Consider the following 222430-nt stretch of genomic DNA (forward strand, 5'->3'; position numbering starts at 1 on the left):
TCTCCTGACGTTGCCGAACCGTTATTTCGACAACCACAATTCCGGCCACCTGATCTCGCGGATCACCTACAACGTGACCATGGTCACCGGCGCCGCCACCGATGCGGTCAAGGTCGTGGTGCGCGAAGGGATGACGGTGGCCTTCCTCTTCGCCACGCTGCTGTGGATGAACTGGAAGCTGACCCTGGTGATGATCGCCATCCTGCCGGTGATCGGCGTGATGGTGACCAGCACCAGCAAGAAGTTTCGCAAGCAGAGCAAGAAAATCCAGACGTCCATGGGTGATGTCACCCACGTCGCCTCGGAGACCATTCAGGGCTATCGCGTGGTGCGCAGCTTCGGCGGCGAGGACTACGAGCGTGCGCGCTTCTTCAAGGCCAGCGAGGACAACCGCGCGCGGCAACTGCGCATGGTCAAGACCGGCGCGATCTACACGCCGAGCCTGCAGCTGGTGATCTACAGCGCCATGGCGGTGCTGATGTTCCTGGTGCTGTTTCTGCGCGGCGATGCTTCGGCGGGCGACTTGGTGGCCTATATCACGCTTGCCGGCCTGTTGCCCAAGCCGATTCGCCAGCTCTCGGAAGTGAGCGCGAACATCCAGAAGGGCATCGCCGCCGCAGACAGCATCTTCGAGCAGCTCGACGAGGCGCCGGAAAGCGACGAAGGCACCCAGGAGCGCGAGCGGGTCGGCGGACGACTGGAGGTTCAGGGACTGAGCTTCCACTACCCAGGCACCGACAAGCCGGTGCTCGAGGAGATTTCCTTCTCCGTGGAACCGGGGCAGATGGTGGCGCTGGTCGGGCGCTCGGGCAGCGGTAAGTCGACCCTGGCCGGGTTGATACCGCGCTTCTACCAGCACGAGAAGGGACACATCACCCTCGATGGCGTGGACGTGCAGGACTATCGCCTGCGCAACCTGCGTCGGCACATCGCCCTGGTGACCCAGCACGTCACCCTGTTCAACGACACCGTGAGCAACAACATCGCCTATGGCGACCTGGCCTCGGCACCGCCGGAGGCCGTGCGTAAGGCGGCGGAGGATGCCTACGCGGCGGAGTTCATCGAAAAGCTGCCACAGGGCTACGACACGCTCGTCGGCGAGAACGGCGTACTGCTTTCCGGCGGCCAGCGGCAGCGCCTGGCGATCGCCCGTGCGCTGCTCAAGGATGCGCCGTTGCTGATCCTCGACGAAGCCACCTCGGCACTGGACACCGAATCCGAGCGGCACATCCAGGCCGCTCTGGACGTGGTGATGAAGGGCCGTACAACGTTGGTCATCGCCCATCGTCTTTCGACGATCGAGAAGGCCGACCAGATCCTGGTGATGGATGCCGGGCGCATCGTCGAGCGCGGCAGCCATGCGGAACTGCTCGCCCTCAATGGCTACTACGCGCGCCTGCATGCGCGGCAGTTCAAGGCCGACGACGAAGCTGAGGGCGCCTAGGGCCTGTGCTATGATCCGCAGCGTTTTTCGACCCTGCGGAGTCTCTATGAAGTTGTCCATGCCACGTTTCGATCAGGCCCCCGTGCTCGTCGTCGGCGATGTCATGCTCGATCGCTATTGGCACGGCGGCACCTCGCGGATATCACCGGAAGCGCCGGTACCCGTGGTGCGCGTGGAGCAGATCGAGGACCGCCCGGGCGGTGCAGCGAACGTTGCGCTGAACATCGCCGCGCTGGGCGCGCCGGCGGCGCTGGTCGGTGTGACCGGCGAGGATGAGGCGGCCGACAGCCTGAGCCAGAGCCTGGCCGCGGTGGGTGTGGCGAGCCACTTCCAGCGCGTCGCCGGGCAGCCGACCATCGTCAAGCTGCGGGTAATGAGTCGCCACCAGCAACTGCTGCGGATGGACTTCGAGGAGCGCTTTGCGATCGATGCCGCTGCCCTGGCTGCCCAGGTGGAAGGCCTGCTCGATGGGGTGAAGGTGCTGGTGCTCTCCGACTATGGCAAGGGCGCCCTGCAGAACCATCAGGTACTGATCCAGGCCGCGCGAGCCAAAGGCATTCCGGTGCTCGCCGATCCCAAGGGCAAGGATTTCTCTATCTATCGTGGCGCCAGCCTGATCACGCCGAACCTCGGCGAGTTCGAAGCCATCGTTGGCACCTGCGCCGACGAAGCCGAGCTGGTCGCGCGCGGTGCCGCGCTGATGGCCGAGCTGGAGCTCGGTGCGCTGCTGGTGACCCGTGGCGAGCACGGCATGACCTTGCTGCGTCCGGAGCAGGCTCCGTTGCACCTGCCGGCACGTGCCCGGGAAGTCTTTGACGTCACGGGCGCCGGCGACACCGTGATCTCCACCCTGGCCGCCAGCCTGGCTGCCGGAGAGGACCTGCCGCAGGCCGTGGCATTGGCCAACCTGGCCGCCGGCATCGTCGTCGGCAAGTTGGGTACCGCGGCGATCAGCGCGCCGGAACTGCGCCGCGCTGTGCAGCGCGAAGAGGGGTCCGAACGTGGCGTGCTGACCCTGGAGCAACTGCAACTGGCCGTGGAAGACGCCCGTGCCCAGGGCGAGAAGGTGGTATTCACCAATGGCTGTTTCGACATCCTGCATGCCGGCCACGTGACCTACCTGGAGCAGGCTCGCGCCCAGGGCGATCGCCTGATCGTCGCGGTCAACGACGATGCCTCGGTATCGCGCCTCAAGGGGCCTGGCCGGCCGATCAACAGCGTCGACCGGCGCATGGCGGTACTCGCCGGCCTGGGCGCGGTCGATTGGGTGATTGCCTTCGCCGAGGACACCCCCGAGCGCCTGCTCGAACAGGTACGCCCGGACGTGCTGGTGAAGGGCGGCGACTACGGTATCGAAGGCGTAGTCGGCGCGCCCATCGTCAAGGCCTACGGCGGCGAGGTGAAAGTGTTGGGTCTGGTGGAAAACAGCTCCACTACCGCCATCGTCGAGAAGATTCGCAGCCGCTAGGGCGAGTTGCGCCGAATCCCATCAAGTCGATCCGATGGGATTCGGCGCTCTGCGTCTCATCCCATCCTACCGATTGAGTGCTCCTCAGGGCTTGGCGACGTTCCATTTGCCGCCCTTGCCGTCGCCGCTCATGTCCCCGGGCTTCTTATCCTTGACGTAGGTGTACAGCGGTTTGCCCTTGTACGCCCACTGCATGCTGCCGTCTTCGCGCTCGAACTTGGTCCAGTCGCCGGTATCGCCCATGTCGGACACCGCCGAGAGGGGCGGCCAAGCCTTGGCGCAGTCATCGTTGCAGGCTGACTGATTGGTGCCATCCGCACTGTAGGTATACAGCGTCATGCCTTGGGGCCCGACCAGTACGCCTCCCTTCTCCGTACCCGGCGTGGCGGCGAAAGCCGTGCTGGAAAGGCTGAGGCAGGCGGCGGTAATTAATGTGGAAAGACGCATGATTGATCTCCGTAGGGGGCACGTTCATGGTTTGGGTCGCAGCGCTGCCTTATCGTTCCCTCCTTTGCCCGTGGAACCCGCCGCGCTTAGCGGAATCTGGTCGGCAACGGTTTTTCATGTGACGCAGGTTGAGGTGAATCGATGCAAGCTTTCCAACAGATCCAGCGACTGGCCGCGGTGACCGCCTTGACGCTCGGCGCCACGCTAGCGCAGGCGGCAGACGCTGAGTTCAGCAACGCGCAACAAGAAGCCATCGGCAAGATCGCCGCGGACTACCTGGTGGCGCACCCGGAGGTGCTAGTGCAGGCCACTCAGGCGCTGCAGGCCAAGCGCCAGGAGCAGCAGGTGGAGGGGCTCGCCCAGGCAGCCGTGGCGGACGCCAAGCCGCTGTTGCACGATGCGAAGACGCCGGCCGTGGGGCCCGAGGATGCCGCCGTTTCGGTGGTCGAGTTCTTCGACTACCAGTGCATCTACTGCTACCGCATGGCCGATACCGTGGAGAAACTGGTCGAGGCCAATCCGAAGGTGCGCTTCGTCTTCAAGGAGTTCCCGGTGTTCGGCTCGCGCTGGCCCACATCGCTGCTGGCCGCTGAGGCAGGGCAGTACGTCTACGCGCAGAAAGGCGCCAAGGCTTACCTGGACTACCACAACGGCGTCTATGCCACCGGCCACAACGAGGGCCAACTGCAGGAGGCGGACATCGCCGGCGTGCTCGGCAAGGCCGGCATCGAGCTGGACAAGGTGAAGGCCCAGTCGGCGACATTGCAGGCGCAGTTGCAGGGCAACATGAAGCTCGGTGGCGGCATGGGTGTCAGCGGCACGCCGACCTTCATCGTCATGCCATCGAAGAATCCCAGCACCGAAAAGATCAGTGTCATTCCGGGTGCCGCCGATCAGGACACCCTGCAGAAGGCGATCGACAAGGCGCGCAACTGACTGTTGGCTGAACAGGCCGCGAGATAGAGCGGTTGCGCAGGGGTGTGGCTGGTTGTCGCAGTGGCGCGGGGGCGTAGAATTTTGCGCCCCCCGTTTTGCTTCTGTGATTCTCAGGTACCTCCATGTCCATCAATACCCCCCAACAGATCGCCGAGATGGTGATTCAATCCGGCGTGCGCAAAAGCCGCTTGCCGCTGATGAGCGTGCTCATCCTCGGCTTCCTTGCCGGAGCCTTCATCGCCATTGGCTTCCTGCTCGACATCCGCATCACCGCCTTGATGCCGCCGGCATGGAGCACGCTGGCCACGGTACTCGGCGCCACGGTGTTCCCGCTCGGCCTGATCCTCACCGTGCTCGCGGGGGGTGAGCTGCTCACCGGCAACATGATGTACATGGCCATGGCGCTGTTCGCTCGCAAGATCGGCCTGGCGGCGGTGCTGCGCAACTGGTTCTGGGTGACGCTGGCCAACTTCGCCGGCGCCTTCTTCGTCGCTGCCGCGTTTGGGCACTACCTCGGCCTGCTGGAAGGCTCGCTGTTGCAGAAGACCCTGGCCATCGCCCACGCCAAGGCGGGTGCCGACGCCGCCCATGCCTTCGTTTCCGCCATCGGCTGCAACTGGCTGGTGTGTCTGGGCATCTGGCTGGGCCTGTCCAGCCAGCAGGTCGGTGGCAAGGTGATCGGCATGTGGTTCCCGGTGATGGCCTTCGTTGCCATCGGTTTCCAGCACGTGGTCGCCAATATGTTCGTCATCCCCCTGGCGATCCTCAATGGCGATCTCGGCTGGGCGGACTACATCGCCAACTTCGTCCCGGTGTTCCTCGGCAATTTGGTGGGGGGTGCCGGCTTCGTCGGTCTGGCCTACTTCCTCTCGCTGCAGCCGAGCATCGACGCCGAAGCGGCGCGCTCCTGAGGCGATTGAAAAAGGCCCCGGCAGAGTGATCTGCCGGGGCCTTTTCGTGGTTGGGTCGAGTGCGGCGGGCACTCGCAGGATGAGCTGATTGCCGCAGTGCTCGAGCCTTTGCCGGGACGCGCAGGGCGGGCCCCGTAGGATGGGGCGAGCGCAGCGATACCCATCGGGCGGGCTGAGGAGATCGCTGGGCCCACGCTATCCCACGCAGCCGCAGCCGCAGCCGCAGCCGCAGCCGCAGCCGCAGCCGCAGCCGCAGCCGCAGCCGCAGCCGCAGTCAGAACAGGAAGTAACGCTGCGCCATCGGCAGTTCGTCCGCCGGTTCGCACCAGAGCAGTTGGCCATCGGCCTTGACCTGGTAGTTCTGCGGGTCGACCTCGATGTCCGGGGTGTAGCCGTTGTGGATCAGGTCTTCCTTCTTCAGGGTGCGGCAGCCCTTCACCACGCCGATCTTCTTCTGCAGGCCGAGCTTCTCGGGCACGCCCGCCTGCTGTGCGGCCTGGCTGATGAAGGTCAGGCTGGTGGCGTGAAGGGCGCCGGCGTAGCTTGCGAACATCGGCCGGTAGTGCACCGGCTGCGGGGTGGGGATGGAGGCGTTGGCATCGCCCATCAGGCTCGCGGCGATGGCACCTCCCTTGAGGATCAGGGTCGGCTTGACGCCGAAGAACGCCGGGCGCCAGAGCACCAGGTCGGCGAACTTGCCCACTTCGATGGAGCCGACCTCGTGGCTGATGCCGTGGGTCAGCGCCGGGTTGATGGTGTACTTGGCGATGTAGCGCTTGACCCGGAAGTTGTCGTTGCCGGGGGCATCCTCGGGCAGCGCGCCGCGCTGTTTCTTCATCTTGTCGGCGGTCTGCCAGCAGCGCGTGATGACCTCGCCGACACGGCCCATGGCCTGGCTGTCGGAGCTGATCATGGAGAACGCGCCCAGGTCGTGGAGGATGTCTTCGGCGGCTATGGTTTCGCGGCGGATGCGGCTTTCGGCGAAGGCCACGTCCTCGGCGATGCTCGGGTCCAGGTGGTGGCAGACCATGAGCATGTCCAGGTGCTCGTCGATGGTGTTCTTGGTGAACGGCCGGGTCGGGTTGGTCGAGGACGGCAGCACGTTGGAGAAGCCACAGGCCTTGATGATGTCCGGGGCGTGGCCGCCACCGGCACCTTCGGTGTGGTAGGTGTGGATGGTGCGGCCCTTGAAGGCGCCCAGGGTGGTTTCGACGAAGCCGGACTCGTTCAGCGTGTCGGTGTGGATCGCCACCTGGATGTCGTACTGGTCGGCCACGCTCAGGCAGTTGTCGATCGCCGCCGGGGTGGTGCCCCAGTCTTCGTGCAGCTTCAGGCCGATGGCGCCGGCTTCGACCTGCTCGATCAGCGGGCCGGGCAGGGAGACGTTGCCCTTGCCGGTGAAGCCGATGTTCATCGGGAAGGCATCGGCGGCCTTGAGCATCTGCGCCATGTGCCACGGGCCGGGGGTGACGGTGGTGGCGTAGGTGCCGGTGGCAGGTCCGGTGCCGCCACCGATCATGGTGGTGGTGCCGCTCATCAGCGCTTCCTCGATCTGCTGCGGGCAGATGAAGTGGATGTGCGTATCGATGCCGCCGGCGGTGAGGATCATGCCTTCACCGGCGATGACTTCGGTGGCGCCGCCGATGGCGATGGTCACGTCGGGCTGGATGTCCGGGTTGCCGGCCTTGCCGATGCCGGCGATGCGGCCGTCCTTGAGGCCGACGTCAGCCTTGACGATGCCCCAGTGGTCGACGATCAGCGCGTTGGTGATGACGGTGTCGACCACCTCGGCGGCGAGCAACTGGCCCTGGCCCATGCCGTCGCGGATGACCTTGCCGCCGCCGAACTTCACTTCGTCGCCGTAGGTGGTGAAGTCCTTCTCCACCTCGATCCAAAGCTCGGTGTCGGCCAGGCGCACCTTGTCGCCGACGGTGGGGCCGAACATGTCGGCGTAGGCTTGGCGGGAAATCTTCATGGTGAGTCCTGTCCGTAGGATGGGTCAGTCACGCAGGGACGTAACCCATCGATTGTTGGCAGTGATAGGTTTCGCTTCGCTCAACCCATCCTACGAATGCCGTGTGGCTGCGATCACAGCTCGCCCATCACGCGTCCGGCGAAGCCGAACACGCGGCGCTCGCCGGCCAGCTCGACCAGTTCGACCTCGCGGCTCTGCCCCGGCTCGAAGCGCACCGCGGTGCCGGCCGGGATGTTCAGGCGCATGCCGCGGCTGGCCGCGCGGTCGAAGGCCAGCGCATCGTTGGTCTCGAAGAAGTGGAAGTGCGAGCCGACCTGGATCGGCCGGTCGCCGCTGTTGGCCACCGTCAGGGTCAGGGTGCGGCGGCCGGCGTTGATTTCTATCTCGCCGTCCTGGATCTGGTATTCACCGGGAATCATCGGGGACGCTCCGCGTTGTCTAGGGTGAGTTGCATGAGGGTGAGGTCCAGCCAGCGGCCGAACTTGCAGCCGACCTGGGGCATCTGGCCGATGTGGCGGAAACCCAGTTGCTGATGCAGATGGATGGAGCCACGGTTCTCGCTTTCGATGGCGCCGACCATCACGTGCAGGCCGGCGCGGCGGGCGCGTTCGATCAGCGCTTCCATCAGCGCCCGGCCGAGGCCCGCGCCGCGTTGGCCATCGCGGACGTAGACCGAGTGCTCGACGCTGTAACGGTAGCCGTCATGGGGGCGCCAGGGGCCATAGCTGGCGTAGCCGAGGACCTGCCCCGCATCGTCCAGCGCGACCAGCACCGGGTAGCCGCCGGCCACGCGCTCGGCATGCCAGGCGCGGCGGTTGTCCAGGTCGACCTCGTGGTCGTTCCAGATCGCCGTGGTGTGCACTGCAGCGTTGTAGATCTGCAGGATGCCGGCCAGGTCCTGGTCGCGTGCGTCGCGAATTTTCATGGTCACCTCGCTCAGGCGATCGGCTGATGCACCGTGACCAGCTTGGTGCCATCGGGGAAGGTCGCTTCGATCTGGATTTCCGGGATCATCTCCGGCACGCCTTCCATCACCTGGTCGCGGCTGAGCAGGGTGGTGCCGAAGTGCATCAGGTCGGCCACGCTGCGGCCATCGCGGGCGCCTTCGAGCAGCGCCGCGGAGATGTAGGCCATGGCCTCGGGATAGTTGAGTTTGACGCCGCGCGCCAGGCGCCGCTCGGCCACCAGGCCGGCGGTGAAGATCAGCAGCTTGTCTTTCTCGCGGGGGGACAGGTCCATTCTTTCGCTCCAGGGAGGATTCGTCGGGGCCGCCGGGCGGCCTCAGGTATTCCAGATTCGTGGCGGCATGGCCTCGCGGCCGAGCAGCGCCGGGCGCAGCAGGCGCCAGAGTTCGATCAGCCAGGCGCGCGCATGCAGCGCCTCGTCGGCCAGACAGCGGGCGACCAGCAGGCCGGGCAGTTGGGTCAGGTCGCCGCGCACCGGCCCGCCGACATCGCGGGCGCGCTCCAGCAGTTCGCTGCTGGCTTCGCCGCTGATCAACAGGGTTGCGAACACGGTACGGCCATCCAGACCGAGGGGGGAATCGAGCAGGCCGTCGCCGCCCGCCACACGCTGGCGCTCGTGCCACAGCGGCAGTCCGTCGCGCCGGATGTCCAGGCGCGACTGGAAATAACCGGCGTCGAAGCGCTCGGCGGCGGCGGGCCGACCGAGGGCGACTACGTCCCAGTAACACAGACGGGCGTCGCCGGTCAGCTCGATGCGGGTGTTCAGTTCGGCCTGGGCGCCGCTGTAGACGATGGTCTCCTGGGGCAGCCACTCCAGCGTGGCGCCTGCGGCGACCTGGATGTCCAGGCTCTGGTAGGCGGGGCCGGCGGCGCGGTACCACTTGGCGGCGCCGGGACTGGTGAGTTGCACCCAGGCGTCGTTTTCTGCGCGGACGGCGATGTCCAGGCGATCACCGCCGGCGATGCCCGCGGGCGGATGCACGATGATGTGCTGGCAGACGCGCGGGCCCTCCGCATAGAGGTGCTTCTGCACCCGCAGCGGGCCGAGGTGGCGGCGCATCACCGGGCGCGTGCTGTCGCCGAAACGGGCATAGGCCAATTCCAGTTCGGCGTGCCAGGCGGGCGTGAAAGTAGAGAGGGCTATGGTCATGCGAAATCTGTCGGTGGCAAGAACGCCAGTGTAGGGGGCTATGGGCTGCTTTGTCCCGGCGGTCAGGTTTGTTTGTGGCGCCACTGTCGGGGGCTGACGTCGAACCAGCGGCGAAACGCGCGGGAGAAGGCGCTGGTTTCCGAGTAGCCGAGCAGGGGCGCCAGTTCGCTGATCGAGAGATTCTGGCGCAGGTAGTGCAGGGCCAGTTCTCGGCGGACCTGATCGACCAGCGAGGAAAAGCTCAGGCTGCGCTCGCGCAGCCGGCGTTGCAGGCCCTGGGGCGTCATCTCCAGTTCCGCGGCCAGGCGTTCCAGGCTCGGCTCGCCCTGCAGCAGGTGTCCGTGTAGCAGGCTGCGCGCCTGTTCGACCAGTTCCGGCTGGCGCCGGGCCTGTGCGCCGAGGCGGGTGAGGGCGTCCTGCATGACCAGCAGCAGCATCGGATCGGCATCCGGCATGGCGTGCCCGGTGAGCTCCTGCTTGGGGATGAACATCGCGTTGCACGGCTGGTTGAACAGCACGGGCGCATCGAACGCCTGCTGGTGCTCGTGCCAGGCTTCCGGTCGGGCGTGCTCGAAGTGCAGCATGCGTGGCGCCCAGTGGGCACCGCGGACGTGGCGAATCAGATTGAGCAGCATGCCCATGGTCAGCTCGGCGTCCTGGCGCTTGCCGAGGATGGCGGCGTGTTCCACACGATAGTCGAAGCGGTAATGGTCGCCGCAGTCGCGCAGGCTGATCAGCGTGTCGTGCTGGTGGTAGGGAAAGGCTGCCGCGAAGTTGCGCAGGGCCTGTTCCAGATCCGTCGAGCAGAGCCCGATGTAGCCGAGCAGACCCAGCGCCTGTGGGCGGAACTGCTGGCCATAGCGCAGACCGAAGTTGTCGCAGCCCGACTGCGTTGCGGCCTCCTCCATGACCCGGCAGTAGCTGCCCAGGTCCAGGCTCATGGTCGGGTGGCGCATGCGCTCCGGGTCGATGCCGGCGATGCCGAGCACGCGTTCGGCATCGCCGCCCTGGCGGGCGATGAAGGTGTCCAGGCCGGTGGCGGCTGCCGATAGCACGCCGAGGTTGCCGTCGGCGGCGAGGCTGGCCCCGAGGCCTGCATGACGGTCGAGATTGGGCAGCATGGCGTGGAATACGAGTCGAGGTTATGCCGCGCTCAAGCAATTCTCATGCCTCGCGGTGCGGGTGCGCCTGAGGGTGTCGCGGCGATGATGGATACCAGGGATGCGACATTATGGTGCTTATTTGCCCCAAACAAGGGCGCTCGTGTCGATTTGACCGCAGACGTCGGCCGCGCACGATCTGCGGTCAAGTCTTGCTTGTTACGTCGGGTTACTCTCGACACGGTGGTTGCAGGCATGAGTAAGACACGACTCAAACCCACCTTGGGGACCCTGCCCCTGTGGGGTAGGCTGATTGACGACCCGGGCAAGCCGTTGCGCTGTTCGGCGGCGGTGTGGGCAACCGGCAGGGCATGAGCCCGACCGCGTCGATGATGCGATAGCAATATCCGATGCCAGCGGCATGCTCGTGCTGATCACTTCGGGTCGCCGCGAGTCGGCCCCACGGCTTTTCTTAGGAGGCAGACCATGAGCGGTTTCGTTCACCACGTCGGCCAGCAGTCCTGGCGCTTCGACAGCCTACGCGAGCTGATGGCCAAGGCCACTCCGGCGCGCTCCGGCGACGTGCTCGCCGGTGTTGCGGCCAGTACCGATGCCGAGCGTGTCGCCGCGCAGATGACCCTCGCCGAGGTGCCCCTCAAGCGCTTTCTCGATGAGGCACTGATTCCCTACGAACAGGACGAGGTAACGCGCCTGATCATCGATGGTCATGACCGCGTGGCCTTCGCGCCGGTCAGCCATCTCACCGTCGGCGATTTCCGCGACTGGCTGCTTTCCGAGCAGGCCGACGAGGCCAGCCTGCGAGCGCTGGCGCCGGGGCTGACGCCGGAGATGGTCGCCGCGGTATCGAAGATCATGCGCGTGCAGGACCTGATCCTGGTGGCGCAGAAGATTCGCGTAGTCAGCCGCTTCCGCAACACCATCGGCCTGCGCGGGCGCATGTCCACGCGACTGCAGCCCAACCATCCCACCGACGACCCCGCCGGGGTCGCCGCCAGCGTGCTCGACGGGCTGCTCTACGGCAACGGTGACGCGGTCATCGGCATCAACCCGGCGACCGACAGCACCAGCGGCATCTGCGACCTGCTGCACATGCTCGACGCGATCATCCAGCGCTACGAGATTCCCACCCAGGCCTGCGTGCTGACCCACGTCACCACCTCCATCGAGGCGATCGAGCGTGGCGCGCCGGTGGACCTGGTGTTCCAGTCGATCGCCGGCACCCAGGCGACCAACGAGAGCTTCGGCATCAGCCTGGCGATGTTGCAGGAGGGCTACGAGGCCGGCCTGTCTCAGAAACGGGGCACGGTCGGCGAGAACCTCATGTACTTCGAGACGGGGCAGGGTAGTGCGCTCTCTGCCAACGGCCACCACGGTGTCGACCAGCAGACCTGCGAGACCCGCGCCTACGCCGTGGCGCGGCACTTCAAGCCGCTGCTGGTGAACACCGTGGTCGGCTTCATCGGCCCGGAGTACCTGTACAACGGCAAGCAGATCATCCGTGCCGGCCTGGAAGACCACTTCTGCGCCAAGCTGATCGGCGTGCCGATGGGCTGCGACATCTGCTACACCAACCACGCCGAGGCTGACCAGGACGACATGGACATGCTGCTGTCCCTGCTGGGCATGGCCGGCATCAACTTCATCATGGGCATTCCCGGCTCGGACGACGTCATGCTCAACTACCAGACCACTTCCTTCCACGACGCGCTCTACGCGCGTCAGGTCCTGGGCCTGAAGCCTGCGCCGGAATTCGAGACCTGGCTGGCGAAGATGGACATCCTGCATCAGCGTGACGGGCGCCTACGCCTCGGTGCGCCGGTGCCCGAGGCGTTTCGCCACGCGCTGGCCAACCTGGGAGGCGCGGCATGAGCGATATCCCCAATCCCTGGGAGGCGCTGCGCCAACTGACGCCGGCGCGCATCGCCCTGGGCCACACCGGCACCAGCCTGCCGACGTCGGCGCAACTGGACTTCCAGTATGCCCACGCCCAGGCGCGCGACGCGGTGCACCTGCCGCTGGACCGCGAGGCGCTGCAGGGGCAACTGGAAGCCAGTGGGTATAGCGTGCTGCAACTGCACAGTGCGGCGCCGGATCGACACACCTATCTGCAGCGTCCCGATCTCGGGCGGCGGCTGGATTCGTCATCCGTCGAGCGCCTGCGCGAGCATGCCAAGAGCCATCCGGATGGCTACGAGCTGGCCATCGTGGTCGCCGACGGCCTCTCTGCCCTGGCCGTCGAGCGGCATACGCTGCCGTTCCTGGAACGCTTGCGCGAGCAGTCCCACGAGAACGAGTGGAGCCTGGCGCCGCTCTGCCTGGTCGGGCAGGGGCGCGTCGCGGTGGGTGACGAGGTCGGCGAGTTGCTCGGTGCGCGCATGGTGGTGATGCTGATCGGCGAGCGTCCGGGACTCAGTTCACCGGACAGCCTGGGTCTGTACTTCACCTACGCGCCGCGCGTCGGGCTCACCGATGCGGCGCGCAACTGCATCTCCAACGTGCGCCTGGAGGGGCTGAGCTATGGCCTCGCGGCGCACAAGCTGCTGTACCTGATGCGCGAGGCCTGCCGCCGGCAACTCTCCGGGGTGAACCTCAAGGACGAAGCGCAGATGGCTACCCTCGGAGGTGGCGACTCGTCACGAAACTTCCTGCTCGGCAACTGAACCCCCACCGGGCAGGAAGGTGGCTGAGGGCGTTAGATGGCGACCAGCCCGCGCACGCCCTCGGCTTCCATGTCCGCACCGCGGCCGCGCTGGACGATCTCGCCGCGACTCATCACCAGGTACTGGTCGGCCAGCTCGGCGGCGAAGTCGTAGAACTGCTCGACCAGCAGGATCGCCATGTCGCCGCGCTCGGCGAGCTGCTTGATCACCGCGCCGATCTCCTTGATCACCGACGGCTGGATGCCCTCGGTCGGCTCGTCGAGGATCAGCAGGCGTGGCTGGCTGGCCAGCGCGCGACCGATCGCCAACTGTTGCTGCTGGCCGCCGGAGAGGTCGCCACCGCGACGCTGCTTCATCTCGCGCAGCACCGGGAACAGCTCGTAGATGAATTCCGGTACGGCCTTGGCCTGGCGTCCGGGAAAGCGCGACAGGCCCATCAGCAGATTTTCCTCGACCGTGAGGCGGCCGAAGATCTCGCGGCCCTGCGGCACGTAGGCGATGCCGGCCTCGACCCGCTGGTGCGGCTTGAGGCCGGTGATCGCCCGGCCTTCCCAGTTCACCGCGCCGTCCTTGGCCGGGATCAGCCCCATCAGGCAGCGCAGCAGGGTGGTCTTGCCCACGCCGTTGCGCCCCAGCAGGCAGGTGACTTCGCCGATGTTGACCTCGAAGGACAGCCCGCGAAGGATATGGCTGCCGCCGTAGTACTGGTGTAGCTCGCTGACTTGCAGCATGTCGTTGTCCTTTGTGCGTGTGGCCCATGGGGCACGTTCGCGGGGTTGTCGCTCAGGGCTTGCGTGTGAAACCTAATCGATGGGAATCGTCGCTACGCGACTCGTCCCATCCTACGGGCGCGGGGTGCAACCGTGGCTTGTAGCCCGTAGGGTGGGTTGAGCGAAGCGATACCCATCAGGTGTAACGCAACCGCTCAGCGTCCCAGATACACCTCGATCACCCGCTCGTCGTTCTGCACCGCGTCCAGCGAGCCCTCGGCGAGCACGCTGCCCTGGTGCAGCACGGTGACGTGGTCGGCGATCGCGCCGACGAAGCCCATGTCGTGCTCCACCACCATCAGCGAGTGCTTGCGCGCCAGCGACTTGAACAGCTCGGCGGTGAACTCGGTCTCGGCATCGGTCATCCCCGCCACCGGCTCGTCGAGCAGCAGCAGCGCCGGCTCCTGCATCAGCAGCATGCCGATCTCGAGGAACTGCTTCTGGCCGTGGGAGAGCAGCCCTGCCGGGCGCTCACGTTCGCCATGCAGACGGATCGTCGCGAGTACCTCGTCGATGCGCTCGCGCTGCTCGCCGGAGAGCTTGGCGCGCAGGCTGGACCACACCGACTTGTCGGTCTTCTGTGCCAGCTCCAGGTTCTCGTACACCGTCAGGGCCTCGAACACCGTCGGCTTCTGGAACTTGCGGCCGATCCCGGCCTGGGCGATTTCCACTTCGCTCAGGCGGGTCAGGTCCAGGGTTTCGCCGAAGAACGCCTTACCGTTGTCCGGGCGTGTCTTGCCGGTGATGACGTCCATCAGGGTCGTCTTGCCGGCGCCGTTGGGGCCGATGATGCAGCGCAGTTCACCGACGCCGATGTACAGCGTGAGGTCGGTCAGCGCACGGAAGCCATCGAAACTGACGTTGATGTCCTCCAGGGTCAGGATGGTGCCGTGGCGGGTATCCAGGCCGCCACTGCTGGCGCGGCCGAGACCGATCGCATCGCGCGCGGCACCGGCGTCGCGGTTACCGAACACCAGGGGTTCGCTGTTGGGGCCGGCGTTCATCGTTCACCTCGCTTGTGCATCAGACCAATCACGCCGCGTGGCAGGTACAGCGTCACCACGATGAACAGCGCGCCGAGGAAGAACAGCCAGTATTCCGGGAAGGCCACGGTGAACCAGCTCTTCATGCCGTTGACCAGGCCGGCGCCGAGCAGCGGGCCGACCAGCGAGCCACGCCCGCCCAGGGCCACCCACACGGCGGCCTCGATGGAATTGGTCGGCGACATCTCGCTGGGGTTGATGATGCCCACCTGTGGCACGTAGAGCGCCCCGGCCAGACCGCAGATCACCGCCGACAGCACCCAGACGAACAGCTTGTAGCCGCGCGGATCGTAGCCGCAGAACATCAGCCGGTTCTCCGCATCGCGCAGCGCGGTGAGCACACGGCCGAACTTGCTGCGCGCCAGCCGCCAGCCCAGCCACAGGCTGGCCACCAGCAGCGCCACGGTGGCGAGGAACAGCGCGGCGCGCATGCCCTGGGTGGTCAGGCCGAAGCCGAGCAGGGTGGTGAAGCCGGTGAAGCCGTTGTTGCCGCCAAAGCCGGTCTCGTTGCGGAAGAACAGCAGCATCGCGGCGAAGGTCAGCGCCTGGGTCATGATCGAGAAGTACACGCCCTTGATCCGCGAGCGGAAGGCGAAGAAGCCGAACACCAGCGCCAGCAGGCCGGGCACCAGCACCACCAGCAGCAGGCACCAGAGGAAGCTGGAGGTGCCGTACCAGTACCAGGGCAGCTCGTTCCAGGCGAGGAAGCTCATGAACGCCGGCAGGCCGTCACCGGCGGCCTGGCGCATCAGGTACATGCCCATGGCGTAGCCGCCGAGGGCGAAGAACAGGCCGTGGCCCAGCGACAGCAGGCCGGCATAACCCCAGACCAGGTCCAGGGCGAGGGCGACGATGGCGTAGCAGAGGATCTTGCCGACCAGGGTCAGGGTGTAGGCCGAGACCTGCAGCGGGCTGTCCGCCGGCAGCAGGTGCAGGATGGGGAGGGCGATGAGCACCGCGAGGACGAGGCCAAGCACGCCCAGGGTGACGGTCGGGCCGGCCTTGCGCGCGGCGGTGACGGCGAGTGGCTGGTTCAATCGATGACCCTCCCCTTGAGGGCGAAGAGGCCCTGCGGGCGCTTCTGGATGAACAGGATGATCAGCGCGAGGATCAGGATCTTGCCGAGCACCGCACCGATCTGCGGCTCGAGGATCTTGTTCGCCACGCCCAGGCCGAAGGCCGCGAGGATGCTGCCGGCGAGCTGGCCGACGCCGCCGAGCACCACCACCAGGAAGGAGTCGATGATGTAGCCCTGGCCGAGGTCCGGGCCGACGTTGCCGATCTGGCTCAGGGCCACGCCGCCGAGGCCGGCGATGCCCGAGCCGAGGCCGAAGGCGAGCATGTCCACGCGCCCGGTGGGCACGCCGCAGCAGGCGGCCATGTTGCGGTTCTGGGTGACCGCGCGCACGTTCAGGCCCAGCCGCGTCTTGTTCAGCAGCAGCCAGGTGAGCAGCACCACGAACAGCGCGAAGCCGATGATCACGATGCGGTTGTAGGGCAGCACCAGGTTGGGCAGCACCTGCCAGCCGCCGGACAGCCAGTAGGGGTTGGCCACCTCGACGTTCTGCGCGCCGAACAGCACGCGCACCAACTGGATGAGCATCAGGCTGATCCCCCAGGTCGCCAGCAGGGTTTCCAGGGGGCGGCCGTAGAGATGGCGGATGATGCCGCGCTCCAGCGCCATGCCGATCGCGGCGGTGACCAGGAAGGCCACCGGCAGTGCCGCCAGCGGGTAGAGCGCCAGGGCGCCAGGGGCGAATTTCTGGAAGCCCAGTTGCACCATGTAGGTGGTATAGGCGCCGAGCATGAGCATCTCGCCGTGGGCCATGTTGATCACCCCGAGCAGGCCGAAGGTGATCGCCAGGCCCAGCGCGGCAAGCAGCAGGATCGAGCCCAGCGACAGGCCGCTGAAAGCCTGGCCGAGCAGATCGCCGACCATCAGCCGGCGCTTCACCTGCGCCAGGCTGGTCTCGGCAGCGGTACGTACCTGCGCATCGGTTTCGCCGCCGTCGGCGAGCAAGGCTTCCAGACGGGCGCGGGCGCGCGGCTGGCCGGTCTCGCCGAGCAGACGCACGGCGGTCAGGCGGATCGCCGGGTCAGGGTCGGCCAACTGCAGGTTGGCCAGGGCCAGGCCGAGGGCTTCTTTCACGCTGCCGTCTTCCTCGGCGTCGAAGCGTTCGCGCAGCAGCGGACGTTGTTCGGCGCGGGCGCTGCGTTGCAGCTGCTCGGCGGCGGCCAGGCGCACGCCGGGGTTTTCCGCGACCAACTCATGACTGGCCAGTGCGGTGTTGATCAACCCGCGCAGGCGGTTGTTCAGGCGCACCTTGCGCGGCGTGCCGTCGGGCTGTGAGGCGCCCTCCAGGGCGCGCCAGGCATCGCCCTCTTCGGCGAAGGGCTGGTCGGCGTCGTCGCCGGCGAGGCGTCCGTCGCGAAGGATTTCCAGTAGCTCCAGGCGTTGCGGTGCGGGGTGCGCCGCCCAGTCCTGCAGCAGCTTGGCCTGGTTGGAGGAATTGGCGGCGACGAAGTCGGCCGCATCACCCGCCCAGGCGCCAACGGGCAGCAGCAGGGACAGGCTCAACAGAATGCGGAGCAAGGCAGTGGGCATGGGGCAGCCCTCGATATGTGGCGTGCGGCAGGAAGTGCCGGGCGGCGAGGAAGCCGCCCGGCGGTACAGCAAGACTTAGTTGGACTTCACCGGATGGTCCGGCTTCTTGTCGTTGCCTTCGATGTAGGGGCTCCACGGCTGCGCGCGGATCGGCTCCTCGGTCTGCCAGACCACGGAGAACTGACCGTCGTCCTGGACCTCGCCGATCATCACCGGCTTGTGCAGGTGGTGGTTGGTCTTGTCCATGGTCAGGGTGAAGCCGCTGGGCGCGTCGAAGGTCTGCCCGGCCATCGCCTCGCGGACCTTGTCGACGTCGGTGGTGCCGGCCTTCTCGACCGCCTGCGCCCACATGTGCAGGCCGACGTAGGTGGCCTCCATCGGGTCATTGGTGACCACGGTGTCGGCGTTGGGCAGCTTGTGCGACTTGGCGTAGGCCTTCCAGTCGGCGACGAACTTCTCGTTCACCGGGTTCTCCACGGACTGGAAGTAGTTCCAGGCCGCCAGCTGGCCGACCAGCGGCTTGGTGTCGATGCCGCGCAGTTCTTCCTCGCCGACCGAGAAGGCCACCACCGGGATGTCGGTGGCTTCGATGCCCTGGTTGGCCAGTTCCTTGTAGAACGGCACGTTGGAGTCGCCGTTGACGGTGGAGACCACGGCGGTCTTGCCGCCGGCGGAGAACTTCTTGATGTTGGCGACGATGGTTTGGTAATCGCTGTGGCCGAAGGGGGTGTAGACCTCTTCGATGTCCTTGTCCTGCACGCCCTTGCTGTGCAGGAAGGCGCGCAGGATCTTGTTGGTGGTGCGCGGGTAGACGTAGTCGGTACCGAGCAGGAAGAAACGCTTGGCGGAGCCGCCGTCCTCGCTCATCAGGTATTCCACCGCCGGAATCGCCTGCTGGTTCGGCGCGGCGCCGGTGTAGAAGACGTTGGGCGACATTTCCTCGCCTTCGTACTGCACCGGGTAGAACAGCAGGCCGTTGAGTTCTTCATAGACCGGCAGTACGGATTTGCGCGAGACGCTGGTCCAGCAGCCGAAGGTCACCGCGACCTTGTCCTGGGTCAGCAGCTGGCGGGCCTTCTCGGCGAACAGCGGCCAGTTGGAGGCCGGGTCGACCACCACCGGCTCGAGCTGCTTGCCGAGTACGCCGCCCTTGGCGTTGATCTCGTCGATGGTCATCAGCGCCATGTCCTTGAGCGAGGTCTCGGAGATGGCCATGGTGCCGGACAGCGAGTGCAGGATGCCGACCTTGATGGTTTCGGCGGCCTGGACGGTCCAGCTCATGCCCATGGCGGCGATGGACGCGGAAAGAGTGAAGGCCTTGATCAGGCTGCGACGTTGCATGGTGCGATCTCCATTCACAGTGGTAAATCAGTGGACAGCTCGTTGTCATTCGGCAGTTTTTTCAAGGCGCTGCATCGCCTTCCAACGCTACGGCCCTAGCGCTATGCAGCCTGTGCAAGGTGATCTTGCGGACTTCCGCCTTGCTCACGCCGATGTGGGTTCTCAGCAAGAGCTGTGCCTCTTCGCTGCGCCGGGCGAAAATCGCGCCCAGTATTCGTGCGTGTTCTTCATAGGTCGCGGCGACCCGTGGCGCCTGCGTGAAGTCGAGCCTGCGGACGATTCGGATCTTTTCGCTGACCTCCCGGTGCAAACGCGCCATCTCCCGGTTTCCGGCGGCTTCGACGAGGGTGCAGTGAAAGTGTTCGTCGAGCTGCGAGAGCAGAACCCCGTCGCTGAGGCGGTCATGCTCATGCACCATCCAGGAACTCGTGAGTTGTTCAAGTGCGTCGTCGTGCTTCGTATTGGTGCGTTCGCATAGCCGCTTCACCGCCTCCAGTTCGAGCACCACGCGCACGTCGTAGAGGTCTTCCAGGTGCTCGAAGTCGAGGGCACGGACCTGCCAGCCGCTCCGGAAATAAACCTCCAGGTAGCCGTCACGCTCCAGTCGATGCAACGCCTGGCGAACGGGCGTGCGGCTGGCGGCCACGCGCTCGGCGATCTCGCCCTCGGAAAAGCGATCGCCAGGCAGCAGGCGGAACTCGAAGATGTCGTCCTTGAGTTGCTGGTAAATGCGTTCAGCGAGGTTCTCCCGACCTTCCCGGTCGGTGTTTCGCGGCCTGCGCAGTTGCATTGGGGTGGGCTCTCCCGTGCCGCTCAGGCACGCGTCTGGCTGGCGATGAAGGCGCGCCAGCCACCGAAGGCGGTGATGTCGCGGGCATCGCCCAGGGCCCAGGGTTCGCAGATGAAGCCCTTGACGCTGCGTCCGTCGGCCAGCGTCAGGTTGCCGATGCCCAGCGGCGCGGGGATCTCCGCGACGAATTCGCCGAAGCGCGCCAGGGGGATGTCCCACAGCTCGACGATGATCGCGCTGCCATCGCTGGCGACCCGCGCCAGGCCCGGCTTGGGCGGCACGGTGCCGGCCAGGGCGTAGAGGCGGTAGTCGGGCGAGGTGAGGGTCTGCTCGACCAGCACCGCGTCGCGCGTGGTCAACTGGAAGTTCAACGGCATGCCGGTGAGGTGGGCACCGACCACGGCGACCCGTACGCTGCCGGCGGCCACCGCGCTGCTGGGCTGCTGCGTCGGCAGCGGGCGACCGGTGGCGCCCAGGGGCAGCGCCAGGCTGGCTTGCCAGCGTTTGCTGAAGGCGGCCAGCGCCAGGTCGTGCCAGGCGGGGGCGAGCAAGGTGATGCCAGCGGGTAGGCCGTCCTCGCGCAAGCCGGCGGGCAGCGCCAGGGCGGACAGATCGGCGAGGTTGGTGAAGTTGGTGTAGGTGCCGAACTGGCTGTTGAACAGCACCGGTTCCTGCTTCATCTCGTCGAGGGTGCGGATGGTCGGCGAGGTCGGCACTACCAGGGCGTCGAAACCCTCCAGTGCATCGTTGATTCTGCGTGCGAGCTCGGCGCGCAGGTACTCGGCCTTGTAGGCGTCGCAGGCGCTGTACTGGTGGCCGCTCTCGACGATGCCGCGCACCACCGGGTCGATGTGCGCCGGGTCGACGTTCTCCACGGCGACCGTGCGCTCGGCGACCCAGGAGCCGTAGTAGAGCTGCTCGGCCAGTTCGCGGAAGGGCGCGAAGTCGATGGATTTCAGCGTGACGCCGAGGGCCTTGAGCTGTTCCAGGGCCTGCTCGAAGACCGCCTGGTTCTGGCTGTCGCCAAAGAATTCCAGACTGTCCGGGACGGCGAAGATCGGCGCGGCGGGCATGCCCACCGGCGCACTGTTGGGGTTCTTGCGCGAGTAGGCGTCCGCGCCGTCGTAGCCGCCGGCGATGCCGGCCACGGTCTGCGCATCATCCACGGTGAGGGCGAAGACCGAGATGCAGTCGACGGTGCGGCAGGCCGGCACCAGCCCGGTATTCGGCAGCCAGCCCTTGGTCGGCTTGAGCCCGACGATATTGTTGAAGCCCGCCGGCACACGCCCGGAGCCGGCGGTATCGGTGCCCAGGGAGAAGGGCACCAGGCCGCGGGCCACCACGCTGGCCGAGCCGGAGCTGGAACCACCGCTGACGTAATCCGGATTGAAGCTGTTAGGCACCGCGCCGTGCGGCGAACGGGTACCGACCAGGCCGGTGGCGAACTGGTCCAGGTTGGTCTTGCCGATCAGGATGGCGCCGGCCGCACGCAGCCGCGCCACGACGGTGGCATCGGCAGTCGCCGTGTAGGCGAACGCGGGGCAGGCCGCGGTGGTGCTCCAGCCGGCGGCGTCGATGTTGTCCTTGATCGCGAAGGGCACGCCATACAGCGGCAGCTTGCCCAGATCGCCGCCTACCGCCTGGAGGCGTGCGTCCAACTCCAGCAGTTGGCTATCCAGTTGAGCGGCGCTGGCCAGGTGAATCCAGGCATTGTCAGCGGCGCTCAGCGCTTGGCGCAGGGCATGCAGGCACTCGGTGGCCGAGTGTCCGTCGAGATAATTCTGCTGCCACTCGGCAAGCGTCAACGCGGAGAGGTGGGACATGCTGCAGGATTCCATCTTGTATACAAGGTGAAATCCTGAAGGCAAGCGCTATGCCACTGCTGCGAGAGGGCGATTCTTCGGGGGCGTGGGGCGCTGCCTGGGCGTCCGCGCAGGGGCGTCTGCCCGGCGCGGGTGCGTTGGCGAGCGATTATGGTGCGAGGCTCAGGAGCTTGCCCGCTGTTCGACCCAGTGCTGCAGGGTATTGCGCAGTTGCGAGAGTTCCACCGGCTTGCTCAGGTGACCGTCCATACCCGCCTGGCGGCTCCTCTCACGTAGCTCCTGATCGGTATGCGCGGTGAGCGCGACCACCGGCGTGCGGGGGCGTTGCTGCTGCCGCTCCCACAGGCGCAAGCGTTCGGTGGCGTCGAAGCCGTCCATCTGGGGCATTTCGCAGTCCATCAGCACCAGGTCGTAGTGCTCGTGTTGCAGGGCCTGCAGGGCCTGGGCGCCGTCGCCGACCAGGTCGGGCTGTACGTCCAGCTTGTTCAGCATGCTGCGGATCACCCGCGCGGACACCTCGTTGTCCTCGGCGACCAGTACGCGAAAATCGTCGGGAATGTCCTGCTCCGCGCTGGGCGGAGGGGTGCCCGGGGCGCGTGCCAGCTCCTCGGCCAGTGTCGTGCGCAGCGTGTAGCCAGCGACCGGTTTGGCGAGTACGCGCTTGATCCCGGCATTGCGTGCGGGGACCTTTCCCGGAGCGTCCGGGTGGCCGCTGAGCATGACCAACAGCAGATCCTCGCGCAGGACCTTGTCCTCCATGATCCGCGAGGCCAATTGCAACCCGGTCATGCCGGGCATCTGCTGGTCCAGAATGACCGCATCGAAGCGCTCGCCCAGATGCGCGCGGGTGCGCAGCATGGCCAGTGCCTCGGCGCCCGACGCCGCCGCCTGCGCCTGGATGCCCCAGGCGGCACATTGCTGCAGCAGTACCTTGCGGCAGGTCTGGTTGTCGTCGACGATCAGCAGGCGCACGTCCTGCAGCGCGGCGTCATTGCCGCGTTCGGGTTGCGGTGGCAGGCTGCCGGGCAGCTCGACGCTGAACCACAGGCTGTTGCCCTGGCCGGCTACGCTGTTGCTCCAATGGAAACTGCCGTTCATCAAGGTCGCCAGGCGCCGGGCCACCAGCAGGCCCGAGGCGACCGGGTCAGCGGCGCCCTCTGCGTTACTTCCGGCCAGCCACTGCTCGCGCTGTTCCACTGCCAGTGGGCGGCCATCGTCCTGCACACTGACGCGCAGGCGCGTGACGTCGCCGGAGGACTCCTCCAGGTTCAGGCCCAGTAGCACCTCGCTGACCCCTTCGCGCTGAAAGGCCTGTTCCAGCAGCGCCCGGAGAATCTGCCGCAGGCGCGCCGGATCGCCACAGAGCACCCGCGGCATCTGTGGCTGCACGTAGGTGATGAGCTCCACGCCCGCATCGGCTGCGCGCAGGCGCAGGGCGTCCAGGCACTCATCGAGCAAGGCCTGCAGATCGAACTGGACTTCGGCCAGCTCGATCTTGCCGGATTCGAGGCGAACCCGGTCGAGCACGTCGTCGAGTTGCCCCAGCAGTTCGGTGCCGGCGGCCTGCAGGGTTCTGACGTAGTCGCGCTGCTTGGCCGACAGCGGGCTGCCGAGCAGCAGTTCGGCCATTCCCAGGATGCCGTTCATCGGCGTGCGAATGTCGTGGGCGACACGGGTGAGCAGCGCACTACCGCTGCGCTCATGGCCTTCCTTGAGGGATGCCTGCAGACGGGCGTGATGCGCCTGCAGGCGGAGCTGGCGCTGCTGCTCGCTGTAGTTCCCGCCCAATAGCAGCGCACACAGCCAGGCCATGGCCAGCAGGGACAGGGTTTGCCAGGGAGCGATGGGAGCCAGGCCGGCGAGGGTCGGCAGCAGGGCGCCGGCGCAGATGCCAAAGGCCGCCAGTGCAGCGAGCGACAGCCAGGCATGGCGCGCAGCGTTGCGCTGTTCGCGAAGCGCACGCCACAGCGCAGTCAGCAGTGCCAGCGCGCCCAGCAGCGTGAGAACGGCGGGCATGCCGGCGACGGCGCTGGCCAGGCAGGCCAGGGCAAACAGCAGCAGTAGCCACAGGTAGCAACGGGAGGGCAGCCATGCGTGAAACGCCTGGCCGGCAAGCGCGCTGAGTGCGGCGATCAGGCCCAGGTGCAGGAGCAGCCAGGACGTCGGTCCTTCGGCCGCGAGGCTATCCAATGCGCTGCCGACCACGCTGAGCAGTAGCGCGGCGTGCAGAAGCGCCAGCCAGGCGTGGCGGCCGTTGGCGTGACGCAATCCGAGCAGCAGGTGCATCCCCACGCTCATCAGCAGCAGTCCGGCCAACAGGCCTTGCAGCAGTAGCATCGGCGCCTGGGCAGGGGACATGGCGCTGGCAGGGGAGAGATCGGCAGCCAGCGCCGCCGCGGAAAACAGCAGTCCCGGCGGGATGAGCAGCGCAAGAGCGGAGACACGGGGGCCGGGCACGATCGAATTCCCTTCGGTTGGCGTGGCGGCAGTATAAGTCAGCTGGCCGGTCGCGGACATCGCCTTGGTACAGGCGGTGCCCGCAGACGGGGCCGCGAACCGGGGTTCGACAGCCCCGCCAGGCTCAGCCTTCGCCGCGCTCGCGGGCGATCGCGCGGTAGCCGATGTCCTTGCGGTAGAAGCAGCCGTTCCAGCGGATCTTCTCGGCCAGGCGATAGGCTTGCTGCTGGGCCGATTCGACGCTGTTGCCGATGGCGGTGGCGCAGAGTACGCGGCCGCCGCTGGTGACCACCTGGCCATCCTTGAGCGCGGTGCCGGCGTGGAACACCTTGCCGTCCAGCGCGGCGGCAGCGTCCAGGCCTTCGATCACATCACCCTTGGCGTAGTCGCCCGGATAGCCGCCCGCGGCCAGCACCACGCCCACCGTCGGACGCGGGTCCCAGCGTGCCTCGACCTTGTCCAGCGCGCGTGCCAGGGCGGCCTCGACCAGCAGCACCAGCGAGCTTTCCAGACGCACCATGATCGGCTGGGTTTCCGGGTCGCCGAAGCGGCAGTTGAACTCGATCACCTTGGGGGCGCCGGAGGCGTCGATCATCAGTCCCGCGTAGAGGAAGCCGGTGTAGACGTTGCCTTCCTCGGCCATGCCGCGCACGGTCGGGTAGATCACTTCGTCCATGACCCGCTTGTGTACCTCGGCGGTGACCACCGGAGCCGGCGAGTAGGCGCCCATGCCGCCGGTGTTCGGGCCGCTGTCGCCGTCGCCGACGCGCTTGTGGTCCTGGCTGGTGGCCATGGGCAGCACGTTCTGGCCGTCGACCATGACGATGAAGCTGGCTTCCTCGCCGTCTAGGAACTCCTCGATCACCACCCGCGCGCCGGCGTCGCCGAAGGCGTTGCCGGAGAGCATGTCGCGCACCGCTTCTTCGGCTTCTGCGAGGGTCATGGCGACGATCACGCCCTTGCCCGCGGCCAGGCCGTCGGCCTTGATCACGATGGGCGCGCCCTGCTCGCGCAGGTAGGCCAGGGCCGGCTCGACTTCGGTGAAGTTCTGGTAGGCGGCGGTGGGGATCTGCTGGCGCGCGAGGAAATCCTTGGTGAAGGCCTTGGAGCCTTCCAGCTGCGCGGCGGCGGCGGTGGGGCCGAAGATGTCCAGGCCTCGCGAGCGGAACAGGTCGACCACGCCTTTGACCAGCGGCGCCTCGGGGCCGACGATGGTCAGTTGCACGTTCTGCTCGGCGAAGTCCGCCAGTTGTTCGATGGCCAGCACGTCGATGGCGACGTTCTCGCACTTGGTCTCGGTGGCAGTACCGGCGTTGCCGGGGGCGACGAAGACCTTGGTCACACGCGCATCCTGCGCCACTTTCCAGGCCAGGGCGTGTTCGCGACCGCCGCTGCCGATGATCAGTACGTTCATGAGGGTTCGCTCTTATCGGTTGCTCGTGCCGTCGTGCGACGACTGCGGATAGAGGGTGGCGAGGAAGTCATCGACCAGCCAGTCGACCTCCTCCTGCAGCTTTTCATCTCGCCGGTGAGGGCGGCTGTAGAAGTTCGAAGTGCCCTTGAGCAGGACATCGCTCGGTTTGTCCGTGCGTTCCAGCGACCAACTGATCAGGGCGTAATACTCTTCTTCCGCCTGGTGGATGCCCGTCAGGCCCACGGTCTTGGGGAAAATCACCAGGCGGTGCGTGGCACCACTGGCTTGTTCTTCTTTGCGATTGAGCATCGTGACCAGGCCAACCGGGATCATTTTCCCGTAGCCCTCGGCACTGCCCTTCTCTGCGGCGGAAAAACTCTGACCGAAGGTCGAGTCTTCATACCAGAGCCAGTGCGTGGTCACGCCGTGGCGGGCCAGACGCTCGTCCAGGGTCTTCTGGAACACCGGAAACAGCTTTTCACCGGTGTACTCGCGGCGGGCGTCGAGGAAGCTGTAGATGTAGAGATTCCGGACCTGTTCGGGGTGAAGGTCGTTCTGGCGCTTTTCCTCGGTGAACGAGGAGTGGCCGGCACAACCGCCGAGCATCAGCAATAGCAGGGGAATCAGAAATTTGCCGCAACGCATGTGACAGGGTTCCTGGGCTCAAGGGGCACGGAGAGTGCCAGCACAGCGAAACGCGCATCGCCGCTGTGCTGGCCCGCGAAGGTCCAGCGCAGCGGCGATGGACGCCATCAGTGACGGAAGTGGCGCATGCCGGTGAACACCATGGCGATGTTCGCTTCGTCGGCGGCGGCGATCACCTCGGCGTCGCGCATCGAGCCACCGGGCTGGATCACCGCGGTGATGCCGGCCTTGGCGGCGTTGTCGATGCCGTCGCGGAAGGGGAAGAAGGCGTCCGAGGCCATCACCGCACCGGGCACCGGCAGGCCGGCGTGCTCGGCCTTGATCGCGGCGATGCGCGCGGAGTTGACGCGGCTCATCTGGCCGGCGCCGACACCGACGGTCTGGCGGTTCTTGGCGTAGACGATGGCGTTGGATTTGACGAACTTGGCCACTTTCCAGGCGAACACCAGGTCGTGGATTTCCTGTTCGGTGGGCTCGCGCTTCGTCACCACCTTGAGGTCGGCGGCCTGGATCATGCCGATGTCGCGGCTCTGCACCAGCAGGCCACCGTTGACGCGCTTGAAGTCCCAGCCGGCGCTGCGCTCGGCGGGCCACTGGCCGCACTCGAGCAGGCGCACGTTGGCCTTGGCGGCGACCACGTCGCGGGCCTCGGCGGAAACGCTGGGGGCGATGATGACTTCGACGAACTGGCGCTCGACGATGGCACGGGCGGTTTCGCCGTCCAGTTCGCGGTTGAAGGCGATGATGCCGCCGAAGGCGGATTCGCTGTCGGTGGCGTAGGCCAGTTCGTAGGCCTGGCGGATGCCACCTTCGTCTTCCGGAACCACGGCGACGCCGCAGGGGTTGGCGTGCTTGACGATCACGCAGGCCGGCTTGACGAAGCTCTTCACGCATTCCAGCGCCGCATCGGTGTCGGCGACGTTGTTGAAGGACAGTTCCTTGCCTTGCAACTGGCGCGCGCTGGCAACGCTGGCTTCGGCCGGCTGCGCCTCGACGTAGAAGGCCGCCTGCTGGTGCGGGTTCTCACCGTAGCGCATGTCCTGCGCCTTGATGAACTGGCTGTTGAAGGTGCGCGGGAACAGGTGGCGATCTTCGGTGGAAAGCGTCTCGGCGCTCTGCTCGATGGTGCCCAGGTAGTTGGCGATCATGCCGTCGTAGGCGGCGGTGTGCTCGAACGCCTTGAGCGCCAGGTCGAAGCGCTGGGCGTAGGTCAGGCCGCCGGCCTTGAGGCCTTCGACGATGCCGGCGTAATCACCGGCGTTGACCACGATGGCGACGTCCTTGTGGTTCTTCGCGGCGCTGCGGACCATGGTCGGGCCGCCGATGTCGATGTTCTCGATGGCGTCGGCCAGGGTGCAGCCGGGCTTGGCCACGGTGGCGGCGAAAGGGTACAGGTTGACCGCGACCAGGTCGATCGGCTTGATGCCGTGCTCGTCCATCACTGCGCCGTCCAGCGCCCGACGGCCGAGGATGCCGCCGTGGATCTTCGGGTGCAGGGTCTTCACCCGGCCGTCCATCATTTCCGGGAAGCCGGTGTAGTCGGCGACTTCCACGGCGGCCACGCCGTTGTCCTTGAGCAGCTTGTAGGTGCCGCCGGTGGAGAGAATCTCCACGCCGAGGGCGACCAGCTCACGGGCGAAGTCGAGGATTCCGGTTTTGTCGGAGACGCTGATCAGCGCGCGGCGGACGGGGAGGCGGGTGCTTTGGTCGGTCATCTGTAAGCCATCTTGGATGAAAGATCGAACGTGCCGGGGCGGGAAGCCGGGCTGCCCGCCGCCGGGATCAGAGCAGGTCGTACTGCTTGAGTTTCTTGCGCAGGGTGCCGCGGTTCAGGCCCAGCAGCTCGGAAGCCTTGGTCTGGTTGCCCTTGACGTATTCCATGACGCTTTCCAGCAGCGGTGCCTCGACTTCGGAAAGGACCAGGTCGTAGACGTTGGTCACCGGAGCCCCTTCGAGATGGGCGAAGTAATTGCGCAGGGCCTTCTCGACGCTGCCGCGCAGGGTCTGACCCTCTTCGCTGGGGGCGCTCAGATGTTCCTTGAAGTTGAGATCGTCACTCACGGGTAGTGCCCCATTGGAAAAATTCTCGGCCATGGTCGTCATGCCGCCACTCCTGTTTCTTCTTGGTTGCGCCGTTCGGCGAAGAACGCGCGGACCTCGGCGTACTGGGCCTCGGCCGTTTCCAGCGTGTTGAAATGACTACGGAACCCCTTGCTCCCCGGGTGCGTAGCCAGGTACCAGCCGACGTGCTTGCGCGCGATGCGCACGCCCATCGGTTGGCCGTAGTGCTCGTGCAGCGCCGCCAGGTGCTCCAGCAGGAGGTCGCGGACCTCCTCCAGAGGCGGCGCCGGAAGTTCCTCGCCGGTGGCGAGGAAGTGTGCGATTTCTCGGAATATCCAGGGCCTGCCCTGGGCGGCGCGACCGATCAGCAGGCCGTCGGCGCCGGTGTGCGCGAGCACCTCGCGGGCCTTGTGCGGCGAATCGATGTCGCCGTTGGCGAACACCGGGATCTGCAGTGCCTGCTTGATCCGGGCGATGGTGTCGTACTCCGCCTCGCCGGTGTAGAGATCGGCGCGGGTGCGGCCGTGTACCGCGAGGGCGGCGATGCCGCTTTCCTGGGCGATCCGCGCGACGTTCAGGCCGTTGCGGTTATCGCGATCCCAACCCGTGCGGGTCTTCAGGGTGACCGGCACGTCGACCGCGGCGACCACCGCCTCGAGGATGCGCGCGACGAGGAGCTCGTCCTTCATCAGCGCCGAGCCGGCTGCCTTGCTGCAAACCTTCTTCGCCGGGCAGCCCATATTGATGTCGATGATCTGTGCGCCCAGTTCGACGTTGGCGCGCGCCGCGTCGGCGAGCATCTGCGGATCGCCGCCGGCGATCTGCACCGAGCGTGGCTCGGCATCCCCGGCATGCAGCAGGCGCAGGCTGGACTTGCGGCTGTGCCACAGGCTGACGTCGCTGGTCACCATCTCGGACACCACCATGCCGGCACCCAGGCGCCGGCAGAGCGTGCGAAAGGGGCGATCGGTGACGCCCGCCATGGGCGCGAGGATCAGCGAATTGGGCAAGGTGTAAGGGCCGATGCGTACCGTCGACATAGGTCTTCCGTGGAAGTCGGGTGTGCCTGGGAGCTGCGTGGGCGTTCGTGATTGGCGAACGACACAGCGGCAGAACCCATAACGGACTGCTCGAAAAAGGGTGGGCATGATACCCGCTTAGGGGACGCGGATAAAGCTGAATCTGGATGAAAACTGTACAGCCCGAGGCCGCCGGTCACTCCGGCGACTGGAAGCTGAGACTGTAGTTCACCGCGCGCGGGCCGGGGTCGAGAATCGACAGGGAAATGTGGATGGGCACCTGCGGTGGCATCTCGTCGCGGCCCGCCAGTTCTCCGGCGAGGTACTCGCTGGGCTTGAAGCGGCGGCTGGCGATGAGCGTGCCGGAGAGGTCGGCGAAACGCAGTTCGAGCAGCGGAAAGGGCTGCGGGAACTCGGCGCGGTTGTAGATGATCGCGTCCACCGCCAGGGCTCCGGTGAACTCCGGGTGGCTGCGTACCAGCAGGTTGCTGCTGCGCAGCTGGGCGATGTCGACCCGCGATGGCAGCTCGCAGCCCAGGCTTGGGCAGAAACTCTCGAACCAGGGGCGGTAGCGATCCTGGCGTGCGAGCTCCTCGAAGTGGTAGGCGACGTATTGTCCGGCCAGCGCGGTGAGCGCCAGCAGGTTGAACAGGCTCCAGAGCAGCCAGCGACCCCAGGGTTTGCGCGCAGGCCGCCAGTCCAGGTTGATGGGTTCGTCTTCCAGCTCCGCCAGCTCGAGACCGCTGGAGGCGGCCGGTCGGGTACTCCCCTTGCGGTTCGGTCGGTCGCCGGTGTCGCGGCGCGCGACCAGCGGCTGGCGTCGGGCGGGGGTGGCCGCTACCGGCAGTGGCGCCGGTACGACTTCCTGGCGGGGGGCTTCCTCCGGCTCATCCTGCTCTTCGGGCGTCTCGTCGGTGTCGGTGGGCGTGGGCTCGGTGAGCTGGGCCATCTCGGCTTCGAGGTCGAGGTCCTCCAGGCCCAGATCGGCCAGGTCCATGTCGTCATGGATCCACAGCGTGTCGTCTTCCTTCTCGGCCTCGCTCGCTTCGACGGCCTGGGCGCTGGGCGCCGGCAGCAGGGCTGGGCCGGCCGCTTCCGGGACCGGGCTCTCGGCGGGTTGCCCGGTGAGTTGGGCGGTGGCGTCGAAGATCGCCATGCAAGCGCCGCAGCGCACTGCGCCGCCGGCTGCGACCAGTTGGCTGGCATTGACGCGAAAGCGTGTCTGGCAGTGTGGGCAGCGGGTGACGAGGTTGTCGCTCATGCGGATACGAACTTAGAGAAAGCGAAAGTCTAGCAGGTTGCTGCCGCCGGACGCTCCGGCGGCAGCGTGCCATCAGGCGCGGCGAATACCGCTGATGCGAACCCAGCCGTCCTTCTCGGCGGTGGGGTCCAGCTCGAAGCGCTCGGCGTAAGCCGCGCGAACTTCGTCGGCCTGCTCGGCGAGGATGCCGGAAAGCGCCAGGCGCCCGCCGATGGCCACGCGCTCACCGATCTGCGGCGCCAGTTGCACCAACGGCCCGGCGAGGATATTCGCCACCACCACCGGGAACTCGCCGGCCGGCAGGTCCGGCGGCAGGTGGACCGGGAAGCGCGCCGGTTCGATGTTGTTGCGCGAGGCGTTGTCACGGGAGGCTTCCAGCGCCTGCGGGTCGATGTCGGTACCCACTGCCGAATCCGCGCCCAGCAGCAAGGCGGCGATGGCGAGGATGCCCGAGCCGCAGCCGAAGTCGAGGACCTGCAGGCCGTCCAGCGCCTGGCCGTCGAGCCATTCCAGGCACAGCGCGGTGGTCGGATGGGTGCCGGTACCGAAGGCCAGGCCCGGGTCCAGTTGCAGGTTCACCGCGTCCGGCTCGGGCGCTTCGTGCCAACTGGGGACGATCCACAGGCGGCGGCCGAAGCGCATCGGCTTGAAGTCGTCCATCCAGCTGCGCTCCCAGTCCTGATCCTCGATGCGCTCGAAGTCCAAGGGGGGGACGGCGCCGGCGGTCAGGCGGTCGAGGGTCTGCAGCAATGCGGCTTCGTCGGTGTCGGCCTCGAACAGCGCCAGCAGGTGGGTGTTGCTCCACAGCGGCGTGGTGCCCAGGTCCGGCTCGAAGATCGGCTGGTCCTCGGCGTCCATGAAGGTCACCGACACGGCGCCCGCCTCGAGCAGCGCGTCCTCATAGACCTCGGCCTGGTCGGGGGTGATGGCGAGGCGGGCTTGCAGCCAGGGCATGGGTGACTCCTTGGGGCAGAAAAAGAAGGAGCGGCCGAAGCCGCTCCTGGGAAACACATGATATCGCTGGTGCGAACTCAGTGCTTGTCCATCCCCAGCTTCTTCTCGAGGTAGTGAATGTTCACACCCCCCTTGCCGAAGCCTTCGTCGCGAGTCAGGTCGCGATGCAGCGGGATGTTGGTCTTGATACCGTCGACGACGATCTCGTCCAGGGCATTGCGCATGCGCGCCATGGCCTCGTCGCGATCCGCGCCGTAGGTGATCAGCTTGCCGATCAGCGAGTCGTAGTTCGGCGGGACCGTGTAGCCGCTGTACAGGTGCGAGTCGACGCGTACGCCGTTGCCGCCCGGGGCATGGAAGTGCTTCACCTTGCCGGGGGAGGGCATGAAGTTGCCCGGGTCCTCGGCGTTGATGCGGCATTCCAGGGCATGGCCGCGCAGCTGCACGTCCTCCTGGCGGATCGACAGTTTCTCGCCGCCGGCGATGCGCAGCATCTCCTTGACGATGTCGACGCCGGTCACCATCTCGGTCACCGGGTGTTCCACCTGCACGCGGGTGTTCATCTCGATGAAGTAGAAGCGGCCGTCCTCGTAGAGGAACTCGAAGGTGCCGGCGCCACGGTAGCCGATCTCGATACAGGCATCGACGCAGCGCTTGAGCACTTCGGCGCGGGCCTTCTCGTCTATCTGCGGAGCGGGAGCTTCTTCCAGCACCTTCTGGTGACGACGCTGCAGCGAGCAGTCACGGTCATAGAGGTGGATGGCGTTGCCCTGGCCGTCGGCCAGCACCTGGACTTCGACGTGGCGCGGGTTGCCGAGGAATTTCTCCAGGTAGACCATCGAGTTGCCGAAGGCCGCGCCCGCTTCGGTGCGGGTCAGCTTGGCGGACTTGATCAGGTCTTCTTCCTTCCACACCACGCGCATGCCGCGACCACCGCCGCCACCGGCGGCCTTGATGATCACCGGGTAGCCGACTTCGCGGGCGATGCGCAGGGCTTCGTCCTCGTCTTCGGGCAGCGGGCCGTCGGAACCGGGCACCACCGGGACGCCGGACTTGATCATGGCGTTCTTCGCCGAGACCTTGTCACCCATCAGGCGGATCACGTCGGCGGTCGGGCCGATGAAGGTGAAACCGGACTGCTCGATCTGCTCGGCGAAGTCGGCGTTTTCGGCGAGGAAGCCGTAGCCGGGGTGGATGCCGTCGGCACCGGTGACTTCAGCGGCAGCGATCAGTGCCGGGATGTGCAGGTAGGACTGCCCGGCGGGTGCCGGGCCGATGCAGACGGACTCGTCGGCCAGCGACAGGTGCATCAGCTCGCGGTCCGCGGTGGAGTGGACCGCTACCGTCTTGATGCCCAGCTCCTTGCAGGCGCGCAGGATGCGCAGGGCGATCTCGCCACGGTTGGCGATCAGGACTTTTTCCAGCATCTGCGTTCTCCGCGAATCAGACGATGGTAAACAGCGGCTGGTCGAACTCTACCGGCTGGCCGTTTTCCACCAGGATGGATTCGATGGTGCCGCTGGTCTCGGCCTCGATGTGGTTCATCATCTTCATGGCTTCGACGATGCACAGGATGTCGCCTTTCTTCACGCTCTGGCCGACTTCGGCGAAGACTGCGGCCGTGGGCGAGGAAGCGCGGTAGAAGGTACCGACCATCGGCGAACGTACGACGGTGCCGTTGAGCACCGGAGCGGCCGGAGCAGCGGCTTCGCTGGCGATCGGCGCGGCGGCGGCCGGTGCGGCTACCGGAGCCGGTGCCGGCGCATAGTAGGGCTGGGCCGGCGTCTTGCTGTGGCGGCTGATGCGCACGGACTCTTCGCCCTCGCGAATCTCCAGTTCGTCGATACCGGACTCTTCCAGCAGCTCGATGAGTTTCTTGACTTTACGAATATCCATTAAGCGTCGACTCCCGTTAGTCGTTCAGGGACGTTCAAGTTGTTCTATGGCCGCCTCCAGCGCCATGCGGTAGCCGCTGGCGCCGAGACCGCAGATCACCCCTACCGCAACGTCGGAGAAGTAGGAGTGATGACGGAATGCTTCACGCTTGTGCACGTTGGATAGATGCACTTCGATGAATGGGATGCTCACTGCGAGCAGCGCGTCACGTAGCGCGACACTGGTGTGAGTGAAGGCGGCTGGATTGATGATGATGAAATCCACCTGCTCGTCGCGCGCGGCATGGATGCGCTCGATCAGCACGTGCTCGGCATTGCTCTGCAGGTGCAGCAGGCGATGGCCGGCCTGGCTGGCATGGAGTTGCAGGTCCGCATCGATCTGCGCCAGGGTGGTGGCGCCGTAGACGCCCGGCTCGCGGGTGCCCAGCAGGTTGAGGTTGGGGCCGTGCAGCACCAGAAAGGTCGACATGGAATCCTTCGTGAATGGTCGGTCAGCAAGCGGCGACTATGCCCAGTTCCCTGGTGAATGTCCAGTTCCCGGCAGTAGGCCGCAGGATCGACAAAGATCGACGGAAATTCGCCACTACAGACTCTGCCGCACTAGCGCAAGGCGTTGACGGCGTCCATCCGCTCTGCGAAGGCCCGCAGATCCATCTCGCCGACGACCCGCTGCGCGCGAAGCTCATCGCCTTTGCGGTCGAAGAAGAGGATAGCCGGTGGGCCGAACAGCTGGTAGCGATCGAGCAGCGCCCGTTGCGCGGGCGTGCCTTGGGTGACGTCGAAGCGCAGCAGTCGCCAGCCGGCGAAGCGCTGGACGACCTCCGCTTCGGCGAAGACCTCGCGTTCCATCACCTTGCAACTGATGCACCAGTCGGCATACCAGTCCAGCAGCAGTGGCTGCCCATTGGCGGCGGCGCGCTCGAACTCCGCCTGCAGTGCGGCGGGATCGGACAGCGTGGTCCAGCCCTGTTGCTGCGGCCCGGCTTGCGCCAGGGGGCTGCCCGGGCGTCCCAGCGGACGCAACGGGTCGCTTTCGCCGCGCAGCGCACCGACCCAGGCACAGACGCCGTAGACCAGCAGGACCAGGCCCAGCAGTTGCGCCAGGCGCGCTCGCGGTGCCTTGGTCACGAACTCCAGGGCGCCCAGCCAGAGCGCCGTGCCCGCTGCCAGCAGGCCCCACAGGGCCAGCGCCAGGGGGCCAGGCAGCAGACGTTCGAGCAACCACACCGAGACGGCCAGCAAGAGCACGCCGAAGGCGTTGCGCACGGCCACCATCCAGGCGCCGCTTTTCGGCAACAGCGCACCGCCGCCGACGGCGAACAGCACCAGCGGCGCGCCCATGCCCAGGCCGAGGGCGAACAGCTTCAGTCCGCCACCCAGGGCATCGCCACTGGCGCCGATGTAGAGCAGTGCGCCGGCCAGCGGCGCCGAGACGCACGGGCTGACCAGCAGGCTGGAGAGCACGCCCAGGGTCGCCGCACCGAGCAGCGAGCCGCCGCGGGCGTTGCCTGCCAGTCGGTCCAGCGGGCCGCGCAGGGCGCTCGGCAGGCGCAGTTCGTAGACGCCGAACATGGCCAGCGCAAACAGCACGAAGAAGGCGGCGAACGGCAGCAGGACCGGCGCCGATTGCAGCCGCGCCTGGAGGTTGAGGCTGGCACCAAAGACGCCCATCAGTGCCCCGAGCACGGCGAAGCAGATGGCCATGGGCAGTACGTAGGCCAGCGCCAGCACCAGCGCGCGCGCGCCGCCGGGCTGGCCGCGCAGCACGACGCCGGAAAGGATCGGCAGCATCGGCAGCACGCAAGGGGTGAAGGTCAGGCCGAGCCCGGCGAGGAAGAACAGCAACAGCGACTTCCAGGCGAAGGGCTCCTGGGCGCTCGGTGCAGCGGCGGCGGGCACGTCACCGATCGCCACGCGCTGGGTTTCCGGTGGGTAGCACAGGCCCTTGTCGGCACAGCCCTGGTAGGTCACCAGCAGGGTGTAGGGCTCGGCGTGCGCCTGCGCCAGGGGCAAGGTAACGTCGACGATGCTGTGGTAGACCTCGACATCGCCGAAGTACTTGTCGTGCTTGGCTTCGCCGGCGGGCAGTTGCGCCTGGCCCAGCGGCACGTCGGCGGGCTCGCTGCGGAAGGCGAAACGATGGCGGTACAGGTAGTAGCCGTCGGCGGGAATGAAGCGCAGGCGTACCGATTCGGGTGTTGCTTCCAGCAGTTCCAGGCGAAACGCTTCGTGGACCGGCAGGAAGTCGCCGGTGCTGCTGGCGCCCAACTCGGCAGGCGGACGACGGTCGAACAGACCGGCCGCCGCGGGGAGGGCGAACAGCAGCAGGAGCAGGGGCAGCAGCAGGCGGCGCATGGGCGACTCATGATGACAGCGAGCGCGCATCATAACGGAGCCAGGCGCCGCCGCGCACTGGCCTGGATCAGCTGCGGATCACCTCGGCCGCGTCTCGCAGGCGGGTCGCCAGACCGCTCAGGCGCGCGCTTTCGTCGCGCGCCTGGCCGATGCGTACCAGGTTGTCGCTGCCGCGGGCGTAGATCCCTTCGCTGTGCCCGCGAATGCCGGCGATCGCCTCGCCCTGGTGGGCGCAGGCCTCGGCGATGCGTCCGGCCATGGCGGCGATGCTGTCGATGGCGGCGACGCTCTCATCCAGCGCACCATCGGCGGCACCGGCCTGCTCGGCGCTGCGCTCGGCCTGCTCGACCTGCAGGCGCAAGGCCTCCACCGACTGCTGCGCGGCCTGCTGCAGCGCGCCGATCATCTGCTGGATTTCCTCGGTGGCGCCAGTCGTGCGCTGCGACAGCGAGCGGACCTCGTCGGCGACCACGGCGAAGCCGCGTCCGGCCTCGCCGGCGCGGGCTGCCTCGATGGCGGCGTTGAGCGCGAGCAGGCTGGTCTGCTCGGCAATCCCGCGGATCACCGTCAGCACCCGACCGATGGAGGCGGACTCCTCGGCGAGGCGCTCGATGGCCTGGGCATTGCCGCGTACTTCACCGACCAATTGGTGGAGGTCGCTGAGGCTGCGCGCGATGACCTGCTGGCCCTGCTCGACGGCGCGCCCGCCGTCGCGGCTGGCGGCGGCGGTTTGCGCCGCGTCGCCGGCGATCTGGGCGATGCTGACCTCCAGTGCGCCGAGGGCGTCGCGGATGCGTCCGGTGTCTTCCGCCTGGCGACTGACATCGCTATGCAGCGCGCCGCCGAGGGCGGCGAGGGTGCTGCTGCTGGCCGCCACCTGGCCGGCATGGCCGCGCAGTTCGCCCATGAGTTCGGCGAGGAACTGCCGCAGACGCTCCAGCGAGTCGCCGATGTCGCGCAGTTCGACGATGCGCCGATCAAAGCTCGGGTGCGCACGCAGATCGCCGCCGGCCCAGGCGCAGAGTAGCGGCGCGAGGCCCTGCAGGGTGCGTGAAAGGCGCTGTTGCAGCCAGCCGCTGGCGAGTGCGATGAGCAGGATCAGGGCGATCATCAGGCCCTGCACCAGGCGTACCTCGCCCTGGATGCGTTCGTGCTGGGCGCGCAGGCGCGGCTGCAGTTGGTCGAGGGCGGCGATCAGCGCGTCGATGCGCTGGCGGCTCTGCGCGGCCAGGGTCGAGCGCTGGCCGAGCAGCGCCACGGAGCGTTGCAGCTCGCCGGGGTAGCGGCGCAGCAGATTATCCAGTTCACGGCGCAGGGCTATGCCGCGGTCTTCTGCCTGGCTTTCGCGGTCGTCCTGCTGCAGTCCCATGAGCGCGGCGAAGCTGTCGCTGGTGGAACTTTGCTGGTCGGCGACGCCGAGCAGTGGCAAGGCCTGCAGCCGCTCAGCCTGCTCGCGCAGGGCCGCCAGTTCGCGCTCCACGGCATCCGCCCCCTCACCGGTCAGCACCAGACGGGCACGGGCGTGTGCCAGGCGCTGCAGGTGCAGGGCGGCCTGGAACAGCGGTGCCCGGTAACCGGCAGCGGAAGCCCCGGCCTCATCGGCATAGTTGGAGAACTGTTCGAGGTTGCTCGCCAATTCACGCTCGGCCTGCAGCAGGAGTCCCTGGGGATCGCCCGCCAGCTTGCCGGCGGCGAGCAGGTCCTGGGTGACGAAGGGGCGCAACTGTTCGATGCTCTCGGAAAAGCCCTGGCCAAGATCGGCGGGCAGCGCTTGACCGTTCTCGCTGAGCTCATCGAGCAGTTGCAGGGCGGCGCGATGGCGCAGGGCGTCGCCGCTATCGAGGTAGCCCTGGATGGCCAGGGTCAGTTCGCGGGCCTGACGATCCAGGCGCAGATAGTGCTCCATCAGTTGGAAAGGGCGCTGCAGGGCCTGTTGCGACCACCACAGGGTTGCCCCCAGGCCGAGGCAGGCGCCGATCAGCAGCAGGGTATTGAGCAGTGTCAGCCACTTCAGGCGCATCACGGCCTCGCCAACGTTGGTGATGGCGTGAGGCTATTGCGGACAGATGACGAACTGATGACAGAGGGTGGGTGTTGGTCGTCTTGGGGCTGCCGGTGCGTGCGCCTACGGTCTCTGGGATTTGTGGTTTTCGGCTTGGGCGTGGAAACGTGGCGCTTTCCTCGGGTGGGACTACAGGTTTCGCCCTGTACGGCGAGTCACTTTCTCTTGTCTGCTGATGGCCGCCCCACCCAAGAGAAAGTGACCAAAGAGAAGGCCACCCCAGCATCCGGCCCCAACCGCTGTGCGGCCGGGGTTCCCTCGCTCCGGCGCTGCTTCGGGGTCCGCGTTGCCCTGGCTCGGCCCCGTAGGATGGGTGGATGAGCGTAGCGACGATACCCATCGTGGCAGCATGATGGGTATCGCTGCGCTCAACCCATCCTACTCAATTTACTCGGACTGGCAGACGGCGCCGAAGCGCCCCGTTGGTCCGGGTGAACGGAATCGTCGTGTAGGGGGTTGAGCGGCCAGGACGGCCGCGAAAGCCGCGAAGGGGCAGGACGCCCCTTGGCGGCGCCCCCCGGAGCGGCGATGGAGTGAACGAACCCCGTCCGCGTGGCGGGCAGGGCCGGATCGCCGGGGCAACGGTTTTGCGTCCTTTTGCCACGACAAAAGGACGTCGCCCAGGAGGGCGAAACAGGGAGTTCCGGAGGAACGCCGAGAATAGTCCTTTGGCACCAAAGGCCTGGTGCGTCTGCGCTAATCCTGAGCCGGTGGTATTCGGCTTACTCGCTGTCGCTGGCAACCTCGACCCGATTCCGCCCGCCATGCTTGGCCAGGTACAGCGCCTGGTCGGCGCGCTCGTTGAGCGCCTTGGCATCCATCCCCGGTTGCAGTTGGGCAATGCCGCAACTGAAGGTGCAGGTCAGGTCGTGCGGCTGAGCGGGGTAGCGGATTTCCGCGAAGCGCTGGCGGATCTCGTCCAGCACCTGGCGTGCGGTCTCGGCATCGGTGTCGCCGAGGACCACGGCGAATTCCTCGCCGCCGTAGCGACCGATATGGTCGGTCTTGCGCAGGCGCTGCTTGAGGAACAACGCCAGGCTCTTGATCACCCGGTCGCCCATGGGGTGGCCGTAGGTGTCGTTGACCTTCTTGAAGTGGTCGATATCCAGCATCGCGAAGCTCAGTGGCGTGTCGTCCCGCGCGCTGCGCAGGCAGGCGTTATCCAGCAGTTGCAGGGTGTGCGTGTGGTTGTAAAGTCCGGTGAGGCTGTCGCGCACCATGCGCGAGCGCAGGCTGCGCGCACGTGCGGCGCGGTTGCGCACCGTGGCGATCAGGTGGCTGGGCTTGATCGGCTTGGTGAGGAAGTCATCGCCCCCTTCGCCCATGGCTTCGAGTTGCTTGTCCAGGTCGTCCTCGGCGGACAGGTAGATGATCGGCACGCTGACGTAACGCTCGTGCTGGCGAATCACCTTGGCCAGCTCGGTGCCGGTGCACTGCGGCATGTACATGTCGAGGATGATCAGATCCGGATCGAATTCGGACAGCTCGCCCATCGCCTGGATCGGGTCGATCAGGGTGCGGGTGAGGATGCCGGCGCTGTTCAGCGTGCGCTCGGTGTGCAGCGCCTGGGCGCGGGAGTCATCGATCACCAGGACCCGGTAGGGCTCCTGCTGGGTACTACGGCCCAGCTCTTCGATCTTCTCCAGCAGGCTGGAGGCGTCCAGGGTTCCGGTATAGAACTCCTGACCGCCGGCCTGCACCGCGGCCAGGCGCGTGGGAGTGTCGGTCTCGTGATCGGAGAAGCACAGCACGGGCAGCTTGTGCTCCAGTCCTTGCTGAATCTGGCGGGTGAGCGACAGTCCCTGCTCGTGTCCGCCGAAGTCGACGTCCATGACGATCGCGCAGGGGTAACGCACCGCCATGGCTGCCTGGAAGGCCGTGGGGTCGGTCAGGGCCTGGGCGCTGACACCGAAGAATTCCATCTGTCGGGCCAGGCGCTCGGCCCGCTCGAAGTCCTGCAGGGCCAGATACACCGGCTTGCGCAGCGGCGGTAATACCGTTTGCTCGAGGGGATCGTCCTGCCGCAGGCCAGTGCGTGAAAGGCGTTGCATGTAGCCGTGAAGTTCGGCGATCAGGTCGCTGTTGAGCCGTCCCTGGTTGGCGGCTACACGATTCAGACAGTCGATCAGGCGGCTGGCGAGTTGCTCGTGTTCGGGTTGCTCGAAGCGTTCGGCGAAGCGCTGCAGACGCTGTGCGGCCTCCTGCAGTTCGAGCATCTCACGGGGGTTCCATTCGCCGCGCTGCAGACGCAACCAGACCTCCAGTACATGCCGGGCCTGGTGGATCACGCGTTGGGCGAAGTGTTGTCTGAGAAGACTACGATTGCTGTCTTGCGGCGCGTTCATGGCCCGTCCTGCAGGAATTCCCCGCTCTGCTGGCGCGATGCTAGCACGAAGAATCGTGCTTGCGGTCTAGTCCCGACGTCTAGGTCGTAGGTTGCTATAGTGCCGCGGTAAGGACGCAACCCTGGTGGGCCGGGGTGGTCGAAACGGTCAAGAGCCGAGGCACGAAAAGGGGCAAGACATGCTGGACTGGAAGAAACGCGATACGAGCACGGATGCCAGTGGAGGCCGCAGTACCTGGCTGCGCCTGCTGGCGATCCTGGTCGGGGTGTACCTGCTGGCGACCCTGGTGGTCGGCTGGTACTGGAGCCGTGAGCCGGACGCCATCTCGGTGCAGCAGCTGATGCAGCAGAGCGAGTCGCAAAGCGGTCGCAAGCCGGCGATCGGCTATGCCACGGTGGAGACCCTCAAGACCGTGGCCAGCACCCTGCTCGACAAGCCCGGTGGCTACCTTTCCAACGATGTCGCACCGCCCGGACTGTGGCTGGACAACATGCCTAGCTGGGAATATGGCGTGCTGGTGCAGGTGCGCGATCTGTCGCGTGCGCTGCGCAAGGACTTCGCCCGTTCGCAGTCGCAATCCACCGAGGACCCGGACCTGGCCAAGGCCGAGCCGCGCTTCAATTTCGACAACAAGAGCTGGGCGCTGCCGGCGGCCGAATCCGAATACCGCGAGGGCATCCGCTCGCTGGATCGCTACCTGGCACGCCTCTCCGCCGAGCAGCCGCAAGCTGCCTTCTATACCCGCGCCGACAACCTGAACAATTGGCTGGGCGATGTCGCCACGCGCCTCGGCTCGCTGTCCCAGCGGCTGTCGGCGAGTGTCGGCCGCGTACGCCTGGATGCCGATGCCGATCCGGAGAAGGTCCAGCCCGGCGAGGTTCCGGCGGTGCATGAGGCTCGGGTGAAAACGCCCTGGATGCAGATCGACAACGTGTTCTATGAGGCACGGGGTCAGGCGTGGGCGCTTTCCCAGCTTCTGCGCGCCATCGAGATCGACTTCGCCGACGTATTGGCGAAGAAGAACGCGACCATCAGCGTGCGCCAGGTGATTCGTGAGCTGGAAGCCGCCCAGGAAACGCTGTGGAGCCCGATGGTGCTCAATGGCAGTGGCTACGGCATCCTCGCCAATCACTCGCTGGTGATGGCCAACTACATTTCACGGGCCAACGCGGCGGTGATCGACCTGCGCAACCTGCTGGCCCAGGGCTGATGAGCATCGGTGCGCGCGAAGCGGCGCATCGCGCCGCCTCCGACGCGGAGCAGGTGGCCTGGGTCGATGAGCACGATCGACTGCTGGGCGGCTTGCCACGCGCGGAGTTGCGCGCCCGAGGCCTGATCGGCCGATGCACCTTCGTCTTCCTCTTCAACGAGCGTGGCGAGCTCTGCGTACACCAGCGGACCCAGAGCAAGGCGCTCTATCCCGGCTACTGGGACCTCAGTGCCGGCGGCATGCTGGCACCCGGCGAGGACTATGCCGAAGCCGCCGCCCGGGAATTGGCCGAGGAACTGGGGATAGCCGGCGTGGCGCTGCGCGAGCACGGGCGCTTTCTCTATCTGGCGCCGGACAATCGCCTGTGGGGCGCGGTGTTCTCCGCCGTCAGCGATGCACCGTTGCGGCTGCAGCCGGAGGAGGTGCAGTGCGCCGAGTTTCTCGCTCCGCTGGCCTTGCGGCAGGCGTTGAGCGAGCGTGACTGGTGTCCCGATGCGTTGCAGGCCTGGGCGCTGTACAGCGCGGCGGGTTGAGTGCGCCGCCTATTCGTCCGCCGATGCCGCCTGTGAACGCTTAAACGTCGCGGCCATTGCCGTTAAACTGCCGAACCCGCGCGGCGTGGCCTTTCGCCGCGTCTCGGTCGATTTCCATTCATCCACGCAGGCTCCGCATGGCCAAGAAAGCGTCGTCCCTTGCCGCCCTGGGCGGTCTGGTCTACTCCACCGATGCAGGGCGCCACTGCCCCGAATGCAGCCGTCCGCAGGCCGAGTGCGTCTGCGCGCAGGCTCAGGTCCCCGTCGGCGACGGTGTGGCGCGGGTGCGCCGCGAGACCAAGGGCCGCGGTGGCAAGACCGTCACCACGGTGAGCGGCGTCCCGCTCGCCGGCGACGAACTCAAGGCCCTGGCGAGCGAACTCAAGCGTCGCTGCGGTACTGGCGGCGCGCTCAAGGACGGGGTGATCGAGATTCAGGGCGAGCACGTCGAGCTGCTTCTGGCCGAACTCCTAAAGCGGGGCTTCAAGGCCAAGAAATCCGGCGGCTGAGCCGCCTGCCGAACGATCCTCCGGCGCTGCCGGTCCACTTTCACTACCGAATACCGCCACAGGGGGAACCGATGGCCGCACGACGCACGCGCAAGGACGATGGCAGCAGCTGGACCGTAGCCGACAGCCGCAGTGTCTATGGCATCCGTCACTGGGGTGCCGGGTATTTCTCGCTCAACGACGATGGCCGCGTCGAGGTTCGTCCGCGCGGCACCCAGGGGCCGGTGATCGATCTTGCCGAACAGGTCGAGCAACTGCGCCGCGAGGGCCTGTCGCTACCCTTGCTGGTGCGCTTTCCGGACATCCTGCAGGACCGGGTACGGCGCCTCACCGGTGCCTTCGATGCCAGCATCGAGCGCCTGGAGTACGGCAGCCGCTATACCGCGCTGTACCCGATCAAGGTCAACCAGCAGGAGGCCGTGGTCGAGGCGATCATGGCCACCAAGAACGTCTCCATCGGCCTGGAGGCGGGCTCCAAGCCCGAGCTGATGGCGGTGCTGGCGCTGGCGCCGAAGGGCGGCACCATCGTCTGCAACGGTTACAAGGACCGCGAATTCATCCGCCTGGCGTTGATGGGCCAGAAGCTCGGCCACAACGTGTTCATCGTCATCGAGAAGGAGTCCGAGGTCCGCCTGGTGATCGAGGAAGCCGCCGAACTGGACGTGCTGCCGCAGGTCGGGTTGCGCGTGCGCCTGTCCTCGCTGGCGTCGTCGAAGTGGGCCGATACCGGCGGCGAGAAGTCCAAGTTCGGCCTCTCCGCCGCGCAGTTGCTGTCGGTGGTCGAGCGCTTCCGCAAGGCCGGACTGGATCAGGGCGTGCGCCTGCTGCATTTCCACATGGGCTCGCAGATCGCCAACCTGGCGGACTACCGCAAGGGCTTTCGCGAGGCGATTCGTTATTACGCCGAACTGCGTGGTCTCGGTTTGCCGGTGGATCACATCGATGTCGGCGGCGGCCTCGGCGTGGACTACGACGGGACCCACTCGCGCAACGCCAGTTCGATCAACTACGACGTCGACGACTATTCCGGCGCGGTGGTCGGCATGCTCAAGGAGTTCTGCGACCGCCAGGACATCCCGCACCCGCACATCTTCTCCGAGAGCGGACGGGCGATGACCGCTCACCATGCGGTGCTGGTGGTGCAGGTCACCGACGTCGAGCAGCACAACGACGACGTGCCGAACCTCGACGCCCTGGAGGAACAACCCGAAGCGGTGCAGGACCTGCTCGATCTGCTTGCGCCGACCGACCCGGAGATGGTCGCCGAGATCTACTGGCGCGCCACCCACTACATTGGCGAGGTGTCCGCGCAATACGCCGCCGGCAAGCTCGACCTGCGCCAGAAGGCCCTTGCCGAGCAGAGTTACTACGCCATCTGCCGGCGCCTGGCGAACCAGCTCAAGGCGCGCCAGCGCTCGCACCGGCAGGTGATCGACGAGCTCAACGACAAGCTCGCCGACAAGTACATCTGCAACTTCTCGGTGTTCCAGAGCCTGCCGGACACCTGGGCGATCGACCAGATCCTGCCGATCATGCCTTTGCAACGCCTCGCCGAGGAGCCGCTGCGGCGCGCCGTGCTGCAGGACCTCACCTGCGACTCGGACGGCAAGATAAACCACTACATCGATGAGCAGAGCATCGAGACCAGCATGCCGGTACACGAGGTGCGCGAGGACGAGGATTACCTGCTCGGCGTGTTCCTGGTCGGCGCCTACCAGGAAATCCTCGGCGACATGCACAACCTGTTCGGCGACACCGACTCGGTGAACGTCTACCTGGACCCCGACGGCAGCGTGCGTCACGGCGGCATCGAGACCCACGACACCATCGAGGACATGCTGCGCTACGTGCACCTGTCGCCCGAGGAACTGATGGGCTACTACCGCGACAAGGTCGGCGAATCCTCGCTGCCGGCGCGCGAGCGCACGCGCTTCCTCGATGCCCTGCGCCTGGGCCTGACCCGCTCTTCGTACCTCTCCGGCAACTGAGCTCAGCCCAACCACTGCCCGCGGCGCGCAATGCGCCGCGCCAGCAGCGCCAGGACCACGCTGCGCAGCCCCATGAAGGCGAGGAACGCCAGCCACAGCCCGTGGTTGCCCTGGTCGCGCAGCAGCCATCCCAGCGGCAGCGCGATGAGCAATGACAGGAGCATCGCGTTGCGCATCTCCCGCGCGCGGGTAGCGCCGATGAACAAGCCGTCCAGCAGGTAGCTCCAGACGGTCAGCAATGGCAACAGCGCGAGATACGGCAGGTAGACGTAGGCGACCTCGCGCACTGTGGCGATGTTGGTCTGCAGGTCGATGAAGTAACGTCCGGCCAGGCCGAAGCCGACGGCGAACACCAGGCTGCCGAGCAACGACCAACCGCCGGCCACCACCAGGGCGCGGCGCAGCGCATCCTTCTGTCGGGCGCCGATGGCATGTCCGCAGAGCGCCTCCACCGCATGCGCCAGGCCGTCCAGGGCGTTCGCCGTGAGCAGCAGGCCGTTGAGCAGCAGCGCGTTGGCCGCCACCGTCGCCTCGCCCAGGCGGGCGCCCTGCACGGTGACCAGGAAGAACACCGACTGCAGCGCGAGGCTACGGATGAAGATGTCGCGGTTGACCATCAACAGCGCCCGCCAACTGGCCCAGCGGCGCAAGGGCTGCCAGTCGATGCGGCCGGGATAGCGCCGCAGCGTGCGCCGCGCCAGGGCCAGGCCGAGCAACGCCGCGCTCCATTCGGCGGTTACCGAGGCCCAGGCCGCGCCGGCCACGCCCCATTCCAGGCCGAGCACGAAATACAGGTCCAGGCCGACGTTCACCAGCGTGGTACAGAGCAGCACCGCGAGCGGCGCGCGGGCATTCTGCGCACCGAGGAACCAGCCGATCAGCGCGTAGCCCGCGAGCGCGGCGGGCAGCCCCCAGAGGCGGATGAAGAGGTATTCCAGGGTCAGTCCGTCAAGTGCCTCGCCCGGGCGCATCAGGTGCAGCGCCGCATTCGCCAGCGGCTCGGCGCTGAGGCGGGCGAGGCTCGCCAGCAGCAGCGAGAGCAGCAGCGCCTGGACCAGCACCTGGCGCAGGGCGGCGCCGTCGCCGCGTCCGCTGGCCTGGGAGGCGAAACCGGTGGTGCCCATGCGCAGGAAACCCAGCAGCCAGGTCAGCAGGCTGTAAAGACTACCGCCGACCGCTACTGCGGCGAGCTGGTGGGCGTACGGCAGGTGGCCGATGACCGCGCTGTCGACCAGTGCCACCAGCGGCGTCGCCAGGTTGGAGAGCATCATCGGCGCGGCTAGCGCCCAGACCCGGCGTTGGGTCGGCACATGGCGCCAGGCCTCGATCAGCGACATGCGTGTGGCGGCGCCGATCAACTGCGGCGTTCGACGATGAACGTGGCCAGTTGGCGCAGGGGGTCGGCGGCCGCGTCGAAACCGGCGAGCGCCTGCAGCGCCTCATCGCGCAGTTGCAGGGCGTAGCCCTTGGCGCCGTCGAGGCCCAGCAGGGCGGGGTAGGTGGGTTTGTCGTTGGCCTGGTCCTTGCCCTGGGTCTTGCCCAGGGTGGCGGTGTCGCTCTCTACGTCGAGCACATCGTCCTGCACCTGGAAGGCCAGGCCGACGGCCTGCGCATAGCGCGCCAGGGCTTCGAGATGCTGCGCCTGGGCACGGCCGCTGGCGAGGGCGCCGAGCTGTACGCTGGCTTCGATCAGCGCGCCGGTCTTGTGCCGATGCATGCGCTCCAGCGCAGCTTGGTCGAGCTGTTCGCCCACCGCGCCCAGGTCGATCGCCTGACCGCCGACCATCCCGGCGGGACCGGCGGCGCGCGCCAGCGCCGCAAGCATCGCCAGGCGCGTCTCGGCGGCCGCTGGATTGCCCGTTTCCCGTGTCAGGCACTCGAAGGCCAGGGCCTGCAGGGCGTCCCCGGCGAGGATCGCACAGGCTTCGTCGAAGGCCTTGTGGGTGGTAGGCTGGCCGCGTCGCAGATCGTCGTCGTCCATCGCCGGCAGGTCATCGTGGACCAGCGAATACGCGTGGATCAGTTCCACCGCGCAGGCGGCGCCGTCGGCCTGTTCCGGTGGGCCGCCAAGGGCCTCGCAGCTGGCGTAGACGAGCAGTGGGCGAACCCGTTTGCCGCCGTTGGTAACGCTGTAGCGCATGGCCTCATAGAGGCGGCGCAGATCATCCAGGGGGGCCTCGAAGAGGCCGGCCAGGGCGGCGTCGACGCGCGCCTGGCAGCGTGCCTGGTAGGCCGCGATCATGCCTGGGCTTCCGGATCGAAGGGGGCCTGCTCGAGTTCGCCATCGCGCTCGAGCAGCATTTGTACCTTCTGCTCGGCCTGGGTCAGCGCGGCCTGGCATTCGCGGGTCAGGCGGATACCCTGTTCGAAGGCGCCGAGGGATTCTTCCAGCGACAGCTCGCCGCTTTCCAGGCGCTCGACCAAGCCTTGCAGGTCGGTGAGGGAACGTTCGAAGTCGACGGCGGCTTTCTTGCGGGCCATGGGCAAGTCCGGTGGTTGCGCAAATCGGTCGCGACACTAGCAGAGCCCACCGATGGCGGCAAACGCCGGGTGTCGGGCGTGCACGAATCTTCCAGCCGGCGCCGCTGACGCATGGTAAGAAGGAGGGCGTGGGAGGTAATTATGAACGAACAGCGCATCGAGGTCCGACAGGATGCCGAGAGTGGCATCGAGACCCTGCGCGCCCGCTTTTTCGCTGGGCATGCCTACGACCCGCATTTTCATGACGCCTATCTGGTTGGCTTCACCGAGCACGGTGTGCAGCAGTTCGACTGCCGGCGGCAGCGGCATCGCAGTACGCCGGGCCAGGTGTTCCTGCTCGAACCGGGTGAGATCCACGATGGCGAGGCGCCCACCGACGAGGGCTTCGGTTATCGCCTGCTGTACCTGGAGCCGCAGTGGCTGCGTGCGGCCCTGGAGCCCCTGGGGCCGACGGGTGCCGCCGAGCCGGGCTTCCTGCAGACGCTGATTGATGCGCCGCGCCTGGCGGCGGCCACCGCCCAGGCTTTTGCCATGCTGCACCAGGGGGAATTGCGCATCCTGCGCCAGGCCGCGCTGGATACCCTGCTCGAAGGCCTGGCCGGGCACCTGCAGTGGCGCCCACGTCCGCTGGGTGACCCGCGCCAGCCGTGGCTCGCCCAGCGCGCCCGGGAGATGCTCCACGAGTTGGCGCATCAGGACCTGGGGCTAGACGATCTGGCGACGGCCCTGGGCGTCGACCGCTTCCGTTTGAGCCGCGCCTTCAAGGCCGCCTATGGCTTGCCGCCCCATGCCTACCTGGTGCAACTGCGCCTTTCACGCGCGCGGCGCGCGCTGGCCCTGGGCGAGACCCCGGCAGCCGTCGCGGCGAACCTCGGGTTTGCCGATCAGAGCCACCTGGGTCGCTGGTTCAGACGTGCCTACGGCCTCACGCCGGCGGACTATCGACGCCGCTGCACGGGCCTTCCAGACCGCTGAGCGAGGTTCGGCGAAGCTCTTCGGTGACGTTCACTCACCGGTGCTCTGGCCATGTCCGCTTCATACGTTTCCTTCCTGCTGTTCGCCTTCGTCGCTTCCATTACTCCGGGCCCGACCAACTTGCTGGTGCTGGCCAATGGCGCACGCCATGGCGTGGCTGCCAGCCTGCCGGCCGTGCTGGGAGCCAGCGCCGCGGCCGCCAGTGTGCTGTTGTTGGTGGTGGTCGGGCTCGGCGACTTGCTGGCCAGGGTACCGTTGTTGCTGCAGGGCCTCGGCGTCGCGGGGCTATTGTGGTTGCTCTGGCTGGCCTGGAAATTGTTCAACGCGGCGCCCCAGCCACTCGATGCCCAGGCCGGCGGAAATCGCTTCGGCGCCGGCGCGGCGGCGGCACTGCAATTGATCAACCCCAAGAACTGGAGCATGGCGCTGAGCGTGCTCGGCGTGTTCGCTGCGGACGACGTTGGGCGAGCCGGCTGGCTGGCACTGGGGTTTTTCCTGATCGCCTGCCCCTGTCTGGCCGCTTGGGCAGTCCTGGGCGCCGGTAGCCGCCGTCTGTTGCCCAGCGAGCGGGCGCAGCGCTGTTTCAATCGGCTGATGGCGCTTGCCCTGCTGGCCAGTATCCTGGGCGCGGTGCTGCTTTAGGCGCACCCGCCCGCCGGGGCTTGGCGACTCTCCTGCGGCGGTATAGGATGCGCTCCGTGTGACGCCGGGCCCCTCTGGCGGCGAGTCCCCTCGTCGTGATGTCGGAGTCACTAAGTTGAACTTCGACTTAGGCGACGACAAAAGGAGGGCTCATGACAGCTCCACTCGCCTTTTTTTCCGCATCCTTCCTCGGTACTCCGGCCTGGTTCTGGCTGGCCTTCCTCGCCATCGTCATCGCTCTGCTGGTGTTCGATCTCGGCGTCCTGCACAAGGATCAGCACGAAATCGGCATGCGCGAGAGCCTGACGCTGTATGCCGGCTACTTCGGCGTCGGCGTGGCCTTCGGCGGCTGGGTCTGGTGGCAACTGGGCGCCAGCAAGGCGCTGGAGTTCTACACCGGCTTTCTCGTCGAGCAGTCGTTGTCGATGGACAACGTCTTCGTCATGGCGATGATCCTCGGCTTCTTCGGCATTCCCCGCCGCTACCAGCATCGCGTGCTGTTCTGGGGCATCATCGGCGTGATCGTGCTGCGCGCAGTCATGATCGGACTGGGTACCGCGCTGGTGCAGCAGTTCGACTGGGTGCTCTACCTGTTCGGCGCCTTCTTGCTGTTCTCTGGCGTGAAGATGTTCTTCAGCAGCGATGAGGAAGAGCACAGCGACCTGTCGCAGAACAGATTCGTAGGCTTCCTGCGTCGGCACATCCGCATCACCGACGAGCTGCACGACGGTCACTTCCTGGTGCGCCTGCGCGACGCCGCCAGCGGCAAGATGCTGTTGCACGCCACCCCGTTGCTGCTGGCGCTGGTGCTGATCGAACTGGCCGACCTGGTGTTCGCCGTGGACAGCGTGCCGGCGGTGTTCGCCATCACCCAGGACCCGTTCATCGTCTACACCTCGAACATCTTCGCCATCCTCGGCCTGCGCTCGCTGTATTTCGCCCTCGCCGCGTTGATGCACCGCTTCGTCTACCTCAAGTACGCCCTCGCCATAGTGCTGACCTTCATCGGCGTGAAGATCCTCATCCACGGCGTGCTGGTCATCCCCCCGTCGATCTCCCTGGGCGTCACCCTCGGCGTACTGCTCGGCGGCGTCGTGCTGTCGCTGCTGCGCACCCGCAACGCTCCACCCGCGTGACCACCACGCAAAAGCGCGACGCCTGATCGGCTCAACGAAACGGCCCGTGAATGCTCGGTAGAACATTCACGGGCCGTTTTCGCTTTGCAGGGCAATGGGTTACGTTTGGTGTGTTCCCCGCGGGTGCGGGGATGAACCGGGTCCCCCCATGTCCACCACGATCTCGGTGGGTGTACCCCGCGCACGCGGGGATGAACTATCTGCCGGCGATTTCCGGGGTGTGGGAACGAGGTGCCTGGCTCATCGGCGAGCGCGGTGTGGCCTTCTGGCCGATGGGGTGGTGCATATTCAGTCGCCGATCGGGCGAGGCGTTCCTGCCAGGAGCAATCCTAGGCTTGCGGTGGGCTGGAGGTGTCAGCGCCGGGCTTTCGTTGGTGTACGTAGGCTTTCGCTGGGGGTCGGTCGATTGGTCCTGGCGCCGTTTGCTTTGTTAAGGTCGGACTCGTCGGGCTCCGCCGCTGTGCGTTGGGGTCGTCTTCCAGCGAGTACGAGGAGAACGCATGCCACTGCAACGCAAGGTTCAGTTGATCGCCTATCCCAACCGTATCGGCGATAGCCTGGCCGATCTGGCGGGCTTCATCGAGGCACGCCTGCAGGGGGCTATCGGCGGGGTGCATGTGCTGCCGCCGTATCCTTCCAACGCCGATGGTGGCTTCTCGCCGTTGAGCCACAAGGCGATCGATCCGCGCTATGGCGACTGGACGGACCTGGAGCGTCTGGCAGGGCGTTTCGATGTCTGTCTGGACCTGGTGCTCAACCACATTTCCGATCAATCCCCGGAATTCCTCGACTTCCAGGCCAAAGGCAAGGCTTCGGCCCATGCGGGGTTGTTCGTGGATGTCGATGCGCTGGGCGAGATCGGCCCGGACGATCTGGCAAAGATCCACATCCGCAAGGAGAAGGAGCCGTTCCGTGAGGTCGTCTTCGCCGATGGCAGTCGCGGGCGCGTCTGGTGCACCTTCACCGAGCGCCAGGTGGACCTGGACTACAGCCGCCCCGAGGCCTACGCGTACATGGAGGACAGCATCGCCTTCCTCGCTGAACGGGGCGTGCGCCTGCTGCGCCTGGACGCCTTCGGCTATGTCAGCAAGCGGGTGGGCAGCACCTGCTTTCTGGTCGAGCCGGAGGTCTGGCGGATTCTCGACTGGTTCCGCGAGACCGCGGCGCGGTACGGCGTGGAGTTGCTGCCGGAGGTGCATGACCACCCCAGCTACCAGTTCGCGATTGCCCGGCGCGGCATGTGGGCCTACGGCTTTGCGCTGCCACCGCTGCTGATCTACTCACTGCTGGAGGCGGACAGCCGCTACCTCAAGCAATGGCTGCGGATGTGTCCGCGCGAGCAGATCACTGTGCTCGACACCCATGACGGCATCTGCATTCCGGATGTCGAAGGCGTCCTGCCCCATGGTGCCATCGAGGCGCTGATTCACAACGTCAACGAGCGCTCGGCGGACCCGATCCTGCGGCGCTCGGCGGCGAACATCCACAGCGTCGGGGCGATCTACCAACTGACCTGTACGTTCTACGATGCGCTGCAGCGCAACGATGACGCCTACCTCGCGGCGCGCGCCATCCAGCTTTTCGCGCCGGGAATTCCGCAGGTCTACTACGTGGGCCTGCTGGTCGGTTGCAACGACGATGAGCTGGCTGCCGCCACCGGAGAGGCCCGGGACATCAACCGGCATTTCTACCGGCTCGACGAAGCCCATGCCGCCCTCGATACGCCGTTGGCGCAACGCCAGCTGGAACTGTTGCGGCTGCGCTCGACGCACCCGGCGTTCGCCGGGGAGTTCGAGCTGCATTCGAGCAACGACAGCAGCGTGGCAATGGGTTGGCGGGACGGCGCGCAGTACTGCGAGCTGTTCGTCGATCTGGCGTTCCGTACGGTGACGGTGACCTGCAGCGATCCCGAGGGACGAGAACCGGAGCGCTGTTTCCGCGTCTGACTCGGTAGCCGAACCGCTTGCGCGTCGTGCGGGGGCCGGCGCCAAGACCCTGAATTCCTCTTTCGAACAATAACGCGGCCAGTGGATGGTCGCCTTCCGACCACGCAACGAAACCCGAGGAAGCCATGCTTCATACCCTCGATTACGTCGTCGTGGCGGCTTACCTGCTGGTGGTCGTCGCGGTCTGTGCGCGGGTAACGCGCAAGAGTCCGGATGCGGACGAACTGTTTCTCGCCGGACGCAGCCTGGGGCCGGCGGTGATCGGCCTGTCGCTGTTCGCCTCCAACGTATCGTCCACCACCTTGATTGGCTTGCCCGGTGCGGCCTGGGAACACGGGATTTCGGTCGCCAACTACGAGTGGATGGCGGCGCTGGTGCTGCTGTTCACCACCCTGTTCGTACTGCCGCGCTTCATCGGCAGCCGCATCACCACGGTGCCGGAGCTGCTCGAACGGCGCTTCGATACCCGCCATCGGCACTACTTGTCGGCCTGCTCGCTGTTCCTCAGTGTGGCGCTGGATACCGCCGGCAGCCTGTATGCCGGCGCGCTGGTGCTGCAACTGTTCGTCCCGGAGCTGCCGCTGGGCGCCACGGTCGCCGCGCTGGCGGCGTTCGCCGGGCTCTACACCGCCGCCGGTGGATTGCGCGCGGTGGTCTACACGGACGTGCTGCAGACGCTGATCCTGCTGCTGGGCTCGGCGTTGCTGGCGGGCATCGTCTTCGCCCAGTTCGACTTCTCCTGGAGCCGCGTGACGGAAAGCGTACCGGCGGACCGGCTGTCGATGATCCGTCCGCTCGATGACCCGGCACTGCCCTGGCTGGGAACGCTGATTGGCGTGCCGATCCTGGGTTTCTACTACTGGACCATGAACCAGTACGTCTCGCAGCGCGTGCTCGGTGCCCGCGACCTGCACGCCGCGGGTTACGGCGCGCTGATCGCGGCGGGGTTGAAGCTGCTGCCGCTGTTCCTGATGGTCATGCCGGGGGTCATGGCGGTATCGCTGCTGCCGGACCTGGAGCGGCCGGACATGGTCTTCCCGACGCTGATCGCCACCTACGTACCGGCGGGTATCGCCGGGTTGATCATCGCCGGGCTGATCGCGGCGATCATGTCCAGCGTGGATTCGGCGCTGAACTCGGCCTCCACCTTGCTGATCGTCGACTTCGTGCAGCCGCGCCGGCCCAACCTGACGCCGTTGCAACTGGCGCGACTGGGTCGCTACACGACCCTCGGCCTGATGCTGCTGGCGGCCCTGTGGGCACCGCAGATCGATCGCTTCCCGGGTATCTTCGCCTACCTGCAGCAGGCCTTCGCCTACGTCACGCCGCCGCTGGTGGCGGTGTTCGCCCTGGGGATGCTGTGGCCTTCGCTGGGCGCAGGGGCGGCGTTGCGCGCACTGGTCTGTGGCCATCTGCTGTCGGCCGGCTGGTTCGTCGGTAGCCAATTGGGCTGGCTGGACGTGCATTACAGCATCGTTGCCGGCCTGCTGTTCTTCGCTACCCTGATCTTCGCCGTGGTCTGGCAGGCGATCTGTCGCGAGCCCGTGCCGGAGGACGCCGCGCTGCGCTTCGCCGGCATGCCGCGCACCAGCCCGCGGGTGCGCATGGGCGCGTATGTGCTGACCGCCCTCACGGCGCTGATGGTCTGGGTGTTTCGCTGATCAGCGATAGCTACGGATCTGCACCAGGCGTCCATCGTCCAGGCGCAGCTCGTGGTACATGCCGTTGCGTGGGCCGTAGAGCCAGGTTTCCGAAGGTACGTCGCGGCCATACCAGCCGTCGGCCTGACGAATCCAGCCGCGGGCGCGGCGCTCCACGGGCGCGCCGCACTTGCGCAGGATCTCATCGGCGCTCGAACCGTTGCTGATCAGTGCGCTGCCGCAGCGCAGGCTGTCGGCCCAGGCGCAGGGCGCCGCCAGCAGGGTCGTCGCGAGGCAGAGCACGCCGATGCGCGTCCTCATCCGCGTTCGCTGACTGCAGGCAGCCCCATTCGCCGCCGCGCCCGGTGGACCGAGGCGTTGCGCACCGCCCAGCGCAGCAGCGGCGCACTGCAATGTACGGCGCCGCGTATCGCACAGGCCTGCCAGGCGGGGCGGGAAACTCCCAACTGCTGCTGTGCCCAGCGTGGCAGCAGGTCGCGGCCGGCCTGCATCATCAACTGTCCGAAAGGGCGCGCCAGACGGCTGGGGGCGGGTGCCTGGCGCAGGGCCTCAAGGACGTCGCGGGTGCGTACGTCACACAGCAGTTGCGGACGCATGTCCTGCAGGTAGTGCTCGACCTCCGCCCGTGAGCGTGGCACCTCGACGGCACCCAGCGCCTCGGCGATGCGCGCCGTCTCGGCCAGGTAACGGTCCTGTTCGGCTGGGGCGAAGTCCGGGTCGCGGTAGCGCAGGTAGGCGGCCAGGAAGCTGCTGACCTCGGCCACGTGTACCCAGCGCAGCAGCGCGGGATCGCTGGCCGCATAAGGCGTGCCGTCGGCGGCCCGGCCGGTGACGCCCAGATGGATGCGCCGCACGCGTTCGATCAGGTGCTCGGCATCGGCACGGCTGGCGTAGGTGGTGCCGGCGATGAACTGGCCGGTGCGCCGCAGGCGGCCGAGCATGTCCTGGCGGAAATTGGAGTGATCCCAGACGCCGGCCAGGGCCAGCGGATGGAGCATCTGCAGCATCAAGGCGGCGATGCCGCCGATCATCATGCAGGTGAAGTCGCCATGGACCTTCCAGCAGGCGGAATCGGGGCCGAACAGGCCCGGCTCGCCAGTTGGGCGTTCGTAGTCGATGCCACCCAGGGCGAGACCGGTAAGGCCCAGGACCTGGGCTTCGATATGCGTGCGCAAGCGTTCCATGGGGCGAGGATAAACCACCGTTCAGCGCGCATGGCCTTTCTCGACACGGACATCGCTGATCCCCAGATCGTCCAGGCGGTCAGCCTCGGCGCCACGGATGGGATCGTCCCAGGGCACATTGCTGCTGGCCTCGTCGTGCTGGGCGTGCTCTTCGATCAGGCGCAGGCGCACGCGGTCGGCGCTGGGCTCGCTGGTTTCCTCCATCACCAACGAGGCCGGCTGTCCGTTGAGGCGGTAGTGGATGGTGAAGGGCATGGGGCTGGACATCGGGGCGGACTCCTAGGGCCTGTTCCCGTTTCATTCACGGCCGCGCCGGTGCCTGTTTGCCGCGAGACAAGGCACGAGTCGCAGGGCTTACCGGGGTAAGTCCAAGACGAGTAACGCCGTATCGCGGCAAAACAGGCACCGGCCCTGCGGGTTGTGCCAGAAATGGCCTGCGCTGTCGTTGCAGGACTTGCCAAGGGAGTGGCCATTGGCTGCGTCCTGCGTCTAACCGCAGGCCATTTCTGGCGACAACGCGGTTCGCGAATGAAACGGGAACAGGCCCTAGGGGCTTTTCCGATCCGACCGCTCGCTAAGGCGTTCGGCTGCATGCGCTTCGTCGCGCAACAGTCCGGCCTTGCGTGAGAGACCCCAGCGATAGCCCGAAAGCGTGCCATTGGCGCCAATCACCCGGTGGCAGGGCACCAGCAGGCCGAGCGGATTGCTGGCACAGGCACGCGCCACGGCGCGGGGATGGCTGTCGAGGAGTAGGGCGAGCTCGCCATAGCGACGCGTCTGCCCCAGGGGAATTTCCCGCAACGCTTGCCACACGCGCATCTGGAAGGCGCTGCCACGGATGTCCAGCGGTAGGTTGGCGGCACGCGTGGGTTCGTCGAGTTGCTGCAACACCTGCTGCAGCCAGCCGTCCAGCCCGTTGTCGTCGGCGAGTAGTTCGGCGGCGGGGAAGCGGCCGCGTAGTTCCGAGAGCAGGCTCGCTTCGTCGTCACCGAAGTGCAGCGCGCAGACACCCTGCTCGCTGGCAGCGAGCAGCAGCAGGCCCAGCGGACAGCGTGCCAGCGCGTAGCGCAGGCGTTCGCCTGGCGCGCCGCGCCGGCGTTGCCCGGGGCTCAGCGCCGAGGGTTGTGCATAGAGTGCCGGGGTGCCGCCGTAGCCGGCGTCCAATGCGGCCTCGAGTACCGAGGTGGCGGTGGGCAGCAGGCGCTGCAGACGCTGCTCGCGCTGTTGTCGGGCCCAGGCATGGGGGCTCACACCAAGGCGCTCGCGGAAGGCGCGGGCCAGGTGCGAAGGCGAAAGCCCGATGCGCGCCGCCAGTGCCGCGAGGTTCAGTGACGCGTCCTGCTGCAGCAGGCGGCAGGCGGCTTCGACCAGTGCATCGAGGCGGGCCGCGGGGCTCTGCGTGTCGGGCGTGCAGCGTTTGCAGGGGCGAAAACCGGCGGCTGCGGCGCTGGCCGCATCGGCATGGAATTCGACGTTGGCGCGCGCTGGGCGACGGGCCGGGCACTGCGGGCGGCAGTAGATGCCGGTACTGCGTACCGCGAAGACGAAGCGGCCGTCCCAGCGTTCATCGCGCTCGCAAACGGCCTGCCAGTAGCGCTCGCTGTCGTGCATGGCTGCACCCGTAAGGCGGTGGATTCGGGATGATTGTCGCCCCTGCCGATGGGGGCGGCCACTGCGAATCGCGCTTTCAAACCCTAGCCTTCGGCGTGGTGCTCCAGGTCGTGGAGAATCGGGCAGTCCGGGCGTGCATCGCCGTGGCAGCAGTCCACCAGCTGGCGCAGGGTGTCGCGCAGACCGGCGAGTTCGGCGATCTTGCGCTCCAGGGCCTGGATATGGCTTTGAGCGAGGGCCTTGACGTCGGCGCTGGCACGGCTGCGGTCCTGCCAGAGGGCGAGCAGGCGCGCTACCTCTTCGAGGGAGAAGCCCAGGTCGCGGGCGCGCTTGATGAAGGCCAGACGGTGCAGATCGTCCTCGCCATAGTGGCGGTAGCCGGCCTCGCTACGGTGGGCGGCCGGCAGCAGGCCGATCTGCTCGTAGTAGCGCAGCATCTTCGCGGAGAGCCCGCTTTTGCGGGCGGCCTGGCCGATGTTCATCGTGCGGAATCCTCCGACGTGGGGCGCCAGCGGCGCAGCAGCAGGGCGTTGCTCACCACACTGACGCTGGAGAAAGCCATCGCCGCGCCGGCGATGACCGGATTGAGCAGGCCGAAGGCCGCCAGCGGTAGGCCCACCAGGTTGTAGATGAAGGCCCAGAACAGGTTCTGGCGGATCTTCGCATAGGTACGCCGGCTGATCTCCAGCGCTGCCGGCACCAGGCGCGGATCACCGCGCATGAGGGTGATGCCGGCGGCGTGCATGGCCACGTCAGTGCCGCCGCCCATGGCAATACCCACGTCCGCCGCGGCCAGCGCCGGGGCGTCGTTGACGCCGTCGCCGACCATCGCCACCACCGCGCCGGCCTGGCGCAGCTCGCCGACCACCCGCGATTTGTCTTCCGGTAGCACCGGTGCGTGTACGTCCTCGATGCCCAACGCCTGCGCCACGACCCCGGCGCTGCCGCGGTTGTCGCCACTGATCAGATGACTGCGTATGCCGCGTTGGCGCAGCGCTTCGATGGCCGCCGAGGCGCCCTCCTTGAGGCTGTCGCCGAAGGCGAATAGACCCAGCACGGCGGGCTCCGGCGACAGCCGCAGTAGCCAGGACAGGGTACGGCCTTCGGCTTCCCATTGATGCGCCGCCTCGGCCAGCGCGGCGGGCGCCTGCAGGCCCTGCTCCTTCAGCAGGCGGGCATTGCCCAATGCCAGCTCGCTATCGGCCACGCGCCCGGCCACCCCGCGCCCGGGCAGGGCGCGGCTCTGCTGCGGTTGCGGCGCTTGCACGCCGCGGGCTTCGGCGCTCTCCAGCAAGGCGCGAGCCAGTGGGTGCTCACTGCCGCGCTGCAGGGCGCCAGCGGCCGACAGCAGGGCGGCTTCATCGCCATCGGCGGCCAGCAGATGCACGACCTGGGGTTTGCCGGAGGTCAGCGTGCCGGTCTTGTCGAAGGCCACTTCGCGCACGGCGTGGGCACGCTCCAGGGCTTCGGCGTCCTTGATCAGGATGCCGTGGCGCGCCGCGACGCCGGTGCCGGCCATGATCGCCGCCGGCGTGGCCAGGCCGAGGGCGCAGGGGCAGGCGATCACCAGCACCGAGACGGCATTGACCAGCGCCTGCTCGACGCCGGCGCCGGCCAGCAGCCAGCCGCCGAGGGTGAGCACGGCGATGCCCAGTACTGCTGGCACGAACACCTGGCTGACACGGTCCACCAGTTTCTGGATCGGCGCCTTGGCCGCCTGGGCGTCTTCGACCAGGCGAATGATCCGCGCCAGCACGGTTTCGCCGCCCAGCGCGGTGCTGCGCACCAGCAGGCGACCTTCGCCGTTGATCGCCCCGGCGGTGACGGTGTCGCCGGGGCGCTTGGCCACCGGCAGGCTTTCGCCACTGATCAGCGCCTCGTCAGCGTGGCTTTCGCCTTCGACGACCTCGCCATCGGCAGCGAAACGCTCGCCGGGCAGGACTCGCAACAGGTCGCCCAGGCGCAACGCGGCCAGCGGCACGTCTTCCTCGTGACCGTCGACCACGCGCACCGCGCGCTCCGGACGCAGCGCCTCCAGGGCGCGGATCGCCGCGCTGGTTTGGCGCTTGGCGCGGCTCTCCAGGTGCTTGCCGAGCAGCACCAGGGCGATCACCACGGCCGAGGCCTCGAAGTACAGGTGCGGCATCTGTCCGGCGGGCGTGCTCCACCACTGGTAGAGCGACAGGCCGTAGCCGGCGCTGGTGCCCAGCGCGACCAGCAGGTCCATGTTGCCGGTGCCGGCGCGCACGGCCTTCCAGGCGGCGACGTAGAAGCGCGCACCGAGGATGAACTGTACCGGCGTCGCCAGCGCCCATTGCAGCCAGGCCGGTAGCATCAGCTCCAGGCCCAGCGGCTGCAGCAGCATCGGCAACACCAGTGGGGCGGCCAGCAGCAGGGCGAGGACCAGGCGCAGCCGTTCGCCGCGCTGCGCACGTTCGGCTGCCTGCTGGGGTTGCGTATCGTCCACCTGCGTGGCCCTGTAGCCGGCGCGCTCGACCGCGGCGATCAGTACCGCAGGGTCGATTTCGCCGAGGGTCTCGACGTGGGCGCGCTCAGTGGCCAGGTTGACGGTGGCCGAGCGCACGTTGGCGACCTTGCTCAGCGCCCGCTCGACACGTCCGGCGCAGCTGGCGCAGGTCATGCCGCCGATATTCAGTTCCAGGCGCTGGAGAGGGACCTCGTAGCCTGCCTTCTCGACCGCCTGCAGCAGCTCCGGCAGGCTCGCATCGCCTTCCACCCGGGCGCGTTCCAGCGCCAGGTTCACCTGGGCCTGCCGTACGCCGGGGACCTTCATCAACGCGCGCTCGACGCGTCCGGCGCAGGACGCGCAGGTCATCCCGGCTATCGGCAGATCGACGGCGGCAAGTGCGCTGGACATGGCGGCGGCTCCTTTTGCTGAACTGCCGCCATGTTCAACCTTGACCTTGGGGTAAGGTCAAGTCCGCTATGAGCTGCGGGCGGCCGGCAGCATGGAGGCGAGCACGCCGTCGCGTCGCGCGTAATGGTGGAACAGCGCCATCGCCGTGTGGCCGAGTACCAGCGCGTAGAGAACCCATTGGGTGGTCTCGTGGAACACGTGTGCCACGTCGCGGACTTCCTCGGAGAAGCCCAACGGGCCGACTGGGAACAACCAGAAGTACTCGAACGCCCGCGAGCTGAAGATCAGTCCGGAGATCGGCATCGCCATTATCACCAGGTAGAGCAGGGCGTGGCCGAACTTGGCGGCGAAACGCTGCAGGGGGGGCTCCGCTTCAAGCAGATCCGGCGTGCCATAGCGGGCGCGCGCCACCAGACGGATGACGGTGAGCAGCAGCAGGGTCAGGCCCAGCGATTTGTGCAGGGTGAATACGCCGCCCCGGCCACCGAACAGCGGTGCAAGCAGATCGCCCAGGTAGGGCAGGGCGACGATCACCAGTACCAGCAGCGCACTTAGCCAGTGCAGGGTGATCTGTGTGGGGGAGTAGCGGGTCATGGAGCCTCCATCGAGCGTCACGGGAATTGGGGTCTGTTGCCCTTCGACAGGAATTATCCGCGCTTTCTGCCGCTTCGCTCTAATTGCCGTTCCAGAGGCTTTTGCAAGGTGTTGCAGGGCAGCGCTTGACCTTGCCACGATGGTAAGCCGGATGCTGACGGCGAACTTTCCATGAGGAGACAACCATGCAGACGTTCAAGGTGCAAGGCATGACCTGCGGGCATTGCGTCAAGGCCGTGAGCAACGCGGTGCAGGCGCTGGACGCGCAGGCTCGGGTCGAGGTCGACCTGGCCCAGGGCCAGGTGAGTGTCGACAGCGCGGTGGAACGTGCGGCACTGGCCGCGGCGATTCGCGAGGAAGGCTACGAGGTGCTCGACGCCTGAGCGGGGGCCGGTGGCCAGCAGACGGTAAGGCCTCGGAACAGCGAGTCGATCATCCGCGGCGCATCGTTGAGTGGATCGAAGGTCGCGCGGTCGCGCAGCCACTCGCCGAACAGGCCGATGATCAGCGCGTGCAGCGTGCGTGCGGCCAGGCGCGGAGTGATCGCCGGGTGCAATTGGCCGGCGGCGTGCGCGTGCTCGAAGAGGTTTTCGCACAGCTTGATGAACTGCTCGACGAACTGCTCGTGGCGTACCTGGGCCTCGCGCAGTTCGTCGGTGAATTCGCAGCGGTAGAGCAGAATGGTGAGGATGCGTTGCTTCTGTTCACTCTGTGCCAGGTCCGCCAGCGCCTGGGTGCAGATGCCGTGCAAGACCAGGAGTGCCTGGGCGGGATGTTCCGGGGTGCAGTCGCAAACGCGTCGGGCCAACTGCTCCGGCGGCAGACGTACCTGGTCGAGCATCGCGTGAAACAGGTGCGCCTTGTTCTGGAAGTGCCAATAGACCGCGCCACGGGTCACACCGGCATGGCGGGCGATTTCCTCCAGGCTGGTGTGCGCCACGCCGCGTTCGAGAAACAGGGTCTCGGCGGAGACGAGGATATCGCGGCGGGTCTGTTCGGCTTCTTCTTTCGTTCTACGCATGGTCGATAACAGTGGGTCGCACCACTTGCCGGTATTGGCAGCGGCGAGAGGTGTTTACAAACAGGTCTGCATGTAACAGCATCGCGGCACTTTTTACAAATGCCCCCTATCGTATCGGGGGAGGATGATCGTTACGGCCCCGTCGATCATCCGCTGATGAGTGCCCGTGCTTCGCAATAGAGACCCTTCGCGCATGCCCCTTCACCTGTTGCTGATCCTCGGCTCGCTGACCGCCTTCGGTCCGTTGGCCGTGGATTTCTACCTGCCCAGCTTTCCGCTCTTGGCACAAACCTACGGAACCGATGTCGAGCATGTGCAACTGACGCTTGCGTCCTACTTCATCGGATTGATGCTGGGACAACTGATCTTCGGCCCATTGGCCGATCGCTTCGGGCGGCGTCCTCCGCTGTTGGTCGGCGTGGCGATTTTCGCCCTGGCATCGCTGGGCTGCGCATTGGCGCCGACGTTGGAGTGGCTGATTTTTGCGCGCTTCGTGCAGGCCCTGGGCGGATGCGCGGGGATGGTGCTGGGGCGTGCGGTGGTGCGTGATGTCTGCGACCCGACCGCCGGGGCGCGCGCCTTCTCGCAATTGATGCTGGTGATGGGCCTGGCGCCGATCCTCGCACCGCCCCTCGGCGCGCTGCTGCTGCAGACGCTGGGCTGGCAGTCGATCTTCTACTGCCTGACGGTGTTTGCCGTGCTCTGCTGGTTCGCCGTGGCGCTGTGGCTGCCGGAAACCCTGCCGGAGAACCCGGGACGCCAACCCCTGACCGGCATCTTTGGACGTTACGTGCGGCTGTTCAAGGATCGCGAGTTCATGGCCTACTCGCTGGCCGGTGGCGTGGCGATGGCCGGGATGTTCGCCTATATCGGCGGCTCGCCGTTCGTCTACATCCAGCTCTACGGCGTGGACCCGGGCACTTACGGCTGGCTGTTCGGCATCAACGCGGCGGGCTTCATCCTCTTCGCGCAACTCAATGCCCGGCTGCTCAAGCGTCGCGGGCCGGGCTTCTGGCTGCGTCGGATGATCTGGCTGTATGCGCTAGGTGGGGTATTGCTGCTGAGCATGGCGGCGCTGCACACCGCGTCGCTGTGGTTCGTCGCCATCCCGCTGTTCGTGAGCATCTCCAGCCTGGGTTGCGTGATACCCAATGCCTCGGCCTGTGCGCTGGCTCACCAGGCCCATCAGGCCGGTGTGGCCTCCGCCTTGATGGGCAGCTTGCAGTTCGCCATCGCGGCGTTGGCCAACCTGTTGATCGGCGTCCTGCACGACGGTAGCGCGGTACCGATGGCACTGGTGATCTGTCTGTGTGCGCTGGTTTCCGCCACGCTGGCCTGGTACGCCGGCGAGGTGGAGTATCGCTAGGCGCTGAACCGCGAGGCTCAGCCCGCCATGCTCTGTTGCACCACGGGCAGGTTGTGTGGCGCATTGAGGCGCGCCTGGAGCTGGGTAATGAACTGCTTGGCTTCGCTTTCGCTACGGAAGCTGACGACGTGCTGATCGAGCTTCACTTTCCAGGTATCGCCGCGGTGTTGCAGTCGGATGTCCATCATGGCCTCCAGGGCGTGGCAGTAATGCTGCGATTTCGGAGTGTAGACCCGGTATGCTGCGAAACGCTGACACAGGTCAGTTTGCGGGTGCTTGTGCCGCCGCGCAGGTGGCACTAGAGTCGCAGCCCATGAATCGTCTTCTCCGTCATCAGCCTCTGCTCTGCGCGTTGCTCTGCTTCGTGCTGCTCAACGCGTTTGCGTTCAGCCTGCATCAGGGGCAGATGAGCGGCCTCGGCTTGAGCCTTTCGGGCAGCAGCTATTGTTCGCTGCTGGGCAATGCGCCCAGCCCGCAGGACCCCGGTGATGCACACCCGCTGCTGAGCAAGCCCTGCCCGCTCTGTTCTGCGGGGCATTCGGCCGTGCACGGTGGTTGGGGGCTGGCATTGCGCGCTGCCCCTCTGGCCGATATGCCGTCGCTGGGAGTGGTTCGTCCCGCCGCCTCGCTCGAGCGTTGGCCGACGGCCAATCCCCGCGCCTCTCCTCGTTACGCCTGACGATCTTCGTCGTTCGCCCTTCGTCTGCTCGCGGCGCGTGCCGCGGGTCCGTTTGCGTATCGAGAGCACATCCATGTCCATCAAGAAACTGTTCGCCTCGCTGTTGTTCGGCCTGCTGATCGCCGGCCCCCTGCAAGCCCATGAGTACCAGGCCGGTAGCCTGCACATCGATCATCCCTGGTCCCGCGCGATGCCGCCGGTGGCTCCGACCTCCGCGGCCTATTTCGTCCTGCACAACGAAGGCACGGCGGATGATCGCCTGCTGGGGGCTAGCACGCCGATCGCTGAGCGTGCGGAAATCCACGAGCACCGGCATGTCGATGGCCTGATGAAAATGCAGCAGGTCAGCGGCGGTGTTGCGATTCCCGCAGGCCAGGTGGTGAGCTTCGCCCCGGGCGGCTACCACGTGATGCTGTTCGGCCTGCAGCGCCAGCCCGAGGTGGGCGAGCGCTTTCCGCTGACCCTGCGCTTCGAGAAGGCCGGTAAGGTGCAGGTCGAAGTCGCGGTGCAGCAGGACGCACCGAAACACGAAGCGCACGACCACCACGCGATGCAGTAAGCACCGCGGATGATGCGTTTGCTCGGGTTTCCCGTGCGCCTGGCTGGCAGCCTGGCGCTGTGGGCGATGCTGTTGTTGCTCGGTGGCCCGTTGGCCGGGCAACTGCTGGTGCCCACGTCGATGCCGATGGCCGACATGCACGGCCATGCCGGGCACGTTGCGCCCGCCGAACAGGGCCCGTCCATGCACGATGGCATGCACGGGCAGCACGACCCCGAGGTGCCCTGGGCCAAGTGTGGCTATTGCAGCCTGCCCTTCCACCTGCCGGCGGCCGCCAGCGCAATGTCGCCCTTCTTGGCTGCCGAGCACTTTCAGGCGCCACGCCCCGAGTCGCTGCCGACACTGGCGGTCGTCTCATCGACCTATCCCACGGCGCGTAGTCGCGCCCCGCCGCGCGTTTCCTGATCCCCCCTCTACGTATCACCGCCGGTGCGCCTCGATGGCTGCGCCAGGAATTCGTTCGATCAAGGAAAACTGCACGATGTACCCGTTCTCACGCTTCGCCGCCGTGGCTCCGTTCCGCCTGGCGCCTCTGTGTCTCGCCTTGGCCTGTGTCCAGGCCCAGGCCGACGAGCTCGACACGCCCGATAAACTCGAACTGGCACCGCTGGTGGTCACCGGCGTGGCGCAGCAATCCCCGGTCACCGTGGTGACCAATCCCAAGCTGCCGCGCCAGCCGATACCGGCCAGCGACGGCGCCGACTACCTCAAGACCATCCCCGGCTTCTCCGCGATCCGCAACGGCGGCACCAACGGTGACCCGGTGTTGCGCGGGATGTTCGGCTCGCGCCTGAACATCCTTACCAACGGCGGGCAGATGATTGGGGCCTGTCCGGGGAGGATGGATGCGCCGACCTCCTACATTTCCCCGGAGAGCTACGACCGCTTGGTCGTGGTCAAGGGGCCGCAGACGGTGCTCTGGGGGCCAGGCGCCTCGGCGGGTACGGTGCGTTTCGAGCGTGACCCCGAGCAGTTCGACAGTTTCGGCACGCGGCTGGATGGCAGCGTGCTGGTGGGCTCCAACGGCCGCCTCGACAAGCGCGTGGACGCTGCCCTGGGCAATTCTCAGGGTTACCTGCGGGCGATCGGCAACCACTCCATGAGCGACGACTACGAGGATGGCAACGGGGACAGCGTGCCCTCGCGCTGGCGCAAGTGGAGCGGTGACCTGACGGCGGGCTGGACACCGGATGCCGATACCCTGGTGGAGCTCAGCGCCGGGCGCGGCGATGGTGAATCCCGCTATGCCGGACGCGGTATGGACGGGACCCAGTTCGAACGCAAGAGCCTCGGTTTGCGCCTGGAGAAGCGCAACCTCAGCGACAGCCTGGAAAAGCTCGAAGCGCAGCTGTACTACAACTACGCCGACCACATCATGGACAACTTCACCTTGCGCGAGCCGTCCGGCTCGATGCCCATGCCGATGGCCGGCGAGCTGGACCGGCGCACCCTCGGCGGACGACTGACGGGCACCTGGCGCTGGGACGACCTGCAACTGGTTGCCGGTGGCGACGGCCAGGTCAGCGAGCACCGTGCGCGCAGCTCCCGATACTCGATGATGGGCGGCTACGTTGCGCCCAGCGCCGCCGAGCCTTGGGACAAGGACGCCACCTTCCGCACCTACGGCGCCTTCGCCGAGCTGACCTGGTTCGCCAGCGAGCGTGACCGCTGGATCGGCGGTGCGCGCCTGGACCGCGCTGCCGTTGAGGACTACCGCGATGCCGCCGATAGCGCCACCGCCGGCCGTGAGCGTCGCGATACGCTGCCCAGCGGCTTCCTGCGTTTCGAGCGGGATCTCCTCACGCTGCCGGCGACCGCCTATATCGGTGTGGGGCACGTCGAGCGCTTCCCCGACTACTGGGAGCTGTTCTCCGCGAACAACGGTCCGGACGGCTCGCTCAACGCCTTCGACGGCGTCGATCCGGAAAAGACCACCCAGCTCGATGTCGGCCTGCAGTACCGCAACGGGCCGGTGGAGGCCTGGGTGTCGGCTTACGCGGGGGTCATCGAGGACTACATCCTCTTCGAATACACCAGGGGCGGGATGATGGGCGACACCAGCCAGGCGCGTAACGTGGACGCGCGCATCGCCGGTGGCGAACTGGGCGCCAGTTGGCAGATCGACGAGCACTGGAAGGGCGAGGGCAGCCTGGCCTATGCCTGGGGCGAGAACCACAGCGACGGCAGCGCGCTGCCGCAGATGCCGCCGCTCGACGCGCGCCTGGGGCTGACCTATGCGCAGGATGCCTGGAGCGTCGGCGGGCTCTGGCGCGTGGTCGCCCGGCAGGGGCGAATTGCCGAGAACCAGGGCAACGTGGTTGGCAAGGATTTCGACGAGAGCGCCGGCTTCGGCGTGGTCTCGCTCAACGCCGCCTGGCAGGCGACCCGCCACTTCAAGCTCAGCGCCGGCGTCGACAACCTGTTCGACAAGGACTACGCCGAGCACCTGAACCTGGCCGGCAACGCCGGCGTGGGACTTTCCGCCGATTCGCGCTTCGACGAGCCGGGACGCACTCTCTGGACGCGCGTGGACTTCAGCTTCTGATCTAGCGATACACCGCGCCACGTGGGCAGCGTGGCGCGGTGCCCATTGCCGGAGCGCTTGCAGGACTCCGGCTTTTTTATACCTTCAGGCTGGCTTCGAGACTGTTACGCGCCATCCGCTCGGCCTGATCGCGGGTCATGCCCAGGGCGTCGTGCAAGGCCTGGAAGTTCTCGTTCACGTAGCCGCCGAAGTACGCTGGGTCATCGGAGTTCACCGTCACCTTCACGCCACGCTCGAGCATCTCGAGGATGTGGTGCTGGCCCATGTGCTCGAACACCTTGAGCTTGGTGTTGGACAGCGGGCAGACGGTCAGCGGGATCTGCTGGTCGATCAGTCGCTGCATCAGTCGCTCGTCCTCGAAGGCACGCACGCCATGGTCGATGCGCACCACGTTGAGCAGGTCCAGCGCTTCCCAGATGTATTCCGGCGGACCTTCCTCGCCGGCATGGGCGACCGCGGCGAACCCTTCGGCACGGGCCTTGGCGAACACCCGCTGGAACTTGCGCGGCGGATGGCCGACTTCGGAGCTGTCCAGGCCGACGGCGACGAACGCGTCGCGATACGGCAGCGCCTGCTCCAGGGTGGCGAAGGCGGCGTCCTCGGACAGATGACGCAGGAAGCTCAGGATCAGCCCGCTGCTCACGCCCAGTTGCTGTTCGCCATCACGCAGGGCCGCGCGGATGCCTTCGAGCACCACCTCGAAGCGGATGCCGCGATCGGTGTGGGTCTGCGGGTCGAAGAAGGGCTCGGTATGCACGACATTCTGCGCCTTGCACTTCTGCAGGTAGGCCCAGGTCAGGTCGTAGAAGTCCTGCTCGGTGCGCAGCACGTCGGCGCCCTTGTAATAGAGATCGAGGAATTCCTGCAGGTTGTTGAAGGCGTAGGCCTGGCGCACGGACTCGACGTCGCTCCAGGGCAGCGCGATGCCGTTGCGCTCGGCGAGGGCGAACATCAGTTCCGGTTCCAGTGACCCTTCCAGGTGCATGTGCAGTTCGGCCTTGGGCAGGCTGCTGATCCAGTCGGTCATGGCGATGGTCTCTCTCGTCAGGCGTGTTCGTCGAAGTGTAAATGCAGACAGGCCGCAGCGAGCTGCGGCCTGGGTATTACAGACGCGGCCCCAATGCGCGGGGCCACATCGATCACGCGGTACGGCGATAGGCGTAGGTCGCGGCGAAGCGCGACAGCAGCCATTCGGCGCAGGTGGTTTGCGGATACTTGGGCGGGTTCTCCGCGCTCGAGCAGTTTGGCAGGCACTCGATGACGGTGTCCGGATGCGGCTCGACGAAGAACGGCATGGAGAAGCGGTCGACCCCCTCGGGGCTGAGCACCCGGTGCGGGGTGGACTTGTAACGGTCGTTGCTCCAGCGCGCCATCATGTCGCCGATGTTGACCACGAAGCTGCCAGGAATCGGCGGGGCGTCGATCCACTCGCCCTTGACGCTCTGCACCTGCAGGCCGCCGACCTGATCCTGGTAGAGCAGGGTGACGCAGCCGTAGTCGGTGTGCGCGCCGGCACCGTGCTGTTCGGCGCGGCCGTTGCTCGGCGGGTAATGGATCATGCGGAACGCCGAGACCGGCTGCTCGAAGCGCTTATCGAAGAAGTCGCGCTCGATGTCCAGCGCCAGGGCGATGCCGCGCAGCAGGGTCAGGCCGAGCTGGTGCATGTCCTGGTAGTGACCTTCGAGCAGTTCCTTCCAGCCGGGGATGTCCGGATGGTTGTTCGGGCCGCGCAACGGCTTGCCGGCGAGCACGTCCGGGTGGTCGGCCGGCAGGTGGAAGCCCATGTCGAAGGTTTCCTTGAGATCGGCCGGCTTCTCCGGATCGAGCTGCTCGGCCGCTACCGAACCGTAGCCGCGGTGGCAACTGCTCTTGGTGATATCGATCTTCAGCTTCTCGTCCAGCGGAGCGCCGAACAGGCGCTCGCCCATGGCCCGCAGTGCCTCGATGCGCGAGGTCGCGATGGGGTGGCCGACGATGTAGAAGAAGCCCCAGTCGCGGCAGGCGGCGTCGATCTGCCGGGCGACGCTCATCCAGGCGGATTCGTCGGGTTGGTAGAGCGGGGCGATGTCGATGATCGGAAGTGTATTCATGAGGTGAAATACCGTGGAACGGGTTGCCTCGGGTCTTCTCGTACCCGATGGCGACGAGGGCGGCGTGCCCCCTGTCTGCGGTTCTGCGTCCGGAAAGGCTGCAGGGACGGCGCGACTCTGGTTAGTTTGACCGCAGCAGCGGCGCGTCACAACGACGCCGGTCGGTCGGGTGGCGTGGCCACCGTGAACGCAAGGCCCGCTTCGCCTGGCGGGCGACTGGTGGCCCCGGACATGGCGGGGCCGCGCAGTGGAATCGAGCGCTACCCGCTGGGGCGGGCAGCGCGAAGGCTCACTTGGGCAGATCGGCCTTCAGACCTTCGACGTAGTAGTCCATCGAGGCCAGGTCGCCGTTGCTGGCGACTACGCCATCGGCGATGCGCACGGTACCGCTCTGGTCCTTGATCGGGCCGGTGAAGGGGTGGAACTTGCCGCTCTTGATGTCGGCGATGATGCCTTCGGCTTCGCTCTTCACGTCAGCCGGGACCAGGTCGCTGATCGGCAGCTGCACGGTGTCCTCGGCCAGGCCGCCCCAGTAGTCCTGGGATTTCCAGGTGCCGTCGATCACCGCCTGGGCGGACTTCACGTAGTGCGGCCCCCAGTTGTTGACGATGGACGTCAGCACCGCCTTGGGACCGAAGTGGGCCATGTCCGAGGCATAGCCGACGGCGTAGACGCCACGGCGCTCGGCGGCCTGGATCGGCGCCGGGCTGTCGGTGTGCTGGAAGATCACGTCGGCACCCTGGTCGATCAGGGCATTGGCGGCGTCGGCTTCCTTGCCCGGGTCGAACCAGGAGTTGACCCAGACCACCTTCAGTTCGGTGCCGGGGTTGTACTTGTTCAGCGCCAGCTGGATCGAGTTGATGTCACGGATCACTTCCGGAATGGGGAAGGACGCGACGTAGCCGACCACCTTGGACTTGGTCATCTTGGCGGCCAGGAAGCCACCGACGTAGCGGCCTTCATAGGTACGCGCCAGGTAGGTACCCAGGTTCTTGTCCTGCTTGTAGCCGGTGGCGTGTTCGAAGATGACCTTGGGGAACTGCTTGGCGACCTTGACGGTCGGGTTCATGTAGCCGAAGGAGGTGGTGAAGATCAGGTCGTAGCCGCCCTTGGCCATGTTGCGAATCACGCGCTCGGCGTCCGCGCCCTCGGCGACGTTCTCGACGAACGAGGTCTGTACCTTGTCACCCAGTTTTTTCTCCAGGTACTGACGGCCCATCTCGTGCTGGTAGCTCCAGCCGTGGTCACCGATGGGGCCAACGTAGACGAAGCCGACCTTCAGCGGATCGGCAGCGGCGGCGGTGAGGGTGGCGCTGATGCCGAGGGCGGCGGCGAGGCCGCGCAGCAGGCGATTCTTGCTCTTCTTCTGCATTGCAGTGTGGCTCCTTGGAGTAATGTTCCCAGTGTCTCGACACTAGCGGCCGATGTGGCTGGTGCTGAGGATTGCAAAAAGCTGACCAACTGGACAGATAGCGCCGCACCGGCCTGCCTGACCGTTTGCAGATAATGGACCCCTGGGTCGACTTGTCCAGGCTGGTGCGCGAAAGGCTTCGTGTGCCACGCCATGGTGCGTGATCGGAGAAGGAAATACATGATTCAACGCGTGCGTGAAGAGCGCCTCCTGCTGCTGGCCATCGCCGCGGCGATCCTCGCTTATGCCCTGGAGGCACCGTTGCTCGACAGCGGCCGTGGCGTGGCCCTGGGAACGGCGGCGGCCCTGGTGGTCTGCATCGTGCTCGCCTCGATGCGCGTGGCGCACCATGCCGAAGTGCTCGCGGAAAAGGTCGGCGACCCCTACGGCACCATGATCCTGACGCTCTCCGCTGTTTTGGTGGAGGTGGTCATCCTGGCCATCATGATGAGCCATGAGCCCTCGCCGACCCTGGTGCGCGACACCATCTACTCGGCGGTGATGCTCGACCTCAACGGGATTCTCGGCCTGGCTGCCTTGCTCGGCGGCTTCAAGCATGGCGAGCAGCCCTACAACGACGACTCCGCACGTAGCTACAGCGTGATGATCCTCACCGCGATGGGCATCTCGATGATCGTCCCGGAGTTCATCCCCCAGGCGAACTGGCACCTGTACTCGCTCTTCACCATCGGCGCCATGCTGGTGCTCTACGCCGTGTTCCTGCGCATGCAGGTCGGCGCGCACAGCTACTTCTTCAGCTACAGCTACCCGGAGAAGAAAACCCGCCATGGTCACGCCCCGGCGCAGCAAGGCAGCATCCTGCCGTCGGTGCTGCTGCTGTGCGTCGGCGTCGTGTTGATCGGCGCCCTCGCCGAGGTGATGTCGCAGGCCTTCAGCACCGGTCTGCGTGGCAGCGGCATGCCGCCGGTGATCCTTGCCATTCTGGTCGCGGGCATCTCCGCCAGCCCGGAAATCCTCACGGCCCTGCGCGCCGCGCTGGCGAACCGCATGCAGTCGGTTGTGAACATCGCCCTGGGCGCCTCGTTGTCCACGGTGATCCTCACGGTTCCGGCGATGGAGGCGCTGGCGCTGTGGCGCGGTCAGCCGTTCGAGATGGCGATGACGCCGGTGCAGACGGTAATGGTGTTCATCACCCTGGTCGCCGCGGCGATCAACCTCAACGACGGCAAGACCAACGCCATCGAGGGCATGACCCACTTCGTGCTGTTCGCCACCTTCGTGATGTTGGCCTGCCTGGGGCTTTAGGGCCTGCGCGGTTGCCGTGGTGGAAAAGCGCTGCGTGCGTTTTTCACCCTACGGGGCTGAGGGGGCCGTGCTCGCATCATGAACGGCAACGGCAACGGCAACGGCAACGGCAACGGCAACGGCAACGGCAACGGCAACGGCAACGGCAACGGCAACGGCAACGGCAACGACTGTTATCTGCACCGTGGCAACGACGGACGTAGGGTGGATGACGCTTTGCTCATCCACCAGACGGAGTTTCGGTAAACGATCAAAGCCTCGTTTACCTACGGGGTTTGGTGCCACAGGCCTCAAGCCTCGGCCATCTCCGGCGTTCGGTGCCAAAGGCCTGTTGTCAGTGTTGTTTTTCGGTTGGAGGTTTCGCCCTCCTGGGCGACCTCCTTTTGTCTAGGCAAAAGGAGGCAAAACCGTTGTCCCCGACGATCCGGCCCCGACCGCTTACGCGGCCGGGGTTCGTTCACTCCATCGCCGCTCCGCAGGCCCGGCCAGTACGGGCCATCCATGGCCCTACAGGCCTTTCGCCGCCGTCCGGGCGGCTCAACCTGCTACGCGGCGACTCCGTTCACCCGGATCAACGGGGCCTTGGGTGTCGCTTGCAGGTTCGGTGGCACATGCGTGGAAAATCGCTGCGCGAGTTTTCCACCCTACGAATCCACACCCTCGTGTTCGTCCGGATCGCCATGCATGCGCATTGAGGCCCCATCGTATGCGGCCTACATCATCGCGGCGGCCTGCACCCCGAATCCCCCTTCAGGAGGCCGAGCGCAGGCGTTGCGTAGGGGGATGCGAGGCAGGACGCCGAGCAAGGCACGAAGGGACAGGGACGTCCCTTCGTGGCGTGCCCCCGGAGCAATGCCGGAGCGAGGGAACCCCGGTCGCGCAGCGGCTGGGGCCGGATGTAGGGGGTGCCTTCTTTCGGTTACCTTTCTTGGGCAAGCAAGAAAGGTGACTCGCCGTGCAGGGCGAAACCTGTCGCATCAACCGAGGAAAGCGCGGCGCTCAGACACCTAGGCGCAAACCCGCATCGCGCACGGCAATGGACACCTTCAGCAGTTTCGGGGAGCCCCACGGGAAAATCGCTGCGCGAGTTTTCCACCCTGCGCGGCGCTGCGAAGGTGAGCTCGGCGCGTTCGGTGCTGCATTATCGTCTGTGCGCTTCAGTGCGCCGCCAGCAGGCGGCGGGCTGCTTCGCGGTGTCGGGCGATCAGGCCCGGCAGGTCGAGGCCTTCGATCAGCCCATCCACGACTCGCCATTCACCGCCGACCATCACCCGGTCGGCGCGCTCGGCGCCGCACAGCAGGACCGCCGAGAGCGGATCGTGGCTGCCGGAGAAGCGCAGTTCGTCGAGCTTGAACAGCGCCAGGTCCGCCTGTTTGCCGACCGCCAGTTCACCGATGTCCTGGCGCCCCAGCAGGCGCGCAGAGCCGCGCGTGGCCCAGCCCAGTGCGCGCTCCGGGGTGATCGCTTCGGCGCCGTAGCGCAGGCGTTGCAGGTACAGCGCCTGCTTGGCTTCGAGGATCATGTTCGAGGCATCGTTGGAGGCCGAGCCGTCCACCCCCAGGCCCAGCGGCGCGCCGGCGGCTTCGAGTTCCACGCTCGGGCAGATGCCCGAGGCCAGGCGCATGTTCGAGCTGGGGCAATGGCAGACGCCGGTGCCGGCCGCGCCCAGACGGGCGATTTCCTCGGCGTTGAAGTGGATGCCGTGGGCCAGCCAGGTGCGTGGGCCGAGCCAGCCGACGCTGTCCAGGTAGTCCACCGTGCGTAGGCCGAAGCGCTGCAGGCAGAAGTCTTCCTCGTCGAGGGTCTCGGCCAGGTGGGTGTGCAGGCGCACGTCCTCGGCCTCGGCCAGCGCGGCGCTCCGCTGCATGATCTCGGTGGTCACCGAGAACGGCGAGCAGGGCGCCAGGGCGATCTGCACCTGGGCACCGTCGCCGCGCTGGTGGTACTGGCGGATCAGCCGCAGGCTGTCGTCTAGGATCACCTGGCCGTCCTGCACCGTCTGTTGCGGCGGCAGACCGCCGTCCTTCTCGCCCAGGCTCATCGAGCCGCGGGTGAGCATGGCGCGCATGCCGAGTTCGTGCACCGCCTCGACCTGCACGTCGATGGCGTTCTCCAGGCCGTCCGGGAACAGGTAGTGATGGTCGGCGGCGGTGGTGCAGCCGGACAGCAGCAGCTCGGCCAGCGCCGCGGTGGTCGCCAGCGAGAGTTGCTCGGGCGTCAGCCGCGCCCACACCGGGTAGAGCGTCTTCAGCCAGGGAAACAGCGGCTGGTTCACCACCGGCGCCCAGGCGCGGGTGAGGGTCTGGTAGAAGTGGTGATGGGTGTTGATCAGGCCCGGCAGCAGCACGTGCTCACGGGCGTCGAAGCGCTGCTCGCAAGGTGCGGACGGTGCCTGTCCGGTCGCTAGTAGTTCGACGATGCGGCCATTCTCGATCACCAGGCCGCCGCGGGCGTCCTGATCGTTGGCGGTGAAGATGGCGAGCGGGTTTTGGATCCACAGGCGCGACATGGCGGCTCCTCCGGTGCGTTAAGGGAAGCCAGCTCAGTTATGCCCTGTCTGCTGATCCAGGGACGCGATGCGCGGCGCGCACGATACCCAAGCTGTCCGCGCTTGTCATCCGCCCAGCATCGGTTCGCTGGGGTATGCTGCGCAACGCTCGCTGCGTGGCGAGGCGACGGGGGGTGATGATGGGCCGCGTGTTGTACGTGATGGGTGCCAGTGGTGTGGGCAAAGACAGCCTGATCGCCGCATTGCGTCCACTGCAGCCGGACTGGCCGGTGGCACACCGTTACATCACCCGCGCCAGCGGGGCCAGCGAGAACTGCGTAACCCTGAGCGACGCGGAGTACGCCTGGCGCCGCGACGCCGGCCTGTTCTGCCTGCACTGGCAGGCCCACGGGCTGAGCTACGCCCTGGGCGTGGAGCTGGAGTGCTGGCTCGCGCGCAGTGACCTGGTGATCGTCAACGGCAGCCGCGCACAGTTGCCGCAGGCCCGAGAGCGCTTTGCCGAGCGATTGCTGCCGCTGCTGGTGCAGGCCGACCCGCAGGTGATCCGCCAGCGGCTGATCGCCCGGGGGCGGGAGAGCGCCGCCCAGGTCGAGGAGCGCCTGGCGCGAAGTCGCAGCATGACGCCGCAGGATGACCTGCTGGTACACGACAATGATCTGCCGCTGGCGCAGAGCGTGGCGCAGCTGCATCGGCGTTTGCAGGGGATGCTCGGGGTCTGACCTGAGCCTGGCGGCGCACGGCATTGAGGCGTTTGGGCGAACGCGCAGCGCTTTTCCACGCGTGGGAACGTCCATGGGCTTACCGAACCTGTCCCCAACGCTCCGCTGCTCCGAGTGAGCTTAATCGCTGGATGACGCTCTGCTCATCCACCAGCGTCGGGCTCCCTGGGTTCGGACGTTTGCCGGGACATTGGCGTGCGCTGTGCGGGTTTGCGCTTTGGCGTCTGCGCGCCGCGCTTTCCTCGGATGAGGCGACAGGTTTCGCCCTGCACGGCGAGTCACCTTTCTTGCTTGCCCAAGAAAGGTAACCGAAAGAAGGCACCCCCTACATCCGGCCCCGCCTGCTGCGCAGACGGGGTTCCCTCGCTCCGGCGCTGCTCCTGGGGCACGCCGCGAAGGGGCGTCCTGCCCCTTCGCGTCTTGCTCGGCGTCCTGTCTCGCATCCCCCTGCGCAACACCTCCACTCGGCCTCCTGACGGGGCCCCGGGTGCAAGCCTTATCTTTGGTGGTCGCGTTGCCCAGGGGCGGCGCCGACTCCGCCCCCGACCCGGTAGGATGGGTCGGGCCGCGTAGGTGGAGGAGCGCAGCGATACCCATCGTGGTGGCGCGATGGGTATCGCTGCGCTCAACCCATCCTACGTCCGCGCAGCGGGCGGGGCCGGATCATAGGGGCAGGGGTTTTGCCCACTTTTGTCGCGGCCGGCGAGGCAAGACAAAAGGACGTCGCCCAGGAGGGCGAAACCGGGAGTCTCGGAGGACACCGAGAATAGTCCTTTGGCGCCGAAGGCCCAGTGCACCTGCTCTAATCCTGCGGCTGCACCTGCGCCGCCGCCGCGCCCCGACACTCCCGGAACAGCCGCACCGGGCAGTCCCGGCAGATCGCCGGGTCCAGCCGCGGGTAGATTTCCCGCAGTGCCTGGTCCTTCGAGGCGAACAGGTGATCCTCGCCCAGCCCTCGCAGCAGGCCGGTGCGGGCGAACATCTCCATCACCCGGCTGCGCGGACGGTGGAAGTAGACATCGCCGCCGACGGCACGGCGTTCGCGGATTTCCTGGTGCCAGAGGTCGCAGCCGGCGAGGTCGACGAAGTTCATGCTCTTGACCATGAACAGCGCGTGCTTCTGTCCGGGGTTTTCTTCGCGGAAGCGCTGCAGGTGATCGCCGACGTGCTGCGCTGCACCGAAGAAGATCGAGCCCTCGATGCGCACCAACTTGAGTTGCGGACACTCCTGCGGATGGGGCGGCGGCAGTTCCTCGACGGGCGTGAAACGGCGTTGCTCATCATGCGGGGAGGGCAGCAGCACGCGCACCGCCGGATGCGCGGTGCGGTACAGGTAGGCGACCAGCGAGACCAGGGTGCCGAGCAGAACCGCGCGGTCCAGCGGCAGCGCCAGGGTCGCGGCGAAGGTCACACCGGCCACCAACGTTTCGGTGCGACTGCTGGCCAGCACGTGACGCCAGCGCACGCGATCCACCAGGCCCCAGGCCACCAGCAGCAGGGTCGCGGCGATCGCCGCCAGCGGGATCTGTGCGATCAGGCGGCCGCCGAAGGCCACCAGCAGCACCAGAAGGCCGGCGGCGAAGACCGCCGCCAGCGGCGTGCGGGCGCCGGCTTCGTAGTTGGGCAGCGAACGGTTCAGCGAGCCGCAGGAGACGTAGCAGGAGAACATCCCGCCGATGGCATTGGACAGGCCCTGGCCGAAGAACTCGCGGTTCACGTCCAGGCGCTGGCCGGCGTGTTGCGCCATTGCCTTGCTGATCGACAGGGATTGGCCGAGCGCCACCAGGGTCAGCGCCACGGCGATCGAGGACAGGTCGCCGAGGTCCGCCAGGCTCACCTGCGGCCAGTGGAACGGCGGCAGCGCGGAGGGAATCGCGCCGACCCGGGCGATCTGCGCATCGCCCAGCCAGGCATCGGCACCCAGCGCCGCCAGGTAGCCGACCAGCAGCCCGAGCAGCATCACCGGCCAGCGGGGTCGCAGGCGGCGCAAGAGCAGGGTCGCCGCCAGGGTCAGGACGCCCACGCCGAAGACCGCGAGGTTGACCTCGCTGGGGTGAGCCAGCGCGTGGGGCAGCAGCAGGTAGGCCGAGGTGTCGCGGCTGACGTCGAGGCCGAGCAGGTCGCGCAGCGAGTAGAGGGCGATCAGCAGCGCCGCGCCGGAGGTGAAGCCGAGCAGCACCGACGGCGAGACGAAGTTCGCCAGCGCGCCCAGGCGCAGGCCGCCGACCAGCAGTTGCAGCAGGCCGACCATGATGGTCACCGCCAGCGCCAGGTCGATGTAGTGCGGCGAGGCGGCCGCCGCCAGTGGCGTCAGTGCGGCGAACAGGGCTAGCGAATTGGCGTTGGTCGGGCCACTTATCACGTGCCGGCTGGAGCCGGCCAGGGCGGCGATCAGGCACGGCAGCACCGCGCCGTAGACGCCGTATTGCGGCGGCAGCCCGGCGAGCGTAGCGAAGGCCACGCCCTGCGGCAGGGCGAGGATTGCGCCGAGCAGACCGGCGGTGAGGTCATGCCCCAGGCTCCCGCGATTGACCTCGGGCAGCCAGGGGAACAGGGCGGTCAGTCTCGACATGAACGAGGAGGACAAGGGGGCGCTGCCGTCAGCTGTGCACGGACGCACAGTGTGCCGGTGTCGGCTGGTGAGCGAAAGCCCGCTGGCGCGCCGGGCCATGCCGAGGTCGCAGGTATGGGGTGACCGTCCGCCGGTGAGCGGGCATCATCGCGCGAATGGATCGTGGAGGTGGCGTGGACGAACGCAGGCATTTCAGTGGCGGGCTGGAAGGGCGCAATCTGCGCAGCCTGGGCTCGCGGACCGAGGGTGAGACGCGGCGCGTCGGCTTCGTCTTGCTCGAGCATTTCTCCCTGGCGACCTTCACCGGCGCGGTGGACGTGTTGGTCACCGCCAACCTGCTCGCCGGCCGCGAGCTCTATCGCGCGTGCAGCCTGGCGTTGGCCGAGGGCGAGGTGTTGAGCGACCTGGGCATCCTCATCAAACCCGACACTCCGCTTTCGCCAACGGCGCTCGCCGATCTCGACCTGCTGCTGGTCTGCGGTGGCCTGAGAACGCCGCTGCGCCCGCAGCCGTTGCTGCGGCGCCTGCTGCTCGAGGCCGAGCGCCGTAGCCTGCCGCTGGGCGGGCTGTGGAACGGTGCCTGGTTTCTCGCCCAGGCCGGGCTGCTCGGCGGCCGCCGTTGCAGCATCCATCCGGAGAACCGCGCCGCGCTGGTCGAGGCCAGCCCGGCCAGTCAGGTGGTTGGTGAGAGCTTCGTCGCCGACGCGGGCCGGTTGACTGCGGCCAGTCCCAACGGTGCGGCCCAACTGATGCTGCAAGAGGTGCGTGAGCGCCATGGCGAGGCCCTGGCCCGCGGCATCGAGGAAATCCTCGCGTTCGAGGGGCTGCGTTTTCGCCGGGTCGGCGCTGGGCACGCCAAGGCGCGCCTGAGCGAATCGCTGCGGCGCGCTGTGGAGCTGATGGAGAACAACCTGGAAGAGCCGCTGGAACTGGACCAACTGGCCGACTACGTGGGCCTGTCGCGACGCCAGCTGGACCGTCTGTTCCAGCGCGAGCTGGCGACCTCCCAGCATCGCTACTACCTGGAGCTGCGCATCACCGAAGCGCGCCGGCTGCTGCAGCATTCGGCGCTGTCGATCACCGAGGTGGCACTGGCCTGCGGCTTCGCCTCCAGTCATCACTTCAGCCGCTGTTACCGCGACTACTTCGGCCACCCGCCGTCGCGGGAAGTGCGGCTGGCGCCGTAGCAGGGGCGAGCCCAGGGGGCTTGAGCTGTGGCTTTTGAGCCAAAGGCTCCCTGCCATCGGCACAGGTGTTTGCGGTTTTGTGCTTGGGGATGGGAGCGTGGCGCTTTCCTCGGTTGGGACGACAGATTTCGCCTTGCACGGCGAGTCACTTTCTCTTGTTTCGCCAAGAGAAAGTGACCAAAGAGAAGGCGACCCCAGCATCCGGCCCCAACCGCTGCGCGGTTGGGGTTCCCTCGCTCCGGCGCTGCTCCGGGGGCCGGCCTGTACGGTCCATCCCTGGACCGCACAGGCCTCTCGCCGCCGTCCTGGCGGCTCACTCCCCTGCGCAACGCCTCCACTCGGCCTGCTGAAGGGGCCCCGGGTGCAGGCCTCGTCATCGGTGGTCGCGTTGCCCTGGCTTGGCCTCGGCCCCGACCCGGTAGGATGGGTCGGGCCGCGTAGGTGGAGGAGCGTAGCGACGATACCCATCGTGGCGGCGCGATGGGTATCGCTGCGCTCAACCCATCCTACTTAGTTACTCGGACTTCCAGACGGCGCCGAAGCGCCCCGTTGGTCCGGGTGAACGGAGTCGTCGCGTAGCAGGTTGAGCCGCCTGGATGGCGGCGAAAGGCGTATAGGGCCAGGGATGGCCCGTATACGCCGGGCCGGATCGCCGGGGCAATGGTTTTGCGCCCTTTTGCCGCGGCCGGCGAGGCGAAACAAAAGGGCGTCGCCCAGGAGGGCGAAACCGGGAAATTCGGTTAATGGCCGAAAATCGTATTTTGGCACCGAAGGCCTTGGGCACTGGAGACGCGGAGCGTCTCGGGAGGCGCTCCCACGCAGGAGCGTGGGAGCGATCAGAGAGTCTGCCGGTCCTCACCCGCCCCACGAGGCTGGCTGAGGAGGGCCGTCAGTGCCCCGCCTTCCAGGGCTTGCCGAGGGATACCGGGGCGTACAGGCGGGTCTTCACCGCGTCGCGGGAGAGGATCACCAGCACCAGGATGGTCGCCACGTACGGCAGCATCGCCAGCAGGTTGCCGGGGATCGCCAGGCCCAGGCCCTGGGCGACCAGGTGGAAGATGCTGGCGAGGCCGAACAGCCAGGCGCCGAGCAGCACGCGGAACACCCGCCAGCTGGCGAACACCACCAGGGCGAGGGCGATCCAGCCGCGTCCGGCGGTCATGTTTTCGGCCCACAGCGGGGTGTAGGCCAGCGACATGTAGCCACCGGCGAGGCCGGTCATGGCGCCGCCGAACATCACCGCCAGGGTGCGCACGCGCAGCACTGGCAGGCCCATGGCGCTGGCCGCGTCGGGGTTCTCGCCGACGGCCTGGACGATCAGGCCGACGCGGCTCTTGAGCATCACCCAGGCGATCGCCGCGAACAGCGCGAAGGACAGGTACACCAGCAGGTCCTGGCCGAACAGCATGCGGCCGATCAGCGGGATATCCGAGAGGTAGGGGAGGTTCACCGGCTCGAAGCCGGCCAGCGGCTTGCCGACCCAACCGGCGCCGACGAACGACGACAGGCCGACGCCGAAGATGGTCAGCGCCAGCCCCGTGGCGACCTGGTTGGCGGTCAGCCCAAGGGCGACGAAGGCGAACAGCAGCGACAGCGCTACGCCGGCCAGGCAGGCGAACAGCACGCCGAGCCAGAGGCTGCCGCTGGCGGTGGCGACGATGAAGCCGATTACCGCGCCGAACAGCATCATGCCTTCCTGGCCGAGGTTGAGCACACCACTCTTCTCGCAGACCAGTTCGCCGAGGGCGACCAGCAGCAGCGGCGTGCCGGTGCGCACCATGGCGTAGAAGATGTTGGTCAACAGATCGATGTCCATGGATCAGGCCTCGGGCAGCGCGCGCGACCGCGCGAAGGGGCGTGCCAGGCGCACGCGGTAGAGAATCAGCACATCGCAGGCGAGCAGGAAGAACAGCACCATGCCCTGGAACAGCTGGGTGATCGACATCGGCAGGTTGGCCGCCATCTGCGCGTTCTCGCCGCCCAGGTAGAGCAGCGCCATGAGCAGGCCGGCGAAGAGGATGCCGATGGGGTTGAGACGGCCGAGGAAGGCCACGGTGATCGCCGCGTAGCCGTAGCCCGGCGAGACCTGCGGCACCAGTTGGCCGATGGGCCCGGTGACTTCGCCGACCCCGGCCAGGCCCGCCAGGCCGCCGCTGATCAGTAGCACCAGCCAGACCAGGCGCTTCTCGCGGAAACCGACGAAACCGGCGGCGCGCTTGTCCAGGCCCATCACCCGCACCTGGAAGCCGACGAAGCTCTTCTGCAGCAGCACCCAGACCGCCACCAGCGCCAGCAGCGCGAAGTACAGCGAGATGGAGACCCGGTCGCCCTCGATGATCGATGGCAGCAGGCTGGCGTCACCGAACATCGCCGACTGCGGGAAGTTGAAGCCTTCCGGGTCTTTCAGCGGCCCATGCACGCAGAACAGCAGCAGGTTCAGCGCGATGTAGTTGAGCATGATGGTGGTGAGGATTTCGTTGGCGTTGAAGTGAGTGCGCAGCCAGGCGGCCAGACCGCCCCAAGCGGCACCGGCGAGGGTGCCCAGCAGGAGAATCCAGACCAGCGCCCAGCGGCTCTCCCAGTCGATGATGTGCACCGCCAGCGCGCTGCCGGCCAGGGCGCCGATGAGCAACTGTCCCTCGGCGCCGATGTTCCAGATGCGCGCCTGGTAGGCGACCGCCAGGCCGAATGCGCAGAGCAGGATGGGGATCGCCTTCACCAGCAGCTCGGAGAGGCCGTAGAAGTCGCTGATCGGATCGATCAACAGGACCTTGAAGGTGCCCAGCGGTTCGTTACCGAGCAGGGCGAAGAGGATCGCGCCGCTGATCAGCGTCAGCAGGCCGGCGAACAGCGGGGACAGCCAAAGCATCAGGCGCGATTGCTGGCCGCGGGGTTCCAGGGATAGCAGCATGTGGGCTTCTCGTCAGGCGGCGTCGGGGAACTGGCCGGCCATCCAGCGGCCGACCTCCACGGGGTTGCAGTCGGCGGTCGGACACAGCGGCGAGAGTTGTCCCTCGCAGAGCGCGCCGACGCGGTCGCAGATCTGGAACAGCTCGTCCAGATCCTCGGAAATCACCAGGATCGACGCACCGGCGTCGCGCAGGGCGATCAGCGCGCGGTGGATCACCGCGGCGGCGCCGACGTCCACGCCCCAGGTCGGGTGCGCGGCGACCAGCAGCTTGGGCTGCTGGAGGATCTCGCGACCGAGGATGAACTTCTGCAGGTTGCCGCCGGACAGGCTGCGTGCGGCGGTATGTGCGTCCGGGGTCTTCACCGCGAAGGTTTCGATGATCCGCTCGGCGTAGGCCATCACCTTGTCGTTGCGCACCATGCCGTTGCTCACCAGGCCCTGGCCGAAGCCGCTGAGCAGGGCGTTCTCCGCCAGGCTCATCTCCGGTACCGCGCCGTGCCCGAGGCGTTCGGCGGGGACGAAGGCCAGCCCCTGCGCGCGGCGGGCGTCAGGATAGAGATTGGCCAGCGGCGCGCCGTCCAGGGTGATGCGCTCGCGTTCGCCGTGGGACAGGCGGGTCTCGCCGGAGAGCAGCGCCAGCAGTTCGTCCTGGCCGTTGCCGGCGACCCCGGCGATGCCGACGATCTCGCCGCGCTTCACTTCCAGGCGCAGGTGCTCGAAGGAGCAGCCGAAGGGATCGGCGTTATGCCAGGAGAGGTCGTCCACGCGCAGGCGCACCTGGCCGCCCTCGACCTTGGGATAGCTGGCTTCCAGCCCCTCGGCGGCGCCGACCATCAGTTGCGCCAGTTCCAGGTCGCTGCGTTCGGCCGGAATGCAGTGCCCGGACACTTTGCCGCCGCGCAGCACGGTGGCGTTCTGGCAGAGTGCGCGCACCTCATTGAGCTTATGGCTGATGAACAGGATCGAGCAGCCCTCGTCGGCCAGCCGGCGCAAGGTGACGAAGAGTTCGTCGGCTTCCTGCGGGGTCAGCACCGAGGTCGGCTCGTCGAGGATCAGCAGCTTGATGTCCTGCATCAGGCAACGCACGATCTCCACGCGCTGGCGCTCGCCGATGGACAGGCTGTGCACCAGGCGGCCCGGGTCCAGCGGCATGCCGTAGCGCTGCGACACCTCGCGGATGCGCGGCTCCAGTTGGTGTGGCGTACCGGCGGTGCGGCCCAGCGCCAGGGCGATGTTCTCGGCCACGCTCAGCGTCTCGAACAGCGAGAAGTGCTGGAACACCATGCCGATGCCCAGGTCGCGAGCCTGGGCCGGATCGCGCATCTTCAGCGCCTGGCCTTCCCAGATGATCTCGCCCTCGTCCGGCTGGACGACGCCGTAGATGATCTTCATCAGGGTGCTCTTGCCGGCGCCGTTCTCACCGAGCAGCGCATGGATTTCTCCGCGCTCGATGGTCAGCTCGACGCGGTCATTGGCGACCGTGCCGGGATAGCGTTTGGTGATGCCGCGCAGCAGGAGGCGCGGTTGCACAGAGGGAGCAGCAGGCATGGCGGATGAGGCCCTGGTTGCGGGAACGTCCTGGTAAAGCAAAAAGTTGGCCAGGCGGTCAGTTTTTTATGGAAATGGCGGCGTTGCGGCATTTCGCCACTCTTGAATGCAAGACGCCCGCCCGGGAGATGCCCCGGGCGGGCGCAAGGGTAGCACCCACAGCGAGCGGGGTGCTTCATCCTGGTGCAGTGTTACCAGACGCCCTCGTGCAACGCGGCGCCTTCGTCTTCCAGTAGCGGGCCGACCACCTCGACCTTGCGCTGTCCGGCGTCGAATACCACCCGGCAGGGCAGGTCGAGGGTCGGGTTTTCCGGATGGTTGCCGGTGATCTCCTTCAGGCGTCGCTCCGACAGTCCGTAGACCACCCGCCCCAGGCCCGCCCAGTAGGCGGCGCCGGCGCACATCGCGCAGGGTTCGGCGGAGGTGTACATGCTGCAGCCGGCGAGGAACTCGGGGCTGTAGGTGGTGCTGGCGCGGGTCATCAGCACGCGCTCGGCGTGGCCGGTCATGTCATGGTCGGGCATGTAGCCGTTGCCCTGTTCCATCAGGACGTCGCCGTCGGGGCCGACCAGGATGGCGCCAAACGGGTGGGTTCCGGCCTCGTGCGCCCGGCGGGCGACCTCGAAGCTCTTGCGCAGCAGGCTTTCGTCGTTCATGGCAGTTCTTCTAGTGGGATTTCTTCGGCAGGCTCCAGGCGAAGCACAGGCGTTGCACCAGACCCACGGCCTGGAACAGCACCAGGCTGATCAGCACCAGCATCGCCAGTGCGGCGAAGGCCTGGGGCACCTGGAACAGTGAGGTGGAGAAGTTGATGAAGTAGCCCAGGCCTTGCTCCGCGGCGACGAACTCGGCGACCACCGCACCGATCACCGCCAGGGTGATGGAAATGCGCAGGGCCGAGAAAATATGCGGAATGGCGTAGGGCAGGCGGATGTTGCGGTACTCGCGGCTGCGACTGGCACCGAGCACCTGGGACAGCTCGATCAGCTCGGGTGGGGTGGCCACCAGGCCGGTGAAGGTGGACACCACGATGGGGAAGAACGCGATCAGGAAGGTGATGAACACCCGCGGCGCGTCGCCGGCGCCGAGCACCACGACGATGATCGGCGCCACCGCGACGATCGGCGTGGACTGCACGATCACCAGCAGCGGGTAGAGCGTGCGCGACAGGGCGCGCGAGCTGGACAGGGCGATCGCCAGCGGAATGCCGATGAGGATCGACAAGCCGTAGCCGAGCAGGCTGACCCGCAGCGTGGCGAAGATGTGCCCGGCCCAGATGCCGGCATCGAGCTTGACTGCCGCGGCGACGATGGCGCTGGGCGAGGGCAGCACGAACGAGGGAATCGCCAGTAGCCGGCAGGCCAGCTCCCAGATCAGCAGCAGGCCGACCAGCGCGGAGAGCGGCGCGAGCACCGCGCCGAGACGATTAGAGACCGACGACACGGGAGAAGACCTGGCGGCGGATGTGGTTGGCGAGCTCATGGAAGCGGGGCTCCGTCAGGGTTTGCAGCGAGCGCGGACGTGGCAGGTCGACGTCGATGATCTCCCTGACCCGGCCGGGGCGCGCCGACATCACCAGGATGCGGTCGGCCAGCAGCAGGGCTTCGGGAATGGAGTGGGTGATGAACAGCACGGTCTTGGGGCGCTGCGTCCAGATGTTCAGCAACTCCAGGCTCATCTCGTCGCGGGTCAGCGCATCGAGGGCGGAGAAGGGTTCGTCCATCAGCAGGATGTCCGGATCGTGCAGCAGCGCGCGGGCGATCGCCGCGCGTTGCTGCATGCCACCGGAGAGCTCGTCCGGGCGCTTGTTGGCGAAGTCGGCGAGGCCAACCATCGCCAGCAGTTCCTCGGCGCGCTCGCGTTCGGCCGGGGTCACCCGGCCGTACTTGTGCTTCATCGGGAAGGTCACGTTGTCGCGAATCGACAGCCAGGGCAGCAGGGTCGGCTTCTGGAACACGATGCCGATTTCCTCGCGCGGCCCATCCACCGCGCGGCCGTAGATCTCCACCTGACCCGAGGTCGGCTTGACCAGTCCGGCGAGCACCCGCAGCAGGGTGCTCTTGCCGCAGCCAGAGGGGCCGATCACCGCGATGAACTCGTGCCGGCCGATGGCGAAGTCGACGTCCTGCAGGGCGACGACCTCGCTACCGTCGGAGGCCGGGAAGACCTGGCCTACCTGGCGGAACTGGATGCTGGGGCGGTTCTCTACGGCGTCGCTCATTTCACGAAGCGCTCGTCGACCACGCTGGCCGGATCGATGGCGTCCATCGGCAGTTCCTGGGCGTGGGCGACCCATTCCCAGGTAGCTTGCAGCAGGGTCGGACTGAAGTGCCCGCTACCGGCCTGCTCGGTGGTGGGGTTGTCGATCAGCGGGATGGAAGCCTTGTACTGTGCCTCGGCCTGGGCGACGTCGACTTCCGGCACCATGGCCTTGAGCGCGGCAGCGGCAGCGGCCGGATCGGCGACGGCCATCGCCTCGGCCTTGCGGTAGGCGGTGACGAAGCGCTGGGTGACGTCCGGGTGGGCGTCGACGTATTTCTGCGAGGCGACCAGCGACAGGCCATAGCCTTCGAAGCCGGAGTTCGACCAGGGGATGACCTTGAGCGTCTTGCCGGCTTCGGCCAGCGCCTTCTCGAAGCCGGGGGCGACGGTCAGCCAGTTCAGCGTGGCCTCGACCTTGCCCGTGGCGAGCATCGCCGACAGCGCGCCCGGATCGACCTTGAGCAGCTTGACGCTGTCCGGATCGATGCCGTTCTTGCGCAGCACCAGCGGCCAGGTGACGTTGGAGGCGGAGAAGGTGGGCGTGGCGACCTGCTTGCCGACCAGGTCCTGCAGGCTGTTGATGCCACTGTCGCTGGTGGTGAACACCGCGTCCGGCTGGCGGGTGTAGATCGGCGCCAGGGCGATCACCGGTACCGGGCCCTGGGCGCGCGCCTGCATCACCGAGGGCAGGCCGGCGCTGCCGAAGTCGGCGCTGGCGGTGGCGAGCTTGGTGACCACGTCGGAGCCGCCGCGGGCGCTGGAGATTTCCACCTCGATCCCGGCATCGGCGAACAGACCCTTCTGCACGCCCAGGTAGATGGCGGCCTTGTCGCCGGCGGGCAGCCAGTCATTGAGCCAGCGCACCTTGTCGGCGGCCTGGCTGGTGGCGGCGGCGAGCAGGCCGGCGGCCAGCAGTGCAGTTTTCAGCGGGGAGAATTTCATCGAGCGACGACTCCTGTGTCGAATGCAGCGAGGTTCATGCAAGAAATGGGTTCAGTGTTGCGCGTAAAAACTCAAAAGGCCGTCCAGCAGCGCTTGCGGGGCGGCCAGTTGCGGGACATGCCCGCAATCCAGGGAAAGGCGATGTGCGCCAGGCACCAGGGCCTGCATGCGGCGCTGCGCGGCGAGGGTCACCGAACGGTCGGCGCGGGCTTCGACGTACAGGCGCGGCAGTCGGCCCAGGCGTTCGGCGCTCCATTGCACGACGGTGTCGCGGCCGCCATCGGGTTGCGTCACCAGGCGCCGCGCGGCGGCCCAGGCGGGCTCGTCGGCGACGTCGTGGAGAAAGATCTCGCGGGCAGCCTGCGGCGGTACGCGCGAGGCGCCGGGAAGAATCTCCAGGTACGGCCCGATGCCGGCCACGTCCTCGCCCTCGGCGGCCAGTTGCGCGCAGAGTTCGGCGAAGCCCAGGCCACTGGGCAGCATCATGCCAGCGATGTAGGTGACGCTGGCGATGCGCTCGGCGGCGCTCTCGGCCAGGTCGCTGGCGATCATCCCGCCGCCGGAGTGGGCGATCAGGTGGACCGGCCCGTCGAGGGTTTCGAGCAAGGCCAGCAGGTGCTGCCGGTAACAGGCCAGGTCCACCGCGGCGGCCGGCAGTTCGCCGCGATTGCCCGGCAGATCGACCGCGTGTACCGCGTAGCCGGCGGCGCGCAGGCCCGGCAGCAACGGTTCCCAGACCCAGCTCCCGGCCCAGGCGCCATGGATGAGGATGAGATGCTCGGGCATCAGGCGTAGGTCCTGCGGTACATCTCGCGCAGGTGCTCCTCGACGGTAACCGTGGGGTAGCGCGCAGGCTCGTCGGAGCCGGGCAGGCACTCGACTACGTGGTCGGGGTTGCCGCTGTAGAAGAACGGAATGGAGTAGCGTTCGCCACCACTGGTGTTGACCACCCGGTGCAGGGTCGAGCGGTAGCGATCGTTGGTCCAGCGGGCGATCATGTCGCCGAGATTGACCACGTAGCTGCCGGGAATCGGCGTCGCCGCCAGCCATTCAGCGGAGCTTTCGTCCCACACCTGCAGGCCGCCGTTGTCGTCCTGCAGCAGCAGGGTCAGGCCGCCGAAGTCGGTGTGCGCGCCGCAGCCTTTTTCGCCGGGCTGCGGGTTGGCCGGCTGCGGAGGATAGTGCAGCAGGCGCAGGGTGGTCAGCGGCTCGCGGCAGTAGTCGGCGAAGAAGTCCTGGGGCAGTTTCAGCGACAGCGCCAGCAGGCCCATCAGGCGCTCGGCCAGGGCGCTCACCTCGTCCAGATAACGCAGCATCACCGTGGGGAACTGCGGGCATTCGGCGGGCCACTGGTTGGCGCCATGGTTGAAGCGTCCGGCTTTCACCGCCGGATGCTCGGCATCCAGTTCCGGGCCTATGTAGAAGCCTTCCTTGACGTCCGGCGGGGTGCCGCTCTCCAGTACTTGCCCGCGCAGCGGCTCGTAGCCGCGGTTGGCCGGCGAGTGACGCTTGTCCACCGCCGCCTTGGCACTCTCGGGCAGGGCGAAGAAGGCCGCCGCCTGGGCGAAGACCTCCTGCTGCAGGGCCGCATCGATGCCATGCCCGGTGACGTAGAAGAACCCCTTGTCGCGACAGGCGCGGTGCAGGGTTTCGGCCAGTTCGTCAAGGCGTTCGGGATCGCCGCTGGCGAGCGTGGAAATGTCCACCACCGGCAGATTTACGGTGTCCACGGCGCGGGCGGAAAGGGTCTTGGGCATGGGTTGGCTCCATCGTGACCGGCGCAGTATCGATGGGGGCGCTGTACTCACCAAGAACAGATTTTAGACCGCGCTGATGCCGAATCGGCATCAGTGGGAGATCGTGCACCAGCCTGAAACAGACCGGATTTCCATGCCTTCTTTGAGTGCGATTTCTGTCGCTGCGAAGGGCCGGATGGGAGTGAGGGGGGACGGCTTAGTGCGCCAGCAACTCCACCCTTTCGGCCTCCTCCAGATGCGCGATTTCCTCGCTGAGCGCGCGTACGAAGGCATCCACCGCCACGGGCAGATAACGTCCGGCGCGTACGTAGACGCCGAGGTCGCTGTAGATGGCGCCATTGTCCGATAGCGGGATGTGCAACAGTTCACCCTGACGCAGATCGGCCTCGATGCCGATGCGCGTCTGGAACGCGACGCCCAGCCCGCGTCGCGCGAGCTGGCGCGACAGCTCCACCGAGCTGGACTCGATGATCGGCCGCAGGCGCTGGCGATGGCGTGCCTGGAAGGGCGCCAACAGGTGATGGATCGACAGGTCGCTCTTGGCCAGGATCAGGGTGTGCTCCGAGCAGGTGGCGAAACTCACCTCGCGGCGCGCGGCCAACGGATGGTCGGGGCGCACGATGGCGCCGAGGCGAAAATGGCCGACCGCCAGTTGGTTGAGCTCCGCGTTGCGTGGCAGCGCGAACGCCAGGCCGATGTCGGCGGCGCCGCTGACCACCGCCTCGGGAATCGCCTGCGAGCCCAGCGTGGTGATGCCGACTGTGACCCTGGGGTAGCGCTCGCGCATGCGCACCAGCAGGTTGGGCAGGAAGTCCACCGTGACGCCTTCCACGGTGGCGATTTCCACGTGACCGGTGCGCAGTCCCTGCATGGCGTCGAGTTCCGAGCGTGCGCGCTCGGCATCCTGCAACACCAGGCGCACGTGACGCGCCAGCACCTCGCCAGCGGAGGTCAGTTGCAGGCCGCCGGGCAGGCGGTCGAAGAGCGGCATACCGAGCTCGTCCTCGAGTTTGAGAATCTGTCGGTTGACCGCCGAGGAAGCGACGTTGAGCTGGCGCGCCGCCTCGCGGATGGAGCGGCAGCGGCAGACCATGTCGAAATAGTTGATGCCGGGTGCGTGGATGCGTAGCGGGCGACTCATGGGTGGATTCTCCTGACGACGGCACGCCGCGGGAAGCCGCCAAGCGCTTGGGTTACGGAATCTTTCACACAGACTTATCCACAGAAAAGCCGTGGCGTGTTGCCATTACTTCGAGCGCCCGGAGGGCCTGGCCGGTTTTGCCATCTACAGCGGTCAGTCTACGCAAGTACTTGTATTGCAAGGCGTTGATGCATGGAGGCGGCGGCCAGTCGCTTGCGCGGCGACGGGCCGCAGCGCGGCGCAACGCCACCTGTGGCACGCACGCCGCAGTCTGGGCAAAAACGTTGTGCACAAGCGGCCGCTTTCACGTGAGGGGCGCCAGGCGGCTGCGCCCGCGGCTGATGTCGGCCAGCCAACTGGCCAGGGCCTCGCGTTGCTGGGGCGGAACCGCGAGATCGAGCCAGGCTCCCCCGGCATCGAAGGTCTCCTGCTCCAGGGCCGTCTCGAACTCGCCCAGGCGCGCCTTGACCCGGGCCAGTTCGGTGAACGGCACATGGCAGCGCAGGGTCTCGCGCAACACCCGTTCGGCGCGTTCGCCGGCCTGCAGGCACTTGGCAGCACCCCCGCCATAGGCGCGCGCCAGGCCACCGGTGCCGAGCTGGATGCCGCCGTACCAACGGATCACCAGCACTACCACGGCGTCGAAGTCCTGGCCTTCGATGGCAGCGAGGATCGGTCGGCCGGCGGTACCGCCGGGTTCGCCGTCGTCGTTGAAGCGGTACTGCTGGCCGATCTTCCAGGCCCAGCAGTTATGGGTGGCATCGCTCACGCTGTGGCGAGCGATGAAGGCCTGCGCCTCCTCGACGTTGGCCACCGGCGCGGCCAGGGTCAGGAAGCGGCTCTTGCGGATTTCTTCGCGGTATTCGCAAGGGGCGACGAGGGTAAAGGGCATCGGCGCTCCGTGGGGCTGGATGAGGGGCGAATGATCGACCGCGCCGGGCGATGCCGCAAGGGCGGTCGATGCTTCGACGTGTGCGGGACCAGGCCCTAGGATGGAATGAGCGGGTCCTGGCTCATCTTCACTCCGCAGCCCTTGAGGATGATGTGGATGAGGTTGTCGGTGGCGACCTGGAAGTCCGCCTTGGTCAGTCGCTTGCGCCCCAGCAGGCTGCAGATCTGGCTGGAGAAGTCCGCGTAGTGCTGGGTGCTGCCCCAGAGCAGGAAGATCAGGTGCACCGGGTCGACCGGGTCCATCTTGCCCTGTGCAGCCCAGGCCTCGAACACCGCCGCGCGCCCGCGAACCCAGTCGCGGTAGTCCTGGCTGAAGTGCTCGGAAAGGCATTCGCCACCGCTGATGACCTCCATGGCGAAGATCTTCGAGGCCAGCGGGTGGCGGCGCGACATCTCCATCTTGGCGCGGATGTAGGCAGCCAGCGCGGTGGCCGGGTCATCCTCGGCGGTGAGGTGGGCGAAGACGCTGTCCCACAGATCGAGGATGTGGCGCATCACCTCGATGTACAGACCTAGCTTGCTGCTGAAGTAGTAATGCAGATTCGCCTTGGGCAACCCCGCGCGCTGCGCGATGGCATTCATGCTGCTGCCCTTGTAGCCGTGGCGAGCGAACTCCTCGGCGGCGGCCGCGAGAATCTGCTCCTCGTTTTTCTGGCGGATGCGCCCGCCGGGGCGGGCGGCGCTGTGATTGATAGAGGCTGGGGCGTTCATTTCCATGTTCGTGACTGACTGCCGGGTCGCTTTACCTGATTAACCCGATTGCCCTGCCTTGGGCAAGCGCGGGTTGCCTTTCAGTGGAGGTTTTCCTGAGCGCCGGTAGGTGCCTCGGCGCGCCGTTCGTTATCCGGCAGCAGCAGGTTGAGCACGATGGCGGTGATGCCGCCGCAGGTGATCGCCGAGTCGAACAGGTTCTGCACGACCTTGGGCAACTGGTGCAACAGGTTCGGCTGTGCCGCGATGCCCAGGCCGACGCCCAGCGAGGCGGCAATGACCAGCATGCTGCGACGATCCAGCGGCGCCCGCGCGAGGATGCGGATGCCGGCGGCGGCGACGCTGCCGAACATTACCAGGGTCGCACCGCCGAGCACCGGCTTGGGAATCTGCTGCAGCATCGCGCCAAGCAGCGGGAACAGGCCGAGGGCGAAGAGCAGGGCGCCGATGTAGAGGCCGACGTGGCGGCTGGCCACGCCGGTCATCTGGATCACGCCGTTGTTCTGCGCGAAGGTGGTGTTGGGGAAGGCATTGAAGGTGGCCGCCAGCAGGCAGGACACGCCGTCGCCCAGCACGCCACCGCGCAGGCGCGCAAGGTAGCTGGGGCCCTCGATCGGCTGGCGCGAGAGCATGCAGTTGGCGGTCAGATCGCCGACCGTCTCGATGGTGCTGATGAGGTAGATCAGCGCCACCGGCAGGAACGCGGTCCAGTCGAAGTCGAAACCGAAGCGGAAGGGCTGCGGCAGGCTCACCAGTGGCAGGTCGGGCAGGGCATGCGGGACCAGCTTGCCGCTGGCCCAGGCGGCCAGGCTGCCGACGGCGAGGCCGATGATGATCGCCGAGAGGCGTAGCCAGGCGTTGTTCGAGCGGTTCAGTACGATGATGGTGAGCAGTACCAGGCCGCCCAGGGCTAGGTTGCCCGGCGCACCGAAGTCGGGGGCGTTGAAGCCTCCGCCCAGGTCGGTGATGCCGACCTTGATCAGGCTGACGCCAATCAGGGTGATGACGATGCCGGTCACCAGCGGCGGCACCACGCGCTGCAGGCGATGGATGAAGCGGCTGAGGACGATCTGCACGAAGGCGCCGAAGAAACATACGCCGAAGACCATCGCCAGGATGTCCTCGGGGCTGCCGCCGCGAGCCTTGACCAGCAGGCCGGCGGAGAGCACCGCGCCGAGGAAGGCGAAGCTGGTGCCTTGCAGGCAGATCATGCCGGCGCCGATACCCAGCGGGCGCCGTGCCTGGATGAAGGTGCCGACCCCGGAAACCATCAGCGCCATGCTGATCAGGTAGGGCAGCTGCGCGCTGAGGCCGAGCACCGAACCGATGACCAGCGGCGGAGTGATCACGCCGACGAAACTGGCCAGTACGTGCTGCAGTGCGGCGAACAGGGCGGGGAGCGGAGCAGGGCGGTCTTCCAGGCCGTAGATAAGGTCTGGCGTGTCTTCGTGGGCGGTCGACATGGGCATTCTCTCGGCAGAAGGGGAGCAGGGTCTCCCCGAGTAAGTACGGCGCCGCGGATGGGGGCGCGGCGCCGTTTCGCAGGCTTCTAGTTAGAAGTGAGCCTTGATGATCCAGCTGAAGGTGTTCTGGTCAGTGCTGCCGACGAAGTTGTCGCTGACGAAACCACCGTCTTCGATCGCGTACTTGTCGCTCCAGTAGTCGTATTCGATACCGACGTACAGTTGCTTGGCCTGGTAGCCCAGGGCCTTGCCCAGGTCGTACTTGATCTGCGGGTTGATATGCAGGTTCTTGTGCATATCGTTGTTGCTGTTGCTCTTGTCGTTGACGACCCAGTCGATGAAGCCGTCGAAGAGGATGTCCGACTTGCCGACCGGAATGGTCATGCCCCACGCCGGAGTCACCTGCCACTGGCCGGCCGGGTTGCCGGTGATGCCGTCGGGCTTGCGGTAGTAAGTGTTCAGCTGGAAGTAGTCGAAACCGGGGATCGTCAGGTCGACGGCCGGGCCGAGCAGGTAATTCTGGTTGCCGTTCTCGCCGCGCTCGTAGGTCGCCGACAGCAGGACGTCGCTGATCGGGCCGAAGGACAGGTCCTTGCCGGTGATCTTGCCGAACGACAGGCGCGGGCTGAATTCGCCGTAGTAGGTATGTTCACCGGCGGAGTCGCTGCCCTTGCCGTTGAACCAGATATTGTCGACGAACAGGAAGATGTCGCCCCAGGTCCAGCTACTGACGTGTTCGAAGGTAACGGTTTGCTGGTTCGGCGGGTCGACCTTGTAATGCTGGCCATTGAGGTAGGTGAGGCTTTCGCCGTGCCAGAGCATGCCGGCATTGGCCTGCGTAGCAGCGACGGCCAGACCGCCGGCGAGCAGCAGGGAAGTGGCTTTGAGGTTCATCGGGGCTCCTTGAGGGACAGCATCTTTCTAATGATTTCCTGGCCGTTCGGTCAGGTGCTCACATATTGCTGCAAGTTTCTGTCCAATTGCCTCGATCCCTTGTAAATACTGGCCCTCGCGATGAAGGACGACGTCCTTTCGGTGCGCTCGTTCCTCCCTGAAACGCGCGAGGCGCTGCGGCTCAAGCTCGCAGCGCCTCAAATTGGAGCAATAGCACCAGGTTGGTGCGTCGTTAGAGCTGGAAGCTGGCGACGCGCTCATGCAGTTCGCGGGTGGCACCCACCATGCGCTCGCTGACCTGGGCAGTGCTGCGCGCCTCCTGGGCATTGCTCTCGGAGAGTTCCTTGATCGACAGCGTGTTCTGCTCGACGCCGGCGACGACGCTGGCCTGCTCCTCGGCGGCCGAGGCGATCTGCAGGTTCTGCTCGCCGATGCTCTCCATGCTCTGGGTGATCGCGGCGAAGATGTCCGCCGTACGATTGACCTCGTCGACCGTGCTGGAGGCCTGCTGGTGGCTGTCGCGAATGGTCTTCACCGCGGCACTGACCTGCGTCTGCAGGCGCTCGATGGTGCTGTAGATCTCTCGGGTCAGCTCCTGGGAGCGTTGAGCCAGGCTGCGGACCTCGTCGGCGACCACGGCGAAACCGCGGCCCTGCTCGCCGGCACGGGCGGCCTCGATGGCGGCGTTGAGGGCAAGCAGGTTGGTCTGCTCGGAGACGTTCTCGATCACGTCCACCGCTTTGGCGATGGCCTGGCTTTCGTGCTCCACCGCGCCAATCGCGCGGATCGACTCGTCCATTTCACTGAACAGTCTGCTCATGCCGTCCACCGCCAGCGTCACCTGGCCGCGGCCATCGCGGCACTGCTCGCCGGCCTGGCTGGCCATTTCCGCGGTGGTGTGCGAGCTGCGGCTGACTTCCTGCACGCTGCTCACCAATTGGCTCATGGAACTGGCGATCAATTCCATTTCCTGGGTCTGTCGACCGATGCTCTCCTGGCTGCTCAACGCACTGGCGTTGAGCGCCTGGGCCTGTTCGCGGGTGATCGATTCGAGTCGCGCGACCTCGGCGATCAGCTCGCGCATGCCGGACTGCATGCGGTTGAAGTCCGCCGCCAATTCTCCCAGTTCGTCCTGGGCGGCCGTCTGGATCGGCTGGCTCAGGTCTCCGCCGGCCAGCCGCTGGGTACCGGCGCTGATGTCGGCGATGGCGCGGCGCACCGAGAGGAAGAAGCCGGTGAACAGGTAGAGACAGAGCAGGATCACCGCGCAGAGGGTCAACGACCAGAGCATCAGGCTGCGGCTGCTGGTGTCCACGTGCTCCTGCAGGTGACCGCGCAGGTCGTCGAAGACCCCACGGGTCAGGCTGTCCAACTCCTGCTGCAGCGGGTCGTAGTCTTTCAGACGCTCGGCCCATTGCGCGGTGGCGTTGATATCGAAGAAGCCCTGGTTGGTGAAGACGTCCAGGGTGCCTGTCTTGTAGATGTCCAGGCTGCGCTTGGCGATGTCGGCCAGGCGTTTGCGTTGTTCCTGATAGCTGGTCTGCTCTGGGCTGGTATCGGTGAAGTCGCCGATTACGCTGGCCTGGTCGATGATGGTCGAGCGGGCGCTGGATTCGAGGAAGCCGTAGGCCGTCATGTAGGCCGAAAGCGTGCGGGTCTGCGCGAGTGTCTGGTAGAACGGGATCAGCTCATTGAGCAGGAAGTCGATGCCGCGATAGATCTCGATGTCGTCGTCGCGGATCAGCGCGGAACTGGCCGCCACTTCCTTCATGGCCTGGTATTGCGTCAGCAGGTGACGTGTCTGGGCGATGTACTGGCTGCCCAGTGCCATGGTGCGGGTGGCGCGGTCGACCTGTGCGGCAGGGTCCTGGTCGGAAATGCCGGCCAGTTCGGCGAAGGGATTGCCCTGCAGCCACTGGGCATACTCCTGTGCGTTGGTGGCGAATGCCTTGCCTTGCTGATCGATACTCTCGGCGACGTCCGGTTTGTTGCGCGCGTAGGCGATCACATGCAGCCCGGCCAGGCGCAACGCCTGGAGATGGACCTGCAGGCCGTGCTCGATGGTATCCAGGCCGAGCAGTTCGTTGCGGGTTTCCTGAAGGCCCTGATAGAGGGTGATGAGCTTGTCGCCGGCGATCCAGCAGAACGGCAGCATGAACACGGTGAGGATGATGGCGAACTTGCGGGCATAGCGCGCCCTGTTCATCAGGGCGAGGGCAGGTTGGAACATGGGGACTCCTGGCGGGCCTCGGAGCGAATCCGGGGGGCAGCAAATACATAAAATACTGGCGTCAATTTGATAGCAAAATTCCTGCCGTTATAGTCAGAAATTTAATTGCCGTGTGGCGGGGGCGCGCCCGCCAAAGCCTCCAGGAAGGTTTCCAGGACCAGATGAGGCCGGCGCCCGCGCCGCGTCACGCTGGCGAGGCTGATGTCGTAGTGATGGCTGCCCTGTTTTAGGGCGCGCAGGCGGCCTTCCTGAACCCAAGGGCGTGCATAGTGATCCGGCAGGTAGCCGATGTAGCGTCCGGTGAGGATCAGGAAGGCCATGCCCTCACGGTCTGAAGCCGAGGCCGTGCAGTTTAGCGCGGCGTAGCGCGCCTGGGCTTCGGAGGGGAGGCGGAAGGTGGGTTCGATGGCGTCCTGGGCGTGCAGACGTTCCTCGGTGAGGGCGTCGTCCTCGACGTAGAACAGCGGATGGCCAACGGCGCAATAGAGCTGCGAGCGTTCCTCGTAGAGCGGCAGGTAGTCCAGTCCCGAGAGTGCACCGGCCTGGGGCACGACGCCGACATGCAGGCGCCCGTCGAGCACGCCCTGCTCGACTTCGCCCGGCGCGATCATGCGGATCTGGATGCGCACGCCGGGGCCGCGGTCCTTCAGTTGGGCCAGGGCATGGGTGATGCGCATGTGCGGCACCGTCACCAGGTTGTCCGTGAGGCCGATGTTCAGCTCGCCGCGCAGGTGCCGGTGCAGGCCGTTGACCTCGGTGCGAAAGCCTTCCAGCGAGGCCATCAGGCGCAACGCCGATTGGTACACCTCGCGTCCTTCCTCGGTCAGCGCGAACCCGGCGCGACCGCGTTGGCACAGGCGCAGGCCCAGGCGCTGCTCGAGATCCGCCATCTGCTGGCTGATCGCCGAGCGGCCGATGCCGAGGGCACCCTCGGCGGCGGAGAATCCACCGCTTTCCACGACCTTGCAGAACAGCCGCAGCAGGCGGATATCGAAGTCGGCCACCTGGGCCAGGGGATCGGGACGACGGGTCTGCAAGGGCGGGTGCTCTTTGTTTAGTGGTGGTTAAACAAAAGGTAGGAAAAATCGAATTTTTCGGAATTTAGGCCCGTGTCACCTTCTGCCGCAAGTGCTGTGCTTATCCCCGAGCCGCGAACCATCGCCATCCGTCCTTCCGCGAGGCCTTCATGAACATGCCGCAGAGCGTCACCCCGTCCGTCGCCGACCAGCTCAAGCTGGACGCCCACTGGATGCCCTTCACCGCCAACCGCGCCTTCCGCAAGGACCCGCGGATCATCGTTGGCGCCGAGGGCAACTGGCTCATCGATGACAGCGGACGCAAGATCTACGACAGCCTCTCCGGCCTGTGGACCTGCGGCGCCGGGCACTGCCGTGCGCCGATCGCCGAAGCCATCGCCAAGCAGGCCAGCACCCTGGATTACTCGCCGGGCTTCCAGTACGGCCACCCGGCCTCGTTCCAACTGGCCGAGAAGATCGCCGACCTGCTGCCGGGTGAGCTGAACCACGTGTTCTTCACCAACTCCGGCTCCGAGTGCGCGGACACCGCGGTGAAGATGGCGCGCGCCTACTGGCGCCTGAAGGGCCAGCCGGCGAAGACCAAGCTGATCGGCCGCGCTCGCGGCTACCATGGCGTCAACGTCGCCGGCACCAGCCTCGGCGGCATCGGCGGCAACCGCAAGATGTTCGGCAGCTTCATGGACGTCGACCACCTGCCGCACACCCTGCAGCCGGGCATGGCCTTCACCCGCGGCATGGCCGAGACCGGCGGCGTGGCGCTGGCCAACGAACTGCTCAAGCTGATCGAGCTGCATGACGCCTCGAACATCGCCGCGGTGATCGTCGAACCGATGTCCGGTTCGGCCGGCGTCATCGTCCCGCCGCAGGGCTACCTGCAGCGCCTGCGCGAAATCTGCGACCAGCACCAGATCCTGCTGATCTTCGACGAAGTCATCACCGGCTTCGGGCGCATGGGCAAGGCCACCGGCGCGGAGTTCTTCGGCGTCACCCCGGACATCATGAACGTCGCCAAACAGGTCACCAACGGCGCCGTGCCGCTGGGCGCGGTGATCGCCAGCCGCGAGATCCACGAGACCTTCATGCAGCAGGCTTCGCCGGAGTACGCCATCGAGTTCGGCCATGGCTACACCTATTCCGCGCATCCGCTGGCCTGCGCCGCCGGCCTCGCCGCGCTGGACCTGCTGGAGAAGGAAAACCTCATCCAGCAATCGGCCGAACTGGCGCCGCGCTTCGAGCAGGCGATTCACTCGGTGCAGGGCGCCAAGCACGTGCTGGACATCCGCAACTGCGGCCTGGCCGGCGCCATCCAGCTCGCCCCGCGTGACGGCGATGCCATGGTGCGTCCGTACGAAGCCGGCCTGGCCCTGTGGAAGAAGGGCTTCTACGTGCGCTTCGGCGGCGATGGCCTGCAATTCGGGCCGACCTTCAACGCCAAGCCCGAAGAACTCGACCGGCTGTTCGACGCCGTCGGCGAAACCCTCAACGGGCTGGCCTGATGGCCACCCGTCCCCAGGCCGTGCCCAGCGTGCAGGTGGACAACGCCGAGGTCATCGTCACCGAGTGGCGCTTCGCCCCCGGTGCCGAAACCGGCGCCCACCGTCATGGCTATGACTACGTGGTGGTGCCGATGACCGGCGGCACCCTGGTGCTGGAAACCCCCGAAGGCGAGCGCCAGGCCCAGCTGATCGCTGGCCAGGCGTACTTCCGCAAGGCTGGGGTTGAGCACAATGTGATCAATGGCAGCGACCACGAAGTGGTCTTCGTCGAAACCGAAATCAAGCACAGCGTCTGACGCGCGAGGACAAGAAATGCAGCAGATTCCCCACCTGATCCACGGCGAGCGCGTTGCCGGCAGCGGCCGCAGCGCGAACGTTTACAACCCCGCCACCGGCGAGGTGACCGGTCAGGTCGCGCTGGCCGACCAGGGCGTCATCCAGCAGGCCATCGACTCGGCCAAATCGGTCGCCCGCGAATGGCGCGACACCCCGCCGGCCAAGCGCGCCCAGGTACTGTTCCGCTTCAAGCAACTGCTCGAAGAGAACCAGGAGAAAATTGCCGCGCTGATTTCCGCCGAGCACGGCAAGACCCTGGAAGACGCCGTCGGTGAACTCAAGCGCGGCATCGAGAACGTCGAGTACGCCACCGCCGCCCCGGAAATCCTCAAGGGCGAGTACAGCCGCAATGCCGGCCCCGCGATCGATTCCTTCAGCGACTTCCAGCCGCTGGGCATCGTCGCCGGCATCACCCCGTTCAACTTCCCCGCCATGGTGCCGCTGTGGATGTACCCGCTGGCGATCGCCTGCGGCAACTGCTTCATCTTGAAGCCCTCCGAGCGCGACCCGAGCTCCACCCTGTTCATTGCTGAACTGTTCCAGCAGGCCGGCCTGCCCAAGGGCGTGCTCAACGTGGTTCACGGCGACAAGGCAGCGGTGGACGCACTGATCGAAGCGCCGGAAGTGAAGGCCCTGAGCTTCGTCGGTTCCACCCCGATCGCCGAGTACATCTATGCTGAAGGCGCCAAGCGCGGCAAGCGCGTGCAGGCCCTGGGCGGCGCGAAGAACCACGCGGTGCTGATGCCCGATGCCGACCTGGACAACGCCGTCAGCGCGCTGATGGGCGCGGCCTACGGTTCCTGCGGCGAGCGCTGCATGGCCATTTCGGTGGCGGTCTGCGTGGGCGACCAGATCGCCGATGCGCTGATCGACAAGCTGGTGCCGCAGATTCAGTCCCTGAAGATCGGCGCCGGCACCCAGTGCGGCCTGGACATGGGCCCGCTGGTCACCGCCGCCGCGCGTGACAAGGTGGTCGGTTACATCGACGACGGCATCGCAGCCGGCGCCAAGATGGTGGTCGACGGCCGTGGCCTGAAGGTCGCCGGCCACGAGGACGGTTACTTCGTCGGCGGCACCCTGTTCGACCGCGTGACCCCGGACATGCGCATCTACCGTGAGGAGATCTTCGGCCCGGTGCTCTGCGTGGTGCGGGTGAACAGCCTGGAGGACGCCATGCAGTTGATCAACGATCACGAGTACGGCAACGGCACCTGCATCTTCACCCGTGATGGGGAAGCCGCACGGCTGTTCTGCGACGAGATCGAAGTCGGCATGGTCGGTGTCAACGTGCCGCTGCCGGTGCCGGTGGCCTACCACAGCTTCGGCGGCTGGAAGCGCTCGATCTTTGGCGACCTGGCCGCCTACGGCCCGGACGGCGTGCGCTTCTACACCCGGCGCAAGACCATTACCCAGCGCTGGCCGGCGCGCAAGACCCACGAAGCCGCGCAGTTCGCCTTCCCCAGCAATGGCTGAGGCGCTCTAGCGCTATCAGCCAAAGGCCGGTCGCATGACCGGCCTTTGGCGTTATGGACTCTCTGTAATCGATGGGTATCGCTTTGCTCAACCCATCCTACGGGGGGGAGTGTTCGTAGGATGGGTTGAGCAAAGCGATACCCATCAAGTCCGGCGGTCACTCACGCTCGCCCATCACTCCCTCAAGCACATCGTCCCCCGCCCAATCCGCCGGCAATACGCCGGCTCGTACATAACGGTGAAACGACGACCACGGCCAGTCCGCCAGACGCTGCAAATGCCCGTGCTTGCGTGGATTGTGGTGGATGTAGTCGACGTGGCGGGCGAAATCCGCGTCGTCGCGAATGCGATGTTCCCAGAAGCGGCGCTGCCAGATGCCGCGCTCGCCCTTGCGCCGGTGGCTGGGCGAAATGCGCTCGTCGTGGGGCAGCGCACGACTGAAGTGGCTCTTGATTAGGCGCCAGCGCAAACCGTAGTCGGCATCGCCGTCGGGCAGGCTGCAGAGCGCATGCAGGTGATCGGGCAGAATCACGATGGCCTCGATGCGCCAGGGCTGGCGCCGCATGCCGTAGGCGAACGCGGCGCGCAAGTCGTCGATGTGCTCGACCAGCAGGCGGCTGCGGCGATGGGCCAGGTTCAGGGTGAAGAACCAGGTGGCGCCGGGTGTGTGGTCGCGACGGTAGTGGGGCATCTTCGGCGTCCTTGCCGGGGGATTGATGGGTATCGCTTTGCTCAACCCATCCTACGAACCTACGTCCCACGCCCGTAGGATGGGTTGAGCAAAGCGATACCCATCTCTCAAGCCCGCGCATTGCGCACGTAGAAGTCCTTGCCGCCGTTGGCGCTGCCCGGGCGGGTCTGGAGTTCGAAGCGTTTGGGCTGGCTCTTGATCAGGGCGCTGAGCTTGTTGAAACCGTACAGGCGCGGGTCGAAGTCCGGGCGCAGTTTGCTCAGGTTGGAGCCCAGGGCTCCGAGCTGAACCCAGTCGTCCTCGTCGTCGGTGATGTCGTCGAGCACCTTGGCAATGAACTCCAGCGGTATCTTCTGTTTCTTCGGCTCGGTCGATGTCTTCGGCGTCTCCACCGGCGGCGTGGCGCGTTCGTCGTGGGTCGCTGGGGTGGGCGCAGGTTCCGGCGACGCCCGCAGGATCTCGGTGTAGACGAACTTGTCGCAGGCGCTGACGAAGGGCTTGGGCGTCTTCTCTTCGCCGAAGCCGTATACCGTCAGGCCTTCCTCGCGGATGCGCGCCGCCAGGCGGGTGAAGTCGCTGTCGCTGGAGACCAGGCAGAAGCCGTCGAAGCGCCCGGTGTAGAGCAGATCCATGGCGTCGATGATCAGCGAACTGTCGGTGGCGTTCTTGCCGGAGGTGTAGGCGAATTGCTGGATCGGCTGGATGGAGTGGTCGAGCAGTACCTTTTTCCAACCGCCCAGATTGGGCTTGGTCCAGTCGCCGTAGATGCGCTTGACGCTGGCGACGCCGTACTTGGCGATCTCCTCGAACAGCCCCTCGACGATGGCCGGCGGGGCGTTGTCGGCGTCGATCAATACCGCCAGGTGCTTCTGCGTCGCGGGCGTGTTGTGCTTGGCCATGGGGCATTCCTTGCGCAGAGAAAGGTTCGAACATACTGCGGATGTGGACCCGGGACCATGCTGCGGCGTGCCGCATCGGCCTGGGCGCGGTTTTCACAGCGGCACACTGCTGGCCTTCAGTTGGCGGAGCACAAAGCTCGATACCGAATGCCGCAGGCCCGGGATGTGGTAGAGCTTTTCGCGCAGCAATCGTTCGTAGTCGCGGGTGTCCTTCACAGCGATGCGGATGAAGTAGTCGTATTCGCCGGACACCAGGTAGGCCTCGATCACCTCGGGGATTTCCGCCAGTGCTCGCTCGAATTTCTCCAGGGTTTCATCGCTGTGGTGATCGAGGGTGAGCATCACGATCAGGCTGTCGCGGTAGCCGAGTTCGGCGAGGTCGATACGGGCTTCATAGCCCTGGATCACCCCGGCTTCCTCCATGCGCTTGATCCGTTGCCAGCAGGGGCTGGACGACAGTCCGACCTGCTTGCCGACCTCTTGCAGACTGGCGCGCCCGTCCTTGCTGAGGACCCGAAGAATTCTTCGGTCCATCTCGTCTGGATTATTTTTTTGCATTTTTATAATTCTGTAGAAGGATTTTTCAATTCTATACCTATCTTCGGTAAATAAAGAAGCCTATTTCGCGATGCGCAGATCAGAATGTCATCGTGCTTCCGCGACCCCGGTCGGTCGCAGCAGGGTGTTCGGTGCGATCCATCGATTGCCGTGTGACGAGAAGCCTGCCTTCCCATGAGGAAATGCCATGTACCAGGTGAAATACGACATGCCCGAAGCCCAGACTGACCTCGAGTTGATCCTCGAACAGGTCATTTATGGCGCCGAGGTCATCATCGTTCGCTATGGAGTGGAAGTGGCGCGAATTACCGCGCTGGAGGGGAAGGGTCGTGGCAACGCCCCGGCAACCCTGCAACCCCAGCCCTGCTGAGCGCCCCATGTTCCGGCACGGGCAGGCGCCCGTAAACGGCGAGCTTGGCGAACGCGTCCAGCGTGTGAGCCCCTATCCGCGGCACAACGCCGTCGACGACGCCTACGGGATGTTCATCGGCGTGGCGCTGGCCGCGATGGGTATCGCGCTGCTCGGCAAGAGCGGGCTGATCACCGGCGGCATCGCCGGAATGGCGTTGCTGGTGTCCTTCGTCACCGACTATCCCACCGCCGTGCTGGTGCCGGCGATCAACGTGCCGTTCCTGCTGTTCGCGTTGTTCAGCATGGGACGGCCGTTCACCCTGAAGAGTGTCGTCGTGAGCTTCGCGCTGGGCTTGGGCGTGAGCCTGACCGGGCCCTTGCTGAACCTGTCTGGAATCTCGCCGGGCATCGGCTCGATCCTCGGCGGCACCTTTCTCGGCATGGGCATCCTCTGCCTGGCCCGACACAACGCTTCGATGGGCGGTACCGGCTCCCTGGTGCTGTGGATTCAGCAGCGCTTTTCCATCAATGCCGGCATCTCCCAACTGCTCTTCGACTGTGCGCTGTTCGTCGTCGCCAGTTTCTACCTGCCGCTGGACAAGATGCTCTGGTCGCTGTTCGGCACCGTGGCGATGAACGCGATTCTGATCCGCTGGCACCGCCCGGGGCGCTATCGAGGCTGAGTGAACATTCGGTTAAAGTGCCGCCAAAGACCCTAGGCGCCGCCCGTAACGACCGATGAAGCAAGCAGACAACCCGAACCAGGATCCACAGGCCGACCCGCTGTTCAACCAGTCCCTGGAGAAGGGCCTGCAAGTGCTCGCGGCCTTCGCTACGACGCATCCGCGCCTGAGTCTGGGCGAGGTCTCCCAGCTTACCGGCATGAGCAAGGGTTCGGCGCAGCGTGCCGTGCATACCCTGGAAGTGCTCGGCTACGTCGGTCGCGATGCACGCAGCCGGCGTTTTCGCTTGCTGCCGAAGGTGGTGGAGCTGGGCTTCAATTACCTGGGCAACCACCCGCTGGTGCGCCAGGCGCATCCGTACCTCGCGCAGTTGGCGCGGGAGTCCGGTGAGACGGCGAGCCTCACCGAGGCGGTGGGCCGCGACATGATCTACATCTCGCAGATCATGACCACCCAGAGCATTCCGGTGCTGACCCCGGTGGGCATGCGCATCCCCATGTACTGCACCAGCTCCGGGCGCGCCTACCTGAGTTGCCTGCCGGACAGCGAAGTGCGTGCGTTGCTCGAGGCCTCGCCACGGGAGCCGCGCACGCCGTCCACCCTGACCGAGGTGGAGGCCATCCTGCTGCAGGTGCAGAGCTGCCGGCGCCTGGGCTACGCGCTCAACTGCGAGGAGCTGTTTTTGGGCGATATGGGGATCGGCGCGCCGATCCTCGATCGCGAGGGCCAGGCCATCGGCGCGGTGCATCTGTCGCCGCCGACCAGCCGCTGGACGCTGGAGGCGATCACCCTGCGCCTGGCGCCGCTGGTACGTGATTGCGCCCGGGGCATCTCCGAATCGCTGGCGCACTGAGGTCGGGCACGCTTGCTCCAGCGTGAGTCGTTTTTCCCCGACGCCATGCTGGCAGAATGATGGCCGAATCGACTTCGGGCGGGTTCGAGAAGGGATTTCTCAGGGTTTTTATATCGATAATCGATTTTGCAGTATCGATTGGCATGCGGGTTGCTCCTCTCAGCCGTAGAACGACTACAGCCGACGAGGACCACCGATGAGCCGCACGACCACGCTTTCGCACACGTCATCCGCCCTGGCAAAACTCGCCCTGGCATTGTCCCTGGCCCTGGGTGGCGCCACCCTGGCGCAGGCGCAGGAAAAGACCCTGCGCATCGCCATGACCGCCGGCGACATCCCGCGGACTCTCGGCCAGCCCGACCAGGGCTACGAGGGCAACCGCTTTACCGGTATCACGATGTTCGATGGCCTGACCCAGTGGGACCTGAGTTCGGCGGACAAGGCCAGCGTGCTGATTCCCGACCTCGCCGTGTCCTGGTCGGTAGATGCCGACGACAAGACCAAGTGGGTCTTCAAGCTGCGTGACGGCGTGACCTTCCATGACGGTTCGGCCTTCGACGCCGCCGCGGTGGTGTGGAACGTCGACAAGGTGCTGAACAAGGAAGCGCCGCAGTACGATCCCTCGCAGATCGGCGTGACCGCCTCGCGCATGCCGACGCTGCGCTCGGCGCGGGTGATCGACGCGCACACCGTGGAGCTGACCACCTCCGAGCCGGATTCCTTCCTGCCCTACAACCTGACCAACCTGTTCATGGCCTCGCCGGCCCAGTGGCAGGCCAAGTTCGACGCCGTGCCGGCCTCGGTCAGCGACCCGGCCAAGCGCTCCCAGCAGGCCTGGGCCGCGTTCGCCGCCGATGCCTCCGGTACCGGCCCGTTCAAGATGGCCAAGTTCGTCCCGCGCGAGCGCCTGGAGCTGGCCGCCAACCCCGACTACTGGGACGAAAAGCGCCGGCCGAAGATCGACCATGTGGTGCTGCTGCCGCTGCCCGAGGCCAGTGCGCGCACCGCGGCACTGATGTCCGGCCAGGTGGACTGGATCGAAGCGCCGGCGCCGGATTCGCTGGAGGCGATCAAGGCGCGTGGCTACACCATCTACTCCAACCTGCAGCCGCACCTGTGGCCCTGGCAGTTCTCGCTGCTGCCCGAGTCGCCATTCCATGACCTCAAGGTGCGCCAGGCGGCCAACCTGTGCGTCAACCGCGACGAACTGAAAACCCTGCTCAGCGGCCAGATGGAACCGGCCACCGGCGTGGTGGAGCCCGGTGATCCGTGGCGCGGCAAGCCCAGCTTCCAGGTGCGCTACGACGTCGAGGCGGCGAAGAAGCTGATGGAAGAGGCCGGTTACTCCGCCGACAAGCCGGCCAAGGTCACCGTGCAGACCTCCGCCTCCGGCTCCGGGCAGATGCAGCCGCTGCCGATGAACGAGTACATCCAGCAGAACCTCAAGGATTGCTTCTTCGACGTGCAGTTCGACGTGCTCGAATGGAACACCCTGTATTCGAGCTGGCGCCTGGGCGCCAAGGACCCGGCTGCCCATGGCGCGGATGCCACCAACGTCAGCGCCGCGGTGATGGACCCGTTCTTCGCCATGGTGCGCTTCGTCAGCAGCAAGGCGCTGCCGCCGGTCTCCAACAACTGGGGTTACTACACCGACGCCGAGACCGACAAGCTGGTCGAGCAGGCGCGCACCACCTTCGACGAGGCCGGCCGCAACGAGGCGCTCGGCAAGCTGCACGCGAAGATCGTCGACGAGGCGCCGTTCCTCTTCGTCGCCCATGACGTTGGCCCGCGCGCCATCTCGCCGAAGGTCGGCCACGTGGTGCAGCCCAAGAGCTGGTTCATCGACATCGCCACCATGACGATGGAATGACGCCACGACCGATACCCGTCCGCCCGGCCCGAGTGGCCAGGCGGACGAGGCTTCGGCGATGGCTGCAGTGCGTATCAGCGGGCTGACCGTGGCCCTCTGCCCTGATGAGGTTCACCCATGACTGGCTATCTCCTGCGCCGGCTCGGCTACGCCTTGCCGATCATGCTGGGCGTGTCCTTCCTGTGTTTCATGCTCGTGCACATCTCCCCCGGCGATCCGCTGGTGGCGATCCTGCCGGCCGATGCCTCGGCCGAACTGCAGCGGCAGATGATGCAGCTCTACGGTTTCGACCGGCCGCTGCTCGAGCAATTCGTGCGCTGGCTCTGGCGCGCCCTGCACGGCGACCTGGGCACCTCCATCGCCACCAGCCGCCCGGTCACCGCCGAGGTGCTCAAGGCGGTTGGCAATACGCTGATGATCGCCGTGCTGGCGAGCCTGATCGGCTTCAGCCTGGGTTCGCTGTTCGGCTTCGTCGCCGGCTACTTCCGCAACTCCTGGGCGGACCGGCTGGCCTCGTTCGTCTCGGTTATCGGCGTCAGCCTGCCCAACTACTGGCTGGGCATGGTGCTGGTGATCGTCTTCTCCGCGCAGTTGATGTGGCTGCCGGCGACCGGCGCCGGGCCGGGCGGCTCCAGCGACTGGGCCTGGGACTGGGCGCATGTGCAGTACCTGATCCTGCCGGCGCTGACCATGTCGTTCATTCCCATGGGCATCGTGGCGCGCACCGTGCGCGCGCTGGTCGCCGACACCCTGTCCCAGGAATTCGTCGTCGGCCTGCGCGCCCGCGGCCTGGGCGAGCTCGGGGTGTTCCGCCACGTGGTGAAGAACTGCGCCCCCACCGCGTTGGCGGTGGTCGGCCTGCAGCTGGGCTACCTGCTCGGCGGCTCGATCCTGATCGAGACGGTGTTCTCCTGGCCGGGCACGGGCTTCTTGCTCAACCAGGCGATCTTCCAGCGCGACCTGCCGCTGCTGCAGGGCTCGATCCTGATCCTGGCGCTGTTCTTCGTGTTGCTCAACCTGCTGGTCGACGTGTTGCAGACGCTGCTCGACCCGCGCATCGAGAGGGGCTGAGATGACGGCCATGCAACCCCAGACCACGACTTCGCAAACCCCGCCGCTGGCCGTGCAGCGCTCCCGCGGACATGCCGCCAACGTGTTGCGTCGGCTGCTGCGCAACCCGGTGGCGATGGTCGCCGCCAGCATCATCCTGCTGCTGATCCTGGCGGCGATCTTCGCGCCCTGGATCATGCCCCACGATCCGTTCGCCACCTCCATGCTCAAGCGCCTCAAGCCGATCGGCACAGAAGGCCTGCCGCTGGGCAGCGACGAGCTGGGCCGCGACCTGCTCTCGCGGCTGATCCTCGGTGGCCGGCTGTCGCTGTTCATGGGCATCGCCCCGGTGCTGATCGCCTTCGTCATCGGCAGTGCCATCGGCATCTTCGCCGGCTATGCCGGCGGCTGGATCAACAGCCTGATCATGCGCTGCGTCGACGTGCTCTACGCGTTCCCCTCGGTGCTGCTGGCGATCGCCCTGTCCGGCGCGCTGGGCGCGGGCGTGTTCAACGCGCTGGTGTCGCTCACCGTGGTGTTCATCCCGCAGATCGCGCGGATCGCCGAGAGCGTCACCACCGGCGTGCGGCGTAGCGATTACGTGGACGCGGCGCGCGCCTCCGGCGCTTCGGCCTGGGTGATCGTGCGCCGGCACGTGCTGGGCAACGTGGTCGGGCCGATCTTCGTCTACGCCACCGGGCTTATCTCGGTGTCGATGATCCTCGCCTCGGGGCTGTCGTTCCTCGGCCTGGGGGTCAAGCCGCCGGAGCCGGAATGGGGGCTGATGCTCAACACCCTGCGCACCGCCATCTACACCCAACCCTGGGTCGCGGCGCTGCCGGGGCTGATGATCTTCATCACCTCGGTGTCCTTCAACATGCTCGCCGACGGTCTGCGCTCGGCGATGGAGGTCAAGCAATGAACCTCACCGAGCATCCGGTGCCGCAGGCGCTGCGCGATGTCGGCGGGCCGCGCCAGCCGCTGCTGATCGCCCGCGAGCTGAAGAAGCACTTCCCGCTCAAGGCCCAGGGCCTGCGCCGTACCCGCCAGGCAGTGCGTGCGGTGGACGGGGTGAGCTTCGAGATTCTCAAGGGCGAGACCCTCGGCGTGGTCGGCGAGTCCGGCTGCGGCAAGTCGACCACCGCGCGCCTGCTGATGCAGCTCACCGCCCAGGACAGCGGCGAGCTGATCTTCGACGGCCAGGCACTGGGCCGCGACCTGTCGCTGCGCGACTACCGCCGGCAGACGCAGATGGTCTTCCAGGACAGCTATTCCTCGCTCAATCCGCGCATGACCATCGAGGACACCGTCGCCTTCGCGCCGACGGTGCATGGCGTGCCCCAGCGCGAGGCGCTGCAGCGTGCCCATCGGCTGCTCGAACGGGTCGGCCTGGAGCCGGCGCGGTTCGCCGGGCGCTACCCGCACGAGCTTTCCGGCGGCCAGCGCCAGCGCGTCAACATCGCCCGTGCGCTGGCGCTGGAGCCGCGCCTGGTGATCCTCGACGAATCGGTCTCGGCGCTGGACAAGTCGGTGGAGGCGCAGGTGCTCAACCTGCTCGAAGACCTCAAGCAGGACTTCGGCCTGACCTACGTGTTCATCAGCCACGACCTGGGCGTGGTGCGCTACGTCTCCGACCGGGTACTGGTGATGTACCTCGGCCAGGTGGTCGAGGTGGGCGAGGCCGAGGCGCTGTTCCAGAACCCGCTGCATCCCTACACCCAGGCGCTGCTGCGCTCGATGCCCAGCAGCGATCCGCTGCAGCGTACCGAGGAGGCGCCGCTGGCCGGCGATCCGCCGAACCCCATCGACCCGCCTTCGGGCTGCCGTTTCCACACCCGCTGCGCCTTCGCCCAGGCGGTCTGCGCGCAGCGCGCGCCGCGCTTCCAGGAGGCCGAGGCGGGGCGCAGCGTGGCCTGCCTGCGCTACGAACCCAGCTCCGGCTACGACCTGCGGATTCCCGCCCAGGAGGTGACGCATGGCTGATGCGATGATCCGGCTGACCGACCTGCATGTGGAGTTCAACCCGCCGGGCAAGCGTATCCAGGCGGTCAATGGCGTCAGCCTGGAGGTGGCCAGCGGCGAGGTGCTGGCACTGATCGGCGAGTCCGGCTCCGGCAAGAGCGTCACCCTGCGTGCGCTGATGCGCCTGCACCCGGAGCGCAGCACGCGCTACAGCGGCGGCCTGCAGGTGGCCGGTGAGGACGTGCTGGGGTTGTCCGGCAAGGGCCTGGCGCAACTGCGCGGCAAGCGCGTGGCGATGATCTTCCAGGAGCCGCTGCTGGCGCTCGATCCGGTCTATACGGTGGGCCAGCAGATCGTCGAGGCGATCCGCGCCCACGAATCCGTGAGCCGTAGCGAGGCCCGCGCGCGGGCGCTGCAACTGTTCGAACGGGTACGCATTCCCAGCCCGGAACGGCGCCTGGATGCCTACCCCCACGAGATGTCCGGCGGCATGCGCCAGCGCGCGATGATCGCCCTGGCGCTGGCCTGCAACCCGCAGGTGCTGCTGGCCGACGAGCCGACCACGGCGCTCGACGCCACCGTGCAGATCCAGATTCTGCTGCTGCTGCGTGAGCTACAGCGCGAGCTGGGGCTGTCGATCGTCTTCGTCACCCACGACATCGGCGCCGCCGCGGAGGTCGCCGACCGCATGGCGGTGATGTACGCCGGGCGCATCGTCGAGGAAGGCCCGGCCAGCGAGCTGCTCACCCGGCCCAAGCATCCCTACACCCTGGCGCTGCTGAAAAGCCGGGGCGAGGGCGCACTGCAAAAAGGCACGCGCCTGGAAACCATCGGCGGCGCACCGCCGGACCTGGCCAAGCTGCCCGCAGGCTGCGCCTTCGCCGCGCGCTGTACCTACGCCGAAGAGGCCTGCCAGGCGGCAGTGCCGGCGGCGCGTGAGGTCGGCCCGGCGCACAGCGCCGCCTGCCGCCGTCTGGACGAACTGCCGGCGCTGATCGCCCGCGGCGAACCCGCCTGATCTGGAGAATCCTGTCATGTCCGAATCCGCCCGCTGCTACCTGCCGTATCCCGCCTGCCCGGTCCCCAACGCCAGCGAAGGGCCGCTCGCCGGCCTGAGCTTCGCGGTCAAGGACATCTTCGATGTCGCCGGCTACCCGACCGGCTGCGGCAATCCGCACAAGCTCGCCGAGTCCGGCATCAAGACCGCCCACGCGCCCAGCGCGCAGCGTCTGCTCGACGCCGGCGCGCGTTTCACCGGCAAGACCCTGACCGATGAACTGGCGTTCTCCATGAACGGCAAGAACGCCCACTTCGGCACCCCGCGCAACGGTGGTGCGCCCGCGCGCATTCCCGGTGGCTCCAGCTCCGGCTCCGCCTCGGCGGTGTCCAACGGCCTCTGCGATTTCGCCCTGGGTACCGACACTGGCGGTTCGGTGCGCGCCCCGGCCAGCCATTGCGGAATCATCGGCCTGCGCCCGACGCATGCGCGGGTCAGCCTGGAAAACTGCATGCCGCTGGCCCACGACTTCGACACCTGTGGCTGGTTCGCCCGCGAGCTGGAGGTGTTCGCCCGCGTCGGCGCGGTGCTGCTGGGTGACGATCCGCAACCACTGCCGGCGCAACCGCGACTGTTGCTGCCCGAGGACGTCGTCGCACTGGCCAGCCCGGCGGTGCGCGATGCCTTCGCCACCACGTTGGCTGCGAAGGCGCTGGCGCCCACGCCGGTGAGCTTGCTGACGCCCTCCAGCGATGCGCTCTACTGGGCCTTCCGCTATATCCAGGGCCAGCAGGCCTGGGAAAACCAGGGCGCCTTCCTGCAACGCTACGACGTGCAGCTTGGGCCCGGGGTGAAGGAGCGCTTCACCTGGTCCGCGACCCTCGACGAAGCCAGCGTCGCCCCGCACCGGGAGGTGCGCCGCGCCTTCACCGAGCACCTCGACGCGCTGCTCGGCGACGATGGCGTACTCGTGCTGCCGACCATGCCGGACGTGGCGCCGCTGCTCGCCAGCCCCGAGGAGGCGCTGGAGGACTACCGCAACCAGTCGATCCGCATGCTCTGCCTGTCGGTGCTCTGCGGCTGCCCGCAACTGTCCCTGCCGCTGCTGCAGGTGGACGGCGCGCCGCTGGGCCTTTCTCTCATCGCTCCGCGCGGCAGTGACCGCAGCCTGATCGAATTCGCCAGCCACCTGCTGGCCTGATGCCTACCAAGGACATTCCATGACCCTGCACATCGATTCCGAACGCCTCTGGCAATCCCTCATGCAACTGGCCGAGATCGGCGCCACCGACAAGGGCGGCGTCTGCCGCCTGGCGCTCACCGAGCTCGACCGCCAGGGCCGCGAGCTGTTCGCCGGCTGGTGCCTGGATGCGGGTCTGAGCCTGCGGGTGGACGCCATCGGCAACATCTTCGCGCGCCGCGAAGGCACCGACCCGACGCGTCGCGCGGTGGCCATGGGCAGCCACATCGACACCCAGCCCACCGGCGGCAAGTTCGACGGCAACTTCGGCGTGCTCGCCGGCCTGGAAGTGCTGCGCACCCTCAACGACCACGACGTGAAGACCGCCGCACCGCTGGAAGTGGTGGTCTGGACCAACGAGGAAGGCTCGCGCTTCGTCCCGGTGATGATGGGCTCGGGCGTCTTCAGCGGTGCCTTCTCCCTGGAGCACGCACTCATCCAGCGCGATGTCGACGGTCAGTCGGTGGGCGAGGCGCTGAGCCAGATCGGTTTCGCCGGCGAGCAGGTGCCCGGCGAGGTCCCCGGCGGCATGTTCGACGCCTACTTCGAGGCGCACATCGAGCAGGGCCCGGTGCTCGAGGCACACGGCCTGCCGATCGGGGTGGTGCCCGGCGCGCTCGGCCAGCGCTGGTACGACGTCACCGTTACCGGCATGGAAGCCCATGCCGGCCCCACGCCCATGGAACAGCGCCACGACGCGTTGCTCGCCGCTGCGCGGCTGGTGGACAAGGTCAACGCCATCGCCCTGGACTTCGCGCCCCATGGCCGCGCCACCGTCGGCTACCTGCAGGTCTCGCCGAACTCGCGCAACACCATCCCCGGCACGGTGAAATTCTCGGTGGACTTCCGCGCCCTTGATGACGACGCCCTGGCCGCGATGGACGCCGCCCTGCGCGATGCCTGCGCCACCGCCGAAGCGGCCGACGCGCGGCTCTCGGTCGGCGTCGAGCAGGTGGTCTACTTCCCGCCCTGCCACTTCGACGCCGACTGCGTCGCCAGCGTCCGCCAGGCCGCTGAAACCCTCGGCCTGCCGCACATGGAAGTGGTCAGCGGCGCCGGCCACGACGCGGTGTACATGGCCGACGTGACCCGCGCGGCGATGATCTTCGTGCCCTGCAAGGACGGCATCAGCCACAACGAGATCGAAGACGCCGAACAGCAACACATCGCCGCTGGCGCAGATGTCCTGCTGCATGCGGTGCTGGCCCGCGCGTCCTGAGAGCCTCCGCGCGATGGGAACGCCGCCCCGGACGCTCTGCGTCCGCAAGTCCGAGGCGAACACGTAGGATGGGTTGAGTCGCGGAGCGACGATACCCATCGCGGACGGGGCTGATGGGCATTCCTGCGCCCAACCTACGCGGCGTCGAGCGGGGCCATCGCTCACACCGACGTATCGGGCGACCACACCTTTGGTATGCGACCGCCGCGCTTTCCTCGGTTGATGCGACAGGTTTCGCCCTGCACGGCGAGTCACCTTTCTTGCTTGCCCAAGAAAGGTAACCGAAAGAAGGCACCCCCTACATCCGGCCCCGCCTGCTGCGCAGACGGGATTCCCTCGCTCCGGCATTGCTCCGGGGGGCACGCCACGAAGGGACGTCCCTGTCCCTTCGTGCCTTGCTCGGCGTCCTGCCTCGCATCCCCCTACGCAACGCCTCCACTCGGCCTTCTGAAGGGGGATTCGGGGTGCAGGCCTTAGCGGTCGTGTCAGTCGCCATGACCACTACAAAGTCCCTGTCCGGGATATGGTTGATATTGTCAACCACTTAAGGTATGGTTGACTCCATCAACTATATCCCCATGCCGCCATGTCCGACCGATACCTCGCCGATCCGCTCCAGCAGCTCACCCATGCCTACAAGGGCTTCCTGCACCAGGCCGTGCGTGAGGCGGGCATAGAGCTGCCCGGTACGCACCTGCGGGTGCTGAAGGCGATCGTGCGGCTGCAGCCGACGGCCACGGCCCAGGGCCTGGCGCAACACCTGCGCCGGGACAAGGCGCAGATCACCCGGGTGCTGGCCGAGCTGGTGGCCGGCGGCTGGGTGCTGCGCAGTGACAACCCGGCCGATGGCCGCAGCCAACTGCTGCAGATTGCCGAGCCCAGCCAGGCGTTGTTGCAGCGACTGGCGCAGTTGGAGACCCAGGCCCAGGCGCGCATGACCCGCGGTCTGTCCGCCGAGGCGCTGGAGGGCTTCATCGGCCTGGCGCGGCGGATGACCGAAAACCTCAACGCATCCGAGTAGGAGATCCCATGTCCCGTCCCGCACCCCGTCTGCTCGACGTGCTGGCCAGCCGCCAGCTGACACCCCACATGCTGCGCCTGACCCTCGGTGGCCCGGGCATGGCGCAGTTCCCCGAAGACCAGGCCGGCGCCTACATCAAGTTGATGCTCGAAGGCGCCGACCCCGAGCGGCCGCTGGTGCGCACCTACACCGTCCGCGCCCAGCGTCCCGGCGAGATCGACGTCGACTTCGTGCTGCACGAGGATGCCGGCCCCGCGTCGAGCTGGGCGCTGGCGGCGCAGCCGGGCGAGCGCATCCTGGTGGGTGGTCCTGGGCCGCGCAAGGAGGTGGATGGCGGCGCCGACTGGGTGCTGCTGGCAGCCGACATGACCGCGCTGCCGGCACTTTCGGTGAACCTCGAACGCTTGCCGCGCGAGGCCCGCGGGTACGCGCTGATCGAAGTGGCCGATAGCGCCGACATCCAGGACCTCGACGCGCCGTCCGGCGTCCAGTTGCATTGGTTGGTCAACCCGCACCCCGGGCAGCAGCCGACGTTGCTCGCCGACGCGATTCGCGCGCTGGACTGGCAGCCGGGGAATGTCGGCGTCTGGGCCGCTTGCGAGTTCTCCGGGATGCGTGCGCTACGCCAGCTGTTCCGCGACGAGCGCCCGCTGCCGCGCGGCAGTTTTTACCTGTCCAGCTACTGGAAACTGGGTCAGAGCGAGGACCAGCACAAGGCGATCAAGCGCAGCGATGCCCAGGAGCAGGGGACTGAAGCGCCTCAGTTGCCCAGCGAGGCGCCGGCGCGTTCGCAGGTGATTTCCGCGTAGGGGCGTTCCGGCGAGTACTCACCCGGTACACGCTCAATGCTCTGGGCGTTGGGCTGCACGTTGAAGGTCGGCGACTCCATGCTGCTGGAGAGTTCCTCGCGGGATGCGTGGAAGTTGCAGGTGACCAGCTCGGTGGTGTCGTTGATAACGCGTACCGCGCGGGTGCCGATCAGCTCGGTGCGCGCCTCGTCGCTGGAGGGCGTGACCCCCATCGGTTCGACGCGCACGTTCAGCCCGTTCATGTGGGTGACGATGTTCTCCTTGTCCTGTGCCCAGGTCAGGGGTGCGCCGAGCAGCAGGACGCAAGCGAGCAATCTCTTCATGGTGACTCCCGAATTCAGCTACCGATATATAGATAACGGGAACGCGCTGGGGTTCGCCTGTGGTTACGCGCGTGTCGCGGTCCTCCCGCAGGCGGCAGTCATACGCTGATACCCATCGAGACGAAACGGAAGACGCGCCGCTGTGGCCGGGTGAGGTCCCTGGGGCGAGCGGGCGAAGGGCGCACAAACGCTCTAAGACGCAGCTCGCCGTTTTTTCGGTTTTCCCTGAGGATTCTTTCGGCTTGCCTGGAGGCTTTGCCTCGGGCTAAAAACACCCTGGGCGCCCGATGCGCCCGAGCCAGGCCCGGCGCTCGCGACGGGTGGCCCGTAATCCACAGGGATGACCTCGATGTCAGCTCCGCTCATTCCCGACGCCCGCGCGCGATGTCTTGGCGGGCTGTTGTTCGTGCTGTTGGCGCTGCTGCTGGGCGGTTGCGATGCGCTGCCGGGCAAGGCACGTACCCAGCCGCAGGTCAGCGAGCTGTTCCAGACTCAGGTCGACCGCCTGGCGACCCTGGCGATGCGCAGCAACCTGGAGAGCCTCGATCGCCTGGCCGGCAAGCTCTACCTGCGCAATCCCAAGCAGTGGCGCAAGACCGGTCTTGCCGATGCCGATGCCGCGCGCCAGGCGGTGATGACTGCGATCGACTTGCAGCGGCCACCTCCCGCATTGGGGGGGCGCCAGGACATCGCCGCGCTGGACTATGCGCTGGGGGCGGACTTCAAGGGCGATCGCGTCGGCGCTTTCATCTATGCCCTGGGCAGCATGCTGATCACGGCCCATGGCGGTCGCAAGGCGTTCTACATCACCGACAACCTGGACGTGCGCTTCATCCACAATGCCGCGCGCAACCTCGAGAAGGCCGCCTGGATGCTCGCCAGCCGACGCGGCAGCGACGGGCACAAGCTGCTGCTGGCCAACGAGATTTCGGAGCAGGGCCGTAATCTGAGCTTCGCCACCGAGTTCGCCAAGATGGTCGCGCGCCTGGACCTGCTCACCGATGTTCTCGACGAACGCTACCGGCGCATCGGCGTCAACTACGCCCACGGCCTGCTGTTCCTCAACTTCCTGCCGGTGCAGTAGCTCAGGCCTTCTTGACGAATTCCGACTTGAGCTTCATCGCGCCGATGCCGTCGATGCGGCAGTCGATGTCGTGATCGCCCTCCACCAGGCGGATGTTCTTCACCTTGGTGCCGACCTTGACCACCAGCGAGCTGCCCTTGACCTTGAGGTCCTTGATGACCGTGACGGTGTCGCCATCGGCCAGGGGGTTGCCGACCGAGTCGCGAATCTCCTGGCCTTGCGCGGCTTCCGCCTGCTCGGTCAGGCTCCACTCATGGCCGCACTCGGGGCAGACCAGTTGTGCGCCATCCTCGTAGGTGTATTCGCTGGCGCATTGGGGGCAGGGCGGCAATTGGCTCATGGGGGGCTCTCGCAACGGTGAAAAAGGCGCGCATTGTACAGGGACTTTTCCGCGGTGCCATTTCCTTGATCTGGGTCCGCGGCCGCGAGCGACTTTCTTCCTACCATGCGGCCTCTGCTAGTGTTCACCGGGCCCGATCGATGCCAATGCGCACGCTGCTCCTGTTGTTGTCCTGCTGCCTGGCCGGTGCGGTGCGTGCCGACGACGCGACCCTGCAGCGCTTCGATTACCTGATGGGTGACCCGGCGCGCCGCGAGCAGGCGATCGCTGCGGGACACGAGCGCATCGTGCTCTGTGGCAACTGCCATGGTGAGAATGGCAACAGCGTCCGCGAGTACATCCCCAACCTGGCCGAGCAGAACCCCGTTTACCTGTTCAGTTCCTTCGAGAAATTCGCCGACGGACGGCGCAGCAACTACGTCATGTCGCGCCTGGCCGAAGTGCTCAGTGAAGAGGATCGCGTCAACGTCGCCATCTACTTCAGCCAGCAACAGGTCGAGCCCCGTCCCTCTGTCGGCAGTGCCGAACAGCGCGAGCACGGCAAGGCGATCTTCAAGAGCACCTGCGTGGCCTGCCACGGCGCCCGGGGCGAGGGCATGCACGACACGCCGCGCCTGGCCGGGCAGCCGGCGGTCTACCTGGAACACACCCTCAACCTGTTCCGCCAGCGCGACCCGAGCCGCTCCGGCTCGCCGATGATCAGCGTCGCCGCGGGCCTTTCCGAACGCGATGTCGCCGACCTGGCGGCCTATCTCAACGGACTGCAGCCCTGATCCGCACCATTAGCTTGCAGTAGGCACCGACATTGCCCCTCCACGAAGCGTAACCGAGGGCGTCCGGTAGTTTGCGCAATCGCACAGAAGGGACGTGCCGCCGCCTGTTCAGTGGCCTTAGCCTGCCAATGCGGCGAATTGGCACGCTGTTCGCTTCTGACCCGTCAGAGTAGAAGCGGTTAGCGCGAGCCCCTCCCCGGTGCCACGCGGGACATTGCTCTTGCGCCCCCTAGCCTGGGCGCACATCCGTCATCGGGTGCTTGAACCTGGCCACAGAGCCCAGGACGAGAGAGGAATGCCGCCGTGAACGCCTTGTGCCTTGTCGTGCCCTTTCCCCCGTGCGCCGTCGTGCGCCCGTCCCTTGTTGCTCTCCGGCCAGTGCTGCGCTTTCGCGTCGGCGCTGCACCCGTTGTCGTCGTTTCGCTTGCGGTTCCCTTTTTTCCGGAGAGAAAACATGAACGACCGTGTCTTGCGTAAACCACTGTCCCTGCTGCGCCGACTGCGCCCCGTGCTGCTGCCGCTGGCGTTGTGCGCCGCGCCGCTGGCACAGGCCGCGGACAAACTGACCCTGCTCACCTCCTGGTACGCCCAGGCCGAGCACGGTGGCTTCTACCAGGCCATCGCCGAAGGCATCTACGCCCGCCACGGGCTGGACGTGACGGTGAAGATGGGTGGCCCGCAGATCAACGGCATGCAACTGCTGCTGGCGGGCAAGGCCGACGTGATCGTCGGCTACGACTTCCAGGTGCTCAAGACCCTCGAACGGGGCATGCCGGTGGCGGCCATAGGCGCCTGTTTCCAGGGCGACCCGCAGGGCATGCTGACCCATGCCGACGTCAAAGGGCTGGATGATCTGCAGGACAAGACCATCCTCGTCGCCACCTCCGGGCAGACGTCCTGGTGGCCGTGGCTGAAGGCCAAGTACGGCCTGCAGGACAGCCAGGCGCGGCCCTACATCTTCAACATGCAGCCGTTCTTCGCCGACCACGACGTGGTGCAGCAGGGCTACGCCAGCTCCGAGCTGTTCCAGGCCCGTCAGCACGAGAAGGACGCCCGCTTCTTCCTCTTCGCCGACGACGGCTACCCGCCCTATGGCTCGACACTGGTCACGCGTCACGAACTGATCGAGAAACGCAGTGACGACCTGCAGCGCTTCTACGACGCCACCATGGAAGGCTGGAAGAGCTACCTGGCCAACCCCGCGCCGGGCAATGCGTTGATCAAGCAGGACAACCCCAACATGAGCGACGAACTGCTCGCCTGGGGCGTGGCGCAGATTCGGCAGCTCAAGCTGGTCACCGGCGGTGATGCGGCTACGGCCGGAATCGGCGTGATGACCGACGCCCGCTGGCAGAAGACCCGCGATTACATGGTCGATAACGGCCTGTTGGACGCCGGGTTGGACTTCCACAAGGGCTACGACCTGCGCTTCGTGAAAGGCGCGGAGAAGGTCCTGCCGTGATTCCCTACCGTGCGCCGCAGGTGGCCCGCGAGCTGCCGGTGATCGACCTGAGCGCGGCCGGCGGCGCCGCCGGGCGCCGGGCGCTGGCCCTGCGCATCCGCGAGACCTGCCGCGACGTGGGCTTCTTCTACATCAGCGGGCATGGTGTGCCGCAGGCCCTGATCGACGCCCAGTTCGTCGCGGCTCAGCGCTTCTTCGCGCTGCCGCAAGCGACCAAGCGGGCCGTGCTCAGCGCTGCCGAGCACGCCAACCTGGGCTATCAGCCGGCGGCCAGTCAGGCGCTGGACGACGGCTCGCCGGCGGATCTCAAGGAAGGCTTCCAGATCGGCTTCGAGCTGCCCGACGGGCACCTTCGTTCGGCCGCCGCGGCGGCGTTCCACGGGGTAAACCGCTGGCCGGCGCTGAACGGTTTTCGCGAGCAGTGCCAGGCCTACTACGCGGCGATGATGGACCTCTCGGCGCGCCTGCTGGGGCTGATCGCCCTGTCCCTGGAGCTGCCGGAAGACTTCTTCACCGCGCACCTGCGCACGCCCATCGCCTCGCTGCGGCTGCTGCACTACCCGCCGCAACCGCAGGTGACGGACAACTGCCTGGGCGCCGGCGCGCACACCGACTGGGGCCTGCTGACGCTGCTGGCGCAGGACGCCGTGGGTGGTCTGGAAGTATGCAACGCCGCCGGCGAGTGGATCGCCGCGACGCCGTTGCCCGGCACCTTCGTGGTCAACCTGGGCGATCTGCTGCAGCGCTGGAGCAACGATCTCTACCTATCCAATCCGCACCGGGTACGCAACGCCGACCCTGCGCGTGCGCGCTATTCGCTGGCCTTTTTCCAGGACGGCGATGCGCGCAGCCAGGTGGCCTGCCTGCCCAGTTGCGTCAGCGCCGCACGACCGGCGCACTACGAACCCTGCCTGATCGGCGACTACATGCACGAAAAGGTGCGGCAGACCTTCGGCGCCGCACGTCATTCCTGAGGAAAGCAACATGCTGGTAACCAAACAACCCGTCCTGCGTCGCTTCTGGTACGCGCTGCTGCCGCTCACCGCGCTCGACGATGGCCCCAAGCCTTTCACCCTGCTCGGCGAAGCCCTGGTGCTGTGGAAGGACCCGGAGGGCAACCCGGTGGCCATGCGCGACCGCTGCTGCCACCGCACCGCCAAGCTCTCCAAAGGCTTCATCGCCGAGTCCGGGCACATCGCCTGCGGCTACCACGGCTGGGAATACGACGCCTCCGGCGCCTGCAGCCGCGTCCCGCAGAACCCTGACGGCCGCGTACCGGCCGGCGCCAAGGTGGAAACCTTCCGTTGCCAGGCGCGCTACGGTTACGCCTGGGTGGCGCTGGACGATCCGCTGGCGGACATCCCGGAATTCCCCGAAGACGGCCAGCCCGGCTACCGCCGCATCTTCCAGTTCTACGAGGAGTGGAAGACCAGCCCGCTGCGGGTGATGGAGAACTCCTTCGACAATTCGCACTTCTCCTTCGTGCACAAGGCCAACTTCGGCCTGTTCGACCAGCCGCAGCCGTCCTCCTACGAGTTCCGCGAGACCGACTACGGCTTCGAGGCGGAAACCCTGGTGCCGATCCGCAACCCCGAGGCGAGCTTCCGCATCACCGGCAGCCGCGAGCCGATCACCCGCCGCCACCTGGTCAACCGCTACTACCTGCCGTTCAGCCGGCGCTTCGGCTGCCACTACCCGGACAGCGGCATCGACCACATCATCTACAACTGCGCCACGCCGATCGACGATGGCCGGCTGATGCTGGTGCAGTGGCTGTACCGCAACGACAGCGAGGCGCAGTGCTCCGCCCAGGAGCTGATCGACTGGGACGCGGCGATTACCGCCGAGGACCGCGAGATCCTCGAGGCCACCGATTACGACGCCTGCGTCGATACCCGTCGCCGGGTGGAACTCCACATGGCTTCGGACAAGCCGGGCATCGTCATCCGCAACCAACTGATGGCGCTGCTCGAGGCCCACGGCGAGCAGGAAGTCTTCCACACCGCTTGATGTGGCCCGCGCCGGGCCTGCGCTTCGCGGGCCCGGTGCTTCTCTGCTGTGCGAGGTTTCCTGCATGACCCACAACTGCCTGATCCGTGGCGCCAGCGCCATCCTCACCGGCCTGCCGGGCAGCGCCGCGCGCGCCAGCGGCAGCGACCTGCGCGTGCGCAACGGGCGCATTGAGGCCATCGGCCAACTGACGCCCGAGCCGGGTGAACGCGTCATCGAGGCCCGCGACTGCGTGGTCTATCCGGCCTGGGTGAACACCCATCATCACCTGTTCCAGTCGCTGCTCAAGGGCGAGCCGGGCGGACTCAACCAGACCCTCACGCCCTGGCTGGCGGCCACGCCCTATCGTTACCGCGGCGCCTTCGACGAACAGGCGCTGCGCCTGGCCGCGCGCATCGGCCTGCTCGAACTGGCCCGTTCCGGCTGCGCCACGGTCGCCGACCATCATTACCTGTACTACCCGGGCATGCCCTTCGACGGCGCCGCGATCCTCTTCGAGGAAGCCGAGGCACTGGGCCTGCGCTTCGTCCTCTGCCGTGGCGGCGGTACCCAGACCCGCCAGTTGGAGGCCGAGCTGCCGCAGGCGCTGCGCGCCGAACGCATCGACGACTACCTGGCCGACGTGCAGCGCCTGGTGGCGCGTTATCACCAGCCGCAGGCCGATGCCATGCGCCGGGTGGTGATGGCGCCGACCACCACGCTGCACTCGACCACTCCTGACGAGTTGCGCGAAACCGCCCGCGCCGCCCGTTCGCTGGGCATTCGCCTGCACAGTCACCTGTCCGAGACGGTGGACTACCTGGATGCCGCGCGCGGCAAGTTCGGCATGACGCCGGTGCAGTTCTGCGCCGAGCACGAATGGCTGGGCAGCGATGTCTGGTTCGCCCACCTGGTCAAGCTGTTGCCCGAGGAGATTGCTCTGCTGGGCACCACGGGTACCGGTATCGCCAGTTGTCCACAGAGCAACGGCCGCCTGGGCAGCGGTATCGCCGACCTGCCGGGGCTGGAAGCGGCCGGGGTCACGGTGTCCCTGGGGGTGGACGGCGCCGCGTCCAACGAAGCCGCCGACATGCTCTCGGAAACCCACGCCGCCTGGCTGCTGCAGCGCGCGCGCAAGGGTGAGCAGGCGCAGCCGCGCTACGCCGGTGGCACCTTCGAAGGCGGCGCCGATGCGGCGAGCATCGAGGACGTACTGCGCTGGGGAACCGCCGGCGGCGCCGCGGTGCTGGGTCTGGACGCCGTCGGCAGCCTGGCGCCCGGGCAGGCGGCGGACATCGCCATCTACGGCCTGGACGACCCGCGTTACTTCGGCCTGCACGACCCGGCCATCGGCCCCATCGCCTGCGGCGGCCGCGCCCGCCTGAAGGCCCTGCTGGTGGCGGGCCGCGCGGTGGTCGAGGACGACCAGATACCCGGCGTCGACCTCGCCGAACTGGCCGCCCAGTCCCGCGAGGCCGTGCGCCGGCTGCAGACCTACAGCGGCTAGGAGGCGTAACGCTTCAGTGGTCCAGCGTTCGGGCTAGCGCGCACGGGCTCAGCGCAAAGCGTCCCAGTCGAGGGTGCCGCGCTCTTCGAAGCGCACGCCGTTGAAGGGGCCGGCGGCGAGCTTGCCGGTGAGGCGGTAGGGCAGTCCCTGGCCCGGAGGCTCGGCCCCCAGTTGCCAGCCCTGGCGCAGCAGCGACAGCCCGGAAATGCTCATCGGTACCTCCAGCACCCGCTCGCCGAAGCCCGGCAGGCTGCCGCTCTCGGCGGAGACGCCGCTGGCCAGTGGCTGGCCGTTGACCTCCAGTTGCAGCGACAGGCCGCGATAGTCGATGGCTTCCTCGTTGGGGTTCTGTACCCGCAGGCGTGCGGCGAAGCGCACTTCCAGTCCTTCGCCGGGTAGCGGTTGCAGGCCGGCGAGGCTGACCCGTGGCGGATCGCGCTGCAGACTGCTGCAGCCGGCGAGCAGCGCCAGCAGGAGGTAGGCGGGCAGGCCTTTCAGATAGGACATGGCGATCTCCCTGGGACGTAGCGTTAAGGCCATGGCGAACTGGGGCGGGTTCCGCGCTGTACGAAATTCGTTCGATCGGCCACAGCCGGCGGCGCATCCGGGCTGCGTGGAGCTACCGACAGACTATCCACAGGGAGGCGCACAGCGACTGTGCAGAACTCCAGAGACGCTGCTCGTTTTTTGATCTATGGGCTGTAGGCCACGTGGTGCCTGGGCTGTGGACGGCTACCGACAGGCTGTCCACAGGCAGGCACACAGTTGCTGTGGGTGGTTAGCCGCCGCAGGCGCGCTGGGCTGGGGCGTGGCGTGCCAGCCAGTCCTTCCAGGCGATGCGCTCGTCGCGCACCAGCCAGCCGTCCTGCGCGGCGAAGCTTTCGGCGAGAAACAGTCCACGGGTGGAAACGGGCGTCGTCTGGCCACGGCGCAGGGTGAACAGCTCGCCGCTGGGCACGCGATCGGCGAGCAGCGGCACCAGGTAGAGATCGGGCCGCGAGCGGTCCAGGCGGGAGACCAGTTGGCCGTCTTCGAGATTGTCCTCGGCATGGTAGAAGCTTGCCTGGTGCAGCTCCGGCGGCAGTTCCAGACGCAGGTCATAGACCAATTGCAGCGAGGCCGTGGGCAGGTGCACGTAGGCGCGCGGGCGCTCCAGCAGGTGCAGGTTGCCGCATTGCACCGGTCGTGCCGCGCCGGACAGCGGCTGCAGGTTGAAGTGGCTGCGGCTGAGGTAGCGCAGAGCGCCCTCGTAGGGGGTCGGCAGCCAGGTCGGGCCGTAGCGCCCGGCGAGCCAGCCCTCGGGCGTCTCGATCAGGCACTCCTCGGCGACTTCCTGGATGGCGGTGAGCAGCGGCAGGTTGATCTCGTGGGCCGGTACGTAACCGGAGATCGGTTTGAGCACCACGTCGCCACGGTCGTTGCGTCGCTGACGGACCAGCAGCCAGTGGTCGCGGCCGTGCCATTCGACGGTCAGGCGCACCGATACGCCGAGGTTGGCCAACTCCGCGGTGAAACGTTGCGGGTCGTCGATCTGCAGCGGCTGGCGACGTTCGAGCACTTCGCCGAAATTCAGCGGACGCCCCAGGCTCTGGTAGCTCAGGTGGTCCGGCGTGGCTTCGACCAGCAGGGGCAGGGTCTTGAACGTGCCGGGATTCTTTCTCAGCAGGGTTCTGGCCATGTGCAACTCCTCGTCGTCGTGGTGACTGAGTTCTTATTCTCCACGGATCACGGCGCTTGCCGAGGCGACATTATGAACCAGGTGCAACGGATCGATGGTGCCGACGATGGCCGAGCCGACGCCCGGTTCCGCGAAGATCGCCGCGAAGCTGGCGCGTACCGGGTCTTCGCCGCTGGTGAGGCAGGCGTGTCCGCTGGCCAGCGCCTTCTTCACCAGGATGCCCTTGGCGTGGGTCGCGGCATATTCGATCACCGGCCGCTCGGCCTGCTCGGCGAGGTTGAAGGTGACCATCGCGCAATCGCCCTGTTCGAGGGCCAGCAGGCCGCCCTCGACGGTCTTGCCGGAGAGCCCGAAGGCGCCGATCTTGCCCTCGCGCTTGAGCTCGGCGAGGGTCTCGTAGACGCCGCTCTCGCGCAGGATCCGCAGGTCGTTGCCGTCCGAATGCACCAGTACCAGTTCGATGTGCTCGGTGTGCAGGCGACGCAGGCTGCGCTCCACTGAAAAACGCGTATGCGCCGGGGAAAAGTCGAAGCGCGACTGGCCGTCATCGAACTCTTCACCCACCTTGCTGACGATCACCCAGGCATCGCGCTGGCCGCGCAGCAGCGGGCCGAGGCGCTCCTCGCTGCGCCCGTAGGCCGGTGCGGTATCGATGAGGTTGATGCCCAGGTCGCGGGCCTGGGAAAGCAGCGCGGCGGCCTCGCGGTCGTCCGGGATGCGGAAACCCTGGGGATACTTCACGCCCTGGTCGCGGCCGAGCTTGACGGTGCCCAGTCCCAGCGGCGAGACCTGGTAGCCGGTACTGCCCAGCGGGCGCAGCAGGTCGTGCAGGCTGGCCTTGATCAAAAGGCGTCCTCCCAGGCTGGGCGCGCCAGCGGCGGGCGCGGCAGTTCGGGCAGGGCGGGGTACTCGCCCGGAGTGATGCCGTCGCGCGCCAGGCTGGCGAGCACGCGGTCGGCCAGGTCCGGCGCCAGGGCCAGTTTGGTCGGCCAGGCCACCAGCAAGGGCGCCTGTTCGGCGAGGAAGGCGTTGTCCGGGCGCACCAGGCCGGATTGCGCCGGCTCCGCGCGCTCCACCCGCAGGGTCGCCCAGCGTGCGCTGGAGAGATCGACCCAGGGCACCAGCTCTTCCAGTTCGCGACGTGCGCGGGCGATCTGCTGGGCTTCGTCGCGGGCCACGCCGTCGGCCTCGGCGAGATCGCCCCCCAGGTACCAGACCCACTCGCCGTCGCTGGCCGGATGGCTGGTCACGGTGATGCGCGGCTTGCTGCCACCCCCCAGGCAGTGGGCGTAGAGCGGCTTGAGCATCGGTCCCTTGAGCATGACCATGTGCAGCGGGCGGCGCTGCATCTGTGGCTGGCTCTGTTCCAGTGCGGCGAGCAGCGCCTCGTTGCCGGCACCGGCGCTGAGCACGATGCGCCGTGCGCGGATGCGGATGCCGTCCGCACGCAGGCCGAGCAGACGGCCGTCCTCGGCGCGCCAGGGACGCAGCTCGCTCGCCGCGAGCAGTCCGTCGCCAACCAGTTCGGCCAGTCGTGCGATCAGGCTCGGAACGTCCAGCACCAGTTCGGCGAGGCGGTAGACCTTGCCCTTGAAGCGGCGGTCCTGCAGCGCCGGCGGCAGTTCCTCGCCCTTCACCTGGGCGACCCGCGAGCGCACCGCCTTGCTGGCGAAGAAACTGGTCAGGTTGCCGGCCAGGGTACCGGGCGACCACAGGTAGTGGGCGTCGGAGAGCAGCCGTACGCCGGAGAGGTCCAGCTCGCCATTTCCTTCGAGCGCCGCGCGCCAGCGCCCGGGCATGTCCGCGATGGCCTCGGAAGCGCCGGTCAGGGCCCCGTGCAGGGCGTATTTGGTGCCGCCATGGATGATCCCCTGGGACTTCACGCTCTGCCCGCCGCCGAGGGCACCACTTTCCACCAGCAGGGTGGCGAAGCCCTTGCGGCGCAAGCGCGCCGCCAGCCAGAGGCCGGCGACGCCGCCGCCGACGATCAGCACATCGGTCGAGAGTTCTTGCATGGATGAGGCCTTGGCGAAAAACGGTAGAGCAGTATAACCGCCTGAGGTGCCCCTCAGTGCCCGCTGCTGACCGAGAACAGCTGGATGATCGCGACGCCCGCGACGATCAGCCCCATGCCGAGCAAGGCTGGCAGGTCCGGCTTCTGCCCGTACAAAAACAATGCGGCGAGGTTCACCAGGACGATGCCCAGCCCGGCCCAGACCGCATAGGCGATGCCCACCGGTATGCTCCGCACCACCAGCGCGAGCATCCAGAAGGCGAGGAGGTAGCCACAGATCACCAGCAGCAGCGGCAGGGGCTTGCTCAGGCCCTGCACGGACTTGAGCGAGGCGGTGGCGATCACCTCCGCGGCGACGGCGATGGCCAGATAGAGATAGCCGGACATGGGAACAGCCTCCGCAGGTGGGTTGAGGTGGGCGAGTCTAGTAGAATTCCTTATGGATCAAAGTTAACAGCCATCTGGATCGGTGATAGGTCATGCAGTGGAACCTGGATCAGCTGGAAGCCTTTCTCGTGGTCTGCGAGCAGGGTTCCTTCTCCGCCGCCGGGCGCCGCCTGGGGCGTGCGCAGTCGGCAATCAGCCAGGCGGTGGCGAGTCTCGAGGACGACCTCGGCTTCGCCCTGTTCGCCCGTAGCGGCGGCCGCCAGCCGCAGCTCACCGAGGCGGGGCGGGCACTGCGCGAGGAAGCCCGCGCGGTGCTGCGCCAGTGCCAGCGCCTGCAGGCGCGTGCCGACGGCCTGTCGGCCGGGCAGGAAGTCAGCCTGCGCCTGGCGGTCGATGAGGCGATGCCCTATCCACCGGTGCTGGACAGCCTCGAAGCGCTTTCCGGTGTGTTTCCCCTGCTCGAGGTACAGCTTTCCAGTGCCGGGCAGGGCGAGGTGGCGCGCAAGCTGCTGGAACGTCGTGCCGACCTTGGGCTGCTGTTCCACCACGAGCAGATGCCCGCCGGCCTGGAGCGCCGTCGCCTGGGTACCATCGAGATGGTGACCGCCTGCGGCGCTCGCCATCCCCTGGCGCAGCTTGGGCGGGTGGATCGTCGCCAGCTTGGCGAGCACCGCCAGTTGCTGATGGCGCTGCCGGACAGCGCCTATCCGGGCAGCGAACAGGTGGCCCCGGCGATCTGGCGCGCCGACAGTTTCTACGTCATGGCCGAACTGCTCACGCGCGGCCTGGGCTGGGCCTGGCTGCCGCGCCATGTGGTGCAGTACCCGGCCTATCAGGGTCTGCTCTGCGAACTCGCCAGCGACTGGGCGCCGCCACCCCTGGTGGTCGAGCTGGTCAGCCGCCGCGACGCCGCCCTGGGGCCTGTGGCGCAGTGGCTGGCGGCGCAGTTGGCCGAGCAGTTGCGCGGGTTGTGAGCGGCGAGACGCTACAGCCGAAGCGAAGTGGCTTGGCTTCTGCACAGCCTCTGTGGGCCTGCCTGTGGATAGTCTGTCGGCACCTGTCTGGGAGCTACGATTGGCGCGGCCTGGCGCCGATCGTTCAATAAACGAGCAGCCCGTTTGCGGTTCTGCACAATCGCTGTGAGCCGGCCTGTGGGTAAGTTGTCGGTAGCCGGCTGCGTGCCACGGCTGGCGCCGTCTGCCGGGAATCGCTCGATAAATGATCAGGGCGGGAGCCGGTAAAGTCCCCGGGTAGAGGTCCCGGCAGGTTTTTGCGGCATGTTGTCCACCTCGCCGGGTTTTCCAAGACTTCTGTGCGCCGGCCTGTGGACAGTCTGTCGGCATCTGGCTGGGAACCACGGCTGGCGGGGCCTGGCGGAGTCTGTACGAGAAATGAGCAGGCGCAACGACGCAAGTCGCTTGGCTATCGCCATGGCTCTGCTAATCTGCGCGGCCATGAACCGTCTCCTCTATTCCCTGCTGTTCCATCTCGCCCTGCCCGTGCTGTTGGCACGCCTCTACTGGCGCGCGCGCAAGTCGCCGGCCTATGCCCGGCGCATCGGCGAGCGATTCTCCTTTGGCCTGCCCAAGCTGCGCCCCGGTGGCATCTGGGTGCACGCGGTGTCGGTGGGCGAGAGCATCGCCGCGGCGCCGATGATCCGTGAGCTGATGGCGCGCTATCCACAGCTGCCGATCACCGTGACCTGCATGACGCCAACCGGCTCGGAGCGCATCCACGCGCTGTTTGGCGACAAGGTCCAACATTGCTACCTGCCCTACGACCTGCCCTGGGCGGCGGCGCGTTTCCTCAGCCGCCTGCGCCCGCGCCTGGCGGTGGTGATGGAAACCGAGCTGTGGCCCAACCACATTCACCAATGCGCGCGCCGCGGGATTCCCGTGGCGCTGGCCAACGCGCGGCTGTCCGAGCGTTCGGCGCGGGGCTATGCGCGCTTTTCCCGGCTGACCGCGCCGATGCTCGCCGAGTTGTCGCTGATCGCCGTGCAGACCGAGGCGGAGGCGCAGCGCTTTCGCACGCTTGGCGCTCGCCCGGCGAGCGTGCGCGTGAGTGGTTCGATCAAGTTCGACCTGCACATCGACCCGCAACTGCCGGAGCGCGCCGCGCAGCTGCGCGCGGACTGGCGTGCCGGCCTGCGGCCGCTGTGGATCGCCGCCAGCACCCATGCCGGTGAGGACGAGATCGTCCTCGCCGCGCACCGGCGCCTGCTCGCCAGCCATCCGGAGGCGCTGCTGATCCTGGTGCCGCGGCATCCCGAGCGCTTTGGCGACGTGCATGCGCTGTGCCTGCGCGAAGGTTTCAAGGCGATTCGCCGCTCCTCGGGCGATTACCCCGGCGAAGCGGTGCAGGTGCTGGTGGGCGACAGCATGGGCGAGTTGCTGTTTCTCTACGCGTTGGCCGATGTGGCCTTCGTCGGTGGCAGCCTGGTGCCCAACGGCGGGCACAATCTGCTGGAGCCGGCGGCGCTGGGCAAGCCCGTGCTCAGTGGCCCACACCTGTTCAACTTCCTCGACATCGCCGGGCAGTTGCGCGATGCCGGCGCCCTGCGCGAAGTCGACGGCGAGCAGGCGCTGGCACAGGAGGTGGCGAAGCTGTGGGATGCGCGCGAGGCGCGGCAGCGCATGAGCGAGGCCGGGCAGCGCGTGCTGCGGCGCAACCAGGGCTCCCTGGCGCGCCTGCTGGAGTGGCTCGGCGGATTGCTGCGCGCGGCCCGCTGAGCGCCCTCAGGGACGCGTAGCGGGCGTCTCGTCGTGGCCTTGCAGGTCCGGCGGGAGGAAGTCGCGGGCCGGATCGTAGTTCGGGTCCAGGTACTGCGCGAGCTGCACCAGATCGTCCGGCGCCAGGGTGCCGGCGGCCTGCTTCAGGCGCAGGTTGTCGAGGATGTAGTCGTAGCGTGAGTTGTTGTAGTCACGTACCGCGGCATACAGCTGACGCTGGGCATCGAGCACGTCGACGATATTGCGCGTACCGACTTCGTAGCCGACCTCGGTCGCTTCCAGCGCGCCCTGGTTGGAGACGATCGACTGGCGCCGCGCGGCGACCTGCTCGACATCGGTGTTCACCGCGCGATGCAGGTTGCGGGTGTTCTGCACCACCTGGCGGCGCAGGCTCTCGCGGTTCTGTTCGCTCTGTTCGAGCAGGTGATAGGCCTGGCGCGACTGGGACGTGGTCAGGCCGCCGCTGTACAGCGGGATGCTCAGTTGCACGCCGATCACGCGCTGGTCGACCTCGCCACCGTAATGCACGCCCAGCGATTCGTTGAGCTGGGAGTTGGTGAATCCGAGGGCATCGTTATCACCCCGTTCGAAACTGGCCACCGCATCCAGCGTCGGCGCGTGGCCGGAGCGGCGCTGGCTGACGGTCTGTCGCGCGGCATCGACGGCGAAGGCGCTGGCCTGCAATTGCAGGTTCTGCGCCACGGCGGTGTCCACCCAGGCGACCGCATCGTTGGGCGTGGGCGGCAGGATCGGCAGGTCGTGGCGGATGCCTTCGAGCGAATAGAAGCGCCGGTTGGTCAGCGCGGTCAGGTTCTCCAGCGCATCGGACACGGAGCGCTCGGCGAGCAAGCGTCCGGCGCGTGCGGTGTCGTAGCCGGCCTGCGCCTGGAGTGTGTCGGTACGGTCGGAGAGGCCGACCTGAAAGCGTTCGTTGGCCTGTTCGAGCTGGCGGCGGAAGGCGGCTTCCTCGGCGCGTGCGGTGGCCAGCGCATCCTGTGCGCGGAGCACTGCGAAGTAGGCCTCGGCGCTGTTCAGGATCAGCCCCTGTTCGCTTGCCGAATACTCCAGGGCGGCCTGTTCGCTGACCGACTCGGCGGCCTTCAGGCCGAACCAGCGGTCGGCACGGAACAGCGGCTGGCTGAGGCTGGCGCGCCAGGAGGCGCCGTTGCGTTCGACGGTCGCCGAGGGCTGCTCCAGCGCCGTACGGCTGTCGCTGACGCCGGCGGTCACACCGATCGAGGGCAGCAGCCCGGCTCGGGCCTGGGGCACGCCTTCCTGGCGTGCGGCGAGCCCGGCACGGGCGGCCGCCAGGTCGGCGTTGTTCTGCGCCGCCTGCTGGTAGACGTAGAGCAGGTCGGTGTTGACTGAGGAGGTAGGTTCCTGGGCGTGGGCGGTGGTGGCGCAGGCCACGGCAATCGCCAGCGAGAGACGGCGCAGCATATCGAATCCTGAAATGCCGGGGAGGGGATAGGGAAGGCTAAGTGGCGTCCCTCGGGGGGTCAAGCGCCGTGCAGGCGGCGTTTGTGCCAAGCAGCGTTGCAGCGATGCAACGATGACGGCCCTGGCGGGCGCGGTGGTGGGCGTATAGACTGCGCGGGTTCTTGTCGGGGTGCCCAGAAGCGTGGGCTGAGATCGGAGAGTTCCGGATCCCGTTGAACCTGATCGAGTTAAGGCTCGCGTAGGGAACAAGATGTGCTCGCCATGCTCAGTGGCGATCCCTCTCGCACCAGCGGTGCGTCCGTCCGCCCTCAGGTTCGACTCCGACATCCACTCCAGGAGCCAGCCGATGCGTGCCGACAATCCCAAGAAGCTCAGCGAATCCGCCCAGGTCGACCAGCAGTCGATCCAACCCTTCCCGCGTTCGCGCAAGGTCTACGTGCAGGGCTCGCGGCCCGATATCCGCGTACCGATGCGCGAGATCGAGCTGGACGTCACGCCCACCGCCTTCGGTGGCGAGATCAATCCGCCGGTGACGGTCTATGACACTTCCGGTCCCTACACCGACCCGAACGTGAGCATCGACGTGCGCCAGGGGCTGAGCGACGTGCGCAGTGCCTGGATCGAGGAGCGTGGCGATACCGAGCGCTTGGCCGGGCTGTCCTCCGAGTTCGGCCAGCGTCGCCTGGACGACGCCGAGCTGTCCGCGATGCGTTTTGCCCACGTGCGCAACCCGCGCCGGGCCAAGGCCGGACACAACGTCAGCCAGATGCACTACGCCAAGAAGGGCATCATCACGCCGGAGATGGAGTTCATCGCCATCCGCGAGAACATGAAGCTGGCCGAAGCCCGCGAAGCTGGTCTGCTGGGCGAACAGCACGCCGGCCACAGCTTCGGCGCCAACATCCCGAAAGAGATCACCCCCGAGTTCGTGCGCAGCGAAGTCGCCCGCGGCCGCGCCATCATCCCGGCCAACATCAACCACGTCGAACTGGAGCCGATGATCATCGGCCGCAACTTCCTGGTGAAGATCAACGGCAATATCGGCAACTCGGCGCTGGGCTCCTCCATCGAGGAAGAAGTGGCCAAGCTGACCTGGGGCATCCGCTGGGGCTCGGACACGGTGATGGACCTGTCCACCGGCAAGCACATCCACGAGACCCGCGAGTGGATCATCCGCAATTCGCCGGTACCCATCGGCACCGTGCCGATCTACCAGGCGCTGGAGAAGGTCGGCGGCATCGCCGAGGACCTGACCTGGGAGCTGTTCCGCGACACCCTGATCGAGCAAGCCGAACAGGGCGTGGACTATTTCACCATCCACGCCGGCGTGCTGCTGCGCTACGTGCCGCTGACCGCCAAGCGCGTCACCGGCATCGTCAGCCGTGGCGGCTCGATCATGGCCAAGTGGTGCCTGGCGCATCACAAGGAAAACTTCCTCTACACGCACTTTGACGACATCTGCGAAATCATGAAGGCCTACGACGTGTCCTTCTCCCTGGGTGACGGCCTGCGCCCCGGCTCCATCGCCGATGCCAACGACGCCGCGCAGTTCGGCGAGCTGGAAACCCTCGGCGAGCTGACCAAGGTCGCCTGGAAGCACGACGTGCAGTGCATGATCGAAGGCCCCGGCCACGTGCCGATGCACCTGATCAAGGAGAACATGGACAAGCAGCTCGAATGCTGCGACGAAGCGCCGTTCTACACCCTCGGCCCGCTGACCACCGACATCGCACCGGGCTACGACCACATCACCAGCGGCATCGGCGCGGCGATGATCGGCTGGTTCGGCTGCGCCATGCTCTGCTACGTCACGCCCAAGGAGCACCTGGGCCTGCCGAACAAGGATGACGTGAAGACCGGCATCATCACCTACAAGATCGCCGCCCACGCCGCCGACCTCGCCAAGGGCCACCCCGGCGCGCAAATCCGCGACAACGCCCTCTCCAAGGCGCGCTTCGAGTTCCGCTGGGAAGACCAGTTCAACCTCGGCCTCGACCCGGACACCGCGCGCGCCTACCACGACGAGACCCTGCCCAAGGACTCGGCCAAGGTGGCGCACTTCTGCTCCATGTGCGGGCCGAAGTTCTGCTCGATGAAGATCACCCAGGAGGTCCGCGACTACGCCGCCGAGCATGGCCTGAGCGAAGAGCAGAAGGCCATCGAGGCCGGCTTCGCCGAACAGGCCGAGCGCTTCCGCGACGAAGGCTCGGTGATCTACAAGCAGGTGTGAGTCCCCGCGGACGGGTGCCGGTCGCCCGTCCTTTCTTGCCTTCCTGATTCGGTAATCGACATGGCTGTTTCTTCCGGCGCGTTCGCGCCAACCCTAGCGGTTCCCGCCGAGCAGCGGGTGTTTGGCGCGCGCGATCTGTTCGCCCTGTGGTTCTCCCTCGGCGTCGGGCTGATGGTGCTGCAACTGGGCGCCTTGCTGGCGCCCGGACTGGGCCTGGCCGGCGGGCTCGCGGCGATCGTCGCCGGTACGCTGGTCGGCGTGCTGCTGCTCGGGGCGGTCGCGGTGATCGGCTGCGACACGGGCCTGGCGAGCATGGCCGCGCTGCGCCTGAGCCTGGGGCGGCATGGCGCCGCGTTGCCGGCGCTGCTCAATCTGCTGCAACTGGTCGGTTGGGGCGCCTTCGAGATCATCGTGATGCGCGATGCCGCCAGCCTGCTGGGGCGTGGGGCCTTCGGCGCGGACAGCCTGCTGGGCGATCCGCTGCCCTGGACCCTGGCGTTCGGCGCCCTGGTGACGCTGCTGGCAGTGTCGGGGCCGCTCACCTTCGTGCGCCGGGTACTGCGCAAATGGGGGCTCTGGCTGCTGCTGGGTGCCTGCCTCTGGCTGACCTGGAACCTGTTCGACAAAGCCGATCTGGCGGGGCTCTGGGCGCAAGCGGGGGATGGCTCGCTGCCGTTCGCCCTGGGCTTCGATATCGCGTTGGCGATGCCGCTGTCCTGGCTGCCGCTGATCGCCGATTACAGCCGCTTTGGTCGCCGCGCCGGGAGTGTCTACCTGGGCACCGTGCTCGGCTTCTTCCTCGGTAACCTGTGGTTGATGGGACTGGGCGTGGCCTACACCCTGGCGTTCGCCCCGAGCGGCGAGGCCAATGCGCTGTTGCTGGCCCTGGCCGGCGCCGGATTGGGGATTCCGCTGCTGCTGATCCTGCTCGACGAGGCGGAAAACGCCTTCGCCGACGTGCACTCGGCGGCGGTCTCGCTGGGGCTGTTGCTACCGTTCTCGGTGCGTTGCCTGGCCCTGGCGCTGGGCGTGCTGTGCACCGCCATCGCCTTGCTCGCGCCGTTGGCGGAGTACCAGAATTTCCTGCTGCTGATCGGCTCGCTGTTCGCACCGCTGTTCGGCGTGGTGCTGGCTGACCACTTCCTGCTACGCAAGCGCCAGTCGGTCCCCTTGCAGGGCCTGCGTCTGGACGCGTTGCTGGCGTGGGGTCTGGGGGTGGCGTTGTTCCAGCTGCTCTCGCGCAACTGGCCGGAGATCGGCGCCAGCCTGCCGGCGCTGTTCGCCTCGGCCGTGCTGCTGCTGGTATTCGCGCGTTTGCGCCCTGGGCTGCGGGGCGCTCGCGCTGGCGTTTAGTGGGGGACAGGGTTCCCCCTCTCCCGCGAGGGGAGAGGGAGTGTTCGTGCAGGCCGGCGGCCTCAATGACAACCGCAGCGCCGCTCAGCTCCCCTCGCCCCTTGCGGGAGAGGGAGCATGGACCCGTCTTAGTCGAAGACGATCTCGTCGTCCGCGACCTTGGCGTGGATCACCGCGCCCGGGGCGAAGCTGCCAGAGAGGATGCGCTGCGCCAGCGGGTTCTCGATCCAGCGTTGGATGGCGCGCTTCAGCGGGCGCGCACCGTACACGGGGTCGTAGCCGACGGCGATCAGCTTGTCGATGGCCTCGTCGGTCAGCTCCAGTGACAGCTCGCGTTCGGCCAGACGCTGACGCAGGCGCGACAGCTGGATCTGTGCGATGCCGGCGATCTGCTCCTTGCCCAGCGGGTCGAACACCACCACCTCGTCGATACGGTTGACGAACTCCGGACGGAAGTGCGTGGACACCGCGTCCATCACCGCCGCGCGCTGGGCCTCGGCATCGCCGGCCAGCTCCTGGATCTGCGAGGAGCCCAGGTTGGAGGTCATCACCACCACCGCGTTGCGGAAGTCCACGGTGCGCCCATGGCTGTCGGTCAGGCGGCCGTCCTCGAGCACCTGCAGGAGGATGTTGAAGACGTCCGGGTGGGCTTTTTCGACCTCATCGAGCAGCACCACCGCGTAGGGTTTGCGCCGCACGGCCTCGGTCAGGTAACCGCCTTCCTCGTAGCCGACGTAGCCCGGAGGCGCACCGATCAGCCGCGCCACGGCGTGTTTCTCCATGAACTCGGACATGTCGATGCGGATCATCGCCTCCTCGGTATCGAAGAGGAATTCCGCCAGTGCCTTGCACAGTTCGGTCTTGCCGACGCCGGTCGGGCCGAGGAAGAGGAACGAGCCGCTGGGGCGGTTCGGGTCGGCGAGGCCCGCGCGGGAGCGGCGCACGGCATTGGCCACGGCGACCACCGCGTCGTGCTGGCCGATGACGCGTTTGTGCAGCTCGTCTTCCATGCGCAGCAGTTTGTCGCGCTCGCCTTCGAGCATCTTCGACACCGGGATGCCGGTCCACTTGGAAACGACCTCGGCGATTTCCTCCTCGGTCACCTTGCTGCGCAGCAACTGGTTTTCCACCGGGCTGTGCTGGTCGGCCATCTGCAGGCTGCGCTCCAGGTCCGGGATGATCCCGTACTGCAGCTCGGCCATGCGATTGAGGTCACCCTTGCGACGCGCCGCCTCGAGTTCGGTGCGCGCCTGTTCCAGGCGCTGTTGCAACTGCGCGGAGCCCTGCACCTCGGCCTTCTCGGACTTCCAGATTTCCTCGAGGTCGGCGTACTCGCGCTGCAGCTTGTCGATGTCTTCCTCGAGCTTGGCCAGGCGTTTGCGCGCGGCGTCGTCTTCCTCTTTCTTCAGCGCCTGGCGTTCGACCTTGAGCTGGATCAGCCGGCGGTCGAGGCGGTCCAGCGCCTCGGGCTTGGAGTCGATCTCCATGCGGATGCGGCTGGCGGCTTCGTCGATCAGGTCGATGGCCTTGTCCGGTAGCTGGCGGTCGGTGATGTAGCGGTGCGAGAGCTTGGCCGCGGCGATGATCGCGCTGTCGGTGATGGTGACCTTGTGGTGCACCTCGTAGCGTTCCTTCAACCCGCGCAGGATGGCGATGGTGTCTTCCTCGCTGGGCTCGTCGACCAGCACCTTCTGGAAACGGCGCTCCAGGGCGGCGTCCTTCTCGATGTACTGGCGGTATTCGTCGAGGGTGGTGGCGCCCACGCAGTGCAGCTCGCCGCGCGCCAGCGCGGGTTTGAGCATGTTGCCGGCATCCATGGCGCCCTCGGCCTTGCCGGCCCCGACCATGGTGTGCAGCTCGTCGATGAACAGGATGATCCGGCCTTCCTGCTTGGACAGCTCGTTGAGCACGGCTTTGAGGCGCTCCTCGAACTCACCGCGGAACTTCGCACCGGCGATCAGCGCGCCCATGTCCAGGGCCAGCAGGCGCTTGTCCTTGAGACCGTCGGGTACTTCGCCGTTGATGATGCGCTGGGCCAGGCCCTCGACGATGGCGGTCTTGCCGACGCCGGGTTCGCCGATCAGCACCGGGTTGTTCTTGGTCCGGCGCTGCAGCACCTGGATGGTCCGGCGGATCTCGTCGTCACGGCCGATCACCGGGTCGAGCTTGCCGTCCTCGGCGCGCTTGGTCATGTCGACGCAGTACTTGTCCAGCGCCTGGCGCGATTCCTCGGCGTTGGCGTCGTTCACCGCCTCGCCGCCGCGCAGGTTGTCGATGGCGTTCTCCAGCGCCTTGCGCGAGACGCCCTGGCCGAGCAGCAGCTTGCCGAGGGTGGTGTTGTCGTCCATCGCGGCGAGCAGCACCAGCTCGCTGGAGATGAACTGGTCGCCTTTCTGCTGGGCCAGGCGGTCGGCCTGGTTGAGCAGGCGCGCCAGGTCCTGCGAGAGGTTCACGTCGCCGGTGGGGTTCTGGATCTTCGGCTGTGCATCGAGGGCCTTGTCCAGCCCCTGCTTGAGGCCGTTGATGTCGAAGCCGACCTGGCGTAGCAGCGGCTTGATGCTGCCACCCTGCTGGTCGAGCAGCGCGGACATCAGGTGGATTGGCTCGATGGCCGGGTGGTCGTGCCCAACGGCCAGGGACTGGGCGTCGGACAGGGCAAGTTGCAGCTTGCTGGTCAAACGGTCGATACGCATGGGTTCACCTTCCTGTAGAGAGAGCAGGCTGGCGTAGGAAAAGGCCGGAGCATCGATATCCGCCCGGGATCAGCAACGGGAGCCTGCCTGGATGACAGTGTAGATAGGGGCGTTGTGGCGGGTTTCAAGCGTGCCGGCGGCTTGCCGGGCTTTGTGTTGATCCGCGTCAGTCGAGCCAGATCAGCGAGGCGAAGCGCCCGGTGGGGTTGGCGCGGCGGTAGGAATAGAAGCGCAGGTCGCTGAAGGTATCCAGGCCGCCACCGTAGACGGCGCTCACGCCCCGTGCGGCGAGGCGGATGCGCGCCAGTGCGTAGAGGTCGGCCATCAGCTTGCCCGGGTTGCTTGAGGCAACGAAGGCGCTGGCGGCCTGCGGATGTGCGCTGACGAAGGCCTCGCGCACCTCGGCGCCGACTTCGAAGGACTGCGGGCCGATGGCCGGTCCCAGCCATGCCAGTACGTCGGCGGCGGGGCAGGCAAGGGTGTCCAGGGTGGCTTCCAACACGCCGCCGGCGAGTCCGCGCCAGCCGGCGTGGGCGGCGGCCACACGGCTGCCGGCACGGTCGCAGAAGAGTACCGGCAGGCAGTCGGCGGTCATTACCGTGCAGGCGCGGCCGGGTTCGTCGCTCCAGCTGGCATCCGCGCAGGCCACGTCACCATCGGCGGCGCGTACCACATCGATGGAGTGCACTTGGTTCAGCCAGACGGGCTGACAGCCTAGCTGTTCGACCAGGCGTCGACGGTTCTCGGCCACGGCGAGGGGGGCGTCGCCGACGTGATCTCCGAGATTGAGGCCGGCATAGGGCCCGACGCTGACGCCACCGTCGCAGGTACTGACGGCGGCTTTGACGCGCCTCGGCGCGGGCCAGTCGGGCGTCAGCCATTGCATCAGACGAAGGACTCGTGGTCCTGGCGCAGCAGGGTGAGCAGCCAGGTGAAATCGTCCGGCAGCGGCGAATCCCATTTCATGCGCTTGCCAGTGGCTGGATGATCCAGCTCCAGGAAGCGCGCGTGCAGGGCCTGGCGGGGGAAATGCTTGAGGGTTTCCACCAGCGTCGGGCTGGCGGCCGGCGGAATGCGGAAGCGACCGCCGTAGGTCTGGTCCCCGACCAGCGGAAAACCGACATGGGACATGTGCACGCGGATCTGGTGAGTGCGGCCGGTCTCCAGCTTGACGCGTACGTGGGTGTGCGAGCGGAAGCGCTCCAGCACCCGGTAGTGACTGATCGCCGGCTTGCCGCCGTCGGTGACCGCCATGCGTTGGCGCTGGCTGGAACTACGACCAATGGGGGCGTTCACCGTGGCGCCGGAGGTCACCACGCCGACCACGATGGCCTCGTAGATGCGACTGACGCTGCGCTTCTGCAATTGCGCGACCAGGTCGGTGTGCGCCTCCAGCGTCTTGGCGACCACCATCAGCCCGGTGGTGTCCTTGTCCAGGCGGTGCACGATGCCGGCGCGTGGCAGGTGCGCGGCATTCGGCACGTGATGCAGCAGCGCGTTGAGCAGGGTGCCGTCGGCATGCCCGGCGGCTGGATGCACGACCAGCCCGGCGGGCTTGTCCAGCACCAGCAGGTGATCGTCCTCGTAGACGATGTCCAGATCCAGCGCCTGGGGCTGCCAGTCGCCCTGGATCTGTTGTTCGGCTGCCAGCTCCAGTACGGCGCCACCATGCACGATGTCGCGCGGGCGCAGGCTGGCACCGTCGACGGTCAACGAACCGTCCTTGATCCAGCCGGACAGGCGCGAACGGGAGTGATCGTCGAAGAGTTGCGCGGCGATCTGGTCGAGGCGTTGACCGCCCATTTCCTGGGGGACTTCGGCTCGGAGCTGAATGATCTGCTTGTCGGTCTGCGGCATCTGGGCGGGGGCGAGGCTCAGGACTTTGGTTTCGCCCTGGCGCTTGTGATTAAATACGACGCTTTATGGACCCCGGTGCGACCGGGGTGGCCACTATAACAGACGGCCGGGCACGAGACAGCCGGGCCGTCACGGGGACACACGCTACCATGCACGTGAAACACCTGCTGCTGATCGCCTCGCTCGTCCTGACCGCGGCCTGTTCCTCCAAGCCTGAACAGGTAGATGAAAACCTCAGCGAGGGCGAGCTGTACCAGCAGTCCCAGGAATCGCTCGATAACGGCAGCTACACCACCGCCATCGCTCGCCTGCGTGCCCTGGAGTCTCGCTACCCGTTCGGTCGCTATGCCGAGAAAGCGCAGCTCGACCTGATCTACGCCTACTACAAGAACGTCGAGCCCGAGGCTTCACGTTCGGCGGCTGATCGTTTCATCCGCCTGCACCCGCAGCATCCCAACGTCGACTACGCCTACTACATGAAGGGCGTGTCGTCGTTCGACCAGGATCGTGGCCTGTTGGCGCGCTTCCTGCCGCTGGACATGACCAAGCGTGACCCGGGCGCGGCGCGCGATTCCTACAACGACTTCGCTCAGTTGGTCGCCCGTTACCCGGGCAGCCGCTACTCGCCGGACGCCAAGCAGCGCATGATCTACCTGCGCAATCTGCTGGCGGCCTACGAGATCCATGTCGCCCATTACTACCTGACCCGTCACGCCTACGTGGCCGCGGCCAACCGTGGCCGCTACGTGGTGGAAAACTTCCAGCAGACGCCCTCGGTGGGCGACGGCCTGGCGGTGATGGTCGAGGCCTATCAGCACCTGGGTCTGGACGACCTGGCCGCGAGCAGCCTGGAAACCCTGAAGGCGAACTACCCGGACAACCCGAGCCTGGAAGACGGGGTCTTCGTGCAGCGCGAGAAGGACGACGAGCAGCGCTCCTGGTTGGCGCGCGCAACGCTTGGCCTGATCGAGTCCGAAGAGCCGCTGCCGCCGGGCGAGACCCGCGCCAGTCGTGATGTGATTCGCCAGTACCAGAACGCCCAGGAAGACATCCCCGAGGAGCTGCAGGCCGACCTGGACGCGGCCGAGGGCGCGCCGGCCAAGCGTTCCTGGTTCAGCCGCCTGACCTTCGGGCTGTTCGACTGAGGTTAGGGCCTGCCGCCCGAGGCATGAGAGAGGCGCCCGTGCCAAGCACGCGGCGCCTCTTTTCGTTGGGTAGCGGCCTCAGTGCGCCAACCCCGCCAGCCAGCGGCTCAGCAAACCCAAGGCCAGCACGCAGGCCAGCAGCACGCCGAGCAGCAGCCAGGGCCGGAACGCCCGGCGTGGTCGCCGGTGCTGCGGTGCGTTCAGGTACTCATCGACACGGGCTTGGTCGCGTGGGTCAAGACGTGGCATGGGCAGCGTCCTCGGCTACGGTCGTTTCTCGCCAGTCTAGTCGCGGCAAGTGGTCGCAGCTGGGCGCGGCAGGTCGGGTTATGCTGAAGGACAGTTCTTGTGGAGCCCCATCATGCAGTTACGTGCCGTCCAGCCCGAGGATCATTCGGCGCTCTATGCCCTCTGGGCGGGAACCCCTGGGCTACGCCTGCGCGCGGATGACGAGATCGCTGCGTTCACTCGCTACCTGCAGCGCAACCCCGGTTTGAGCCTGCTGATCGAGGCGGACGCCGAGGTCGTGGCCGGCGTGATGGTCGGGCACGACGGGCGCCGGGGTTATCTGCAGCATCTGGTGGTGGCCCCGCGCTATCGACGTCGCGGATTGGCCTCCCGGCTCCTCGACGAGGCGCTTGCACGACTGCGCGCCGAGGGTATCCGCAAGAGTCACGTCTTCGTTCTCGATGACGCTTCCCAGGCGCAGGCGTTCTGGGCCGCCCAGCCAGGCTGGGAGCAGCGTCGCGATATCCATGTTCATTCGACCCATGAGTTACATCCATGAAGTTATTTCGCATGCTTTGTCTCGCCGCGTTGTTGCCGGGGATGGCCCAGGCGCTGGAAACCGGCGACACGCTGCGTCCCTGGACGCTGCTGGACCAGTTCGATCAGCCCTACACCCTCGGCGACGACACCCGGGTGTTGCTGGTAGCCGCCGACATGGACGCCGCCGGACTGGTGAAACAGGCGTTCGGCGACGCGCCGGCGCAGACGCTCAGCCAGCATCGGGCGGCGTTCCTGGCCGACATCAGCCGCATGCCGGGACCGATCGCCACGTTATTCGCGATACCCGCGATGCGTGACTACCCCTATCGGGTCCTGCTCGATCGTCAGGCGCGGGTCGTGCCGCGCTATCCGGTGGAGGAGGGCAAGGTGCTCTGGCTCGGTCTGGACAGCGGCAAGGTTACCCGCGTGCGGCAGTTCGACGATGCCGCCGCCTTGCGTGCGGCACTCGACGACAGCGCGCCGTGATCGCCAGCCACCTGCTCTCTGCCCAGGCCCAGGGACTGGGCTGGTTGCTGTATGCGGCGGCCCTGCTCTGGGCTCTGTGGCGCGCGCCCTGGCTGGAGCTGTTCAGCGACAGTCGGCGCCAGCACCTTTTGTTCGGCACCGTCCTCGCCCTGTTCCTGCTGTGGCTGGTACGCCGCGACTTCGACTCCGGGTTGTCCTTCCACTTCATCGGCATGACCGCCGTGACCCTGCTGCTCGACTGGCCCCTGGCGGTGCTCGGCGGGGCTGCGGCTCAGCTGGCTCTGGTGCTGATGGGGCATCAGTCACTCGCGGCGATGGGACTCAATGGGGTGTTGATGGTCCTGCTGCCGATACTGGTCACCGAAGGCTGCGCGGTGTTGGTGGAGCGTAAGCAGCCGCGCAATCTCTTCGTCTACATCTTTTGCTCGGGATTCTTTCCGGCGGCGCTGTCCGCGCTGGTCTGCATTCTTGCCGGTCTGGGCGTGCTGCTGGTGGACGGCCGTTATCCGATGCCGCCATGGCTGGATGAATTCGCCGGCTATATCTGGTTGGTGATGTTTCCCGAGGCGTTCATCAACGGCACCGCAATCAGCGCCCTGGTGGTGTTCTATCCGGACTGGCTGGAAACCTTCAACCGCAGTCGCTATCTCTCCGCGCCCTGGAAAGACGAGAAGCACGGAGGGGGCGGTCGCGGCGATCCGCCCTGATTTGAGGCGTGGCGTTGATGCGCATCAAGATCGCCGCCAGGGGAGCTGCTGAAGATGTGCCCTCGGATCATCGACTCGGGGGAGTGGCATGAGCAGACACGAATGGGCACGCGAGGCGTTGCAGGACATACTCGACGAGGCACGCTTGAACGGCTACGAGGAAGGCTTGATGTTGCGAGCTCTGCTGGGCGTGGTGGTCGAGCGTAGCAAGGACTCGCGCAGTCAGGCGGACCTGGCCCAAGAGCTGATATTTCTCGCCGACAACCTGGACGATGACCGCGACTACGCGTTCATGCGCCCCTGAATTCACGCCTTTATCCTGCACCGCCGCTCGCCTGGTTCACCCTGGCTGACGAGCCGGGCGGCCTTCGGCATGCGCTTCAGATGGCTTATCATGCCGCCCCGGCCTTTTCGGCCGAGCGATTGGGAAGGCCATGAAACCCTGGATACTCGGATTGACCGGCGGCATCGGCAGCGGCAAGAGCGCGGCTGCGGCGCGTTTTGTCGAACTCGGCGTGCACGTGGTCGACGCCGACCAGGCGTCGCGCTGGGTGGTCGAGCCCGGGCGTGAAGCGCTCACGCGGATCGCCGAGCACTTTGGCGCAGGCGTGCTGCAAGCCGATGGCGCGCTGGATCGGGCGGCACTGCGCCGGCGGATCTTCGAGGATGCCGAGCAGCGACGTTGGCTGGAGGCGCTGTTGCATCCGCTGATCAATCAGGAGGTCGCCCAGGCGCTTCAGCGCGCCGAATCGCCCTATGCGATCCTCATGTCGCCGCTGCTGGTCGAATCGAAGCAGGCCCGCATGGTTCAGCGGCTACTCGTCGTGGATGCGCCCGAGGCGCTGCAGATCAGTCGCGCGATGAGCCGCGACGGCGTTGACGAGGCCCAGGTGCGCGCCATCCTGCAGGCGCAGGCAGCACGGCAGGCGCGTCTCGCCAAGGCCGATGACGTCCTGCTCAACGACGGCGACTTGGGGCAGTTGCACGCGAAGGTCGATGAGCTTCATCGTTTCTACCTGAGCCTCAAAGGAGGACAGCCATGAGCATTACCGTAGCCTGCCCGACCTGTGGCAAGCCCGTGGCCTGGGGGCCGCAAAGCCCGGCCAGGCCTTTTTGCAGCGAGCGCTGCAAGCTGATCGATCTTGGCGCCTGGGCCGCCGAAGAGCACAGCATCCCGGGTGATCCGCTGGATGACGAACCGTTTTCCACTCCGCCGTCCGAGCGTAATCACTAGGTTCGCGAGCCTGATCGCAAACCACGGATAAACGCACTGGCTTACCTCTCTCCAGCCATTTCCCGTGGTGTGGTCCCAGCGTCTGGCACGGGATCTGAAGCCCCGCACGGAGAGCCCCTCGCCCCTCGCGGGAGAGGGGTTGGGGAGAGGGGGAGCCCAGGGCGGAAAATTGCCTCGCGCTCAGCGCAATCCCGCGAAGTGCAGATAGCTATCGGTAATCTGCTCGCCCCAGATCAAGGCGATCCACCCCGCCAGGGCCAGGAACGGCCCGAAGGGGATTGGCGTACCGCCTTCGGCACGGCGCAGGCGCAGCATCAGGCCGCCGATCAGCGCGCCGACCAGAGAGGACAGCAGGATCGTCAGTGGCAGCACCTGCCAACCACCCCAGGCGCCCAGCAGGGCGAGCAGCTTGAAGTCGCCGTGCCCCATGCCCTCCTTGCCCGTCAGCAGCTTGAACGCCCAGTACACCGACCACAGGCTGAGATAGCCGAAGACCGCGCCCCACAGCGCATCGGCGATGGGGACGAAGACGCCTTCGAGGTTGAGCAGCAAGCCCAGCCACAACAGCGGCAATACGAGGACGTCGGGCAGTATCTGGTGCTGCGCATCGATCAGGCTCATCGACAGCAGTCCCCAGGTCAGCAGCAACAGCGCGGCTGCCGGCCAGCCGAGACCGAGATGCCAGACGATGAAGGCACTGGCGATGCCGGAGGCAAGCTCCACCAGCGGATAGCGCAAACCGATCGGATGCCGACACGCGGAGCAGCGCCCACGCAGCAGCAGGTAGCTGAGGACCGGTACGTTTTCCCAGGGGCGGATTTCGTGGCCACAGGAGGGGCAGTGGGAGTTCGGCAGGATCAGATTGTAGGACGCTGCGGAGGGCTCAGGTGGCAGCTCCAGCAACTCCCGCGCTTCCTGGCGCCAGTCGCGCTGGAGCATGCGCGGCAAGCGGTGTATGACGACATTGAGAAAGCTGCCGATCAGCAGGCCGATGATGAAGGCACAGAGCGTCAGGGCCAGTCTGTTGCTGGCCAGAAATTCGATTATGGGCATTGTCAGACCACATTGCCGAGCTGGAAAATCGGCAGGTACATGGCGATGATCAAGCCACCGACCAGCACGCCAAGCACCACCATGATCATGGGTTCCATCAGTGCGGTAAGGTTGTCGACCTTGTTGTCGACCTCCTCCTCGTAATAGTTCGCCACCTTGTCGAGCATCGAGTCCAATGCGCCGGATTCTTCGCCGATGGCTGTCATCTGCACGGCCATGGCGGGAAACAGGTTGGTGGTGCGCATGGAAAAGTTCAGCTGCATGCCGGTTGAGACGTCCGTCTTGATGCGCTCCACCGCGCTCCTGAATACGGCATTACCGCTGGCGCCGGCAACCGAGTCCAAGGCTTCGACCAGGGGCACGCCCGCGGCAAAGGTCGTCGACAGTGTCCTGGCATAGCGGGCGACTGCCGCCTTGTAGATGATGTCGCCGACGACCGGTAGCTTGAGGATCCCGCGGTCCACGCCGTCGCGAAACTTCTTCGAGCGATGATGCGCTTCGCGCAACGCATAGCCCGCCACGAAGAAGAACAGCAAGACGATGAACCACCAGTCCTGCATGGCATTGGACATGCCAATGACCATCAGCGTGAAAGCAGGCAGTTCGGCGCCGAAGCCTGAAAATACTTCCTGGAATTGTGGAACGACCTTGACCAGCAGAATCCCGGTGACGATGACCGCGACCGCGATGACCATGATCGGATAGGTCATCGCCTTGCGGATTTTCTTCTTCAGCGACTCGGTCTTTTCCTTGTAGGTCGCGATACGGTCGAGCAGGGTTTCCAGTGCGCCGGATTGCTCGCCGGAGTCCACCAGGTTGCAATACAGTTCGTCGAAGTGGCGCGGGAATTTGCGTAGGGAATTGGCCAGGCTGTTACCGGCGGCCACTTCCTGCTTCACGTCCTCGATCAGCTTGCGCATGTTCGGGTTCTCGAAACCCTCGGCGATGATGTCGAAGGCGGACAGCAACGGAACCCCCGCCTTCATCATCGTGGCCATCTGCCGGGTGAACAGGGCGATGTCCAGCGGCTTGATCTTCTTGCCCGTGCCGAAGGTGAAACCCTTCTTGCGCACCTTGGTCGGGTTGATCCCTTGCTTGCGCAGCTGTGCCTTGACCAGCGCCGGGCTGGGCGAATTCATCTCGCCCTTGGTCTTGGTGCCCTTGCGGTCGGTGCCTTCCCAGACGAACAGGACGTTCTTCGGGACTTTCTGCTGGGCCATGGCTAGTCCTTGGTCACGCGGTTGACTTCCTCGAGGCTGGTGATGCCCAGCATGGCCTTGCGCAGGCCCGAGGTGCGCAGGTCGGCGAAGCCATCGGCGCGCATCTGCGCGGCGATGTCGATGGAGTTGCCTTCCTCCATGATAATGCGTTGCAGCGCCGGCGTACTCTTGACCACTTCGTAGATACCGACACGACCCTTGTAGCCGCCGTTGCACAGGTCGCAGCCCACGGGTGCGTAGATCTGGAAACTACCGATGCGCTCCTCGGGGAAGCCCTCGTGCAGCAGGGTCTCGCGCGGCAGCTCGACCGGCTTGCGGCAATGGGTGCAGAGCTTGCGCGCCAGACGCTGGGCGATGATCAGGTTGACCGAGGTGGCGATGTTGAAGGCCGCCACGCCCATGTTGCGCAGGCGGGTCAGGGTTTCCGCCGCCGAGTTGGTGTGCAGCGTGGAAAGCACCATGTGCCCGGTCTGCGCGGCCTTGACGGCGATTTCCGCGGTCTCCAGGTCGCGGATCTCGCCGACCATGATCACGTCCGGGTCCTGGCGCAGGAAGGCGCGTAGCGCCTGGGCGAAGTCCATGCCCTGGCGCGGGTTCACGTTGACCTGGTTGACGCCCTCGAGGTTGATCTCCACTGGGTCTTCCGCCGTGGAGATGTTGATGTCGACGGTATTGAGGATGTTCAGGCCGGTGTACAGCGAAACCGTCTTGCCCGACCCCGTCGGCCCTGTCACGAGGATCATGCCCTGGGGCTGCTTGAGGGCGTTCAGGTAGAGTTGCTTCTGCTCTTCCTCGTAGCCCAGGGCATCGATGCCCATCTGCGCGCTGGTCGGGTCGAGGATACGCATCACCACCTTTTCGCCCCACAGGGTAGGCAGGGTGTTGACGCGGAAATCGATGGCCTTGGTCTTGGAAATGCGCATCTTCACGCGGCCGTCCTGCGGCTTGCGGCGTTCGGAGATGTCCAGTCCGGCCATGACCTTGAGGCGCGCGGTGATGCGGCTGGCCAGCTGAATCGGCGGGCGCGCGGCCTCGTGCAGCAGGCCGTCGGTGCGGAAGCGCACGCGGAAGGTCTTCTCGTAGGGCTCGAAGTGCAAGTCCGAGGATCCGCCGCGGATGGCGTCGAGGAGCATCTTGTTGACGAAGCGGACCACCGGGGCGTCATCGGCATCGGCGGCATCGCCGAGGGTGCGTTCTTCCTGGCCATTATTGTCGACGTCGAGACCTTCCAGATCGACGTCGTTCAGGCCGTCCAGGCCCGTGCCGGAGGCTTCATAGAGCTTGTCGAGGGCCTCGCCGAGCTTGTCGTCCTCGACCAGGATCGCTTCGGTGTTCATTCCGGTGCTGAAGCGAATATCGCGAGCCGCCTGATGGTTGGTGGGATCGGAGATGCCGATGAACAGCTTGGTGCCGCGACGCCACAGGGGAATCGCGCGGTGCTGTCGGGCCAGCTTCTCGCTGATCAGGTCCTTGGGTTGACCCTCCGGGTCGAGGGTCTTCAGGTCGAACAGCGCAATGCCGAACTGCTCGGCGGCCAGCTCCGCGACGGCACGGGCCGACACCAGGCGCGATTGCACTACGTGACTGACCAGGGGGGACTTGTTGCGTTGCGCGTCCTGCATGGCGCGCTGGGCAGCTTTTTCATCCAGCAGGCCGGCTTGCACCAATTGGCGGGCGAGGCCGGAAAGGGTCACGGAATCGGTCATGAGATGCCTCGAAATACCTGCGTGCCCTTATAGCGCGGATGCGCGAGGCTGCCAAATCGCTGAAGTCGCAGGTGACAGAAATTGTCAGCTTGTGACCCCTGTGATTCATGTTGGGATGCACTCAAACAGGCGGAAGCCAGCATTGTTAGCGCTGGTATGGAATGTGCTTGGCATCCAGCGGTTATCTACCCACCGGAGAGTTTCAATGAAGGCTCAGAAAGGCTTTACCTTGATCGAACTGATGATCGTCGTGGCGATCATCGGCATCCTGGCTGCAATCGCTATTCCTCAGTACCAGAACTACGTTGCGCGTTCGCAGGCCAGCGCTGCTTTGGCCACTATCCGTCCTCTGGTTACGGCGGCGGAAGATATGATTCAGCGAGGGGTAACGCCAACGCTAACTCCCAGTACGCCGGAAACCTATCTTGGGCTTGAGGCGGACTCTAGCGCTCTGGGCACCGTTAGCTTGACTAACTCCGGGCAGGAAAACATGCAGATCACTTTCACGCTGGACGGAAGTGTTGGTCCTGCTGTAAACGGTTCTGCTGTGAATATGGTGCGTGACTCTACCAGCGGCAACTGGTCGTGCACGACTGATTTGGATGCCCAGTACATTCCCACTGGCTGTGGTAGCGGTAGCTAATTGACTGTACGCCCCACGCCCCGGCGTGGAATTGCATACCATGCCTGCGCCTCGGTGCGGGTATGGTATGAATCTAGCGGTTTTTCCATCATCACTCGGTCCGTTTCTCGGTGGGCCGATGCGCCATTTCCTATTATTTTGAAGCGTTCCCAGCCCAAGGATGTCTGATCGACGCCTTTTCCCTCCCCTGGCTGGCGCAATTTCATTTCTGTGTCTGTCCAACGGGCCGTTATTTGGCCTGGCCTCATGGCTAGCTCTGGCGCGTCCGCTCGTCAACGTAGATTACCTGTTGGCTCTGGTGCTAATTAGCTTCGGTTGGCGTCGGGTAGGGACGTTGTTGTTGCTGGTGTTCTTGGCGTCCGACGTGCTCATGCTGGTCGGGCAGGTCTTCCCGCTGATGCGACTGGAGGATCTGGCCTATGTCGTAGGCTTCGTGTCTTCCGCCTCGCTCACGCATCAAGTCTGGTTGTTCACCGCGATATCGCTGTGCGGTGGGTTGCTGGCGGGAATGTTCGTTGTCGCTCGGTGTTGCGGACGCATGAGTGCGCTGGTGCTCCTCAACCTGGCCCTGTGCGTCTACGCCATCGAAAGTCTTCAGTCGGACACGGGGCAGCGTTTCTATCGGCCCCAGCAGACACTGGTTTCCAGTCAGGCCGTGAACTGGTTCGACTCACGTGCAGACAGTTTCCTTGAACTGTTCGAGCAGGACGCCGGCGCGCCGTTCAAGGGGCCTGTCCCGGGGGCTTCGCAGCCTTGGTTGAAGGCGCCGGATGCGCTGCCGGCAAAACTCCTGCTCGTGGTCATGGAGTCTTGGGGGGTGACCAATGATCCGCGCATCCAACAGGCCTTACTGTCCCCGTTGCGGCAACTCGCTCCGCAGATGCAGCAGGGAACGCTTCCCTTCGTGGGTATCACCCTGGGTGGGGAAATGCGCGAGTTGTGCGGACTGGCCCCGTCGCATTACGCATTGAAGGATGTGTCCACAGGCTTCGAGCATTGCCTGCCCCGTCTGTTGGCGGCGCAGGGCTATCGGACGCGCTCGATGCATGCGGCGAGCGGGACCATGTACGACCGGCGCTTTTGGTATCCACGCGTGGGTTTCCAGGAGGACACCTTTTTCGAAAGCCGCACCTGGCCAAGACGGTGTTATTCCTTCCCAGGTGGCTGTGATCTGGATCTGCTGGATGAGGTCGAGACGTTCTTCGCGCAGCCAGGCAAGCGCTTCCTCTACTGGATGACGCTGAACAGCCATCCGCCCTACGACTCAAGGGATTTGCGTGAAGTCGATTTCGACTGTGCGGCTCATAGGGCTCTTGCCGGCGAGGCCGAATCCTGTCGAAATCTGCAGCTGCAAGCCCAGTTCCTTTCCGGCCTTGCACGTCTACTCGCACGAGAGGACATGCGTGGCGTGGAAGTTATCCTGGTCGGCGACCATTCCCCGGTCATTCTCAATCAGCGTGAAAAAAGAGACGTGTTCGCCGCGGGCTTGGTGCCCTGGGTTCGGTTTCGTATGCCCTAAGGAGAGCCAAGGTGGCAGTACAGGGATGTGTTCTTGGGCTGTTCTTTCTGAGCCTTGCGTTCGTCAATATTTCCAGTACCCCGCAGAACAACTGGTTGATTGCGCTCTTGCAAGTGCTGGTGGTCCTGATACTGCTGCTCGGCCCCGCGCGGAGAGCTTTCTCGTACAAGGTGCTGCTATGGCTAGGGGCGCTTGGGGTGGCACTGCTTTGCTCCAACTCGTTGGCCCGCCTGGATGGCGTGGGAATTGCCGACGGGCGTCGTGCCGTTGAGGTGGTGTTGCACTGCGTGTTCGGCGTGGTTTGCTACGCGGTACTGCGGGAGAACCGAGCGGCGTTGAACGGGATCATCGGCGGTCTGTTGCTTTCGGTGACGCTCTATGTCGGCGTTTGGCTGTCCATATGGTTTTCCCTCGAAGCGCCGCGTCAGTACGACTGGTTCTACGCACCGCCACTCTTCACCCATATTCGATCCCTTGGTTTGTCCTTCGCGATCATACCCATCGTGGCTGCCTGGCTATGGATGATGAGGGAGGGCGTCTGGCGAGGGCTGGCGATGCTCGCCTACCTGCTCTCCTCCTCGCTGGTGCTATGGAGTGGCGGTCGGGGTGCGATACTCGCTATGTTGCTCGGCATCCTGCTGTTGAGCCTTGCATTCCACGGGCGTCGTTATGCCTTGTGCTGGGTGGGGCTGGCCGTCGCGACGCTGGTGGCGCTGGCGCTGTCCGCTGCGTTCAATACCGACCAGAGTGGGATTGGCTGGTGGGGCGCTTGGCTGCGTAGCGGCGCGGCGATGGATATGGAGCAGCTCAGCTCGCGACGGCTGAGTATGTGGCTCTATCTGATCGACTACATTGCACAGCGGCCCTGGTTTGGTTGGGGCGGCGAAGCATTCCGTGCTCTCTGGCCCTCTCCGCTCTTCGTTCAGGCCCATAACAGCCTGATACAGATGTTGCTGGAGTGGGGGATTGTCGGGGCAATAGGGGTGTTTTCCACGATTGGATTCGTCTTGCAGAGGAGCGCGCGAGCCTTCTTTGCGCGTCCACATGTGGAGGTGCGCCAGCATCTCGCCTTGGGATTTGCCATCTGCCTGGCCTTGTTGGTGTTCTCCATGGTCGATGGCGTTTTCTATCGAGGTGCCCCTTCGGCGTTGCTGGCTTTTTCCTGCGCGTTGCTCATGGCTGATTCCGTGAGGCTTCGAGCAGGCGCCGGGATCGCCGAGTGACGGCGTACGGCAGGGTGCTTGCATTTCCCGCTACCAAGAGTGATTGTCATTTTCTGAATTCCCAGCCAAGTCCCGCCGTGTCCTCTCCCGATTTCGACAGTGTCTTCATCGCCAGCGCCAGCCATTGCTGCGTACGCTGTTACGCATGGTGCATAACCCCAGCGTCGTCGAGGAGCTGGTGCAAGAGACCTAACTGAAGGCCTCGAACGTCCTGGCCGAACGGTGTGTAGAGCATCTCGAGCCGTTTCTCTTCCAGGCCGGGCGCAACCTGGCGCTGGACTACCTGCGCCGTGTGCGCATGCAGTCTCGCTCTGTACTGCAGGACGTTCCGGAAGACGAGCTGCTGTCGGTGCCCTCCAGCGAGGCTTCGGTGGAAGAGGGGTTGCATGCCCGGAGACTCTTGCAGCGACTGGATGCAAGTCTGGCCGGGTTGACCGAGCGCCAGCGCAGCATCTTCACCGCGCTGCTCTTCCCCCTCGCCCCTCGCGGGGAGGGGCTGGGAGAGGAGGGACGGGCCTCAGTGGTGTTCGCGTGTCGCGCGGAATTTCACGTCGGGCCAGCGTTCTTCCATCAGTCCCAGGTTGACCCGGGTCGGCGCCAGGTAGGTGAGGTGGCCGCCGCCATCGATGGCCAGGTGCTCGTAGGCCTTGTCGCTGAATTCCTTGAGCTTCTTCTCGTCGCTGCACTCGATCCAGCGCGCCGACCAGACGTTGACCGCCTCGTAGGCGCACTCGACCTTGTATTCCTCTTTCAGGCGGCTGGCGACCACGTCGAACTGCAGCACACCCACGGCACCGAGGATGATGTCGTTGTTGCGCTCGGGGAAGAACACCTGGGTGGCGCCTTCCTCGGCCAGTTCCTGCAGGCCCTGGCGCAGCTGCTTGGACTTCAGCGGGTCTTTCAGGCGCACGCGGCGGAACAGCTCCGGGGCAAAGTGCGGAATGCCGGTGAAGCCGAGCACTTCGCCTTCGCTGAAGGTGTCGCCGATCTGGATGGTGCCGTGGTTGTGCAGGCCGATGATGTCGCCGGCCCAGGCCTCCTCGAGCATCTCGCGCTCGCTGGAGAAGAAGGTCAGCGCATCGGCGATCTTCAGGTCCTTCTTGGTGCGCACATGGCGCAGCTTCATGCCTTTTTCATAGCGCCCGGAGCAGATGCGCATGAAGGCGATGCGGTCGCGGTGCTTGGGGTCCATGTTCGCCTGGATCTTGAACACGAAGCCGCTGAATTTCTCCTCGGTCGGTTCCACCAGGCGCTCGTGGGCGGCGCGCGGCAGCGGCCGCGGGGCCCAGTCGACGATGGCATCGAGCACGTGCTCGACGCCGAAGTTGCCCAGTGCGGTACCGAAGAAGACCGGGGTCATCTGGCCGTCGAGGAAGGCCTGCGCGTCGAATTCGTGGCAGGCGCCCTGGACCAGTTCGAGCTGCTCGACGAAGTCGTCGTAGAGGTCGCCCAGGTGGGCGCGGGCTTCATCCGAGTCCAACCGTTCGATGACGCGGGTCTCGGTGCGCTCGTGGCCGTGGCCGGGCACGTAGACCAGGATCTTGTCTTCGGTGAGGTGGTAGACGCCCTTGAAGTCGCGGTAGGAACCGATCGGCCAGGTGATCGGCGCGGCCTTGATCTTCAGTACCGCCTCGATCTCGTCGAGCAGCTCGATGGGGTCGCGGATGTCGCGGTCGAGCTTGTTGACGAAGCTGACGATGGGTGTGTCGCGCAGCCGGCAGACGTCCATCAGGGCGATGGTGCGTGGCTCCACGCCCTTACCGCCGTCGAGCACCATCAGCGCCGAGTCCACCGCCGTCAGGGTGCGATAGGTGTCTTCCGAGAAGTCCTCGTGGCCGGGGGTGTCGAGCAGGTTGATCATGTGCTCGCGGTAGGGGAACTGCATCACCGAGGTGGTGATGGAGATACCGCGCTGCTTCTCCATCTCCATCCAGTCGGAGGTGGCATGGCGATCGGATTTGCGCGACTTCACCGTACCGGCGACCTCGATCGCCTTGCCCATCAGCAGCAATTTCTCGGTGATGGTGGTCTTGCCGGCGTCGGGGTGGGAGATGATGGCGAAGGTACGGCGTTTGGCGACTTCGGCGGCCTGGGTGGTCATGCGGCGAACCTGATTGGAGAAGCGGGAAAAAGTCGGCGCGCAGTATACAGCAAGGGCCCGGGGCTGGCCGCGTACGCGACGACCTGGTGTCGTCCTGGGCGCTACCGGCTCTTCAAACGCCCACCTCCCCGGCGAAATGACAGGCCACCTGGCGTCCCCGCACCTCGCGTAGCGCCGGCACCTCGTGGCGGCAGCGTTCGCTGGCGTAGGGGCAGCGCGGATGGAATACGCAGCCGCCGGGCGGCGCCAGCGGGTTCGGCGGTTCGCCCGCCAGGCGTCGGCGCGACCCGCTTGCCGGTGCGTGCAGGCTCGGCGTGGCGGCCAGCAGGGCCTGGGTGTACGGGTGCAGCGGGGTGTCCTGCACGGCTGCGGCCGGGCCGAGTTCCATCGCCTTGCCCAGGTACATCACCAGCACCTGGTCGGCGACATGGCGCACCACCGCGAGGTCGTGGGAGATGAATACGTAGGCGGTCGCGTAGGTCTGCTGCAGCTCGGCCAGCAGGTTGAGCACCTGGGCCTGGATGGACACATCCAGCGCCGAGGTCGGCTCGTCCGCCACCAGTATTCTGGGCGCCAGCATCATCGCCCGGGCGATGGCGATACGTTGCCGCTGGCCGCCGGAGAACATGTGCGGGTAGCGCGCCTGGTGGTCGCCGCGCAGGCCGACCTGGGCAAGCATCGCTTCGACCCGTTCGCGGCGTTCGGCACCGCTCAGGTCGGTGTTGATCGCCAGGGGCTCGGCCAGTTGCGCACCGATGCTGCGGCGGGGATTGAGCGAGGCGTAGGGATTCTGGAAGACCATCTGCACGTCGCGACGCAGGCGCTTGAGGGTGGCGCGATCGGCCTGGGCCGGGTCCGTCCCGGCGATCCGCAGCGAGCCGCCCGTGGGCGTCTCGATCATCGTCAGTGCGCGAGCCAGGGTGGACTTGCCGCAACCGGACTCACCGACCACCGCCAGGGTCTGTCCGGCGGCCAGCGCGAAGGACACGCCATCCAGTGCGCGTAGCATCGCCGGGCGTCGCAGCAGTCCGCGTGCCACCGGGTAATGGCGCGCCAGGTCCTCGGCCACCAGCAGGGTCATGGGCGGGCCTCCTGATTGCGTGGGTGGAAGCAGCGGACCTGACTCAGACGGCCCGGCGCCAGCGCCGGGCGGCTGCCGCGGCAGTCCGGCTGCACGTAAGGGCAGCGCGGTGCGAGCAGGCAGCCGTCGGGGCGGTCCTGGGCGCCGGGCACCACGCCTGGCAGGCTCGTCAGCCGCTGTGTGGGGCGAGCCGGATCGGGGATCGCCGCCAGCAGCGCTTCGCTGTAGGGGTGCGCCGGCGCCTCGAACAGCGCCGGGATGCGTCCATCCTCGACGAGTTGCCCGGCGTACATCACGCAGACCCGTTCGGCGCGCTCGGCGACCACCGCCAGGTCGTGGCTGATGAGGATCAGCGCCATGCCCTGGCTGCGCTGCAGGTCGAGCAGCAGGTCCATGATCTGCGCCTGGATGGTCACGTCCAGTGCGGTGGTGGGCTCGTCAGCGATCAGCAGGCGCGGCTCGGCGGCGATCGCCAGGGCAATCGCCACGCGCTGGTTCATGCCGCCGGAGAGTTGATGCGGGTAGGCCTTCAAGCGACTGGCGGCGGCGGGGATTTCCACCCGTTCGAGCAGTTCCAGGGCGCGCTGGTGGGCCGCTCGCCCCTTCAGGCCGAGGTGCTGGCGCAGCACTTCCTCGAGCTGGAAGCCCACCGTGAACGCCGGGTTCAGCGTGCCCATCGGGTCCTGGAAGACCATTGCCAGGTCCTTGCCGATCAGCCGTCGGCGGGCGCGACCGCGTAGCTGCAACAGGTCCTGGCCGGCGAATTCCAGGCAACGGGCCTCGACCCGGCCGGGCGGATCGATCAACCCCATCAGCGCGAGCATGCTCATCGACTTGCCCGAGCCGGACTCGCCGACGATGGCCAGCACTTCGCTCGCCTGTAGCGTCAGGTCGAGGCCATCGACTACCGGCGCGGCCGTGCCGAAGCGCACCGACAGATCGCGGATGTTCAGTAGGGCGGCGTCGTTGGCGTGTGTCATCCGGCGTCCTTGAGTCTCGGGTCCAGCGCGTCGCGCAGACCGTCGCCGACCAGATTGATCGCCAGCACGCTGAGCAGGATGGCAAGGCCGGGCAGGGTGACGACCCACCAGGCGCGCTCGATATAGTCCCGTGCCGAGGCGAGCATGCTGCCCCATTCCGGGGTTGGCGGCTGCACGCCGAGGCCGAGGAAGCCCAGCGCGGCGGCATCCAGGATGGCCGCGGAAAAGCCCAGGGTGGCCTGTACGATCAGCGGCGGCAGGCAGTTGGGCAGCAGCGTGATGAGCATCAGCCGCGGCAGTCCGGCACCCGTCAGACGGGCGGCGGTCACGTAGTCCCGGTCGATCTCGCCGAGCACCGTGGCGCGGGTCAGGCGTACGTAGGCGGGGAGCGATACCAGGGCGATGGCGAACACCGTGTTGCCCAGCCCTGGGCCGAGGATGGCGACGATGGCGACCGCCAGCAGCAACGCCGGTAGCGCCAGCATGATGTCCATCAGGCGCATGATCCCAGGGCCCAGCAGACGCGGGAAAACACCGGCGAGCAGGCCCAGCGGTACGCCGGGAAGCAGCGAGCAGAGCACCGAGGCCAGGCCGATCAGCAGCGACAGGCGGGCGCCATGGATCAGCCGCGAGAGCAGATCGCGGCCCAGTTCGTCGGTGCCCAGCAGAAAGCGCGCCTGGCCAGCCTCGAGCCAGGCCGGCGGCGTCAGCAGCGCGTCGCGGAACTGCTCGGTTGGATCGAAGGGCGCCAGCCAGGGGGCGAACAGGGCGCAGATGACCAGCAGCAGGAGAAAGGCCGCGCCGCCCAGGGCGCCGCGGTTGCGGGCGAAGTGCCGGAAAAATCCCGCCAGCGCCGAGGGGGGCAGGGGCGACGTGTCGGCCATCGTGGGGTCAGCGTTCATCGGGCATGCCGAATGCGTGGGTTGGCCAGGCCGTAGAGCAGATCGACGCTGACGTTCACCAGGATCACCAGAGCGGCGATCAGCAGGATGCCGCTCTGCACCACGGGGTAGTCGCGGGCACTGACCGCTTCGATCAGCCAGTTGCCGATGCCCGGCCAGGAGAACAGCTTTTCGGTGAGTACCGCGCCGCCGAGCAACGCGCCGGTCTGCAGGCCGAACACCGTGAGCACGGGCACCAACGCGTTGCGCAGGGCATGCAGCAGGATGACCCGGGCGGGCGACAGGCCGCGCGCGCGGGCACTGCGAATGTAGTCCTCGCGCAGCACTTCGAGCATCGCCGAGCGGGTCATGCGGGCGATCACCGCCAGCGGGATGGTACCCAGCACCACGGCCGGCAACAGCAGGTGATGCAGGGCGTCGAGGAAGGCGCCGGGTTCGTCGCTGAGCAGGGTATCGACGAGCATCAGCCCGGTGACCGGCGGCACGTCGTAGAGCAGGTCGAGGCGGCCGGAGACCGGCGTCCAGCCCAGGTTCACGGAAAACAGCATGATGAGGATCAGCCCCCACCAGAAGATCGGCATCGAATAGCCGGTCAGCGCCAGGCCCATCACGCCGTGGTCCAGCGTCGAACCGCGCCTGAGCGCCGCCACCACTCCCGCCGGTACGCCCAGCAGGGTGGCGAACAGCAAGGCCGCCAGAGCCAGTTCGAGGGTCGCCGGGAAGCGCGCGAGGAACTCGCTCCAGACGCTGTCGCCGCTGCGCAGGGAGTGGCCCAGGTCACCACCGGCGAGGTCACGCAGGTAGTCCAGGTATTGCACCGCCAGCGGTTGGTCCAGGCCCAGGCGATGCAGGGCTGCGGCATGTTGCTGGGGATCGAGCAGGCGCTCCCCGGCCATCACTTCGAGCGGGTCACCAGGTACCAGGCGGATGAGTGCGAACGCGAGCAGGGTGACGCCCAGGATACTGGGCAGGATCAGGCCCAGGCGACGGGCGACGAAGAGCAGCATCGATCAGCCTCCGGGCGATGACGTACGGGGCGCCAGTGTACAGGGCCCAGCCTCTTCGACACGCTGACGTGTCGAGAGACTGGCGCGCCTGGCGAGGTCCAGGCTCAGGGCATCTGTACCTCGATGACGCCGTCGGCACTGACCTGGACCTGGCTATTGCCCGCCTCGATCTCCGGAGTCACCGCCAGCGAGTCGCGCATCGAGGCGCCCTTGGCCATGGCGTACATCGGGCGCGGCGTGGAAAAGCCGTTGCTGTTCAGGTTCAGGCTGACGATGCGGTAGCCGCTGCCGCCGAGCGCCTCGCTGGCCAGCTTGGCGCGCGCGCGAAAGGCGGCGATGGCCTGTTCGATGAGCGCATCCTCACGCTGCTTGCGTACCGAATCGGACAGGGAAAAGCTCATCCCTGCCATCTTCAACTGTTGCAGCAGCTCGCCTGTCAGGCTCGACAGTGCGGCGAAATCACCGCTTTCCAGGCGCAGTTCGGCGCGCTCGCGCCAACCGCTGAGCTGCTGGCCGTCCTTGTCGTAGATGGGGTAGCTGTTGCGCCCGCCGAGACTGGTCTGTACCGCCTCGACCTTGCGGGCCTGTTGCACCGCCGCGTTGAGTGTCTTGGTGACGCGAGCGGCCAGCGCCGCGGGGTCTTCGCCCTGTTCCTCGCTGTAGAGGACTACCTGCATGCGGTCCTGGGGCACCTCGGCGGAGACCTCGGCGCGTAGCGCGATCTGGTTGTAGCGCGGCTCGTCGGCCTGCGCGCTGGCGGCGGCGCAGCCCAGCAACAGGGCGAGCAGGGCGGGAAGGGATCTGGACATCGACGACTCCTTGGCAGGGGAAAACGCTCGGTGAGCGATTGCCATCGGACCGGCGCGAGACGCAGGCGTTCGAGGCAAGGGTTTCGTTCAGGCTACCGATCTCCCCCCTGCTCGTCGACGGTGGCGTACGCTTGGCTTCGACGTGGCGCTTTGCCGCAGACGGGCAGGCCTGGGGCGAGCTTGGGTATACTCGCCGCTTCCCACAGGAGTCCCCATGCTCGCTCCGATCGCGCCGATCCAGTTGCTCTCGGCCAGCCGTCAGAATCTCCTGCGGCTCGCCCTCATTCGTTGCCTGGTGCTCATGGCGCAGGCCGGTTCGGTAGGGTTGGCCTACGCCTTCGATCTGCTGCCGCTGCCCTGGATACCGCTGTGCGTGACCTTGAGCATCGCCGCCGGGCTGATCCTGCTCACCGCCCTGCGCCTTCGTGGGCCCTGGCCGGTGACCGAGTTCGAGTACGCCTGCCATCTGGGTTGCGACCTGATCGTGCACAGCGTGCTGCTGTTCTACACCGGCGGGCCGACCAACCCCTTCGTTTCCTACTACCTGGTGCCGCTGACGGTGGCCGCGGCGACCCTGCCGTGGATGCATGCGATCCTGCTGTCCGCATTGGCGCTGGTGGGCTACACCGCTCTGCTGGTGTGGTACGACCCGCTGGGCATCGATGTCGCCCATCGCGCCACACTGCAGGTCTATGGGATGTGGCTGAGCTTCGCCTTGGCCGCGGCGCTGATCACCGTTTTCGTCGCGCGCATGGCCGAGGAGCTGCGCCGCCAGGAGCGTCTGCAGGCACAGCGCCGCGAGGAGCGCATGCGTGACGAGCAACTGATGGCGGTGGCGACTCAGGCCGCGGGCGCCGCCCATGAGCTGGGCACGCCGCTGGCGACCATGAGCGTGCTGCTCAAGGAGCTACGCCGGGAGCATCGCGACCCGGCGCTGCAGGAAGACCTGGCGCTGCTGCAGGAGCAGGTGAAGCTGTGCAAGGAGACCTTGCAGCACTTGGTGCGCGCCGCCGAAGCTGACCGGCGTCAAGCCGTGCAGGAGCAGACTGCGGTTGAATGGTTCGAGTCGGTGTTGCGCCGCTGGCACCTGATGCGTCCGGAGGTCAGTTATCGCTTCCAGAACCACGGGCGCGGCGCAGCCCCGCGGATGATGCCGCCAGCGGACCTGTCGCAGGCCCTGCTGAATTTGCTGAACAACGCGGCCGACGCGTGCCCTGACAATCTGGGCGTGAGCGTTGGCTGGGATGCCCAGTGGATACGGATCGAGATTCGAGACCAGGGTGCAGGGGTGCCCCTGGCGATCGCCGAACAACTCGGCAAGCCCTTCTTTACCACCAAGGGCAAGGGATTCGGACTCGGACTGTTCCTCAGCCAGGCCAGCGTCACGCGTGCCGGCGGCACGGTTAAACTGTACAACCACGAGGAAGGCGGCACGCTCACGGAGTTGCGTCTTCCACGCCTCTACGGGTTGCCCTGAAGTAGCGGCGAGTAGCGCATGAACGCGGAGGAATGGCAATGAGCGAAGATGTCCTGTTCGATGGTGAGGAGCACCCGCACATCCTGCTGGTGGATGACGATCCCACCTTCACCCGGGTGATGGCCCGAGCCATGGACCGTCGCGGTCTGCGTGTCAGCGTTGCCGGCTCTGCCGAGGAAGGCCTGAACATGGCCCAGCGCGACCTGCCGGACTACGCGGTGCTCGACCTGAAGATGGAGGGTGATTCCGGCCTGGTGCTGCTGCCCAAGCTGCTGGAGCTGGATGCCGAGATGAGGGTGCTCATCCTCACCGGCTACTCCAGCATCGCTACCGCCGTCGAAGCCATCAAACGGGGTGCCTGCAACTACCTGTGCAAGCCGGTGGATGCCGACGACGTGCTCGCCGCGCTGCTTTCGCAGCACGTCGAGTTGGACGCCCTGGTGCCGGAAAACCCGATGTCGGTGGACCGCCTGCAGTGGGAGCACATCCAGCGCGTACTGGCCGAACACAACGGCAATATCTCGGCGACCGCGCGTGCCCTGGGCATGCATCGGCGTACCCTGCAGCGCAAGTTGCAGAAGCGTCCGGTCCGGCGCTGAAGCGGCCATCGTCGTTCATAAAGGCTCGCGAACGCCCTGCCTCATGTGTGTCGAGGCGCTCGCCTGCTAGGATAGGCGCCCTGACACCCAGGGTGCTATTTCGATGCTCGAACTCTTCAGCCAGACCATGGCGATCACCGCGCCGGTGTTCGCCATGTTGTTCCTGGGCGTATTGCTGCGCCGTCTCGGGCTGATCGACGTACCTTTCATCGATACCGCCTCGGCGCTGGTGTTCAACGCGACCATGCCGACCCTGTTGTTCCTCGGTATCGTCGAAGCGGACGTCGGTGATGCGCTGCCGGTCGCCACCCTGGTTTACTACGCCGTCGGTACCTTGGTGTGCTTCGCCCTCTGCTGGTGTTGGGCCGTGCGCTTCTGCCCCTACGAAGAACGCGGCGTGTGCACCCAGGGCGCATTTCGCGGCAACAACGGCGTCGTTGGTCTGGCTTTGGTCACCAGTCTCTACGGCGATTACGGCCTGACCCTGGGCAGTTTGTTGGCGGGGATGGTGATCATCTTCTACAACGCACTGTCGGCGGTAGTGCTGGCGGTCTATAGCCCGGCGGTGAAGAGCGACCCGCTGAGCGTGGCCCGCAGCATCGCGAAGAATCCCATGATCATTGGCGTGCTGGCGGCACTGCCCTTCGCCATCTGGCGGATTCCCTTGCCAGAATGGCTGCTCACCTCCGGCCACTACTTTGCACAGATGACCCTGCCACTGGCGCTGATCTGCATCGGTGGCACCCTGTCCATCGCCTCACTGCAGCGTGGTCGGGGACTGGCACTGTCGACCAGCCTGATGAAGATGGTCTGGTTGCCGGCCGTGCTGACACTGGGCGCCTGGCTGCTCGGTTTTCGCGGCGCCGACCTCGGCGTGTTGTTTCTCTACTTCGCCAGCCCCACGGCGGCGGCCAGCTACGTGATGGCCCGCGCCGTGGGTGGCAATCACGAGTTGGCGGCGACCATCATCGTGGTCAGCACGCTGATGGCGGTGCCGGTGAGCAATATCGGCCTCTTCGTCCTGCAGTGGGGCGGCTGGATCTAGCCCCTAGCGCTGCGCTGAAGCTTCCAGGCGCGAACGGTGAGCACCGCCAGGGTCAGCGCAGTGAGTGGCAGCACGTACCAGACCAGGGCGTGGGCGAAGCTCGGATGCAGTGGCGAGGCGTTGGCCTGCAGTATCAGGTGGGTGGTGTAGGCCAGGTAGAAAAGGAAGAACAGCAGCCCCTCCCAGCGATCGATGCGTTGTCCGGTGAAGAAGATCGGCAGGCAGGCCACCGCCACTGCGATCATGATCGGGAAGTCGAACTGCAGGGCGTTGCTCGATACCGCGATGACCTGTGGCGAGACCAGCGAGGCCAGGCCCAGCACGCAGAGCAGGTTGAACAGGTTGCTTCCGACGATATTGCCGACGGCGATGTCGCGTTCGCCCTTGAGCACCGCCAGCACCGAGGTCGCCAGCTCCGGCAGCGAGGTGCCGATCGCCACCACGGTCAGACCGATGACCAGGTCCGACAGACCCAGCGCCCGTGCCAGGCTGGTCGCGCCGGCGACCAGAAAGTCCGACCCCCCCACCAGCAGCAGCAGTCCGGCCACCACCAGCGCCAGGTCGATGGCCCAGCCCCAGGGACGCGATTCGGCGGGCAGGGCGTATTCGGTGTCGAACTCGTCCTGCTCCGCAGGCGCCTTTTCGCGGCGTGCGCTGTAGATCAGGAACCCCGTGTAGACGAGCACCGCGGTAAACAAAAAAGCGCCATCCAGGCGGCTGAGCGCGCCATCCCAGGCCAGTGCGTAGGTCACCAGACTGGCACCGATCATCAAAGGCACGTCGAGGCGGATCAGCTGCCGCGACACCAGTAGCGGTGCAACCATCGCCGAGATGCCGAGGATCAGCAGCACGTTGGCGATGTTGCTGCCGATCACGTTGCCGATCGCCAGGTCGCCGCTGCCGGCCCAGGCCGATTGCACGCTGACCGCGGTTTCCGGCGCGCTGGTGCCGAAGGCGACCACGGTCAGTCCGATGACCAGCGGCGGGATGCCGAAGCGGGCGGCGAGGCGGGCGGCGCCACGTACCAGAACTTCTGCGCCGGCTACCAGAAGCACCAGGCCGGCCACGAGTTGCACGAGGGTCATCAGGGTCATGATGGAGTGGACTCCGTCGAAGCATTCGGATGGAAGGCGCTCTGCCGTCGGACGAGGCGGCGAGCCAGTAGGAACAAGGTGAGCAGACCCAGCGGTAGCGCACTCCAGATCAGCAGGTGCTGCAGTTGGGCCAGGCGGCGCATGCCGGAGGCGACCAGCAGCAACTGCGACAGGTATCCGGCGTAGGCAACCAGGAACAGCAGACCTTCGCAGCGGCCGATGCGCCGGCCGGCGAGCAGCACCAGCAGGCAGCCGGCGCTGGCGGCGAGCCAGGCGGGCAGGTCGAAGGCCAGGGTATTGGGCGAGATGGAGAGTCCCTCGGGCTCGACCAGCGCGGTGGCACCGAGCACCAGCAGCAGGTTGAACAGGCAACTGCCGATGACGTTGCCGATGGCGATCTCCCGTTGTCCACGCAGCACGGCGACCAGAGAAATGGCGAATTCCGGCAACGAAGTGCCCAGCGCGACCACGGTAAGTCCAATCAGGCGCTCGGAAAGTCCCAGGTCGAGGGCCAACTGGCTGGCGCCCTGAACCATCAGCGTGGCGCCGCCCAACAACAGCGGCAGTCCGCCCAGAATCACCAGTATCGCCGTCGGCCAGCGCCGTGGCCGGTGTGCCAGCAGGCGACTGTCGGCGTGCTCACCCGGCTGCAGCGCGCGCCACGCCAGCAGGCACAGGTAGGCGAACAGTGCGAACAGCAGTACGGCGCCGTCGACGCGCTCCAGGTGCGCGTCACTTCCCAGGTAGGTGACGAGCAGCCCGGCGCCGAGCAACAGCGGTGCATCGATGAGTGCCAGGCTGCGCGAGACCCATTGCGGACGCAACACGGCACAGCCGCCGAGCACCAGCAGCAGGTTGGCGAGATTGCTGCCCAGTACCGTGCCGACGGCGAGATCACCGCTGGCTTGGGCATTGGCGCGCAACGCTACGGCCAGTTCGGGGGCATTGGTCAACAAAGCGACCAGGGTCAGGCCGATCAGCAAGGGCGAGAGGCCGAGCCGAGCTGCCAGGCGCACCGCGCCACGCACCAGAAGCTCTGCGCCCAGAGCCAGGAGCAGGAGGCCGGCAAGCAACTGGGCGATGGGGATGAGGGACATGTACGGCTGTGTTTCCGCGGTTGGGACGGCGTTTAGATTACCGGTGAACCCTAAAGTAGCAGCCAGCGCTGTAACCAAATGTCACGGCAACCCTTCCAGGCGTACTCGCGCCACGCCGGCGTCGATCATGTCCAACTGGCGTGCGGCGGCTTCGGAAAGATCGATCAGTCGATTACGGGTGTGCGGTCCACGGTCGTTGATCCTGACCACCACGCTGCGCCCGTTGTCCTCGCGGGTGACCCGTACTCGGCTGCCGAACGGCAGGGTCCGGTGCGCGGCGGTGAGCGCGGTGCGATCGAACGGTTCGCCACTGGCGGTGGTCCGCCCGTGGTGACGCGCGCCGTAGTAGGAGGCCATGCCCGAGGCGCTATAGCCGGCGGCGCTCACGCTGCCGACCTCGCGCTGGTTGGCACAGCCAGCCAGCAGCGAGATCGTCAGCAGGACCGCGAGGCGATAGAGCATCATCAGCCTTCGAGCTTTTTCTTCAGCAGGGCGTTCACCTGGCCGGGGTTGGCTTTGCCCTTGGACGCCTTCATCGCCTGGCCGACGAAGAAGCCGAACATCTTGCCGCGCTTGGCTTCGTCGCTGGCGCGGTACTGTTCGACCTGGGCGGCATTGGCGGCGAGCACCTCGTCGAGCATCGCCTCGATGGCGCCCGAGTCGGTGACCTGCTTCAGGCCCTTCTTCTCGATGATCTCGTCGGCCGATGCGCCTTCGCCAGCAGCCAGTGCTTCGAGGACGGTCTTGGCGATCTTGCCGCTGATGGTGTCATCCTTGATGCGCAGGATCACCCCGCCCAACTGTTCGGCGGAAACCGGCGACTGTTCGATCTCCAGGCCTTCCTTGTTCAGCAGGCTGGACAGCTCGCCCATCACCCAGTTGGCCGACAGCTTGGCGTCGCCGCAGGTCTTGGCCACCTGCTCGAAGTACTCGGCCATCTCGCGGCTGGCGGAGAGCACGCTGGCGTCGTAGGCGGACAGCGCGTATTCGGCCTCGAAGCGCTCGCGCTTCTGCACCGGCAATTCCGGCAGGCCCGCGCGCACCTGCTCGAGGAAGCTGCGCTCGATGACCACCGGCAGCAGGTCCGGGCAGGGGAAGTAACGGTAGTCGTTGGCTTCCTCCTTGCTGCGCATGGAGCGGGTCTCGTCCTTGTTCGGATCGTACAGGCGGGTTTCCTGGACCACCTTGCCGCCGTCCTCGATCAGTTCGATCTGCCGTTGGATCTCGTGGTTGATCGCCTTCTCGATGAAACGGAAGGAGTTGACGTTCTTGATCTCGGCGCGGGTGCCGAAGGCTTCCTGGCCTTTCGGGCGTACCGAGACGTTGCAGTCGCAGCGCAACGAGCCCTCGGCCATGTTGCCGTCGCAGATGCCCAGGTAGCGCACCAGCGCGTGGATCGCACGGACGTAGGCGACCGCCTCCTTGGCGCTGCGGATGTCCGGCTCGGAGACGATCTCCAGCAACGGCGTGCCGGCGCGGTTCAGGTCGATGCCGCTCATGCCCTGAAAGTCTTCGTGCAGGCTCTTGCCGGCGTCTTCCTCCAGGTGCGCACGGGTGATGCCGATGCGCTTGACGGTGCCGTCCTCGAGGGTGATGTCCAGGTGGCCCTTGCCGACCACGGGGTGGTCCATCTGGCTGGTCTGGTAGCCCTTGGGGAGGTCGGGGTAGAAGTAGTTCTTGCGCGCGAAGACGTTCTGCTCGGCGATTTCGGCGTCGATCGCCAGGCCGAACATGCAGGCCATGCGTACGGCCTCGGCGTTGAGCACCGGCAGAGTGCCCGGCATGCCCAGGTCGACCAGGCTGGCCTGGGTGTTGGGCTCGGCGCCGAAGGTGGTGGCGCTACCGGAGAAGATCTTCGAGGCGGTGGCGAGCTGTGCGTGGATTTCCAGCCCGATCACGGTTTCCCATTGCATCTTTAGTGTTCCTCAATCCTGTGTGGCGTCATCCAGCCCTCTCCCGACGCTGCGCGCCACCCTCTCCCGAGAATGGGAGAGGGGAAAAGGCTGCATGGCTGCGCCATGGCCTAGAATCCGGTCGGGGTGCGGGCGTGCCAGTCGCTGACCTGCTGGTACTGGTGCGCGACGTTGAGCAGGCGGCCTTCCTGGAAGTAGTTGCCGAGCAACTGCGCGCCCACCGGCAGGCCGTCGACGAAGCCGGCGGGCATGGACAGCCCCGGCAAACCGGAGAGGTTGGCGGTGATGGTGTAGATGTCTTCCAGGTACTGCGCGACCGGGTCGTCGTTCTTGGTGCCCAGGGCCCAGGCCGGATTCGGCGTGGTCGGGCCGAGGATCACGTCGACGCTCTCGAAGGCGCGCACGAAGTCGTTCTTGATCAGCCGGCGGATCTTCTGCGCCTTGAGGTAGTAGGCGTCGTAGTAGCCTGCCGACAGTGCGTAGGTGCCGACCATGATGCGCCGCTTGACCTCGGCGCCGAAGCCCTCGGCGCGCGAGCGCTTGTACAGATCGGTGAGGTCTTTCGGGTCTTCGCAGCGGTAGCCGAAGCGCACGCCGTCGAAGCGCGACAGGTTGGAGCTGGCCTCGGCCGGGGCGATCACGTAGTACGCGGGAATCGCGTGGGCCAGGCTCGGCAGGCTGATTTCCTGCACGCGAGCGCCGAGCTTCTCCAGCTCCTTGGCCACGGCCATCACCGCATCGGCGATGCGCGAGTCGAGGCCGGCGCCGAAGTATTCCTTGGGCAGGCCGACACGCAGGCCTGTGAGCGGCTGGGCGAGGGCGGCGAGGTAGTCATCCACCGGGTGATCGACGCAGGTCGAGTCCTTCGGATCGAAGCCGGCCATGGCCCCAAGCATCAGCGCGCAGTCCTCGGCGTTGCGCGCCAGCGGGCCGGCCTGGTCGAGGCTGGAGGCGTAGGCGATCATGCCCCAGCGCGAAATGCGTCCGTAGGTCGGTTTGATCCCGGTGAGGTTGGTCAGCGCTGCCGGCTGGCGGATCGAACCGCCGGTGTCGGTGCCGGTGGCCGCCGGCAGCAGGCGCGCGGCCACCGCCGCCGCCGAGCCGCCGGAGGAGCCGCCAGGCACGCGGCGGGTGTCCCAGGGGTTCTTCACCGGGCCGTAGTGGCTGGATTCGTTGGCCGAGCCCATGGCGAATTCGTCCATGTTCAGCTTGCCGAGGGTCACGGCGCCGGCGTGTGCGAGTTTCTCCACCACGGTGGCGTTGTACGGCGCCTTGAAGCCGGTGAGGATCTTCGAGCCGCAGGAGGTCAGCACGCCTTCGGTGCAGAACAGGTCCTTGTGGCCGATCGGCGCACCGAGCAGTGCGCCGCTTTCGCCAGCGGCGCGGCGGGCGTCGGCGGCCTTGGCCTGGGCGATGGCCTGCTCTTCGGTGACGGTGATGAAGCTGTTGAGCTGCGGATCGAGCTGCGCGATGCGCGCGAGCAGGGTCGCGGTGAGTTCCTCGGCGGAGAACTGTTTCTCCGCCAGGCCCTTGGAAACCTGGGCGAGGGTCAACTGGTGCATGAAGCCCTTTCCTTTATTCGATGACTTTCGGCACGAGGTACAGGCCGTCCTGTACCGCCGGGGCGATGGCCTGGTAGGCGTCGCGCTGATTCTGTTCGGTGACCTGGTCGGCGCGCAGACGCTGGGTGGCCTCCAGAGGGTGGGCGAGTGGCGCGATGCCATCGGTGTCCACCGCTTGCATGCGGTCGATCAGGCCGAGGATCTCGTTGAGGGTGGTTGTGCTGCGTGGCAGGTCGACCTCGTCCAGACCCAGGCGGGCCAGGTGGGCGATCTTCTCCACGTCGCTGCGTTCGAGCGCCATCGGCAAGTCTCCAGATCAGGCGCCGGCAAGAGGGGGCAAGGGAACCGATCGCTGCGAATACTGTCCCACGGGCGCATTCACCGGCCTGCCGGGCGCGGAAAAGCAGGGAATCTAACACAGCGGGCGGGTTGCCCAAAATCCCCGCCATTGTTAGAGTTCGGGCCAATTTTTTCCCCTCGCCCGCGCGGCGTTGCCCTCAGGGTCTCTTCTCCCATGTTCAAGAAACTCCGTGGCATGTTCTCCAGCGATCTGTCGATCGACCTGGGCACGGCCAACACCCTTATTTACGTACGCGAGCGCGGCATCGTGCTCAACGAGCCTTCCGTGGTCGCCATCCGTAACCATGGCAACCAGAAAAGCGTGGTCGCCGTCGGCGCCGACGCCAAGCGCATGCTCGGTCGTACTCCCGGCAACATCTCTGCCATTCGTCCGATGAAGGACGGCGTGATCGCCGACTTCAGCGTCTGCGAGAAGATGCTGCAGTACTTCATCAACAAGGTGCACGAAAACAGCTTCCTGCAGCCCAGCCCTCGTGTGCTGATCTGCGTGCCGTGCAAGTCGACCCAGGTCGAGCGCCGTGCCATTCGCGAATCGGCGCTCGGTGCCGGTGCCCGCGAAGTGTTCCTCATCGAAGAACCGATGGCGGCAGCCATCGGTGCCGGCCTGCCGGTCGAGGAGGCACGCGGCTCGATGGTCGTCGACATCGGTGGCGGTACCACCGAGATCGCCCTGATCTCGCTCAACGGCGTGGTCTATGCCGAGTCCGTGCGCGTCGGCGGCGACCGCTTCGACGAAGCCATCGTCACCTACGTGCGCCGTAACTACGGCTCGCTGATCGGCGAATCCACCGCCGAGCGCATCAAGCAGGAAATCGGTACCGCCTTCCCGGGCGCCGAGCTGCGCGAGATCGACGTGCGTGGCCGCAACCTCGCCGAAGGCGTACCGCGCAGCTTCACGCTGAACTCCAACGAGGTGCTCGAAGCGCTGCAGGAGTCCCTGGCGACCATCGTCCAGGCAGTGAAGAGCGCGCTCGAACAGTCCCCGCCGGAGCTGGCTTCGGACATCGCCGAGCGCGGCCTGGTGCTGACCGGTGGTGGCGCGCTGCTGCGCGATCTGGACAAACTGCTGTCCCAGGAAACCGGCCTGCCGGTGATCGTCGCCGAGGACCCGCTGACCTGCGTCGCCCGTGGCGGCGGTCGTGCCCTCGAGATGATCGACAAGCACACCATGGACCTGCTCTCCACCGAATAAGCGGCAAGCTACAGGTTCCGGGTCGCTGGCGCGTGCGTCTGGCGACCTGGCGGCTTGCAGCTGCGAGGACCTCGCCATCAAACCGCTCTTCGCCAAGGGACCTTCCCTCGCCATTCGCCTGTTGGTGTTCGTCGTTCTGTCGATCGCCCTGATGGTGGTGGACGCGCGCTTTACCGTGCTCGATCCGCTACGCGAGCAGTTGTCGATCATCGTTCGCCCAGCCTATAGCCTCGGTCGCGTGCCGGTGGCACTCTGGCAAAGCGCCACCCAGGAGCTTGCCTCGCGCAGCGATCTCGCCGCGGAGAACGAACGGCTGAAGGCAGAAATGCTGCTGATGCAGCGCCGCTTGCAGAAGCTCGCCGCGCTCACCGAGCAGAACGTGCGCCTGCGCGAGTTGCTCAACTCCTCGGCGTTGGTGGATGACAAGGTGCTGGCCACCGAACTGGTCGGCGTCGACCCCAACCCCTTCACCCACCGCATCATCATCGACAAGGGCGAACGCGATGGCGTATTCGTCGGCCAGCCGGTGCTCGATGCCCGTGGCCTGGTCGGCCAGGTGGTGGAGGTGATGCCGTTCTCCGCGCGGGTGTTGATGATTACCGACAGCACCCACAGCATTCCCGTACAGGTGAATCGCAACGGCCTGCGCGCCATTGCGGTGGGCACCGGCAATCCCGAGCGCCTGGAGTTGCGCCACGTCGCCGACACCGCAGACATTCGCGAGGGCGACCTGCTGGTCAGCTCCGGGCTCGGCCAGCGTTTCCCCGCCGGCTATCCGGTGGCGGTGGTGCGCGAAGTGGTGCACGACTCCGGGCAGCCCTTCGCCATCGTCCGCGCCACGCCCACCGCCGCGCTCAATCGCTCGCACTACATGCTGCTGGTGTTCACCGATACGCGCAGCCCGGAACAGCGGGCCAACGACGCCGCCGAGGCTCAGCTCGAGGCCGAGCGCAAATCGCGCGCCGGTGAGGCCGAGGTCGATCCGGACGACATGCCCGACGATGCCGCACCCGACACGGCGCCCACCCCGGCACCCACTCCGGCGCCCGATGCGACGACCCAGGAGGGCGAGTGATGCTGCGACGCAACGGCTGGGTCGTCTGGCTGACGCTGGCCTTGGCATTGGTGCTCAACGTGGCTCCCTTGCCGCCTTTCCTCGAAGTCGGTCGGCCGCTGTGGCTGATGCTGATCCTCGGCTATTGGGCGCTGATGCTGCCGGACCGCATCGGCATGACCGGCGCCTGGTTCTGTGGTCTTGCCCAGGACGTGCTCTCCGGCACCCTGCTCGGGCAGAACGGCCTGGTGCTGGTGCTGGTGGTGTGCATGGTGCAGGCGCTGCATCGGCGTCTGCAGATGTTCCCGATCTGGCAGCAATGCCTGGTATTGCTGGTGGTCTTCGGCCTCGCTCAACTGGTGCAGTTGTGGCTGCTGGCGCTTACCGGCAACCCTCCGCCGACCCTGGTCTTCGTGTTGCCGGCGCTGGTCAGTGCGCTGCTCTGGCCTTGGGTCTACCTCGCGCTGCGCCTTCTGCAGCTGCGCCTGAACGTGCGTTGAGCCGCCGATGACCGGACTCTACCTGGCCTCTGCTTCGCCGCGCCGGCGCGAGCTGCTCGAACAGATCGGCGTGCGTTTCAGCCTGCTCTCCGCGCCCATCGACGAGACGCCGCTGCCCGGCGAGACGCCCGAGGCGCACGTGCAGCGTCTGGCCCGGGAGAAGGCGCGGGCCGGTCTCGCCCGTCTCGATGCGGGCAGCGATGCCGTGGTGCTCGGCGCCGATACCGTGGTGGTGCAGGATGGGCAGATCTTCGGTAAGCCGTGCGATGCCGCCCACGCCGAGGTGATGCTCGCTGCGCTGTCCGGCCGCGAGCACCGTGTGCTGAGTGCGGTGGCACTCGCTGCGGCGGGCCGCTGCGAGGTGCGCCTGGTACAGAGCCGGGTGCGTTTCCGGCCCATTTCCGCCGCCGAGCGTGCCGCCTACTGGGAGACCGGTGAGCCCGTCGACAAGGCGGGTGGCTATGCGATCCAGGGATTTGCCGCGATCTTCGTCGAAGCGCTCTCGGGCAGCTATTCGGCGGTCGTCGGCCTGCCGCTGTGCGAGACCGCGGAACTGCTCGCCGAGTTTGGCATCCGTTGCTGGTCAGTTGCCGATGGCTGAGGTTATAAGCAAGCGACAGGCGTGAGCAGGACGCCACCGACCCGAACAATCAGAACAGGCGACGCGAGGGCCACGATGAGCGAAGAAATCCTGATCAACATCACGCCGATGGAGTCGCGCGTAGCGGTCGTCGAGAACGGTGTGCTGCAGGAGGTACACGTCGAGCGCACCCTGCGCCGGGGCATCGTCGGCAATATCTACAAGGGCCGTGTGGTACGCGTGTTGCCGGGCATGCAGGCGGCCTTCGTGGACATCGGTCTGGAGCGCGCGGCCTTCATCCACGCTTCGGAGATCTCCAGCCGCGAAGGCAATGCGGTGGAGAGCATCTCGGCACTGGTGCACGAAGGGCAAAGCCTGATCGTGCAGGTGACCAAGGACCCCATCGGCAGCAAGGGCGCCCGGCTGACCACGCAGTTGTCGATTCCCTCGCGTTACCTGGTCTACATGCCGCGCACCGCCCATGTCGGCATCTCGCTGAAGATCGAGGGCGAGGCCGAGCGCGAGCGTCTCAAGCAGATCGTCAATGACGGCATGGCCGCCGAAGGCATCGAAGAGGGCGGTGGTTTCATCCTGCGTACCGCCGCCGACGGCGCGCGTGCCGAAGACATCCTGGCGGACATCCGCTACCTGCGCCGGTTGTGGGCGCAGATCGCCGAGCAGATGCAGGCCGCCGGCTCGCCTTCGGTGATCTACGAGGACCTCTCGCTGGCCTTGCGCACGCTGCGCGACCTGGTCCATTCGCGCATCGAGAAGATTCGCATCGACTCGCGGGAAACCTTCCAGAAGGTCTGCCAGTTCGTCGCCGAGCTGATGCCCGAGGTCGCCGACCGCCTCGAACACTATCCGGGAGAACGGCCGATCTTCGACCTGTATGGCGTCGAGGACGAAATCCAGAAAGCGCTGGAGCGCCGGGTGGCGCTCAAGTCCGGCGGCTACCTGGTGATCGATCCGGCCGAGGCGATGACCACGGTGGACGTCAACACCGGCGGTTTCGTCGGTCATCGCAACCTCGAGGAGACGATCTTCAAGACCAACCTCGAGGCGGCCACGGCCATCGCCCGGCAACTGCGCCTGCGCAACATCGGCGGGATCATCATCATCGACTTCATCGACATGGAGGACGAGGATCATCAGCGCCAGGTTTTGCGTACCCTGGAGAAACAGCTCGAACGCGACCATGCCAAGAGCAACATCATCGGCATCAGCGAGCTGGGCCTGGTGCAGATGACCCGCAAGCGCACCCGCGAGAGCCTCGAACAGGTGCTCTGCGAGCCCTGCGCGGCCTGCCAGGGACGTGGCAAGCTGAAGACCGCCGAGACCGTCTGCTACGAAATCTTCCGCGAGATCCTGCGCGAGGCGCGCGCCTACCAGGCCGAGGGCTACCTGGTGCTGGCCAACCAGAAGGTGGTCGACCGCCTGCTCGACGAGGAGTCCGGGAACGTCGCCGACCTGGAAACCTTCATCGAGCGCACCATCCGCTTCCAGGTCGAGGCCATGTACACCCAGGAGCAGTACGATGTCGTGCTGCTCTAGTCGTGGTCCCCTCTCCCCCAGCCCCTCTCCCGCGAGGGGAGGGGGGAGTCCCTACGAGTACCGCTTTGCCGTGATGGCGTTGGGGTTCGATTGGCGCCCGGAAAAGCCCCTCTTCCCTCGCGGGAGAGGGGGTGGGGAGAGGGGGCACCGTCAGGCTTCAGGGTCGGATAACCTGCACCGCGTTTGGGGCCTCACGGTTTGACCGCTCGCCCGCCACGCCCGCTGAGGGCGCTGCGCCTGCTCCTGGCGACACTCGCCGTCTGCCTGTTGCTGGCGGCGGCCTATGTCTCCCTTGGCCGGCAACTGCTGCCGTTGGTGGGCGACTACCGCGCGCAGATCGAGCAGCGCCTGTCCGACGAACTCGGCATGCCCCTGAGCATCGGCCACTTGCAGGGCTCCTGGCGGGGGTTCACGCCGCGCCTGGTGGCCGAGGACATCCGTCTGGGCGAGGGCGAGCATCCGCTTCAGGTGACACGCCTGCGGCTGGTGCCGGCCCTGCTCGACAGTCTGCTGGGCCGCCAGTTGCGCCTGGCCGAGGTTCAGGTCGAGGGCCTGACGCTGCGCCTGCATGAGGACGAGAACGGTGGCTGGGCGTTCGATGGACTGCCGGTGCGTCGGGAGGTGGGTGGGTTCTCTCCGGCGCAACTGCTCGACCTGTTGCAGCGGGTGCAGCGCGTCACCCTGCTCGACAGCCAGTTGCAGGTTCAGGCTATCGGCGGCGAGCCGCTCGCTTTGAGCGCGCTGGAGGCCACCCTGCGCAGTGCCGGCGATACGCCGCGCCTGGACCTGCGCCTGCAGTTGCCGGACGGACAGCCGCTCGCCCTGCGCCTGGACGCACGACTCGATGCGCAGGACTGGGCGAAGGGGCGTGCACAGGCCTACCTTTCGTTGCCCGCGACGGATTGGGCGCGCTGGCTGCCCGCGGCGCTCAGCCAGCGTTGTAAGCTCGACGAACTGCAGGCGGGAGGCCGGCTCTGGCTGGACTGGGCGGACGGCACCGCACAGCGCGCCGTGCTGCAGTTGCAGGCACCGCGCCTGCGCTTCGGCGGTGCCGACGGCCAGGCGCAGCAGGTCGAGCAACTGCACGGTGACTTCTACTACCGGCGCGAGGAGACGGGCCCGCGGCTACTGGTCGACGGCCTCGGCTTCGTCCACGGCGATGTACGCCAGGAGGGGCTGCAGGCGCTCGTCGAAAGACGCGACGGACACTGGACGCTGGGCGTGCCCGCGCTCGATCTCGCACCGCTGCGCGGGCTGGTCGAGGGCCTGGCGCCCTTGCCCGAGACGGCGCGCAAGGTGCTCGCTGAGCTGGCGCCGCGCGGTCGCTTGCTCAACGTCTCGGCGAGCTTCGCGCCTGATGAATCCGGCCCGCAGCGGCTCGCCTTTTCCGCCAACCTGGATCAGGTGGGTTTCTCCGCCAGCCATGGCGCACCTGCGGTGGAAAACCTCAGTGGCAGCCTGCGCGGCGATCTCGGTGGCGGCGAGTTGCGTATCGACAGCCGCAATTTCTCGCTGCATCTGGATCAGTTGTTCCCAAAGGCCTGGCGTTATCGCGAGGCCCACGGGCGGCTGGACTGGACCCTCGACGATCAGGCTTTCACGCTGATTGCGCCCTACCTGCGGGTCAGTGGCGAGGAGGGCGAGTTGGCCGGTGACTTCCTCATCCGCCTGTATCGAGACCCAGCGCGGGAAAGCTACATGGACCTGCGTGTCGGCATGCGTGATGGGGATGCCCGCTACACCTCCCGCTACCTGCCTTCGGCATCGTCCGCTTTCGATCCCAAGCTGGATGCCTGGTTGCGCGAAGCGATTCGTGGGGGACGCGTCGAGCAGGGCTACTTCATCTACCAGGGCTCGCTGCGTCACGTCGATCCGCCGGTGTCGCGGCACCTGGCCCTGTATTTCGCAGTGGACGACGCCGAGCTGGACTACCAGCCCGGCTGGCCAGCGCTGCGCGATGCGCGTGGTGAGGTGCGCGTGGAAGGTAACGACGTGCAGGTGGATCTGGTGCATGGACAGGTGCTCGACAGCCGCGTCGGTCGCGCCAGCGCCCACGTCGGCAAGGCGGATGCGCAAAGTCCCGCGCGCTTGACGCTACGTGCCGACCTCGAGAGTAGCCTGGCCGATGGCCTGCACCTGCTGCAGGACAGCCCCTTGCCGACCGGGAAGATATTCGCCGGCTGGCAGGGCGAAGGTGCGCTGCAGGGCAAGCTGGCGCTGGACATGGACCTGGTCAAGGGCACCACGCCGCAGGTCGTCGTGGACTTCTCCAGCGAGGGCGCGAGCCTGGATATCGCGAAACCGCAGCTGGCATTGAAGGAGGTCACCGGCGACTTCCGCTACGACAGCCGCCGTGGCCTGAGCGCGCCCCAGGTCAGCGCCAAGGTCTTCGACCGCGACGTCCGTGGCAGCATCCAGGCACTGGGCAGCAGCAAGGCCCAGACGCTGCTCGACCTCAATGGTCAGGTGCCGCTGCAGACCCTGTTGAACTGGGGGCAGGTCAAACAGTCACTGCCGGTGTCCGGAACCTTGCCCTATCGCCTGCGCCTGTGGCTGGGCGACGACAACCGCCTGCGCGTCGACTCCAACCTGCAGGGCATTGCCGTCGATCTGCCGGTGCCCTTCGGTAAGTCAGCCGAACAGGCAAGCTACGCCGATCTACGGATGAGCCTCGGCGAGCAGCCACCTACCTATCAACTGGACTATGGCAACCTGGCCAGCCTGGCCTTCCGTGGTTCGCTCGCGACCCCGGCCGAAGGGCGGGGCGAATTGCGCCTGGGCGACGGTCCGGCGCGCTTGCCATCGATAGGCAGTGGGCTGCGCGTGCGCGGACGCCAGGCACGCTTCGATCCCAAAGCCTGGCAGCCCCTCTACACGCGCTATTTCGCCTCCGCCGATAGCGGCGTCGGTGATTCCGCCAAAGGCCTGCTGGAGAGCGTCGACGTGCATATCGGCGAGCTGCCGTTGGGTAGTCTGCTGCTGCAGGACGCCGAAGTGCAGCTCGCCCGGGCCGAGCAGGCCTGGCGTCTGCAAGTGGATAGCCCCCAGGCCGCGGGGAGCCTGTTGCTCGCCGATGCCGGGCAGGCGCCGCTGCAGGTCAAGCTCGCGCACCTGCGCCTGCCCGCGGCGCAAACGCCGGCGGAGGGTGGCACGGAGCGGACTGACCCCTTGGCGCAGTTCGACCCCCATGCGATTCCTGCACTGGATCTGGACATCGCCCGGCTCTACCAAGGCGACGAGTTGCTCGGTCACTGGCAGCTCAAGGCCCGTCCGGAAGACCGCGGCGTCAATTTCAGTGGCGTGGACCTGCAACTCAAGGGGCTCAATCTGACCGGGCGCGGCAGTTGGCTGGGCACCGCAGGCAACAGCGAGAGCCATTTCACCGGACGTCTGAGTGGCGGCGACCTGGGCGATGTACTGCTGGCCTGGGGCTTCGCGCCGACCATTACCAGCAGCAAGTTTCGCGTCGATCTGGATGGCCGCTGGCCCGGTTCCCCGGCGGCGTTCGATGCCCGCCGCTTCAGCGGCAACCTCGATGCACGCTTCGATGACGGCCAGTTCGTCGAGGTGCAGGGCACGGCGTCAGCGCTACGGGTATTCGGCCTGCTCAACTTCGAATCGATTCGTCGGCGCCTGCGCCTGGACTTCTCCGACCTGCTCGGGCGCGGCCTGAGCTACGATCGGCTGAAGGCGCGGCTGACCGCCGAGGACGGCGTCTATCGCAGCGACGAACCGCTCACCGTGAGTGGTCCCTCGACCAACCTGGAGATGCGCGGCACCCTTGACCTGCCGGCCGACCAGGTGGATGCCCGGCTGCGTGTCAGCGTGCCGTTGACCAGCAACCTGCCGCTGGCGGCGTTGATCGTTGGCGCTCCCGCCGTGGGGGGGGCGCTGTTCATTGCCGACAAGCTGCTGGGCGACCGTGTTTCGCGCCTTGCCAGTGTGCAATACCACGTCACCGGCTCCTGGAAGGACCCGCAGATGAACCTGGAAAAGCCCTTCGAGGAATGATGAAGGTTGTTCGCAGACGTCGCAGCGATTAGCGTGGTTGCAGTAGCAGAACCCGAGGGCGCGCGATGTCGATCGCGGTGATTCAGATGGTGAGTGTGCCGCAGGTGGCGAGCAACCTCGCGAGTGCCGAGGCCCTGTTGCGCCAGGCGGCCGAGCAGGGCGCGCAACTGGCGGTGCTGCCGGAAAACTTCGCAGCCCTTGGGCTGGCCGATCCGCGCGCACTGGCGCATGCCGAGGCGCGTGGCGAAGGTCCTGTGCTGCCGTGGTTGAAACGCGTCGCTGCCGACCTCAGATTGTGGATAGTGGCGGGAACCCTGCCGTTGCCTGCGGACGACGATCCGCAAGGCATGCCGCGCGCCTGCTCGCTGCTGATCGATGCCTACGGCGAACGGGTCGCGCGGTACGACAAGCTGCATTTGTTCGATGCCGAGGTGGCCGATGGCCGCAGGCGCTACCGCGAATCGGAGCAGTACGCGGCCGGTGAGCGTCTGGTGGTGGCGGATACGCCCGTTGGACGCCTGGGCCTGAGCGTGTGTTATGACCTGCGTTTCGCCGAGCTCTATATCGCCCTGCGCGAGGCCGGCGCCGAATTGATCGCGGCGCCCTCGGCATTCACCGCGGTGACCGGTGCGGCGCACTGGGAGCTGCTGCTACGCGCCCGCGCCGTGGAGAGCCAGTGCTACCTGCTGGGCGCCGCGCAGGGCGGAATTCATCCAGGCCCCCGGGAAACCTGGGGGCACTCGGCCATCGTCGACCCCTGGGGCCGGATACTGGCCGAAGCCGACAAGGGCGAGGCGCTGCTGCTGGCCCGGCCAGAGGCCGAGGAGCAGGCCGGGATTCGTCAGCGCATGCCGCTACAGCGGCACCGGCGCTTCGCATCGCCCGCGTTACAACCGATTCGAGTGGAGTAAGCATGAGCGATTTTCTGCAACCGGTGAGTGATCACCTGCTGGCCCCCGGTGGGCTTTCCCTGGAGCAACTGCCCCAGGTGCTGGGCGAGCTGATGGGGCCGGGCATCGATGCCGCGGACCTGTATTTCCAGGACCAGGTGAGCGAGTCCTGGGTGCTCGAAGACGGCATCGTCAAGGATGGCAGCTTCCACATGGAGCAGGGCGTCGGCGTGCGTGCGCTGTCCGGTGAGAAGACCGGCTTCGCCTACAGCAACGCGATCAGTGCCGAGGCGCTGGGCGCCGCCGCGCGCGCCGCGCGCTCGATCGCCCGCGCCGGGCAGGCCGGGCGCGTGCAGGCGTTCGCGCGCCGCGAGGTGCGCTCGCTGTACACGGCGGACAACCCGCTGGAGGTCATCGATCGTGCGCAGAAGGTCGAGCTGCTCAAGCGCATCGACGCCGCCACCCGGGCGCTGGATCCGCGCATCAAACAGGTCACCGTGAGTCTCGCGGGTGTTTGGGAGCGTGTGCTGGTGGCCGCCGCCGATGGCAGCCTGGGCGCCGACATCCGCCCGCTGGTGCGCTTCAACGTGAGCGTCATCGTCGAGCAGGATGGCCGTCGCGAGCGCGGCAGCCATGGCGGAGGCGGACGCACCGACTACCGCTTCTTCCTCGCCGAGGACCGCGCCATGGGCTACGCCCGAGAGGCGCTGCGCCAGGCGCTGGTGAACCTCGAAGCGATCGCCGCGCCGGCCGGCAGCCTGCCGGTGGTACTCGGCCCCGGTTGGTCCGGCGTGCTGCTGCACGAAGCGGTGGGGCACGGATTGGAGGGCGACTTCAACCGCAAGGGCAGTTCGGCCTACAGCGGGCGCATGGGGCAGAAGGTGGCGTCCGACCTATGCACCATCGTCGACGACGGCACCCTGGCGGACCGTCGTGGCTCGCTGAGCCTGGACGACGAAGGCACGCCGACCCAATGCACCACACTGATCGAGAACGGCGTGCTCAAGGGCTACATGCAGGACAAGTTGAACGCGCGCCTGATGGGCGTGGCGCCCACCGGCAACGGTCGGCGCGAGTCCTATGCGCACCTGACCATGCCGCGCATGACCAACACCTACATGCTCGCCGGGCAGAGCGAGCCGGAGGAAATCATCCGTTCGGTGAAGCGTGGTCTGTATTGCGCCAACCTCGGCGGTGGCCAGGTGGACATCACCAGCGGCAAGTTCGTCTTCTCCACCAGTGAGGCGTACCTCATCGAGGATGGACGAATCACCGCGCCGGTGAAAGGCGCGACCCTGATTGGCAACGGCCCGGAAGCGATGAGCCGGGTGTCGATGGTCGGCAACGACCTGGCTCTGGACGGCGGCGTCGGTACCTGCGGCAAGGACGGTCAATCGGTACCGGTGGGCGTCGGCCAGCCGACGCTGAAGATCGAGTCGATCACCGTGGGCGGGACCGGCGCCTGAGGCGCCGGTGGTTCACACCAGGCCGCGTTTGGCGTCGTCCAGTTCGCGGATGTACTTGAAGATCTTGCGCGAGGCAGCCGGCGGCTTGTCCCGAGCGGCTTCCTGCTGGGCCTGGCGGATCAGCCCGCGCAGATGCTGGCGGTCGGTCTCGGGGTATTCGACGAGAAACGCCTCGAAGGCCGCATCGCCCTGCAGCAGGCGGTCGCGCCAGCGCTCCAGGGCGTGGAAGCGCTCGTTGTACTGGCGCGAGCGGGTATCGATCTGCTCGAACAGGGCGAGGATCGCGTCCACGTCCTGGTCGCGCATCAGGCGGCCGATGTACTGCACGTGGCGCTTGCGGGCGATGTGCGCGCGGTGCTTGGGCGCATCGGCCAGGGCGCGGCGCAGGGCGTCGCTCAGCGGAAGCTTGTCGAGCAGCTCCGGACTGACACCGGCGAGCCGCTCACCCAGGTCCTGCAGGGCGTGCAGTTCGCGCTTGACCTGGGATTTGCTCTTCTCCCCATCGGAAAGGGCGTCATCGAGATGATCAGACATGCGGGCGGTCCATGAAAAAAACCGCGCCATCATACCAGCAAGCGGGGGCCGCGCTCGGCACCCCGTCTGCAACCAATCGAGGAGTGCACATGAGTAGCGAAAGCATCGGGCCGCAGCAACTGCCGGAGCTTGAGGAACAGGTTGCGCGGATCATCGCCGAGGCGCGCCGTCAGGGCGCGGACGCCTGCGAGGTTTCCGTCTCCGCCGAGCAGGGGCTGTCCACCAGCGTGCGTCAGGGCGAGGTCGAGACGGTGGAGTTCAACCGCGACCAGGGCTTCGGCATCACCCTCTACCTGGGGCAGCGCAAGGGGTCGGCGAGCACCACGGCCACCGGTAGCCAGGCGATCCAGGAAACCGTCGCCGCCGCCCTGGCGATTGCCCGGCATGCCTCCGAGGATGCCTGTTCGGGTCTGGCTGAGCCGCAGCTGATGGCTCGCGAGCTGCCGGACCTGGACCTCTATCACCCGTGGGATCTCAGCCCCGAACAGGCGGTGGAGCTGGCGCTGCGTTGCGAAGCGGCCGCCTTCGAGGCCGATCCGCGCATTCGCAATGCCGACGGCAGCAGCGTCAGCAGCCACCGGGGCTGCCGCGTTTACGGCAACAGCCACGGTTTCGTCGGCGGCTATGCGAGTACCCGGCACAGTCTCTCCTGCGTGATGATCGCCGAGTCCGACGGCCAGATGCAGCGTGACTACTGGTACGACGTGAACCGCATCGGCGGGCTGCTGGAAGACCCCCAGGCGATCGGCCGGCATGCCGCGCAGCGTGCGGTCGCGCGCCTGGGCGCGCGACCGGTGCCGACCTGCGAGGTGCCGGTGCTGTTCGCCGCGGAACTGGCCACCGGCCTGTTCGGACACCTGCTGGCGGCGATTTCCGGCGGCAGCCTGTATCGCAAGGCATCCTTCCTCGAAGGGGCCTTGGGTGAGCAGTTGTTCCCCGCCTGGCTGACGCTCGACGAACGGCCGCACCTGCCGCGCGGCATGGGCAGCGCAACCTTCGATGGCGATGGCCTGGCGACATACGCCAAACCCTTCGTACGCGACGGAGCGCTGGTCTCTTATGCCCTGGGCACCTACTCCGGTCGCAAGTTGGGCATGCCCAGTACGGCCAACGCCGGGGGGGTGCATAACCTTTTCGTAACCCGCGGTGATGAGAACCAGGCCGCCTTGATCCGGCGCATGGGGCGTGGATTGCTGGTGACGGAGTTGATGGGGCAGGGACTCAATCTGGTGACTGGGGATTATTCCCGGGGTGCCGGTGGTTACTGGGTGGAGAATGGCGAGATCCAGTTCCCCGTGCAGGAAGTGACCATCGCCGGCAACCTGCGGGACATGTTCCGCAATGTGGTCGCCATCGGCAGCGATGTGGAGCGTCGCAGCAACGTCCATACCGGCTCCGTGCTGATCGAGCGAATGACCGTCGCCGGGAGCTGATTTCCCCTTGCCTTTCCGCCAGTCCCGAGCAGGGGCTGGCGTATTCCCCTTCCGCTGTCCCCGCCGTAGTCCTGGAAGACCCTAGTAAGCATGTGTTGATTATTAATCTCAAATGAGAATTAATATCGATATTGCTGCTGACGAGGTCTTCCATGTCTGCTCGCTCCGCCGTGTTTCCCTGCCTCGAATGCTGGCGTTGGCAAGGCCTGCGCATCCGTTGCGCACTGGCGCCCGACGATGCGCAGTTGCCGCTGCGCCACTGGCATCACGGCCTGCATCTGGTCGAAAGCGGCGCGCTGGCGCCCTGGGCGCTGGCATGCGGCATGTTGCGCCTGATGCTCGACGTCGCGGCCGACCCGGCGCTGCCCTGGCATTGGCGGGCGAACTGCCTGGACTTCGCCTACCTCCCCTTGCAGGCGCTGCAGCGCATGGCCAACTGCCGGCCGCGGCAGCGGCAACTGATGCAGTTACGCAATCAACTGGCGACGCTGCGCATGGCGCCCTCGCTCACTCCCAACGAACTCGCAGAAGGAAATCCCTATGCATGACTCCCGTCTGGAACGCGACAGCATGGGCGAACTCGAGGTGCCTGCCGAAGCCCTCTACGGCGCCCAGACCCAGCGCGCGGTGAACAACTTCCCGGTCTCCGGCTTGCGCATGCCGGTGGCCTTCATTCGCGCCCTGATCCTTGCCAAGGCCGCGGCGGCGCGGGCCAATGTCGATCTCGAGCAACTCCCCGCGGCCCACGGTGACGCGGTGGTGGGTGCCTGTCAGGCGCTGCTGGGCGGCGACTTCATGGCGCATTTCCCGGTCGACGTGTTCCAGACCGGCTCCGGCACCAGCAGTAACATGAACGCCAACGAGGTGATCGCCACCCTCGCCAGTCGCCTGCTGGGCGACGCCGTGAGCGCCAACGACCACGTCAACTGCGGGCAGAGCAGCAACGACATCATTCCCACGGTCATCCACGTCAGCGCTGCGCTGGAGTTGCAGGAGCGCCTGCTGCCTGCGCTCGGCCATTTGCTGGCGGTGCTCTGCGAGAAATCGTTGCAGGTGCGCCCCTATGTGAAGACCGGGCGCACGCACCTCATGGATGCCATGCCGGTGCGCATGAGTCAGGTGCTCGACGGTTGGGCGCAGCAGATCCAGGACGACATCGAGCGCCTGCGGCTGTCCCAGGGGGCGCTGCTGCGCCTGGCCCAGGGCGGCACGGCGGTCGGTACCGGGATCAACGCCCATCCGCGCTTCGCCGAACGCTTCTGCCAGGAGCTGGGCAGCCTGACCGGCCTCGCCTTCGAGCCCGCGGCGAACTTCTTTGCGCTGATCGGCGCCCAGGACACCGCGGTGTCTCTCTCCGGGCAGTTGCGGACCACCGCGGTATCGCTGATGAAGATCGCCAACGACCTGCGCTGGATGAACTCCGGCCCCCTCGCCGGGTTGGCGGAAATCGAGCTGGAGGCGTTGCAGCCGGGCTCCTCGATCATGCCGGGCAAGGTCAACCCGGTGATTCCGGAGGCGACCGCGATGGTCGCTGCCCAGGTGATCGGTAACGATTCGGCGATCACCGTCGCCGGGCAGTCGGGCAACTTCGAACTCAACGTCATGCTGCCGCTGGTGGCGCACAACCTGCTGCAGAGCATCGAGCTGCTCGGCAGCGCCAGTCGCCTGCTCGCCGACCGGGCCATCGCCAGTTTCCGCGTCAATCAACCCAAGTTGCGCGAGGCGCTGGAGCGCAATCCGATCCTGGTCACCGCGCTGAACCCGCTGATCGGCTACCTGAAGGCGGCGGAAATCGCCAAGCAGGCCTACCGCGAAGGGCGTCCGATCATCGACGTGGCCGAAGAGAACACGGCGCTCTCGCGGGTCGAGCTGGAGCGGCTGCTGGACCCCGAGAAACTCACCGAGGGTGGCTTGTGAACCTTATCGCCAGACGCGCCGAGGCGGCGCAGGAGGCTCCCATGGAGCATTGGAAAGCACTGATCGAAGCCGGCAACGAGGCGTTTCGTGCGGGCTGCTGGGTCGAGGCGCGAGAGTGCTATCTGCAGGCGCTGGCCCTGGCGCAGACGCTGTTCGGGCGCTGGGCCGACGTCGACGAGGCCAGCGCAGCGCTGGTGGTGTCCTATCACAATCTTGCCGATCTGCACCTGCGCCTGGGCCAGGCCGAGGAGGGCGCCGAGTACCTCGGTGCCTGTCATGAACGCCTGCAGCGAGCCCAGCGCGACCCGCAATTGCCGCAGGCGTTACGCGAGAGCGCACAGCGCCATGCGCGGCGGGCCTATGTGGAGTTGCTGCATTTCATCGCCCGTCACGACGTGCAGCCCAGCGGCGCCACCTCGTTGATCCCGCCGGGCGGGCGCGCCCAGTTCGGCAAGCGCATGCCCAATCGCCAATATCACTGAGGTCGACTGGACCGGGAGAAGCCCATGAGCCATGAATTACCCCCGCTGCCCTATGCCTATGATGCGCTGGAGCCACATATCGACGCGCAGACCATGGAGATTCACCACAGCCGCCATCACCAGGCCTACGTGAACAACCTCAATGCGGCGCTGGAGGGGAGCGGCCTGGAGGCGCTGCCGGTCGAGGTGTTGCTGACCCGGTTGGATCAGGTCGCCGAAGCCAAGCGTGGTGCGGTGGTCAACAACGGAGGGGGGCACGCCAACCATTCGCTGTTCTGGACAGTGATGTCACCGAAGGGCGGCGGTGAGCCGACGGGCGACTTGGCGGCGGCCATCGATCGCGAGCTGGGTGGTTTCGCGGCGTTTCGCGAGGCATTCACCCAGGCGGCGCTGACCCGCTTCGGCAGCGGCTGGGCCTGGCTGAGCGTGACGCCGCAAGGCGGCCTGCTGGTTGAGAGCACCGGCAACCAGGACAGTCCGCTGATGACGGGCAATACGCCGATTCTAGGCCTGGATGTCTGGGAACACGCCTATTACTTGCGCTACCAGAACCGGCGTCCCGAATACATTGGCGCGTTCTACAACGTGGTCGATTGGAACGAGGTGGCTCGGCGCTACGCGTTGGCCTTGGATGCCGGTGGGCGTGTCTAGCCGATGAGGTGGGACGCGCGATCGCGCAGGCGACTGCAACGGGGTGTCGGGGTACTGGTCCTGGTGCTGGGTGCGGCGCTACTGCTCGATCGCCTCGTCAGCATGGTGGATCACTCACCCTCGCCGAAGCGGTCGTCGATGAGCTCGATCAGGGCCTGGAGCGCCTCGTCGCAGCGCTCTCCCTCGGTATGCAGGTGCACGGCGGTACCCTTGCCTGCGGCGAGCATCATCACCGCCATGATGCTCTTGCCGTCCACCAACTGATCCGGCGCACGACCGACGCGCACGCTGCAGGGATACTGCCCGGCGACGCCGACGAACTTAGCCGCCGCGCGTGCGTGCAGGCCCAGCTTGTTGATGATGAAGACTTCGCGGGCGGGCATCGATGGTTATCCTTAATGCAGATCGCGATGGCGGATCTGGACGTTCTTCAGCGCTTCGCGCAGGCTGCCACCGATGCGTTCGGCAAGGTAGACGGAGCGGTGCTGTCCGCCGGTGCAGCCGATCGCCACGGTGACGTAGGCGCGATTGCTGGCGGCGAAGCGCGGCAGCCATTTGCGCAGGTAGGTGTCGATGTCCTGGAACATCTCCTCGACGGAAGGCTGTTCCTCGAGGTATTCGGCAACCGCCGCGTCCAGCCCGGTCTGCTCGCGCAGCTCGGGCTTCCAGTAGGGATTGGGCAGACAGCGCACATCGAACACCAAGTCGGCATCGACCGGCATGCCCCGCTTGAAGCCGAACGACTCGAAGAGAAAGGCGGTGCCGGTGTCCGGGCGATCGAGCAGGCGCAGCTTCAGGCTGTCGCGCAACTGATAAAGATTGAGATGGGTGGTGTCGATCTTCAGATCGGCAAGGTCGGCGATGGGCCCCAGCAGCAGTGATTCGTCACGGATCGCTTCGGCCAGGGAGCGGGTGGCGCTGGTCAGTGGATGACGGCGGCGCGTCTCGGAGAAACGCTTGAGCAGCGTGTCGTCCTCGGCATCGAGATAGATCACGTCGCACTGGATGTGCCGGGCGCGCACTTCGTCGAGCAGTTCCGGAAAACGCTGCAACTGGCTGGGCAGATTGCGTGCGTCGATGGACACCGCGACCTGCGGCTGCAGCAGTTCGGTCTGCAGCAGCGCCCGCTCCGAGAGTTCGGGAAGCAGGGCGGCAGGAAGGTTGTCGATGCAGTAGAAACCGCTGTCCTCGAGCACGTTCAGTGCGGTGCTCTTGCCGGAGCCGGAGCGGCCGCTGACGACGATCAGGCGCATGGCGGTGGCCCGCTCAGCGTCCGTTCTGCACGTCGACCACGATCTGGTACAACGCGTCGGCGCTGTCGGCCTGATGCAGGCGCTCGCGTACGTCGGCGCGGTCGAGCATGCCGGCGATCTGCCGCAATAGCTCCAGATGCTCATCGGTAGCGGCCTGGGGCACCAGCAGGACGAACAGCAGGTCGACCGGAGCGCCGTCGATGGCGTCGAAGTCGACGGGCGTTTCCAGACGCAACACGGCGCTGATCGGCGTCAGGCAGCCGGCCAGCCGGCAGTGGGGGATGGCGATGCCATTGCCAAAGCCGGTCGAGCCGAGCTTCTCACGGGCGATCAATGCCTCGAAGATGTCTTGGGCGGCGAGTTCGGGAAGGTCGCGGGCAACCAGGTTGGCGATCTGTTCCAGAACGCGCTTCTTGCTGCCGCCCGGCACGCCCACGAGGACGCGGCCGGGGGTCAGGATGTTGTCGAGTCTTATCATCGGTTAGGGGTCAGCGGGCGGTCGCGCCCTGCTCTCGATTGAGCTGCTTTTCCTTGTATTTGATCAGTTGCCGGTCGAGCTTGTCGGCCAGCAGGTCGATGGCGGCGTACATGTCGTCGTGCTCGGCATTGGCGACGATCTCGCCGCCGGCAATGTGCAGGGTGGCCTCCACCTTCTGCTTGAGTTTTTCCACTTCCAGGATCACCTGGACGTTGCTGATCTTGTCGAAGTGCCGCTCCAGGCGGGTCAGCTTCTCCTCGATATAGTCGCGCAGGGCGTCGGTCACATCCAGTTGATGGCCACTGATGTTGACTTGCATGCTGCTTCTCCTTATCACCGTTGTTACTTACGACTTCGGATATCGCATGGCCGTCAGATCAGTCGCTTGCGTTCGCTGGAGGGCGCAATGCCCAGGGATTCCCGGTATTTGGCGACTGTCCGGCGGGCCACCTGAATGCCCTGTGCCTCCAGTAAACCAGCGATCTTGCTGTCGCTCAACGGCTTTTTAGCGTTTTCCGCAGCGACCAGTTTCTTGATGATCGCGCGGATCGCGGTCGACGAGCATTCGCCGCCTTCCGCGGTGCTGACGTGGCTGGAAAAGAAGTACTTCAGCTCGAAGATGCCGCGCGGGGTGTGCATGAACTTCTGCGTGGTCACGCGGGAAATGGTGGACTCGTGCATGCCCACCGCTTCGGCGATGTCGTGCAGGACCAACGGCTTCATCGCTTCCTCGCCGTACTCGAGGAAGCCGCGCTGATGCTCGACGATCTGCGTGGCGACCTTCATCAGCGTCTCGTTGCGGCTCTGCAGGCTCTTGATGAACCAGCGTGCCTCCTGCAACTGGTTGCGCATGAAGGTGTTGTCGCTGCTGCTGTCGGCGCGGCGTACGAAGCCGGCGTACTGCGGGTTGACGCGCAGTCGCGGCATGGCTTCCTGGTTGAGCTCGACCAGCCAGCGTTCGTTGTGCTTGCGGACGATGACGTCGGGCACCACGTATTCGGGTTCGCCGGTCTCGATCAGGGAGCCGGGACGTGGATTGAGGCCCTGGATCAGCTCGACGATCTGCTTGAGTTCGTCTTCGCGCAGCTTCATGCGCCGCAGCAATTGGGCGTAGTCGCGGCTGCCGAGCAGGTCCAGGTGGCTGCTCGCCAACTGGCGGGCCTGTTCCAGCCAGGGTGTGCGTGGCGGCAGTTGGGCGAGCTGGATCAGCAGGCATTCGCGCAGGTTGCGTGCACCGACACCGGCGGGCTCGAACTGCTGCACCCGGTGCAGGACGACCTCGACCTCGTCCAGTTCGATCTCCAGCTCGGGATCGAAGCCGGCGGCGATTTCCTCGAGGCTCTCCTCGAGGTAGCCATCGGGGTTGATCGAATCGATCAGGGTCATGGCGATGAGTCGGTCGGTGTCGGACATCGGCGCCAGGTTCAACTGCCAGAGCAGGTGGCTCTGCAGGCTTTCGCCGCCGGAGGTGCGGGCCGTGAAGTCCCACTCGTCGTCGTCATTGCTGGGCAGGCTGCTGGCGCTGGTCTGGTAGACGTCTTCCCAGGCGGTGTCCACCGGGAGCTCGTTGGGGATGCGCTCGCTCTCGCTCCAGTCGCCTTCCTCGCTGTGCTCGGCATGCTCGGAGGTGGGCACGCTGCTTTCCTGGAAAGCGATTTCCTGGCTGCTGGGGTTCTGCAGTTCGTCGCCATCGGCCAGTGGGTCGGAATGGTCGAAGTCCTCACCATCCTCCTGGCGTTCCAGCATGGGATTGGCTTCGAGCGCCTCCTGGATTTCCTGCTGCAGGTCGAGCGTGGAAAGTTGCAGGAGACGGATGGCCTGTTGCAGCTGCGGCGTCATCGTCAGCTGCTGGCCCATCTTTAGAACGAGCGATGGTTTCATGGCAGACCTTGTATGCAGGCGTCTATGCGCCGTCCAACTGCGTAGCGCTCGCGGCGCGCTCTGGAAGCAAATTATATGCCTGATATCGGGGGATATTTCCAGCGCTTATTGCGCGCCAGCGATGGACGCCCCGCGACGCTTGCGCGCGGGGCCTCCCTGAGGCCTAGAGGCGGAACTCGTGCCCCAGATAAACCTCGCGTACGAGGTCGTTGGAAAGGATCTCGGCGGCACTGCCTTCGGCGATCAGTTGGCCGTCGTTGACGATGAAGGCGTTCTGGCAGATGTCCAGGGTCTCGCGCACGTTATGGTCGGTGATCAGAACACCGATGCCCTTTTCGCTGAGGTGGCTGATGATCTGCTTGATGTCACCGACCGAGATCGGATCCACGCCGGCGAAGGGTTCGTCGAGGAGGATGAATTTCGGGTCGGTGGCCAGTGCGCGGGCGATTTCCGCGCGGCGGCGCTCGCCGCCGGACAGGCTCATGCCGCGGCTGTCGCGGATGTGGTTGATGTGGAACTCCTGCAGCAACTCTTCCAGACGGTGCTCGCGACCGGCGCGATCGAGGTCTTTGCGCGTCTGCAGGATGGCCATGATGTTCTCGGCCACGCTGAGCTTGCGAAAGATCGAGGCTTCCTGCGGCAGGTAGCCGATACCGGCACGGGCGCGCCCGTGCATCGGCTGGTGGCTGAGGTCCTGATCGTCGATCAGCACGCGGCCCTGATCGGCACGAACCAGGCCGACGATCATGTAGAAGCAGGTGGTCTTACCTGCGCCGTTGGGGCCGAGCAGGCCGACCACTTCGCCACTGTCGACCGACAGACTGACATCGCGGACGACCTGGCGGCCTTTGTAGGCCTTGGCCAGATGCTGGGCTTTGAGGGATGCCATTACTGGGGCTGGCCTTGTTCGCTGGACTGTTCGCTGCGCTGACGCGGCTGGATGACCATGTCTATGCGCGGTTGCGGCGTACCGACCTGCTCGCCACTGGCGCGGCCGGCGTTGACGATCTGGCGGCGCGTGTCGTAGACGATCTTTTCGCCTTCGAAGGTGTTGCCCTGCTGCTCCACGCGCGCCTGGTCGAGCAGGATGATCCGCTCGTTGTCGGCGAAGTACTGGATGCTGCGGCCGTAGGCCTTGACCAGCGGTTTGCCGGTGTCCGGCTGTTGCTCGTAATAGGCGGGTGCACCGAGGGCGGTGAACACCTTGATGTCGCCCTGGCCATTCTGCGTGATGGTCACGGTGTTGCCGGTGATCTTCAGGGTGCCCTGGGTGATCACCACGTCGCCGCGGTAGACCGCCACGCCCTGACGGTCATCCAGTTCTGCACTGTCGGCTTGCACGCGGATCGGCTGGTTGCGATCCGATGGCAGCGCCCAGGCGGGCAGGCTGCCGAAAGCGGCGCCAAAGGCGAGCAGGGCGCCGATCACTCGCGGGGAAGACTGTTTAACGAACCTCATGCTGACCTCTTACGTTCGACAGCAGGAGCACCCTGCCATCGTCTAGATACGCTTTCATCCCTGTGGCCGTGGTCACCCCGCCGGCAGCCTCGATTCTAACGGGCTGTTCGGTTTGCGCATAATTCCGATCGGGGTAAAGGGTCAGGCGACTGGTGGTGAGTTCGCTGGCGCGCCCGCGGGCGTCGCTGCGCTGGATGCGTACGGCATCGATCAGTTCGACGGACTCGCCGCCCGCGCTGACCTCGGCGCGTTCGCTACGGATGTTCCAGGGTTTTTCGTTGGCGCCACGGTAGGCGAGCCCGCGGGGCTGCTGCAGGTAGGTGACGTCATTGGATTTGTGATGTTCGAGGCGTTCGGCCTGCGCCTGGTAGCGCGGCGAGCCATCGACGCGGTACTGCACCGTCTGCGCGTTCTGCGCATAGAAGTCGATTTCGGCCTGGGGCGTGGCTGGCGGGCGGCTGTCGAGAAAACTCTCCGGGCGCACGTTCCAGTAGCCGAGGGCTACCAGCAGTGCGGCGAAGAGGATCAGCGGCAGCAGGCTGCGCAGTTTGGCGAGCATGATGACTCCGGCCTAGAGATAACTGGACCTTGCGGCGTCCAGGGTGCCCTGGGCGTGCATGATCAATTCGCAGAATTCTCGCGCGGCACCCTCGCCGCCGCGCGCCTGGGTCACGCCGTGGGCGTGCTTGCGGACGAAACCATCGGCGCTGGCGACGGCCATGCCCAGGCCCACCCGGCGGATCACCGGAAGGTCGGGAAGATCGTCGCCCAGGTAGGCAACCTGCGCGTATTCGAGGCCCAAAGCGGCAAGCAGTTCGTCGAGTACCACGAGTTTGTCTTCGCGCCCCTGATACAGGTGGCGGATGCCGAGATTCTCGGCGCGGCGCGCCACCACGGGACTCGAGCGACCGCTGATGATCGCCGTGGCCACGCCCGAGGCGCCGAGCATCTTGATGCCGTGGCCGTCGAGGGTGTTGAAGGTCTTGAATTCGCTGCCATCGGCGAGGAAGTACAGGCGGCCGTCGGTGAGCACGCCGTCGACGTCGAAGATCGCCAGGCGGATGTCGGCAGCGCGACGCAGTAATTCGTTACCGAGCATGTCAGAGGACCCCTGCGCGGGTTAGGTCGTGGATGTGCAGTGCGCCACAGGGGACGCCCTCGGCGTCGATCACCGGCAGGGCGCTGATCTTGTGGTCGTCCATGATCTTCAGCGCTTCGGCGGCGAGCATTTCCGCCTGGGCGGTGCGCGGTCGCGCCGTCATCACATCGTCGATGCTGGCGTTGCGTACGTCCAGTTCGCGATCCAGGGTGCGGCGCAGATCGCCGTCGGTGAAGACGCCAGCGAGGTGCCCTTCGGCATCCACCACCAGGGTCATGCCCAGGCCCTTGCGGGTCATCTCCAGCAGCGCTTCGCGCAGCGGGGTACCGCGTTGCACGCAGGGCAGGGCCTCGCCGCGATGCATGATGTCGCCGACCTTGAGCAGCAGGCGGCGACCGAGGGCGCCACCGGGGTGCGAGAAGGCGAAGTCCTCGGCGGTGAAGCCGCGAGCCTCGAGCAGTGCGATGGCCAGTGCGTCGCCGAGTACCAGGGCCACGGTGGTCGAGGATGTCGGCGCCAGGTTCAGCGGGCAGGCCTCCTGCTCGACGCTGGCGTCGAGGTTCACCGCGGCGGCGCGCGCCAGTGGCGAGTCCGGGTTGCCGGTCATGCTGATCAGGGTGATGCCCAGGCGCTTGATCAGCGGCAGCAGGGTCACGATCTCGGCGGTCGAGCCGGAGTTGGAGAGGGCGATGACCACGTCGTCTCCGGTGATCATGCCCATGTCGCCGTGGCTGGCTTCGGCCGGGTGCACGAAGTAGGCGGTGGTGCCGGTGCTGGCGAGGGTCGCGGCGAGCTTGCGGCCGACATGCCCCGACTTGCCCATGCCGACCACGACGACCCGCCCCTTGCTGTCGAGTATCAGCTGGCAGGCGCGCTCGAAGCCTTCGTCGAGGTTGTCCAGCATGCGCTGCACGGCCTGCATTTCCAGGCTGATGGTGCGCTGCGCGATGGCGAGGAGGTTGGGCGTCTTCGGCATGGTCTATCGGCTGGCAGTAAAAGACGAGGAGTATAACGGGAATCGGCGGCAGCCTCACCTGTGGGAGGTGTTCCCTGTTCGCAGACTGGCATGCCCAGGCTGTCGGCAAGCTTAATCTCGCCGGCCGATGCTTTGGGACGCTCAGGGCCGGTGCTATAGTGCGCGGCCTGATTTCTTGTCCCTCCCGGAGGCGCGGTGTCTCGCAGTCGCTTCGGAGCGTCAATCGGCAAGACCCGTCGCAAGGAGTTTCGATGAGTGTTGGTAGCGACTGCGCGGTCGAACTGAAGGGCCTGACCTTCAGGCGCGGCGCGCGCACCATTTTCGATGACGTGGACATCCGCATTCCGCGCGGCAAGGTCACCGGCATCATGGGCCCCTCGGGCAGTGGCAAGACCACCCTGTTGCGTCTGATGAGCGCCCAACTGCGCCCCGAGCGTGGCCAGGTACTGGTCGAGGGCGTCGATCTGCCCGGCTTGTCGCGCCCCGATCTGTTCGAGATGCGCAAGCGCATGGGCGTGCTGTTCCAGAGTGGCGCGCTGTTCTCCGATCTCGACGTGTTCGAGAACGTAGCGTTCCCGCTGCGGGTGCACACCCAACTGCCCGAAGAGATGATCCGCGACATCGTGTTGATGAAGCTGCAAGCCGTCGGCTTGCGCGGTGCCGCCGAGCTGATGCCCGACGAGCTCTCCGGTGGCATGCGCCGGCGCGTGGCCTTGGCGCGTGCGATCGCCCTGGATCCCGGGATCCTGATGTACGACGAACCCTTTGCCGGGCAGGATCCGATCGCCATGGGCGTGCTCGTGCGCCTGATCCGTTCGCTCAACGATGCGCTGGGCATCACCAGCATCGTGGTTTCCCATGATCTGGCGGAGACCGCGAGCATCGCCGACTACCTCTACGTGGTCGGCGATGGTCAGGTGCTCGGACAGGGTTCGCCCGAGGAGTTGAGTCGTTCCGACGATCCACGCATCCGCCAGTTCATGCGCGGTGCGCCGGATGGTCCGGTGCCTTTCCACTACCCGGCCGCGGATTACCGTGAGCAACTGCTGGGGGATTTTTGATGCGTTCCGTTTCAGCCATCGAGCGCATTCGCCTGCTGGGCAAGGCGGGGCTCGACGTGCTTGCCGCTCTGGGGCGTTCCACCTTGTTCCTGGGGCACGCCCTGGCGGGCCGCGGGGGCGTCGGTAACGGCTTCGCGCTGCTGCTCAAGCAGCTCTACTCGGTCGGCGTGCTATCGCTGGCGATCATCGTGGTTTCCGGTCTATTCATCGGCATGGTGCTGGCGCTGCAGGGCTACAACATCCTCAGTCAGTATGGTTCCGACGAGGCCGTTGGGCAGATGGTCGCGCTGACCCTGTTGCGTGAGTTGGGGCCCGTGGTCACCGCCTTGCTGTTCGCCGGGCGTGCCGGTTCGGCATTGACCGCGGAAATCGGCAACATGAAGTCCACCGAGCAGCTCTCCAGCCTGGAGATCATCGGCGTGGACCCCCTCAAGTACGTGATCGCCCCACGGCTGTGGGCCGGCTTCATCTCGATGCCGCTGCTGGCGATGATCTTCAGCGTGGTCGGCATCTGGGGCGGCGCGATGGTCGCCGTGGACTGGCTCGGCGTCTATGAAGGCTCCTACTGGGCCAACATGCAGAGCAGCGTGCAGTTCAGCGAGGACGTGCTCAATGGCATCATCAAGAGCCTCGTCTTCGCCTTCGTGGTGACCTGGATCGCCGTGTTCCAGGGCTACGACTGCGAGCCGACCTCCGAAGGGATCGGCCGCGCCACTACCCGTACCGTCGTCTACGCCTCGCTTGCCGTGCTGGGGCTGGACTTCATCCTGACCGCTTTGATGTTCGGAGACTTCTGATGCGCATCCGCACCCTGGAAATCGGTGTCGGCCTGTTCCTGCTCGCCGGCCTGCTGGCGCTGCTGCTGCTCGCCTTGCGGGTCAGCGGGCTGTCCGTGGCCTCGCACAACGACAGTTACAAACTCTATGCGTATTTCGACAATGTCGCGGGTCTGAATAGTCGGGCAAAGGTCACCATGGCCGGCGTCACCATCGGCCGGGTTACCGCCGTGGACCTGGATCGCGACAGCTTCATGGGTCGCGTCACCCTCGAGGTGGACGCTTCGGTGAACAATCTGCCGACCGACTCCACGGCCTCGATCCTGACCGCCGGATTGCTTGGCGAGAAATACGTCGGTCTCAGTGTCGGCGGCGACGAAGCGGTGCTCAAGGATGGGGGAACCATCCGTGACACCCAGTCGTCCCTGGTGCTCGAGGACCTGATCGGCAAGTTCCTCATCAATTCCGTAGGCAAGGATGCCAAATGACAACGAGGTTCCCTATGTTCGCTTCCCTCTTGCGTGGCCTGATGGTGCTTGCCGCCGCCGTGCCGTTGCTGGTGCAGGCCGCAACGCAGACTCCCGAGCAGGTGGTGCAGAAGACCATCGACGAACTGCTCGCCGACCTGGATGCCAACGGCGAGCGCTACCGTAGCGACCGCGAAGCCTTCTACAAGGCGCTCGACGGCATTCTCACCCCCGTGGTGGATGCCGAAGGCGTGTCGCGCAGCATCATGACCGTGCGCTACTCGCGCAACGCATCGCCCGAGCAGATGGCGCGTTTCGTCGAGAACTTCAAGCGCAGCCTGGTGCAGTTCTACGGCAACGCGCTGCTGGACTTCGAGAACCATGGCCTGAGCATTACCGGCTCGCGGGTCGATGGTGATCGCGCCAGCGTCGACATGACCCTGGTCGGGCGCCAGGGCGAGACCTATCCGATCAGCTACACCTTAGTGCTGCTCAATGGCCAGTGGCGCTTGCGCAACGTCATCGTCAACGGCATCAACATGGGCAAGCTGTTCCGTGACCAGTTCGCCGAAGCCATGCGCAAGAACGGCAACGACCTGGACAAGACCATCGACGGCTGGGCCGGTGAAGTGGCCAAGGCCAAGGCGACTGCCGAGGAAAGCGACGATGCCCGCTGAGGCGGCCTCGCTCGAACGCGGCGCGCCGGGCGAGCTGATGCTCGCCGGCGTGCTCGACGTGCACAGCGGACCGGCCCTGCGCGAGCAAGGACGCGTATTGATCGCCGAGAGCGAGGTCGATGCCCTGGTGCTCGATTGCTCCGGGGTGACCCGTTCGAGCAGCGTGGGCCTGGCGTTGCTGTTGGCCTGGCTGCGTGATGCGCGCGCTCAGGGGCGTACCCTGGCGTTGCGCGGCCTGCCCGAGGACATGCGCAAGATCGCCAGCGTCTGCGAGCTGGAGCCGCTACTCGGACTCTGATGTCCTGGCGGCTGGCGTTCCGAGCGCTTCGCCGTTGGCGGTAATTTCGGCTATCATGGCCGGCCACGCCGACACGGGTCGGCAGTCAGGCTACAAGGGGTAGAACATGCAGGCCGTCGAAGTCAAAACCTTCCTTGAGCAGCAGCTTCCCGGCACGCGCGTCGAGGTCGAGGGCGAGGGCTGCAACTTCCAGCTCAACCTGATCGGTGACGAGCTCGCCGCGCTGAGCCCGGTCAAGCGTCAGCAGCAGGTCTATGCCCATCTCAATCCCTGGATCGCCGACGGTCGCATCCATGCGGTGACCATGAAGTTCTTCAGTCAGGCCGCCTGGACCGAACGCGCCTGAGCGCACCCCCGAATTTTTCCGGCGTCGCGTCTGCGGCGCGGGCACAGAGAGCTCTATGGATAAACTGATCATTACCGGCGGGGTGCGCCTGAACGGCGAAATCCGCGTTTCCGGCGCCAAGAACTCCGCGCTGCCGATTCTGGCTGCCACCCTGCTGGCCGATACCCCGGTCACCGTGTGCAACCTGCCGCACCTGCACGACATCACCACGATGATCGAGCTGTTCGGACGCATGGGCGTGCAGCCGGTGATCGACGAGAAGCTCAGCGTCGAGGTCGACGCCAGCACCATCCAGACCCTGGTGGCGCCCTACGAGCTGGTCAAGACCATGCGCGCTTCGATTCTCGTCCTCGGGCCGATGGTCGCGCGCTTCGGCGAGGCCGAGGTGGCGTTGCCCGGTGGCTGCGCCATCGGCTCGCGCCCGGTCGACCTGCACATTCGCGGGCTCGAGGCGATGGGCGCGGAAATCAGCGTCGAAGGTGGCTACATCAAGGCCAAGGCGCCGGCCGGTGGCCTGCGTGGCGCGCACTTCTTCTTCGACACCGTCAGCGTGACCGGTACCGAGAACGTGATGATGGCCGCGGCCCTGGCCAAGGGTCGCAGCGTGCTGGAGAACGCCGCGCGCGAGCCGGAGGTGGTCGACCTGGCCAACTTCCTCATCGCCATGGGTGCCAACATCCAGGGTGCCGGCACCGACACCCTCATCATCGATGGCGTCGAGCGTCTGGGTGGCGGTCGCTACAACGTCATGCCCGACCGCATCGAGACCGGCACCTACCTGGTGGCGGCCGCTGCGACCGGTGGCCGAGTGAAGCTCAAGGACACCGATCCGAGCATCCTCGAGGCGGTGCTGCTCAAGCTGCAGGAGGCCGGTGCGCAGATCGATACCGGCAAGGACTGGATCTCCCTCGACATGAAGGGCAATCGTCCGCGCGCAGTGAGCGTGCGTACCGCGCCCTATCCGGCGTTCCCCACCGACATGCAGGCGCAGTTCATCTCCCTCAACGCCATCGCCGAGGGTACTGGTACGGTGATCGAGACGGTGTTCGAGAACCGCTTCATGCACGTCTATGAGATGAACCGCATGGGCGCGCAGATCCAGATCGAAGGCAACACCGCCATCGTCACCGGCGTGCCGCAGCTCAAGGCGGCGCCGGTCATGGCTACCGACCTGCGCGCATCGGCGAGTCTGGTCATCGCCGGCCTGGTCGCCGAGGGCGATACGCTGATCGATCGCATCTACCACATCGACCGTGGCTACGAATGCATCGAGGAAAAACTGCAGTTGCTGGGCGCGAAGATTCGCCGGATTCCGGGTTGATGCCATGCTGACCATCGCACTTTCCAAGGGGCGTATCCTCGACGACACCCTGCCGCTGCTGGCCGAGGCGGGCATCGCGCCCACCGAGGATCCGGACAAGAGCCGCAAGCTGATCATTCCGACCACCCTGGACGACGTGCGCCTGCTGATCGTCCGTGCCACCGATGTGCCGACCTACGTCGAGCACGGCGCGGCGGATCTGGGCGTGGCCGGCAAGGACGTGCTCATGGAGTACGGCGGTCATGGACTCTATGAACCGCTGGACCTGAAGATTGCCCGCTGCAAGCTGATGACCGCCGGCAAGGTCGGCGCTGCGGAGCCGCGCGGGCGCCTGCGTGTGGCGACCAAGTTCGTCAACGTCGCCAAGCGCTACTACGCCGAGCAGGGTCGTCAGGTGGACATCATCAAGCTCTACGGCTCGATGGAGCTGGCGCCGTTGGTGGGCCTGGCGGACAAGATCATCGACGTGGTCGACACCGGCAACACGCTGCGTGCCAATGGCCTGGAACCCCAGGAGCTGATCGCCACCATCAGCTCGCGACTGATCGTCAACAAGGCCTCCATGAAGATGCAGCACGAGCGCATCCAGGCGTTGATCGATACCCTGCGCGGCGCGGTCGAGCACCGACACGGGCACTGACGCTCCAGCCTATCCGTGTCATAGCCAGAATCTCGGGTGCCCGCACGGTGGGCTTGGTAAGCTAGGCGCTTCGCGCGCCTGACCGTGGCGCCCGGGTTCATCGCATCGCACGAGGCTCTGTCATGACCGCTCCGCTCGCTCTTCGCCGACTTTCCGCCCTCGATCCGGATTTCGCCCGACACCTGGATCATTTGCTGGCGTGGGAGAGCGTTTCGGACGACGCCGTCAACGGCCGCGTGCTGGAGATCATCGACGCGGTGCGCCGCGATGGTGACGCCGCGCTGGTCGAATACACCCGCCGTTTCGATGGCCTCGAGGTCGCCTCGATGGCTGACCTCATCCTGCCGCGCGAGCGCTTGGAGCAAGCCCTGGCGGCGATCACGCCGGCACAGCGCGAGGCGCTGGAAGTGGCGGCAGAGCGCGTGCGCCTCTACCACGAACGGCAGAAGCAGGATTCCTGGACCTATACCGAGGCCGACGGCACCGTGCTCGGGCAGAAGATCACACCGCTGGATCGTGCCGGGCTCTACGTGCCGGGTGGCAAGGCGTCCTATCCCTCGTCGGTGCTGATGAACGCGATCCCCGCCAAGGTCGCCGGGGTGCCCGAGGTGGTGATGGTGGTGCCCACCCCGCGTGGCGAGATCAACGAACTGGTGCTCGCTGCCGCGGCGCTGGCAGGCGTCGATCGCGTGTTCACCATCGGCGGCGCGCAGGCCGTGGCCGCGTTGGCCTACGGCACCCAAAGCTTGCCGCCGGTGGACAAGATCGTCGGCCCGGGCAACATCTATGTGGCGACCGCCAAGCGCCACGTGTTCGGCAAGGTCGGTATCGACATGATCGCCGGACCCTCGGAGATCCTGGTGGTCTGCGACGGCCAGACCGATCCGGACTGGATCGCCATGGACCTGTTTTCCCAGGCCGAGCACGACGAGGACGCCCAGGCCATCCTCGTCAGTCCGGATGCGGCGTTCCTCGACGCCGTGGCAGCCAGCATCGCCAAACTGCTGCCGACCATGGAGCGTGCCGAGATCATCCGTACTTCGCTGGAAGGACGTGGCGCGCTGATCCACGTGGCCGATCAGGCGCAGGCCATCGAAGTGGCCAACCGCATCGCGCCCGAACACTTGGAGTTGTCGGTGGCCGAGCCCGATGCCTGGTTGCCACACATCCGGCATGCCGGGGCGATCTTCATGGGGCGCTACACCGCCGAGGCGCTGGGCGACTACTGCGCCGGCCCGAACCACGTGCTGCCGACGTCCGGCACCGCGCGTTTCTCCTCGCCGCTGGGCGTGTACGACTTCCAGAAACGCTCGTCGATCATCCATTGCTCGGCCGATGGCGCCTCGCAACTGGGGCGCACCGCCTCGGTGCTGGCCCGTGGCGAATCGCTGACCGCGCACGCGCGCAGCGCCGAGTACCGCATCAAGCACTGAGTGCGGGCGGGCAGTCTGCCCGCCGTTCCACCTATCGAATTCGAGGAGAAGCGGGTGATGAGCAAGTTCTGGAACCCCTTCGTCAAAGACCTGGTGCCCTACGTGCCCGGCGAGCAGCCGAAGATGAATCGGCTGGTCAAACTGAATACCAATGAAAACCCCTACGGTCCTTCGCCGAAGGCGCTGGCCGCGATGCAGGCCCAGCTGGGTGACGACCTGCGCCTGTACCCCGATCCCAACGGTGACGTGTTGAAGCGTGCCGTGGCGGAGTTCTACGGCGTGCAGCCGGCCCAGGTCTTCGTCGGCAACGGTTCGGACGAAGTGCTGGCGCACGCCTTCCATGGCCTGTTCGGCCACGGCGGGCCGTTGTTCTTCCCGGATATCAGCTACAGCTTCTATCCGGTGTACTGCGGCCTCTACGGCATCCCCTTCGAGGCGGTCGCGCTGGATGAGCATTTCGCCATCCGCGTCGAGGACTACGCGCGTCCCAATGGCGGCATCGTCTTCCCCAACCCGAACGCGCCGACCGGTTGCCTGCTGAAGCTGGAGGCGGTCGAGCAGCTGCTGCAGGCGAGTCCGGACTCGGTGGTGCTCGTCGACGAGGCCTACATCGACTTCGGCGGCGAGAGCGCCGTGTCGCTGGTCGATCGCTACCCGAACCTGCTGGTCTGCCAGACCCTCTCCAAATCGCGCTCCCTGGCGGGCTTGCGGGTCGGCCTGGCGATCGGGCATCCCGATCTGATCGAGGCGCTGGAGCGGGTGAAGAACAGCTTCAACTCCTATCCGCTGGACCGCGTTGCGCTGGCCGGGGCGGCAGCCGCCTTCGAGGATCGTGCCTGGTTCGACGAAACCCGCGGCAAGGTCATCGCCAGTCGCGAAGCGTTGGTGGCCGCGTTGCAGGGACTGGATTTCGAAGTGCTGCCGTCGGCGGCGAACTTCGTCTTCGCCCGTCATGCGACCTGGGAGGGGGCGGCGCTGGCGGCCGGGTTGCGGGAGCGGGGCGTCATCGTGCGGCATTTTGCCAAGCCCCGGATCGACCGCTTCCTGCGCATCAGCATCGGTACGCCGGAGCAGAACGAGGCCTTGCTGGAAGCCCTGCTGGCAGTGCTCTGAGGCCCCTTTCCGGGGCGCAGGCCATGGGCCAGCACATCCAAGGTTGAGCCGGCGCGCGAGCTGCCGCTAGAATGCCTGCCAAGCAACCAGGGAACAGGTGATTCCGTGCGTCGTCAAATCTTGCTGGGTTCGTTGTTCGTCGCCGTGTCCGGCTGCAGTTCCATGTCTACGTTGTTCGATCACGGAACGGCCTCCAGGGCAGCGAATCCCGCCGCTCCGGCGCCTGTCGCCTCTCCCGTGGCCGAGGAGCCGGTCGCCTCTCCAGTTGCCCCCGCCGTTCCTTCGGCGCCTGCGCAGCCGCAGGTCCAGTCGGCACCCCGGCCGATGGCTGCGCAACTGCCGCAGGAGGTTCCGGTGATTCCCGCCGGCGCATCCGCAGCGTTGCCGCCGCAACAGCCGGCCCCCGCGCCGGCGCCCGTCGCTGCTTCGATGGTAGCGCCTGGCGCCGTGCAAGTGCTGCCCGGACAGTGCTGGGTCTATGCGCAGGTCAAGCCCAAGCCGGTGCAGCGCACCGTCGAGGTGGTGCTCAAGGATTCGGTGAACAAGATCACCGTTAGCCCGGCCGAACTGCGCCAGGGCTTCAAGCAGGTCGTCACCCGCGAGGGCACCAAGACCTACCGCATCGAGCCGGCGACCTACAAGGAAGTCAGCGAGCGCGTCGAGGTGCGCCCCGAGGTCAAGCGCTACGAAGTGGTGCCGCCGGTGTACATGGCCCAGCAGCAGGAGATCACCGTCAAGGAAGCCAAGACGGTGCTGGAAACCTGCGGCACCGCCGGCACCCGGTATGCCCAGGCCGTTGGCGTGACCGCCTTCTGCGCACGGCAGATTCCGGCGCAGACCAAGGAAGTGCAGACCGAGGTGCTGGTCGAGCCGGAGCGCGTGCGTGAGGTAATCGAGCCTGCGGTCTACGAGACCGTCAAGCGCTGGGTCGTCGATCAGCCGGCGCGCGCCGTCGAGGTCGATGTGCCGCCGGAAACCGAGCAGCTCGCCACGCAGGAAGTCACCCGCCCGGTGCAGGCCAGCCAGGTCATCATCCCCGAGCAGACCGAGCGCATGGACGTGACCGCTTTCGAAGGCCAGGCCAGCATCGTCTCGCGGCAGGCGGTCTGCGATTCGGACATCAACGAGAATCTGGTGCGTGACGTGCAGGTGCGTCTGTCCCGTGAGGGCTACGGTCCGGGCAATATCGACGGCAAGCTGGGACCGCGCACCATCGAAGCGCTGGTGGGCTACCAGGAGAAGAACGGGCTGGCGATCGGCGCGTTGACCCTGGAGACGCTCGATGCGTTGGGCGTGCGCTGAGCAGTGAGTTCGAAAGAAGGGAGGCATTGCCTCCCTTCTTGCATTTTGGCGTCTGGTGCGGCTGCGCTATTGGCAGCGCCGGGGTTCGTTGCCATCATTCGGCCATGGAACAAAGACCAGAAGGGAGTGCTGCATGCAGCGCCTGATGCTATCGCTGCTGGCGACGGGGATCGTCGCGGGCTACCTGGGGACTCGACCGGCGGAGAGTGCGCCGGCGACGGCGGCACGACAGGCCGCACAGTGCGCCCCGCTGACCGGAGAGCAACGTCAGGTTGTAGGCGCAGTGCGCAGCCTGATGAACGATCGGCGTCTCTCCTCGGCCTATGCCAACATGCTGCAGGCGGCCTACGCCGAACTCGCGGCGCTGCCCGCCGATGTGCCTGAGGCGGGCGTCTATCGCGCCCGCCTGCTACGTCTGCTCGGGCGTCCGCAGGACGCGGAAGCCGAATACCAGGGGCTGCTCGGCTCCTGCCGCGCGGCCGATGGCTGGCAGGGGCTTGGCCAACTGGCGTTGCAGCGCGGTGATGTTGAAGACGCCGCCGCTGACTTCGAATCGGCCATGGCGCTGGAACCGCAGAATGCCTCCATTCGTGCCGACCTGGGCAATGCGTACCTGCAGCGTCGCGATCTGGCCCTGGCTGACGCCCAGCTCAACCGCGCACTCGAACTCGATCCCGGCAACCGCGCCGCCGTGGCCAGCTATGCGACCCTGCTGGTCTACCGTAATGAAACGTCGCAGGCGCGCCGCCTGGTCTCTCGTCAGGGGTTGGGTTCCGAGGTGCTGGCCCAGGCCGAGCAGCGTGCAGCGCGCATGCGCGTGATCGACGCCGGCCAGCCGGCGGTCGCCGCCAGCGAGGCGGTTGCGGCCAACCTGCCGGTGGAGGCGGTGGAGACCGTCGAGCCGGCTACCGAGGCACCGGAGGCCGTCGCCGCTGCGCCCGAAGTTCAGGCCGTTGCTACTCCCGAACCCGAACCCGGACCCGAACCGGAGTCCGAGCCCGAGCCCGAATTCACGCCCGCACCCGAGCCCGAGCCCACGCCAGAACCCGCTGAGGTGCCCGCCCCCGCAGTGGTCGCCGCCGCGGCAAGTGAACCTGCACTGCCGGAAGAGGCGCTCGCCTCCAGCGACGTGCCGGAGAGCGCTTCGGCACTGGGAGAGGAGCGGATCGCTGCCGCTGCGCCCGCGGTCGAAGCTACTCCGCTTGCAGTCGCCACTGCGCCGGTGGAGGTCGCGCCCGCCAGCATGCCGGAAGCCGAGCCGCTCACGCTGGCTGCGGCGCCGGTCAACGAGCAACCCGTTTCCTCGCGTGAGCTGAACGAGATGCCCACGCCCGTGCCGGCGGTTGCCGAGTTGGAATCGGACGAGGACCTGCTGATCGCCGCCAACAGTCCGCAGGTTGTGCCCATGGATGAAGATCAGGGGGCGGACGTCGCCACGCTTGAGGAGGCCGAAGACCTGCCGGAGCAGGCCGCTGTCGCCATCGTCGAGCCGGCGCCGGCCGCGGCGCCAATGCAGCCGTCTGCGCCAGCGGTGCCGGGGCGTTTCGTGGTCAGTGCGGACATGCCCGTGCCGGTGGTCGGACAGCCGGTGGCGAGCGCCGGTGCGGGTTCGCCGCTGCTGCGTGAGCTCAGCGGGCCGCAGCCGGTTGCCGTGGCGCCGGCGCCGATGCCGTTGCCTGCGCCGGCACCGGTCACCCTGGCCGCCGTGCAGTCCGGTTCGCCTGCGCTGTCGTCGATGCTGCAGAGTACGCCGGAGCGTAGCGTGAGCATCGAACGGGGGGCCGATGGCAGCGAAGTGATCCGCATCCGTTCCGAGTCACCGCTGCGCGTGCTGCCGCCGGAGAGCGTGCCGATCATTCGCGACTAGCGGCACGGCGTCAGGGTGGGTTCCTGAAGTTCGCTCGGCCCCTCAGTCCTTGTCGGTGTCCGCCGGGGTGGCCACGGGCGGACGTACGCCGACTTCGGCCTGTAGCTTCAGTCGCTCGCCATTGCGCAATACTTCGATCTCGATGCGTTGGCCGGGACGAGTCCGGGCCACCTGGTTCATCGAGCGGCGGGCGTCGCTCGCCGGCTCATGATCGATGGACAGCATCAGATCCCCAGGCTGCAGGCCAGCACGTTGCGCCGGGCCGTCACGATAGACACCCGCGACGACGATGCCCGGTTGGCCCTGCATGCCGAAGGATTCCGCGAGCTCCGGGGTCAGCGGTTGCACTTCCAGGCCCAGCCAGCCGCGGATCACCTGGCCGTGTTCGATGATCGCCTGCATCACCTCCATGGCGAGCTTGCTGGGAATGGCGAAGCCGATGCCCTGGGAGCCGCCGGTTCGCGAGAAGATCGCCGTGTTGATGCCGATCAGGTCGCCCTCGGCGTTGACCAGTGCGCCGCCGGAGTTGCCCGGGTTGATCGCCGCGTCGGTCTGGATGAAGTCCTCGTAGGTATTGAGCCCCAGTTGGTTGCGGCCGGTGGCGCTGATGATGCCCATGGTCACCGTCTGGCCCACGCCGAAGGGGTTGCCGATCGCCAGCGCAACATCGCCGATGCGGATGTTCTCGGAATGGCCGACGGTGATCGCTGGCAGGTCGGGGAGGTCGATCTTGAGCACCGCGAGGTCCGTTTCCGGGTCGGCGCCGACGACGCGAGCGAGGGTTTCACGGCCATCCTTGAGTGCTACGACGATCTGTTCGGCACCCGCGGTGACGTGGTTGTTGGTCAGCAGATAGCCGTCCGAGCTCATCAGCACCGCCGATCCGAGACTCGACTCCATGCGCCGCTGGCCGGGCAGGTTGTCACCGAAGAAGCGACGGAACAGCGGGTCCTCGAACAGCGGGTGGGTGTTCTTCTCCACCACCTTGGTGGTGTACAGGTTGGCGACCGCGGGCGCTGCCGCGTCGACCGCCTCGGCATAGGAGTAGGGCCCGGCGCGCAACCGCGTCGGCGCCGGAGCCTGCTGCAGGCGGACATCCTGGCCGGGCAGGCCGACCCAGGTAGGGAAGCCCTGGATAACCAGCAGGGCCAGTAGCAGCCCCACCACGAGGGGCCAACCGAAGTAACGCAAAGCCTTGAACATGGCGGCGATTCTCGTCGCAGTGGGCCCCTGGCGGGGCAATCACAAGAAGGCCGGCATTATACGGGCGATCCGATGAAATACGAGGAAGCACCCAGCGCTTTCTAGGGCCTGTTCCTGTTTCATTCACGGCAGGGCCGCCGAGGCTGTGCCAGAAATGGCCTGCGCTGTCGTTGCACGCTTTGCCAAGGGAATGACGCGGCCAGTCTGGTCATTGGCTGCAGCCTGCGCCTAATCGCAGGCCATTTCTGGAGACAACGCGGCTCGCGAATGAAACAGGAACAGGCCCTGGTCTGCGGTTATCATCGACAGCCGTCGTTCATTGCCTGGAGTCATCATGGCCGTCTCCCTCGCCGCACTCGTCGAAGAAGCCGATCGTTATCTCGATGCCGCGCGCATCTCGGACTATTGCCCCAATGGCCTGCAGGTCGAAGGGCGCTCCCAGGTTCGCAGGATCGTCAGCGGGGTGACCGCGAGCCAGGCGCTGATCGATGCCGCCGTCGAGCGCGAAGCCGACGTGGTGCTGGTGCACCATGGCTATTTCTGGAAGAACGAGGACCCGCGGGTGATCGGCATGAAGCGCCGGCGCCTGGCCACGCTGCTGCACCACGACATCAGCCTGCTCGCCTATCACCTGCCGCTGGACGTGCATCCGCTGGTGGGCAACAACGTGCAACTGGCGCAACGCCTGGGCTTGCAGGTCGAAGGCCCGATGCTGCCGGGCGACCCGCGCAATGTCGCGTTGATGGGGGCCTTGCCCGAGCCGTGCACGGCTGGCGAGTTCGCCGCACGGGTCGCTTCGGTGCTGGGCCGCGAGCCGCTGCTGGTGGATTGCGAGCGGCCGATCCGCCGCGTTGCCTGGTGTACCGGTGGCGCCCAGGGCTACATCGACCAGGCGATCGCCGCAGGCGCTGATCTATACCTGACCGGCGAGGCCTCCGAGCAGACCTTCCACAGTGCGCGGGAGAATGGCATCGCCTTCATCGCCGCCGGTCACCATGCCACCGAGCGCTATGGCGTGCAGGCGCTGGGTGAATACCTGGCGCAGCGGCTGGCCCTCGAACATGAGTTCGTGGACTGCCCGAACCCCGTCTGAGGTGGCTATATGGTTATTTCATTTCGTTCTAGTTGGTCGATCCATTAGAAAAAGTTGGCGTGATAGAGTGGCTCTTCGTCCACGGCCCGCTGGCCGTTCACTGACTACGTGAAATAGCCCATGCTCGACAAACTCACCCATCTCAAGCAGCTGGAAGCCGAGAGCATCCACATCATTCGCGAGGTCGCCGCCGAATTCGATAACCCGGTGATGCTGTATTCCATCGGCAAGGATTCCGCGGTGATGCTGCACCTGGCGCGCAAGGCGTTCTTCCCCGGCAAGCTGCCGTTCCCGGTCATGCATGTCGACACGCGCTGGAAATTCCAGGAGATGTACCGCTTCCGCGACAAGATGGTCGCGGACCTGGGCCTGGACCTGATCGTCCACATCAACCCGGACGGCGTCGCCCAGGACATGAACCCCTTCACCTACGGCAGTGCCAAGCACACCGACGTGATGAAGACCGAGGGTCTCAAGCAGGCGCTGGACAAGTACGGCTTCGACGCGGCCTTCGGTGGCGCGCGCCGCGACGAGGAGAAGTCCCGCGCGAAGGAGCGCGTCTACTCGTTCCGCGACAGCAAGCACCGCTGGGACCCGAAGAACCAGCGCCCCGAGCTGTGGAACCTGTACAACGGCAAGGTGAAGAAGGGCGAGTCGATTCGCGTGTTCCCGCTCTCCAACTGGACCGAGCTGGACATCTGGCAATACATCTACCTGGAAAGCATCCCGATCGTGCCGCTGTACTTCGCTGCCGAACGCGAAGTGGTGGAGCTCAACGGCGCGCTGGTGATGATCGACGATGAACGCATCCTCGAGCACCTGACGCCCGAGCAGAAGGCCGGCATCCGCAAGGAAATGGTGCGCTTCCGCACCCTGGGTTGCTACCCGCTGACCGGTGCGGTGGAGTCCACCGCGCAGACGTTGCCGGAAATCATCCAGGAAATGCTCCTGACGCGCACCAGCGAGCGCCAGGGTCGGGTCATCGACCATGACCAGGCCGGCTCGATGGAAGAAAAGAAACGTCAGGGCTACTTCTAAGGTTCTCGCACCATGTCGCATCAATCCGAACTGATCAGCCAGGACATCCTCGCCTACCTGGCCCAGCACGAGCGCAAGGAACTCCTGCGCCTGCTCACCTGCGGTAACGTCGACGACGGCAAGAGCACCCTGATCGGGCGCCTGCTGCACGACTCGAAGATGATCTACGAGGACCACCTCGAGGCCATCACCCGAGACTCCAAGAAGGTCGGCACCACCGGTGAGGCGGTCGACCTGGCGCTGCTGGTCGACGGCCTGCAGGCCGAGCGCGAGCAGGGCATCACCATCGACGTGGCGTACCGCTACTTCAGCACCGCCAAGCGCAAGTTCATCATCGCCGACACCCCCGGCCACGAGCAGTACACCCGCAACATGGCCACCGGGGCCTCCACCTGCGACCTGGCGATCATCCTCGTCGATGCCCGCCACGGTGTGCAGACGCAGACCCGCCGGCACAGCTACATCGCCTCGCTGCTGGGGATTCGGCACATCGTCGTGGCGATCAACAAGATGGACCTGACCGGTTTCGACCAGGCCGTCTTCGAGCGCATCAAGGCCGACTACCTGGCCTTCGCCGAGCGCATCGGCATGCAGACCTCTTCGCTGGCCTTCGTGCCGCTCTCGGCGCTCGAGGGTGACAACGTGGTCAATCGCTCCGAGCGTTCGCCCTGGTACAACGGGCAGTCGCTGATGGAAATTCTCGAAAGCGTGGAGATCGCCGCCGACCGCAACCTCAGCGATCTGCGCTTCCCGGTGCAGTACGTGAACCGGCCGAACCTGAACTTCCGCGGTTTCGCCGGCACCCTGGCCAGCGGCATCGTGCACAAGGGCGACGAGATCGTTGCGCTGCCCTCGGGCAAGTCGAGCAAGGTCAAGTCCATCGTCACCTTCGAGGGCGAGCTGGAGCAGGCCGGTCCGGGGCAGGCGATCACCCTGACCCTGGAAGACGAGATCGACGTTTCCCGTGGCGACATGCTGGTGCATGCCGAGCGCCTGCCGCAGGTTACCGACGGCTTCGAGGCGATGCTGGTGTGGATGTCCGAGGAGCCCATGCGCCCCGGCAAGAAATATGACATCAAGCGCGCGACCAGCTACGTGCCGGGAAGCATCCCGAGCATCGTCCATCGTGTCGACGTGAACACCCTGGAAGAGGGCGCAGCCAGCGAGCTCAAGCTCAACGAGATCGCCCGCGTGCGGGTGGCGCTGGATGCGCCGATCGCCCTGGACGGCTATGCGCAGAACCGCACCACCGGCGCCTTCATCGTCATCGACCGCCTGACCAATGGCACCGTTGGCGCCGGCATGATCATCGCCGATGCACAGCCTGCCGCGGGTGGAACCCGTGGGCGAGGGCACGTGGCCAGCGAAGAGCGCGCCGCGCGCTTCGGCCAGCAACCGGCAAGCGTTTTGTTCTCCGGCCTTTCCGGCGCGGGCAAGAGCACCCTGGCCTACGCCGTGGAGCGCAAGCTGTTCGACATGGGGCGCGCGGTATTCGTCCTTGATGGGCAGAACCTGCGCCACGACCTGAATCAGGGCCTGCCGCAGGATCGCGCCGGGCGCGCGGAGAACTGGCGCCGTGCTGCGCACGTGGCGCGTCAGTTCAACGAGGCAGGCGTGATCGCCCTGGCCGCGTTCGTAGCCCCGGATGCCGAGGGCCGCGAGCAGGCGCGTGCGTTGATCGGTGCCGAGCGGTTGCTCACGGTGTACGTCAAGGCATCGCTGGATGCCTGCCGCGCCCGTGATCCGCAGGGCCTTTACGCCGCGGGCGAGGACAATGTGCCGGGCGTCTCCTTCGACTACGATGCGCCGCAGCATGCGGACCTGGTGGTCGATACCGAGCAGGTCTCGGTCGAGGAGGGTGCCCGTCAGGTCGTCACTCTGCTGCGCGAGCGCGGGATCATCTGAGCCCCAGCTAGCCGCCTCCTCTCGCCAGGCCGCTCACGCGGTGGCCTGGCGAGAGTCCAAGCCGAAAAAAAGAAACCCGCCAGATGGCGGGTTTCTTTTTGCGTGATGAAACGTCAGTGCTTCTCGTAGCCATAGCTCTCGTCGAGCATGCCTGGACCTTCGCCCTTGGGCGCGTAGTCCTTCGGGGCCTCGGCGCTGGTTGAGGCGCGAAGGCGATCCCGAGTGGGCTCCTCGGCGTGCAGCGTGGCCAGCAGACGCTGGCGGGTCAGCTCGTCCAGCGCCAGGCGGTTGGCGCCTTCGGAGAGGTGCTGCTGGACGTCCTGATAGCTCTGGGTGAGTTTGCGCATGAGACTCGCAGTGCTGTTGAAGTGGGTCACCACCTCGTTCTGGTAGGCGTCGAAGCGCTCCTGGAGTTCGTCCAGTTGGCGCTGGGTACGGCTGGGCGCAGCGCCAGGTAGCAGGCGAGCGACGAGCAATCCAATGCCGATCCCCACCAGCAGGGCGAAAGCGGGTAATAACCAGGCGGTAAGCGTCTGTTCCACGAGTCCTTCCTCAAATATCGGCTTTGCTTTACGTTAACGGCTCACGTCGGGGCTGTATACCGCGACAGGTGTTTCAGTCCATAACCTAAAGCAAGACGAATCGACCCCTCTCTAGGTCACGGAGTTCCTTTCTTGTTGCATCGCGAAACCCCACTCATGATCGATGGCCCGGCGGGCCCCCTGGAAGCATTGCACCTGCCCGTAGAAGAGGCCCGCGGCGTGGCGTTGCTGTGCCATCCGAACCCGGTGCAGGGCGGCACCATGCTCAACAAGGTGGTCTCCACCCTGCAACGCACCGCCCGTGACGGCGGGCACGCGACCCTGCGCTTCAACTACCGGGGTACCGGCGCCAGCGCCGGCAGCCACGACATAGGGCAGGGCGAGGTCGACGATGCCGAGGCAGCGCTGGCCTGGCTTTGTGCGCAGCATCCCGGTTTGCCGGTGACCTTGCTGGGGTTCTCCTTTGGCGGCTTCGTCGCCGCCAGCCTGGCGCAGCGGATGAGTGCGCGTGGCCAGGCCTTGCGCCAGTTGTTCATGGTGGCGCCGGCGGTGATGCGCCTGGAGGACGATTTCGCGCTGGCCGAGGGCGTACCGTTGACGATCATCCAGCCCGAGCAGGACGAAGTGGTCGACCCCGCGCGGGTATACGCCTTCAGCGAGGGCCTTGGCGGCCCACACGAGTTGCTGAAAGTGGCAGAATGCGGCCACTTCTTCCATGGCAAGCTCACCGACCTCAAGGCCCTGGTCCTGCCGCGACTGTCCTTCTGAACAAGCGATCTTTCATGAGCACCCGTATCCTCACCGGCATTACCACCACCGGCACGCCCCACCTGGGCAACTATGCCGGCGCCATCCGTCCCGCCGTGGTCGCCAGTCGCGACCCGGACAGCGACTCTTTCTACTTCCTCGCCGACTACCATGCCCTGATCAAGTGCGACGACCCGCTGCGCATCCAGCGCTCGCGCTTGGAGATCGCCGCCACCTGGCTGGCTTGTGGCCTGGATCCGGACAAGGCCACCTTCTATCGGCAGTCGGACATCCCCGAGATTCCCGAGCTGTGCTGGCTGCTGACCTGCGTCACCGCCAAGGGCCTGCTCAACCGCGCCCACGCCTACAAGGCCTCGGTGGACAAGAACCTCGAGGCCAACGAAGACGCCGATGCCGGGGTGACCATGGGGCTGTACAGCTACCCCGTGCTGATGGCCGCGGACATCCTGATGTTCAACGCGCACAAGGTTCCGGTCGGGCGCGACCAGATCCAGCACGTGGAGATGGCGCGCGACATCGCCCAGCGCTTCAACCACCTGTTCGGCAATGGTCGGGAGCTGTTCGCCCTGCCCGAGGCGGTGATCGAAGAGGAGGTGGCGACCCTGCCGGGACTCGATGGTCGCAAGATGAGCAAGAGCTACGACAACACCATTCCGTTGTTCGGTTCGGCCAAGCAACTCAAGGACGCCATCGCGCGCATCGTCACCGACTCCCGCGCGCCCGGTGAGCCGAAGGATGCCGATGGTTCGCACCTGTTCACCCTCTACCAGGCTTTCGCCCTGCCGGAGCAGCAAGCGGCGTTCCGCGCCGAGCTCGAGGGCGGGTTGGGCTGGGGCGAGGCGAAGAATCGCCTCTACGAGCTGCTCGAAAGCGAGCTGGGTGAGGCGCGCGAACGCTATAACGCGCTGATCACGCGTCCTGCCGACCTGGAGGACATCCTTCTCGCCGGTGCCGCCAAGGCGCGCCGCCTGGCTACCCCGTTCCTCGGCGAGCTGCGCGAGGCCGTCGGCCTGCGGTCCTTCCGTGAACAGCCGCAGGCCACCAAGGTTTCGAAGAAGAAAGCGGCAAAGCGCGCACGCTTCGCCAGCTTCCGTGAAAGCGATGGGCAGTTCCGCTTCCGTTTCTTCGCCGCCGATGGCGAGGAACTGCTGCTCTCCCGCGGCTATGCCGATCCCAAGGCGGCTGGCGCTGCCAGTGCCGCGCTGCCGGCGCGCGGTGCCGACGCCCTGGAGTTGCGGGGCGACGAGGAACTGCGCTTCACCCTCTGGCTGGACGGCGAATGCATCGGTGAAAGCCCGGTGTATGCGGACGAGAGTGCCTTGGACGCGGCCATGCTGCGCCTGCGTGAAGCCATCGCTTCGCTCGCCGAGTAACCTGCGTAAGCGCCTGGCGCTGCGGCTGCCTGCCGCAGCGTCTCGTTGCCAGCATCGGGGCTCGCCGTTAAAGTAGCGGGCTTTCCTCTGCAGTCCAGCACCCTGTCATGACTCCCCTCGAGCGCTACCAGGCGGACCTCAAGCGTCCCGACTTCTTCCACGATCCGGCCCAGGAACAGGCGGTACGCCACCTGCAGCGGCTGTACGACGATCTGCTCGCCCGTGAGCAGGGCGGCTCCGGTCTGTTCGGCAAGCTGTTCGGCAAGAAAACCCAGGATCCGGTCAAGGGCCTGTACTTCTGGGGTGGCGTCGGACGTGGCAAGACCTATCTGGTCGATACCTTCTTCGACGCCCTGCCGTTCAAGGAGAAGATGCGCACCCACTTCCACCGCTTCATGAAGCGCGTGCACGAGGAGATGCGTACCCTCAAGGGCGAGAAGAATCCGCTGACCCTCATCGGCAAGCGTTTCGCCGACGAGGCGCGGGTGATCTGCTTCGACGAATTCTTCGTCTCCGATATCACCGATGCGATGATCCTCGCGACCCTGCTCGAGGAGCTGTTCAAGAACGGCGTGAGTCTGGTGGCGACCTCCAACATCGTGCCGGACGGCCTCTACAAGGATGGCCTGCAGCGCGCGCGCTTCCTGCCGGCGATCGCCCTGCTCAAGCAGCACACCGAGGTGGTCAACGTCGACAGCGGCGTCGATTACCGTCTGCGCACCCTGGAGCAGGCCACGCTGTACCACTGGCCGCTCAACGCGGCCGCCGAGCAGAGCATGGCGGCGAGCTTCAAGGCGCTGGCCAGCGAATGCGCGGTGGTCAATCACGACGAGAAGTTGCTGATCGAGAATCGCGAGATCCAGTCCCGCGCGACCTGCGATGGCGTCGCTTGGTTCGATTTCCGAGCCCTGTGCGATGGCCCGCGCAGCCAGAACGACTACATCGAGCTGGGCAAGTTGTTCAGCACCGTGCTGGTGTCGAACGTGGAGCAGATGACCGTCACCACCGACGACATCGCCCGACGCTTCATCAACATGGTCGACGAGTTCTACGATCGCAACGTCAAGCTGATCCTTTCCGCGCAGGTCGACCTGCTGGACCTCTACGCGGGTGGTCGCCTGGAGTTCGAGTTCCAGCGCACCCTGAGTCGTCTGCAGGAAATGCAGTCGCGCGAATTCCTCGCGCGTCCGCACAAGCCATAGCGCTAGGCTAGCTTCGTGAGCCGCGGCCATGCTGCTGGCTGCGATAGCCGTTCGGTGCGCAGCCCACGTGCTGGCGGAACAGCCGTGCGAAGAAGCTGGCGTCGTCGTAGCCCACTTCGTAGCCGATGGTCTTGATGCTCTTGCCGGTGGTCGCCAGCAAGGCCTTGGCGGTCTCCACGCGTAGGCGCTGCAGATAATGCAGCGGGCGGTCGCCGGTGGCCGCCTGGAAGCGCCGCATGAAGTTGCGAATGCTCATGCCGTGCTCGCGCGCCACGTCCTCGAAGCGAAACTTCTCGCCGTAGTGCTCCTCCAGCCATTGCTGGACCTGCAGGATGGCCGGATCACGGTGCAGCTTCTGTCCGCCGAAACCGATCGGCCCGCGGGTATAGGCGCGCTGCACCTCGTAGAAGATGTCTCCCGAGACCCCCTGAGCCACGTGGCTGCCGCAGAAGCGTTCGATCAGATAGGCGTAGAGGTCGCAGGCGGAGGTCACGCTGGCCGCGCAGAATAGTTCGTCGGCATCCGTGAGGTGCTTGTCGCGATGCAGGCGAACCTGCGGGAAGCGTTGGCTGAAATCCTCGAAGAAGCGCCAGTAGGTGGTCGCTTCCTTGCCATCGAGCAGGCCGGCCTCGGCCATCCAGTACACGCCGCTGGCCTCGCCGCAAAGGATGCTGCCGCTGGCATGGGCGCGTCTTAACCAGTCGAGCACCTGCGGATGGGCGTCGCGCAATTGGTCGAAGTCGCCCCAGAAGGCCGGGAGGATGATCACCTCGCTGTCATCGAGACCGCCCTCTACGGGAAGCTGGGCGCCGCTGAAGCTGCGCACGCTGCGTCCGTCATGACTGACCAGGCGGGTCTCGAAGGCGGCGCTGTGCGAGGCGTCGCGCTGGCGGCCGAGGCGCAGGCTGGCCAGATGAAAAACGTCCTTGGCCTGCATCACGGTGGAGGCGAAGACGCCATCGCAGGCGAGAATGCTCACGCGCCGGAGCGCGCGTGCGGGAGAGTCGATGCTCATCGTCTTGTCGCTTTCTTGGTGTTGTTGTGGACAGTGCTTGGCACGATCGTCCTATGCCTGCGACAGGCTGTCCAGTCTCGAGTGGCTCCGTCACGAAGGAAAAGCAGGCATGATCGATTGGTTTCGATGGGAGGGTGTGGGAAATGGTCCGAATGGCGGCGATCGCGGTGACGCCCGAGATCCCTGGCGAGGCCTTGCTGGATGCACTGCTGCCGCGTTTGCGCGCCGATGGCTGGAGGCTGGGTGGGCATCTGCAACGCCATGTCGAGGAGGGCTGCGACTGTTCGCAGACCCTTGTCGAGGATGTCGCATCGGGTGAGCGCCTGCGCATTTCCCAGGCGCTTGGGCGGGCTTCGCAGGGCTGTCGCCTGGATTCCTCGGCGTTGGCGGAAGTGGCGGTACGTGGCTTGCGCAGTCTGGAGTCGGGCCCGCAACTGCTGCTGGTCAACCGCTTTGGCAAGGTCGAGGCCGAAGGCGGCGGCTTGCGGGTGCTGTTCGAAAGGGCGATGGAGCTGGACGTACCGCTGCTGACGACGGTGAAGCGCGAGCACCAGGACGCCTGGCGCGACTACGTGGATGATCTCGCCGTGCTGCTGCCCCCCTCCCTGGAGGCGGTCCACGCGTGGTGCTTGTCGGTGCGCTAGGGCCTGGTCCCGTTTCATTCACGGCCGCGCCGGCACCTGTTTTGGCGCGAGACAAGGCGCGAGTCGCAGGGCTTACCGGGGTAAGTCCAAGACGAGTAACGCCGTATCGCGCCAAAACAGGCACCGGCCCGTAGGGTTGTGCCAGAAATGGCCTGCGCTGTCGTTGCAGAACTTGCCAAGGGAATGGCCATTGGCTGCGTTCTGCGCCTAAGCGCAGGCCATTTCTGGCGACAACGCGGCTCGCGAATGAAACGGGAACAGGCCCTAGGGCGCAGGGTTGGGTTGCTCTTTGTGAATGGACTCGATGCCTGCCAGCACTTCGGCGGAAAGCTCCAGCTCGGCGCTGGCGAGGTTGCTCTCCAGTTGTTCGAGGCTGGTGGCGCCGATGATGTTGCTGGTGACGAAGGGCTGTTGGGTGACGAAGGCGAGGGCCATCTGCGCCGGATCCAGGCCGTGCTCGCGGGCGAGCGCGACATAGCGCGAGGTGGCGGCGAAGCTCTGCGGGTTGTTGTAGCGTTGGAAGCGCTCGAACAGGGTCAGTCGCGCGCCGGCCGGCTTGGCGCCATTCTCGTACTTGCCGCTGAGCATGCCGAAAGCCAGCGGAGAGTAGGCCAGCAAGCCACACTGTTCGCGAATGGCGATCTCCGCCAGGCCGACCTCGAAGCTGCGGTTTAGCAGGCTGTAGGGGTTCTGGATGGATACCGCCCGTGGCCAGCCGCGTTGCTCGGCCAGATGCAGGTAGCGCATGGTGCCCCAGGGCGTCTCGTTGGAGAGGCCGATGTGGCGGATCTTGCCCGCGCGGACCAACTCGTCGAGTACCTCGAGGGTCTCCTCCAGGGGGGTGAAATCGGCCTCCTGGTGGCGATAGCCGAGCTGGCCGAAGAAGTTCGTCGGGCGCTCCGGCCAATGCAACTGGTAAAGGTCTATCCAGTCGGTATTCAGGCGCGCCAGGCTGGCATCGACGGCGGCGACCAGGTTGGCGCGGTCGAAGCGCGGATGGCCGTCGCGCACGTGGCTGATGCCGTTGCCGGGGCCGGCGGCCTTGCTGGCGAGGATCCAGTCTGCGCGGTCGCCGCGGGTGCGGAAGTATTCGCCGATGATGCTTTCGGTGCGCGAGTAGGTCTCGGCGCGCGGTGGCACCGGATACATCTCTGCGGTATCGATGAAGTTCACGCCGGCCGCCTTGGCGCGCTCGATCTGCGCGAAGGCTTCTCCGGCATCGTTCTGCTCGCCCCAGGTCATGCTGCCGAGGCAGATCTTGCTGACCATGAGATCGGTACGGCCGAGAGGGCGCTTTTGCATGGGCTTGGATTCCTGGCGAGTAAGGAGACTGCGCAGGCTAAGCCTTGGCGCAAAGCCCATGCAAGGGGAGAAAACGGTTGCTATTTTTCGCGCAATCGGCATAATTCCGCGGCTCTCGTGCGGGACGCCTAGCCCAAGCGATGAGCAGACGGGGGATGCCTAGCCCGTCGAACCGTTGATTTGCCGTGCGGACGCGCTGACCCGAGCCCCCGTTAGCGTCCTCTTGCGGCCGTCCTTGCTTGTCAAGGAAAGCACCATTCTAGTAAGATTCGCCGTCTTATTTTCAGGCGGCCCCTGAGGCTATAAAGAATGAAGACTTTTACTGCGAAACCGGAATCCGTTAAGCGCGACTGGTATGTCGTCGACGCTGCCGGTCAGACCCTGGGTCGTCTGGCCACCGAAATTGCGAGCCGTCTGCGTGGCAAGCACAAGCCCGAGTACACCCCGCATGTGGATACCGGCGACTACATCGTCGTGATCAATGCCGAACAGGTGCATGTCACCGGTGCCAAGGCTACCGACAAGAAGTACTACTCGCACTCCGGTTTCCCGGGCGGTATCAAGGAGATCAATTTCGAGAAGCTGATCGCCAAGGCTCCCGAGCGCGTGATCGAGACCGCGGTCAAGGGCATGCTGCCGAAGAACCCGCTGGGCCGCGACATGTATCGCAAGCTGAAGGTGTACAAGGGCTCCGCCCATCCGCACACCGCTCAGCAGCCTCAAGAACTGAAGATTTAACGGGATAGCTATTATGTCGGCGACTCAAAATTACGGTACCGGCCGTCGCAAGACCGCCACCGCTCGCGTCTTCCTGCGTCCGGGTACTGGCAAGATCTCCATCAACAACCGTGCCCTGGACAACTTCTTTGGTCGTGAGACCGCGCGCATGGTCGTCCGTCAGCCCCTCGAGCTGACCGAGACCGGCGAGAAGTTCGACGTCTACGTGACCGTCCTCGGTGGTGGTGTCAGCGGCCAGGCCGGTGCCATCCGTCACGGTATCAGCCGCGCGCTGATCGCCTATGACGAAGCCCTGCGCAGCCCGCTGCGCAAAGCGGGCTACGTCACTCGCGATGCCCGTGAGGTCGAGCGTAAGAAAGTCGGTCTGCGCAAAGCCCGTAAGCGTCCTCAGTACTCCAAGCGCTGATACGTTCGCTTCGGCAAAAAAGACGCCCAGTTTCCTCATGGAACTGGGCGTTTTTTATTTGGGCGTCTTTAATTATGCGGCAACGTGTCGCATTGGCCAGAAGCCCCGGAATTCGTGGCTTTGGGCTATTTCGGGGTGGGTAATTACCTTGTCAGAAACAGGGCTTTTCTTTACCATTTGCCGGATTTTTTGCGCAGCTCGATTTTATTTATACAGGCCTGGCCAACAGGCCGTGAAGCTGATGGGAGACGACTGAATGAGCAATGACGGCGTGAATGCTGGCCGGCGTCGCTTCCTGGTGGCAACTACCTCCGTGGTAGGGGCTGCAGGGGCGGCCGGGGCCGTGGTCCCCTTCGTGGGGTCATGGTTCCCGAGCGCCAAGGCCAAGGCCGCTGGTGCCCCGGTGAAGGTGAATATCGGCAAGATCGAGCCGGGCCAGCAGATGGTCGCCGAATGGCGTGGCCAGCCGGTGTTCATCGTGCGCCGCACCGAGGAGATCCTGAAGAATCTCGACAAGACCGATCCGGTGGTCGCCGACCCGCAGTCGCAGGCCTCCGTGCAGCCGACCTACGTTGATCCGCGGCTGCGTTCGATCAAGCCCGAGATTCTGATTCTCGTCGGTCTATGCACTCACCTCGGCTGTTCGCCGTCGTTCCGTCCGGAGGTCGCTCCGGCTGACCTGGGGCCGGAGTGGGTCGGTGGCTATTTCTGTCCTTGCCACGGTTCCCGCTACGACCTTGCCGGCCGTGTCTACAAGGCTCAGCCCGCGCCCCTCAACCTGCCGGTGCCGCCGCACTCCTATGACACGGACAGCGTGATCACCATCGGCGTCGACCAGGAGAAGGCATGATGAGCAAGTTCATGGAATGGGTCGATGCGCGCTTCCCCGCGACCAAGATGTGGGAAGACCATCTCGCCAAGTACTACGCACCCAAGAACTTCAACTTTCTCTACTTCTTCGGCTCGCTGGCGCTGCTGGTCCTGGTCAACCAGTTGCTCACCGGCGTCTGGCTGACCATGAGCTTCACCCCGACGGCCGAAGAGGCGTTCGCTTCCGTCGAATACATCATGCGCGACGTGGAGTACGGATGGATCATCCGCTACATGCACTCCACCGGTGCCTCGGCGTTCTTCGTCGTGGTCTACCTGCATATGTTCCGCGGGCTGCTCTACGGCTCCTACCAGAAGCCGCGCGAGCTGGTCTGGCTGTTCGGCATGATGATCTACCTGGCGTTGATGGCAGAGGCCTTCATGGGCTACCTGCTGCCGTGGGGGCAGATGTCCTACTGGGGGGCTCAGGTGATCATCTCGTTGTTCGGTGCCATTCCGGTGATCGGCGATGATCTGACTACCTGGATCCGTGGTGACTACCTGATTTCCGGTATTACCCTGAACCGCTTCTTCGCCTTGCATGTCATCGCGTTGCCGATCGTCCTGCTGGGCCTGGTGGTCCTGCATATCCTGGCGCTGCACGAGGTGGGTTCCAACAACCCGAAAGGCGTGGATATCAAGAAGGTCAAGGACGAGAACGGCGTGCCTCTGGACGGCATTCCCTTCCATCCCTACTACACCGTCAAGGACATCGTCGGGGTGGTGGTCTTCCTGTTCGTGTTCTGCGCGGTGGTGTTCTTCTTCCCGGAGATGGGTGGTTACTTCCTCGAGAAGCCCAACTTCGAGCAGGCCAACGCGTTCAAGACGCCCGAGCACATCGCACCGGTCTGGTACTTCACCCCGTTCTACGCGATTCTGCGCGCGGTTCCGGACAAGCTCATGGGCGTCATCGCCATGGGCGCTGCCATCGCCGTGCTGTTCGTGCTGCCGTGGCTGGATCGTAGCCCGGTCAAATCGATGCGCTACAAGGGTTGGATGAGCAAGATCGCCCTGCTGTTGTTCTGCGTGGCCTTCGTGATTCTCGGCGTACTGGGCGTGCTGGCACCGACTCCCGAGCGGACGCTGGCTTCGCGGATTTGCACCGTCATCTATTTTGCGTACTTCATCCTGATGCCTTTCTACACCAGGCTCGAGAAGACCAAAGTGGTTCCGGAAAGGGTGGATGGCTGATGAAAAAGCAACTCGCTGCACTCGTATTCGCTCTGCTGCCGGCATTTTCCTTTGCCGCCAGTGGGCATGACGTTCACCTGGACAAGGTCGATATCGATCTGGCCGACAAGGCTGCAATGCAGGATGGCCTGCGCACCTTCGCCAACTACTGCATGGGCTGCCACTCGGCGAAGTTCCAGCGTTACGAGCGTGTCGCCCGTGACCTCGGAATTCCCGAAGAAATCATGCTCCAGAATGTGGTATTCACCGGCGCCAAGATCGGTGACCACATGGATATCGGCATGAAGCCGGCAGATGCCAAGAGCTGGTTCGGCGCAGCGCCGCCGGATCTGACCCTGGTCGCACGTGTGCGTGGTAACGACTGGCTGTACACTTACCTGCGCAGCTTCTACGAGGATCCCTCGCGTCCGCTGGGTGCCAACAACACGGTGTTCCCGAACGTCGGCATGCCGAACGTGCTGGCTAGCCTGCAGGGTCGCCAGGTGATTCCTGAAAAGCTACCCGAAGGTCATGCTCCGGTCGCTTGTCGCCAGGTTCAGGTCGTCGAAAACGGCAAGAAGCTGTTCGATCCCCTGACCGGCACGCCTATCACCCATGAAGACTGCGAGCGCCCCGTGGTGATCCCGAACACCGGGTCGCTGAGCGAGGCCGAATTCGACGAGAAGATCCAGAATCTGGTGACCTTCCTCGCCTATTCGGCCAACCCGGTGAAGCTCGAGAGCCGGCGCATCGGTACCTATGTGCTGCTCTACCTGGTGGTGCTTTTCGTGTTCGCCTACCTGCTCAAGCGTGAGTACTGGAAGGACGTTCACTAAACAGCTGTCGGCTTTGCCGTAGCGACGCGCGCGCCCTTCACGGGCGCGCGCGTTTTTTGCGTTATGGATCGTGAGGAAATCGATGGCTGCCAGTCGTTTGACCTGCTACTCCGACCCTGAGGATCACTACTCGCACCGCGTGCGTCTGGTGCTTGCCGAGAAGGGTATCGATGTGGATGTGCAGGACATCAGTCCGCGAGCTTTTCCTGCGCGCTTGGCCGAACTCAACCCTTATGCGGGCTTGCCGATTCTCGCCGAGCGGGATCTGGCTCTGTACGAGCCTTCGGTGATTCTGGAGTATCTCGAGGAGCGTTATCCGCACCCGGCGCTGATGCCGGCCTACCCCCTGGCGCGCGGCAACAGCCGCCTGTTGATGCATCGCATCCAGCGTGACTGGTGTGCGCTGGGTGATCTGGCGCTGGATTCTCGAACGCCTGATGAGGCCAGGGTGCGGGCGGCCAAGGAACTGCGCGAAAGTCTGACCGGCGTGGCAGCGCTATTCGCCGAAAAGCCGTTCTTTCTCAGCGACGAACTGAGTATGGTGGACTGCTGTCTGCTGCCCTTATTGTGGCGTTTGCCGCGGATGGGGATCGAGCTGCCGCGTCCGGCTCGACCGCTGCAAGAATACATGGAGCGGTGCTTTTCCCGTCCGGCGTTTCAGGTCAGCCTGTCCGCCGCCGAGCGCAAGATGCGCTGAACTCCCGGAGGTTAGATGAAATCCAGTCGCCCCTATCTGATCCGCGCGCTTTACGAGTGGATCGTCGATAACGAATGTACGCCGCACCTGCTGGTGGATACCGAACAGCAGGGCGTGGAAGTGCCGACCGGTTATGCCAGGGATGGGCAGATCGTGCTCAACGTCTCGCCAATGGCGACGCGTGGCCTGAGCATGGACAACGAATGGATCACCTTCGAGAGCCGCTTTGGTGGAGTGCCGCATCAATTGCGCGTGCCTACGCCGGCTGTGATGGCGATCTATGCCCGCGAGAATGGGCAGGGGATGGTTTTCGAGGCGGAGGTTCCGGAGGTGGGGACTGCGCCGGACGCGAGCAAGGAGGTGACGCCGCTGAGTGCCGTGCCTGGTGACGGGGGCGAAGGTCCCGACGATGAACCGCCAAGGCCCAGCGGGCGGCCCAGTCTGAAGGTCGTCAAGTAGCGCTCGTTGGCCGCAGGGGCGGCGCAACGAGCGCCCGCCCTCAGTCGATGTATTCGAACAGCCTGACGATCTTCTGTACGCCCGATACGCTTTGTACCACGGACGTCGCATGGTCGGCTTCGGCATGGCTGACCAGGCCGAGTAGGAAGACGATGCCGTTTTCGGTGATCACCTTGATTCGCGAGCCGGGCACAGCGCTGTCGGTGAGCATCTGCGCCTTGATGCGGGTGGTGAGCCAGGCGTCGTTGCTGCGTGCCAGTGCGGAGGAAGGTGGCAGCACCTGCAGTTCGTTATGCACGCGTTTCACGCGTTGCACCTGCCCTGCGGCCTGTTCGGCCTTTTGCTTGAGGTCTTCGCGCGGCGTCTGGCCGGCGATCAGTACGACGCCGTTATAGCTGGCCACCACGATGTGCGAGTCGCTATCCAGGGCGGGGTCGGCCTTGGCGATATTGACCGCTGCCTTGGTTTCGATCAGCGAGTCGTCGATGGTGCTGCCGATGGTGCGGGTCCCGCGGTTGTCTTCGATCGGTGTGTCGCGGCTGGCAGTGAGCACCGAGCTGCATCCGGATACTCCCAGGCACAGGCTCAGGGCGAGCAGGGTAAGGCGATGGCGGGTCATTCTTCACTCCCGAACAGTTGACTGTCGATCTGATCGCAAAGGCAGTGGATCACCAGCAGGTGGACCTCCTGTATGCGCGCGGTAACGTTGGAGGGCACGCGGATCTCCACGTCCTCGGGCAGCAGCAGTGAAGCCATGCCGCCGCCGTCACGGCCGGTCAGCGCCACGACCAGCATCTCGCGGTCGTGGGCGGCCTGGATGGCCTGGATGACGTTGGCGGAGTTACCGCTGGTGGAAATCGCCAGCAGTACGTCACCGGGTTGGCCGAGGGCGCGGATCTGCTTGGAGAAGATCTCGTTGTAGCTGTAATCGTTGGCGATCGAGGTGAGCGTCGAGCTGTCGGTGGTCAAGGCCAGGGCCGGCAGGCTTGGGCGCTCGCGTTCGAAGCGATTGAGCAGCTCCGAGGAGAAATGCTGGGCGTCGCCGGCAGAGCCACCGTTGCCACAGGAGAGGATCTTGCCCTCTTGCAGGAGGGTGCCGACCATCAGTTGACTGGCTTGCTCGATGACCGGGGCCAGGCTTTCCATGGCCAACTGCTTTGTCTCGATGCTGGCTTTGAAGAGCTGGCGGATTCGCGATTGCATATCCATGGGTGTCGAACGGGTCTTCCGGATAGAGAGGGGGGACTTCAGCAGTCGAAGGCGTTGCGAATCCAGTCGGGACTGGCCTCGCGGTCGAGTTCGATGGCGATGACGTCGAAGCGGCAGGGGTGCGTACTCCAGCGGCTATGGGCGTGCAAATAATGGCGCGCGGCGTCGATAAGCTTGCCCTGCTTGCGTGCATCCACGCTGGCGAGGGCGCCACCCCAGGCGCGATGCTGGCGGTAGCGGACTTCGACGAATACTACTGTATCGCCGTCGAGCATGACCAGATCAAGCTCGCCTTGCCGACAGCGCCAGTTACGCTCCAGCAGGCGCAGACCCTGCCGTTCCAGGAACTCGCAGGCGCGCTGCTCGGCGAGCTGGCCTGCCTGGTTCATTGCTGGTTGAGGGGCTCGGCGGGAAGTTCGACGATGCGCCCGTCGCGGAACTGCGCCCAGGGTAGCTGGCGCTCCACGCGGTGTTGCGCGTTGAGTTGCAGGCTGCCGCTCTGGCCTTCCAGGCGTGTGCCGGGCAGCGCTTCGAGTTGGGCCAGGCGCGGGAACAGCAGGTAGGCGTCCGCCCCCATCGCATAGAGACGCCCGAGGCTGCTGGCGGCCTGGGGCCATTGCGCCGTCACCTGCTGGCGCAGCGGGCTGTCCTGCAGCAACCAGGGGGCATCGCAAAAGCGGATGCCTTCGAGGTCGAGGTACTGCGCGCGGTTGCCGCTGGCGGAATACAGGTTGGAGGTCGCGTACACCGGGATATCGCCGATGTACTGATAGACCATGATCGGGCGAATCTGCTGAGCCTGCAGCGGCGTCGCGGCGAGGAACAGGAAGTCCACGTCGCGGCGCTGACCAGCGCCTTCGGCGGAGCTGCCGAACAGGCTGCTGATCTGGTTGGACAGTTCGACCGGCTCGGCGATGCGCCGTGCGTCCACCAGGCTGCCGCCGCGTGCCTGCCAGGCGTCGCGGAACGCGACCAGTACGCGATCACCCCATTCGCCAGGGGGAACCAGGGCGACGGCCTTGCGCTTGCCATCGTTCCAGGCGCGCTCGGCAACGGTACGGGCTTCGTCCTCGGCGGCCAGGCCGAACTGGAAGAGCTGCGAAGGGGCTTGCTGGTCCGCATCGCTGTAGTTCAGCGCCAGTGTGGTCAGCGGCAGCTGTGGCAGGTCGGCCAGTTGCTTGACCAGGGATTTTTCCAGTGGGCCGATCACCAACTGCATGCCATCTGCCTTGGCCTGCGCATAGAAGGCCTGCATATCGCGTATCTGGCTGCTGTCGTACAGACGAATGTGAGGTGCCTGACCCTGTGCGGCAGCCTGGAAGTGGGCGGCGAGGAAGCCGTCACGCAGCGCGCGGGCGACATTCGACAGCGGGCCGCTCTGTGGCAGTAACAGGGCCACCTGTTCCAGCGGGCGGTCGGCGAGTGCCATCAGCGTCTGCAGCGGCTTCGGCAGTTGCAGGGCCGCGGGATGCTGAGGGTTGGCGCGTTGCCAGTTCTGGATCGATTCTTTCTGCTGCGCCAGGGTCCCTGGGGTACGAGCCGCCTGGGCCAGGGCCAGCCAGCCGGCCAGCTCGGGATCGCTGGCGCCGGCTTGGGCCTGGTCGGCGGGTAGATTGGAGACCAGCGACCAGATGGCTTCATGGTTCGCGGTGGCCTGGGGCTGTGGCAGCAGCGGGGCGATGAACACGCGTTCGCGGGCGGCGGCGAGGGTCTGGCCATCGGCCTCCAGGGCGGCGGCGCGTGCCAGTGAAGTGCGAATCTGCTGTTCGACAGGCAGCTGCTCGAGGAAGCTCATGCCGGGGACTTGCAAGGCCGAAAGGGCGGCCTTGGCATCATGGGCTGCCAGCGCCAGCTCGGCAGCGAGGGTCGCACCGAAGACCTGCTCGGCGGGTTTGAGCGTATTGAGGTCCACCTGGGCGAGGATGTCGCGGGCGCGGTCCCGGTTTCCGTCGCGGGCGGCCTGCTCGGCTGCCGCTAGTCGCAGCGAGGCGGCCTCCTCGGCATCGGCCGCGGTGGCCTGTTGCAGCATCTGTTCGACACTGGCCTGAGGGATTCGGGGCAGCTCCCCCAGGGGTGAGCGCGGGGTGGCGCAGGCGGTGAGCAGGCAGGCGAGGGCGAAAAGAGCTAGCGGGCGCAGGCTGGCGATCATGGGGTGTCCCGTGATTCGTTCGGAGGAACGGCCGATTGTACCCAAGCGCCGCCGGGTGCGCGACGCCGCGTCCTGGAAAGCCGGTACAATGCGCACTTTGTTCCTGTTGCGAGGTGTGTGTTGAATCCTTCCGAGCTGCCTTCCCCGGGCACCCTGTACGTGGTCGCCACACCGATCGGCAATCTGGAGGATATCGGTGCCCGTGCGCTGCGCGTGCTGGCCGATGTGGCGCTGATCGCCGCGGAAGACACCCGGCACTCGGCGCGGCTGCTGCAGCACTTCGGCATCCAGACGCCGATGGCGGCCTGTCACGATCACAACGAGCGGGACGAGGGCGGGCGTTTCATTGCACGCCTGCAGGCGGGTGACGACGTCGCATTGATTTCCGACGCCGGGACGCCACTGGTTTCCGACCCGGGTTTTCATCTGGTGCGACAGGCGCGCGCTGCCGGTATCCGTGTCGTGCCGGTGCCGGGCGCTTGTGCTCTGATCGCGGCGCTATCGGCGGCAGGGCTGGCTTCGGATCGTTTCGCTTTCGAGGGATTTCTGCCGGCCAAGGCGGCGGGGCGGCAGGCGCGCCTGCAGGCTCTCGTAGAAGAGTCGCGCACGCTGATCTTCTACGAGGCCCCGCACCGCGTGCTGGAGAGTCTCGGCGATCTGCGCGATGCCTTTGGTGGGGAGCGCGAGGCGGTGCTGGCGCGGGAGCTGAGCAAGGCGTTCGAGACCATTCGCGGTCTGCCGCTGGCGCAGCTGTACGACTGGGTGGCTTCGGATAGCAACCAGCAACGGGGTGAGTGCGTGCTGCTGGTGGCGGGCTGGAAACCCCCGCAAGGCGATGTCGAGCATGTCCCGGCGCAGGCGCTGCGGGTGCTCGATCTGCTGCTCGCCGAATTGCCGCTCAAGCGGGCGGCGGCGCTGGCGGCCGAGATCACCGGCGTGCGCAAGAACCTGCTCTACCAGTTGGGGCTCGAGCGCAAGGGTTGAATGGCTCGGCCCGGCTGTGATGGCAACTTGCAGCACAGGGCCTGCCTTCGTTAATCTAGCCGGCGGAGAGTCGATCGGGCAGTCGCTGTCCCCATGTGCTCAGGTACTGGGGAGGGAGGAAAGTCCGGGCTCCATAGGGCGGAGTGCCAGGTAACGCCTGGGAGGCGCGAGCCTACGGAAAGTGCCACAGAAAACAACCGCCTAAGCGCGCAAGCGCCGGTAAGGGTGAAAAGGTGCGGTAAGAGCGCACCGCACGACTGGCAACAGTTCGTGGCTAGGTAAACCCCACTCGGAGCAAGACCAAATAGGGTTCCATTGGCGTGGCCCGCGCTGGAACCGGGTAGGTTGCTAGAGGCAGTCAGCGATGGCTGTCGTAGAGGAATGACTGTCCTCGACAAAACCCGGCTTACAGATCGACTCTCCTCCTTCCTTCTTTCCCCCGCGTTTCTAATGCCTAAACGATATTAAAGTTAACGCTTTACTTTAAGTGTTGAAGTGACGCGTTTGTTTTTATTGGATTTTTCCCTCCGCATTTTTCTCCCATCTCGCTTTTTCGCCGCGAAATCGTACGTAAATTGCCGTTCTGTAAGGATTTTTTAGTCCTTGGCAGCGCTTGACCTGTATCAGGTGCGTTTCTATAGTGTGCGGCAGTGGTAGGAAGTGGCATGAAGTGGGTCGATAGGGCGAAAAATTATTACGTAGGTGGGGAATCACGGCCTTGTTCCGCGGAGCGAACGCAATCAGCCTCGACGCCAAAGGGCGGCTCGCGATGCCAAGTCGGTATCGCGATGAGCTCGTTGCGCGCTGCGAAGGCCAATTGATCGTCACCGTCGACGCCATCGACCCCTGCCTTTGCCTTTATCCGCTGCCCGAGTGGGAACAGATCGAAGCCAAGCTGCGCGCATTGCCCTCCTTTCGTGAGGAGACTCGGCGCTTGCAGCGCGTGCTGATCGGCAATGCCGTCGATCTGGAACTCGACGGTAGCGGGCGCTTCCTGGTGCCGCCCCGCCTGCGCAGTTACGCCGGGCTGGAAAAGCGGGTGATGCTGGTGGGGCAACTGAACAAGTTCCAGTTGTGGGACGAAGATGCCTGGAACGCGTTGGCCGACGCGGACCTGGCTGCCATCAAGGAAACCGGCGGTATGCCGGACGAACTGCAAGACCTGACTCTATGACCAGCACCTTCAGCCATATCAGCGTGATGCTCGACGAAGCCGTCGAGGGACTCGCCGTGCGCGCGGAGGGTTGCTATGTGGACGGCACGTTCGGGCGCGGAGGGCATAGCAGGGCGATCCTGCAGCGGCTGGGGCCCGATGGTAGGTTGCTGGGGTTCGACAAAGACCCCCTGGCGATTCAGTCGGGGCAAGCACTAGCGGCCGAGGATGGCCGCTTTGTCGTTGTGCGGCGCAGTTTTGCGGAACTTATCGACGAATTGGCTGTCGCCGGCCTCGTCGGGCGTCTTGCCGGTGTTCTCCTGGATCTGGGTGTCTCATCGCCGCAGTTGGATGATCCCCAGCGCGGTTTCAGTTTCCAGCAGGACGGTCCGCTGGACATGCGCATGGACCCTGAGCGTGGCATGAGTGCAGCCCAGTGGATCGCCAGTGCCGCCGAGGACGAGATTGCACGCGTCTTCAAGGACTATGGTGAGGAGCGCTTCGCTCGGCGCATGGCGCGTGCCATCGTCGCACGCCGAGAGGTTCAGCCTTTTCTGCGTACTGCCGACCTGGCCGAGGTGGTCAGTCAGGCGAACCCCGCCTGGGAGAAAGGCAAGCATCCGGCAACGCGCGCCTTCCAGGCGCTGCGCATTCAGGTCAACGACGAACTGGGCGATCTGGAGCGCGGCCTGGAGGCAGCACTCGATGCACTGGAAGTCGGTGGGCGCCTTTCGGTGATCAGTTTCCATTCCCTGGAAGATCGCATCGTCAAACGCTTCATGCGTCGCCATGCCAAGGGCGAACGGGACGATCTGCCGCGTGATCT

Annotated in this window: 215 protein-coding genes, 1 other RNA gene, 1 pseudogene and 1 riboswitch (2 of these 218 only partly in view); of the genes and pseudogenes, 106 read left to right on the forward strand and 111 right to left on the reverse strand. The window is 66.3% G+C overall.

The genetic code is table 11. From position 1 onward, the window contains the following. Both msbA and hldE read left to right on the forward strand, forming a co-directional pair. Positions 1–1444 carry the 3' portion of a lipid A export permease/ATP-binding protein MsbA gene (gene msbA / locus ACYRGX_RS06565; protein ID WP_473055803.1) on the forward strand. It extends 380 nt beyond the left edge of the window, so 1444 of the gene's 1824 nt are visible here — the last part of the coding sequence; the start codon falls outside the window, past its left edge; the stop codon is at positions 1442–1444. Positions 1445–1490: 46 nt separating this feature from the next. Further along, positions 1491–2912 carry a bifunctional D-glycero-beta-D-manno-heptose-7-phosphate kinase/D-glycero-beta-D-manno-heptose 1-phosphate adenylyltransferase HldE gene (gene hldE, locus ACYRGX_RS06570; RefSeq protein WP_473055804.1) on the forward strand — a complete coding sequence of 474 codons (1422 nt, stop codon included), beginning with the start codon at positions 1491–1493 and terminating at the stop codon, positions 2910–2912. Between the two features lie 84 nt (positions 2913–2996). Here the strand turns inward: hldE and ACYRGX_RS06575 are convergent, their stop codons facing one another. After that, positions 2997–3359, reverse strand: a complete 363-nt coding sequence (locus ACYRGX_RS06575) for a COG4315 family predicted lipoprotein (protein WP_473055805.1) — start codon at positions 3357–3359, stop codon at positions 2997–2999. A 141-nt stretch (positions 3360–3500) separates the two neighbouring features. Between ACYRGX_RS06575 and ACYRGX_RS06580 the strand changes: the two genes are divergently transcribed. Then, positions 3501–4295, forward strand: coding sequence for a DsbA family protein (locus ACYRGX_RS06580; protein ID WP_473055806.1), 795 nt, complete (start codon positions 3501–3503; stop codon positions 4293–4295). Between the two features lie 122 nt (positions 4296–4417). Further along, a complete protein-coding gene (locus ACYRGX_RS06585; RefSeq protein WP_473055807.1) occupies positions 4418–5206 on the forward strand; it encodes a formate/nitrite transporter family protein in 789 nt (262 codons plus the stop codon). A gap of 274 nt (positions 5207–5480) precedes the next feature. On the opposite strand, the gene ureC is transcribed toward ACYRGX_RS06585, so the two are convergent. The 6 genes from ureC to qhpR form a co-directional block, all read right to left on the reverse strand. Further along, the gene (gene ureC / locus ACYRGX_RS06590; RefSeq protein WP_473055808.1) at positions 5481–7181 is read right to left on the reverse strand and encodes an urease subunit alpha; all 1701 of its coding nucleotides are present in this window, start codon (positions 7179–7181) and stop codon (positions 5481–5483) included. Positions 7182–7294: 113 nt separating this feature from the next. Then, positions 7295–7600, reverse strand: a complete 306-nt coding sequence (locus ACYRGX_RS06595; protein ID WP_473055809.1) for an urease subunit beta — start codon at positions 7598–7600, stop codon at positions 7295–7297. Further along, complete coding sequence (locus ACYRGX_RS06600; protein WP_473055810.1) at positions 7597–8106, reverse strand: GNAT family N-acetyltransferase; 510 nt, start codon at positions 8104–8106, stop codon at positions 7597–7599. Before ACYRGX_RS06600 ends, ACYRGX_RS06595 begins: the two co-directional genes overlap by 4 nt. Positions 8107–8117: 11 nt before the next feature. Then, the gene (ureA, locus tag ACYRGX_RS06605) at positions 8118–8420 is read right to left on the reverse strand and encodes an urease subunit gamma (RefSeq protein ID WP_473055811.1); all 303 of its coding nucleotides are present in this window, start codon (positions 8418–8420) and stop codon (positions 8118–8120) included. A 42-nt stretch (positions 8421–8462) separates the two neighbouring features. Beyond that, positions 8463–9296 (reverse strand): urease accessory protein UreD, encoded by an 834-nt coding sequence (locus tag ACYRGX_RS06610; protein WP_473055812.1) that lies wholly within the window; start codon positions 9294–9296, stop codon positions 8463–8465. Positions 9297–9358: 62 nt separating this feature from the next. Next, positions 9359–10417 carry an AraC-like transcriptional regulator QhpR gene (gene qhpR / locus ACYRGX_RS06615; protein WP_473055813.1) on the reverse strand — a complete coding sequence of 353 codons (1059 nt, stop codon included), beginning with the start codon at positions 10415–10417 and terminating at the stop codon, positions 9359–9361. A gap of 465 nt (positions 10418–10882) precedes the next feature. On the opposite strand from qhpR, the gene ACYRGX_RS06620 reads away from it, so the two are divergent. Together ACYRGX_RS06620 and eutC are read left to right on the forward strand one after the other, a co-directional pair. After that, a complete protein-coding gene (locus ACYRGX_RS06620; protein WP_473055814.1) occupies positions 10883–12286 on the forward strand; it encodes an ethanolamine ammonia-lyase subunit EutB in 1404 nt (467 codons plus the stop codon). Beyond that, positions 12283–13077 (forward strand): ethanolamine ammonia-lyase subunit EutC, encoded by a 795-nt coding sequence (gene eutC, locus ACYRGX_RS06625; protein ID WP_473055815.1) that lies wholly within the window; start codon positions 12283–12285, stop codon positions 13075–13077. The genes ACYRGX_RS06620 and eutC overlap by 4 nt, the downstream gene beginning before the upstream one ends. A 32-nt stretch (positions 13078–13109) precedes the next feature. Here the strand turns inward: eutC and urtE are convergent, their stop codons facing one another. The 21 genes from urtE to ACYRGX_RS06730 form a co-directional block, all read right to left on the reverse strand. Further along, complete coding sequence (urtE, locus tag ACYRGX_RS06630; RefSeq protein WP_473055816.1) at positions 13110–13808, reverse strand: urea ABC transporter ATP-binding subunit UrtE; 699 nt, start codon at positions 13806–13808, stop codon at positions 13110–13112. Between the two features lie 194 nt (positions 13809–14002). Beyond that, positions 14003–14851, reverse strand: coding sequence for an urea ABC transporter ATP-binding protein UrtD (gene urtD / locus ACYRGX_RS06635; protein WP_473055817.1), 849 nt, complete (start codon positions 14849–14851; stop codon positions 14003–14005). Continuing rightward, positions 14848–15927 (reverse strand): urea ABC transporter permease subunit UrtC, encoded by a 1080-nt coding sequence (gene urtC / locus ACYRGX_RS06640; protein ID WP_473055818.1) that lies wholly within the window; start codon positions 15925–15927, stop codon positions 14848–14850. Before urtC ends, urtD begins: the two co-directional genes overlap by 4 nt. Further along, positions 15924–17495: an urea ABC transporter permease subunit UrtB gene (gene urtB / locus ACYRGX_RS06645; RefSeq protein ID WP_473055819.1), complete on the reverse strand. Its 1572-nt coding sequence runs from the start codon at positions 17493–17495 to the stop codon at positions 15924–15926. Before urtB ends, urtC begins: the two co-directional genes overlap by 4 nt. Before the next feature lie 75 nt (positions 17496–17570). Further along, a complete protein-coding gene (gene urtA / locus ACYRGX_RS06650; RefSeq protein WP_473055820.1) occupies positions 17571–18836 on the reverse strand; it encodes an urea ABC transporter substrate-binding protein in 1266 nt (421 codons plus the stop codon). Between the two features lie 61 nt (positions 18837–18897). Continuing rightward, the gene (locus ACYRGX_RS06655) at positions 18898–19626 is read right to left on the reverse strand and encodes a GntR family transcriptional regulator (protein WP_473055821.1); all 729 of its coding nucleotides are present in this window, start codon (positions 19624–19626) and stop codon (positions 18898–18900) included. A 23-nt stretch (positions 19627–19649) separates the two neighbouring features. Beyond that, complete coding sequence (gene atzF, locus ACYRGX_RS06660) at positions 19650–21449, reverse strand: allophanate hydrolase (protein WP_473055822.1); 1800 nt, start codon at positions 21447–21449, stop codon at positions 19650–19652. A 162-nt stretch (positions 21450–21611) separates the two neighbouring features. Next, entirely contained in the window at positions 21612–23906 is a 2295-nt protein-coding gene (locus ACYRGX_RS06665; protein ID WP_473055823.1) for a response regulator, read from the reverse strand. A 124-nt stretch (positions 23907–24030) separates the two neighbouring features. Further along, a complete protein-coding gene (gene purD / locus ACYRGX_RS06670; protein WP_473055824.1) occupies positions 24031–25320 on the reverse strand; it encodes a phosphoribosylamine--glycine ligase in 1290 nt (429 codons plus the stop codon). Between the two features lie 12 nt (positions 25321–25332). Further along, entirely contained in the window at positions 25333–25965 is a 633-nt protein-coding gene (locus tag ACYRGX_RS06675) for a hypothetical protein (RefSeq protein ID WP_473055825.1), read from the reverse strand. 107 nt (positions 25966–26072) lie between these two features. Next, a complete protein-coding gene (gene purH, locus ACYRGX_RS06680) occupies positions 26073–27680 on the reverse strand; it encodes a bifunctional phosphoribosylaminoimidazolecarboxamide formyltransferase/IMP cyclohydrolase (protein WP_473055826.1) in 1608 nt (535 codons plus the stop codon). A gap of 67 nt (positions 27681–27747) precedes the next feature. Next, the gene (gene fis, locus ACYRGX_RS06685) at positions 27748–28068 is read right to left on the reverse strand and encodes a DNA-binding transcriptional regulator Fis (RefSeq protein WP_473055827.1); all 321 of its coding nucleotides are present in this window, start codon (positions 28066–28068) and stop codon (positions 27748–27750) included. Next, positions 28065–29066 carry a tRNA dihydrouridine synthase DusB gene (gene dusB, locus ACYRGX_RS06690; protein ID WP_473055828.1) on the reverse strand — a complete coding sequence of 334 codons (1002 nt, stop codon included), beginning with the start codon at positions 29064–29066 and terminating at the stop codon, positions 28065–28067. Before dusB ends, fis begins: the two co-directional genes overlap by 4 nt. Before the next feature lie 175 nt (positions 29067–29241). After that, positions 29242–30306: a DUF3426 domain-containing protein gene (locus tag ACYRGX_RS06695; RefSeq protein WP_473055829.1), complete on the reverse strand. Its 1065-nt coding sequence runs from the start codon at positions 30304–30306 to the stop codon at positions 29242–29244. 72 nt (positions 30307–30378) lie between these two features. Beyond that, entirely contained in the window at positions 30379–31260 is an 882-nt protein-coding gene (gene prmA / locus ACYRGX_RS06700) for a 50S ribosomal protein L11 methyltransferase (protein ID WP_473055830.1), read from the reverse strand. 77 nt (positions 31261–31337) lie between these two features. Continuing rightward, complete coding sequence (accC, locus tag ACYRGX_RS06705) at positions 31338–32687, reverse strand: acetyl-CoA carboxylase biotin carboxylase subunit (RefSeq protein WP_473055831.1); 1350 nt, start codon at positions 32685–32687, stop codon at positions 31338–31340. Positions 32688–32703: 16 nt separating this feature from the next. Then, the gene (gene accB / locus ACYRGX_RS06710; protein ID WP_473055832.1) at positions 32704–33156 is read right to left on the reverse strand and encodes an acetyl-CoA carboxylase biotin carboxyl carrier protein; all 453 of its coding nucleotides are present in this window, start codon (positions 33154–33156) and stop codon (positions 32704–32706) included. A 24-nt stretch (positions 33157–33180) separates the two neighbouring features. Further along, positions 33181–33624: a type II 3-dehydroquinate dehydratase gene (gene aroQ, locus ACYRGX_RS06715; protein ID WP_473055833.1), complete on the reverse strand. Its 444-nt coding sequence runs from the start codon at positions 33622–33624 to the stop codon at positions 33181–33183. Positions 33625–33755: 131 nt separating this feature from the next. Continuing rightward, entirely contained in the window at positions 33756–35510 is a 1755-nt protein-coding gene (locus ACYRGX_RS06720; RefSeq protein ID WP_473055834.1) for a protein-disulfide reductase DsbD, read from the reverse strand. Between the two features lie 67 nt (positions 35511–35577). Beyond that, positions 35578–37530: a methyl-accepting chemotaxis protein gene (locus ACYRGX_RS06725; RefSeq protein ID WP_473055835.1), complete on the reverse strand. Its 1953-nt coding sequence runs from the start codon at positions 37528–37530 to the stop codon at positions 35578–35580. Positions 37531–38294: 764 nt separating this feature from the next. Continuing rightward, a complete protein-coding gene (locus ACYRGX_RS06730) occupies positions 38295–39917 on the reverse strand; it encodes a diguanylate cyclase (RefSeq protein WP_473055836.1) in 1623 nt (540 codons plus the stop codon). A 178-nt stretch (positions 39918–40095) separates the two neighbouring features. Here ACYRGX_RS06730 and ACYRGX_RS06735 point away from each other — a divergent pair, with 178 nt between their 5' ends. From ACYRGX_RS06735 to speA, 4 genes are all read left to right on the forward strand, one after another. After that, a complete protein-coding gene (locus tag ACYRGX_RS06735; RefSeq protein WP_473055837.1) occupies positions 40096–41127 on the forward strand; it encodes a DUF2333 family protein in 1032 nt (343 codons plus the stop codon). Then, entirely contained in the window at positions 41127–41660 is a 534-nt protein-coding gene (locus ACYRGX_RS06740; protein ID WP_473055838.1) for an NUDIX hydrolase, read from the forward strand. Before ACYRGX_RS06735 ends, ACYRGX_RS06740 begins: the two co-directional genes overlap by 1 nt. Positions 41661–41797: 137 nt before the next feature. After that, positions 41798–42169: a translation initiation factor Sui1 gene (locus tag ACYRGX_RS06745; RefSeq protein WP_473055839.1), complete on the forward strand. Its 372-nt coding sequence runs from the start codon at positions 41798–41800 to the stop codon at positions 42167–42169. Positions 42170–42240: 71 nt separating this feature from the next. After that, positions 42241–44157: an arginine decarboxylase gene (speA, locus tag ACYRGX_RS06750; protein ID WP_473055840.1), complete on the forward strand. Its 1917-nt coding sequence runs from the start codon at positions 42241–42243 to the stop codon at positions 44155–44157. A gap of 2 nt (positions 44158–44159) precedes the next feature. Here speA and ACYRGX_RS06755 read toward each other — a convergent pair whose 3' ends face one another. From ACYRGX_RS06755 to ACYRGX_RS06765, 3 genes are read right to left on the reverse strand one after another with little or no spacing between them, the layout of a single operon-like run. Then, entirely contained in the window at positions 44160–45494 is a 1335-nt protein-coding gene (locus tag ACYRGX_RS06755; protein WP_473055841.1) for an MATE family efflux transporter, read from the reverse strand. Between the two features lie 17 nt (positions 45495–45511). Next, positions 45512–46399 carry a (2E,6E)-farnesyl diphosphate synthase gene (gene ispA, locus ACYRGX_RS06760; RefSeq protein ID WP_473055842.1) on the reverse strand — a complete coding sequence of 296 codons (888 nt, stop codon included), beginning with the start codon at positions 46397–46399 and terminating at the stop codon, positions 45512–45514. Continuing rightward, positions 46396–46638, reverse strand: coding sequence for an exodeoxyribonuclease VII small subunit (locus ACYRGX_RS06765; protein ID WP_473055843.1), 243 nt, complete (start codon positions 46636–46638; stop codon positions 46396–46398). The genes ispA and ACYRGX_RS06765 overlap by 4 nt, the downstream gene beginning before the upstream one ends. Positions 46639–46779: 141 nt before the next feature. Between ACYRGX_RS06765 and ACYRGX_RS06770 the strand changes: the two genes are divergently transcribed. The 5 genes from ACYRGX_RS06770 (at position 46780) to ACYRGX_RS06790 (ending at position 52998) form a co-directional block, all read left to right on the forward strand. Next, entirely contained in the window at positions 46780–47613 is an 834-nt protein-coding gene (locus ACYRGX_RS06770) for a helix-turn-helix transcriptional regulator (RefSeq protein WP_473055844.1), read from the forward strand. A gap of 51 nt (positions 47614–47664) precedes the next feature. Then, a complete protein-coding gene (locus tag ACYRGX_RS06775; protein WP_473055845.1) occupies positions 47665–48255 on the forward strand; it encodes a LysE family translocator in 591 nt (196 codons plus the stop codon). A gap of 152 nt (positions 48256–48407) precedes the next feature. Continuing rightward, complete coding sequence (locus tag ACYRGX_RS06780; RefSeq protein WP_473055846.1) at positions 48408–49391, forward strand: TerC family protein; 984 nt, start codon at positions 48408–48410, stop codon at positions 49389–49391. 500 nt (positions 49392–49891) lie between these two features. After that, positions 49892–51337: a sucrose phosphorylase gene (gene gtfA / locus ACYRGX_RS06785; RefSeq protein WP_473055847.1), complete on the forward strand. Its 1446-nt coding sequence runs from the start codon at positions 49892–49894 to the stop codon at positions 51335–51337. A 125-nt stretch (positions 51338–51462) separates the two neighbouring features. Next, positions 51463–52998, forward strand: coding sequence for a sodium:solute symporter family transporter (locus ACYRGX_RS06790; protein ID WP_473055848.1), 1536 nt, complete (start codon positions 51463–51465; stop codon positions 52996–52998). Here the strand turns inward: ACYRGX_RS06790 and ACYRGX_RS06795 are convergent, their stop codons facing one another. The 7 genes from ACYRGX_RS06795 to ACYRGX_RS06825 all read right to left on the reverse strand — a co-directional run bounded on the left by ACYRGX_RS06795 (position 52999) and on the right by ACYRGX_RS06825 (position 59265). Next, the gene (locus tag ACYRGX_RS06795; protein WP_473055849.1) at positions 52999–53298 is read right to left on the reverse strand and encodes a DUF2845 domain-containing protein; all 300 of its coding nucleotides are present in this window, start codon (positions 53296–53298) and stop codon (positions 52999–53001) included. After that, complete coding sequence (locus tag ACYRGX_RS06800; protein ID WP_473055850.1) at positions 53295–54182, reverse strand: oxygenase MpaB family protein; 888 nt, start codon at positions 54180–54182, stop codon at positions 53295–53297. Before ACYRGX_RS06800 ends, ACYRGX_RS06795 begins: the two co-directional genes overlap by 4 nt. A gap of 21 nt (positions 54183–54203) precedes the next feature. After that, complete coding sequence (locus tag ACYRGX_RS06805; RefSeq protein WP_473055851.1) at positions 54204–54449, reverse strand: hypothetical protein; 246 nt, start codon at positions 54447–54449, stop codon at positions 54204–54206. A 279-nt stretch (positions 54450–54728) separates the two neighbouring features. Continuing rightward, the gene (ada, locus tag ACYRGX_RS06810; protein WP_473055852.1) at positions 54729–55793 is read right to left on the reverse strand and encodes a bifunctional DNA-binding transcriptional regulator/O6-methylguanine-DNA methyltransferase Ada; all 1065 of its coding nucleotides are present in this window, start codon (positions 55791–55793) and stop codon (positions 54729–54731) included. Positions 55794–55876: 83 nt separating this feature from the next. Then, positions 55877–56275 (reverse strand): Cu(I)-responsive transcriptional regulator, encoded by a 399-nt coding sequence (cueR, locus tag ACYRGX_RS06815; protein ID WP_473055853.1) that lies wholly within the window; start codon positions 56273–56275, stop codon positions 55877–55879. Beyond that, positions 56272–58671, reverse strand: coding sequence for a heavy metal translocating P-type ATPase (locus ACYRGX_RS06820; protein ID WP_473055854.1), 2400 nt, complete (start codon positions 58669–58671; stop codon positions 56272–56274). Before ACYRGX_RS06820 ends, cueR begins: the two co-directional genes overlap by 4 nt. A gap of 66 nt (positions 58672–58737) precedes the next feature. Then, on the reverse strand, positions 58738–59265 hold the full coding sequence (locus ACYRGX_RS06825) for a cytochrome b (RefSeq protein ID WP_473055855.1): 528 nt from the start codon (positions 59263–59265) through the stop codon (positions 58738–58740). Positions 59266–59450: 185 nt separating this feature from the next. On the opposite strand from ACYRGX_RS06825, the gene ACYRGX_RS06830 reads away from it, so the two are divergent. Next, a complete protein-coding gene (locus ACYRGX_RS06830; RefSeq protein ID WP_473055856.1) occupies positions 59451–59648 on the forward strand; it encodes a cation transporter in 198 nt (65 codons plus the stop codon). On the opposite strand, the gene ACYRGX_RS06835 is transcribed toward ACYRGX_RS06830, so the two are convergent. Continuing rightward, on the reverse strand, positions 59627–60286 hold the full coding sequence (locus ACYRGX_RS06835) for a TetR family transcriptional regulator (protein ID WP_473055857.1): 660 nt from the start codon (positions 60284–60286) through the stop codon (positions 59627–59629). The two genes, ACYRGX_RS06830 and ACYRGX_RS06835, sit on opposite strands and share 22 nt — an antisense overlap. Positions 60287–60479: 193 nt before the next feature. Here ACYRGX_RS06835 and ACYRGX_RS06840 point away from each other — a divergent pair, with 193 nt between their 5' ends. Then, positions 60480–61652, forward strand: a complete 1173-nt coding sequence (locus ACYRGX_RS06840; RefSeq protein WP_473055858.1) for a Bcr/CflA family multidrug efflux MFS transporter — start codon at positions 60480–60482, stop codon at positions 61650–61652. A 17-nt stretch (positions 61653–61669) separates the two neighbouring features. Here the strand turns inward: ACYRGX_RS06840 and ACYRGX_RS06845 are convergent, their stop codons facing one another. After that, positions 61670–61837, reverse strand: coding sequence for a hypothetical protein (locus ACYRGX_RS06845; protein ID WP_473055859.1), 168 nt, complete (start codon positions 61835–61837; stop codon positions 61670–61672). Between the two features lie 128 nt (positions 61838–61965). Between ACYRGX_RS06845 and ACYRGX_RS06850 the strand changes: the two genes are divergently transcribed. From ACYRGX_RS06850 to ACYRGX_RS06865, 4 genes are all read left to right on the forward strand, one after another. Then, positions 61966–62331, forward strand: coding sequence for a DUF2946 family protein (locus ACYRGX_RS06850; RefSeq protein ID WP_473055860.1), 366 nt, complete (start codon positions 61966–61968; stop codon positions 62329–62331). Positions 62332–62404: 73 nt separating this feature from the next. Next, positions 62405–62890 (forward strand): copper chaperone PCu(A)C, encoded by a 486-nt coding sequence (locus ACYRGX_RS06855; protein ID WP_473055861.1) that lies wholly within the window; start codon positions 62405–62407, stop codon positions 62888–62890. Between the two features lie 9 nt (positions 62891–62899). Next, a complete protein-coding gene (locus tag ACYRGX_RS06860; protein ID WP_473055862.1) occupies positions 62900–63295 on the forward strand; it encodes a DUF2946 domain-containing protein in 396 nt (131 codons plus the stop codon). A gap of 76 nt (positions 63296–63371) precedes the next feature. Next, positions 63372–65435: a TonB-dependent copper receptor gene (locus ACYRGX_RS06865; protein WP_473056644.1), complete on the forward strand. Its 2064-nt coding sequence runs from the start codon at positions 63372–63374 to the stop codon at positions 65433–65435. A 76-nt stretch (positions 65436–65511) separates the two neighbouring features. On the opposite strand, the gene ACYRGX_RS06870 is transcribed toward ACYRGX_RS06865, so the two are convergent. The 3 genes from ACYRGX_RS06870 to ACYRGX_RS06880 form a co-directional block, all read right to left on the reverse strand. Further along, on the reverse strand, positions 65512–66462 hold the full coding sequence (locus ACYRGX_RS06870; RefSeq protein WP_473055863.1) for an adenosine deaminase: 951 nt from the start codon (positions 66460–66462) through the stop codon (positions 65512–65514). A 112-nt stretch (positions 66463–66574) separates the two neighbouring features. Next, a complete protein-coding gene (locus ACYRGX_RS06875; protein WP_473055864.1) occupies positions 66575–67525 on the reverse strand; it encodes a 2-oxoglutarate and iron-dependent oxygenase domain-containing protein in 951 nt (316 codons plus the stop codon). A gap of 289 nt (positions 67526–67814) precedes the next feature. Then, positions 67815–68897: a BMP family ABC transporter substrate-binding protein gene (locus tag ACYRGX_RS06880; RefSeq protein ID WP_473055865.1), complete on the reverse strand. Its 1083-nt coding sequence runs from the start codon at positions 68895–68897 to the stop codon at positions 67815–67817. A gap of 219 nt (positions 68898–69116) precedes the next feature. Between ACYRGX_RS06880 and ACYRGX_RS06885 the strand changes: the two genes are divergently transcribed. Beyond that, positions 69117–70202: a calcium:cation antiporter gene (locus ACYRGX_RS06885; protein WP_473055866.1), complete on the forward strand. Its 1086-nt coding sequence runs from the start codon at positions 69117–69119 to the stop codon at positions 70200–70202. A 78-nt stretch (positions 70203–70280) separates the two neighbouring features. Then, positions 70281–70448 (forward strand): hypothetical protein, encoded by a 168-nt coding sequence (locus tag ACYRGX_RS06890; protein ID WP_473055867.1) that lies wholly within the window; start codon positions 70281–70283, stop codon positions 70446–70448. Between the two features lie 911 nt (positions 70449–71359). Here the strand turns inward: ACYRGX_RS06890 and ACYRGX_RS06895 are convergent. Then, complete coding sequence (locus tag ACYRGX_RS06895) at positions 71360–72712, reverse strand: 8-oxoguanine deaminase (RefSeq protein ID WP_473055868.1); 1353 nt, start codon at positions 72710–72712, stop codon at positions 71360–71362. A 134-nt stretch (positions 72713–72846) separates the two neighbouring features. Here ACYRGX_RS06895 and phnN point away from each other — a divergent pair, with 134 nt between their 5' ends. Next, on the forward strand, positions 72847–73431 hold the full coding sequence (phnN, locus tag ACYRGX_RS06900; RefSeq protein ID WP_473055869.1) for a ribose 1,5-bisphosphokinase: 585 nt from the start codon (positions 72847–72849) through the stop codon (positions 73429–73431). An 802-nt stretch (positions 73432–74233) separates the two neighbouring features. Here the strand turns inward: phnN and ACYRGX_RS06905 are convergent. Then, complete coding sequence (locus ACYRGX_RS06905; protein WP_473055870.1) at positions 74234–76003, reverse strand: SulP family inorganic anion transporter; 1770 nt, start codon at positions 76001–76003, stop codon at positions 74234–74236. Positions 76004–76176: 173 nt separating this feature from the next. Between ACYRGX_RS06905 and ACYRGX_RS06910 the strand changes: the two genes are divergently transcribed. Then, positions 76177–77190, forward strand: a complete 1014-nt coding sequence (locus tag ACYRGX_RS06910) for a GlxA family transcriptional regulator (protein ID WP_473055871.1) — start codon at positions 76177–76179, stop codon at positions 77188–77190. 889 nt (positions 77191–78079) lie between these two features. Here the strand turns inward: ACYRGX_RS06910 and ACYRGX_RS06915 are convergent. The 17 genes and pseudogenes from ACYRGX_RS06915 to ACYRGX_RS06995 form a co-directional block, all read right to left on the reverse strand. Next, positions 78080–79006, reverse strand: coding sequence for an ABC transporter permease (locus ACYRGX_RS06915; protein ID WP_473055872.1), 927 nt, complete (start codon positions 79004–79006; stop codon positions 78080–78082). A 3-nt stretch (positions 79007–79009) separates the two neighbouring features. Further along, positions 79010–80101, reverse strand: coding sequence for an ABC transporter permease (locus ACYRGX_RS06920; protein WP_473055873.1), 1092 nt, complete (start codon positions 80099–80101; stop codon positions 79010–79012). A gap of 12 nt (positions 80102–80113) precedes the next feature. Beyond that, positions 80114–81649, reverse strand: a complete 1536-nt coding sequence (locus ACYRGX_RS06925; protein WP_473055874.1) for an ABC transporter ATP-binding protein — start codon at positions 81647–81649, stop codon at positions 80114–80116. Positions 81650–81840: 191 nt separating this feature from the next. Further along, on the reverse strand, positions 81841–82305 hold the full coding sequence (locus ACYRGX_RS06930; RefSeq protein WP_473055875.1) for a nucleoside deaminase: 465 nt from the start codon (positions 82303–82305) through the stop codon (positions 81841–81843). A 10-nt stretch (positions 82306–82315) separates the two neighbouring features. After that, entirely contained in the window at positions 82316–83131 is an 816-nt protein-coding gene (locus ACYRGX_RS06935; protein WP_473055876.1) for an ABC transporter permease, read from the reverse strand. Next, entirely contained in the window at positions 83076–83870 is a 795-nt protein-coding gene (locus ACYRGX_RS06940) for an ABC transporter ATP-binding protein (protein WP_473055877.1), read from the reverse strand. The genes ACYRGX_RS06935 and ACYRGX_RS06940 overlap by 56 nt, the downstream gene beginning before the upstream one ends. Further along, positions 83867–84853: an ABC transporter substrate-binding protein gene (locus tag ACYRGX_RS06945; RefSeq protein ID WP_473055878.1), complete on the reverse strand. Its 987-nt coding sequence runs from the start codon at positions 84851–84853 to the stop codon at positions 83867–83869. Before ACYRGX_RS06945 ends, ACYRGX_RS06940 begins: the two co-directional genes overlap by 4 nt. 51 nt (positions 84854–84904) lie before the next feature. Further along, on the reverse strand, positions 84905–85639 hold the full coding sequence (locus ACYRGX_RS06950) for an alpha/beta fold hydrolase (RefSeq protein ID WP_473055879.1): 735 nt from the start codon (positions 85637–85639) through the stop codon (positions 84905–84907). Continuing rightward, the gene (locus ACYRGX_RS06955; RefSeq protein WP_473055880.1) at positions 85639–86610 is read right to left on the reverse strand and encodes an isopenicillin N synthase family dioxygenase; all 972 of its coding nucleotides are present in this window, start codon (positions 86608–86610) and stop codon (positions 85639–85641) included. The genes ACYRGX_RS06950 and ACYRGX_RS06955 overlap by 1 nt, the downstream gene beginning before the upstream one ends. Positions 86611–86806: 196 nt before the next feature. Beyond that, on the reverse strand, positions 86807–87751 hold the full coding sequence (locus tag ACYRGX_RS06960; RefSeq protein ID WP_473055881.1) for a LysR family transcriptional regulator: 945 nt from the start codon (positions 87749–87751) through the stop codon (positions 86807–86809). Between the two features lie 304 nt (positions 87752–88055). Then, positions 88056–88643, reverse strand: coding sequence for an IMPACT family protein (locus ACYRGX_RS06965; protein ID WP_473055882.1), 588 nt, complete (start codon positions 88641–88643; stop codon positions 88056–88058). Positions 88644–88738: 95 nt separating this feature from the next. Next, positions 88739–89413: a TetR family transcriptional regulator C-terminal domain-containing protein gene (locus ACYRGX_RS06970; protein WP_473055883.1), complete on the reverse strand. Its 675-nt coding sequence runs from the start codon at positions 89411–89413 to the stop codon at positions 88739–88741. Positions 89414–89493: 80 nt separating this feature from the next. After that, entirely contained in the window at positions 89494–90876 is a 1383-nt protein-coding gene (locus ACYRGX_RS06975) for a uracil-xanthine permease family protein (RefSeq protein ID WP_473055884.1), read from the reverse strand. 90 nt (positions 90877–90966) lie between these two features. After that, positions 90967–91770: an outer membrane protein OmpK gene (locus tag ACYRGX_RS06980; protein ID WP_473055885.1), complete on the reverse strand. Its 804-nt coding sequence runs from the start codon at positions 91768–91770 to the stop codon at positions 90967–90969. Between the two features lie 232 nt (positions 91771–92002). Then, entirely contained in the window at positions 92003–92866 is an 864-nt protein-coding gene (locus ACYRGX_RS06985) for a methyl-accepting chemotaxis protein (protein WP_473056645.1), read from the reverse strand. After that, a pseudogene (locus ACYRGX_RS06990) lies at positions 92864–94000 on the reverse strand (HAMP domain-containing protein); the annotation flags it as partial. The pseudogene ACYRGX_RS06990 and the gene ACYRGX_RS06985, both read right to left, overlap by 3 nt. A 101-nt stretch (positions 94001–94101) precedes the next feature. Continuing rightward, positions 94102–95037 carry a LysR family transcriptional regulator gene (locus ACYRGX_RS06995; RefSeq protein ID WP_473055886.1) on the reverse strand — a complete coding sequence of 312 codons (936 nt, stop codon included), beginning with the start codon at positions 95035–95037 and terminating at the stop codon, positions 94102–94104. Positions 95038–95186: 149 nt separating this feature from the next. Between ACYRGX_RS06995 and aptA the strand changes: the two genes are divergently transcribed. The 3 genes from aptA to ACYRGX_RS07010 are packed head-to-tail and all read left to right on the forward strand — an operon-like array spanning position 95187 to position 98342. Further along, complete coding sequence (gene aptA, locus ACYRGX_RS07000; protein ID WP_473055887.1) at positions 95187–96533, forward strand: omega-aminotransferase AptA; 1347 nt, start codon at positions 95187–95189, stop codon at positions 96531–96533. Next, positions 96533–96829 (forward strand): cupin domain-containing protein, encoded by a 297-nt coding sequence (locus ACYRGX_RS07005; RefSeq protein ID WP_473055888.1) that lies wholly within the window; start codon positions 96533–96535, stop codon positions 96827–96829. Before aptA ends, ACYRGX_RS07005 begins: the two co-directional genes overlap by 1 nt. A gap of 16 nt (positions 96830–96845) precedes the next feature. After that, positions 96846–98342 (forward strand): CoA-acylating methylmalonate-semialdehyde dehydrogenase, encoded by a 1497-nt coding sequence (locus tag ACYRGX_RS07010; protein WP_473055889.1) that lies wholly within the window; start codon positions 96846–96848, stop codon positions 98340–98342. A gap of 157 nt (positions 98343–98499) precedes the next feature. Here the strand turns inward: ACYRGX_RS07010 and ACYRGX_RS07015 are convergent, their stop codons facing one another. From ACYRGX_RS07015 to ACYRGX_RS07025, 3 genes are all read right to left on the reverse strand, one after another. Next, positions 98500–99033 carry an REP-associated tyrosine transposase gene (locus ACYRGX_RS07015; RefSeq protein ID WP_473055890.1) on the reverse strand — a complete coding sequence of 178 codons (534 nt, stop codon included), beginning with the start codon at positions 99031–99033 and terminating at the stop codon, positions 98500–98502. 107 nt (positions 99034–99140) lie between these two features. Then, positions 99141–99932 carry an NYN domain-containing protein gene (locus ACYRGX_RS07020; protein WP_473055891.1) on the reverse strand — a complete coding sequence of 264 codons (792 nt, stop codon included), beginning with the start codon at positions 99930–99932 and terminating at the stop codon, positions 99141–99143. Between the two features lie 93 nt (positions 99933–100025). Beyond that, positions 100026–100466, reverse strand: a complete 441-nt coding sequence (locus ACYRGX_RS07025; protein ID WP_473055892.1) for an Lrp/AsnC family transcriptional regulator — start codon at positions 100464–100466, stop codon at positions 100026–100028. Positions 100467–100677: 211 nt separating this feature from the next. Here ACYRGX_RS07025 and ACYRGX_RS07030 point away from each other — a divergent pair, with 211 nt between their 5' ends. The 12 genes from ACYRGX_RS07030 (at position 100678) to ACYRGX_RS07085 (ending at position 112545) form a co-directional block, all read left to right on the forward strand. Next, positions 100678–100860 (forward strand): type II toxin-antitoxin system Phd/YefM family antitoxin, encoded by a 183-nt coding sequence (locus ACYRGX_RS07030; protein ID WP_473055893.1) that lies wholly within the window; start codon positions 100678–100680, stop codon positions 100858–100860. Positions 100861–100924: 64 nt separating this feature from the next. Next, the gene (locus ACYRGX_RS07035) at positions 100925–101524 is read left to right on the forward strand and encodes a YitT family protein (RefSeq protein WP_473055894.1); all 600 of its coding nucleotides are present in this window, start codon (positions 100925–100927) and stop codon (positions 101522–101524) included. 55 nt (positions 101525–101579) lie between these two features. Then, the gene (locus ACYRGX_RS07040; RefSeq protein WP_473055895.1) at positions 101580–102377 is read left to right on the forward strand and encodes an IclR family transcriptional regulator; all 798 of its coding nucleotides are present in this window, start codon (positions 101580–101582) and stop codon (positions 102375–102377) included. A 196-nt stretch (positions 102378–102573) separates the two neighbouring features. Further along, complete coding sequence (locus ACYRGX_RS07045) at positions 102574–104247, forward strand: ABC transporter substrate-binding protein (protein ID WP_473055896.1); 1674 nt, start codon at positions 102574–102576, stop codon at positions 104245–104247. Positions 104248–104364: 117 nt separating this feature from the next. Then, positions 104365–105318 (forward strand): ABC transporter permease, encoded by a 954-nt coding sequence (locus ACYRGX_RS07050; protein ID WP_473055897.1) that lies wholly within the window; start codon positions 104365–104367, stop codon positions 105316–105318. A 10-nt stretch (positions 105319–105328) separates the two neighbouring features. Then, positions 105329–106219: an ABC transporter permease gene (locus ACYRGX_RS07055; RefSeq protein ID WP_473055898.1), complete on the forward strand. Its 891-nt coding sequence runs from the start codon at positions 105329–105331 to the stop codon at positions 106217–106219. After that, a complete protein-coding gene (locus tag ACYRGX_RS07060; RefSeq protein WP_473055899.1) occupies positions 106216–107280 on the forward strand; it encodes an ABC transporter ATP-binding protein in 1065 nt (354 codons plus the stop codon). Before ACYRGX_RS07055 ends, ACYRGX_RS07060 begins: the two co-directional genes overlap by 4 nt. Further along, entirely contained in the window at positions 107273–108277 is a 1005-nt protein-coding gene (locus tag ACYRGX_RS07065; protein ID WP_473055900.1) for an ABC transporter ATP-binding protein, read from the forward strand. Before ACYRGX_RS07060 ends, ACYRGX_RS07065 begins: the two co-directional genes overlap by 8 nt. Positions 108278–108293: 16 nt before the next feature. Then, the gene (locus ACYRGX_RS07070; protein WP_473055901.1) at positions 108294–109457 is read left to right on the forward strand and encodes an amidase; all 1164 of its coding nucleotides are present in this window, start codon (positions 108294–108296) and stop codon (positions 109455–109457) included. 19 nt (positions 109458–109476) lie between these two features. Next, positions 109477–110715, forward strand: coding sequence for a Zn-dependent hydrolase (locus ACYRGX_RS07075; RefSeq protein WP_473055902.1), 1239 nt, complete (start codon positions 109477–109479; stop codon positions 110713–110715). A gap of 586 nt (positions 110716–111301) precedes the next feature. Beyond that, the gene (locus tag ACYRGX_RS07080) at positions 111302–111736 is read left to right on the forward strand and encodes a MarR family winged helix-turn-helix transcriptional regulator (protein ID WP_473055903.1); all 435 of its coding nucleotides are present in this window, start codon (positions 111302–111304) and stop codon (positions 111734–111736) included. Positions 111737–111744: 8 nt separating this feature from the next. Next, on the forward strand, positions 111745–112545 hold the full coding sequence (locus ACYRGX_RS07085; protein WP_473055904.1) for a siderophore-interacting protein: 801 nt from the start codon (positions 111745–111747) through the stop codon (positions 112543–112545). Here ACYRGX_RS07085 and ACYRGX_RS07090 read toward each other — a convergent pair. Then, positions 112497–112868 (reverse strand): hypothetical protein, encoded by a 372-nt coding sequence (locus tag ACYRGX_RS07090; RefSeq protein WP_473055905.1) that lies wholly within the window; start codon positions 112866–112868, stop codon positions 112497–112499. The two genes, ACYRGX_RS07085 and ACYRGX_RS07090, sit on opposite strands and share 49 nt — an antisense overlap. Before the next feature lie 340 nt (positions 112869–113208). Between ACYRGX_RS07090 and ACYRGX_RS07095 the strand changes: the two genes are divergently transcribed. Further along, a complete protein-coding gene (locus tag ACYRGX_RS07095; RefSeq protein WP_473055906.1) occupies positions 113209–113952 on the forward strand; it encodes a hypothetical protein in 744 nt (247 codons plus the stop codon). 1 nt (position 113953) lies between these two features. Here ACYRGX_RS07095 and ACYRGX_RS07100 read toward each other — a convergent pair whose 3' ends face one another. Next, positions 113954–114292, reverse strand: coding sequence for a zinc ribbon domain-containing protein YjdM (locus ACYRGX_RS07100; RefSeq protein WP_473055907.1), 339 nt, complete (start codon positions 114290–114292; stop codon positions 113954–113956). A gap of 146 nt (positions 114293–114438) precedes the next feature. On the opposite strand from ACYRGX_RS07100, the gene ACYRGX_RS07105 reads away from it, so the two are divergent. The 5 genes from ACYRGX_RS07105 (at position 114439) to ACYRGX_RS07125 (ending at position 120023) form a co-directional block, all read left to right on the forward strand. Then, positions 114439–115065 (forward strand): c-type cytochrome, encoded by a 627-nt coding sequence (locus tag ACYRGX_RS07105; RefSeq protein ID WP_473055908.1) that lies wholly within the window; start codon positions 114439–114441, stop codon positions 115063–115065. Between the two features lie 454 nt (positions 115066–115519). Next, positions 115520–116527, forward strand: a complete 1008-nt coding sequence (locus ACYRGX_RS07110) for an ABC transporter substrate-binding protein (RefSeq protein WP_473055909.1) — start codon at positions 115520–115522, stop codon at positions 116525–116527. After that, positions 116524–117501, forward strand: a complete 978-nt coding sequence (locus ACYRGX_RS07115; RefSeq protein WP_473055910.1) for an isopenicillin N synthase family dioxygenase — start codon at positions 116524–116526, stop codon at positions 117499–117501. The genes ACYRGX_RS07110 and ACYRGX_RS07115 overlap by 4 nt, the downstream gene beginning before the upstream one ends. 10 nt (positions 117502–117511) lie before the next feature. Then, positions 117512–118537 carry an aromatic ring-hydroxylating dioxygenase subunit alpha gene (locus ACYRGX_RS07120; protein ID WP_473055911.1) on the forward strand — a complete coding sequence of 342 codons (1026 nt, stop codon included), beginning with the start codon at positions 117512–117514 and terminating at the stop codon, positions 118535–118537. Between the two features lie 64 nt (positions 118538–118601). Beyond that, on the forward strand, positions 118602–120023 hold the full coding sequence (locus ACYRGX_RS07125) for an amidohydrolase family protein (protein ID WP_473055912.1): 1422 nt from the start codon (positions 118602–118604) through the stop codon (positions 120021–120023). Between the two features lie 48 nt (positions 120024–120071). Here ACYRGX_RS07125 and ACYRGX_RS07130 read toward each other — a convergent pair whose 3' ends face one another. The 5 genes from ACYRGX_RS07130 to ACYRGX_RS07150 all read right to left on the reverse strand — a co-directional run bounded on the left by ACYRGX_RS07130 (position 120072) and on the right by ACYRGX_RS07150 (position 124102). Continuing rightward, complete coding sequence (locus tag ACYRGX_RS07130) at positions 120072–120530, reverse strand: LEA/WHy family protein (RefSeq protein WP_473055913.1); 459 nt, start codon at positions 120528–120530, stop codon at positions 120072–120074. A gap of 271 nt (positions 120531–120801) precedes the next feature. After that, the gene (locus tag ACYRGX_RS07135; protein ID WP_473055914.1) at positions 120802–121701 is read right to left on the reverse strand and encodes a metal ABC transporter ATPase; all 900 of its coding nucleotides are present in this window, start codon (positions 121699–121701) and stop codon (positions 120802–120804) included. A 33-nt stretch (positions 121702–121734) separates the two neighbouring features. After that, entirely contained in the window at positions 121735–122547 is an 813-nt protein-coding gene (locus ACYRGX_RS07140) for an aldo/keto reductase (RefSeq protein ID WP_473055915.1), read from the reverse strand. After that, positions 122544–123716 (reverse strand): NAD(P)/FAD-dependent oxidoreductase, encoded by a 1173-nt coding sequence (locus tag ACYRGX_RS07145; protein ID WP_473055916.1) that lies wholly within the window; start codon positions 123714–123716, stop codon positions 122544–122546. Before ACYRGX_RS07145 ends, ACYRGX_RS07140 begins: the two co-directional genes overlap by 4 nt. Before the next feature lie 53 nt (positions 123717–123769). Then, a complete protein-coding gene (locus tag ACYRGX_RS07150; RefSeq protein WP_473055917.1) occupies positions 123770–124102 on the reverse strand; it encodes a DMT family transporter in 333 nt (110 codons plus the stop codon). Positions 124103–124194: 92 nt separating this feature from the next. Between ACYRGX_RS07150 and ACYRGX_RS07155 the strand changes: the two genes are divergently transcribed. Together ACYRGX_RS07155 and waaA are read left to right on the forward strand one after the other, a co-directional pair. After that, on the forward strand, positions 124195–125076 hold the full coding sequence (locus ACYRGX_RS07155; RefSeq protein WP_473055918.1) for a LysR family transcriptional regulator: 882 nt from the start codon (positions 124195–124197) through the stop codon (positions 125074–125076). Positions 125077–125556: 480 nt separating this feature from the next. Further along, positions 125557–126834, forward strand: a complete 1278-nt coding sequence (gene waaA, locus ACYRGX_RS07160; protein WP_473055919.1) for a lipid IV(A) 3-deoxy-D-manno-octulosonic acid transferase — start codon at positions 125557–125559, stop codon at positions 126832–126834. 6 nt (positions 126835–126840) lie between these two features. On the opposite strand, the gene ACYRGX_RS07165 is transcribed toward waaA, so the two are convergent. Further along, complete coding sequence (locus tag ACYRGX_RS07165) at positions 126841–128274, reverse strand: TolC family outer membrane protein (protein ID WP_473055920.1); 1434 nt, start codon at positions 128272–128274, stop codon at positions 126841–126843. 155 nt (positions 128275–128429) lie between these two features. After that, positions 128430–128536: riboswitch (TPP riboswitch) on the forward strand. A gap of 84 nt (positions 128537–128620) precedes the next feature. Between ACYRGX_RS07165 and thiC the strand changes: the two genes are divergently transcribed. Together thiC and cytX are read left to right on the forward strand one after the other, a co-directional pair. Next, the gene (gene thiC / locus ACYRGX_RS07170) at positions 128621–130504 is read left to right on the forward strand and encodes a phosphomethylpyrimidine synthase ThiC (RefSeq protein ID WP_473055921.1); all 1884 of its coding nucleotides are present in this window, start codon (positions 128621–128623) and stop codon (positions 130502–130504) included. Between the two features lie 60 nt (positions 130505–130564). Then, entirely contained in the window at positions 130565–131857 is a 1293-nt protein-coding gene (gene cytX, locus ACYRGX_RS07175) for a putative hydroxymethylpyrimidine transporter CytX (RefSeq protein ID WP_473055922.1), read from the forward strand. A 128-nt stretch (positions 131858–131985) separates the two neighbouring features. On the opposite strand, the gene clpB is transcribed toward cytX, so the two are convergent. The 3 genes from clpB to rluD all read right to left on the reverse strand — a co-directional run bounded on the left by clpB (position 131986) and on the right by rluD (position 136407). Next, positions 131986–134550 (reverse strand): ATP-dependent chaperone ClpB, encoded by a 2565-nt coding sequence (gene clpB, locus ACYRGX_RS07180; RefSeq protein WP_473055923.1) that lies wholly within the window; start codon positions 134548–134550, stop codon positions 131986–131988. 166 nt (positions 134551–134716) lie between these two features. Next, entirely contained in the window at positions 134717–135436 is a 720-nt protein-coding gene (gene pgeF / locus ACYRGX_RS07185) for a peptidoglycan editing factor PgeF (RefSeq protein WP_473055924.1), read from the reverse strand. Then, the gene (gene rluD / locus ACYRGX_RS07190) at positions 135436–136407 is read right to left on the reverse strand and encodes a 23S rRNA pseudouridine(1911/1915/1917) synthase RluD (protein WP_473055925.1); all 972 of its coding nucleotides are present in this window, start codon (positions 136405–136407) and stop codon (positions 135436–135438) included. The genes pgeF and rluD overlap by 1 nt, the downstream gene beginning before the upstream one ends. Before the next feature lie 149 nt (positions 136408–136556). Between rluD and ACYRGX_RS07195 the strand changes: the two genes are divergently transcribed. Continuing rightward, positions 136557–137552 (forward strand): outer membrane protein assembly factor BamD, encoded by a 996-nt coding sequence (locus tag ACYRGX_RS07195; RefSeq protein ID WP_473055926.1) that lies wholly within the window; start codon positions 136557–136559, stop codon positions 137550–137552. A 78-nt stretch (positions 137553–137630) separates the two neighbouring features. Here the strand turns inward: ACYRGX_RS07195 and ACYRGX_RS07200 are convergent, their stop codons facing one another. Further along, the gene (locus ACYRGX_RS07200) at positions 137631–137801 is read right to left on the reverse strand and encodes a DUF3094 family protein (protein WP_473055927.1); all 171 of its coding nucleotides are present in this window, start codon (positions 137799–137801) and stop codon (positions 137631–137633) included. A 112-nt stretch (positions 137802–137913) separates the two neighbouring features. On the opposite strand from ACYRGX_RS07200, the gene ACYRGX_RS07205 reads away from it, so the two are divergent. The 6 genes from ACYRGX_RS07205 to yacG all read left to right on the forward strand — a co-directional run bounded on the left by ACYRGX_RS07205 (position 137914) and on the right by yacG (position 140747). Further along, positions 137914–138339, forward strand: a complete 426-nt coding sequence (locus ACYRGX_RS07205; RefSeq protein ID WP_473055928.1) for a GNAT family N-acetyltransferase — start codon at positions 137914–137916, stop codon at positions 138337–138339. Next, a complete protein-coding gene (locus ACYRGX_RS07210; RefSeq protein WP_473055929.1) occupies positions 138336–138806 on the forward strand; it encodes an FAD/FMN-containing dehydrogenase in 471 nt (156 codons plus the stop codon). The genes ACYRGX_RS07205 and ACYRGX_RS07210 overlap by 4 nt, the downstream gene beginning before the upstream one ends. Beyond that, complete coding sequence (locus ACYRGX_RS07215) at positions 138803–139513, forward strand: energy-coupling factor ABC transporter permease (RefSeq protein WP_473055930.1); 711 nt, start codon at positions 138803–138805, stop codon at positions 139511–139513. Before ACYRGX_RS07210 ends, ACYRGX_RS07215 begins: the two co-directional genes overlap by 4 nt. A gap of 88 nt (positions 139514–139601) precedes the next feature. Then, the gene (locus ACYRGX_RS07220) at positions 139602–139817 is read left to right on the forward strand and encodes a hypothetical protein (RefSeq protein WP_473055931.1); all 216 of its coding nucleotides are present in this window, start codon (positions 139602–139604) and stop codon (positions 139815–139817) included. A 130-nt stretch (positions 139818–139947) separates the two neighbouring features. Then, positions 139948–140556 carry a dephospho-CoA kinase gene (gene coaE / locus ACYRGX_RS07225; RefSeq protein ID WP_473055932.1) on the forward strand — a complete coding sequence of 203 codons (609 nt, stop codon included), beginning with the start codon at positions 139948–139950 and terminating at the stop codon, positions 140554–140556. Then, positions 140553–140747: a DNA gyrase inhibitor YacG gene (yacG, locus tag ACYRGX_RS07230; RefSeq protein ID WP_473055933.1), complete on the forward strand. Its 195-nt coding sequence runs from the start codon at positions 140553–140555 to the stop codon at positions 140745–140747. The genes coaE and yacG overlap by 4 nt, the downstream gene beginning before the upstream one ends. A gap of 180 nt (positions 140748–140927) precedes the next feature. Here yacG and ACYRGX_RS07235 read toward each other — a convergent pair whose 3' ends face one another. Genes ACYRGX_RS07235 through pilB form a run of 3 tightly spaced genes read right to left on the reverse strand, consistent with a single transcriptional unit; the run spans position 140928 to position 144726 of the window. Beyond that, positions 140928–141800 carry a prepilin peptidase gene (locus tag ACYRGX_RS07235; protein ID WP_473055934.1) on the reverse strand — a complete coding sequence of 291 codons (873 nt, stop codon included), beginning with the start codon at positions 141798–141800 and terminating at the stop codon, positions 140928–140930. Between the two features lie 2 nt (positions 141801–141802). Beyond that, positions 141803–143020 (reverse strand): type II secretion system F family protein, encoded by a 1218-nt coding sequence (locus tag ACYRGX_RS07240; protein WP_473055935.1) that lies wholly within the window; start codon positions 143018–143020, stop codon positions 141803–141805. Positions 143021–143022: 2 nt separating this feature from the next. Continuing rightward, the gene (gene pilB / locus ACYRGX_RS07245) at positions 143023–144726 is read right to left on the reverse strand and encodes a type IV-A pilus assembly ATPase PilB (RefSeq protein ID WP_473055936.1); all 1704 of its coding nucleotides are present in this window, start codon (positions 144724–144726) and stop codon (positions 143023–143025) included. 205 nt (positions 144727–144931) lie between these two features. Here pilB and ACYRGX_RS07250 point away from each other — a divergent pair, with 205 nt between their 5' ends. The 3 genes from ACYRGX_RS07250 to ACYRGX_RS07260 all read left to right on the forward strand — a co-directional run bounded on the left by ACYRGX_RS07250 (position 144932) and on the right by ACYRGX_RS07260 (position 148111). Then, positions 144932–145369: a pilin gene (locus ACYRGX_RS07250; RefSeq protein WP_473055937.1), complete on the forward strand. Its 438-nt coding sequence runs from the start codon at positions 144932–144934 to the stop codon at positions 145367–145369. A gap of 346 nt (positions 145370–145715) precedes the next feature. Beyond that, positions 145716–146888, forward strand: coding sequence for a sulfatase-like hydrolase/transferase (locus ACYRGX_RS07255; protein ID WP_473056646.1), 1173 nt, complete (start codon positions 145716–145718; stop codon positions 146886–146888). 11 nt (positions 146889–146899) lie between these two features. Further along, positions 146900–148111: an O-antigen ligase family protein gene (locus ACYRGX_RS07260; protein WP_473055938.1), complete on the forward strand. Its 1212-nt coding sequence runs from the start codon at positions 146900–146902 to the stop codon at positions 148109–148111. Between the two features lie 517 nt (positions 148112–148628). Here ACYRGX_RS07260 and ACYRGX_RS07265 read toward each other — a convergent pair. From ACYRGX_RS07265 to ACYRGX_RS07290, 6 genes are all read right to left on the reverse strand, one after another. Further along, on the reverse strand, positions 148629–150212 hold the full coding sequence (locus tag ACYRGX_RS07265) for a peptide chain release factor 3 (protein WP_473055939.1): 1584 nt from the start codon (positions 150210–150212) through the stop codon (positions 148629–148631). Between the two features lie 112 nt (positions 150213–150324). Further along, complete coding sequence (locus tag ACYRGX_RS07270) at positions 150325–151293, reverse strand: dipeptide ABC transporter ATP-binding protein (RefSeq protein ID WP_473055940.1); 969 nt, start codon at positions 151291–151293, stop codon at positions 150325–150327. Further along, positions 151290–152273 carry an ABC transporter ATP-binding protein gene (locus ACYRGX_RS07275; protein ID WP_473055941.1) on the reverse strand — a complete coding sequence of 328 codons (984 nt, stop codon included), beginning with the start codon at positions 152271–152273 and terminating at the stop codon, positions 151290–151292. Before ACYRGX_RS07275 ends, ACYRGX_RS07270 begins: the two co-directional genes overlap by 4 nt. Further along, a complete protein-coding gene (locus ACYRGX_RS07280) occupies positions 152270–153175 on the reverse strand; it encodes an ABC transporter permease subunit (RefSeq protein WP_473055942.1) in 906 nt (301 codons plus the stop codon). Before ACYRGX_RS07280 ends, ACYRGX_RS07275 begins: the two co-directional genes overlap by 4 nt. Further along, positions 153172–154182, reverse strand: coding sequence for an ABC transporter permease subunit (locus tag ACYRGX_RS07285; protein WP_473055943.1), 1011 nt, complete (start codon positions 154180–154182; stop codon positions 153172–153174). Before ACYRGX_RS07285 ends, ACYRGX_RS07280 begins: the two co-directional genes overlap by 4 nt. A gap of 104 nt (positions 154183–154286) precedes the next feature. Continuing rightward, entirely contained in the window at positions 154287–154991 is a 705-nt protein-coding gene (locus ACYRGX_RS07290) for an SIMPL domain-containing protein (RefSeq protein ID WP_473055944.1), read from the reverse strand. Between the two features lie 214 nt (positions 154992–155205). On the opposite strand from ACYRGX_RS07290, the gene ACYRGX_RS07295 reads away from it, so the two are divergent. The 3 genes from ACYRGX_RS07295 to ACYRGX_RS07305 all read left to right on the forward strand — a co-directional run bounded on the left by ACYRGX_RS07295 (position 155206) and on the right by ACYRGX_RS07305 (position 158112). Continuing rightward, the gene (locus ACYRGX_RS07295; RefSeq protein ID WP_473055945.1) at positions 155206–156468 is read left to right on the forward strand and encodes an ATP-binding protein; all 1263 of its coding nucleotides are present in this window, start codon (positions 155206–155208) and stop codon (positions 156466–156468) included. Positions 156469–156506: 38 nt separating this feature from the next. Continuing rightward, positions 156507–157067, forward strand: coding sequence for a response regulator transcription factor (locus ACYRGX_RS07300; protein WP_473055946.1), 561 nt, complete (start codon positions 156507–156509; stop codon positions 157065–157067). A 103-nt stretch (positions 157068–157170) separates the two neighbouring features. Further along, on the forward strand, positions 157171–158112 hold the full coding sequence (locus ACYRGX_RS07305) for an AEC family transporter (protein ID WP_473055947.1): 942 nt from the start codon (positions 157171–157173) through the stop codon (positions 158110–158112). Here the strand turns inward: ACYRGX_RS07305 and ACYRGX_RS07310 are convergent. The 6 genes from ACYRGX_RS07310 to gatC all read right to left on the reverse strand — a co-directional run bounded on the left by ACYRGX_RS07310 (position 158109) and on the right by gatC (position 164079). After that, positions 158109–159206 (reverse strand): calcium/sodium antiporter, encoded by a 1098-nt coding sequence (locus tag ACYRGX_RS07310; RefSeq protein ID WP_473055948.1) that lies wholly within the window; start codon positions 159204–159206, stop codon positions 158109–158111. The two genes, ACYRGX_RS07305 and ACYRGX_RS07310, sit on opposite strands and share 4 nt — an antisense overlap. Next, a complete protein-coding gene (locus tag ACYRGX_RS07315) occupies positions 159203–160303 on the reverse strand; it encodes a calcium/sodium antiporter (protein WP_473055949.1) in 1101 nt (366 codons plus the stop codon). The genes ACYRGX_RS07310 and ACYRGX_RS07315 overlap by 4 nt, the downstream gene beginning before the upstream one ends. Before the next feature lie 81 nt (positions 160304–160384). After that, on the reverse strand, positions 160385–160765 hold the full coding sequence (locus ACYRGX_RS07320) for a septal ring lytic transglycosylase RlpA family protein (protein WP_473056647.1): 381 nt from the start codon (positions 160763–160765) through the stop codon (positions 160385–160387). 2 nt (positions 160766–160767) lie between these two features. Beyond that, positions 160768–162216, reverse strand: a complete 1449-nt coding sequence (gene gatB / locus ACYRGX_RS07325) for an Asp-tRNA(Asn)/Glu-tRNA(Gln) amidotransferase subunit GatB (protein ID WP_473055950.1) — start codon at positions 162214–162216, stop codon at positions 160768–160770. A 110-nt stretch (positions 162217–162326) separates the two neighbouring features. Further along, complete coding sequence (gene gatA, locus ACYRGX_RS07330; protein WP_473055951.1) at positions 162327–163778, reverse strand: Asp-tRNA(Asn)/Glu-tRNA(Gln) amidotransferase subunit GatA; 1452 nt, start codon at positions 163776–163778, stop codon at positions 162327–162329. A 13-nt stretch (positions 163779–163791) separates the two neighbouring features. Next, positions 163792–164079 (reverse strand): Asp-tRNA(Asn)/Glu-tRNA(Gln) amidotransferase subunit GatC, encoded by a 288-nt coding sequence (gene gatC, locus ACYRGX_RS07335; RefSeq protein ID WP_473055952.1) that lies wholly within the window; start codon positions 164077–164079, stop codon positions 163792–163794. Positions 164080–164292: 213 nt separating this feature from the next. Here gatC and mreB point away from each other — a divergent pair, with 213 nt between their 5' ends. From mreB to tldD, 8 genes are all read left to right on the forward strand, one after another. After that, positions 164293–165330 carry a rod shape-determining protein MreB gene (gene mreB / locus ACYRGX_RS07340; RefSeq protein ID WP_473055953.1) on the forward strand — a complete coding sequence of 346 codons (1038 nt, stop codon included), beginning with the start codon at positions 164293–164295 and terminating at the stop codon, positions 165328–165330. Between the two features lie 112 nt (positions 165331–165442). Beyond that, a complete protein-coding gene (mreC, locus tag ACYRGX_RS07345; RefSeq protein ID WP_473056648.1) occupies positions 165443–166405 on the forward strand; it encodes a rod shape-determining protein MreC in 963 nt (320 codons plus the stop codon). Beyond that, positions 166405–166884 carry a rod shape-determining protein MreD gene (mreD, locus tag ACYRGX_RS07350; protein WP_473055954.1) on the forward strand — a complete coding sequence of 160 codons (480 nt, stop codon included), beginning with the start codon at positions 166405–166407 and terminating at the stop codon, positions 166882–166884. Before mreC ends, mreD begins: the two co-directional genes overlap by 1 nt. Positions 166885–166891: 7 nt before the next feature. Further along, entirely contained in the window at positions 166892–167485 is a 594-nt protein-coding gene (locus ACYRGX_RS07355) for a Maf family protein (protein WP_473055955.1), read from the forward strand. Positions 167486–167560: 75 nt separating this feature from the next. Next, the gene (gene rng, locus ACYRGX_RS07360; RefSeq protein ID WP_473055956.1) at positions 167561–169018 is read left to right on the forward strand and encodes a ribonuclease G; all 1458 of its coding nucleotides are present in this window, start codon (positions 167561–167563) and stop codon (positions 169016–169018) included. A gap of 198 nt (positions 169019–169216) precedes the next feature. Then, complete coding sequence (locus ACYRGX_RS07365) at positions 169217–173029, forward strand: YhdP family protein (RefSeq protein WP_473055957.1); 3813 nt, start codon at positions 169217–169219, stop codon at positions 173027–173029. A 65-nt stretch (positions 173030–173094) separates the two neighbouring features. Further along, on the forward strand, positions 173095–173940 hold the full coding sequence (locus ACYRGX_RS07370; protein WP_473055958.1) for a carbon-nitrogen hydrolase family protein: 846 nt from the start codon (positions 173095–173097) through the stop codon (positions 173938–173940). A 2-nt stretch (positions 173941–173942) separates the two neighbouring features. Then, positions 173943–175385, forward strand: a complete 1443-nt coding sequence (tldD, locus tag ACYRGX_RS07375) for a metalloprotease TldD (RefSeq protein WP_473055959.1) — start codon at positions 173943–173945, stop codon at positions 175383–175385. A 12-nt stretch (positions 175386–175397) separates the two neighbouring features. On the opposite strand, the gene yjgA is transcribed toward tldD, so the two are convergent. Then, positions 175398–175919, reverse strand: coding sequence for a ribosome biogenesis factor YjgA (gene yjgA / locus ACYRGX_RS07380; protein WP_473055960.1), 522 nt, complete (start codon positions 175917–175919; stop codon positions 175398–175400). A gap of 89 nt (positions 175920–176008) precedes the next feature. Between yjgA and pmbA the strand changes: the two genes are divergently transcribed. From pmbA to ACYRGX_RS07405, 5 genes are all read left to right on the forward strand, one after another. Continuing rightward, a complete protein-coding gene (pmbA, locus tag ACYRGX_RS07385; RefSeq protein WP_473055961.1) occupies positions 176009–177352 on the forward strand; it encodes a metalloprotease PmbA in 1344 nt (447 codons plus the stop codon). A 152-nt stretch (positions 177353–177504) separates the two neighbouring features. Continuing rightward, entirely contained in the window at positions 177505–177900 is a 396-nt protein-coding gene (locus ACYRGX_RS07390; RefSeq protein WP_473055962.1) for a FagA protein, read from the forward strand. Further along, entirely contained in the window at positions 177893–179269 is a 1377-nt protein-coding gene (locus tag ACYRGX_RS07395) for a class II fumarate hydratase (protein WP_473055963.1), read from the forward strand. The genes ACYRGX_RS07390 and ACYRGX_RS07395 overlap by 8 nt, the downstream gene beginning before the upstream one ends. Before the next feature lie 41 nt (positions 179270–179310). Beyond that, positions 179311–179751 (forward strand): hypothetical protein, encoded by a 441-nt coding sequence (locus tag ACYRGX_RS07400; RefSeq protein ID WP_473055964.1) that lies wholly within the window; start codon positions 179311–179313, stop codon positions 179749–179751. 24 nt (positions 179752–179775) lie between these two features. Next, positions 179776–180402, forward strand: coding sequence for a superoxide dismutase (locus ACYRGX_RS07405; protein ID WP_473055965.1), 627 nt, complete (start codon positions 179776–179778; stop codon positions 180400–180402). Positions 180403–180512: 110 nt separating this feature from the next. Here ACYRGX_RS07405 and ACYRGX_RS07410 read toward each other — a convergent pair whose 3' ends face one another. The 10 genes from ACYRGX_RS07410 to ACYRGX_RS07455 all read right to left on the reverse strand — a co-directional run bounded on the left by ACYRGX_RS07410 (position 180513) and on the right by ACYRGX_RS07455 (position 187547). Then, positions 180513–180785: an HPr family phosphocarrier protein gene (locus tag ACYRGX_RS07410; RefSeq protein ID WP_473055966.1), complete on the reverse strand. Its 273-nt coding sequence runs from the start codon at positions 180783–180785 to the stop codon at positions 180513–180515. 12 nt (positions 180786–180797) lie between these two features. After that, entirely contained in the window at positions 180798–181655 is an 858-nt protein-coding gene (gene rapZ / locus ACYRGX_RS07415; RefSeq protein ID WP_473055967.1) for an RNase adapter RapZ, read from the reverse strand. Positions 181656–181668: 13 nt separating this feature from the next. Continuing rightward, positions 181669–182133 carry a PTS IIA-like nitrogen regulatory protein PtsN gene (gene ptsN / locus ACYRGX_RS07420; RefSeq protein WP_473055968.1) on the reverse strand — a complete coding sequence of 155 codons (465 nt, stop codon included), beginning with the start codon at positions 182131–182133 and terminating at the stop codon, positions 181669–181671. Between the two features lie 10 nt (positions 182134–182143). Continuing rightward, positions 182144–182452, reverse strand: a complete 309-nt coding sequence (gene hpf, locus ACYRGX_RS07425; protein ID WP_473055969.1) for a ribosome hibernation-promoting factor, HPF/YfiA family — start codon at positions 182450–182452, stop codon at positions 182144–182146. Positions 182453–182505: 53 nt separating this feature from the next. After that, positions 182506–184014, reverse strand: coding sequence for an RNA polymerase factor sigma-54 (locus ACYRGX_RS07430; protein ID WP_473055970.1), 1509 nt, complete (start codon positions 184012–184014; stop codon positions 182506–182508). A gap of 163 nt (positions 184015–184177) precedes the next feature. Then, positions 184178–184903: an LPS export ABC transporter ATP-binding protein gene (gene lptB, locus ACYRGX_RS07435; RefSeq protein ID WP_473055971.1), complete on the reverse strand. Its 726-nt coding sequence runs from the start codon at positions 184901–184903 to the stop codon at positions 184178–184180. Then, positions 184903–185472 carry a lipopolysaccharide transport periplasmic protein LptA gene (gene lptA, locus ACYRGX_RS07440; RefSeq protein ID WP_473055972.1) on the reverse strand — a complete coding sequence of 190 codons (570 nt, stop codon included), beginning with the start codon at positions 185470–185472 and terminating at the stop codon, positions 184903–184905. The genes lptB and lptA overlap by 1 nt, the downstream gene beginning before the upstream one ends. Beyond that, positions 185459–186031, reverse strand: coding sequence for an LPS export ABC transporter periplasmic protein LptC (lptC, locus tag ACYRGX_RS07445; protein WP_473055973.1), 573 nt, complete (start codon positions 186029–186031; stop codon positions 185459–185461). Before lptC ends, lptA begins: the two co-directional genes overlap by 14 nt. Before the next feature lie 12 nt (positions 186032–186043). Then, complete coding sequence (locus ACYRGX_RS07450; protein WP_473055974.1) at positions 186044–186571, reverse strand: KdsC family phosphatase; 528 nt, start codon at positions 186569–186571, stop codon at positions 186044–186046. Between the two features lies 1 nt (position 186572). Beyond that, on the reverse strand, positions 186573–187547 hold the full coding sequence (locus tag ACYRGX_RS07455; protein WP_473055975.1) for a KpsF/GutQ family sugar-phosphate isomerase: 975 nt from the start codon (positions 187545–187547) through the stop codon (positions 186573–186575). 251 nt (positions 187548–187798) lie between these two features. Here ACYRGX_RS07455 and ACYRGX_RS07460 point away from each other — a divergent pair, with 251 nt between their 5' ends. The 12 genes from ACYRGX_RS07460 (at position 187799) to ACYRGX_RS07515 (ending at position 198848) form a co-directional block, all read left to right on the forward strand. Beyond that, positions 187799–188608, forward strand: coding sequence for an ABC transporter ATP-binding protein (locus tag ACYRGX_RS07460; RefSeq protein ID WP_473055976.1), 810 nt, complete (start codon positions 187799–187801; stop codon positions 188606–188608). Beyond that, on the forward strand, positions 188608–189405 hold the full coding sequence (gene mlaE / locus ACYRGX_RS07465) for a lipid asymmetry maintenance ABC transporter permease subunit MlaE (protein WP_473055977.1): 798 nt from the start codon (positions 188608–188610) through the stop codon (positions 189403–189405). The genes ACYRGX_RS07460 and mlaE overlap by 1 nt, the downstream gene beginning before the upstream one ends. Further along, positions 189405–189872, forward strand: coding sequence for an outer membrane lipid asymmetry maintenance protein MlaD (mlaD, locus tag ACYRGX_RS07470; RefSeq protein ID WP_473055978.1), 468 nt, complete (start codon positions 189405–189407; stop codon positions 189870–189872). The genes mlaE and mlaD overlap by 1 nt, the downstream gene beginning before the upstream one ends. Before the next feature lie 14 nt (positions 189873–189886). Then, the gene (locus ACYRGX_RS07475) at positions 189887–190528 is read left to right on the forward strand and encodes an MlaC/ttg2D family ABC transporter substrate-binding protein (RefSeq protein WP_473055979.1); all 642 of its coding nucleotides are present in this window, start codon (positions 189887–189889) and stop codon (positions 190526–190528) included. Continuing rightward, entirely contained in the window at positions 190518–190826 is a 309-nt protein-coding gene (locus ACYRGX_RS07480) for an STAS domain-containing protein (RefSeq protein WP_473055980.1), read from the forward strand. Before ACYRGX_RS07475 ends, ACYRGX_RS07480 begins: the two co-directional genes overlap by 11 nt. Before the next feature lie 106 nt (positions 190827–190932). Then, positions 190933–191172: a BolA family protein gene (locus ACYRGX_RS07485; protein ID WP_473055981.1), complete on the forward strand. Its 240-nt coding sequence runs from the start codon at positions 190933–190935 to the stop codon at positions 191170–191172. Positions 191173–191227: 55 nt separating this feature from the next. Beyond that, on the forward strand, positions 191228–192493 hold the full coding sequence (gene murA / locus ACYRGX_RS07490; RefSeq protein ID WP_473055982.1) for a UDP-N-acetylglucosamine 1-carboxyvinyltransferase: 1266 nt from the start codon (positions 191228–191230) through the stop codon (positions 192491–192493). A gap of 4 nt (positions 192494–192497) precedes the next feature. Continuing rightward, a complete protein-coding gene (gene hisG, locus ACYRGX_RS07495; protein WP_473055983.1) occupies positions 192498–193133 on the forward strand; it encodes an ATP phosphoribosyltransferase in 636 nt (211 codons plus the stop codon). Positions 193134–193255: 122 nt separating this feature from the next. Beyond that, positions 193256–194566: a histidinol dehydrogenase gene (gene hisD / locus ACYRGX_RS07500; RefSeq protein ID WP_473055984.1), complete on the forward strand. Its 1311-nt coding sequence runs from the start codon at positions 193256–193258 to the stop codon at positions 194564–194566. A gap of 57 nt (positions 194567–194623) precedes the next feature. Next, a complete protein-coding gene (gene hisC, locus ACYRGX_RS07505; RefSeq protein ID WP_473055985.1) occupies positions 194624–195679 on the forward strand; it encodes a histidinol-phosphate transaminase in 1056 nt (351 codons plus the stop codon). A 324-nt stretch (positions 195680–196003) separates the two neighbouring features. After that, a complete protein-coding gene (locus ACYRGX_RS07510) occupies positions 196004–196981 on the forward strand; it encodes a peptidoglycan-binding domain-containing protein (RefSeq protein ID WP_473055986.1) in 978 nt (325 codons plus the stop codon). Positions 196982–197114: 133 nt separating this feature from the next. Beyond that, entirely contained in the window at positions 197115–198848 is a 1734-nt protein-coding gene (locus tag ACYRGX_RS07515) for a tetratricopeptide repeat protein (RefSeq protein ID WP_473055987.1), read from the forward strand. A 42-nt stretch (positions 198849–198890) separates the two neighbouring features. Here ACYRGX_RS07515 and algW read toward each other — a convergent pair whose 3' ends face one another. Further along, positions 198891–200051 carry a Do family serine endopeptidase AlgW gene (gene algW / locus ACYRGX_RS07520; RefSeq protein ID WP_473055988.1) on the reverse strand — a complete coding sequence of 387 codons (1161 nt, stop codon included), beginning with the start codon at positions 200049–200051 and terminating at the stop codon, positions 198891–198893. 334 nt (positions 200052–200385) lie between these two features. Between algW and ACYRGX_RS07525 the strand changes: the two genes are divergently transcribed. The 3 genes from ACYRGX_RS07525 (at position 200386) to cysN (ending at position 204087) form a co-directional block, all read left to right on the forward strand. After that, positions 200386–201144 (forward strand): Nif3-like dinuclear metal center hexameric protein, encoded by a 759-nt coding sequence (locus ACYRGX_RS07525; RefSeq protein ID WP_473055989.1) that lies wholly within the window; start codon positions 200386–200388, stop codon positions 201142–201144. A 120-nt stretch (positions 201145–201264) separates the two neighbouring features. Beyond that, positions 201265–202182, forward strand: a complete 918-nt coding sequence (gene cysD, locus ACYRGX_RS07530) for a sulfate adenylyltransferase subunit CysD (RefSeq protein ID WP_473055990.1) — start codon at positions 201265–201267, stop codon at positions 202180–202182. 12 nt (positions 202183–202194) lie between these two features. Continuing rightward, the gene (gene cysN, locus ACYRGX_RS07535; RefSeq protein WP_473055991.1) at positions 202195–204087 is read left to right on the forward strand and encodes a sulfate adenylyltransferase subunit CysN; all 1893 of its coding nucleotides are present in this window, start codon (positions 202195–202197) and stop codon (positions 204085–204087) included. Between the two features lie 113 nt (positions 204088–204200). On the opposite strand, the gene ACYRGX_RS07540 is transcribed toward cysN, so the two are convergent. Continuing rightward, entirely contained in the window at positions 204201–204629 is a 429-nt protein-coding gene (locus ACYRGX_RS07540; protein ID WP_473055992.1) for a Z-ring associated ZapG family protein, read from the reverse strand. Between the two features lie 132 nt (positions 204630–204761). On the opposite strand from ACYRGX_RS07540, the gene ACYRGX_RS07545 reads away from it, so the two are divergent. From ACYRGX_RS07545 to zapE, 3 genes are all read left to right on the forward strand, one after another. Further along, positions 204762–205397, forward strand: coding sequence for an alpha/beta hydrolase (locus tag ACYRGX_RS07545; protein WP_473055993.1), 636 nt, complete (start codon positions 204762–204764; stop codon positions 205395–205397). Between the two features lie 14 nt (positions 205398–205411). Further along, positions 205412–206770, forward strand: a complete 1359-nt coding sequence (locus ACYRGX_RS07550; protein WP_473055994.1) for a tryptophan--tRNA ligase — start codon at positions 205412–205414, stop codon at positions 206768–206770. A 107-nt stretch (positions 206771–206877) separates the two neighbouring features. Beyond that, complete coding sequence (zapE, locus tag ACYRGX_RS07555; RefSeq protein WP_473055995.1) at positions 206878–207972, forward strand: cell division protein ZapE; 1095 nt, start codon at positions 206878–206880, stop codon at positions 207970–207972. Positions 207973–207979: 7 nt separating this feature from the next. Here zapE and ACYRGX_RS07560 read toward each other — a convergent pair whose 3' ends face one another. Beyond that, a complete protein-coding gene (locus ACYRGX_RS07560; protein ID WP_473055996.1) occupies positions 207980–208987 on the reverse strand; it encodes a GlxA family transcriptional regulator in 1008 nt (335 codons plus the stop codon). A 143-nt stretch (positions 208988–209130) separates the two neighbouring features. Between ACYRGX_RS07560 and ACYRGX_RS07565 the strand changes: the two genes are divergently transcribed. Then, complete coding sequence (locus ACYRGX_RS07565) at positions 209131–209631, forward strand: DUF2478 domain-containing protein (RefSeq protein WP_473055997.1); 501 nt, start codon at positions 209131–209133, stop codon at positions 209629–209631. A 264-nt stretch (positions 209632–209895) separates the two neighbouring features. On the opposite strand, the gene ACYRGX_RS07570 is transcribed toward ACYRGX_RS07565, so the two are convergent. Then, positions 209896–210933, reverse strand: coding sequence for an NADP(H)-dependent aldo-keto reductase (locus tag ACYRGX_RS07570; RefSeq protein WP_473055998.1), 1038 nt, complete (start codon positions 210931–210933; stop codon positions 209896–209898). Positions 210934–211242: 309 nt separating this feature from the next. On the opposite strand from ACYRGX_RS07570, the gene rplM reads away from it, so the two are divergent. From rplM to ACYRGX_RS07605, 7 genes are all read left to right on the forward strand, one after another. Next, a complete protein-coding gene (rplM, locus tag ACYRGX_RS07575; RefSeq protein ID WP_473055999.1) occupies positions 211243–211671 on the forward strand; it encodes a 50S ribosomal protein L13 in 429 nt (142 codons plus the stop codon). A 13-nt stretch (positions 211672–211684) separates the two neighbouring features. After that, the gene (gene rpsI, locus ACYRGX_RS07580) at positions 211685–212077 is read left to right on the forward strand and encodes a 30S ribosomal protein S9 (RefSeq protein WP_473056000.1); all 393 of its coding nucleotides are present in this window, start codon (positions 211685–211687) and stop codon (positions 212075–212077) included. Between the two features lie 256 nt (positions 212078–212333). Next, positions 212334–212927 (forward strand): ubiquinol-cytochrome c reductase iron-sulfur subunit, encoded by a 594-nt coding sequence (gene petA / locus ACYRGX_RS07585; protein ID WP_473056001.1) that lies wholly within the window; start codon positions 212334–212336, stop codon positions 212925–212927. Continuing rightward, entirely contained in the window at positions 212927–214138 is a 1212-nt protein-coding gene (locus ACYRGX_RS07590) for a cytochrome b (protein WP_473056649.1), read from the forward strand. The genes petA and ACYRGX_RS07590 overlap by 1 nt, the downstream gene beginning before the upstream one ends. After that, complete coding sequence (locus ACYRGX_RS07595; protein ID WP_473056002.1) at positions 214138–214953, forward strand: cytochrome c1; 816 nt, start codon at positions 214138–214140, stop codon at positions 214951–214953. Before ACYRGX_RS07590 ends, ACYRGX_RS07595 begins: the two co-directional genes overlap by 1 nt. Positions 214954–215035: 82 nt before the next feature. Further along, on the forward strand, positions 215036–215650 hold the full coding sequence (locus tag ACYRGX_RS07600; RefSeq protein WP_473056003.1) for a glutathione S-transferase N-terminal domain-containing protein: 615 nt from the start codon (positions 215036–215038) through the stop codon (positions 215648–215650). Between the two features lie 15 nt (positions 215651–215665). Then, positions 215666–216109 (forward strand): ClpXP protease specificity-enhancing factor, encoded by a 444-nt coding sequence (locus ACYRGX_RS07605; RefSeq protein WP_473056004.1) that lies wholly within the window; start codon positions 215666–215668, stop codon positions 216107–216109. Positions 216110–216149: 40 nt separating this feature from the next. Here the strand turns inward: ACYRGX_RS07605 and ACYRGX_RS07610 are convergent, their stop codons facing one another. From ACYRGX_RS07610 to ACYRGX_RS07625, 4 genes are read right to left on the reverse strand one after another with little or no spacing between them, the layout of a single operon-like run. Continuing rightward, positions 216150–216728, reverse strand: coding sequence for a BON domain-containing protein (locus ACYRGX_RS07610; RefSeq protein ID WP_473056005.1), 579 nt, complete (start codon positions 216726–216728; stop codon positions 216150–216152). Beyond that, a complete protein-coding gene (locus ACYRGX_RS07615; RefSeq protein ID WP_473056006.1) occupies positions 216725–217318 on the reverse strand; it encodes a phosphoheptose isomerase in 594 nt (197 codons plus the stop codon). Before ACYRGX_RS07615 ends, ACYRGX_RS07610 begins: the two co-directional genes overlap by 4 nt. Before the next feature lie 38 nt (positions 217319–217356). Then, positions 217357–217707 carry a YraN family protein gene (locus ACYRGX_RS07620; protein WP_473056007.1) on the reverse strand — a complete coding sequence of 117 codons (351 nt, stop codon included), beginning with the start codon at positions 217705–217707 and terminating at the stop codon, positions 217357–217359. Further along, positions 217704–219467: a penicillin-binding protein activator gene (locus tag ACYRGX_RS07625; RefSeq protein WP_473056008.1), complete on the reverse strand. Its 1764-nt coding sequence runs from the start codon at positions 219465–219467 to the stop codon at positions 217704–217706. The genes ACYRGX_RS07620 and ACYRGX_RS07625 overlap by 4 nt, the downstream gene beginning before the upstream one ends. A 135-nt stretch (positions 219468–219602) precedes the next feature. On the opposite strand from ACYRGX_RS07625, the gene rsmI reads away from it, so the two are divergent. The 4 genes from rsmI to rsmH all read left to right on the forward strand — a co-directional run. After that, positions 219603–220451: a 16S rRNA (cytidine(1402)-2'-O)-methyltransferase gene (rsmI, locus tag ACYRGX_RS07630; RefSeq protein ID WP_473056650.1), complete on the forward strand. Its 849-nt coding sequence runs from the start codon at positions 219603–219605 to the stop codon at positions 220449–220451. A 66-nt stretch (positions 220452–220517) separates the two neighbouring features. After that, positions 220518–220876, forward strand: an RNA gene (gene rnpB / locus ACYRGX_RS07635) — RNase P RNA component class A. A 293-nt stretch (positions 220877–221169) separates the two neighbouring features. Next, positions 221170–221625 (forward strand): division/cell wall cluster transcriptional repressor MraZ, encoded by a 456-nt coding sequence (mraZ, locus tag ACYRGX_RS07640; RefSeq protein ID WP_473056009.1) that lies wholly within the window; start codon positions 221170–221172, stop codon positions 221623–221625. Continuing rightward, positions 221622–222430, forward strand: partial view of a 16S rRNA (cytosine(1402)-N(4))-methyltransferase RsmH gene (gene rsmH, locus ACYRGX_RS07645; RefSeq protein WP_473056010.1) — the 5' portion only. It continues 133 nt past the right edge of the window; 809 of the gene's 942 nt are visible here — the first part of the coding sequence; its start codon is at positions 221622–221624; its stop codon lies beyond the right edge, outside the window. Before mraZ ends, rsmH begins: the two co-directional genes overlap by 4 nt.

The sequence above is a fragment of the Pseudomonas sp. R4-15 genome, assembly GCF_055768815.1.

Coding starts and splice junctions, on each gene's coding strand:
- rapZ (WP_473055967.1), bottom strand. CDS start 181,655: ATGCGCCTGATCGTCGTCAGCGGCCGCTCCGGCTCCGGCAAGAGCACC.
- gatC (WP_473055952.1), bottom strand. CDS start 164,079: ATGGCGCTCGAACGCAGCGACGTGGAGAAGATCGCCCACCTGGCCCGC.
- ACYRGX_RS06865 (WP_473056644.1), top strand. CDS start 63,372: ATGTACCCGTTCTCACGCTTCGCCGCCGTGGCTCCGTTCCGCCTGGCG.
- ACYRGX_RS07045 (WP_473055896.1), top strand. CDS start 102,574: ATGAGCCGCACGACCACGCTTTCGCACACGTCATCCGCCCTGGCAAAA.
- ACYRGX_RS07135 (WP_473055914.1), bottom strand. CDS start 121,701: ATGGCCAGAACCCTGCTGAGAAAGAATCCCGGCACGTTCAAGACCCTG.
- accC (WP_473055831.1), bottom strand. CDS start 32,687: ATGCTGGAAAAAGTCCTGATCGCCAACCGTGGCGAGATCGCCCTGCGC.
- ACYRGX_RS06945 (WP_473055878.1), bottom strand. CDS start 84,853: ATGAAATTCTCCCCGCTGAAAACTGCACTGCTGGCCGCCGGCCTGCTC.
- ACYRGX_RS06775 (WP_473055845.1), top strand. CDS start 47,665: ATGTCCGCTTCATACGTTTCCTTCCTGCTGTTCGCCTTCGTCGCTTCC.
- urtE (WP_473055816.1), bottom strand. CDS start 13,808: ATGCTGCAAGTCAGCGAGCTACACCAGTACTACGGCGGCAGCCATATC.
- ACYRGX_RS07615 (WP_473056006.1), bottom strand. CDS start 217,318: ATGGATATGCAATCGCGAATCCGCCAGCTCTTCAAAGCCAGCATCGAG.
- ACYRGX_RS06840 (WP_473055858.1), top strand. CDS start 60,480: ATGCCCCTTCACCTGTTGCTGATCCTCGGCTCGCTGACCGCCTTCGGT.
- ACYRGX_RS07055 (WP_473055898.1), top strand. CDS start 105,329: ATGCAACCCCAGACCACGACTTCGCAAACCCCGCCGCTGGCCGTGCAG.
- ACYRGX_RS07080 (WP_473055903.1), top strand. CDS start 111,302: ATGTCCGACCGATACCTCGCCGATCCGCTCCAGCAGCTCACCCATGCC.
- ACYRGX_RS06580 (WP_473055806.1), top strand. CDS start 3,501: ATGCAAGCTTTCCAACAGATCCAGCGACTGGCCGCGGTGACCGCCTTG.
- ACYRGX_RS06960 (WP_473055881.1), bottom strand. CDS start 87,751: ATGAGTCGCCCGCTACGCATCCACGCACCCGGCATCAACTATTTCGAC.
- urtB (WP_473055819.1), bottom strand. CDS start 17,495: ATGCCCACTGCCTTGCTCCGCATTCTGTTGAGCCTGTCCCTGCTGCTG.
- ACYRGX_RS07085 (WP_473055904.1), top strand. CDS start 111,745: ATGTCCCGTCCCGCACCCCGTCTGCTCGACGTGCTGGCCAGCCGCCAG.
- ACYRGX_RS07125 (WP_473055912.1), top strand. CDS start 118,602: ATGACCCACAACTGCCTGATCCGTGGCGCCAGCGCCATCCTCACCGGC.
- pmbA (WP_473055961.1), top strand. CDS start 176,009: ATGAGTAGCGAAAGCATCGGGCCGCAGCAACTGCCGGAGCTTGAGGAA.
- ACYRGX_RS06985 (WP_473056645.1), bottom strand. CDS start 92,866: ATGCAGTCCGGCATGCGCGAGCTGATCGCCGAGGTCGCGCGACTCGAA.
- ACYRGX_RS06740 (WP_473055838.1), top strand. CDS start 41,127: ATGAGCATCGGTGCGCGCGAAGCGGCGCATCGCGCCGCCTCCGACGCG.
- cysD (WP_473055990.1), top strand. CDS start 201,265: ATGCTCGACAAACTCACCCATCTCAAGCAGCTGGAAGCCGAGAGCATC.
- ada (WP_473055852.1), bottom strand. CDS start 55,793: ATGCACGACAGCGAGCGCTACTGGCAGGCCGTTTGCGAGCGCGATGAA.
- ACYRGX_RS07105 (WP_473055908.1), top strand. CDS start 114,439: ATGCGCACGCTGCTCCTGTTGTTGTCCTGCTGCCTGGCCGGTGCGGTG.
- ACYRGX_RS06720 (WP_473055834.1), bottom strand. CDS start 35,510: ATGCGCCGCCTGCTGCTGCCCCTGCTCCTGCTGCTGTTCGCCCTCCCC.
- ACYRGX_RS07300 (WP_473055946.1), top strand. CDS start 156,507: ATGAGCGAAGATGTCCTGTTCGATGGTGAGGAGCACCCGCACATCCTG.
- mlaD (WP_473055978.1), top strand. CDS start 189,405: ATGCGCATCCGCACCCTGGAAATCGGTGTCGGCCTGTTCCTGCTCGCC.
- ACYRGX_RS06930 (WP_473055875.1), bottom strand. CDS start 82,305: ATGAACGACGAAAGCCTGCTGCGCAAGAGCTTCGAGGTCGCCCGCCGG.
- accB (WP_473055832.1), bottom strand. CDS start 33,156: ATGGATATTCGTAAAGTCAAGAAACTCATCGAGCTGCTGGAAGAGTCC.
- ACYRGX_RS07485 (WP_473055981.1), top strand. CDS start 190,933: ATGCAGGCCGTCGAAGTCAAAACCTTCCTTGAGCAGCAGCTTCCCGGC.
- rluD (WP_473055925.1), bottom strand. CDS start 136,407: ATGCCGCAGACCGACAAGCAGATCATTCAGCTCCGAGCCGAAGTCCCC.
- ACYRGX_RS07605 (WP_473056004.1), top strand. CDS start 215,666: ATGAAATCCAGTCGCCCCTATCTGATCCGCGCGCTTTACGAGTGGATC.
- ACYRGX_RS06695 (WP_473055829.1), bottom strand. CDS start 30,306: ATGAGCGACAACCTCGTCACCCGCTGCCCACACTGCCAGACACGCTTT.
- waaA (WP_473055919.1), top strand. CDS start 125,557: ATGAACCGTCTCCTCTATTCCCTGCTGTTCCATCTCGCCCTGCCCGTG.
- ACYRGX_RS07550 (WP_473055994.1), top strand. CDS start 205,412: ATGAGCACCCGTATCCTCACCGGCATTACCACCACCGGCACGCCCCAC.
- ACYRGX_RS07285 (WP_473055943.1), bottom strand. CDS start 154,182: ATGCTGCTCTTCGTCGCCCGTCGCCTGGGCCTGATCCTGCCCAGTATC.
- gatA (WP_473055951.1), bottom strand. CDS start 163,778: ATGCACCAGTTGACCCTCGCCCAGGTTTCCAAGGGCCTGGCGGAGAAA.
- ACYRGX_RS06790 (WP_473055848.1), top strand. CDS start 51,463: ATGCTTCATACCCTCGATTACGTCGTCGTGGCGGCTTACCTGCTGGTG.
- algW (WP_473055988.1), bottom strand. CDS start 200,051: ATGTTCAAGGCTTTGCGTTACTTCGGTTGGCCCCTCGTGGTGGGGCTG.
- ptsN (WP_473055968.1), bottom strand. CDS start 182,133: ATGATAAGACTCGACAACATCCTGACCCCCGGCCGCGTCCTCGTGGGC.
- ACYRGX_RS07275 (WP_473055941.1), bottom strand. CDS start 152,273: ATGACACACGCCAACGACGCCGCCCTACTGAACATCCGCGATCTGTCG.
- ACYRGX_RS07070 (WP_473055901.1), top strand. CDS start 108,294: ATGTCCGAATCCGCCCGCTGCTACCTGCCGTATCCCGCCTGCCCGGTC.
- ACYRGX_RS07250 (WP_473055937.1), top strand. CDS start 144,932: ATGAAGGCTCAGAAAGGCTTTACCTTGATCGAACTGATGATCGTCGTG.
- prmA (WP_473055830.1), bottom strand. CDS start 31,260: ATGCCCTGGCTGCAAGCCCGCCTCGCCATCACCCCCGACCAGGCCGAG.
- ACYRGX_RS06575 (WP_473055805.1), bottom strand. CDS start 3,359: ATGCGTCTTTCCACATTAATTACCGCCGCCTGCCTCAGCCTTTCCAGC.
- ACYRGX_RS07560 (WP_473055996.1), bottom strand. CDS start 208,987: ATGAGCATCGACTCTCCCGCACGCGCGCTCCGGCGCGTGAGCATTCTC.
- ACYRGX_RS06980 (WP_473055885.1), bottom strand. CDS start 91,770: ATGAACCTCAAAGCCACTTCCCTGCTGCTCGCCGGCGGTCTGGCCGTC.
- rplM (WP_473055999.1), top strand. CDS start 211,243: ATGAAGACTTTTACTGCGAAACCGGAATCCGTTAAGCGCGACTGGTAT.
- ACYRGX_RS06595 (WP_473055809.1), bottom strand. CDS start 7,600: ATGATTCCCGGTGAATACCAGATCCAGGACGGCGAGATAGAAATCAAC.
- ACYRGX_RS06855 (WP_473055861.1), top strand. CDS start 62,405: ATGTCCATCAAGAAACTGTTCGCCTCGCTGTTGTTCGGCCTGCTGATC.
- yjgA (WP_473055960.1), bottom strand. CDS start 175,919: ATGTCTGATCATCTCGATGACGCCCTTTCCGATGGGGAGAAGAGCAAA.
- ACYRGX_RS06920 (WP_473055873.1), bottom strand. CDS start 80,101: ATGCTGCTATCCCTGGAACCCCGCGGCCAGCAATCGCGCCTGATGCTT.
- ACYRGX_RS06940 (WP_473055877.1), bottom strand. CDS start 83,870: ATGAGCGACGCCGTAGAGAACCGCCCCAGCATCCAGTTCCGCCAGGTA.
- ACYRGX_RS07130 (WP_473055913.1), bottom strand. CDS start 120,530: ATGTCCTATCTGAAAGGCCTGCCCGCCTACCTCCTGCTGGCGCTGCTC.
- ACYRGX_RS07095 (WP_473055906.1), top strand. CDS start 113,209: ATGACCTCGATGTCAGCTCCGCTCATTCCCGACGCCCGCGCGCGATGT.
- ACYRGX_RS07510 (WP_473055986.1), top strand. CDS start 196,004: ATGGCTGCGCAACTGCCGCAGGAGGTTCCGGTGATTCCCGCCGGCGCA.
- ureC (WP_473055808.1), bottom strand. CDS start 7,181: ATGAAGATTTCCCGCCAAGCCTACGCCGACATGTTCGGCCCCACCGTC.
- hisC (WP_473055985.1), top strand. CDS start 194,624: ATGAGCAAGTTCTGGAACCCCTTCGTCAAAGACCTGGTGCCCTACGTG.
- ACYRGX_RS07305 (WP_473055947.1), top strand. CDS start 157,171: ATGCTCGAACTCTTCAGCCAGACCATGGCGATCACCGCGCCGGTGTTC.
- ACYRGX_RS06880 (WP_473055865.1), bottom strand. CDS start 68,897: ATGCAGAAGAAGAGCAAGAATCGCCTGCTGCGCGGCCTCGCCGCCGCC.
- ACYRGX_RS06845 (WP_473055859.1), bottom strand. CDS start 61,837: ATGGACATCCGACTGCAACACCGCGGCGATACCTGGAAAGTGAAGCTC.
- phnN (WP_473055869.1), top strand. CDS start 72,847: ATGCTGCGCAACGCTCGCTGCGTGGCGAGGCGACGGGGGGTGATGATG.
- ACYRGX_RS07195 (WP_473055926.1), top strand. CDS start 136,557: ATGCACGTGAAACACCTGCTGCTGATCGCCTCGCTCGTCCTGACCGCG.
- ACYRGX_RS07390 (WP_473055962.1), top strand. CDS start 177,505: ATGTCTGCTCGCTCCGCCGTGTTTCCCTGCCTCGAATGCTGGCGTTGG.
- ACYRGX_RS07015 (WP_473055890.1), bottom strand. CDS start 99,033: ATGCCCCACTACCGTCGCGACCACACACCCGGCGCCACCTGGTTCTTC.
- ACYRGX_RS06875 (WP_473055864.1), bottom strand. CDS start 67,525: ATGAATACACTTCCGATCATCGACATCGCCCCGCTCTACCAACCCGAC.
- speA (WP_473055840.1), top strand. CDS start 42,241: ATGGCCGCACGACGCACGCGCAAGGACGATGGCAGCAGCTGGACCGTA.
- ACYRGX_RS06800 (WP_473055850.1), bottom strand. CDS start 54,182: ATGGAACGCTTGCGCACGCATATCGAAGCCCAGGTCCTGGGCCTTACC.
- ACYRGX_RS07090 (WP_473055905.1), bottom strand. CDS start 112,868: ATGAAGAGATTGCTCGCTTGCGTCCTGCTGCTCGGCGCACCCCTGACC.
- ACYRGX_RS06585 (WP_473055807.1), top strand. CDS start 4,418: ATGTCCATCAATACCCCCCAACAGATCGCCGAGATGGTGATTCAATCC.
- purD (WP_473055824.1), bottom strand. CDS start 25,320: ATGAACGTACTGATCATCGGCAGCGGCGGTCGCGAACACGCCCTGGCC.
- ACYRGX_RS06890 (WP_473055867.1), top strand. CDS start 70,281: ATGAACGGCAACGGCAACGGCAACGGCAACGGCAACGGCAACGGCAAC.
- rpsI (WP_473056000.1), top strand. CDS start 211,685: ATGTCGGCGACTCAAAATTACGGTACCGGCCGTCGCAAGACCGCCACC.
- tldD (WP_473055959.1), top strand. CDS start 173,943: ATGAGCGATTTTCTGCAACCGGTGAGTGATCACCTGCTGGCCCCCGGT.
- ACYRGX_RS07020 (WP_473055891.1), bottom strand. CDS start 99,932: ATGGCCAAGCACAACACGCCCGCGACGCAGAAGCACCTGGCGGTATTG.
- ACYRGX_RS07310 (WP_473055948.1), bottom strand. CDS start 159,206: ATGACCCTGATGACCCTCGTGCAACTCGTGGCCGGCCTGGTGCTTCTG.
- ACYRGX_RS06655 (WP_473055821.1), bottom strand. CDS start 19,626: ATGCAACTGCGCAGGCCGCGAAACACCGACCGGGAAGGTCGGGAGAAC.
- gtfA (WP_473055847.1), top strand. CDS start 49,892: ATGCCACTGCAACGCAAGGTTCAGTTGATCGCCTATCCCAACCGTATC.
- lptA (WP_473055972.1), bottom strand. CDS start 185,472: ATGAGGTTCGTTAAACAGTCTTCCCCGCGAGTGATCGGCGCCCTGCTC.
- ACYRGX_RS06610 (WP_473055812.1), bottom strand. CDS start 9,296: ATGACCATAGCCCTCTCTACTTTCACGCCCGCCTGGCACGCCGAACTG.
- ACYRGX_RS06925 (WP_473055874.1), bottom strand. CDS start 81,649: ATGCCTGCTGCTCCCTCTGTGCAACCGCGCCTCCTGCTGCGCGGCATC.
- ACYRGX_RS07290 (WP_473055944.1), bottom strand. CDS start 154,991: ATGTCCAGATCCCTTCCCGCCCTGCTCGCCCTGTTGCTGGGCTGCGCC.
- ACYRGX_RS07040 (WP_473055895.1), top strand. CDS start 101,580: ATGAAGCAAGCAGACAACCCGAACCAGGATCCACAGGCCGACCCGCTG.
- ACYRGX_RS07065 (WP_473055900.1), top strand. CDS start 107,273: ATGGCTGATGCGATGATCCGGCTGACCGACCTGCATGTGGAGTTCAAC.
- ACYRGX_RS06870 (WP_473055863.1), bottom strand. CDS start 66,462: ATGACCGACTGGATCAGCAGCCTGCCCAAGGCCGAACTGCACATGCAC.
- lptC (WP_473055973.1), bottom strand. CDS start 186,031: ATGCTCGCCAAACTGCGCAGCCTGCTGCCGCTGATCCTCTTCGCCGCA.
- ACYRGX_RS06970 (WP_473055883.1), bottom strand. CDS start 89,413: ATGAACGCCCCAGCCTCTATCAATCACAGCGCCGCCCGCCCCGGCGGG.
- ACYRGX_RS07050 (WP_473055897.1), top strand. CDS start 104,365: ATGACTGGCTATCTCCTGCGCCGGCTCGGCTACGCCTTGCCGATCATG.
- ACYRGX_RS06885 (WP_473055866.1), top strand. CDS start 69,117: ATGATTCAACGCGTGCGTGAAGAGCGCCTCCTGCTGCTGGCCATCGCC.
- aroQ (WP_473055833.1), bottom strand. CDS start 33,624: ATGTCGACCTTTCTGGTGCTGCACGGCCCCAACCTCAACCTGCTGGGC.
- ureA (WP_473055811.1), bottom strand. CDS start 8,420: ATGGACCTGTCCCCCCGCGAGAAAGACAAGCTGCTGATCTTCACCGCC.
- coaE (WP_473055932.1), top strand. CDS start 139,948: ATGAAACCCTGGATACTCGGATTGACCGGCGGCATCGGCAGCGGCAAG.
- fis (WP_473055827.1), bottom strand. CDS start 28,068: ATGACGACCATGGCCGAGAATTTTTCCAATGGGGCACTACCCGTGAGT.
- atzF (WP_473055822.1), bottom strand. CDS start 21,449: ATGTCCCACCTCTCCGCGTTGACGCTTGCCGAGTGGCAGCAGAATTAT.
- ACYRGX_RS07010 (WP_473055889.1), top strand. CDS start 96,846: ATGCAGCAGATTCCCCACCTGATCCACGGCGAGCGCGTTGCCGGCAGC.
- ACYRGX_RS07205 (WP_473055928.1), top strand. CDS start 137,914: ATGCAGTTACGTGCCGTCCAGCCCGAGGATCATTCGGCGCTCTATGCC.
- ACYRGX_RS07220 (WP_473055931.1), top strand. CDS start 139,602: ATGAGCAGACACGAATGGGCACGCGAGGCGTTGCAGGACATACTCGAC.
- pgeF (WP_473055924.1), bottom strand. CDS start 135,436: ATGCAATGGCTGACGCCCGACTGGCCCGCGCCGAGGCGCGTCAAAGCC.
- ACYRGX_RS07460 (WP_473055976.1), top strand. CDS start 187,799: ATGAGTGTTGGTAGCGACTGCGCGGTCGAACTGAAGGGCCTGACCTTC.
- ACYRGX_RS07315 (WP_473055949.1), bottom strand. CDS start 160,303: ATGTCCCTCATCCCCATCGCCCAGTTGCTTGCCGGCCTCCTGCTCCTG.
- ACYRGX_RS06905 (WP_473055870.1), bottom strand. CDS start 76,003: ATGTCGAGACTGACCGCCCTGTTCCCCTGGCTGCCCGAGGTCAATCGC.
- ACYRGX_RS07295 (WP_473055945.1), top strand. CDS start 155,206: ATGCTCGCTCCGATCGCGCCGATCCAGTTGCTCTCGGCCAGCCGTCAG.
- ACYRGX_RS07005 (WP_473055888.1), top strand. CDS start 96,533: ATGGCCACCCGTCCCCAGGCCGTGCCCAGCGTGCAGGTGGACAACGCC.
- ACYRGX_RS06955 (WP_473055880.1), bottom strand. CDS start 86,610: ATGCCCAAGACCCTTTCCGCCCGCGCCGTGGACACCGTAAATCTGCCG.
- ACYRGX_RS07525 (WP_473055989.1), top strand. CDS start 200,386: ATGGCCGTCTCCCTCGCCGCACTCGTCGAAGAAGCCGATCGTTATCTC.
- ACYRGX_RS06730 (WP_473055836.1), bottom strand. CDS start 39,917: ATGAACGCGCCGCAAGACAGCAATCGTAGTCTTCTCAGACAACACTTC.
- ACYRGX_RS07145 (WP_473055916.1), bottom strand. CDS start 123,716: ATGCAAGAACTCTCGACCGATGTGCTGATCGTCGGCGGCGGCGTCGCC.
- ACYRGX_RS06755 (WP_473055841.1), bottom strand. CDS start 45,494: ATGTCGCTGATCGAGGCCTGGCGCCATGTGCCGACCCAACGCCGGGTC.
- ACYRGX_RS06745 (WP_473055839.1), top strand. CDS start 41,798: ATGGCCAAGAAAGCGTCGTCCCTTGCCGCCCTGGGCGGTCTGGTCTAC.
- ACYRGX_RS06620 (WP_473055814.1), top strand. CDS start 10,883: ATGAGCGGTTTCGTTCACCACGTCGGCCAGCAGTCCTGGCGCTTCGAC.
- ACYRGX_RS07060 (WP_473055899.1), top strand. CDS start 106,216: ATGAACCTCACCGAGCATCCGGTGCCGCAGGCGCTGCGCGATGTCGGC.
- ACYRGX_RS07430 (WP_473055970.1), bottom strand. CDS start 184,014: ATGAAACCATCGCTCGTTCTAAAGATGGGCCAGCAGCTGACGATGACG.
- cysN (WP_473055991.1), top strand. CDS start 202,195: ATGTCGCATCAATCCGAACTGATCAGCCAGGACATCCTCGCCTACCTG.
- ACYRGX_RS07120 (WP_473055911.1), top strand. CDS start 117,512: ATGCTGGTAACCAAACAACCCGTCCTGCGTCGCTTCTGGTACGCGCTG.
- rng (WP_473055956.1), top strand. CDS start 167,561: ATGAGCGAAGAAATCCTGATCAACATCACGCCGATGGAGTCGCGCGTA.
- ispA (WP_473055842.1), bottom strand. CDS start 46,399: ATGATCGCGGCCTACCAGGCACGCTGCCAGGCGCGCGTCGACGCCGCC.
- ACYRGX_RS06805 (WP_473055851.1), bottom strand. CDS start 54,449: ATGTCCAGCCCCATGCCCTTCACCATCCACTACCGCCTCAACGGACAG.
- ACYRGX_RS07155 (WP_473055918.1), top strand. CDS start 124,195: ATGCAGTGGAACCTGGATCAGCTGGAAGCCTTTCTCGTGGTCTGCGAG.
- ACYRGX_RS07025 (WP_473055892.1), bottom strand. CDS start 100,466: ATGGACCGAAGAATTCTTCGGGTCCTCAGCAAGGACGGGCGCGCCAGT.
- cytX (WP_473055922.1), top strand. CDS start 130,565: ATGGCTGTTTCTTCCGGCGCGTTCGCGCCAACCCTAGCGGTTCCCGCC.
- clpB (WP_473055923.1), bottom strand. CDS start 134,550: ATGCGTATCGACCGTTTGACCAGCAAGCTGCAACTTGCCCTGTCCGAC.
- ACYRGX_RS07395 (WP_473055963.1), top strand. CDS start 177,893: ATGCATGACTCCCGTCTGGAACGCGACAGCATGGGCGAACTCGAGGTG.
- hpf (WP_473055969.1), bottom strand. CDS start 182,452: ATGCAAGTCAACATCAGTGGCCATCAACTGGATGTGACCGACGCCCTG.
- aptA (WP_473055887.1), top strand. CDS start 95,187: ATGAACATGCCGCAGAGCGTCACCCCGTCCGTCGCCGACCAGCTCAAG.
- ACYRGX_RS06850 (WP_473055860.1), top strand. CDS start 61,966: ATGAATCGTCTTCTCCGTCATCAGCCTCTGCTCTGCGCGTTGCTCTGC.
- ACYRGX_RS07030 (WP_473055893.1), top strand. CDS start 100,678: ATGTACCAGGTGAAATACGACATGCCCGAAGCCCAGACTGACCTCGAG.
- ACYRGX_RS06600 (WP_473055810.1), bottom strand. CDS start 8,106: ATGAAAATTCGCGACGCACGCGACCAGGACCTGGCCGGCATCCTGCAG.
- ACYRGX_RS06860 (WP_473055862.1), top strand. CDS start 62,900: ATGATGCGTTTGCTCGGGTTTCCCGTGCGCCTGGCTGGCAGCCTGGCG.
- ACYRGX_RS06735 (WP_473055837.1), top strand. CDS start 40,096: ATGCTGGACTGGAAGAAACGCGATACGAGCACGGATGCCAGTGGAGGC.
- ACYRGX_RS07355 (WP_473055955.1), top strand. CDS start 166,892: ATGACCGGACTCTACCTGGCCTCTGCTTCGCCGCGCCGGCGCGAGCTG.
- ACYRGX_RS06675 (WP_473055825.1), bottom strand. CDS start 25,965: ATGCGTTGCGGCAAATTTCTGATTCCCCTGCTATTGCTGATGCTCGGC.
- eutC (WP_473055815.1), top strand. CDS start 12,283: ATGAGCGATATCCCCAATCCCTGGGAGGCGCTGCGCCAACTGACGCCG.
- ACYRGX_RS07370 (WP_473055958.1), top strand. CDS start 173,095: ATGTCGATCGCGGTGATTCAGATGGTGAGTGTGCCGCAGGTGGCGAGC.
- ACYRGX_RS07600 (WP_473056003.1), top strand. CDS start 215,036: ATGGCTGCCAGTCGTTTGACCTGCTACTCCGACCCTGAGGATCACTAC.
- ACYRGX_RS07265 (WP_473055939.1), bottom strand. CDS start 150,212: ATGACCACCCAGGCCGCCGAAGTCGCCAAACGCCGTACCTTCGCCATC.
- ACYRGX_RS07235 (WP_473055934.1), bottom strand. CDS start 141,800: ATGCCCATAATCGAATTTCTGGCCAGCAACAGACTGGCCCTGACGCTC.
- ACYRGX_RS07450 (WP_473055974.1), bottom strand. CDS start 186,571: ATGCTCGGTAACGAATTACTGCGTCGCGCTGCCGACATCCGCCTGGCG.
- ACYRGX_RS07410 (WP_473055966.1), bottom strand. CDS start 180,785: ATGCCCGCCCGCGAAGTCTTCATCATCAACAAGCTGGGCCTGCACGCA.
- dusB (WP_473055828.1), bottom strand. CDS start 29,066: ATGTCGACGGTACGCATCGGCCCTTACACCTTGCCCAATTCGCTGATC.
- ACYRGX_RS07270 (WP_473055940.1), bottom strand. CDS start 151,293: ATGACCCTGCTGGTGGCCGAGGACCTGGCGCGCCATTACCCGGTGGCA.
- ACYRGX_RS07590 (WP_473056649.1), top strand. CDS start 212,927: ATGAGCAAGTTCATGGAATGGGTCGATGCGCGCTTCCCCGCGACCAAG.
- hisG (WP_473055983.1), top strand. CDS start 192,498: ATGCTGACCATCGCACTTTCCAAGGGGCGTATCCTCGACGACACCCTG.
- hisD (WP_473055984.1), top strand. CDS start 193,256: ATGACCGCTCCGCTCGCTCTTCGCCGACTTTCCGCCCTCGATCCGGAT.
- ACYRGX_RS07210 (WP_473055929.1), top strand. CDS start 138,336: ATGAAGTTATTTCGCATGCTTTGTCTCGCCGCGTTGTTGCCGGGGATG.
- murA (WP_473055982.1), top strand. CDS start 191,228: ATGGATAAACTGATCATTACCGGCGGGGTGCGCCTGAACGGCGAAATC.
- ACYRGX_RS07595 (WP_473056002.1), top strand. CDS start 214,138: ATGAAAAAGCAACTCGCTGCACTCGTATTCGCTCTGCTGCCGGCATTT.
- purH (WP_473055826.1), bottom strand. CDS start 27,680: ATGACCGACCAAAGCACCCGCCTCCCCGTCCGCCGCGCGCTGATCAGC.
- urtA (WP_473055820.1), bottom strand. CDS start 18,836: ATGCAACGTCGCAGCCTGATCAAGGCCTTCACTCTTTCCGCGTCCATC.
- ACYRGX_RS06795 (WP_473055849.1), bottom strand. CDS start 53,298: ATGAGGACGCGCATCGGCGTGCTCTGCCTCGCGACGACCCTGCTGGCG.
- pilB (WP_473055936.1), bottom strand. CDS start 144,726: ATGACCGATTCCGTGACCCTTTCCGGCCTCGCCCGCCAATTGGTGCAA.
- yacG (WP_473055933.1), top strand. CDS start 140,553: ATGAGCATTACCGTAGCCTGCCCGACCTGTGGCAAGCCCGTGGCCTGG.
- ACYRGX_RS07400 (WP_473055964.1), top strand. CDS start 179,311: ATGGAGCATTGGAAAGCACTGATCGAAGCCGGCAACGAGGCGTTTCGT.
- mlaE (WP_473055977.1), top strand. CDS start 188,608: ATGCGTTCCGTTTCAGCCATCGAGCGCATTCGCCTGCTGGGCAAGGCG.
- ACYRGX_RS07620 (WP_473056007.1), bottom strand. CDS start 217,707: ATGAACCAGGCAGGCCAGCTCGCCGAGCAGCGCGCCTGCGAGTTCCTG.
- ACYRGX_RS07280 (WP_473055942.1), bottom strand. CDS start 153,175: ATGAACGCTGACCCCACGATGGCCGACACGTCGCCCCTGCCCCCCTCG.
- ACYRGX_RS06935 (WP_473055876.1), bottom strand. CDS start 83,131: ATGAGCTCGCCAACCACATCCGCCGCCAGGTCTTCTCCCGTGTCGTCG.
- ACYRGX_RS06820 (WP_473055854.1), bottom strand. CDS start 58,671: ATGTCCAGCGCACTTGCCGCCGTCGATCTGCCGATAGCCGGGATGACC.
- ACYRGX_RS07480 (WP_473055980.1), top strand. CDS start 190,518: ATGCCCGCTGAGGCGGCCTCGCTCGAACGCGGCGCGCCGGGCGAGCTG.
- ACYRGX_RS06830 (WP_473055856.1), top strand. CDS start 59,451: ATGCAGACGTTCAAGGTGCAAGGCATGACCTGCGGGCATTGCGTCAAG.
- ACYRGX_RS06765 (WP_473055843.1), bottom strand. CDS start 46,638: ATGGCCCGCAAGAAAGCCGCCGTCGACTTCGAACGTTCCCTCACCGAC.
- ACYRGX_RS07565 (WP_473055997.1), top strand. CDS start 209,131: ATGGTCCGAATGGCGGCGATCGCGGTGACGCCCGAGATCCCTGGCGAG.
- ACYRGX_RS06895 (WP_473055868.1), bottom strand. CDS start 72,712: ATGTCGCGCCTGTGGATCCAAAACCCGCTCGCCATCTTCACCGCCAAC.
- hldE (WP_473055804.1), top strand. CDS start 1,491: ATGAAGTTGTCCATGCCACGTTTCGATCAGGCCCCCGTGCTCGTCGTC.
- ACYRGX_RS06965 (WP_473055882.1), bottom strand. CDS start 88,643: ATGCCCTTTACCCTCGTCGCCCCTTGCGAATACCGCGAAGAAATCCGC.
- ACYRGX_RS06780 (WP_473055846.1), top strand. CDS start 48,408: ATGACAGCTCCACTCGCCTTTTTTTCCGCATCCTTCCTCGGTACTCCG.
- ACYRGX_RS07165 (WP_473055920.1), bottom strand. CDS start 128,274: ATGCTGCGCCGTCTCTCGCTGGCGATTGCCGTGGCCTGCGCCACCACC.
- urtD (WP_473055817.1), bottom strand. CDS start 14,851: ATGAACGCCGGCCCCAACAGCGAACCCCTGGTGTTCGGTAACCGCGAC.
- lptB (WP_473055971.1), bottom strand. CDS start 184,903: ATGGCATCCCTCAAAGCCCAGCATCTGGCCAAGGCCTACAAAGGCCGC.
- ACYRGX_RS07075 (WP_473055902.1), top strand. CDS start 109,477: ATGACCCTGCACATCGATTCCGAACGCCTCTGGCAATCCCTCATGCAA.
- ACYRGX_RS06770 (WP_473055844.1), top strand. CDS start 46,780: ATGAACGAACAGCGCATCGAGGTCCGACAGGATGCCGAGAGTGGCATC.
- ACYRGX_RS07625 (WP_473056008.1), bottom strand. CDS start 219,467: ATGATCGCCAGCCTGCGCCCGCTAGCTCTTTTCGCCCTCGCCTGCCTG.
- ACYRGX_RS07455 (WP_473055975.1), bottom strand. CDS start 187,547: ATGCCGAAGACGCCCAACCTCCTCGCCATCGCGCAGCGCACCATCAGC.
- ACYRGX_RS07100 (WP_473055907.1), bottom strand. CDS start 114,292: ATGAGCCAATTGCCGCCCTGCCCCCAATGCGCCAGCGAATACACCTAC.
- ACYRGX_RS07610 (WP_473056005.1), bottom strand. CDS start 216,728: ATGACCCGCCATCGCCTTACCCTGCTCGCCCTGAGCCTGTGCCTGGGA.
- mreD (WP_473055954.1), top strand. CDS start 166,405: ATGCTGCGACGCAACGGCTGGGTCGTCTGGCTGACGCTGGCCTTGGCA.
- cueR (WP_473055853.1), bottom strand. CDS start 56,275: ATGAACATCGGCCAGGCCGCCCGCAAAAGCGGGCTCTCCGCGAAGATG.
- mreB (WP_473055953.1), top strand. CDS start 164,293: ATGTTCAAGAAACTCCGTGGCATGTTCTCCAGCGATCTGTCGATCGAC.
- ACYRGX_RS06915 (WP_473055872.1), bottom strand. CDS start 79,006: ATGGACATCGATCTGTTGACCAACATCTTCTACGCCATGGTGCGCACC.
- ACYRGX_RS07570 (WP_473055998.1), bottom strand. CDS start 210,933: ATGCAAAAGCGCCCTCTCGGCCGTACCGATCTCATGGTCAGCAAGATC.
- ACYRGX_RS07405 (WP_473055965.1), top strand. CDS start 179,776: ATGAGCCATGAATTACCCCCGCTGCCCTATGCCTATGATGCGCTGGAG.
- ACYRGX_RS07320 (WP_473056647.1), bottom strand. CDS start 160,765: ATGCTCTATCGCCTCGCGGTCCTGCTGACGATCTCGCTGCTGGCTGGC.
- ACYRGX_RS07240 (WP_473055935.1), bottom strand. CDS start 143,020: ATGGCCCAGCAGAAAGTCCCGAAGAACGTCCTGTTCGTCTGGGAAGGC.
- ACYRGX_RS06825 (WP_473055855.1), bottom strand. CDS start 59,265: ATGACCCGCTACTCCCCCACACAGATCACCCTGCACTGGCTAAGTGCG.
- gatB (WP_473055950.1), bottom strand. CDS start 162,216: ATGCAATGGGAAACCGTGATCGGGCTGGAAATCCACGCACAGCTCGCC.
- ACYRGX_RS07110 (WP_473055909.1), top strand. CDS start 115,520: ATGAACGACCGTGTCTTGCGTAAACCACTGTCCCTGCTGCGCCGACTG.
- ACYRGX_RS06835 (WP_473055857.1), bottom strand. CDS start 60,286: ATGCGTAGAACGAAAGAAGAAGCCGAACAGACCCGCCGCGATATCCTC.
- ACYRGX_RS06975 (WP_473055884.1), bottom strand. CDS start 90,876: ATGTCGACCGCCCACGAAGACACGCCAGACCTTATCTACGGCCTGGAA.
- thiC (WP_473055921.1), top strand. CDS start 128,621: ATGCGTGCCGACAATCCCAAGAAGCTCAGCGAATCCGCCCAGGTCGAC.
- ACYRGX_RS07515 (WP_473055987.1), top strand. CDS start 197,115: ATGCAGCGCCTGATGCTATCGCTGCTGGCGACGGGGATCGTCGCGGGC.
- ACYRGX_RS06950 (WP_473055879.1), bottom strand. CDS start 85,639: ATGCCCGAGCATCTCATCCTCATCCATGGCGCCTGGGCCGGGAGCTGG.
- ACYRGX_RS06725 (WP_473055835.1), bottom strand. CDS start 37,530: ATGCGCCTGAAGTGGCTGACACTGCTCAATACCCTGCTGCTGATCGGC.
- ACYRGX_RS07475 (WP_473055979.1), top strand. CDS start 189,887: ATGTTCGCTTCCCTCTTGCGTGGCCTGATGGTGCTTGCCGCCGCCGTG.
- qhpR (WP_473055813.1), bottom strand. CDS start 10,417: ATGCTGCCCAATCTCGACCGTCATGCAGGCCTCGGGGCCAGCCTCGCC.
- zapE (WP_473055995.1), top strand. CDS start 206,878: ATGACTCCCCTCGAGCGCTACCAGGCGGACCTCAAGCGTCCCGACTTC.
- ACYRGX_RS07200 (WP_473055927.1), bottom strand. CDS start 137,801: ATGCCACGTCTTGACCCACGCGACCAAGCCCGTGTCGATGAGTACCTG.
- ACYRGX_RS07150 (WP_473055917.1), bottom strand. CDS start 124,102: ATGTCCGGCTATCTCTATCTGGCCATCGCCGTCGCCGCGGAGGTGATC.
- petA (WP_473056001.1), top strand. CDS start 212,334: ATGAGCAATGACGGCGTGAATGCTGGCCGGCGTCGCTTCCTGGTGGCA.